The 225,689-nt window shown below is 70.6% G+C and carries 215 protein-coding genes, 1 tRNA gene and 1 riboswitch (2 of these 217 running past the window's edge); of the genes, 114 read left to right on the top strand and 102 right to left on the bottom strand.

Annotation, left to right across the window (positions count from 1 at the left end; translation table 11 throughout):
• A protein-coding gene (locus FB382_RS08890; protein ID WP_182538492.1) for a DUF2238 domain-containing protein crosses the window boundary here: on the bottom strand, positions 1-42 show its 5' portion. Its footprint begins 549 nt before the window's first position; the window shows 42 of its 591 coding nt (coding positions 1-42); its start codon is at positions 40-42; the stop codon falls past the left edge of the window.
• A gap of 94 nt (positions 43-136) precedes the next feature.
• Here FB382_RS08890 and FB382_RS08885 point away from each other — a divergent pair, with 94 nt between their 5' ends.
• Both FB382_RS08885 and FB382_RS08880 read left to right on the top strand, forming a co-directional pair.
• A complete protein-coding gene (locus FB382_RS08885) occupies positions 137-1,240 on the top strand; it encodes an LLM class flavin-dependent oxidoreductase (protein ID WP_182538490.1) in 1,104 nt (367 codons plus the stop codon).
• Positions 1,237-1,854 carry an FMN reductase gene (locus FB382_RS08880; RefSeq protein WP_182538488.1) on the top strand — a complete coding sequence of 206 codons (618 nt, stop codon included), beginning with the start codon at positions 1,237-1,239 and terminating at the stop codon, positions 1,852-1,854. Before FB382_RS08885 ends, FB382_RS08880 begins: the two co-directional genes overlap by 4 nt.
• Positions 1,855-1,870: 16 nt before the next feature.
• Here the strand turns inward: FB382_RS08880 and FB382_RS08875 are convergent, their stop codons facing one another.
• Positions 1,871-2,398, bottom strand: coding sequence for a YbhB/YbcL family Raf kinase inhibitor-like protein (locus FB382_RS08875; RefSeq protein WP_182538487.1), 528 nt, complete (start codon positions 2,396-2,398; stop codon positions 1,871-1,873).
• A gap of 119 nt (positions 2,399-2,517) precedes the next feature.
• On the opposite strand from FB382_RS08875, the gene cobA reads away from it, so the two are divergent.
• Positions 2,518-3,741 carry a uroporphyrinogen-III C-methyltransferase gene (gene cobA / locus FB382_RS08870; RefSeq protein ID WP_343055535.1) on the top strand — a complete coding sequence of 408 codons (1,224 nt, stop codon included), beginning with the start codon at positions 2,518-2,520 and terminating at the stop codon, positions 3,739-3,741.
• Entirely contained in the window at positions 3,741-4,544 is an 804-nt protein-coding gene (locus tag FB382_RS08865) for a TrmH family RNA methyltransferase (protein WP_182538483.1), read from the top strand. The genes cobA and FB382_RS08865 overlap by 1 nt, the downstream gene beginning before the upstream one ends.
• Here FB382_RS08865 and FB382_RS08860 read toward each other — a convergent pair.
• Positions 4,528-5,046 carry a GNAT family N-acetyltransferase gene (locus tag FB382_RS08860; RefSeq protein ID WP_220481299.1) on the bottom strand — a complete coding sequence of 173 codons (519 nt, stop codon included), beginning with the start codon at positions 5,044-5,046 and terminating at the stop codon, positions 4,528-4,530. The genes FB382_RS08865 and FB382_RS08860 overlap by 17 nt on opposite strands.
• A 44-nt stretch (positions 5,047-5,090) precedes the next feature.
• Here FB382_RS08860 and FB382_RS08855 point away from each other — a divergent pair, with 44 nt between their 5' ends.
• A complete protein-coding gene (locus FB382_RS08855) occupies positions 5,091-5,573 on the top strand; it encodes a SixA phosphatase family protein (protein ID WP_182538481.1) in 483 nt (160 codons plus the stop codon).
• A gap of 20 nt (positions 5,574-5,593) precedes the next feature.
• Here FB382_RS08855 and FB382_RS08850 read toward each other — a convergent pair whose 3' ends face one another.
• On the bottom strand, positions 5,594-6,340 hold the full coding sequence (locus FB382_RS08850; protein ID WP_182538480.1) for a hypothetical protein: 747 nt from the start codon (positions 6,338-6,340) through the stop codon (positions 5,594-5,596).
• 16 nt (positions 6,341-6,356) lie between these two features.
• Positions 6,357-6,968, bottom strand: a complete 612-nt coding sequence (gene def, locus FB382_RS08845) for a peptide deformylase (protein ID WP_182538478.1) — start codon at positions 6,966-6,968, stop codon at positions 6,357-6,359.
• A gap of 136 nt (positions 6,969-7,104) precedes the next feature.
• Between def and FB382_RS08840 the strand changes: the two genes are divergently transcribed.
• Positions 7,105-8,469 carry an acyl-CoA dehydrogenase family protein gene (locus FB382_RS08840; protein ID WP_182538476.1) on the top strand — a complete coding sequence of 455 codons (1,365 nt, stop codon included), beginning with the start codon at positions 7,105-7,107 and terminating at the stop codon, positions 8,467-8,469.
• Positions 8,469-9,680 carry an acyl-CoA dehydrogenase family protein gene (locus FB382_RS08835; protein WP_182538474.1) on the top strand — a complete coding sequence of 404 codons (1,212 nt, stop codon included), beginning with the start codon at positions 8,469-8,471 and terminating at the stop codon, positions 9,678-9,680. Before FB382_RS08840 ends, FB382_RS08835 begins: the two co-directional genes overlap by 1 nt.
• Position 9,681: 1 nt before the next feature.
• Here the strand turns inward: FB382_RS08835 and FB382_RS08830 are convergent, their stop codons facing one another.
• Both FB382_RS08830 and FB382_RS08825 read right to left on the bottom strand, forming a co-directional pair.
• Positions 9,682-11,118, bottom strand: coding sequence for an LLM class flavin-dependent oxidoreductase (locus tag FB382_RS08830; RefSeq protein WP_182538472.1), 1,437 nt, complete (start codon positions 11,116-11,118; stop codon positions 9,682-9,684).
• Positions 11,115-11,516, bottom strand: coding sequence for a hypothetical protein (locus FB382_RS08825; protein ID WP_182538471.1), 402 nt, complete (start codon positions 11,514-11,516; stop codon positions 11,115-11,117). Before FB382_RS08825 ends, FB382_RS08830 begins: the two co-directional genes overlap by 4 nt.
• A 143-nt stretch (positions 11,517-11,659) precedes the next feature.
• On the opposite strand from FB382_RS08825, the gene FB382_RS08820 reads away from it, so the two are divergent.
• A complete protein-coding gene (locus FB382_RS08820; protein ID WP_343055534.1) occupies positions 11,660-12,976 on the top strand; it encodes a DUF2252 domain-containing protein in 1,317 nt (438 codons plus the stop codon).
• Here the strand turns inward: FB382_RS08820 and galK are convergent.
• Positions 12,963-14,165: a galactokinase gene (gene galK / locus FB382_RS08815; RefSeq protein WP_182538469.1), complete on the bottom strand. Its 1,203-nt coding sequence runs from the start codon at positions 14,163-14,165 to the stop codon at positions 12,963-12,965. The two genes, FB382_RS08820 and galK, sit on opposite strands and share 14 nt — an antisense overlap.
• A gap of 102 nt (positions 14,166-14,267) precedes the next feature.
• Between galK and FB382_RS08810 the strand changes: the two genes are divergently transcribed.
• Positions 14,268-15,647: a GuaB1 family IMP dehydrogenase-related protein gene (locus FB382_RS08810; RefSeq protein ID WP_246377805.1), complete on the top strand. Its 1,380-nt coding sequence runs from the start codon at positions 14,268-14,270 to the stop codon at positions 15,645-15,647.
• A gap of 52 nt (positions 15,648-15,699) precedes the next feature.
• Here FB382_RS08810 and FB382_RS08805 read toward each other — a convergent pair whose 3' ends face one another.
• Both FB382_RS08805 and FB382_RS08800 read right to left on the bottom strand, forming a co-directional pair.
• Positions 15,700-17,430 carry a BCCT family transporter gene (locus tag FB382_RS08805; RefSeq protein WP_182538466.1) on the bottom strand — a complete coding sequence of 577 codons (1,731 nt, stop codon included), beginning with the start codon at positions 17,428-17,430 and terminating at the stop codon, positions 15,700-15,702.
• A gap of 211 nt (positions 17,431-17,641) precedes the next feature.
• Positions 17,642-18,235, bottom strand: coding sequence for a LysR substrate-binding domain-containing protein (locus FB382_RS08800; protein ID WP_182538464.1), 594 nt, complete (start codon positions 18,233-18,235; stop codon positions 17,642-17,644).
• Positions 18,236-18,431: 196 nt separating this feature from the next.
• Between FB382_RS08800 and FB382_RS08795 the strand changes: the two genes are divergently transcribed.
• Positions 18,432-21,149 carry a PAS domain S-box protein gene (locus FB382_RS08795; protein WP_182538462.1) on the top strand — a complete coding sequence of 906 codons (2,718 nt, stop codon included), beginning with the start codon at positions 18,432-18,434 and terminating at the stop codon, positions 21,147-21,149.
• A 51-nt stretch (positions 21,150-21,200) separates the two neighbouring features.
• Here the strand turns inward: FB382_RS08795 and katG are convergent, their stop codons facing one another.
• From katG to FB382_RS08770, 5 genes are all read right to left on the bottom strand, one after another.
• Entirely contained in the window at positions 21,201-23,390 is a 2,190-nt protein-coding gene (katG, locus tag FB382_RS08790; RefSeq protein ID WP_182538460.1) for a catalase/peroxidase HPI, read from the bottom strand.
• Between the two features lie 92 nt (positions 23,391-23,482).
• Positions 23,483-23,902 carry a Fur family transcriptional regulator gene (locus tag FB382_RS08785; RefSeq protein WP_182538458.1) on the bottom strand — a complete coding sequence of 140 codons (420 nt, stop codon included), beginning with the start codon at positions 23,900-23,902 and terminating at the stop codon, positions 23,483-23,485.
• 31 nt (positions 23,903-23,933) lie between these two features.
• Positions 23,934-24,809 (bottom strand): universal stress protein, encoded by an 876-nt coding sequence (locus FB382_RS08780; RefSeq protein ID WP_182538456.1) that lies wholly within the window; start codon positions 24,807-24,809, stop codon positions 23,934-23,936.
• A gap of 60 nt (positions 24,810-24,869) precedes the next feature.
• A complete protein-coding gene (locus FB382_RS08775; protein ID WP_182538454.1) occupies positions 24,870-25,454 on the bottom strand; it encodes a CBS domain-containing protein in 585 nt (194 codons plus the stop codon).
• A 91-nt stretch (positions 25,455-25,545) separates the two neighbouring features.
• Positions 25,546-26,451 (bottom strand): universal stress protein, encoded by a 906-nt coding sequence (locus FB382_RS08770; protein WP_182538452.1) that lies wholly within the window; start codon positions 26,449-26,451, stop codon positions 25,546-25,548.
• A gap of 166 nt (positions 26,452-26,617) precedes the next feature.
• Here FB382_RS08770 and FB382_RS08765 point away from each other — a divergent pair, with 166 nt between their 5' ends.
• Genes FB382_RS08765 through FB382_RS08755 form a run of 3 tightly spaced genes read left to right on the top strand, consistent with a single transcriptional unit; the run spans position 26,618 to position 29,220 of the window.
• Complete coding sequence (locus tag FB382_RS08765; RefSeq protein WP_182538450.1) at positions 26,618-27,682, top strand: NAD(P)-dependent alcohol dehydrogenase; 1,065 nt, start codon at positions 26,618-26,620, stop codon at positions 27,680-27,682.
• 27 nt (positions 27,683-27,709) lie between these two features.
• Entirely contained in the window at positions 27,710-28,678 is a 969-nt protein-coding gene (locus FB382_RS08760; protein ID WP_182538448.1) for a universal stress protein, read from the top strand.
• A 5-nt stretch (positions 28,679-28,683) separates the two neighbouring features.
• Complete coding sequence (locus FB382_RS08755) at positions 28,684-29,220, top strand: flavodoxin family protein (RefSeq protein WP_182538446.1); 537 nt, start codon at positions 28,684-28,686, stop codon at positions 29,218-29,220.
• Here FB382_RS08755 and FB382_RS08750 read toward each other — a convergent pair.
• A complete protein-coding gene (locus FB382_RS08750) occupies positions 29,210-31,921 on the bottom strand; it encodes a cation-translocating P-type ATPase (protein WP_182538444.1) in 2,712 nt (903 codons plus the stop codon). The genes FB382_RS08755 and FB382_RS08750 overlap by 11 nt on opposite strands.
• 137 nt (positions 31,922-32,058) lie before the next feature.
• On the opposite strand from FB382_RS08750, the gene FB382_RS08745 reads away from it, so the two are divergent.
• The 10 genes from FB382_RS08745 to FB382_RS08700 all read left to right on the top strand — a co-directional run bounded on the left by FB382_RS08745 (position 32,059) and on the right by FB382_RS08700 (position 43,835).
• Positions 32,059-32,277, top strand: a complete 219-nt coding sequence (locus FB382_RS08745; RefSeq protein WP_182538442.1) for a DUF1918 domain-containing protein — start codon at positions 32,059-32,061, stop codon at positions 32,275-32,277.
• Positions 32,274-33,659, top strand: coding sequence for an MBL fold metallo-hydrolase RNA specificity domain-containing protein (locus FB382_RS08740; protein WP_182538440.1), 1,386 nt, complete (start codon positions 32,274-32,276; stop codon positions 33,657-33,659). Before FB382_RS08745 ends, FB382_RS08740 begins: the two co-directional genes overlap by 4 nt.
• 42 nt (positions 33,660-33,701) lie before the next feature.
• Positions 33,702-34,163, top strand: coding sequence for a universal stress protein (locus tag FB382_RS08735; protein ID WP_182538439.1), 462 nt, complete (start codon positions 33,702-33,704; stop codon positions 34,161-34,163).
• 9 nt (positions 34,164-34,172) lie between these two features.
• Positions 34,173-35,075: a universal stress protein gene (locus FB382_RS08730; protein ID WP_182538437.1), complete on the top strand. Its 903-nt coding sequence runs from the start codon at positions 34,173-34,175 to the stop codon at positions 35,073-35,075.
• Positions 35,076-35,123: 48 nt separating this feature from the next.
• The gene (locus FB382_RS08725; protein WP_182538435.1) at positions 35,124-36,557 is read left to right on the top strand and encodes a cytochrome ubiquinol oxidase subunit I; all 1,434 of its coding nucleotides are present in this window, start codon (positions 35,124-35,126) and stop codon (positions 36,555-36,557) included.
• A 17-nt stretch (positions 36,558-36,574) separates the two neighbouring features.
• On the top strand, positions 36,575-37,594 hold the full coding sequence (gene cydB, locus FB382_RS08720; RefSeq protein WP_182538433.1) for a cytochrome d ubiquinol oxidase subunit II: 1,020 nt from the start codon (positions 36,575-36,577) through the stop codon (positions 37,592-37,594).
• Complete coding sequence (gene cydD / locus FB382_RS08715) at positions 37,591-40,908, top strand: thiol reductant ABC exporter subunit CydD (RefSeq protein WP_182538431.1); 3,318 nt, start codon at positions 37,591-37,593, stop codon at positions 40,906-40,908. Before cydB ends, cydD begins: the two co-directional genes overlap by 4 nt.
• Positions 40,909-41,003: 95 nt before the next feature.
• Complete coding sequence (locus FB382_RS08710) at positions 41,004-42,212, top strand: NAD(P)/FAD-dependent oxidoreductase (protein ID WP_182538429.1); 1,209 nt, start codon at positions 41,004-41,006, stop codon at positions 42,210-42,212.
• Complete coding sequence (locus FB382_RS08705) at positions 42,209-43,093, top strand: universal stress protein (RefSeq protein WP_182538427.1); 885 nt, start codon at positions 42,209-42,211, stop codon at positions 43,091-43,093. Before FB382_RS08710 ends, FB382_RS08705 begins: the two co-directional genes overlap by 4 nt.
• A gap of 94 nt (positions 43,094-43,187) precedes the next feature.
• The gene (locus tag FB382_RS08700) at positions 43,188-43,835 is read left to right on the top strand and encodes a response regulator (RefSeq protein ID WP_125036102.1); all 648 of its coding nucleotides are present in this window, start codon (positions 43,188-43,190) and stop codon (positions 43,833-43,835) included.
• A gap of 4 nt (positions 43,836-43,839) precedes the next feature.
• Here the strand turns inward: FB382_RS08700 and FB382_RS08695 are convergent, their stop codons facing one another.
• On the bottom strand, positions 43,840-45,528 hold the full coding sequence (locus tag FB382_RS08695) for a SulP family inorganic anion transporter (protein ID WP_182538425.1): 1,689 nt from the start codon (positions 45,526-45,528) through the stop codon (positions 43,840-43,842).
• 142 nt (positions 45,529-45,670) lie between these two features.
• On the opposite strand from FB382_RS08695, the gene FB382_RS08690 reads away from it, so the two are divergent.
• From FB382_RS08690 to FB382_RS08665, 6 genes are all read left to right on the top strand, one after another.
• Positions 45,671-45,913 carry an SHOCT domain-containing protein gene (locus FB382_RS08690; RefSeq protein ID WP_182538423.1) on the top strand — a complete coding sequence of 81 codons (243 nt, stop codon included), beginning with the start codon at positions 45,671-45,673 and terminating at the stop codon, positions 45,911-45,913.
• Positions 45,910-48,627 carry a bifunctional acetate--CoA ligase family protein/GNAT family N-acetyltransferase gene (locus FB382_RS08685; RefSeq protein WP_182538421.1) on the top strand — a complete coding sequence of 906 codons (2,718 nt, stop codon included), beginning with the start codon at positions 45,910-45,912 and terminating at the stop codon, positions 48,625-48,627. Before FB382_RS08690 ends, FB382_RS08685 begins: the two co-directional genes overlap by 4 nt.
• Positions 48,628-48,771: 144 nt before the next feature.
• Entirely contained in the window at positions 48,772-49,359 is a 588-nt protein-coding gene (locus tag FB382_RS08680; protein WP_246377130.1) for a hypothetical protein, read from the top strand.
• Positions 49,360-49,507: 148 nt separating this feature from the next.
• On the top strand, positions 49,508-50,791 hold the full coding sequence (locus FB382_RS08675; protein WP_182538420.1) for a hypothetical protein: 1,284 nt from the start codon (positions 49,508-49,510) through the stop codon (positions 50,789-50,791).
• A complete protein-coding gene (locus tag FB382_RS08670; RefSeq protein ID WP_182538418.1) occupies positions 50,788-51,525 on the top strand; it encodes an SRPBCC family protein in 738 nt (245 codons plus the stop codon). The genes FB382_RS08675 and FB382_RS08670 overlap by 4 nt, the downstream gene beginning before the upstream one ends.
• Positions 51,522-51,935 carry a pyridoxamine 5'-phosphate oxidase family protein gene (locus FB382_RS08665; RefSeq protein ID WP_182538416.1) on the top strand — a complete coding sequence of 138 codons (414 nt, stop codon included), beginning with the start codon at positions 51,522-51,524 and terminating at the stop codon, positions 51,933-51,935. The genes FB382_RS08670 and FB382_RS08665 overlap by 4 nt, the downstream gene beginning before the upstream one ends.
• 66 nt (positions 51,936-52,001) lie before the next feature.
• Here FB382_RS08665 and FB382_RS08660 read toward each other — a convergent pair.
• A tRNA-Leu gene (locus tag FB382_RS08660) sits at positions 52,002-52,090 on the bottom strand.
• A 78-nt stretch (positions 52,091-52,168) separates the two neighbouring features.
• On the opposite strand from FB382_RS08660, the gene FB382_RS08655 reads away from it, so the two are divergent.
• Positions 52,169-53,524: a M20/M25/M40 family metallo-hydrolase gene (locus tag FB382_RS08655; protein WP_182538414.1), complete on the top strand. Its 1,356-nt coding sequence runs from the start codon at positions 52,169-52,171 to the stop codon at positions 53,522-53,524.
• Between the two features lie 4 nt (positions 53,525-53,528).
• On the opposite strand, the gene FB382_RS08650 is transcribed toward FB382_RS08655, so the two are convergent.
• Positions 53,529-54,119, bottom strand: a complete 591-nt coding sequence (locus FB382_RS08650) for a GNAT family protein (protein ID WP_182538412.1) — start codon at positions 54,117-54,119, stop codon at positions 53,529-53,531.
• 49 nt (positions 54,120-54,168) lie between these two features.
• Positions 54,169-54,732 carry a dihydrofolate reductase family protein gene (locus FB382_RS08645; RefSeq protein ID WP_182538410.1) on the bottom strand — a complete coding sequence of 188 codons (564 nt, stop codon included), beginning with the start codon at positions 54,730-54,732 and terminating at the stop codon, positions 54,169-54,171.
• Between the two features lie 78 nt (positions 54,733-54,810).
• On the opposite strand from FB382_RS08645, the gene FB382_RS08640 reads away from it, so the two are divergent.
• The 3 genes from FB382_RS08640 to FB382_RS08630 are packed head-to-tail and all read left to right on the top strand — an operon-like array spanning position 54,811 to position 57,468.
• Positions 54,811-55,941, top strand: a complete 1,131-nt coding sequence (locus tag FB382_RS08640) for a Cj0069 family protein (protein WP_182538408.1) — start codon at positions 54,811-54,813, stop codon at positions 55,939-55,941.
• Positions 55,942-55,969: 28 nt separating this feature from the next.
• Positions 55,970-56,977 (top strand): hypothetical protein, encoded by a 1,008-nt coding sequence (locus tag FB382_RS08635; protein ID WP_182538406.1) that lies wholly within the window; start codon positions 55,970-55,972, stop codon positions 56,975-56,977.
• Positions 56,974-57,468, top strand: a complete 495-nt coding sequence (locus tag FB382_RS08630; RefSeq protein ID WP_182538404.1) for a SigE family RNA polymerase sigma factor — start codon at positions 56,974-56,976, stop codon at positions 57,466-57,468. Before FB382_RS08635 ends, FB382_RS08630 begins: the two co-directional genes overlap by 4 nt.
• A 6-nt stretch (positions 57,469-57,474) precedes the next feature.
• On the opposite strand, the gene FB382_RS08625 is transcribed toward FB382_RS08630, so the two are convergent.
• Both FB382_RS08625 and FB382_RS08620 read right to left on the bottom strand, forming a co-directional pair.
• Positions 57,475-57,696 (bottom strand): DUF5703 family protein, encoded by a 222-nt coding sequence (locus FB382_RS08625; RefSeq protein ID WP_220481298.1) that lies wholly within the window; start codon positions 57,694-57,696, stop codon positions 57,475-57,477.
• 18 nt (positions 57,697-57,714) lie between these two features.
• A complete protein-coding gene (locus FB382_RS08620; protein ID WP_182538402.1) occupies positions 57,715-58,662 on the bottom strand; it encodes an aldo/keto reductase in 948 nt (315 codons plus the stop codon).
• 120 nt (positions 58,663-58,782) lie between these two features.
• Here FB382_RS08620 and FB382_RS08615 point away from each other — a divergent pair, with 120 nt between their 5' ends.
• A complete protein-coding gene (locus FB382_RS08615; RefSeq protein WP_182538400.1) occupies positions 58,783-59,610 on the top strand; it encodes an undecaprenyl-diphosphate phosphatase in 828 nt (275 codons plus the stop codon).
• A 24-nt stretch (positions 59,611-59,634) separates the two neighbouring features.
• Here the strand turns inward: FB382_RS08615 and corA are convergent, their stop codons facing one another.
• The gene (gene corA / locus FB382_RS08610) at positions 59,635-60,615 is read right to left on the bottom strand and encodes a magnesium/cobalt transporter CorA (RefSeq protein ID WP_343055533.1); all 981 of its coding nucleotides are present in this window, start codon (positions 60,613-60,615) and stop codon (positions 59,635-59,637) included.
• Between the two features lie 32 nt (positions 60,616-60,647).
• On the opposite strand from corA, the gene FB382_RS08605 reads away from it, so the two are divergent.
• The 4 genes from FB382_RS08605 to mshC are packed head-to-tail and all read left to right on the top strand — an operon-like array spanning position 60,648 to position 64,020.
• The gene (locus FB382_RS08605; RefSeq protein ID WP_182538398.1) at positions 60,648-61,385 is read left to right on the top strand and encodes a histidine phosphatase family protein; all 738 of its coding nucleotides are present in this window, start codon (positions 60,648-60,650) and stop codon (positions 61,383-61,385) included.
• A gap of 10 nt (positions 61,386-61,395) precedes the next feature.
• A complete protein-coding gene (locus FB382_RS08600) occupies positions 61,396-61,974 on the top strand; it encodes a DUF3090 domain-containing protein (RefSeq protein WP_125036086.1) in 579 nt (192 codons plus the stop codon).
• 6 nt (positions 61,975-61,980) lie between these two features.
• Entirely contained in the window at positions 61,981-62,760 is a 780-nt protein-coding gene (locus FB382_RS08595; RefSeq protein WP_343055532.1) for an SCO1664 family protein, read from the top strand.
• A 24-nt stretch (positions 62,761-62,784) separates the two neighbouring features.
• On the top strand, positions 62,785-64,020 hold the full coding sequence (mshC, locus tag FB382_RS08590) for a cysteine--1-D-myo-inosityl 2-amino-2-deoxy-alpha-D-glucopyranoside ligase (RefSeq protein WP_182538396.1): 1,236 nt from the start codon (positions 62,785-62,787) through the stop codon (positions 64,018-64,020).
• Between the two features lie 3 nt (positions 64,021-64,023).
• Here the strand turns inward: mshC and FB382_RS08585 are convergent, their stop codons facing one another.
• Complete coding sequence (locus FB382_RS08585) at positions 64,024-64,872, bottom strand: PAC2 family protein (protein ID WP_125036084.1); 849 nt, start codon at positions 64,870-64,872, stop codon at positions 64,024-64,026.
• Between the two features lie 298 nt (positions 64,873-65,170).
• Between FB382_RS08585 and metH the strand changes: the two genes are divergently transcribed.
• Positions 65,171-68,908 carry a methionine synthase gene (gene metH, locus FB382_RS08580; protein WP_281379849.1) on the top strand — a complete coding sequence of 1,246 codons (3,738 nt, stop codon included), beginning with the start codon at positions 65,171-65,173 and terminating at the stop codon, positions 68,906-68,908.
• Positions 68,909-68,931: 23 nt separating this feature from the next.
• On the opposite strand, the gene FB382_RS08575 is transcribed toward metH, so the two are convergent.
• Positions 68,932-70,122, bottom strand: a complete 1,191-nt coding sequence (locus FB382_RS08575) for a site-2 protease family protein (protein WP_182538392.1) — start codon at positions 70,120-70,122, stop codon at positions 68,932-68,934.
• 361 nt (positions 70,123-70,483) lie between these two features.
• On the opposite strand from FB382_RS08575, the gene FB382_RS08570 reads away from it, so the two are divergent.
• The 5 genes from FB382_RS08570 to FB382_RS08550 all read left to right on the top strand — a co-directional run bounded on the left by FB382_RS08570 (position 70,484) and on the right by FB382_RS08550 (position 74,847).
• A complete protein-coding gene (locus FB382_RS08570) occupies positions 70,484-71,521 on the top strand; it encodes a class I fructose-bisphosphate aldolase (protein WP_182538391.1) in 1,038 nt (345 codons plus the stop codon).
• A 168-nt stretch (positions 71,522-71,689) separates the two neighbouring features.
• On the top strand, positions 71,690-72,343 hold the full coding sequence (locus tag FB382_RS08565) for an HAD family hydrolase (protein WP_281379848.1): 654 nt from the start codon (positions 71,690-71,692) through the stop codon (positions 72,341-72,343).
• 127 nt (positions 72,344-72,470) lie between these two features.
• Positions 72,471-72,866 (top strand): hypothetical protein, encoded by a 396-nt coding sequence (locus FB382_RS08560; protein ID WP_125036081.1) that lies wholly within the window; start codon positions 72,471-72,473, stop codon positions 72,864-72,866.
• Between the two features lie 89 nt (positions 72,867-72,955).
• A complete protein-coding gene (locus tag FB382_RS08555) occupies positions 72,956-74,206 on the top strand; it encodes a sensor histidine kinase (RefSeq protein ID WP_182538387.1) in 1,251 nt (416 codons plus the stop codon).
• On the top strand, positions 74,203-74,847 hold the full coding sequence (locus FB382_RS08550) for a response regulator (protein ID WP_182538386.1): 645 nt from the start codon (positions 74,203-74,205) through the stop codon (positions 74,845-74,847). The genes FB382_RS08555 and FB382_RS08550 overlap by 4 nt, the downstream gene beginning before the upstream one ends.
• Positions 74,848-74,854: 7 nt before the next feature.
• Here the strand turns inward: FB382_RS08550 and FB382_RS08545 are convergent, their stop codons facing one another.
• Entirely contained in the window at positions 74,855-75,796 is a 942-nt protein-coding gene (locus FB382_RS08545; protein WP_182538384.1) for a RecB family exonuclease, read from the bottom strand.
• 84 nt (positions 75,797-75,880) lie between these two features.
• Here FB382_RS08545 and FB382_RS08540 point away from each other — a divergent pair, with 84 nt between their 5' ends.
• From FB382_RS08540 to arc, 3 genes are all read left to right on the top strand, one after another.
• Entirely contained in the window at positions 75,881-77,035 is a 1,155-nt protein-coding gene (locus FB382_RS08540) for a site-2 protease family protein (RefSeq protein WP_343055531.1), read from the top strand.
• Between the two features lie 31 nt (positions 77,036-77,066).
• Complete coding sequence (locus FB382_RS08535) at positions 77,067-78,017, top strand: tRNA (adenine-N1)-methyltransferase (protein ID WP_182538382.1); 951 nt, start codon at positions 77,067-77,069, stop codon at positions 78,015-78,017.
• Between the two features lie 104 nt (positions 78,018-78,121).
• On the top strand, positions 78,122-79,876 hold the full coding sequence (gene arc, locus FB382_RS08530; RefSeq protein WP_182538380.1) for a proteasome ATPase: 1,755 nt from the start codon (positions 78,122-78,124) through the stop codon (positions 79,874-79,876).
• A 10-nt stretch (positions 79,877-79,886) separates the two neighbouring features.
• Here arc and FB382_RS08525 read toward each other — a convergent pair whose 3' ends face one another.
• Entirely contained in the window at positions 79,887-80,510 is a 624-nt protein-coding gene (locus FB382_RS08525) for a class I SAM-dependent methyltransferase (protein WP_182538378.1), read from the bottom strand.
• Positions 80,511-80,570: 60 nt separating this feature from the next.
• On the opposite strand from FB382_RS08525, the gene dop reads away from it, so the two are divergent.
• From dop to FB382_RS08455, 14 genes are all read left to right on the top strand, one after another.
• Positions 80,571-82,079 carry a depupylase/deamidase Dop gene (dop, locus tag FB382_RS08520; protein ID WP_182538377.1) on the top strand — a complete coding sequence of 503 codons (1,509 nt, stop codon included), beginning with the start codon at positions 80,571-80,573 and terminating at the stop codon, positions 82,077-82,079.
• 70 nt (positions 82,080-82,149) lie between these two features.
• Positions 82,150-82,347: a ubiquitin-like protein Pup gene (locus FB382_RS08515; RefSeq protein WP_125036073.1), complete on the top strand. Its 198-nt coding sequence runs from the start codon at positions 82,150-82,152 to the stop codon at positions 82,345-82,347.
• On the top strand, positions 82,344-83,189 hold the full coding sequence (gene prcB / locus FB382_RS08510; RefSeq protein ID WP_125036072.1) for a proteasome subunit beta: 846 nt from the start codon (positions 82,344-82,346) through the stop codon (positions 83,187-83,189). Before FB382_RS08515 ends, prcB begins: the two co-directional genes overlap by 4 nt.
• A gap of 1 nt (position 83,190) precedes the next feature.
• Positions 83,191-84,054 carry a proteasome subunit alpha gene (gene prcA / locus FB382_RS08505; protein WP_182538375.1) on the top strand — a complete coding sequence of 288 codons (864 nt, stop codon included), beginning with the start codon at positions 83,191-83,193 and terminating at the stop codon, positions 84,052-84,054.
• A 146-nt stretch (positions 84,055-84,200) separates the two neighbouring features.
• On the top strand, positions 84,201-85,169 hold the full coding sequence (locus FB382_RS08500; protein WP_182538374.1) for a hypothetical protein: 969 nt from the start codon (positions 84,201-84,203) through the stop codon (positions 85,167-85,169).
• Positions 85,170-85,263: 94 nt separating this feature from the next.
• Positions 85,264-86,625, top strand: a complete 1,362-nt coding sequence (gene pafA, locus FB382_RS08495; protein WP_182538372.1) for a Pup--protein ligase — start codon at positions 85,264-85,266, stop codon at positions 86,623-86,625.
• A gap of 73 nt (positions 86,626-86,698) precedes the next feature.
• Positions 86,699-87,661, top strand: coding sequence for an FKBP-type peptidyl-prolyl cis-trans isomerase (locus FB382_RS08490; RefSeq protein WP_182538370.1), 963 nt, complete (start codon positions 86,699-86,701; stop codon positions 87,659-87,661).
• A gap of 38 nt (positions 87,662-87,699) precedes the next feature.
• Positions 87,700-88,671 (top strand): helix-turn-helix transcriptional regulator, encoded by a 972-nt coding sequence (locus FB382_RS08485; protein ID WP_125036067.1) that lies wholly within the window; start codon positions 87,700-87,702, stop codon positions 88,669-88,671.
• Positions 88,668-89,678: a helix-turn-helix transcriptional regulator gene (locus FB382_RS08480; protein WP_182538368.1), complete on the top strand. Its 1,011-nt coding sequence runs from the start codon at positions 88,668-88,670 to the stop codon at positions 89,676-89,678. The genes FB382_RS08485 and FB382_RS08480 overlap by 4 nt, the downstream gene beginning before the upstream one ends.
• A 31-nt stretch (positions 89,679-89,709) precedes the next feature.
• Positions 89,710-89,985: a Sec-independent protein translocase subunit TatA gene (locus tag FB382_RS22520; protein WP_182538365.1), complete on the top strand. Its 276-nt coding sequence runs from the start codon at positions 89,710-89,712 to the stop codon at positions 89,983-89,985.
• 7 nt (positions 89,986-89,992) lie between these two features.
• A complete protein-coding gene (gene tatC / locus FB382_RS08470; RefSeq protein WP_343055530.1) occupies positions 89,993-90,859 on the top strand; it encodes a twin-arginine translocase subunit TatC in 867 nt (288 codons plus the stop codon).
• Positions 90,860-90,878: 19 nt separating this feature from the next.
• Entirely contained in the window at positions 90,879-91,304 is a 426-nt protein-coding gene (locus FB382_RS08465) for a hypothetical protein (protein WP_125036064.1), read from the top strand.
• Between the two features lie 31 nt (positions 91,305-91,335).
• Complete coding sequence (locus tag FB382_RS08460; RefSeq protein WP_182538363.1) at positions 91,336-92,217, top strand: diacylglycerol kinase; 882 nt, start codon at positions 91,336-91,338, stop codon at positions 92,215-92,217.
• 22 nt (positions 92,218-92,239) lie between these two features.
• Positions 92,240-95,056: a DEAD/DEAH box helicase gene (locus tag FB382_RS08455; protein WP_182538362.1), complete on the top strand. Its 2,817-nt coding sequence runs from the start codon at positions 92,240-92,242 to the stop codon at positions 95,054-95,056.
• Positions 95,057-95,433: 377 nt separating this feature from the next.
• On the opposite strand, the gene FB382_RS08450 is transcribed toward FB382_RS08455, so the two are convergent.
• Positions 95,434-96,099: an SDR family oxidoreductase gene (locus tag FB382_RS08450; RefSeq protein ID WP_182538360.1), complete on the bottom strand. Its 666-nt coding sequence runs from the start codon at positions 96,097-96,099 to the stop codon at positions 95,434-95,436.
• Positions 96,100-96,236: 137 nt separating this feature from the next.
• Here FB382_RS08450 and FB382_RS08445 point away from each other — a divergent pair, with 137 nt between their 5' ends.
• Positions 96,237-97,382 (top strand): FAD-dependent oxidoreductase, encoded by a 1,146-nt coding sequence (locus FB382_RS08445; protein WP_182538358.1) that lies wholly within the window; start codon positions 96,237-96,239, stop codon positions 97,380-97,382.
• On the opposite strand, the gene FB382_RS08440 is transcribed toward FB382_RS08445, so the two are convergent.
• A complete protein-coding gene (locus tag FB382_RS08440) occupies positions 97,369-98,277 on the bottom strand; it encodes a 5'-3' exonuclease (RefSeq protein WP_182541418.1) in 909 nt (302 codons plus the stop codon). The two genes, FB382_RS08445 and FB382_RS08440, sit on opposite strands and share 14 nt — an antisense overlap.
• Before the next feature lie 67 nt (positions 98,278-98,344).
• Between FB382_RS08440 and FB382_RS08435 the strand changes: the two genes are divergently transcribed.
• Positions 98,345-98,794 carry an Lrp/AsnC family transcriptional regulator gene (locus FB382_RS08435; protein WP_182538356.1) on the top strand — a complete coding sequence of 150 codons (450 nt, stop codon included), beginning with the start codon at positions 98,345-98,347 and terminating at the stop codon, positions 98,792-98,794.
• Positions 98,795-99,053: 259 nt separating this feature from the next.
• Here the strand turns inward: FB382_RS08435 and FB382_RS08430 are convergent, their stop codons facing one another.
• A complete protein-coding gene (locus FB382_RS08430) occupies positions 99,054-100,508 on the bottom strand; it encodes a KamA family radical SAM protein (RefSeq protein WP_182538354.1) in 1,455 nt (484 codons plus the stop codon).
• 135 nt (positions 100,509-100,643) lie between these two features.
• Here FB382_RS08430 and kdd point away from each other — a divergent pair, with 135 nt between their 5' ends.
• The 7 genes from kdd (at position 100,644) to FB382_RS08395 (ending at position 107,626) form a co-directional block, all read left to right on the top strand.
• On the top strand, positions 100,644-101,687 hold the full coding sequence (kdd, locus tag FB382_RS08425) for an L-erythro-3,5-diaminohexanoate dehydrogenase (protein WP_182538352.1): 1,044 nt from the start codon (positions 100,644-100,646) through the stop codon (positions 101,685-101,687).
• Positions 101,684-103,258, top strand: coding sequence for a lysine 5,6-aminomutase subunit alpha (gene kamD, locus FB382_RS08420; protein ID WP_182538351.1), 1,575 nt, complete (start codon positions 101,684-101,686; stop codon positions 103,256-103,258). The genes kdd and kamD overlap by 4 nt, the downstream gene beginning before the upstream one ends.
• Positions 103,255-104,007: a lysine 5,6-aminomutase subunit beta gene (gene kamE, locus FB382_RS08415; protein WP_125036055.1), complete on the top strand. Its 753-nt coding sequence runs from the start codon at positions 103,255-103,257 to the stop codon at positions 104,005-104,007. The genes kamD and kamE overlap by 4 nt, the downstream gene beginning before the upstream one ends.
• A complete protein-coding gene (gene kal, locus FB382_RS08410) occupies positions 104,007-104,405 on the top strand; it encodes a 3-aminobutyryl-CoA ammonia lyase (protein ID WP_182538348.1) in 399 nt (132 codons plus the stop codon). Before kamE ends, kal begins: the two co-directional genes overlap by 1 nt.
• 451 nt (positions 104,406-104,856) lie before the next feature.
• Complete coding sequence (gene lnt / locus FB382_RS08405; protein WP_182538347.1) at positions 104,857-106,365, top strand: apolipoprotein N-acyltransferase; 1,509 nt, start codon at positions 104,857-104,859, stop codon at positions 106,363-106,365.
• 10 nt (positions 106,366-106,375) lie between these two features.
• Positions 106,376-107,128, top strand: a complete 753-nt coding sequence (locus FB382_RS08400) for a polyprenol monophosphomannose synthase (protein ID WP_343055528.1) — start codon at positions 106,376-106,378, stop codon at positions 107,126-107,128.
• 18 nt (positions 107,129-107,146) lie between these two features.
• A complete protein-coding gene (locus tag FB382_RS08395; protein ID WP_182538345.1) occupies positions 107,147-107,626 on the top strand; it encodes an FxsA family protein in 480 nt (159 codons plus the stop codon).
• A gap of 25 nt (positions 107,627-107,651) precedes the next feature.
• Here FB382_RS08395 and FB382_RS08390 read toward each other — a convergent pair whose 3' ends face one another.
• The 3 genes from FB382_RS08390 to FB382_RS08380 form a co-directional block, all read right to left on the bottom strand.
• Positions 107,652-108,038 (bottom strand): RNA polymerase-binding protein RbpA, encoded by a 387-nt coding sequence (locus tag FB382_RS08390; RefSeq protein ID WP_125036051.1) that lies wholly within the window; start codon positions 108,036-108,038, stop codon positions 107,652-107,654.
• A 155-nt stretch (positions 108,039-108,193) separates the two neighbouring features.
• The gene (locus tag FB382_RS08385; protein WP_182538343.1) at positions 108,194-109,582 is read right to left on the bottom strand and encodes an MFS transporter; all 1,389 of its coding nucleotides are present in this window, start codon (positions 109,580-109,582) and stop codon (positions 108,194-108,196) included.
• On the bottom strand, positions 109,579-110,391 hold the full coding sequence (locus FB382_RS08380; protein ID WP_182538342.1) for a glycerophosphodiester phosphodiesterase family protein: 813 nt from the start codon (positions 110,389-110,391) through the stop codon (positions 109,579-109,581). Before FB382_RS08380 ends, FB382_RS08385 begins: the two co-directional genes overlap by 4 nt.
• 69 nt (positions 110,392-110,460) lie before the next feature.
• On the opposite strand from FB382_RS08380, the gene FB382_RS08375 reads away from it, so the two are divergent.
• Positions 110,461-110,724, top strand: coding sequence for a zf-TFIIB domain-containing protein (locus FB382_RS08375; RefSeq protein ID WP_182538340.1), 264 nt, complete (start codon positions 110,461-110,463; stop codon positions 110,722-110,724).
• Between the two features lie 129 nt (positions 110,725-110,853).
• On the opposite strand, the gene FB382_RS08370 is transcribed toward FB382_RS08375, so the two are convergent.
• Positions 110,854-111,150 (bottom strand): GIY-YIG nuclease family protein, encoded by a 297-nt coding sequence (locus FB382_RS08370; RefSeq protein WP_182538339.1) that lies wholly within the window; start codon positions 111,148-111,150, stop codon positions 110,854-110,856.
• Between the two features lie 92 nt (positions 111,151-111,242).
• Positions 111,243-112,769 carry a helix-turn-helix domain-containing protein gene (locus tag FB382_RS08365; RefSeq protein ID WP_182538337.1) on the bottom strand — a complete coding sequence of 509 codons (1,527 nt, stop codon included), beginning with the start codon at positions 112,767-112,769 and terminating at the stop codon, positions 111,243-111,245.
• Between the two features lie 93 nt (positions 112,770-112,862).
• Here FB382_RS08365 and FB382_RS08360 point away from each other — a divergent pair, with 93 nt between their 5' ends.
• Together FB382_RS08360 and FB382_RS08355 are read left to right on the top strand one after the other, a co-directional pair.
• Positions 112,863-113,879 carry a zinc-dependent alcohol dehydrogenase family protein gene (locus FB382_RS08360; protein WP_182538335.1) on the top strand — a complete coding sequence of 339 codons (1,017 nt, stop codon included), beginning with the start codon at positions 112,863-112,865 and terminating at the stop codon, positions 113,877-113,879.
• 57 nt (positions 113,880-113,936) lie between these two features.
• On the top strand, positions 113,937-115,637 hold the full coding sequence (locus FB382_RS08355; protein ID WP_182538333.1) for an alkaline phosphatase D family protein: 1,701 nt from the start codon (positions 113,937-113,939) through the stop codon (positions 115,635-115,637).
• On the opposite strand, the gene FB382_RS21835 is transcribed toward FB382_RS08355, so the two are convergent.
• Positions 115,638-115,793, bottom strand: coding sequence for a hypothetical protein (locus FB382_RS21835; RefSeq protein WP_185736148.1), 156 nt, complete (start codon positions 115,791-115,793; stop codon positions 115,638-115,640). It abuts the gene before it with no gap.
• 241 nt (positions 115,794-116,034) lie between these two features.
• Here FB382_RS21835 and FB382_RS08350 point away from each other — a divergent pair, with 241 nt between their 5' ends.
• The 3 genes from FB382_RS08350 to FB382_RS08340 are packed head-to-tail and all read left to right on the top strand — an operon-like array spanning position 116,035 to position 119,320.
• A complete protein-coding gene (locus tag FB382_RS08350) occupies positions 116,035-116,508 on the top strand; it encodes a helix-turn-helix domain-containing protein (protein WP_182538331.1) in 474 nt (157 codons plus the stop codon).
• 5 nt (positions 116,509-116,513) lie between these two features.
• Positions 116,514-116,924, top strand: coding sequence for a VOC family protein (locus tag FB382_RS08345; RefSeq protein ID WP_125036044.1), 411 nt, complete (start codon positions 116,514-116,516; stop codon positions 116,922-116,924).
• A gap of 35 nt (positions 116,925-116,959) precedes the next feature.
• The gene (locus FB382_RS08340; RefSeq protein WP_182538329.1) at positions 116,960-119,320 is read left to right on the top strand and encodes an ATP-binding cassette domain-containing protein; all 2,361 of its coding nucleotides are present in this window, start codon (positions 116,960-116,962) and stop codon (positions 119,318-119,320) included.
• Between the two features lie 9 nt (positions 119,321-119,329).
• Here FB382_RS08340 and FB382_RS08335 read toward each other — a convergent pair whose 3' ends face one another.
• Together FB382_RS08335 and FB382_RS08330 are read right to left on the bottom strand one after the other, a co-directional pair.
• On the bottom strand, positions 119,330-120,370 hold the full coding sequence (locus tag FB382_RS08335; protein ID WP_182538327.1) for a site-specific integrase: 1,041 nt from the start codon (positions 120,368-120,370) through the stop codon (positions 119,330-119,332).
• Between the two features lie 500 nt (positions 120,371-120,870).
• A complete protein-coding gene (locus tag FB382_RS08330; protein WP_182538325.1) occupies positions 120,871-121,161 on the bottom strand; it encodes a hypothetical protein in 291 nt (96 codons plus the stop codon).
• Between the two features lie 143 nt (positions 121,162-121,304).
• On the opposite strand from FB382_RS08330, the gene FB382_RS08325 reads away from it, so the two are divergent.
• Complete coding sequence (locus tag FB382_RS08325) at positions 121,305-121,838, top strand: GNAT family N-acetyltransferase (RefSeq protein WP_246377773.1); 534 nt, start codon at positions 121,305-121,307, stop codon at positions 121,836-121,838.
• A 22-nt stretch (positions 121,839-121,860) separates the two neighbouring features.
• Here FB382_RS08325 and FB382_RS08320 read toward each other — a convergent pair whose 3' ends face one another.
• The 3 genes from FB382_RS08320 to FB382_RS08310 form a co-directional block, all read right to left on the bottom strand.
• A complete protein-coding gene (locus FB382_RS08320) occupies positions 121,861-124,011 on the bottom strand; it encodes an MMPL family transporter (protein WP_182538321.1) in 2,151 nt (716 codons plus the stop codon).
• 160 nt (positions 124,012-124,171) lie between these two features.
• Positions 124,172-124,861 (bottom strand): class I SAM-dependent DNA methyltransferase, encoded by a 690-nt coding sequence (locus FB382_RS08315; RefSeq protein ID WP_182538319.1) that lies wholly within the window; start codon positions 124,859-124,861, stop codon positions 124,172-124,174.
• The gene (locus tag FB382_RS08310) at positions 124,861-125,667 is read right to left on the bottom strand and encodes a metallophosphoesterase family protein (RefSeq protein ID WP_182538318.1); all 807 of its coding nucleotides are present in this window, start codon (positions 125,665-125,667) and stop codon (positions 124,861-124,863) included. The genes FB382_RS08315 and FB382_RS08310 overlap by 1 nt, the downstream gene beginning before the upstream one ends.
• Positions 125,668-125,777: 110 nt before the next feature.
• On the opposite strand from FB382_RS08310, the gene FB382_RS08305 reads away from it, so the two are divergent.
• Positions 125,778-126,230: a hypothetical protein gene (locus FB382_RS08305; RefSeq protein WP_182538316.1), complete on the top strand. Its 453-nt coding sequence runs from the start codon at positions 125,778-125,780 to the stop codon at positions 126,228-126,230.
• A gap of 15 nt (positions 126,231-126,245) precedes the next feature.
• Here FB382_RS08305 and FB382_RS08300 read toward each other — a convergent pair whose 3' ends face one another.
• From FB382_RS08300 to FB382_RS08290, 3 genes are read right to left on the bottom strand one after another with little or no spacing between them, the layout of a single operon-like run.
• Positions 126,246-126,770 carry an SRPBCC domain-containing protein gene (locus tag FB382_RS08300; protein ID WP_182538314.1) on the bottom strand — a complete coding sequence of 175 codons (525 nt, stop codon included), beginning with the start codon at positions 126,768-126,770 and terminating at the stop codon, positions 126,246-126,248.
• Complete coding sequence (locus FB382_RS08295; protein ID WP_182538312.1) at positions 126,767-127,111, bottom strand: ArsR/SmtB family transcription factor; 345 nt, start codon at positions 127,109-127,111, stop codon at positions 126,767-126,769. The genes FB382_RS08300 and FB382_RS08295 overlap by 4 nt, the downstream gene beginning before the upstream one ends.
• 54 nt (positions 127,112-127,165) lie before the next feature.
• Entirely contained in the window at positions 127,166-128,035 is an 870-nt protein-coding gene (locus tag FB382_RS08290) for an LLM class F420-dependent oxidoreductase (protein ID WP_182538311.1), read from the bottom strand.
• A 51-nt stretch (positions 128,036-128,086) separates the two neighbouring features.
• On the opposite strand from FB382_RS08290, the gene FB382_RS08285 reads away from it, so the two are divergent.
• Both FB382_RS08285 and FB382_RS08280 read left to right on the top strand, forming a co-directional pair.
• Entirely contained in the window at positions 128,087-129,148 is a 1,062-nt protein-coding gene (locus FB382_RS08285) for an alanine racemase (protein WP_182538309.1), read from the top strand.
• A 23-nt stretch (positions 129,149-129,171) separates the two neighbouring features.
• On the top strand, positions 129,172-129,840 hold the full coding sequence (locus tag FB382_RS08280) for a peptidylprolyl isomerase (RefSeq protein WP_182538306.1): 669 nt from the start codon (positions 129,172-129,174) through the stop codon (positions 129,838-129,840).
• A 15-nt stretch (positions 129,841-129,855) separates the two neighbouring features.
• Here the strand turns inward: FB382_RS08280 and FB382_RS08275 are convergent, their stop codons facing one another.
• The 3 genes from FB382_RS08275 to FB382_RS08265 are packed head-to-tail and all read right to left on the bottom strand — an operon-like array spanning position 129,856 to position 131,655.
• Entirely contained in the window at positions 129,856-130,752 is an 897-nt protein-coding gene (locus FB382_RS08275) for an oxidoreductase (RefSeq protein WP_182538304.1), read from the bottom strand.
• Position 130,753: 1 nt separating this feature from the next.
• On the bottom strand, positions 130,754-131,191 hold the full coding sequence (locus FB382_RS08270) for an SRPBCC family protein (RefSeq protein ID WP_182538302.1): 438 nt from the start codon (positions 131,189-131,191) through the stop codon (positions 130,754-130,756).
• A complete protein-coding gene (locus tag FB382_RS08265) occupies positions 131,188-131,655 on the bottom strand; it encodes an OsmC family protein (RefSeq protein ID WP_182538299.1) in 468 nt (155 codons plus the stop codon). Before FB382_RS08265 ends, FB382_RS08270 begins: the two co-directional genes overlap by 4 nt.
• Before the next feature lie 142 nt (positions 131,656-131,797).
• On the opposite strand from FB382_RS08265, the gene FB382_RS08260 reads away from it, so the two are divergent.
• Entirely contained in the window at positions 131,798-132,082 is a 285-nt protein-coding gene (locus FB382_RS08260) for a Fe-S cluster assembly protein HesB (RefSeq protein ID WP_182538297.1), read from the top strand.
• A 31-nt stretch (positions 132,083-132,113) separates the two neighbouring features.
• Here FB382_RS08260 and FB382_RS08255 read toward each other — a convergent pair whose 3' ends face one another.
• A complete protein-coding gene (locus FB382_RS08255; protein WP_182538295.1) occupies positions 132,114-132,257 on the bottom strand; it encodes a hypothetical protein in 144 nt (47 codons plus the stop codon).
• 195 nt (positions 132,258-132,452) lie between these two features.
• Here FB382_RS08255 and FB382_RS08250 point away from each other — a divergent pair, with 195 nt between their 5' ends.
• Together FB382_RS08250 and FB382_RS08245 are read left to right on the top strand one after the other, a co-directional pair.
• The gene (locus tag FB382_RS08250; protein ID WP_182538293.1) at positions 132,453-133,454 is read left to right on the top strand and encodes an NADP-dependent oxidoreductase; all 1,002 of its coding nucleotides are present in this window, start codon (positions 132,453-132,455) and stop codon (positions 133,452-133,454) included.
• Positions 133,455-133,569: 115 nt separating this feature from the next.
• Positions 133,570-135,240 (top strand): CHAP domain-containing protein, encoded by a 1,671-nt coding sequence (locus FB382_RS08245; protein ID WP_182538291.1) that lies wholly within the window; start codon positions 133,570-133,572, stop codon positions 135,238-135,240.
• Positions 135,241-135,524: 284 nt separating this feature from the next.
• Here the strand turns inward: FB382_RS08245 and FB382_RS08240 are convergent, their stop codons facing one another.
• Together FB382_RS08240 and FB382_RS08235 are read right to left on the bottom strand one after the other, a co-directional pair.
• Complete coding sequence (locus tag FB382_RS08240; protein WP_343055527.1) at positions 135,525-137,213, bottom strand: aminotransferase class V-fold PLP-dependent enzyme; 1,689 nt, start codon at positions 137,211-137,213, stop codon at positions 135,525-135,527.
• 74 nt (positions 137,214-137,287) lie between these two features.
• Positions 137,288-139,045: a SpoIVB peptidase S55 domain-containing protein gene (locus FB382_RS08235; protein WP_182538289.1), complete on the bottom strand. Its 1,758-nt coding sequence runs from the start codon at positions 139,043-139,045 to the stop codon at positions 137,288-137,290.
• A gap of 205 nt (positions 139,046-139,250) precedes the next feature.
• On the opposite strand from FB382_RS08235, the gene pepN reads away from it, so the two are divergent.
• The 5 genes from pepN to FB382_RS08210 are packed head-to-tail and all read left to right on the top strand — an operon-like array spanning position 139,251 to position 147,545.
• Positions 139,251-141,719 carry an aminopeptidase N gene (pepN, locus tag FB382_RS08230; RefSeq protein ID WP_343055526.1) on the top strand — a complete coding sequence of 823 codons (2,469 nt, stop codon included), beginning with the start codon at positions 139,251-139,253 and terminating at the stop codon, positions 141,717-141,719.
• Entirely contained in the window at positions 141,716-142,543 is an 828-nt protein-coding gene (locus FB382_RS08225; RefSeq protein WP_182538286.1) for a formate dehydrogenase accessory sulfurtransferase FdhD, read from the top strand. Before pepN ends, FB382_RS08225 begins: the two co-directional genes overlap by 4 nt.
• A gap of 55 nt (positions 142,544-142,598) precedes the next feature.
• Positions 142,599-143,789, top strand: coding sequence for an exonuclease SbcCD subunit D (locus FB382_RS08220; protein WP_182538285.1), 1,191 nt, complete (start codon positions 142,599-142,601; stop codon positions 143,787-143,789).
• Positions 143,789-146,758, top strand: a complete 2,970-nt coding sequence (locus tag FB382_RS08215; protein WP_182538284.1) for an AAA family ATPase — start codon at positions 143,789-143,791, stop codon at positions 146,756-146,758. The genes FB382_RS08220 and FB382_RS08215 overlap by 1 nt, the downstream gene beginning before the upstream one ends.
• A 25-nt stretch (positions 146,759-146,783) precedes the next feature.
• A complete protein-coding gene (locus tag FB382_RS08210; protein WP_182538283.1) occupies positions 146,784-147,545 on the top strand; it encodes a methyltransferase domain-containing protein in 762 nt (253 codons plus the stop codon).
• Between the two features lie 16 nt (positions 147,546-147,561).
• Here the strand turns inward: FB382_RS08210 and FB382_RS08205 are convergent, their stop codons facing one another.
• On the bottom strand, positions 147,562-148,251 hold the full coding sequence (locus FB382_RS08205; RefSeq protein WP_182538282.1) for a sulfotransferase family protein: 690 nt from the start codon (positions 148,249-148,251) through the stop codon (positions 147,562-147,564).
• A gap of 67 nt (positions 148,252-148,318) precedes the next feature.
• Here FB382_RS08205 and FB382_RS08200 point away from each other — a divergent pair, with 67 nt between their 5' ends.
• A complete protein-coding gene (locus FB382_RS08200) occupies positions 148,319-149,836 on the top strand; it encodes a TldD/PmbA family protein (protein ID WP_182538281.1) in 1,518 nt (505 codons plus the stop codon).
• Positions 149,836-151,251, top strand: coding sequence for a metallopeptidase TldD-related protein (locus tag FB382_RS08195; protein ID WP_182538280.1), 1,416 nt, complete (start codon positions 149,836-149,838; stop codon positions 151,249-151,251). Before FB382_RS08200 ends, FB382_RS08195 begins: the two co-directional genes overlap by 1 nt.
• A 19-nt stretch (positions 151,252-151,270) precedes the next feature.
• Here the strand turns inward: FB382_RS08195 and FB382_RS08190 are convergent, their stop codons facing one another.
• Positions 151,271-152,131 carry a CHAD domain-containing protein gene (locus tag FB382_RS08190; RefSeq protein ID WP_182538278.1) on the bottom strand — a complete coding sequence of 287 codons (861 nt, stop codon included), beginning with the start codon at positions 152,129-152,131 and terminating at the stop codon, positions 151,271-151,273.
• A gap of 104 nt (positions 152,132-152,235) precedes the next feature.
• Between FB382_RS08190 and FB382_RS08185 the strand changes: the two genes are divergently transcribed.
• Positions 152,236-152,748: a hypothetical protein gene (locus FB382_RS08185; protein ID WP_182538276.1), complete on the top strand. Its 513-nt coding sequence runs from the start codon at positions 152,236-152,238 to the stop codon at positions 152,746-152,748.
• Between the two features lie 25 nt (positions 152,749-152,773).
• Here the strand turns inward: FB382_RS08185 and FB382_RS08180 are convergent, their stop codons facing one another.
• The 13 genes from FB382_RS08180 to FB382_RS08120 all read right to left on the bottom strand — a co-directional run bounded on the left by FB382_RS08180 (position 152,774) and on the right by FB382_RS08120 (position 165,535).
• Entirely contained in the window at positions 152,774-154,057 is a 1,284-nt protein-coding gene (locus FB382_RS08180) for a serine hydrolase (protein WP_182538274.1), read from the bottom strand.
• The gene (gcvP, locus tag FB382_RS08175) at positions 154,054-156,936 is read right to left on the bottom strand and encodes an aminomethyl-transferring glycine dehydrogenase (RefSeq protein WP_425490064.1); all 2,883 of its coding nucleotides are present in this window, start codon (positions 156,934-156,936) and stop codon (positions 154,054-154,056) included. Before gcvP ends, FB382_RS08180 begins: the two co-directional genes overlap by 4 nt.
• An 86-nt stretch (positions 156,937-157,022) precedes the next feature.
• Positions 157,023-157,132, bottom strand: a riboswitch (glycine riboswitch).
• A gap of 88 nt (positions 157,133-157,220) precedes the next feature.
• Positions 157,221-157,817, bottom strand: a complete 597-nt coding sequence (locus FB382_RS08170) for a MerR family transcriptional regulator (protein ID WP_125036012.1) — start codon at positions 157,815-157,817, stop codon at positions 157,221-157,223.
• A 200-nt stretch (positions 157,818-158,017) separates the two neighbouring features.
• On the bottom strand, positions 158,018-158,485 hold the full coding sequence (locus FB382_RS08165; protein ID WP_125036011.1) for a bifunctional nuclease family protein: 468 nt from the start codon (positions 158,483-158,485) through the stop codon (positions 158,018-158,020).
• Between the two features lie 66 nt (positions 158,486-158,551).
• Positions 158,552-159,289, bottom strand: coding sequence for a transcriptional regulator FtsR (gene ftsR, locus FB382_RS08160; RefSeq protein WP_182538272.1), 738 nt, complete (start codon positions 159,287-159,289; stop codon positions 158,552-158,554).
• 14 nt (positions 159,290-159,303) lie between these two features.
• Positions 159,304-159,837 carry a zinc-ribbon and FHA domain-containing protein gene (locus tag FB382_RS08155; RefSeq protein WP_182538270.1) on the bottom strand — a complete coding sequence of 178 codons (534 nt, stop codon included), beginning with the start codon at positions 159,835-159,837 and terminating at the stop codon, positions 159,304-159,306.
• Between the two features lie 156 nt (positions 159,838-159,993).
• A complete protein-coding gene (gene gcvH, locus FB382_RS08150) occupies positions 159,994-160,380 on the bottom strand; it encodes a glycine cleavage system protein GcvH (protein WP_182538268.1) in 387 nt (128 codons plus the stop codon).
• A gap of 43 nt (positions 160,381-160,423) precedes the next feature.
• Positions 160,424-161,179 (bottom strand): DUF881 domain-containing protein, encoded by a 756-nt coding sequence (locus FB382_RS08145; RefSeq protein WP_182538266.1) that lies wholly within the window; start codon positions 161,177-161,179, stop codon positions 160,424-160,426.
• A gap of 5 nt (positions 161,180-161,184) precedes the next feature.
• Positions 161,185-161,517, bottom strand: coding sequence for a small basic family protein (locus FB382_RS08140; protein WP_125036007.1), 333 nt, complete (start codon positions 161,515-161,517; stop codon positions 161,185-161,187).
• Entirely contained in the window at positions 161,514-162,407 is an 894-nt protein-coding gene (locus tag FB382_RS08135) for a DUF881 domain-containing protein (RefSeq protein WP_182538264.1), read from the bottom strand. Before FB382_RS08135 ends, FB382_RS08140 begins: the two co-directional genes overlap by 4 nt.
• Positions 162,400-162,972, bottom strand: coding sequence for a cardiolipin synthase ClsA (gene clsA / locus FB382_RS08130; RefSeq protein WP_425490062.1), 573 nt, complete (start codon positions 162,970-162,972; stop codon positions 162,400-162,402). The genes FB382_RS08135 and clsA overlap by 8 nt, the downstream gene beginning before the upstream one ends.
• Before the next feature lie 149 nt (positions 162,973-163,121).
• Positions 163,122-164,171, bottom strand: coding sequence for a hemolysin family protein (locus FB382_RS08125; protein WP_182538262.1), 1,050 nt, complete (start codon positions 164,169-164,171; stop codon positions 163,122-163,124).
• Positions 164,168-165,535 carry a hemolysin family protein gene (locus tag FB382_RS08120; protein ID WP_182538260.1) on the bottom strand — a complete coding sequence of 456 codons (1,368 nt, stop codon included), beginning with the start codon at positions 165,533-165,535 and terminating at the stop codon, positions 164,168-164,170. The genes FB382_RS08125 and FB382_RS08120 overlap by 4 nt, the downstream gene beginning before the upstream one ends.
• A 200-nt stretch (positions 165,536-165,735) precedes the next feature.
• On the opposite strand from FB382_RS08120, the gene FB382_RS08115 reads away from it, so the two are divergent.
• A complete protein-coding gene (locus FB382_RS08115) occupies positions 165,736-167,292 on the top strand; it encodes a DUF1800 domain-containing protein (protein WP_182538258.1) in 1,557 nt (518 codons plus the stop codon).
• A 5-nt stretch (positions 167,293-167,297) separates the two neighbouring features.
• Entirely contained in the window at positions 167,298-168,527 is a 1,230-nt protein-coding gene (locus FB382_RS08110; RefSeq protein ID WP_182538256.1) for a DUF1501 domain-containing protein, read from the top strand.
• A 3-nt stretch (positions 168,528-168,530) separates the two neighbouring features.
• Here the strand turns inward: FB382_RS08110 and FB382_RS08105 are convergent, their stop codons facing one another.
• Positions 168,531-168,719: a hypothetical protein gene (locus FB382_RS08105; protein WP_182538254.1), complete on the bottom strand. Its 189-nt coding sequence runs from the start codon at positions 168,717-168,719 to the stop codon at positions 168,531-168,533.
• A gap of 158 nt (positions 168,720-168,877) precedes the next feature.
• Between FB382_RS08105 and FB382_RS08100 the strand changes: the two genes are divergently transcribed.
• Together FB382_RS08100 and FB382_RS08095 are read left to right on the top strand one after the other, a co-directional pair.
• Positions 168,878-169,393 (top strand): nucleoside/nucleotide kinase family protein, encoded by a 516-nt coding sequence (locus tag FB382_RS08100; protein WP_220481296.1) that lies wholly within the window; start codon positions 168,878-168,880, stop codon positions 169,391-169,393.
• A gap of 78 nt (positions 169,394-169,471) precedes the next feature.
• The gene (locus FB382_RS08095) at positions 169,472-170,305 is read left to right on the top strand and encodes a patatin-like phospholipase family protein (protein WP_182538252.1); all 834 of its coding nucleotides are present in this window, start codon (positions 169,472-169,474) and stop codon (positions 170,303-170,305) included.
• Here the strand turns inward: FB382_RS08095 and FB382_RS08090 are convergent.
• Both FB382_RS08090 and FB382_RS08085 read right to left on the bottom strand, forming a co-directional pair.
• Positions 170,294-172,309 (bottom strand): PAS domain-containing sensor histidine kinase, encoded by a 2,016-nt coding sequence (locus FB382_RS08090; RefSeq protein ID WP_182538250.1) that lies wholly within the window; start codon positions 172,307-172,309, stop codon positions 170,294-170,296. The two genes, FB382_RS08095 and FB382_RS08090, sit on opposite strands and share 12 nt — an antisense overlap.
• Before the next feature lie 81 nt (positions 172,310-172,390).
• Positions 172,391-172,861 carry an allene oxide cyclase barrel-like domain-containing protein gene (locus tag FB382_RS08085; RefSeq protein WP_182538248.1) on the bottom strand — a complete coding sequence of 157 codons (471 nt, stop codon included), beginning with the start codon at positions 172,859-172,861 and terminating at the stop codon, positions 172,391-172,393.
• A 182-nt stretch (positions 172,862-173,043) separates the two neighbouring features.
• Here FB382_RS08085 and FB382_RS08080 point away from each other — a divergent pair, with 182 nt between their 5' ends.
• From FB382_RS08080 to FB382_RS08055, 6 genes are all read left to right on the top strand, one after another.
• Positions 173,044-173,973 carry an ABC transporter ATP-binding protein gene (locus FB382_RS08080; protein ID WP_182538246.1) on the top strand — a complete coding sequence of 310 codons (930 nt, stop codon included), beginning with the start codon at positions 173,044-173,046 and terminating at the stop codon, positions 173,971-173,973.
• Positions 173,970-175,592 carry an ABC transporter permease gene (locus tag FB382_RS08075; protein WP_182538244.1) on the top strand — a complete coding sequence of 541 codons (1,623 nt, stop codon included), beginning with the start codon at positions 173,970-173,972 and terminating at the stop codon, positions 175,590-175,592. The genes FB382_RS08080 and FB382_RS08075 overlap by 4 nt, the downstream gene beginning before the upstream one ends.
• Positions 175,593-175,608: 16 nt before the next feature.
• Positions 175,609-176,274 carry a DUF4389 domain-containing protein gene (locus tag FB382_RS22130; RefSeq protein ID WP_182538242.1) on the top strand — a complete coding sequence of 222 codons (666 nt, stop codon included), beginning with the start codon at positions 175,609-175,611 and terminating at the stop codon, positions 176,272-176,274.
• 91 nt (positions 176,275-176,365) lie between these two features.
• Positions 176,366-177,337, top strand: a complete 972-nt coding sequence (locus FB382_RS08065) for an Acg family FMN-binding oxidoreductase (RefSeq protein WP_182538240.1) — start codon at positions 176,366-176,368, stop codon at positions 177,335-177,337.
• A complete protein-coding gene (locus FB382_RS08060) occupies positions 177,330-177,515 on the top strand; it encodes a hypothetical protein (protein WP_182538238.1) in 186 nt (61 codons plus the stop codon). The genes FB382_RS08065 and FB382_RS08060 overlap by 8 nt, the downstream gene beginning before the upstream one ends.
• 58 nt (positions 177,516-177,573) lie before the next feature.
• Positions 177,574-178,518: a DUF2157 domain-containing protein gene (locus FB382_RS08055; RefSeq protein ID WP_182538236.1), complete on the top strand. Its 945-nt coding sequence runs from the start codon at positions 177,574-177,576 to the stop codon at positions 178,516-178,518.
• Positions 178,519-178,528: 10 nt separating this feature from the next.
• Here the strand turns inward: FB382_RS08055 and FB382_RS08050 are convergent, their stop codons facing one another.
• Together FB382_RS08050 and FB382_RS08045 are read right to left on the bottom strand one after the other, a co-directional pair.
• Positions 178,529-178,753 (bottom strand): three-helix bundle dimerization domain-containing protein, encoded by a 225-nt coding sequence (locus FB382_RS08050; protein WP_182538234.1) that lies wholly within the window; start codon positions 178,751-178,753, stop codon positions 178,529-178,531.
• A gap of 65 nt (positions 178,754-178,818) precedes the next feature.
• Positions 178,819-179,832, bottom strand: a complete 1,014-nt coding sequence (locus FB382_RS08045) for a zinc-dependent alcohol dehydrogenase family protein (protein WP_182538232.1) — start codon at positions 179,830-179,832, stop codon at positions 178,819-178,821.
• Between the two features lie 37 nt (positions 179,833-179,869).
• On the opposite strand from FB382_RS08045, the gene FB382_RS08040 reads away from it, so the two are divergent.
• Both FB382_RS08040 and FB382_RS08035 read left to right on the top strand, forming a co-directional pair.
• On the top strand, positions 179,870-180,640 hold the full coding sequence (locus tag FB382_RS08040) for a magnesium transporter (RefSeq protein WP_182538230.1): 771 nt from the start codon (positions 179,870-179,872) through the stop codon (positions 180,638-180,640).
• The gene (locus tag FB382_RS08035; RefSeq protein ID WP_182538229.1) at positions 180,640-181,890 is read left to right on the top strand and encodes an NRAMP family divalent metal transporter; all 1,251 of its coding nucleotides are present in this window, start codon (positions 180,640-180,642) and stop codon (positions 181,888-181,890) included. Before FB382_RS08040 ends, FB382_RS08035 begins: the two co-directional genes overlap by 1 nt.
• Here the strand turns inward: FB382_RS08035 and FB382_RS08030 are convergent.
• From FB382_RS08030 to FB382_RS08000, 6 genes are all read right to left on the bottom strand, one after another.
• Positions 181,816-182,325: an SRPBCC family protein gene (locus tag FB382_RS08030; protein ID WP_182538227.1), complete on the bottom strand. Its 510-nt coding sequence runs from the start codon at positions 182,323-182,325 to the stop codon at positions 181,816-181,818. The genes FB382_RS08035 and FB382_RS08030 overlap by 75 nt on opposite strands.
• Positions 182,322-183,062 (bottom strand): hypothetical protein, encoded by a 741-nt coding sequence (locus tag FB382_RS22125; protein WP_246377126.1) that lies wholly within the window; start codon positions 183,060-183,062, stop codon positions 182,322-182,324. The genes FB382_RS08030 and FB382_RS22125 overlap by 4 nt, the downstream gene beginning before the upstream one ends.
• Positions 183,063-183,451: 389 nt before the next feature.
• Positions 183,452-183,784: a cupin domain-containing protein gene (locus FB382_RS08015; RefSeq protein ID WP_182538221.1), complete on the bottom strand. Its 333-nt coding sequence runs from the start codon at positions 183,782-183,784 to the stop codon at positions 183,452-183,454.
• A gap of 47 nt (positions 183,785-183,831) precedes the next feature.
• Positions 183,832-184,263 (bottom strand): CBS domain-containing protein, encoded by a 432-nt coding sequence (locus tag FB382_RS08010; RefSeq protein WP_182538219.1) that lies wholly within the window; start codon positions 184,261-184,263, stop codon positions 183,832-183,834.
• Positions 184,264-184,363: 100 nt separating this feature from the next.
• Entirely contained in the window at positions 184,364-185,467 is a 1,104-nt protein-coding gene (locus tag FB382_RS08005) for a sodium:calcium antiporter (RefSeq protein WP_182538217.1), read from the bottom strand.
• Between the two features lie 64 nt (positions 185,468-185,531).
• Positions 185,532-186,017: a MarR family winged helix-turn-helix transcriptional regulator gene (locus FB382_RS08000; RefSeq protein WP_182538215.1), complete on the bottom strand. Its 486-nt coding sequence runs from the start codon at positions 186,015-186,017 to the stop codon at positions 185,532-185,534.
• 113 nt (positions 186,018-186,130) lie between these two features.
• On the opposite strand from FB382_RS08000, the gene FB382_RS07995 reads away from it, so the two are divergent.
• The 6 genes from FB382_RS07995 to FB382_RS07970 are packed head-to-tail and all read left to right on the top strand — an operon-like array spanning position 186,131 to position 193,106.
• Complete coding sequence (locus FB382_RS07995; protein WP_182538213.1) at positions 186,131-188,626, top strand: molybdopterin oxidoreductase family protein; 2,496 nt, start codon at positions 186,131-186,133, stop codon at positions 188,624-188,626.
• Complete coding sequence (locus tag FB382_RS07990) at positions 188,626-189,087, top strand: hypothetical protein (protein WP_182538211.1); 462 nt, start codon at positions 188,626-188,628, stop codon at positions 189,085-189,087. Before FB382_RS07995 ends, FB382_RS07990 begins: the two co-directional genes overlap by 1 nt.
• Positions 189,084-190,862: a glycoside hydrolase family 15 protein gene (locus FB382_RS07985; protein WP_182538209.1), complete on the top strand. Its 1,779-nt coding sequence runs from the start codon at positions 189,084-189,086 to the stop codon at positions 190,860-190,862. The genes FB382_RS07990 and FB382_RS07985 overlap by 4 nt, the downstream gene beginning before the upstream one ends.
• 41 nt (positions 190,863-190,903) lie before the next feature.
• A complete protein-coding gene (locus tag FB382_RS07980) occupies positions 190,904-191,941 on the top strand; it encodes an SDR family oxidoreductase (RefSeq protein ID WP_182538207.1) in 1,038 nt (345 codons plus the stop codon).
• Positions 191,938-192,291, top strand: a complete 354-nt coding sequence (locus FB382_RS07975; protein ID WP_182538205.1) for a hypothetical protein — start codon at positions 191,938-191,940, stop codon at positions 192,289-192,291. Before FB382_RS07980 ends, FB382_RS07975 begins: the two co-directional genes overlap by 4 nt.
• A gap of 50 nt (positions 192,292-192,341) precedes the next feature.
• Positions 192,342-193,106: a hypothetical protein gene (locus tag FB382_RS07970; RefSeq protein WP_182538203.1), complete on the top strand. Its 765-nt coding sequence runs from the start codon at positions 192,342-192,344 to the stop codon at positions 193,104-193,106.
• A 426-nt stretch (positions 193,107-193,532) separates the two neighbouring features.
• On the opposite strand, the gene FB382_RS07965 is transcribed toward FB382_RS07970, so the two are convergent.
• From FB382_RS07965 to FB382_RS07945, 5 genes are all read right to left on the bottom strand, one after another.
• On the bottom strand, positions 193,533-193,937 hold the full coding sequence (locus FB382_RS07965; RefSeq protein ID WP_182538201.1) for a ubiquitination-like system serine protease family protein: 405 nt from the start codon (positions 193,935-193,937) through the stop codon (positions 193,533-193,535).
• Complete coding sequence (locus FB382_RS07960; protein WP_246377124.1) at positions 193,934-195,265, bottom strand: ThiF family adenylyltransferase; 1,332 nt, start codon at positions 195,263-195,265, stop codon at positions 193,934-193,936. Before FB382_RS07960 ends, FB382_RS07965 begins: the two co-directional genes overlap by 4 nt.
• Positions 195,240-195,521 (bottom strand): multiubiquitin domain-containing protein, encoded by a 282-nt coding sequence (locus tag FB382_RS07955; protein WP_182538197.1) that lies wholly within the window; start codon positions 195,519-195,521, stop codon positions 195,240-195,242. The genes FB382_RS07960 and FB382_RS07955 overlap by 26 nt, the downstream gene beginning before the upstream one ends.
• A gap of 113 nt (positions 195,522-195,634) precedes the next feature.
• A complete protein-coding gene (locus tag FB382_RS07950) occupies positions 195,635-195,856 on the bottom strand; it encodes a DUF2188 domain-containing protein (RefSeq protein WP_182538195.1) in 222 nt (73 codons plus the stop codon).
• 159 nt (positions 195,857-196,015) lie between these two features.
• A complete protein-coding gene (locus tag FB382_RS07945; RefSeq protein ID WP_182538193.1) occupies positions 196,016-196,255 on the bottom strand; it encodes a DUF2188 domain-containing protein in 240 nt (79 codons plus the stop codon).
• Positions 196,256-196,629: 374 nt separating this feature from the next.
• Between FB382_RS07945 and FB382_RS07940 the strand changes: the two genes are divergently transcribed.
• Genes FB382_RS07940 through FB382_RS07930 form a run of 3 tightly spaced genes read left to right on the top strand, consistent with a single transcriptional unit; the run spans position 196,630 to position 200,916 of the window.
• Positions 196,630-197,634, top strand: a complete 1,005-nt coding sequence (locus tag FB382_RS07940) for a hypothetical protein (RefSeq protein ID WP_182538191.1) — start codon at positions 196,630-196,632, stop codon at positions 197,632-197,634.
• Positions 197,631-199,118 carry a hypothetical protein gene (locus tag FB382_RS07935; RefSeq protein ID WP_182538190.1) on the top strand — a complete coding sequence of 496 codons (1,488 nt, stop codon included), beginning with the start codon at positions 197,631-197,633 and terminating at the stop codon, positions 199,116-199,118. The genes FB382_RS07940 and FB382_RS07935 overlap by 4 nt, the downstream gene beginning before the upstream one ends.
• The gene (locus FB382_RS07930; protein ID WP_182538188.1) at positions 199,111-200,916 is read left to right on the top strand and encodes an AAA family ATPase; all 1,806 of its coding nucleotides are present in this window, start codon (positions 199,111-199,113) and stop codon (positions 200,914-200,916) included. The genes FB382_RS07935 and FB382_RS07930 overlap by 8 nt, the downstream gene beginning before the upstream one ends.
• A gap of 496 nt (positions 200,917-201,412) precedes the next feature.
• Here the strand turns inward: FB382_RS07930 and FB382_RS07925 are convergent, their stop codons facing one another.
• From FB382_RS07925 to FB382_RS07830, 20 genes are all read right to left on the bottom strand, one after another.
• Entirely contained in the window at positions 201,413-201,964 is a 552-nt protein-coding gene (locus FB382_RS07925) for a VapC50 family PIN domain-containing toxin (RefSeq protein WP_182538186.1), read from the bottom strand.
• A 1-nt stretch (position 201,965) separates the two neighbouring features.
• A complete protein-coding gene (locus FB382_RS07920) occupies positions 201,966-202,421 on the bottom strand; it encodes a helix-turn-helix domain-containing protein (RefSeq protein WP_182538184.1) in 456 nt (151 codons plus the stop codon).
• Between the two features lie 232 nt (positions 202,422-202,653).
• The gene (gene paaK, locus FB382_RS07915; protein WP_182538182.1) at positions 202,654-203,961 is read right to left on the bottom strand and encodes a phenylacetate--CoA ligase PaaK; all 1,308 of its coding nucleotides are present in this window, start codon (positions 203,959-203,961) and stop codon (positions 202,654-202,656) included.
• Between the two features lie 368 nt (positions 203,962-204,329).
• On the bottom strand, positions 204,330-205,373 hold the full coding sequence (locus FB382_RS07910) for a sugar ABC transporter substrate-binding protein (RefSeq protein ID WP_182538168.1): 1,044 nt from the start codon (positions 205,371-205,373) through the stop codon (positions 204,330-204,332).
• Positions 205,374-206,525: 1,152 nt separating this feature from the next.
• Complete coding sequence (locus tag FB382_RS07905; RefSeq protein WP_182538180.1) at positions 206,526-207,413, bottom strand: isocitrate lyase/PEP mutase family protein; 888 nt, start codon at positions 207,411-207,413, stop codon at positions 206,526-206,528.
• Positions 207,410-208,027 carry an isochorismatase family protein gene (locus FB382_RS07900; protein ID WP_182538178.1) on the bottom strand — a complete coding sequence of 206 codons (618 nt, stop codon included), beginning with the start codon at positions 208,025-208,027 and terminating at the stop codon, positions 207,410-207,412. The genes FB382_RS07905 and FB382_RS07900 overlap by 4 nt, the downstream gene beginning before the upstream one ends.
• A gap of 89 nt (positions 208,028-208,116) precedes the next feature.
• Positions 208,117-208,626: a MarR family transcriptional regulator gene (locus tag FB382_RS22840; protein ID WP_182538176.1), complete on the bottom strand. Its 510-nt coding sequence runs from the start codon at positions 208,624-208,626 to the stop codon at positions 208,117-208,119.
• 80 nt (positions 208,627-208,706) lie between these two features.
• On the bottom strand, positions 208,707-209,459 hold the full coding sequence (locus FB382_RS07890) for a glucose 1-dehydrogenase (RefSeq protein WP_182541413.1): 753 nt from the start codon (positions 209,457-209,459) through the stop codon (positions 208,707-208,709).
• 7 nt (positions 209,460-209,466) lie between these two features.
• On the bottom strand, positions 209,467-210,480 hold the full coding sequence (locus tag FB382_RS07885; protein WP_182538174.1) for an ABC transporter permease subunit: 1,014 nt from the start codon (positions 210,478-210,480) through the stop codon (positions 209,467-209,469).
• Complete coding sequence (locus FB382_RS07880) at positions 210,477-211,406, bottom strand: ABC transporter permease (protein ID WP_182538172.1); 930 nt, start codon at positions 211,404-211,406, stop codon at positions 210,477-210,479. The genes FB382_RS07885 and FB382_RS07880 overlap by 4 nt, the downstream gene beginning before the upstream one ends.
• 47 nt (positions 211,407-211,453) lie before the next feature.
• Positions 211,454-212,989, bottom strand: coding sequence for an ATP-binding cassette domain-containing protein (locus FB382_RS07875; RefSeq protein WP_182538170.1), 1,536 nt, complete (start codon positions 212,987-212,989; stop codon positions 211,454-211,456).
• A complete protein-coding gene (locus tag FB382_RS07870) occupies positions 212,986-214,029 on the bottom strand; it encodes a sugar ABC transporter substrate-binding protein (RefSeq protein ID WP_182538168.1) in 1,044 nt (347 codons plus the stop codon). Before FB382_RS07870 ends, FB382_RS07875 begins: the two co-directional genes overlap by 4 nt.
• A gap of 303 nt (positions 214,030-214,332) precedes the next feature.
• Positions 214,333-215,433, bottom strand: a complete 1,101-nt coding sequence (gene leuB / locus FB382_RS07865; RefSeq protein ID WP_182538166.1) for a 3-isopropylmalate dehydrogenase — start codon at positions 215,431-215,433, stop codon at positions 214,333-214,335.
• A gap of 116 nt (positions 215,434-215,549) precedes the next feature.
• A complete protein-coding gene (locus FB382_RS07860) occupies positions 215,550-216,515 on the bottom strand; it encodes a LysR family transcriptional regulator (protein ID WP_182538164.1) in 966 nt (321 codons plus the stop codon).
• A 64-nt stretch (positions 216,516-216,579) separates the two neighbouring features.
• Positions 216,580-218,619, bottom strand: coding sequence for an oxidoreductase (locus FB382_RS07855; protein WP_182538163.1), 2,040 nt, complete (start codon positions 218,617-218,619; stop codon positions 216,580-216,582).
• 43 nt (positions 218,620-218,662) lie between these two features.
• Positions 218,663-219,388, bottom strand: a complete 726-nt coding sequence (locus tag FB382_RS07850) for a maleate cis-trans isomerase family protein (RefSeq protein ID WP_220481294.1) — start codon at positions 219,386-219,388, stop codon at positions 218,663-218,665.
• A gap of 14 nt (positions 219,389-219,402) precedes the next feature.
• Entirely contained in the window at positions 219,403-220,092 is a 690-nt protein-coding gene (locus FB382_RS07845) for an isochorismatase family protein (RefSeq protein WP_182538158.1), read from the bottom strand.
• The gene (leuD, locus tag FB382_RS07840) at positions 220,092-220,709 is read right to left on the bottom strand and encodes a 3-isopropylmalate dehydratase small subunit (protein ID WP_182538156.1); all 618 of its coding nucleotides are present in this window, start codon (positions 220,707-220,709) and stop codon (positions 220,092-220,094) included. Before leuD ends, FB382_RS07845 begins: the two co-directional genes overlap by 1 nt.
• Entirely contained in the window at positions 220,709-222,085 is a 1,377-nt protein-coding gene (gene leuC / locus FB382_RS07835) for a 3-isopropylmalate dehydratase large subunit (protein WP_220481293.1), read from the bottom strand. Before leuC ends, leuD begins: the two co-directional genes overlap by 1 nt.
• Before the next feature lie 148 nt (positions 222,086-222,233).
• Positions 222,234-223,004, bottom strand: coding sequence for an SDR family NAD(P)-dependent oxidoreductase (locus FB382_RS07830; RefSeq protein ID WP_182538152.1), 771 nt, complete (start codon positions 223,002-223,004; stop codon positions 222,234-222,236).
• A gap of 183 nt (positions 223,005-223,187) precedes the next feature.
• Between FB382_RS07830 and FB382_RS07825 the strand changes: the two genes are divergently transcribed.
• On the top strand, positions 223,188-224,600 hold the full coding sequence (locus tag FB382_RS07825; protein ID WP_182538150.1) for a dihydroorotase: 1,413 nt from the start codon (positions 223,188-223,190) through the stop codon (positions 224,598-224,600).
• Positions 224,597-225,583, top strand: a complete 987-nt coding sequence (locus tag FB382_RS07820) for an asparaginase (protein WP_182538148.1) — start codon at positions 224,597-224,599, stop codon at positions 225,581-225,583. Before FB382_RS07825 ends, FB382_RS07820 begins: the two co-directional genes overlap by 4 nt.
• A 38-nt stretch (positions 225,584-225,621) precedes the next feature.
• On the opposite strand, the gene FB382_RS07815 is transcribed toward FB382_RS07820, so the two are convergent.
• Positions 225,622-225,689 carry the end of a CaiB/BaiF CoA transferase family protein gene (locus tag FB382_RS07815; RefSeq protein ID WP_182538146.1) on the bottom strand. The gene runs 1,099 nt beyond the window's last position, so the window shows 68 of its 1,167 coding nt (coding positions 1,100-1,167); the start codon falls outside the window, past its right edge — the gene reads right to left on this strand; its stop codon occupies positions 225,622-225,624.

Below are 225,689 nucleotides of genomic sequence, written 5' to 3'. Positions count from 1 at the left end.
GACGGCTAGGGGGACCCAGGCGGGGCAGCGGCGCGACGTCACGGGGGCCATGATGGCGGGAATAGGTCCGACCGGGTTCGGGTTCCCCCATAGTTCGATATTCAACCACCTTCGCAGGGAGTGATCAGCAGTGGGCATGCAGTTCGGCATCTTCAGCGTCGGGGACGTCACCCCCGACCCCACGACCGGCCGCACGCCGACCGAGCACGAGCGGATCAAGGCCCAGGTCGAGATCGCCAAGAAGGCCGAGGAGGTGGGCCTCGACGTCGTCGCCGTGGGCCAGCACCACAACCCGCCCTTCGTGGCGTCCTCGCCGACCACGACCATGGCCTGGATCGCCGCGCAGACCGAGCGGATCCTGCTGTCGACGTCGACGACGCTGATCACGACCACCGACCCGGTGCGCATCGCCGAGGACTACGGCACCCTCCAGCACCTCACCGACGGCCGCATGGACCTGATGCTCGGCCGGGGCAACACCGGCCCGGTCTACCCGTGGTTCGGCAAGGACATCCGCGAGGGCATCAACCTCGCGATCGAGAACTACGGGCTGCTGCACCGACTCTGGCGCGAGGAGGTCGTCGACTGGCAGGGGCGCTTCCGCACGCCGCTGCAGGGCTTCACGGCCACCCCGCGGCCGCTCGACGACCTGCCGCCGTTCGTGTGGCACGGCTCGATCCGGAGCCCCGAGATCGCCGAGCAGGCGGCCTACTACGGCGACGGGTTCTTCTCCAACCACATCTTCTGGCCGGCCTCGCACACCGCCCAGATGGTCCGGCTCTACCGCCAGCGCTTCGAGCACTACGGGCACGGCACGGCCGACCAGGCCATCGTCGGGCTCGGCGGCCAGGTCTTCCTGCGCAGGAACAGCCAGGACGCCGTCAACGAGTTCCGTCCCTACTTCGACAACGCCCCGGTCTACGGCCACGGGCCGTCGCTGGAGGACTTCACCTCGCAGACCCCGCTGACCGTCGGTTCGCCGCAGGAGGTCATCGAGAAGACCCTCGGCTTCCGCGAGTACGCCGGCGACTACCAGCGCCAGCTGTTCCTCGTCGACCACGCGGGCCTGCCGCTCAAGACCGTCCTCGAGCAGCTCGACCTGCTCGGCGAGGAGGTCATCCCGGTGCTGCGCCGCGAGTTCGACGCGCTCCGCCCCGCCCACGTGCCCGACGCGCCCACCCACGCCAACCGCCTCGCGGCCCGCGCTTCGGTGGTCGAGCCTGTCGAGACCCGAGCATGACCCGCCTCGTCGTCGTCAGCGCCGGCCTCGGCGTCCCGTCCTCGACCCGGCTGCTGGCCGACCGCCTGGCCGCGGCCTCGACCGCGGCCCTCGAGGAGGCGGTCGAGGGTGAGGTGGACGTCCGGGTCGTCGAGCTGCGGCCGCTGGCCCACGCCCTGGCCGATGCGACGCTCACCGGCTTCGCGAGCGGGGACCTCGCCGACGTCGTCGACGCCGTACGCCGCGCCGACGCGCTGATCGCCGTGACGCCGGTGTTCTCCGCGTCGTACAGCGGCTTGTTCAAGATGTTCTTCGACGTGCTCGAGCCCGGCGTCCTCGAGGGCACGCCGGTGCTCGTCGCCGCGACCGCCGGCTCGGCCCGGCACTCCCTGGTGCTGGATCACGCGCTGCGGCCGCTGTTCTCCTACCTGCACGCCGTCGTGGTGCCGACCGGCGTCTTCGCGGCCAGCGAGGACTTCGGCAGCACCGCCGACGGCCAGCTCGCCGCCCGGGTGGACCGGGCGGCGGCCGACCTGGCCGACCTGGTCAGCCGCTCGCCGAGCAAGTCGGTGCGCGACCTGTCCGGGGAGTTCGGCGACACCGTGCCGTTCGAGGAGCTGCTGCGCCGGGTCTGAGCCTCGGTGCTGGCCCTCAGTGCTGGTAGGTGCCGTGCAGGATGGCGCGGCCGGCGGTCTTGAACGCCAGGTTGAACGACACGACCGCGGGGGAGGCGTCCGCGTCCACGCCGAGGGTCGGCTCCTTCACGGCGTGCACGACGAAGAAGTAGCGGTGCACCTGGTCGCCCTGCGGCGGGGCCGCACCCATGAACGCGGCGGCGCCGCCGTCGTTGCGGCACATGAACGCCGAGCCCGGCAGCGAGGCGCCCTCCGCGCCGGCACCCCCGTCGAGCGAGGTGACGTCACCGGGCAGGTCGACGAGCACCCAGTGCCAGAAGCCGCTGGGCGTGGGGGCGTCGGGGTCGAAGCAGGTGACGGTGTAGCTCTGCGTGCCCTCCGGCCCCGGCTCCCAGGAGAGCTGGGGCGAGGTGTTGCCGTGCGCCGCGACCTGGGCGTCGCGCAGCGGCTGCCCGTCGGTGACGTCCTCGCTGGTGACCGTGAACGGCGGCACCGGCGGCAGCAGGTCGTAGGGGTTGGGGGAGACCGGGCGGTCGAGGCTCATGTCGCTCCTGGTGAGGTCCGGGCCGTGTGCGTAGCCGAGGTGGGATGACGGGGCCCAACGTAGTCCGGCAGGTGGGCCCGGCCAACGCTCCCGGCGCCGAGGACCGGGATGATGGTCCGGTGGACGACTTCAAGCCCTACCCCTCGGGACTGATCCTCGCCGGCCGCGCCGTCGTGGTGGTGGGCGGCGGTCACGTGGCGCAGCGCCGCGTGCCCGCGCTGCTCGGGGTGGGTGCGGTCGTCACCGTGGTCTCCCCGGTCGTCACCCCCGCCATCGAGGGCCTGGTGGGCGCGGGCGAGGTAACCTGGGTAGAGCGCGGCTTCGAGGAGCACGACCTCGACGGCGCGTGGTACGTCATCGCCGCCACCGACGACCACGACGCCAACGAGGAGGTCAGCCGCGCGGCCGAGGAGCGGCGCATCTTCTGCGTGCGCGCCGACGACGCGACGCAGGCCACGGCCTGGACGCCCGCCGTCGGCCGCCACGCCGGCGTCACCGTGGCCGTGCTCGGCAACCGCGAGCCGCGGCGCTCCGCCGCCGTCCGCGACGAGATCCTCGAGGGGCTGCGCGAGGGCACCATCGTCGCCCGCCACCAGCGCGACCGGACGCCCGGCGTGATCCTGGTCGGGGGCGGACCCGGCGATCCCGACCTGATGTCGGTGGCCGGGCGCAAGGCGCTCATGGAGGCCGACGTCGTGGTGGCCGACCGCCTGGCACCGCGCGAGCTGCTCAGCGAGCTCCCGCACGACGTCGAGCTGATCGACGTGGCCAAGCTGCCCCGTGGCCGCTCGGCCCAGCAGGAGGAGATCAACCGGGTCCTCGTGGAGCGGGCGCTCGAGGGCAAGGTCGTGGTCCGCTTCAAGGGCGGCGACAACTTCGTCTTCGGTCGCGGCTACGAGGAGGTCCTCGCCTGCCGCGAGGCCGGCGTCCCGGTCACCGTCATCCCCGGGCTGACCAGCCCGGTCGCCGTCCCTGCCGTGGCCGGCATCCCCGTCACCCATCGCGGCGTCGCGCACGAGTTCACCGTCATCTCCGGGCACCTGCCACCCGGCCACGAGGAGTCCCTGGTCAACTGGGACGCGGTCGCCGGGCTCACCGGCACCGTGGTGCTGATGATGGCCGTCCAGAACGCGCCCGCCATCGCCGAGGCCCTCGTCACGGGCGGCCGCCCCGCCTCGACGCCGGTGGGCGTCATCTGCGACGGCACCATGCCCGGCGAGCGCACGGTCCTGGCCACGCTCGGCACGCTCGCGACCGAGCTCGAGGCCCAGCGGGTCCGGCCGCCCGCGATCATCGTCATCGGCGACGTCGTCGCGGTGGCCCACCCGGACCATTTCCGCTGATGGCCACGCTCCACGAGATCTCCGACCCGGCCGACCCCCGCCTCGCGGACTACCGCGACCTGCGCGACGTCGAGCTGCGCAAGCACCTCGAGGCCGAGCACGGGCTCTTCCTCGCCGAGGGTGAGAAGGTCGTACGCCGGGCGGTCGAGGCCGGCTTCACCCCGCGCTCGTTCCTGATGGCGCCGCGCTGGCTCGACGGCCTGGCCGACGTGCTCGGCACGACCGACGCGCCCTGCTACGTGCTCAGCGAGGCGCTCGCCGAGGAGGTCACCGGCTTCCACGTGCACCGCGGGGCCCTGGCCTCCCTCGAGCGGCGCCCGCTCCCCTCGCTCGAGGAGGTGCTCGAGGGCGCCCGGTCCGTCCTGGTGATGGAGGACCTCGTCGACCACACCAACGTGGGTGCCATCTTCAGGTCCGGCGCCGCCCTGGGCTTCGACGCCGTGCTGCTGGCGCCGCGGTGCGCCGACCCGCTCTACCGCCGGTCGATCAAGGTCGGCATGGGCGCCGTCTTCAGCACCCCGTGGACGCGGCTGCCCGACTGGTACGACGCCCTGCCGACGCTCTCCGCGCTCGGCTTCACCACCGTCGCGCTGACGCTGGCGGACGACGCCACCCCGGTGGAGGAGGCGGTCGCCGGCGTCGACAAGGTCGCGCTGGTGCTCGGCTCGGAGGGCCACGGGCTGTCTGCGCGGTGGGAGGCCTCGGCCGACCGCCGCGCCATCATCCCGATGCGCGAGGGGATCGACTCCCTCAACGTGGCCGCGGCCACCGCCGTGGCCTGCTACGTCACGGCCCGACGCTGATCTCGTAGATCGTCTCGAGCCCGTCCTCGTCGTCCCACTGCTCGCCGACCTCGACGAAGGGGTACTGACCGATCAGCGCGAGCGACGCCTCGTTGGTGGGCGAGACGGTCGCCCGGAGGACCTGCACCTCGGGCTCGCGGCGGGCCCGCGCCAGCATCGCCTCCAGGGCGGCCCGCGCGTAGCCCCGCCGGCGGTGGTCGGGGTCGACGGCGTAGCCGATCTCGACCATCCCGTCGGCGTCCGGGGCCGCGTGGAAGCCGGCCTTGCCGACCGCGACCCCGGCGTCGTCGGCCCAGAGCACGCCGGTGATCCAGTCGAGGTCCTGGGGCGCGTCGACGACCTGGGTGGCCCGGTAGCGCCAGGTGCGCACGCAGTCGGGGCCGGCCAGCCAGGCAGTCAGCGCGATGGGCGACGTACGGCGTGCGCGGTCGAGGTCGCCGTCCGCGAGGGCGCCGATGGTGGCGGCGTCGAGCTGGACGATGCGGACCGGGGGAGTGCTCACCGCGCCAGTATCGCGGAGGTGGTGCGAGGCCCCAGAATGGGTGGATGACCGACCACACGCTGGTCCTGCTCCGGCACGCCAAGTCGGACTGGTCGGGCGACGAGGACGACCGGCACCGGCCGCTGGCCGCACGCGGGCGGCGGCAGGCGCCCGAGGCGGGGCGCTGGCTGGCGAGCGGGGTCGAGCGCATCGACCTGGCGGTGGTCTCCCCGGCGGTTCGCGCGCGGAGCACGTGGGAGCTCGCGGCGGCCGAGCTGGCGGTCCCGCCGCCGGTGCGCCTCGAGGAGGACGTGTACGCCGCGTCCGCGGACGGGCTGCTCGACGTCCTCGCCGGCCTGCCCGAGGACCTCGCGACCGTCGTGCTCGTCGGTCACAACCCCGGCCTGGAGGACCTCGTCGAGCAGCTCACGGGGGAGTGGGTCAGCCTGCCGACCTCGGCGGTGGCGGTCGTGGACCTGCCCGGGGCGTGGGCCGACGTGGCGCGCGTGACCGGCGTGCTGCGCGCGACGGGCCGCCCCCCGTCCTGACCCCGTCCTGACCCCGCGGCTCAGCCGGCGAGCGCCGCCAGGTCGCCGGCCAGCGCGATCGCCCCGCTGACCGGGAACAGCATGAAGAGCGCCCGGACCGACGTGGCGCCGACCCGCGACTCGAGCAGCCGGGGCTGCACGGTCAGGCGCAGGCAGACGACTGCGACGAGCACCACCGCCACGAAGGCCGCGATGCCCAGCGCCGGCGGAAACGGCACGAAGCACAGCAGCGGCAGGACCCAGCGCCAGTGACCCCTGGGCCGGTGCCGGTCCACCCAGGCGAGGGTCACCGGCCCCGCCAGCGCGACGAGCGCCGGGATCGCCAGGAACACCGCCACCGCCAGGGCCTGCGGGGTGAGGACGTGGAAGTCGATGCCGTCGTCGTGGATCAGCATCGGCCCGACGAACAGGGCCCCCGTCACCGTGACGGTCACGAGGTGGAACCAGCGCGCGCCGATGAGCCACGGCTCGACGAGCAGCCAGACCATGCAGGACAGGTAGCCGGTCGCCACGCCGATCAGGAACAGGTTGTAGGTGCCGCCGAGGGTGAACCGGCCGATCGTGAAGTCGTCGTCGCTCTGCATGCCGACCACCGACCCGGGCGAGGTGACCCGCAGCAGGAACATGCCCAGGCGCAGGGCCGGCCCGGCGACCAGCACGCCCGTGAGGGTCGCCGCCAGGACCGTGACGAGCAGGACGTCGGCGAGCTCCGCGCCAACGGTGCGGGGGGCGTCCTCGCGGTGCGCGACGAGCGTCGGGGTGCTCACCCACCCATGAAAGGGCTCAGGCCTCGACGTCGTCCATGACCCCGACGGGCCAGTCGGCGGGGTAGTCCTCGGCGGCCTTGTCGTGGGCCTTCTGCAGCCGCTTGCGGTTCTTGGTCGACACGCGGTCCCCGAAGACGGTGCCGAGCGTGTGGTCGGTCTCGTGCTGCAGGCAGCGGGCCAGCAGGCCGTCGCCCGAGAACGTCACCGGCTCGCCGTCGAGGCCGGTGCCGGTGACGGTGGCGAAGTCGGGGCGCGCGCACTCAACGAAGGCGCCCGGGAAGGACAGGCAGCCCTCGTCGCCGTCGTCGAGGTGCCGGTCCTTGCCCTCGGGCAGGGTCAGCACCGGGTTGCAGACGACGCCGACCGTGCGCTCGCCCGACTCGTCCGGGCAGTCGAAGACGAAGACCGCCTGGTCGACGCCGATCTGGCAGGCGGCGAGGCCGACCCCGTCCGCGGCGTACATCGTGGCGACCATGTCGGCGACCAGCGCGCGCAGCTCGGCGTCGTACGCCGTGACGAGCTGCTGCGGCCGGTGCATGACCGGGGTGCCCCAGCGGGTCATCGGGCGGACGGTGCCGCCCTCGGGGAGGGGTCCGTGGGGGGCGTGCGGCTGGTCGGCGTCGGACATGGCGGCGATCCTAGGTCTCGACAGGCTCGACCGGCGAACGGAGGGCCCCGACCGCCGAAGGCCTGGCCGGACCGTGTGACCCGGGCCACGGCGAGCCTCTGTAGCGCATTGTGTAACTCGGAGTTACATTGAAGGCATGTCCCTGACCAAGAGCCTCAAGCCCGGAGGCAGGCACGGCCTGTCCTCGCAGGAGTCGCGCGACCCGATCGGCCTGGCCGTGGCGGCCCTCAGCCTCGTCGCGCAGAGCGACCTGATCGACCGGATCGGGCTGCGCAAGCGCACGGAGCAGGCCGTCTTCACCGTGACCCGCAACGGCTTCAAGACCATGACCGCCGCCAGCCGCACGTTCGCCCGCGGCGGCAAGAAGGGCGCCCCGGGGGTCCGCGTCCCCGCGGCGACCCCGAAGGGCGTCTTCGACCTGACCCCGACCGAGGACGAGCAGATGCTCGTCGACGTCGTCACGGAGTTCGCCGACGAGGTCGTGCGTCCCGCCGCCGCCGAGGCCGACGAGACCTGCGCCGCCCCCGAGGCGCTGCTCAAGGCCAGCCTCGAGATCGGCCTGCCGATCCTGGGCGTGCCGGAGTCGCTCGGCGGCATCTCCGAGGAGCGCTCCGCGATGGCCGGCACGCTGGTGGCCGAGGCGCTCGCCCGCGGCGACATGGGCCTGGCCGTCGCCACCCTGGCCCCCGGCTCGGTCGCGACCGCGATCTCGTTGTGGGGCACCGAGGCCCAGCAGGCGACCTACCTGCCTGCCTTCACGGGGGACGACGTCCCGGCCGCGGCGCTCGCGCTCACCGAGCCGGCCGTGCTCTTCGACGTGCTCCAGCCGTCCACGACGGCGGTCCGCCGGGGCGACTCCTTCGTCCTCAACGGCACCAAGAGCCTGGTCGTCCGGGGCGCCGAGGCCGAGCTGTTCGTCGTCGGCGCCGAGCTCGAGGGCCGGCCGGTCCTCTTCCTCGTGGAGTCCTCCACCGACGGCCTCGCCGTCGAGGGCGACCCCGCCATGGGCGTGCGTGCGGCCGGCCTGACCCGGCTGACGCTCACCGACGTCACCGTGCCGGCCGATGCCGTGCTCGGCGCGACCGACGGCTCGACCTACCTCGAGTGTGTGCGCCTCTCCCGCCTCGCCTGGTGCGCCCTCGCGGTCGGCACCGGCCAGGCGGTGCTCGACTACGTGACCCCCTACGTCAAGGAGCGCGAGGCGTTCGGCGAGCCGGTGGCGCACCGCCAGTCGGTGGCCTTCATGGTCGCCAACATCGCCATCGAGCTGCAGTCGATGCGGCTGCTGACCTACAAGGCGGCCTCGCGAGCCGCGGCCGGCAAGGACTTCTCCCGCGAGGTCGCGCTGGCCCGCAACCTGTGCGCCAGCAAGGGCATGCAGATCGGCCTCGACGGCGTCCAGCTGCTCGGTGGCCACGGCTTCGTCAAGGAGCACCCGGTCGAGCGGTGGTACCGCGACCTCCGGGCCGTCGGCGTCATGGAAGGAAGCGTGCTGGTCTGATGATCAACCTCGACGATCCCAAGAAGTTCCGGCCGCTGGTCGGGCAGGCCCACCAGGTCGCGATGAACATGCTGCGGCCGATCTCGCGCAAGTACGACCGCGCCGAGCACGAGTACCCCAAGGAGCTCGACATGCTCGCCGCCATGATCGACGGGCTCTCCGAGTCCGGGGCGGGCGAGGGTGCGGGCGCCGCCGGCGTACGCCGTGAGGAGGCCGACGGTGACACGACCGTCAAGAACGGCACCAACCTCGCCTCGGTCATGTCGATCGCGGAGATGTGCTGGGGCGACGTCGGCCTGCTGCTCTCGATGCCGCGCCAGGGGCTGGGCAACTCCGCCATCGCCTCGGTCGCCGACGACGAGCAGCTGAAGCGGTTCGACGGCGTCTGGGCAGGCATGGCCATCACCGAGCCCGGCACCGGCTCGGACTCGGCCAACATCAAGACCACGGCCACCCTCGACGGCGACCACTACGTCCTCAACGGCGAGAAGATCTTCGTCACCTCCGGTGACCGCTGCGACGCGGTCGTCGTGTGGGCGACCCTGGACCGCGAGCTCGGCCGGGCCGCGATCAAGTCTTTCGTCGTGCCCAAGGGCACCGAGGGGATGCGGGTGGAGCGGCTCGAGCACAAGCTGGGCATCCGCGCCTCCGACACCGCGACGATCATCTTCGACAACTGCCGCGTGCCCGCCGAGAACCTCCTCGGCTCGCCCGAGGTCGACGTCAAGCAGGGCTTCGCCGGCGCCATGGCGACCTTCGACAACACCCGCCCGCTGGTGGCCGCGATGGCCGTCGGCTGCGCCCGGGCCTCGCTCGACCTGACCCGCGAGCTGCTCGCGGACGCCGGGGTCGTCGTCGACCACGACCGTCCGGCGCAGCTGCAGTCCGCGGCGGCCGCGAAGTTCCTCCAGATGGAGGCCGACTGGGAGGCCGCGCACCTGCTGGTCCTCCAGGCCGCGTGGATGGCCGACAACCGCCAGCCCAACTCGCTGGAGGCCTCGATGGCCAAGGCGAAGGCCGGCCGGGTCGGCTCGGACATCACGCTGTCGTGCGTGGAGCTGGCCGGCTCGATCGGCTACAGCGAGGCCGAGCTGCTGGAGAAGTGGGCGCGCGACTCCAAGATCCTCGACATCTTCGAGGGCACCCAGCAGATCCAGCAGCTGATCGTGGCCCGCCGGATCCTGGGCCTGTCGAGCGCCGAGCTGAAGTAGGTCACCTCGCCAGCGGCGCGAGCCGCTCGACGTCCTCCGGGCCGTCGAGATCGGCGAGCGCCACGAACACCGTGTCGACACCCCGGTCGGCCAGCGCCCCGTAGCGGTCGCGCTGCTCGGCCGGGGTGCCGGCGTTGGTGCGGGCGGCGTACGTCGCGGCGGCGGTGCGACCGCGGAGCCGCTCCACCCGCGCCCAGGCGTCGTCGCGGTCGCGGCCGATGACGGGCAGGTCCAGGATCGTGACCTTCACGTCCGTGCCGGTCACGGCCTCCAGCGCCTTGCCGACGAGCTCGGTGCGGACGTTGACCGCGTCGCCGAGCCGGGCCCCGATCCGCAGCATCCGGTCACCGCTCCCGCCCACGATCACGGGGATGTCGTGCGCGGGCCGCGGGTAGTTGGTCGTCTCGGGCAGGCTGACCCGCTCGCCGGCGTACGCCTTGGTGCCGGAGCCCCACAGGGCCCGCATCGTCTCGACGGCTGCCTCGACCGCGTCGACCCGCTCGCGGGGCGGCGGGAACGGGATCCCGAAGCCGGCGTGCTCGCGGTCCCACCAGCCGGCGCCCAGCCCCACGAAGGCCCGGCCGCCGCTGAGCACGTCGAGCGTGGCGGCGTGCTTGGCGATGATCCCCGCGGGCCGGAAGCTCACCGGCGTCACGAGGGTGCCGAGGTCGAGGTTGGTGCCGAGCCCGGCGAGCATCCCGAGGGTCACCCACGGCTCGGGGATCGGGTCCCACGCGCGGCCGACCTGGGGGATCTGCACCAGGTGGTCCATCAGGGCGATGCCGGCCAGTCCGGCGTCGTCGGCGGCCCGGGCGATCCCGGTCAGCCAGGCGGTCGGCTCCTCGCCCCACGGGAATCGGGACACCTGCAGCACGATCCGGAGGCCCTGGGAGCTCCGCCTCTCCTCCGATTGCCGCGGCGTGTGCCCCACGTCGCGCCCCGCCGCGTCCTCGGGCACACGGGGCTCGTCGCGGGAGACGATGTGGACGACGTCCCAGCCCTCGGTCTCCAGCGAGCGGCGTACGACGGGCACCCGCTTCAGCTGTCCGGCCAGGGCGGGAGCCGGCACCGGCCGCTCACGGGTGGCGTTGCGGCGCCGGCACTCGGGCGCCGGGGTGTCGTGCACCACAGCCACCGCGGGCAGCCCGGCCGAGCGGGCGGCGGCCAGCCAGCGCGAGCGCCGGGCGTCGTCGAGTCCGAGGGTGTCGACGACGGTCGTGAGGCCGCGACCCAGCCGCGCGTCGACGATCCGCTCGAGCAGCGCGAAGGCGTCGTCGGAGGCATCGAGGTCGTGCGGGCCACTGCCGGCGATCCCGCGCAGGGTGTCGGAGGAGACGACCTCCTCGGCCCGGTAGCGCGCCGCCGCCCACGTCGACTTGCCGGAGCCGGCGGCGCCGACCAGGACGACCAGCGCGGGGTCGGGGAGCCGGGTCGTCACTCGCCGGCGGAGGGCTTCCGGGGCGGGAGCTTGGCGCCGGGGGCCGCCTTCTTGACCGGGGCACGTCTCGGCGTGGCGGCCTGCTGGAGGGCCTTCTGCTCGGGGGTCTGCTTCGCCACGCGGGGGGCGACGCGGGCCGGGTTGGGAACTGCCTCGGCAGGCGGCGCGGCGGGGGCCTCGGCCTCGGCGGGGGCCTCGGGGGTCGGCGCGCGGGGCGCGGGGACGGTCGCGTGCCCGCGGCGCTCCTGGATCTTGGTGCTCACCTGACCGACGACGACCCGGCCCAGGGCGACGGTCCCGCGGGCCTGGGCCACGACGGTCTCGGCGGTGCTGCGGGGGTCCTTCCACGCGCCAACCGCGAGGTTCTTGATCCTGCCGAGCGGGTTCTGGTGAGCCACGCGACTTCCCTTCGATGACGGTGTCATGGGTGTGGGTCGACGGGTCTGGGTCGATCCCTCGATTCAAGCACGAACGGGCGGGTGCCGGATCGGCACCCGCGACCGGATGAGTACGCCGACCCCTGCGTGGGCAGACTGGCGGGGTGCCCACCACCAAGAAGGACCGCACCGACCTGATCGTCTCCGTCCTCGACGACGCGTTCGCCCCCCTGATGGCCGCCGACCCGGTGGCGTTCCGGGGGAAGTACCGCAAGATGGCCGCCGATCCGCACGCGTTCTACCGCGGGTCGGCCTGCCTGTTCTACGCCGACCGGGCCGACGCCGAGGACCCCTACGTCGACGACGAGAGCGGCCGGATCTGGGTGCACGGGGACCTGCACGTCGAGAACTTCGGGACCTACCTCAACTCCGACGGCCGCCTGGTCTTCGACGTCAACGACTTCGACGAGGCCTACCTGGGCCGCTTCACGTGGGACCTCCAGCGCTTCGCCGCCTCCCTGGCCCTGGTCGGCTGGCAGAAGGCGCTCCCGGAGGACGACGTCCGCTCCCTGATCGGGCGCTACGTCCGGGCCTACCTCTCCCAGGTGGACGACTACCGGCGCAGCGAGGACGACGACGACTTCGCCCTGCACCTCGACAACACCTCGGGCCCCGTCCAGGCGGCCCTCGTGGCCGCGCGGCTGCGCCGGCGCGCAGACCTGCTGGACTCCAGCACGGTGCTGGTCGACGGGTCCCGGATGCTGCGCGAGGACTCGTCCGTGCGCCGGCTCGGCAAGCGCGAGCGCGCCAAGGTCGTCGCCGCGTTCGAGGGCTACCTCGAGACCATCCCCGAGGACAAGCGCTTCGACCGCCGCCTCTTCTACGACCTGCGTGACGTGGCGGGGAAGTCCGGGTTCGGGATCGGCAGCGCCGGGCTCCCGGCGTACAACCTGCTCGTCGAGGGCTACAGCCAGGCGCTGGACAACGACGTGCTGCTGTCGATGAAGCAGGCCAACGTCCCGGCGGTCAGCCGCTTCGTCGACACCGGCGAGGTGGAGAAGTACTTCGACCACGAGGGGCACCGCACCGTGGTCAGCCAGCGGGCGCTGCAGGTGCACACCGACCCGCTGCTGGGCTACACCGAGCTCGACGGGGTCGGGTACGTCGTCGCGGAGGTCTCGCCCTACGAGGTGGACCTCGACTGGTCCGACCTGACCGAGCCCGACGAGATCGCCGACGTGGTGGGTCTCCTCGGGCGCGCCACCGCCAAGATCCACTGCGCCTCCGACGAGGACAGCGACCAGGACCTCGTCGACTTCCAGGTCGAGGAGGCGATCGCGCGCAGCGTCGAGCGTCGGCGCAAGGAGTTCACGGCCTGGATCACCGACTTCGGCATGGAGTACGCGGTGCAGGTCCGTGAGGACCACGACCGGTTCGTCTCGGCCTTCCGCGAGGGCCGGATCGGGGTCAGCTCGACCTAGCGAGACCGTTCTCGGTGACCACGTCGGCGGCCGCCGACGGCTCGCCGAGCAGGTGGTTGGGCGGCCGGAAGCCGGCCGCGATGAAGGCCGCGTCGATCGCCCCGGCCACGCCGTCGATCCGGTCCAGCGGCACGAGCGCGATCGCGGAGCCGCCGAAGCCGCCGCCGGTCATCCGCGCGCCGATGGCGCCCGCGCCCAGCGCGGTCTCGACCGCCAGGTCGAGCTCGGCGCAGGAGATCTCGAAGTCGTCGCGCATCGACACGTGCGAGGCCAGGAACAGCGACCCGACGCTGAGCCAGTCGCCGGCCCGGATCGCCTCGACCGTCTCGGCCACGCGGTCGATCTCGGTGACGATGTGCCGGGCCCGGCGGCGTACGCGGTCGTTGGTGAGCTGTGACTCGACCTCGGCGATGCCGGCGTGCCGCAACGACGCGACGCCCAGCGCTGACGCTGCGGCCTCGCAGTCGGCACGCCGGGCGGCGTAGCCACCGTCGGTGAGGGCGTGCGAGACGCGGGTGTCGGTGACCAGGACCGCCAGCCCGTGCTCGGGCAGCCGGAGCGCCACCGGGCCGGCGGTCTGCAGGTCGAAGTCGATCAGCAGGGCGGCGTTGGGCTCGGCGAGCATCGAGACCGTCTGGTCCATGCCGCCCGTGGGGGCACCGGCCACCTCGGTCTCGGCCCGGATGCACGCCTCGATCAGGGTCCGGCGGCCCGCCTGGGTGAGGTCCTTGCCGAGCAGGGTGGCGAGCGCGACCGCGAAGGAGCACTCGAGCGCGGCCGAGCTGGAGAGGCCCGCGCCCAGCGGGACGGTGCCGTCGACGTAGACGTCGACACCCGGGGTCTGCCAGCCGGCCTCGCGCAACGCCCACAGGACGCCTGCGACGTACGCCGCCCAGCCGTCGGTCTGTCCGGGACCGATGGTGTCGAGGGTGGCCACCCAGGGCTGCGGCTTCTGCCGGCTGCCGATCCGGACGCGGTCGTCCTCACGCAGGGCGACCGCCGCGTAGGTGGCATGGGGCAGGGCCAGCGGCAGCACGAGCCCGGCGTTGTAGTCGGTGTGCTCACCGATCAGGTTGACGCGGCCGGGTGCGCGGCCCACGACGGTGGCGGGGGCGCCGTACGACGCCGCGAAGCCCTCGCGGACGGCGGCGGCGAGCTGGCCGGGGGCGCCCGGCTCGACGAATGTCACGGCGACCACCCTAGGGGTATCGGGGCTGCCGTAGATTCCTGCGACGTGCACTTCCTCCACGACGCCATCCCGCCGCACGACCTGACCTACGACGACGTCTTCATGGTCCCGCGGCACTCCGCGATCGCCAGCCGCTACGACGTCGACCTCGCGACGTCCGACGGCACCGGCGCCACCCTGCCGCTGGTGGTCGCCAACATGACCGCGATCGCGGGCAAGCGGATGGCCGAGACGGTGGCCCGACGCGGTGGCATCACGGTGATCCCGCAGGACATCCCGATCCCCGTGGTCGCCGACGTGGTCCGCTTCGTGAAGTCCCGGCACACCGTCTTCGACACCCCCATCGAGCTGACCCCGCACCAGACGGTGGCCGAGGCGTTGTCGCTGATCCCCAAGCGGTCCCACCGGGCCGCGGTGGTCGTGCGCGACGGCCGTCCGGTGGGGGTGGTGTCCGAGGCGGACTGCGTCGAGGTGGACCGCTTCGCGCAGGTCGAGCAGGTGATGAACCCCGCGCCCGTGACGATCCGGGCCGACGCCGACCCCCGGCAGGTCTTCGAGGCGATGGACGCCGCCCGGGCGCAGGTCGCGGTGGCGGTCGACGACACGGGCCGCCTCGTGGGCGTCCTGACCCGCACGGGTGCCCTCCGGGCCACGCTCTACAGCCCGGCCGTCGACGCCCGCGGCGGGCTGCGGATCGCCGCGGCCGTCGGGGTGAACGGCGACGTGGCGCAGAAGGCCGCGGACTTGCTCGAGGCCGGGGTGGACTGCCTGGTTGTCGACACGGCCCACGGCCACCAGGACCGCATGCTCGAGGCGCTGGCGGCGGTGCGGGCGCTCGACCCGCAGGTGCCGGTGGCGGCTGGCAACGTGGTCTCCGCCGAGGGCACGCGGGCGCTCATCGACGCCGGTGCCGACATCGTCAAGGTGGGCGTCGGCCCGGGCGCCATGTGCACCACCCGGATGATGACCGGCGTGGGCCGGCCCCAGTTCTCCGCGGTGCTCGAGTGCGCCGCCACGGCCCGCGAGCTCGGCCGGCACGTCTGGGCCGACGGGGGAGTGCGGCACCCGCGCGACGTGGCCCTGGCCCTCGCGGCCGGCGCGTCCAGCGTGATGATCGGGTCCTGGTTCGCCGGCACCCACGAGTCCCCGGGCGACCTGCTCCAGGACAGCAACGGCCGGTCCTACAAGGTCTCCTTCGGCATGGCCTCGGCACGCGCGGTGGCCAACCGGACCTCGACCGAGTCGGCCTACGACCGGGCCCGCAAGGGGCTCTACGAGGAGGGCATCTCCTCCTCGCGGATGTACCTCGACCCGGCGCGCCCCGGCGTCGAGGACCTCATCGACGAGATCTGCTCGGGCGTCCGGTCGGCCTGCACGTACGCCGGAGCCGCGACGCTCGAGGAGTTCCACGAGCGGACGGTGGTCGGCGTCCAGTCCGCCGCGGGCTTCCACGAAGGAAGGCCGCTCGCCACCAGCTGGTGACGAGCGGCCCTCGGGTCGTTCTTCTGTGCTCGGTGGTCGAGCTCGTCGAGACCTACTCGGGCTTGGCCTCCGGGTCGCGCTCGACCGAGAGGACGAAGTCGTCCCCGTGCTCGGTCACGCCCGCCACCACGGCCGCCTCGACGGCCTCGGCGGCGTACTTCTGGCGCACCATGAGCGGGTCGTTGCGCAGGTCCTTGACCAGTGCGACGGCCAGGCCGACCATCACCAGCACGAACGGCAGGGCCGCCACGATGGTGATCGTCTGGAGGCCGGACAGCGCGTCGGTGCCGCCCACCAGGAGCATCACGGCGGCGACCGCGCCGGTCGCGACGCCCCAGAAGATGACGGTCGGCTTCGACGGCTCGATGGTGCCGCGCTCGGAGAGCGTGCCCATCACGATCGAGGCCGCGTCGGCGCCGGAGACGAAGAAGATCGCGACCAGGATCATCACGATGACGCTCGCCGCGGTCGCCAGCGGGTAGGCCTGCAGCGTGGAGAACAGCTGCGTCTCGACGCCACCCGCGCCGGCGATGTCGGTGCCGGTCTGCTGCAGCTTGATGGCCGCGCCACCGAAGATGCAGAACCAGACGAGGCTCACCAAGCTCGGGACGAGCAGCACGCCGCTGACGAACTGGCGGATCGTGCGGCCCCGCGAGATGCGGGCGATGAACATGCCGACGAACGGCGTCCACGACAGCCACCAGGCCCAGTAGAAGACGGTCCAGCTCTGCAGCCAGGCGTTGGTCTTGGCGCCCTCGGCGCCGGTGCGCGACGACATCATCGCGAGGTCGCCGAGGTAGGAGCCGAGCGAGGTCGGGACGAGGTTCAGGATGAAGATCGTCGGGCCGACGACGAAGACGAACACGGCCAGCGCGATGGCCAGCACCATGTTGATGTTGGACAGCCACTGGATGCCCTTGGCGACACCGGACACGGCCGAGAGCACGAAGGCCACGGTCAGGATCGCGATGATGCCGACGAGGACGCCGTTGCCGGTGGCGCTCCAGCCGCTGACGATGTGCAGGCCCGAGCGGATCTGCAGGGCGCCGAGGCCGAGCGAGGCGGCCGAGCCGAAGAGCGTCGCGAAGATCGCGAGCATGTCGATGACCTTGCCCCACGGGCCGTTGGCGTGCTTGCCGAGGAGCGGCTCGAACGCGGCCGAGATCAGCTGGAGGCGGCCCTTGCGGTAGACGCCGTAGGCGATCGCGAGGCCGACGACGGCGTAGATCGCCCACGGGTGCAGGGTCCAGTGGAAGAGCGTGGTGGCCATCGCGTGCTGGACGGCCTCGGGATTGCCCGCCTCGCCGGTGCCCGGGGGCGGCGTGGCGAAGTGGGTGATCGGCTCGCTGACGCCGTAGAACATCAGGCCGATGCCCATGCCGGCGCTGAACATCATGGAGACCCAGGAGATGGTCTTGAACTCCGGCTCCTCGTCGTCGCGGCCGAGCTTGATGTTGCCGAAGCGGCTCAGCGCGAGCCACAGCACGAACACCACGAAGGCGCTCGACGTGGTCACGAAGAGCCAGCCGGTGTTGGCCATCGTCCAGGCCAGGGAGTCGCCGGAGACCGAGGCGAGCGAGTCGGTGCTCAGGAAGCCCCAGACGAGGAACGCCACGGCGATCGCGGCCGAGACGCCGAAGACGACCTTGTCGAGCCCGGCACGGGTGTGGCCGGCCTCCTCGACGGGGACGTCGAGGGCGGGGTGCAGGTCGTCGACCTCACCCGGGCGCGATGCCGCGGGGGAGGTCGTGGAAGTGGGCGGTGTGGACTGGTCTGTCGTCACGTCAGTCGGAGCCCGTCGGGGCCCCGCCTCCTTCGTTACGGTCGATTCGGGGGTCTTCGACCGTCTCAACAGGGGTACCTGAAGGCAAACTGAGAGTACGGTCGACCCCGATCGTTCCCGTGTCGTTGCAGGTCACACGCAGGTTCGGCGTGATGGTGATCTCCCGCACTGTGATCCGGACCGCAGTCCGGTCGGCGGATCTCGGGCGCGGTCAGCCGCGCGAGCTGCGCTCCGTGCGGCCGCGCACGATGCCGATGAAGGTCTGGCAGCGCGGGTCCTCGTTGTCGACGAGCCAGGCGAGGCCGACCTTGGTGGCCGGCAGGTCATGGACGGGGCGGTAGGTGGTGTCCTTGCGCTGGTGCAACCGGGCCACCGACATGGGCACGATCAGCACGCCCGTGCCGGAGGCGACCACCTCGACCGCGTCGGCCACGGACATGGGCGGCCAGTCGAGCTGGGGCGCGCTCGGCGTCCAGCCCGAGACGTGCGGCAGGACCAGCTGCTCGTCGGCCAGGTCCTCCACCGACACCTCCTCGACGACCGTCGCGAGGTGCTCCTTGCCGACGACCACGACCGGCAGCTCGTCGTACAGGGGGATGCAGTGCAACCCGGCGCGGTCGACCGGCAGGCGGACCAAGCACATGTCGAGCTCGCCGCTGCGCAGCCCGTCCTCCTGCGTCCCCTCCTCCACGGGGACCAGCTCCAGCGGGTCGCGGGGGTGCCGCTGGCGCCAGACCCCGGCCCACTTGTCGGGTGTCGCGCCGGTGACGAAGCCGACGCGGAACGGGGCAGTCTGCTCGGGCACGCGCTCAGGCTAGACGGCTGTGCCGGGACTCGCGGCCCCGGTGCACGTGTGACACGGCCCGAGTGCCCTAGGCTCCCGCCGTCAGATCTCCGGCTGGACTTGATGGGACCAGTTCGTCAGGTCGTCCGACCCACGACGTGACCGTGGGGTACAAAGGGGTCCAACCCACCGCTGACGGGCTCGGAGGGAGTCTGAGGTGACGCATCAACACAGCTCGGACGACCTCGTCGAGGCGTTGGCGGACGCCGTGGTCGTCGTGGCCACCGACGGCACCGTCGTGCGGGTCAACGCGGCCGCGGAGCGCATGTTCGGACACGAGCGGAGCGACCTGGTCGGCCGCGACCACGCGGTCCTGATCCCGTCCGGTCTGACCGAGAGCCTGGCCGGGATGATCGCGGACGGCGACGTCGCCCCGGGACCCCTCGGCACCGACCTCACCCTGCTCGGCCGTCACCGCGACGGCACGTCGTTCCCGGTCGAGGTGCACCTCGCGCCCCTGCCCGAGCGCGGGGCGCCGATCGTCGCGACGGTCCGCGACGTCACCCACCGCCAGCTCCACGACGACGACCTGCGCAACGCCCTGTCGCTGGTGAACGCCACGCTCGAGTCCACCGCCGACGGCATCCTCGTCGTGGCCGCGGACGGCACCATCGCGGGGGCCAACTCCCAGTTCGTCGCCATGTGGGGGATCCCCGAGGAGCTGATGGCTTCCCGCGACGACGACCGGCTGCTGGGCTTCGTGCTGGACCAGCTGGTCGACCCCGAGGTCTTCGTGAGCAAGGTCCACGAGCTCTACGAGCACCCGGCCGAGGAGAGCAACGACGTCCTGGAGTTCCGCGACGGCCGGACCTTCGAGCGCTACTCACGTCCGCAGCGGGTGGACGACGAGATCGTCGGCCGGGTGTGGAGCTTCCGCGACGTCACCGTGCGGCGCGTGGCCCAGGAGCAGCGTCGCGAGGCGCTGGCGATGCTGTCCAGCGCCGACGCCCGCTTCCGCTCGTTGGTGGAGTCCTCCGACGACTCGATCGTCAGCTCCACGCCCCAGGGCGTGATCACGAGCTGGAACGCCGCCGCCGAGCGGCTCTTCGGCTACCGCAGCGACGAGGCCGTGGGCCAGCACATCGAGATGCTGGTGCGGCCCGAGCTGCGCGGCCAGGCCGAGGAGATCCAGCGGCGGGCGATGATGGCGGGGGAGACCCGGCGCAGCCTCGAGACCGAGTTCGTCCGCCGTGACCGTTCCCTGGTCCCGGTCTCGCTCACGGTCTCGCCGATCTACGACGGCGAGGCGATCACCGGGGTCTCCGCGATCATCCGTGACGTCACGGTCGCCCGGGCGCGCCAGGCCGAGCTGGAGACCGCCCAGGCGGCCGCCGAGGCGGCCTCACGCGCCAAGTCGGACTTCCTGGCCACGATGAGCCACGAGATCCGCACCCCCATGAACGGCGTCATCGGTCTCACCGGCCTGCTGCTCAACACCTCGCTCGACGAGGTCCAGCGACGCTACGCCGCCGGCGTGCGGGGCGCAGGAGAGGCGCTGCTGGCGATCATCGACGACATCCTGGACTTCTCGAAGCTCGAGGCGGGCAAGGTCGACCTCGAGGAGGTCGCCTTCGGCCCGCAGCGCCTGGTCGAGGAGATCGGCGTGCTCCTCGCCAGCGCGGCCGCGGACCAGGGTCTCGAGCTCCGCACCGTCTGCGCCCCCGACGTGCCGACCGCCGTGCTCGGCGACGCCGGCCGCATCCGACAGGTGCTGATCAACCTCGCCGGCAACGCGGTGAAGTTCACCCCGGCCGGGCACGTCGAGGTGCGCGTCGTCCGGGTGTCGGGCGACGGCGAGGACCGGCTGCGGTTCGAGGTCGAGGACACCGGCATCGGGATCGACGCCCACACCCGGGCGCGCCTGTTCGAGCCCTTCTCCCAGGCGGACGCCTCGACCACGCGCCGCTTCGGCGGCACGGGCCTGGGCCTGGCGATCTCGCGCCGGCTGGTGCACAAGATGGGCGGGGACCTGCTCGTCGACAGCGAGCCCGGTGCGGGCAGCACGTTCCGCTTCGAGCTCGAGCTCCCGGCCACGACCGTCACGGCGTCCGAGTCTCCCCAGGCCGGGCGACGGCCGTCCCTGGAGGAGCTCGACACGCTGGGTCCGAACCCCGTCCCGCTGCGGTCCTCGCCGGCCTCGGCGGGCTCCCGACGCGTGCTGGTCGCCGAGGACAACGCGGTCAACCAGATGGTGGCCCTCGGTCTGCTGACCGAGCTCGGCTACGACGCCGTGATCGTCTCGCACGGCCGGCACGCCCTCGACGCGCTGGAGGGTGAGCACTTCGACGCGGTGCTGATGGACTGCCACATGCCCGAGATGGACGGGTTCGCCGCGACCCGCGAGCTGCGCCGTCGCGAGGACGGCACCCGGCGTACTCCCGTGATCGCGATGACGGCCGGCGTGCTCGACGAGGACCGGGACCGCTGCTTCGCGGCCGGGATGGACGACTTCGTCGCCAAGCCGGTCGACGTCAACCACCTGCGCGTGACGCTGCGGCGCTGGATCGGGGCACCCGTGCCCGCGGCCAACGTGCTCGACCCCGACCGGGTCGCCTCGCTGCGGCGGCTCGGGCCCGACGACGGCCTCGGGCTGCTGCGCGCCGTCGTGCCGGCGTTCATCGCGTCCTCCGGCGAGGACCTGGCGCTGCTGCGCGGCGCCGTCGCCGACGGCGACACCGCCGCGGTGCTCGGGCACGCCCACCGGCTCAAGGGCTCGGCGGGCAACGTGGGCGCCCAGCACGTCGAGGCCGCGTGCCTGGCGATCGAGCAGCACGTCCGGGAGACGGACACCGTGCCGGACCTGGCCCGGGTCGAGCGGGTGGCGGACCGGCTGGCGGCCGCCGTGCACGAGCTCGAGGAGATCGTCGGGGGCTGACGCCCGGGCCGGCCCGTGAGGGCCGACCCGGACGGCAGGTGGGTCCGTCGGTCAGGCCACGTCGTACCGGTCGAGGTCCATGACCCGCGACCAGGCGGCGACGAAGTCGTGCACGAACTTCTCCCGCGCGTCGTCGCTGGCGTAGACCTCCGCGAGGGCCCGGAGCTCGGAGTTCGAGCCGAACACGAGGTCGGCGCGCGTGCCGGTCCACGTCGTCTCACCGGCGGCGTTGCGGGCCTCGAAGACCTCCTGCGAGTCGTCCACCGCCGACCACGTCGTGCCCAGCTCGAGCAGGTTCACGAAGAAGTCGTTGGTCAGCGAGCCGGGGTTGGCGGTGAGGACACCGTGGCGCGACTGGCCGGTGTTGGCGCCCAGGACCCGGAGCCCGCCGACCAGCACGGTCATCTCGGGAGCGCTGAGGGTCAGCAGGTTGGCCCGGTCGAGCAGCAGGTACTCCGCCGGCAGCCGCTGGCCCTTGCCCTGGTAGTTGCGGAAGCCGTCGGCCGTCGGCTCGAGCGCCGCGAAGGACTCGACGTCGGTGTCCTCCTGGGAGGCGTCCGCGCGGCCCGGGGTGAACGGGACCACCACGTCATGACCGGCGTTGCGGGCGGCCTGCTCGACGCCGGCGCAGCCCGCCAGCACGATCAGGTCGGCCATCGAGACCTGCGCCCCGCCGCCGGCGTTGAACGCCGCCTGCACGCCCTCGAGGGCGCGCAGCACCGTGGCCAGCTGCTCGGGGTCGTTGACCTCCCAGGTGTTCTGGGGCTCGAGGCGGACCCGCGCGCCGTTGGCGCCACCGCGCTTGTCGCTGCCGCGGAAGGTCGAGGCCGACGCCCAGGCGGTGGAGACCAGCTGGGCGACCGTGAGCCCGGAGTCGAGGACCTGGGCCTTGAGGGCCGCGATGTCCTCGGCGCCGATGGTCCTGCCCGTGACCTCCGGGATCGGGTCCTGCCACAGCAACCTCTCCTGCGGCACCTCGGGGCCGAGGTAGCGCTGGATCGGGCCCATGTCGCGGTGGGTCAGCTTGAACCAGGCGCGGGCGAAGGCGTCCGCGAACTCCTCGGGGTGCTCGTGGAAGCGCCGCGAGATCGGCTCGTAGATCGGGTCGAAGCGCAGCGACAGGTCGGTGGTCAGCATCGTCGGGGGACGCATGGCCGAGCCCGCGTCGGGGCCCGGGACGGTGCCCGCGCCGGCGCCGTCCTTCGGCTGCCACTGGTGCGCTCCCGCGGGGCTCTTCGTGAGCTCCCACTCGAAGCCGAAGAGGTGGTCGAAGAAGCCGTTGCTCCACTGGGTCGGGGTGGAGGTCCAGGTGACCTCGAGCCCGCTGGTGATCGCGTCGGCGCCCTTGCCGGTGCCGAAGGAGTTCTTCCAGCCCAGGCCCATCTCCTCCAGCGGCGCGCCCTCGGGCTCGTCGCCGACGTACTGGTCGGGGTCGGCGGCACCGTGGGTCTTGCCGAACGTGTGGCCACCCGCGATGAGGGCCACGGTCTCCTCGTCGTTCATGGCCATCCGCCGGAACGTCTCGCGGATGTCGCGCGCGGCCGCCAGCGGGTCGGGGTTGCCGTTGGGGCCCTCGGGGTTGACGTAGATGAGGCCCATCTGGACCGCGGCGAGGGGGTTCTCCAGGTCGCGGTCGCCGGTGTAGCGCTCGTCGCCGAGCCACTCGGTCTCGGGACCCCAGTAGACGTCCTCGTCGGGCTCCCAGACGTCCTCACGGCCACCCGCGAAGCCGAAGGGCTTGAAGCCCATGGACTCCAGCGCCACGTTGCCGGTCAGGATCATCAGGTCGGCCCAGGAGATGCTCTGCCCGTACTTCTTCTTCACCGGCCACAGCAGGCGGCGGGCCTTGTCGAGGTTGCCGTTGTCCGGCCAGCTGTTGAGCGGCGCGAAGCGCTGCATGCCGGCCCCGGCGCCGCCGCGACCGTCGCGGATCCGGTAGGTGCCGGCGCTGTGCCAGGCCATCCGGATCATGAACGGGCCGTAGTGGCCGAAGTCGGCCGGCCACCAGTCCTGCGACGTGGTGAGGACCTCGGAGATGTCCTGCTTCAGCGCGGCGAGGTCGAGGCTGTTGAACGCCGCGGCGTAGTCGAAGTCGCCGCCGAGCGGGTTGGCCACGGCGGGGTTCTTGGCGAGGATCTTGAGGTTGAGGCGGTCGGGCCACCAGCCCCGGTTGCCACCGCCCTGCGTCGGGTGGGGCGCGCGGTCGTGAGCGACCGGGCAGCCGCCCTCGCTCTCGTTCATCTCTCCAACTACGGCATCGGGCTGATCGGACACGGGAGGGCCTTTCCGGTTGACGTGAGGTTCGTGCGGGGTTGCTGCGTTCTGGTGCTGGATCAGGTGGAGCAGTCGGGGCACAGACCCCGGTAGACGACCTCGGCCTCGTCGATGGAGAAGCCGTGGTCGTCGGACGCGGTGAGGCAGGGGGTGTCACCGACGGCACAGTCGACATCGGCGATGGCGCCGCAGGCGCGGCACACGACATGGTGGTGGTTGTCCCCGACCCGCGACTCGTAGCGGGCGACCGAGCCCGGCGGCTGGATCCGCCGGACCAGCCCGGCGTCGGTCAGCGCGCGCAGGACGTCGTACACCGCCTGGTGGGAGACGTCGGCCAGGTGCTGGCGCACCACGCCGATGATCGAGTCCGTGGGGGCGTGCGCGTGGTCGTGCACGGCGGTCAGCACCGCGACCCGGGGCCGGGTCACCCGCAGGCCCGCCTCGCGCAGCAAGCGCTCGACGTCCTGGGGGGTGGGCATGGCCGCAGTCTGCCGCGTCTTCTGGAATGGTTCAAGAAGCGGGGTCGGGGGATCCGGACGGGACGACGGCCACCGGGCAGGGGGCGTGGGTGACGACATCGCGCTCGGGGTCGCCGCGGACGACCCGGGAGATCCACGAGTGGACGTGCGAGCCCATCACCACCAGGGCCTGGCCACGACCGGCCCTGACCACGGCCTCCTCGACCGGGCCCCGGTCGATGTCGATGGTGGTCACGACGTCGGGGTAGCGGTCGGTGAAGCCTGCGCTCGCCTCGCTGATGCGGCGCCTCTGGTCGTCGGCGGACTCGCTCGCCGAGCCGAGCACGCAGCCCAGGATCGTCAGGGGGAGGCCCCGCAGGGCCGCCTGCCGGTAGGCGAAGTCCAGGGTGTCGCGCCGTCCCTCGCGGTCGTCGACGGCGACCACGACACCGCCCGTCGCGTCCGGTCGCTCCGGGTGTAGGTCCGGGACGACGACCAGGGGGCAGCGGGTCTTCCCGACCAGGGCCCGGCTCACCGAGCCCAGCACGAACGTGCCGAGCTGGCCGGGTCCGCGGGAGCCCACGACGACCAGCGCGGCGCCGGCAGAGGCATCGACGAGGGCGGCGACGGGAGCGGCGGGGACGGCCTGCTCGTGCACGTCGGCCGCGAACGCGCCGTCGAGGAGGACCCGGTGGGCGCGGCGGGTGACCTGGTGCCCGCCGCTGCGGAGCGAGGTGTCGGTGGCACCGCGGCCGGCCGGCACGACGCCGGTGGCGTGCAGGACGGTGAGGCCGCGGTGCTCCAGCGCGGCCTGGTCGGCGGCCCAGGCCAGGGCGCGGTCACTGGTGGCGGTGTCGTCGACCCCGACCACGATCGTTCCCGACGTGCGCAGCGAGGCGCTCGGTGCGGTGTCCGGTGAGATGTTCATGGCAGCCCTGCTCCTTCCTGACGTTGCTGACCCGGCTGATCCGGCTGGTCCGGCCGAGGGTCACCTGAACTGGACGGCCACGACCCCCGGGACCGTCGAGGCGAGGGCGCGCACGATGGCCCGCTCCCGCTCGTCGTCCGGCCCGTCGGCGATCACGACCCCGTCGACCACCTCGAGCAGCCAGCCGTAGTCGAGCCCGTCGAGGAGGTCGTCGAGCTCGGCCTCGATCCGGTCGTCGCTGCGGGCCAGCGTCCTGATGACGTCGCGCCTGCTCACGACGCCCACCAGCACCCCGTCGTCCACGACGGGGAGGCTCTTCACCGACGTGCTCGTCATCAGGTCGGTGGCCTCGGCGAGGTCGGCCCAGGAGGAGACCGTCACGGGGTGGCGGCTCATGACCTGCGAGGTGCGCGTGAAGGTCGGCTCCCGGGTGAGGGAGCGCGGTGTCTCGTGCGCACGGGCGTCGTGCGGCACGGCCACCATGATCACGTCCGCCTCGCTGATCACCCCGACGATGTGACCGTGGCCGTCCACCACCGGCAGCGAGGTCACGCTGCGCTCGTCGAGCAACCGGGCCACCTGCTTGAGCGGCGTGTCCGCGGTCACGGTGACGGCGGGCGTTGTCATCACGTCGCGTACCAACATGGTCGGGCCTCCTGTCGAGGGTTCGGTTCCTGCTCCCAGCACACCCGGTCGCGGACCCGGACGGCAGGGTCCGGAGGCCCGCGGGCCAGGGTCACTCGGCCCGGCGCCAGCCCCGGTGCTTGTCGGAGGGGGCGACCAGGAGCACGGGGCACTCGGCTGCGCGGAGCACGGTCCGGGCCACCGGCCCCAGGTGCGATCCCATGGGCACCAGCGGGTCGTGGCGTCCGATGACGACCAGGACCGATGTCCGGGAGGCCTCGACCAGCGAGTCCGCCGGGCGGCCGTGCTGGGTCTCGATGGTGACCGGGACGTCGCCGAAGTCGGCGTGGAGCTCGTCGACGACCGACTGGAGCTCCTGGGCCACCTCGGTCGCCCAGCCGGCGCTGCCGACGCGGTCCATCTCGATGTCGTCGAAGTAGCCCGGGGACCACCAGGTGTGCACCACGCGCAGCGTCGCCCGACGGGAGCGGGCCTCGGCCAGGGCCTGGCGCAGGATGTCGTGGCCACGCGCCGGTACGTCGACCCCCACGGTGACGACGGGGTCCGGGCCGTCGACGGGCGCCCAGCCCTCCGGGACGACGGCCACGGGCGTGTGGGCGTGCGCGGCCACGCCGCTGGACGTCGACCGTGTCACGATCCGGTCCAGGCGGGACAGGTCGCGGCGCTGCAGCACGACCAGCCGGCTCTCGGCGCTCACGTCGACGATGCTCTGGACGACCGGGCCGCGGATCAGCGTGCCGGTCACCTCGACCTGGTTCCCCAGGACGTTGGTCGCGTGCTCGACGGCCAGGCGGAGCGTCTCGTCGGCGAGCTTCTCCGCCGTACCGAAGTCCAGGAGAGCGTTCTCCGGGCCGGTGAGGCTCACGTGGTAGGCGTGCAGGATCTCCAGCGCGGACCCTCGCGTGGTCGCCTCCCGGGCCGCGAAGTGCAGGGCGGCGTCGAAGTTCTCCGGGTCGTCGACGGCGACGAGGACGGGCAGGGCAGATCGGTCGGTCATGGCTTCCTCCTGGGTCGTTGCCCCACGGTCTCCCGCGTCCGAGGCGGTCCTCTAGGGACCAACGTCCCGTCTCGGTGGCCCTCCGCCTCTGCAATGGTCCCGGCCCGGCTCGCGAGGCTGGGGACGACCGGCCGACCCGGGTCGGGAGCGACGGAAGGACGGGCAGATGCGCGCGCTGCGGTTGAAGGCATGGAAGAGCGATCCCGTGCTGGAGGAGGTGCCCGTCCCGAGCCCAGGCCCGGGCGAGGTCCTGGTCCAGGTGGGGGCCGCGGGCGCCTGCCACTCCGACCTGCACCTGATGCGGGAGTTCGACGAGGGACTCCTGCCGTGGGCGCCCCCCTTCACGCTCGGCCACGAGAACGCCGGCTGGGTGCACACGCTCGGCGAGGGCGTCACGGGCCTGGAGCCGGGCCAGCCCGTCGCCGTGGTCGGCGCCTGGGGCTGCGGGACCTGCAGCCGGTGCCTGGACGGGCTCGAGACCTACTGCGAGCGGCCGGACCTGGCGCCCGTCCCCGGAGGCGGGGGCGGCCTCGGCCTGGACGGCGGGATGGCGGAGTACCTGCTGGTCCCGGGCGCCCGGCACCTGGTCCCGCTCCCGGAGGGGCTCGACCCGGTGCAGGCAGCGCCCCTGACCGACGCCGGCCTCACGCCCTACCACGCGGTACGGCGGTCGGCCGCGAAGCTCGTGCCCGGCTCCACCGCGGTCGTCATCGGCGCCGGTGGCCTCGGTCACCTGGGCGTCCAGGTGCTCCGAGCCACGACGGCTGCCCGGGTGGTGGTCGTGGACCCGCGTGACGCGGCGCGCGACCTGGCCGTCGCCTCCGGCGCGGACCACGCGTTCGCACCCGGCCCGGACACGGTCCAGGCGATCCGCGAGCTCACCGGGGGAGTGGGCGCCGACGTCGTCCTCGACTTCGTCGGGTCCGACGACACGCTGGCACTGGCCGCGGCGAGCATGCGGCAGGTCGGCGACCTGACCATCGTCGGCATCGCCGGCGGCACCTTGCCGGTGTCGTTCTTCGGCCTGCCCTACGAGGTGAGCGTCCAGACGACGTACTGGGGCAACCGGCGCGAGCTCGTGGAGGTCCTCGACCTCGGCGCGCGCGGCCTGCTCCGGGCCGAGACCACGCTCTTCACCCTCGACGACGCCGCCGAGGCCTACCGCCAGCTCGAGCACGGCACGATCCGGGGCCGCGCCGTGGTCGTCCCCAACGACAGCTATCGGGCCTGATCGGCCGACGCGAGCGAGGAGCACACCATGTCCGAGAAACTGGGCGACGAGAAGCCGGGCACCGAGAAACCGGGCAACGGCATCGTCGTCGGCACCAACGGCAGCGCTGGGAGCGCCAGGGCGGTCCAGTACGCCGCCCTCGAGGCAGCACGGCTCGGGGTGGGTCTGGACATCGTCCACGTCCTCCCGGACTTCACGGCGCTCGCACCCACCACCGACATCTTCCCGACGGACCTGGACAGCGATATCGAGGCGATCGGACGAGCCGTGCTCCAGCAGGCCGCCGGCGCGGCCGCGGGACACGCCGGGGCCGTGCGGTGCCGGCAGCTCCTGCGCGTCGGACGGACCGTACCGACCCTGGTGGAGGTCGCACGCGAGGCCCGGATGATCGTGCTGGGACACGAGACGGTGACGCCGCTCCGGCGGATCTACACGGGCGCGGTCACGATGGGCGTCATGGCGCGCGCCGACCGTCCGGTCGTCTCGGTCCCGGCGGACTGGAGCCCGCCGACCGGCCCGGGTCGTGTCGTCGTCGGGCTGAAGTCGTCCCGCCACTCCGCCGAGCTCCTCGCTGCCGCCTTCCGGGAGGCATCGGCGCGCGGGGCTGGTCTCGTGGTCGTGCACGCCTGGTCCCTGCCGAACATGTACGACGACCGCATCGTCACCCGGACGCGCGAGGCGGCCTGGTCGGCGGCCGCGGCGGGTGACGTCGAGGAGCTCCTCGCGGGCGAGCGGGCCCAGTTCCCGCACGTGGACGTCGAGGTCAGGTCGGTCCACGACCAGGCCGTGCACGCCCTCCTCGAGGAGGTCGAGAGCCCGGACCTGCTCGTGCTGGTCCGCCGGGCGCACGGCTTCCCGCCCGCGGCCAACCTCGGGAGCACGGCTCGGGCGCTCCTGCAGCGGTCTCCCTGCCCGGTGATGGTGCTGCCGGCCCAGGACGTGATCGCCGAGGTCCAGGACCTGGAGCTCGAGGCCGCCGGGGCACGGGAGGAGTGAGCACGATGCGCACCGTGATCGTCTACGAGTCGATGTTCGGCAACACCGAGCACGTGGCCCGGGCCGTCGCAGCGGGCTTCGAGTCTGCTGGGTCCGTGACCGCGGTGCTCGACGTCGCCGCGGCCGGCCCAGGGGTCCTCGCCGACTGCGACGTCCTCGTGGTCGGAGGTCCGACGCACGGGTTCTCGATGAGCCGCCGCTCGACCCGGGACAGCGCCGTGCAGCAGGGTGCCGCCCCCGCGCACGCACCGACCGGGCTCCGGGAGTGGCTCGACGGCCTCGACGCGGCCGGGAAGCCGCACGTGGCGGCTGCCGTGTTCGACACCCGCATCGACAAGGTGCGGCACCTGCCCGGATCGGCCGCCCGCCGGGCCGTGAAGCGGCTGCGGCGTCGTGGGCTCGTGATGCTGGACCATCCCACGAGCTTCTACGTCACCGACCTCAAGGGGCCGCTGGCCGACGGCGAGACCGAGCGCGCGCACGCGTGGGGGAGGCGGCTCGCGGAGATGGCGGGCGCGACGCCCTCGGGCGTCACGTCCTGACCGAGCGGCGTCGCCACCGGTAGAGCTCGTCGACGCCCCAGACGACCACGGGGAACGTGGCGAGCGCCAGCACCTGCGGGACACCCAGCGGGCGCGTGTCGAGCAGGTCCTGGAGGGCGGGCGTGTAGAGCACCAGGGCGGTGAGCGCGAGCTCGAGGACGATGCCCAGGAGGAGCAGCGGGTTGGTCAGGAACCCGATGCGGAACAGCGAGACCCGGTCGGTGCGCGCGGCCATCGCGGTGCCGACCTGGCAGGCGACGATCCCGGCGAACGTCATCGAGGTCGCCTCGAGATAGCGCTCGTGGAACCGGGTCCCGGGGGCCACGGAGTCACCCGGTCGCCAGCCGCCCGACCACAGGACCCAGAGGAAGCCGGCGGTCACGAGGACCGCGGATGCGATCCCCAGCAGGGCCCACGCGCGCAGCAGCATCTGCCCGGTGATGATCCCCTCGGTCCGCCGACGCGGGGGACGCGCCATGATGCCGGGCTCCTCGGCCTCGCGCCCCAGTGCGAGCGCAGGCAGCGTCTCGGTCCCGAGGTCGATCAGGAGGATCTGGGTCACGGTCAGCCCGAGCGGGATGGCGCCACCGGAGAGCGCGAACAGCAGGAAGGGCACGATCTCCGGGATCGCGTGCGCGAAGATGTAGAGGATGAACTTGCGGACGTTGTCGTAGACGCGGCGTCCTGCCTGCACCGCGCCGATGATCGTGGCGAAGTCGTCGTCGGTGAGCACCATGGTCGCGGCCTCGCGGGCGACATCGGTCCCCGAACGCCCCATCGCCACGCCGATGTCCGCCCGGCGGAGGGCCGGGGCGTCGTTCACCCCGTCGCCCGTCATGGCCACCACGTGCCCGAGGGCCTGGAGCCGCGAGGCGATCCGGAGCTTGTCCTCGGGCGTGTTCCTGGCGAAGACGATCTCGCGCCCCGAGCCCAGCATCGCGTCGACCTCGTCGTCGGCCATCGCCTCGAGCTTGGACCCGTTGACCACGTGCGGGCGGCCGTGCCCGGCTCCGATGCCGGCCTCGAGCGCGATCGCCCCGGCCGTGCGTCCGTTGTCACCGGTGATGACGTGCACGGTGATGCCCGCACGGTGGGCCCGGACGATGGCGTCCGGGACGGCGTCCCGCAGCGGGTCGGTCAGGGCGGCGAACCCGACGAGCGTGAGCGACCGCTCGAGTGATTCCCGGTCGCCCTCCGGGTCGTCCGGTGCCAGCTGCCTGACCGCGCAGGCGAGCAGCCGGAGCCCCTGGTCGGCGAGCCGGTCGAGCCGGAGCTCGACGTCGGCGCGGTCGGAGGGCGTCCACGTCTGCGACCGACCTTCCTCGTCGAGGACCGTGTCGCACAGCTCGAGGACCGACTCGGGCGCCCCCTTCGTGCACAGGCGGCGGCCGGCGCCTCTCACGACCACCACCGACATCCGTCGCAGGCGTGGGTCGAAGTGGAAGGTGCGCGTCACCGTGCCGTCGTGGTCGGGGACGCCGAGGCGCTCGGCCCCCTTCAGCAGGGCCAGCTCGGTGGGGTCGCCGTGCCCGGACCCGGGGTCGGCGCTCGTGCACCGCCGCAGCACCGTCGCCATCGCCTCCGCGGTCGCGTCATGGGGAGCGGAGCGGCCGGACGGCCCCCACAGGCTGTGCACCTGCATCCGGTTCTGGGTGAGCGTGCCGGTCTTGTCGGTGCAGATCACGTCCGTGGAGCCGAGCGTCTCGACGGCGCTGAGGCGCTTGACGAGCCCGCCCCGCCGGGCCAGCTCGGCGACCCCGACGGCCAGCGCGAGGGTGATGGTCGGGAGGAGGCCCTCGGGGACGTTGGCGACCAGCAGCCCGATCGCGAAGACGGCGGCGTCGCCGAGTCCCAGGCCGGCCAGCACGCCGAGGGGCAGGAAAGCCAGGCCCACGCCGACGGCCACCGCGGCGATCAGCCAGGCCACCCGGCGTACCTGTTGCTCGAGCGGGCTCGACTCGTGGCCGGTCCTGCTGCTCAGCCCGGCGATGCGGCCGAGCTCGGTCACCATGCCGGTGTGCACGACCACCGCCCGGGCCTCGCCGGACGTGCAGGTGGTGCCGGAGAGCAGGACGTCGCCGGCGTCGACCAGCCTCCGCTGGGGATCGGCCCCGGCCTGGCGCACGGCCGGAGCGGACTCGCCCGTGACCGCGGACAGGTCGCACTCGACGGCACCCGTGACGATCTTGGCGTCGGCGCAGATGGCGACACCCTCCTCCACGACGAGGAGGTCCCCGGGCACGACCTGGCGGGCCTCCACCGAGAGCTCCCGGCCGCCGCGGACCACCGTGGCGTGCGGGGGGAGGTACTGCGCGAGTGCCGCGACCGCGTGCTCGGCGTGCCGCTCCTGGCCGAGCGCGAAGGCCGCGTTGATGCCGATGACGCAGGTGATCGCGACGGCCAGGGTGGCCCCCTGGGTGGTGGCCGCGAGGACGGCCGCGGCCCAGAGCAGCAGGGCGAGCGGGTGGGTGAGCTGGCGCACCAGGGCGCCGAGCAGGCCCGAGGTCCTCGCCACCGACAGCTCGTTGGGACCGCTCTCCACGAGTCGGCGCGCCGCCTCGTCCTGGGTGAGGCCGTCGGGGCCGGACCCCAGTCGGTCGACGACGGTCGTCGCGTCCCGGAGGAGGAGGTCCGCCGAGACGTCGTCGGCCGTCGCGGGGGCGGGACCGATCAGCGGTGCTCGTGGCTGCTGGTCCGGCATCGCGCCTCCTCCGTGGCCAGTCTGGGGCCCGCGGCCGGTCGCGCCAATGGCCCGCAACCGATGACCAAGGACCCTGTCGGGCGCGGCAGACGCTCGCGAGGGTGGTCTCACCAGCAGTCCCGAGAGCGGAGGCAGTCATGCATGCACGCAAGGGCGAACGGCTGGTCGTGCCGAGCCGCACCCTCGGCGGACCGGTCCGTGACGCCGAGATCATCGGTGTGCCGCACGACGACGGCTCTCCGCCCTACCGGGTCCGCTGGTCCGACACCGGGCACGAGGGGCTCTTCTTCCCCGGCCCGGACGCCTGGGTCGACCACGAGGAGCACCCCCCGACCGCCCCCGGCGGGTCACGATGAGCGCCAGCCCGTTCCTCACCTTCCTGGGCGCCGCGGGCACCGTGACCGGGAGCCGGTTCGCCGTCGACCTCGGCGACGAGCGGGTGATGGTCGACGCCGGCCTCTACCAGGGACTCCCTGACTTCCGGCGACGGAACTGGGAGGAGCTGCCGATCCCCGCGTCGAGCATCGAGGGGCTGGCCCTGACGCACGCCCACCTCGACCACTGCGGGTTCCTCCCGCGGCTGGTGCGCGACGGGTTCTCGGGCCCCATCGTGTGCACCCGCGAGACGGCCCAGCTGGCGGAGATCGTGCTCCGCGACAGCGCCCACCTCCAGGCCGAGGACGCCGGTTACGCCAACCGCTCGGGCTACAGCAAGCACCACCCGGCACTGCCGCTCTACGACGACAGCGACGTCGAGAAGACCCTGCCCCTCTTCGAGCCGGTCGAGTACGGCGTGCCGACCGACCTCGCCCGCGACGTGCGGGGGACGCTCAGTCCCGCCGGGCACATCCTCGGCTCGTCGACCGTGCTCCTGGAGGCGGGACCGTCCCGCGTGCTGTTCACCGGCGACCTGGGCCGGGACCGGCACCCGTTGCTGCTGCCACCGGCCGCCCCGGTGCCCGCGGACGTGATGGTGATCGAGTCGACGTACGGCGATCGCCGGCACCCCGACCCGGACCCCGAGCACCTCGCGGCGGCCATCCGGCGCACGATCGGCCGGGGCGGTTCGGTGCTGATCCCGGCCTTTGCGGTCGATCGCACCGAGCTCGTGCTCGTCGCGCTCCACCGCCTCACGCAGGAGGGCCGCGTGCCGCGGCTGCCCGTGTTCGTCGACAGTCCGATGGCCCTGGCCACGCTCGACGTCTACCGCCGCGCGGTCTCCGCACCCTCCCCGCAGCTGCGGCCGGAGGCACGGGTCCTGCTCGAGGCGCTCGACGGGCTGGACCTGCGGGCCGTGCGGGACCCCGAGCACTCGATGCGGCTCAACCGGCCCTCGTTCCCCTGCATCGTCATCTCCGCGTCGGGCATGGCGGCCGGTGGCCGGGTCGTGCACCACCTCGCCCACCAGCTGCCCGACAGCCGCAACAGCGTGGTCCTGACCGGCTACCAGGCCGAGGGGACCCGGGGACGCCAGCTGCTGGACGGGGTCCGGCAGGTCAAGATCCACGGGCGCTACGTCCCGGTGCGGGCCGAGGTCGTCCAGGTCGACGACTTCTCCGTGCACGCCGATGCCGAGGACATGACCGCGTGGCTGGGCCGGGCCACGGAGCCGCCGAGCACGGTGTACGTCGTCCACGGCGAGCCGAGTGCGGCCGAGGCGATGGCGCAGCGGGTGCGGGACGAGCTGGGCTGGTGCGCCGTCGTACCGCGCCTGGGTGAGCGGGTCCGGCTCGACTGACGGGCCGAAGCAACATGTGTGGGAATCCAGAAGGAGAAGATCATGACGGAGCGGGACGACGCGGCGCGCGGACGCGTGGTGGTCGGCGTCGACGGCTCGGACTCGAGCATCCAGGCCCTGACGTGGGCCCTGGAGGTCGCGACGGTCGGAGGCCGGACGATCCACGTCGTGACCGCGTGGCCCGACCCCGGAGAGGTCTTCATCCACGAGGTGCCGGGCCACTTCTGCGAGCCGCGCGCCCGGGCCGTGCTCGCCCAGCACGAGGCTGTCGACGCGGCGCTCGCCCGCGTCGTGCACCGGCCCGCGGCGATCAACCTGGAGGTGGCGAACGCCCGTCCCGTCGAGGCCATGCTGGCCCTCGCCCGGAGGGGGGACCTCCTCGTGGTCGGCGCGCCCCGGCCCACGACCCTCCCGCGTCACCGCGACGGGGTGGGGGAGACCTGCTCGCTCCTCGCGCCGTGCCCGGTGGTCGTCGTCGAACCCACCGCAACGCCGGTCGGCTGAGGAGCGACCATGGCCAGCGAGACTCGGCGGCCCGTGCTCGCCGCGGTCGGCACGCAGGTCCACCTGGACGCCCTGCTGGACGCCGCCTCCGTCGAGGCCGCAGCGCGGGGGAGCGACATCGGGCTGGTGCACGTCGCGTCGGGTCCCGGCCTGCTCGTGCCGACGTCTCCCGACCGGCTGTCCCTCGCCGACCCGCCGGCACGCCAGGCCGCGCTCTCCCGGTTGTACCGCGCCGAGCAACGGCTGCGCGAGCGGACCCAGGGTCAGGTGGCGGTCACCACCGAGCTGCTCGAGGGCGCGGTCGTGGACGCCGTGGTGGCCCGCAGCGCGGGGGCTTCGGTCGTGGTCCTGCAGCGCGGGCCCGAGCACCGTGGCCGACTCACCGTGCTGGCCCATCTCGGGGGGATCGCCGCGAGGTCCCACGCGCCGGTGCTGTGCGTTCCCTCGGCCTGGCGCCGCAAGGAGTGGGACCAGCGACCCGTCTGCGTGGGCGTAGAGCCCGACCCCGCCCTCTCCGTGGTGCGCACCGCCCTCGAGATGGCCCAGCGCACCACCGGCACGCTGCGGCTGGTCTGCGTCGTGGAGGACCCGGCGTACGTCGAGACGACCCTGCGCGACCGGGTCGCCCCGGTGCTGGAGGAGTTCCCCGACGTCGCGGCCCAGGTGGTGGCCTGGCGTGGTCGGCCGGTCGACGCACTGCTCTCGGAGTCACGCGAGTGCTCCGCCCTCGTCCTGGGTCGACACCACCACCTCCTGCCCGTCGGCAGCCACCTGGGACCGGTGGTGTGCGCCCTGCTCCGGGAGGCCGCGTGCCCGGTGCTGGTCGTCGACCCGACGGTCCCCGCGGCACGGGACCAAGGTCCCGCCAAGGCGGCCCGTCCGACCGTGCCGGGCGGTCTCGGGGGCTCCTAGCGTTCTCACGAACGCCCGTCCTCTTCTGCGACCGCCCAGGAGCGCCCGTTGGACCCCCTCGACATCGCCCGTTGGCAGTTCGGCATCGTCACCGTCTACCACTTCCTCTTCGTGCCGATCACCATCGGACTCTCGGCGATCGTGGCCGGCTACGAGACCGCCTGGGTGCGGACCGGCCACGAGCACTGGCTGCGGCTCACCAAGTTCTTCGGCAAGCTCTTCCTGATCAACTTCGCCATCGGCGTGGTGACGGGCATCGTCCAGGAGTTCCAGTTCGGGATGAACTGGAGCGACTACTCGCGCTTCGTCGGCGACATCTTCGGGGCGCCGCTCGCGATCGAGGGGCTGCTCGCCTTCTTCCTGGAGTCCACGTTCCTCGGGCTCTGGATCTTCGGCTGGGACCGGCTGCCCGCCCGCGTGCACGCCGCCTGCATCTGGATCGTGCACGTCGGCACGCTCCTCTCGGCCTACTTCATCCTCGCGGCGAACTCCTGGATGCAGCACCCGGTCGGCTATCGGTTCAACCCGGACACCGGTCGCGCCGAGCTGCACGACTTCGCCGCCGTGCTGCTGAACAAGGTCCAGCTGGCGACCTTCCCGCACGTGGTGCTGTCCGCCTACCTGACCGGTGCAGGATTCGTGGTCGGCGTGGCGTTCTGGTCGATGCGCCGCACCCGCGACGAGGAGGACGACCGCAGGATGTACCTGCGCGCGGTGCGCACCGGCGCGGCCGTCGCGCTGGTGGCGGCACTCGGCGTCGTCGTCAGCGGCGACGTCCAGGGCAAGATCATGACCGACGTCCAGCCGATGAAGATGGCGGCCGCCGAGGGCCTGTACGACACCACCGACCACGCGCCGTTCTCCCTGCTGACCATCGGGAAGCTGGACGGGTCCACGGCCACCAACATCATCGAGATGCCCGGCCTGCTGTCGTTCCTGGGCACCGGGCACTTCGACGGCGAGGTCCAGGGCATCAACCAGCTGCGGGCGGAGTACCGCCGGACCTACGGCACCGACCCGGGCGCGGCGTACTACTCGCCGGGCGACTACACGCCGATCGTCCCGGTGACCTACTGGTCGTTCCGGCTGATGATCGGCCTGGGCCTCCTCGCGGCGGCCGGGGCCGCGCTGATCCTCCTGGCCACCCGGCGGGGTCGCGCGCCGACGGGCCGGTTCTGGCTGTGGCTGGCGATCGCCATGCCGCTGCTGCCGGTCGCGGCCAACTCCTTCGGCTGGATCTTCACCGAGATGGGCCGCCAGCCCTGGGCGGTCTTCGGCCTGATGACAACTGCCCAGGCCGTCTCTCCGGGGGTCGGCGCCGGCACCGTCCTGACCTCCCTGCTGGCCTTCACGGTGGTCTACGCCGTGCTGGCCGTGATCGAGGTCCGGCTCGTCCTGACCTACATCCGCGCCGGCGCGGAGCCGCTCCCCGAGCCCGTGGGACCCGACGACACCGACCGCCCGCTGGCGTTCGCCTACTGAGCCGAGGAGACACCGACATGGAGCTGACGACCGTCTGGTTCTGCCTGATCGCCGTCCTGTGGATCGGCTACTTCACCCTGGAGGGGTTCGACTTCGGGGTCGGCATGCTGCTGCCGATCCTGGCCCACGACGAGGTCGAGCGACGGGTGCTCATCAACACCATCGGACCGGTCTGGGACGGCAACGAGGTGTGGCTGCTCGTGGCCGGCGGCGCGACGTTCGCGGCGTTCCCGGAGTGGTACGCCACCCTGTTCAGCGGCTTCTACCTGCCGCTGCTGCTGATCCTGCTGGCGCTGATCGTGCGGGGCGTCGCCTTCGAGTACCGCGCCAAGGGCCACGGCGTCGCCTGGCGCGGCCGCTGGGACATCGCGATCATCGTCGGCTCGTGGGTGCCGGCCGTGCTGTGGGGCGTGGCCTTCGCCGACATCGTCCACGGGGTCCCGATCGCCGCGGACGGGGAGTACGTCGGTGGGTTCTTCAACCTGCTCCACCCCTACGCCCTGCTCGGTGGACTCACGACCGCCCTGCTCTTCCTCACCCACGGCGCGGTGTTCGTCTCGCTCAAGACCGACGGGCCCATCCGCCACGAGGCGCGCGCCCTCGCGGCCCGGCTCGGGATCCTCGCCGCCGGGGTGACCGTGGCCTTCCTGCTCTGGACCCAGCTCGACAGCGGCGACCTCGCCTCGGGGCTGCTCTTCGTCGGAGCGGCCGTCGCCCTCGTCGCGGGACTCGTGGCGGTCGGCGCCGCCCGCGAGGGTTGGGCCTTCTGCGGCACGTTCGTAGCCATCGCGCTGGGCGTGGCGGGCCTCTTCGTCGCGCTGTTCCCCGACGTCATGCCCACGACGCTGGCCGACGGCGCGAGCCTGACGACCACCAACGCCGCGGCCACGGCGTACACGCTGAAGATCATGACGGTCGTCGCCGCGGTCTTCACCCCGCTCGTGCTGCTCTACCAGAGCTGGAGCTACTGGGTGTTCCGTCGCCGGATCACCGTCGAGCACATCCCGGCGGACCACGCCCCCGCCACCGCCCGGTGAGGCCCACCGATCCCCGGCTGCGCCACCACCTGCGGCCTGCGGGGCGCCCCCTCGCCGGGGTGGTCGCCGGCGGAGTCGTCGGCAGCGTGCTGGTCATCGTCCAGGCCTGGGCGGTCGCCGGTCTCGTGCTCGCGGTGGTCCGGCACGGGGACGTGCCCCGCGCCGGGCTCCTGGTGGTCGGCGTCCTCGCGGCCCGGGCCGCGGCGGGCGTGCTCGTGGACCTGTGCGCGGCCCGGGCCGCCGCGGCGGTCGGCTCGGACCTGCGTCGTCGCCTCGTCCGGGGCTTCGTCGCCGACCACGCGCGTCGTACGCCGCGGGCGGCAGGCGACTGGGCGGCCCTGGTCACGCGTGGCGTGGCGGCCTCCGAGCCCTACCTGACCCGCTACCTGCCGGCCCTCGTGCTGGCGGTCGTCCTGCCACCGGTCACCGTGGTCGCCATCGCCGCGCTGGACCCGGTCAGCGCCCTGATCGTGGTCGCCACCCTCCCGCTCGTCCCGGTCTTCGGCGCCCTGGTCGGGCTGGCCACCCGGGAGCGCGCCGAGCGGCAGTGGCGGGCGATGTCCTCCCTCTCGGGCCACTTCCTCGACGTGGTGCGCGGGCTGCCCACGCTGGTGGCGCACAACCGCGCCGAGGTGCAGTCGGCCACGATCCGGAGGGTCACCGACCGCTACCGGCGCGCGTCGATGGCCACCCTGCGGATCGCCTTCGCCTCCTCGGCCGTGCTCGAGCTCGTCGCGACCCTGTCCGTGGCGCTGGTGGCCGTCGTGGTCGGCCTGCGCCTGGCGCAGGGAGGGATCGGCCTGCACACCGCCCTGGTCGTGCTGCTGCTGGCCCCCGAGGCCTACTGGCCGCTGCGCCGCGTGGGCGCCGAGTTCCACGCCGCGGCCGAGGGGGCCGCGACCTTCGAGCAGGTCAGCGACCTCCTCGACGGCTCCGGTCAGGCCCCGCCCTCGGACGATGGGGTGCCGACCGACGACCCGATCGTGGTCCGCGGCCTCCGCGTGACCCATCCCGGCCGCACCGCCCCGGCGCTGCACGACCTCGACCTGACCGTGCCCGCCCGCGGGGTGACGGTCATGACCGGCCCCTCCGGCTGCGGCAAGTCGACCCTCCTGGGTGTCCTGGCCGGCCTCGTCGAGCCGCAGTCCGGCAGCGTGACCGTCGGCGGCCGACCCGTCGGGGGAGACGAGTGGCGTCGTCGCGTCGCCTGGCTCCCGCAGCGACCCGTCTTCGTCTCCGGCAGCATCGCCGACAACCTGCGGCTCGCTGCGCCCGACGCCCCCGACTCCGAGCTGTGGCAGGTCCTGGGCCGGGTCGCCCTCGAGGAGCGCGTCCGGGCCATGCCGGCCGGCCTGGCGAGCCCGGTGTCGGAGGACGCCGCCAACCTCTCGGCCGGCGAACGCGCCCGGCTCGCGCTCGCCCGCGTCGTCCTCGCCGGTCGTGACTGGGTCCTGCTCGACGAGCCCACGGCCCACCTCGACGACCTGACCGAGCAGGTCATCGCCGACACCATCGTGGAGCTCGGGCGCACCGCGGCGGTGGTCGTCGTGGCCCACCGGCCGGCCCTCGCTGCCCTGGCCGAGCACGTCGTGGAGATCCACGCTCCGGCAGCACGACCGTCATCGCCGCCGCACGCCCGTCGGTCCGCGGCACCTGCCCCCGGGCTCGAGGCGCCGACGCCCGACCTCACCCCGATGCCCTCGACACGTCGGTCGCTGGCCGTGAGCCGGCTGCTCGGCGCCCTCGCGTCGGGCTCCGGCGTGGCGCTGACCGCCACCGCCGGCTGGCTGATCGTCCAGGCCTCGACGAGGCCGCCCGTGCTCACCCTCCTCGTGGCCATCGTCGCCGTCCGCACGTTCGGGCTGGCACGCCCGGTCCTGCGCTACGCCGAGCGCCTGCGCTCGCACGACGTGGCACTGCGGCTGCTCGCCGACCGGCGCGTCGAGGTGTACGACGCCCTCGTCCCGCTGACGCCCGGCCGTCTCGGCCGTCGGCGTGGCGACCTCCTCGCGTCGGTGGTCGACGACGTCGACGCGGTGGTCGACCGGGAGGTGCGGGTCCGCTCGCCCCTGGCCGGCGCCGTCCTCGTCGGGTCCGGTGCCGCCCTCCTCGCGGGCTCGGCGCTGCCGGCGCTCGGCGTCGCGGTGGCGGTGGCGGGGCCGGTGGCCGGACTCGCGGCGTTCGGCCTGGCCCGTCGCGGCAGCGCCCGTGCGGAGGGACGCCTGGTCGCGGCGCGTGCGGAGCTCTCGCGGCGAGCCGTGGAGGTCACCCAGGTCGCCGAGGACCTGGAGATGTGGCAGGCCGGCCCTTCGGCGGCGGAGCAGGTGGGCGCCGTCGCGGACGGACTGGCCGGTGCGGCCGTCCGTGCCGCGCGCTGGCCGGCGCTGGCACGGGCCGCGCTGCTGCTCGTCACCGGCGCCGCCATGGCGCTGGCGGGGGAGCTGCTGGCTCCCGCGGTGGTCGCGGGTGACGTGAGCGGACCCGTCTCCGCGCTGCTGGTCCTGCTGCCCCTCGCCCTGCTCGAGGTCACGACCCCGCTGGCCGAGGCCGGCTCCGTCGCGGCCCGGACCCGGGCGGCGGCCACGCGGCTGGCGTCGCTCGCCGAGACGCCGCCGGCGGTGCGCGAGCCACGCGGCCCGGTCACCGCCCGCGCGCCGTACGCCGTCTCGGCGGAGCAGGTCGCTGCCTCGTGGGACGGGGCGCCCGTGCTCGAGGAGCTGTCGCTGGCGATCGGGCCCGCGGAGCGGGTCGGGCTGGTCGGCCCGTCCGGGTCGGGCAAGAGCACGGTGGCGGCCCTGCTGCTGCGCTTCATCGACCCGGACGGCGGACGGATCAGCCTGGGCGGCGCCGAGCTGGACCGCCTGCCCCTGCGCGAGGTCCGGCATGCCGTCGGCCTGGTCGACGACGACCCGCACGTCTTCGCCACCACGCTGGTGGAGAACGTCCGGTTCGCGCGCCCTGGAGCCACCGACGAGGAGGTCGAGACGGCGCTGCGGCAGGCGTGCCTCGGCCCGTGGGTCGACAGCCTCCCGGACGGGCTCGGGACCTGGCTCGGCGACGGGAACGCCGACGTCTCCGGGGGTGAACGCACCCGGCTGGCGATCGCCCGCTCCCTGCTCGCCGACCAGCCCGTGCTCGTCCTCGACGAGCCCACCGCCCACCTCGACACCGCCACCGCGACGAGCATCGCGGACGAGGTGCTCGGGGCCGCGGACGGCCGGTCGGTCCTCTGGATCACCCACGGCAGCGTCGGCCTCGACCACCTCGACCACGTCCTGCGGCTCGACGGCTCCCACGAGCCGGCCGTGGGGTGACGTTGGTCCTCCGGACGGTGCCCGAAGCGCCCTGATGCGGGGCGGTCCGGTCCGACGAGAGTCGAAGCACCCGGACGACCACAGGAGGTTTGACCATGTCCACGAAGGTCCTCGTGCTCGGCAGCAACTTCGGCGGCCTCACGGCGGCGCTGGCGCTCAAGGACGAGCTCGGCCCCGACGTCGACGTCACCGTCGTCTCGCCGTCCGACCGGTTCGTCTTCACCCCGTCCCTCATCTGGGTGCCCTTCGGGAAGCGCACCTTCGAGGACATCAGCTTCCGTGTCGACCGGACGCTCGACGCCCACGGTGTCCACTTCGTCCACGAGGCCGCCACGCACATCGACCCGACCGCGCAGACCGTCGTCACCGAGTCCGGAGCCAGCCACGACTACGACTACCTCGTCCTGGCCACCGGCTTCCGCAACGACCTCGACACGGTCCCCGGGATCGGCCTGGGTGGGCACGCCTCGACCATCACCACCGTCCCGGACGCCTTCGCGGCCGCGCGCGACTGGACCCGCTTCCTGGAGGACCCCGGTGACGTCGTGATCGGCGCGACCCAGGGGGCCGGCTGCTTCGGCGCGGCGTACGAGTTCCTCTTCAACACCGCCTACCGCCTGAAGCGGGCCGGGCTGGACAAGAAGGTCAAGCTCACCTACGTCACCGCCGAGCCGTTCCTGGGGCACTTCGGCATCGGCGGGCTGCCGCACGGCGAGCAGCTGCTGGGGATGTTCACCCGGATGAACGGGATCGAGACGATCACGAACGCGGCCATGGAGTCGGTCGACGAGCGGTCCCTGCGGCTGTCCGACGGACGCACCCTGGACTTCGCCTGGGCCATGGTGGTCCCGGCGTTCCGGGGGCAGGACGTCGTCAGCGCCGTGGACGGCCTGACCGACGACCGGGGCTTCGTGGCCGTCCACGACACCTACCAGTCCCTCAAGTACCCCCACGTGTACGCCGTGGGCGTGGCCGCCGCCGTCGACGTCCCCTGGACCACCGCGGTGCCGGTCGGCGTCCCGAAGACGGGGTTCCCGACCGAGCAGCAGGCGCACGCGGCGGCGCGCAACATCGCCGCCCAGGTCCGCGGGGAGGAGCCGGTGGTGCACAAGGCTTTCGGGGACATCCCGGCGCTCTGCGTGATGGACGCCGGCAACAACGGCGTCATCATCCTGGCCGACAAGATGATGCCCCCGCGGAAGCACGGAGTGCTGATCCCCGGCCCGCAGGCCCACGCGTTCAAGCTGGCCTTCGAGAAGTACTTCCTCTGGAAGAGCAAGCACGGCTACGTGGGGCTCCCGTGACGGGCGTCGACGTCCGCCCCGGCAGCATCGTCGTCGGGGTCGATGGATCGACCTCCTCGACCCGGGCCGTGGCCTGGGCGGCGGAGCAGGCGGCGCTGGAGCGCCGTCCCCTCACCCTCCTGCACACCATCGGGGCGGCCGCCACCACCTGGGCCGGGGAGCCGGGCGTGGACCGGGGAGCGGTGCTCGACGCGCTGGTCACCGACGGCCACGCGCTGCTCGCGACCGCCCGGGCTGCGGTCCTGGACCATGCTCCCGGCGTCGACGTCCACGAGTGCCTCGTGCTCGGCGATCCCCGTGGAGCCCTGCTGGAGGCCTCGTCCGACGCGGCCCTGCTGGTGGTCGGGTCGCGCGGGCGCGGACCCCTGGCCAGCCTGCTCCTCGGCTCTGTCGGTGTCGCGCTGACCCGCCACCCGGCCTGCCCGGTGGTGGTGGTCCGCCCCGGGAACCCCGGGCTGGAGCGGCACGGCGTGCTCGTCGGGATCGACGGGACACAGCACTCGGCCGGGACCCTCGAGTTCGCCTACCGGCAGGCCTCCACGCGCGGCCTCCCGCTCACGGTCATGCACTGCCCGGCGGTCGACCTCGCTGCGGCCGCGGCCACGGACGTCGAGAGGGACGCCCGGCTGCACGAGGCCCGCCGGCTCCTGGCGCGGACGGTGAAGGACATGGCCGACAAGTTCCCGGACGTACCGGTGCACACCGAGCTGTGTCGCGGCCGGCCCGACGAGTGCCTGGTCCGCGAGGGATCACGCATGCACCTGGTGGTCATCGGCGCCCACCACGGCGGCGCGGTGTCCGGCGTGCTCTTCGGCACCATCACCGCGGCGGTGGTCGAGCACGCCTCGAGCCCCGTGGCCGTGGTGCCGGCGCCCGTCTGACGGGACCTTGGTCCCGCCGGCACGGGCCGGGAGTCCGGGCGAGAGGGACCTCGTGCTCCTCCCGACGACGCCCCGACCTTGGTCGAATGGGCCCATGACCGACTCCCCGAAGATCACGGTGTTCCTGCTCGACGACCACGAGGTGGTCCGGGCGGGCCTGCGCAGCATGCTCGAGGCCACGGGGGAGATCACCGTGATCGGGGAGTCGGGCTCGGCCGAGGAGGCGGCCAGCCGCATCCCGGCGCTGCGACCCGACGTCGCGGTCCTGGACGCCCGCCTCCCCGACGGCTCCGGCATCGAGGTGTGCCGGACCATCCGGTCGGTCGACCCCGACCTGCGGGCGCTGATCCTCACGTCGTACGACGACGACGACGCCCTCTTCTCCGCGATCATGGCGGGGGCCGCCGGCTACGTCCTCAAGGAGGTACGCCGCGGCGACCTCGTCAACGCCATCCGGCTGGTCGCCGCCGGCCAGTCGCTCATCGACCCGGCCCTGACCGTGCGGGTCCTCGACCGGGTGCGCTCCGGCCCCCAGGTCGCCTCGGAGCTCCAGGGGCTGACCGAGCAGGAGATCAAGGTCCTCGGGTTCATCGCCGAGGGGCTCACCAACCGGCAGATCGGCGAGCGGCTCTTCCTGGCGGAGAAGACGGTGAAGAACTACGTCTCCACGATCCTGGCCAAGCTCGGTCTGGAACGACGCACCCAGGCGGCCGTGCTCGCCACGAAGCTGCTCGGCAGCTGAGCGGTCACCCTGCGTCGGGACGGCGGTCGTCCCGCCACGCCTCGAAGGCTGCCACGGCGGTCGGCAGGGTCGGGAAGACATGGTCCTCGCCGATCCGGTCCAGGAGCCCGGTCGGCAGGAGGTCGCCGCGGAGGTCCTGCTTGACCCTGGCCAGCGCCATCACGATGCCGCGCCGCTCCAGCTCGGCGCGCAGGTTCTCCAGCACGTCGACGGCGGTGATGTCGACCTCGACGATCGCCTCGGTGTTCAGCACGAACCACTCCACCGGCGTCTCGTTGGCGTCGACTGCCGCCAGCGCGCGGCGGTGGAAGTCCTCGGCGTTGGCGAAGAACAGCGGCGAGTCGTAGCGGTAGACGAGCAGGCCGGGCACGCGCCTCGCGTCGGGGTAGTCGGCGACGTCGTGCATCCCGGCCACGCCTGGGGCGTAGCCCTCGACCGCGTCGTGCGGGCGGGCCACCCGGTGCAGCAGGTCGAGCACGGACAGCGCGATCGCCACGAGGATCCCGTCCAGCACGCCCACGACGAGGACGGCCAGGGTCGTGGCGAGGGCGAGGACGAGCTCGCTGCGGCGGAACCGGGCGAAGCGGACCAGCTCCCGGACGTCCACGAGCCGCACCGCGGCGTACACCACGACGGCGCCGAGCGCCGGCAGCGGGAACGCGGCCAGCACGGGACCGGCCGTCACGAGGGCCAGCACGGTGCAGACGACCGTGACGACGCTGGTGAGCTGGCTCCGGCCGCCGACGGCGTCGGCGATCGCGGTGCGGCTGCCGCTGCTGCTCACCGGGAAGCCGTGCAGCAGGGCGGAGCCGAGGTTGGCGGCGCCGAGCGCGAGCATCTCCCGCTGCGGGTCGATCGCCTGCTGGTGGCGGGCCGCGAACCCCCGGGCGGTCAGGATGTTGTCGGTGAAGCCCACGAAGGCCACCCCCAGCGCGGGCAGCAGGAGACCGGTCACGTCCCCGGCCGAGATCGCAGGCAGGCCGGGGTGCGGCACCCCGACGGCGATCGTCCCGACCAGCCGCACCCCGTGCGCCTCCAGGTCGAGCAGGGCCGCGGCTGCCGTCGCCGCCAGGATCCCGGCCAGGGCGACCGGGGCCCGCGGCCAGACGGCCGAGCTCACGAGCATCGCCACGAGGGTCAGGCCGCCCAGGAGCAGTGCCGGGACACGGGTGTCGCCCAGGTGGTGGACCGTGAAGGAGACCTCCTGCAGGAAGCCGTCGCCGACGACGGCGAAGCCCAGCAGCTTGCCCAGCTGGGAGCTCACCATGATCGCGGCCATCCCGGCGAGGTAGCCGACCAGGACGGGCCGTGAGAGCAGGTCCGACAGGGCGGCGAGGTGTCCGAGTCGCCCCAGCAGGCAGAAGAGGGCCACCGCGAGCGCCAGCGCCGCGGCGAACGCGCCGGGGTCGGCGAGCGCGCCGGGGACCGACCCGAGGGCGGCCGCCGTCATCAGCGCCGTCGTGGACTCCGGCCCCACCGAGAGCTGGCGCGAGGACCCCAGCAGGGCATACCCGAGCAGGGCGCCCACCGACGCCCAGAGCCCCGCCACTGCCGGCAGCCCGGCCAGCTGGGCGTAGGCCATCACCTGGGGGATGAGGTACGCCGTGACCGTCACGCCCGCCAGCAGGTCGCCGCGCAGCCAGCCCCGCTCGTAGTGCCGGGCCCAGTCGGGCACCGGGATGCGCGCCTCCATGCGGACACGCTAGGGGTCCGGAGGCCGTCGTGCGTGCAGGTCGACGGTCATCCCGCTCGGGACCTTGTGCCCTGATCAGCCGTCCCGCGCCCTTCTAGCGTCGAGGGCGACGCAGCGTCGAGGATCAGGAGGCAGGGCGATGATGGACGGATTCGGTATGGGTGGTGGAGGCGACGGCCTCACCGCCGTGCTGCTGGTGCTGGTGTGGATCGTGACGGCGGCGGCCATGTTCGCGGCCGGCTACCTGACCGCGCGGCACGGGGCCGGCAGTCTGACCGGACGACCCCAGGACGACTCGGTGGCCCTGCTGCGCCGACGACTGGCCGCCGGCGAGATCGACGACGAGCAGTACCTCCGCCTGCTCTCCACGATGGAGAGCCGATGACCAGCGCGCCGGCACAACCCGTGGCGGCGGTCGACGTACTACTCGCGGACGGCACGATCGCGACCATTCGCCGCGTCGTTCCGTCGGACCACGAGGGGCTGCTCGCCCTGCACGACCACCTGGCCGAGGAGAACCTCCGGATGCGGTTCTTCGGACTCAACCGTGCGGCCGGCCACGACTACGCCGAGCACCTGGCCGCGGCGGTCGGCTCGACCGAGGTGCTCGCGCTCGTCGCCCTGGTGGGCGGCGACCTCGTCGCCGTGGCGAGCGCCGAGGTGATGGCCGAGGGCACCGCCGAGATCTCCTTCCTCGTGGCGGACTCCGCACACGGGCTCGGCCTCGGCACCCTCCTGCTCGAGCACCTGGCCGCCGAGGCGCGCGGCCGGGGGATCCTGGAGTTCACCGCCGACGTCCTCGTGGACAACCACGCCATGCTCCGCGTCCTGGCCGACTGCGGCTTCGACCTCCAGCGCCGGACCGACACGGGCGTCGTGACCTTCCACATGGGAACGGCCGCGACCGAGCGCGCGGTCGCCGCGGCCGACGCCCGCGAGGCCGGCGCCGAGGCGCGGTCGCTCGCCCCGCTCCTCTACCCCCGCAGCATCGCCGTGGTCGGCGTACGTCGCTCCGGCGGCGGCGTCGGGCGTGCGGTCCTGGAGGAGGTTGCCGACGGCGGCTTCACCGGCGAGGTGTACGTCGTCCACCCCGGCGGCTCGGGGGCGCTCCCCGAGGTCTCGGGAGCCCGGGTCGTCCCCGACCTGGCCGCGATCGGGAGCCCCGTCGACCTGGTCGTCGTGGCGGTCCCGGCCGGCCGGGTGCTGGACGTGGTCCGCGACGCGGCGCACGCGGGGGCCCGGTCCGCGGTGATCCTGACCTCCGGCTTCGGCGAGGCGGGCAGCGACGGGGCACAGGCCCAGCGCGAGCTCGTCGCCATCGCCCGCCGGCACAGCATGCGGCTCGTCGGCCCCAACTGCCTGGGCGTGATGACCACCGACGCCGACGTACGCCTCAACGCCACGTTCACGCGCGGCCTGCCCCAGCCCGGCGGCCTCGCGGTGGCGTCCCAGTCGGGCGGCGTCGGCATCGGGCTGCTCGACCTGGCCCGGGAGTCCGGCGCCGGTCTCGCCTCGTTCGTCTCCCTCGGCAACAAGGCCGACGTCTCCGGCAACGACCTGCTCGCGGCCTGGATGGACGACCCCCGCGTCAGTGCCGCTGCGCTCTACCTCGAGTCGTTCGGCAACGCCCGCAAGTTCGCCCGGATCGCCCGACGCTTCGCCCAGCGCAAGCCCCTCCTGGCCGTGGTGGGCGGGCGCTCCACCGGTGGGCGCCGGGCCGGTGCCTCCCACACCGCCGCCGCGGCAGCTCCCACGGTGGGTGTCGACGCGCTGTTCGCACAGTCCGGCGTGATCGGCTGCAGCAGCCTCGAGGAGCTCGCGGACGCGGCCCGGCTGCTGACCAGCCAGCCGCTGCCGTCCGGCCCCCGGCTGGCCATCGTCGGGAACGCCGGCGGACTGGGAGTCCTGGCTGCCGACTCGGCGACCGCCGGGGCGCTCGTCGTGCCCGAGCTCAGCCCGGTTCTCCAGGAGTCGCTCACCGCCCGGATGCCGGGCGCCGCAGGCCTGAGCAACCCGATCGACCTGGGCGCCGCGGCCAGCGCCGACGGCCTGCTCGCGACGACCGAGACCGTGCTGGCCTCCGACGAGGTGGACGCGGTGCTCGTCATCGTCGCCGCCACGAAGGTGACCGACGCGGACGGGTTCCTGCGCGCCCTCGCGGACGCGCGGTCCGGGCTGGTCGACAAGCCGCTCCTACTGGTGGCCCTGGGCGGCGCGGCGGTCCCCGAGGACTCGTCCCGTGCGTTCGCCGCCTTCCGGTCGGTCGAGGACGCCACCCGCGCCCTCGCCCACGCCGCGTCGTACGCCGCATGGCTGGACACGCCGGCCGTGCCCGCAGTCGTGCGGACCCCGGGTGCGGGGGACCGCGCCCGTCCGGTGGTCGACGCCGCGCTGGCAGAGGCCGGCACCGACGGGTGGCTGCGGCCCGCGCAGTGCCGCGAGCTGTTGTCGGCCTACGGGATCGACGTGCTCGGTGGCCGGGTCGAGCGGAGGCTGTCGCGGATCCTCACCGCCGCGCACGAGATCGGCTATCCGGTGGTGCTCAAGGCCGCCGACCCGGCGGTGGTGCACAAGACCGAGCGGGGCCTCGTCCGGCCCGGCCTCAAGGCTCCCGACGAGGTGCTCGAGGCCGCCGCCGACCTCGAGCTGAAGCTCGGCGTGCCCGAGCCCGAGCTGCTCGTCCAGGCCCAGGTGCCGGCCGGCGTCGAGGTCGCGGTCGGCGTGGTCCGCGACGACGGCTTCGGGCCGCTGGTGATGGTGGCCGCCGGGGGAGTGGCCACCGACGTGTGGGACGACCGCGTCTTCCTGCTGCCGCCGCTGACCGCGGTCGACGCGGCCCGTGCGGTCCGGCGGCTCCGGATCTGGCCGTTGCTGGCCGGCCACCGCGGCGCGAAGCCCGTGGACGTGGCGGCCCTGGAGGCGCTGCTGCAGGCCGTGGGCCAGCTGGCGGTCGAGGTGCCCGAGCTCGCGGAGATGGACCTCAACCCCGTCATCATGTCCGAGGCGGGGGCGGCCTGCGTCGACGTGAAGGTGCGCCTGTCGCCGCCGGCGCGCCCCGCCGACGACGGGGTGCCGCGCAAGCTGCGCCCCGCGCCCTGACGCGCCCTCGTCGAGGGGCCGTTCGCCGCCGGGAAGGGGTCCAAGGACCCGCCCGGCGGCGACGTCCTCCTCTCCCGGGCCGTGCCGCCCGGCCGTTGGATGGAGGCAGAAGAAGATCCGACGACAACATCGAGGAGGGTCACCATGACCACCATCCACGACCGCATCCACAGCGGCCTGGTGACGCACCACGTGGCCGAGCAGCCGCGCGGCCTCACCACCTACGCAACCCGCGCCCTGGCGGTCCTCCGGATGGCCTTCGGACTGACCTTCCTCTGGGCGTTCTTCGACAAGCTGCTCGCGCTCGGCTACCACACCGGCTACGACCAGGCCGGTCACCTCGACCGGTTCGGTGACGCGGCGTGGATCAACGGCGGCAGCCCCACCGAGGGGTTCCTGAAGTTCGGGGCCAAGGGCCCGTTCGAGAGCTTCTACCACTCCATCGCCGGGTCGGCCTGGGCCGACTGGCTGTTCATGCTCGGCCTGCTGGGCATCGGCACCGCACTGACCTTCGGGATCGGCATGCGGATCGCCGCGGCAGCCGGAGCCCTGCTCTACCTGATGATGTGGTCGGTCTACCTGCTCCCGGACAACAACCCGGTCATCGACGACCACATCCTCGGCGCCGTGTCGATGGTCGTCCTCGGGCTGACCTACGCGGGCGACACCTGGGGTGCCGGGAAGTTGTGGGCACGCACCGCGATCGTCCGTCGCTGGAAGGTCCTGCGCTAGCCCTCGCGGGCAGTGCCTCGACGGCGCGGCCCGGGTCCCTGTGGACCCGGGCCGCCGCCGTGCGCCGTCGTGGTCCGATGACCTTGGTCCCGCCTCCGACGGAGCATCGACCCTTGGTCCCGGCGGCCCCGCCCGCGAGCGTGGAGGCATGACCCGGCAGTCGTCTCCCGGCCTCGTGCGCGAGCACGACGCACCCCCGTCCGGCCAGGCCGTGGGCAGCCCGCCCCCTCCTCGCCTCGTCGTCAGCCCGCTGACCGTGGCCCTGGGGGTCGTGACGCTCGTGGCGTCCGCCGGCACCGTCCTGCTCCCGGACGTCCTGTCCGGGCCCGACGTCATGATCGGGTCGGCACGGGGGACCGCCCTGGTCATCCTCGTCGTGGGACTGCCCCTCCTCGCCGCCTCCGCCGTGGCCGCCGCCCGCGGGTCGCGCCGGGGCGAGATCGTCGTGACCGGCGTGACGGCGTACCTGCTCTACAACGCCGTGATGTTCGTGCTCGCCACCCCCTTCAACCGCTTCTTCCTGCTCTACGAGGCGATGCTGGGCCTGGCCATCCTCTCGCTGGTGACGGGGTCGCTCCGGGTCTGGCGGCGTGCCCCGGAGCGCGTCGTGACGCCGGCCCGATGGGTCGCGTTCTACATCTGGGTCGTCGCGGCGCTGAACGCGGCCGCCTGGCTGGCCAAGGTGCTGCCGGCGCTGGCGGGGTCGCACCCGACGGAACTCCTGGACGGCACCGGGCTGACGACCAACCCGGTCTTCGTGCAGGACCTGGCCTTCTGGTTGCCGGTGATGTTCTGGCTGGGCACCGGCGTGTGGCGGGCCGACCCCCGGCGCTGGGCGCTGGCCGCTGCCGGCTCGGTGTTCTGGGTCGTCGAGGCCCTCGGGGTCGCGATCGACCAGGCCTGGGGACACGCCGCGGATCCCGCCTCCTCCGTCGCCTCGGACGCCCTGGTGCCGGTGTTCCTCGTCCTGGCCCTGGTCGGGATCGCGCCGGCCGCGGTGCTGCTGCACCGCGCCGGCCCGGTCGCGACGTCCTCGGGGACCTGGCGCCCGCAGCCGCACCGCAGCGTGCTGGGCTGGGTGGCGGCCCTCAACGCCGTCGCCGCCGTCGGCGGCGCCTGGGGCCTCGCGTCCGGGAGCCTGGACCTCGGCGCCACGATCGAGGCGCGCCTGCCCGCCGGGAGCCCGGTCCTCGCCGCGGTCGCGCTGGCGCTCGCCGTGGCGCTGCCCAACACGGTGCTGGCGGTCCTCGCACTCCTCGGCGACCGACGTACGCCGCTGGCGGCCGTCGTCACGGGCGTCGTGCTCGTGGGGTGGATCGTGGTCGAGCTGGCGTTCATCCACGAGCTCAGCTTCTTCCACCCGCTCTACACCGCCATCGGAGGCCTGCTGATCTGGCTGGGCCGCTCCGCAGACGTGCGGAGTGTCCCGTGATCGCCCGGCAGCGGGCCGGCGCCGCGGGCCTCGCGGCCGGCTACCTCGCGCTCCAGTGGCTGGGCCGCACCTACGGGACCTCCCGCGAGGAGCGCCGGGCGGCCATGCCCGGCGACGACCTCGTGGGCCGCCCGCAGATACAGGTCACCCACGCCATCACGATCCCGGCCCCGCCGGCCCGCGTCTGGCCGTGGCTGGCCCAGGTGGGCTGGCACCGCGGCGGCTGGTACACCGCCCGCTGGGTGGACGTGCTGCTGTTCCCCGACAACCTGCCGAGCGCGGACCGCGTGCTCGACGACTTCCAGCAGCTCGAGGTGGGAGACCTGGTCCCCGACGGCCGCCCGGACACCGAGTGCTTCTTCGTGGTGCGCGAGTGCGAGCCCGGGCAGCGGCTCGTCCTGCAGTCCACCACGCACCTGCCGCTGTCCTGGCGGGTCCGGGACAGGGCCCGCATCAACTGGACGTGGAGCTTTGTCCTGACCCCCGAGCCCGGCGGCGGGGCGACCCGACTGGTCTTCCGTTGGCGAGCCCGGACCCGTCCGTGGTGGTTGACCCTGGGGGCACACCTGCTGATCGTGCCCGCCGACTTCGTCATGTCCCGCGACATGCTCATCGGCCTCCGCGAGCGCGCGGGGGAGCGGGTCGATGGTCCCGCAGCCACGGGCCGCCCGGCTCTGGAGGGAGAGGCGTCGCCGGCGCGACCCTCGGGGTATCGACGAAAGGGACAGCGATGAGCACCAACGAACGATGGTTCCCCGGCCACCTCAAGGAGCTCTCGGAGGCCGAGTGCCTCGAGCAGCTGGGCGAGCACCACGTGGGCCGGGTCGCCTACTGCGACCAGGACGGCCCCGTCGTCATCCCGGTCAACTACGTCGTGGAGGGGCGCAGCGTCCTGCTGCGGCTCTCGCCCCACGCCACGCTCGCGTCGCACCTGCGCTCGGCCGACGCCTCCTTCCAGATCGACGAGTTCGACGACTACACACAGTCCGGGTGGAGCGTCCTGCTGCGCGGCCACGCGACGTACGTCGACGTCGCCGACCACCCGGCCGCCGCGGACCTGATCCCGTGGGCCGAGGGCCAGCGGAGCCTGCTGGTGCGGATCGCCGCCCGCGAGATCACCGGGCGCCGCCTGCTGCCGGCGTAGCGGTCTCGGCGGGGTGCGAAATGCGAAGAAGGACCGGGTCAGACCCGGTCCTTCTCGTTGTCCTGCTGGTGTCCGAGGGGGGACTTGAACCCCCACGCCCTAATACGGGCACTAGCACCTCAAGCTAGCGCGTCTGCCAATTCCGCCACCCGGACGAGTGCGAAGGAACCGTATCAAAGGGAAGCCCCAGAACTCACATCGGCCCCACCACTGGGAGATGACATGCTGGCCCCATGTCCGACCCCACGTCCGACCCCAGCCTGCAGGCCGCTTCCGACCCGCGTCACGACCCCGCCGCCGAGGTCGTCGAGCTGTGCCGTGACCTGATCCGGATCGACACCTCCAACTACGGCGAGGAGGAGGGTCCGGGGGAGCGGAAGGCCGCCGAGCTGGTGGCCTCGCTGCTCGACGAGGTCGGCATCGAGAGCCGCCTCCACGAGTCCGAGCCCGGCCGTACGTCGCTCATCGCGACCTGGGGCGGCACCGGCGCGGCCCGGCCCGACCAGGGCGCCCTGCTGCTGCACGGCCACCTCGACGTGGTGCCCGCGGCCGCCGAGGACTGGCAGGTCGACCCGTTCTCCGGCGAGATCCGCGACGGCTACGTCTGGGGCCGGGGCGCGGTGGACATGAAGGACTTCGACGCGATGCTGCTCTCGGTCGTGCGGGCGCGCGCCCGGGCCGGCCGGGTCCCGGACCGTCCGGTGGTCCTCTGCTTCACCGCCGACGAGGAGGCGGGCGGCCACAAGGGCGCCGAGCACCTGCTGGGCGTGGCACGTGAGGAGCTCGAGCAGTGCACCGAGGCGGTCGGCGAGGTGGGCGGCTTCAGCACCACCGTGCGCGGTCGCCGGATGTACCTCATCGAGGCCGCCGAGAAGGGCATGGCCTGGATGAAGCTGACCGCACGGGGCCGGGCCGGTCACGGCTCCATGATCAACCGGGACAACGCCGTCACCGAGCTCGCCGCCGCCGTCGCGCGCATCGGCGCCCACGACTGGCCGGTCCGCCTCACGCCCACGATGAAGACCCTGCTGGCCGCCGTCGCCGAGCTCGCCGGCACCGAGGCCACGCCGGAGAACGCCGAGGCCCTGGTCGAGGAGTTCGGGGGAGCGGCCCGGATGCTCGGCGCGGTGCTGCGCAACACCACCAACCCGACCATGCTCGGCGCCGGCTACAAGGTGAACGTCATCCCGACCGAGGCGTCCGCCCACGTCGACGGCCGCTTCCTGCCGGGGTTCGAGGACGAGTTCTTCGCGACCCTGGCCGAGCTGTGCGGCGACCGCATCGACATCGACTACGTCTCCAAGCAGCAGCCGTGGGAGACGCCGTACGACGGCGACCTGGTCGACGCGATGAGCCGCTCGATCCTCGCCGAGGACCCCGACGCGATCGTGGCGCCGTACCTCATGAGCGGCGGCACCGACGCCAAGCACTTCAACAAGCTCGGGATGCGTTCCTACGGCTTCGCGCCGCTGCGGCTGCCGTCCGACCTGGACTTCACCGCGCTGTTCCACGGGGTCGACGAGCGGGTGCCGGTCGACGCGCTGGAGTTCGGGGCCCGGGTCTTCGACCGGTTCCTCGACGACATCTGAGGTCTCACGGGACGCTCGTGCTGGCGGCCACCTCGCGCACCATCACGCAGTTGCCCTGGCCCTTGGGCCGGTCGTAGGTGAACCCCTCGCGCTCGTACATCGCGCGGGTGGCGTTGTAGAGGAACGACGAGTTCTTCTTCCGGACCCCGGCGGTGTCGTGCGGGTAGCCCTCGACGCGGCCGCCGCCGGCCTGCGCGATCAGCTCGACGGCTCCGCGCAGGGCGACCGCCGCCAGGCCCTGACCGCGGTGGCCGCGCTCGACCAGGATGCAGGTGACGCGGTAGTCGGGCAGTCGCTCGGCGGTGGCGTCGTACTCCTTGCGGTGGTGGATGTTGGGCAGCTCGTCGGGGGAGCCGTACTCCGCCCAGGCGACGGCCTGGTCGCCGTCGTAGACCAGCGCCGCGTGCGCGATCCCGTCGGCCACGAGGCGTTGCTTGAGCGCCCGGTTGCCCTCAGCGGTCTGGCCCTTCTCCGCACACGCCGGGTGGAACCACGTGCACCAGCAGCTCGCGAACATCCCCTTGTTCCGCTCGACGAGCGCGGCGAAGTCGTCGAACGTCTCGGGCGTGAGTGCCTTGATCGTGTAGTCGGACACGCCGGCAACGTACCCCGGGAGGCGGACGTCCTGCGTCCGGTTTGCGGGGTCAGCGTCGTGATTCGTAGTGGGACAGGACCACGCCGTCCGGGAACGTCCTGGTCTCCACGAGCCGCAGGTTCACCCAGGAGTCCAGCGCGCTGAAGAACGGCGTGCCGCCTCCGACCAGCACCGGGTGCGTGACCACCTGGTAGTCGTCGATCAGGCCGGCGCGCATCGCCGCGCCGGCGAGGGTGGCACCGCCGATCTCCATCGGAGCACCGTCGTCGGCCTTCAGCCGGGCGATCTCGGCGACGGCGTCACCAGCGAAGAGGCGTGCGTTTCCGCTGACCTCGTCGAGCGTCGAGGAGAACACCACCTTCGGCGTCGCCTGCCAGATGCGGGCGAACTCCACCTCGATGGGGTCGGCGTCCGGCTGCTGGTCGGCGGTCGGCCAGTGCGCGCTCATCACTTCCCACAGCTTGCGGCCGTAGAGCGAGACACCGATCTCGCGGGCTCGGTCGTTGTACCACTGGTGCAGCTCGGCTCCGGGCACCCCCCAGCCGATGTCATCGCCGCGCGCGGCGATGTAGCCGTCCAGGGTCACGTTCATCGCGTAGGTCAGTGTCCGCACGGTGCCAGCCTCCCATCCGTGGCCGCCTCCCGTCCGTCGACCGCGCCGCGCGGAGGCGGCGCACCCTAGTCTCGGGGCGTGGTCGACGCCGACGAGGTCGCACGGGTCGCGGTGCTGTTCCGGGCCCCCGGGCCGGAACGTGCCCTGCACCCGCGGCTGACGCCCATGGCTGAAGCGCTCCGCGAGCACGGCCTCCACGTGGTTCCGGTGCCCTACGCCGAGGGTCGGGAGGCCGGGACGGCAGCGGCACTCGACGGTGTCGACGGCGTGCTGGTGTGGGCGGACCCGCTCAGCGACGACGGTGACCGGCACGGCCTGGACGAGCTGCTGCGCGGGGTCGCCGCGGCTGGGGTGTGGGTGAGCGCTCACCCGGACACGGTCGACCGGCTGGGCACCAAGGAGGTGCTGGTGGCGACCCGGCAGATGTCGTGGGGCAGCGACGCCCACCTGTACCGGAGCGTCGAGCAGCTCCACGCCGAGTTTCCGCATCGGCTCGCCGCCGACGGGGTCCGGGTCCTGAAGGCGACCCGCGGCAACGGCGGGCGGACGGTGTGGAAGGTGAGGCTGCCCGATGGCCCGACGGCGACGACACCCGGTCCGGCACAACTCGTGGCGGTCCAGCATGCGCGGATCCGGGACGGGTCGAGCGTGACCATGCCGTTGACCCGGCTCGTCGACACCTGTGCTGGCGCGTTCGACGCCTGGGGCGGAGCGGGCGCACTGGTCGACCAGGAGTTCGTCAGTGGCGTCACGAGCGGCATCGTCCGCTGCTACCTCGTGGGTGGGCAGGTGGTCGGGTTCGCCCGCCAGTACCCCAGCGGGGCCGTCCCGGACGGTCCGCTCCGGGTCGTCCCGGGCACAGGCCCGTCGGCGCACGAGGTGATGGGGCTTCCGTCACCCAAGACGATGTACCCGCCCGAGGAGCCCGCCTTCGCGACGCTGCGTCACCGTCTGGAGACGGAGTGGGTGCCCAGCACGCTCCGGGAGGTAGGGCTCCGGGCCGGCGACCTGCCGGCGCTGTGGGACATCGACCTGCTGATCGCCGACTCCGTCCACGGCGAGGACGAACCACGGTTCGTGCTGTGCGAGATCAACGCCAGCAGCGTCATCCCGTTCCCGCCGGGGGCGCCGGCGCAGGTCGCGACGCACGTGGCGGAACAACTGACGGGACCCGCGCCCCCTCCGGAGGCCTCGCCCATCGCGTACTGATGGGTGAGGCTTGGAAAGGGAGGCAGCGATGGACACGTTGCAGGACCGGCTCGCGGGGCTGGCCGAGGGCGCCCCGACGGGCGGAGAGCCCCCCGCGGAGCTCTGGTCGCGCGGCAGGCGGGCCCGCCGCCGGCGGGTGGCGGCCGTGGCTGCCTGCCTGCTGGTGGTCGGCGCCCTCGGTGCCGGGATCGGGCTCCGGCTGGCCGGGGGAGCGGGCGACCACTCCCGCGTGGAGCCGGCAGGGACCCTGGGGTTCACGCTTCCCCTGAACTATCCCGGGCGCGCGGACCTGCCGAGGCTGGGCGCGGCTCCCGGCCCGCTCGCGGCGCTCTGGCTGACGCCTCCCTCGGGCGGCAGGGTGCCGCAGGTCGTGGCCCTCGTCGCGGAGACCGGGACGTTCGGCACGCTGTCGCTGGACCTGCCCCGGTACGACTCCGAGGTGACGGGCCAGGACGTGGCGTTGTCGGCCGACGGCCGACGGGTGGCCTACCTGTCCCCGACGCGAGACCTGGTCGTCCACGACCTGGTGACCGGCGACGACGTCAGGCCCGCCATCCAGACCCGGCCGGGCTTCACCTGGGTCGATGCCACCCACCTCTTCGGCCACGACGGCGCGCGGGGTGGGGACGCGGACGCCTGGGTGTGGCAGCCGGGCACGGAGCCGAGGCTGGTCGACTACTACGCGTTCACCGCAGGCTTCGCCCTCGTGCCCCCCGAGCCGGTCCTCGAGCACCCGGACTGCTCGACGCCACCGACCGTCACGGACAGCACCGGCCGGCTCGGGACCGAGAATCCCCAGGGGGGATCCGAGTTCCAGGTGCCCTGGCTGTGCGACGTCCTGGGCGTCATCGGTACCCACACGCTGCTGGGTCACGACCCCAACGACCAGGTGGTCGCCCTGGACGTCCACGACGGTCCCGCCTTCAGCGATCCCAACCTGCGTCAGGTGGTCGCCCTGCAAGGCGCACCGCTGCGAGCCACCTTCGCCACCGACCTGATCGGAGAGGCGCTCACCCCGCAGGGCGGTGTGTCATGACCGGGTACGTCGACTTCGAGGCGTTCGTGGTCGCCCGCAGGGGCGCGCTGCTGCGCACCGCCTACCTGCTCACCGGTGACCACGACGACGCCGAGGACCTCGTGCAGACGACCCTCATCAAGGTCGTCCCGAGGTGGAGCCGCCTCGGCGACCGCCCCGAGCCCTACGTCCGCAAGGTCCTCGCCCGCGAGTCGGTCAACCGGTGGCGACGTCGCCGCTGGCGCGAGACGAGCACGCAGGAGGTCCCGGACGTGCCGCAGCACGAGGGCCCCGACACCGCGGATCGCCTGGCGTTGCTCGAGGATCTCCGCAGGTTGTCGCCGCGACAGCGCGCCGTCCTGGTCCTGCGCTACTTCGACGACCTCTCCGAGGCCGACACCGCCGCAGCCCTCGGCATCTCGGTGGGCACGGTCAAGTCCCACACGCGCGACGCGCTGGCCCACCTCCGCAGCCAGCAGTCGGACGAGAAGCCCTCCACGGCCACGACCTGACGCTGGTCAGGCCGTCCGCACAGCCCGGATGATCTTGCGGCGCAGCACGACGCGGCGGGTGCCGTCGGGCGTGATGTGCACCCGGTCGAGCTCCCAGCCGCCGTGCTCGGCACGCTCGACGAGGAGCTTGGTGACCACCCCGCGCGGGAACTCCCGCGAGAACGTCACCCGGTCGAACTCCCACTCCACCCCGCGGGCCCGCTCCCGGGCCTTGTCGCGGGCGCTCATGTGGCGGGAGGCCACGGCTCAGTCCCCGGAGACGTCGTCGAGGGCCTCGACGATCTCGGCGGGCAGGGTCAGCTCCTCGACCCCGAGGGCACCGCGAAGCTGGTTGGCGGTGCGGGCGCCGACGATCGGGGCGGTCACGCCGGGCCGGTCGCGCACCCAGGCGAGGGCGACCTCGAGCGAGCTCCAGCCCAGCCCCTCGGCCGCGCGGGCCACGGCCTCGACGATCTGCGCGGACCGGTCCCCGAAGTAGGCGCTGACGAAGTTGGCGAAGTGCGAGGAGGCGGCGCGGGAGTCGGCGGGCGTGCCCGAGCGGTACTTGCCGGTCAGCACGCCGCGGCCCAGCGGCGACCAGGGCAGCACGCCCAGGCCGAGCGCCTCGGCGGCCGGGATGACCTCGTGCTCGACGGCCCGGTTGAGCAGGGAGTACTCCACCTGGGTGGAGGCCAGCACCGCCCGGCCGGGGACGGCGCGCTGCCAGGTGGCGGCCTGCGCGGTCTGCCAGCCGGTGTAGTTCGACACCCCGACGTACGACGCCCTGCCGGACGAGACCGCGATGTCGAAGGCCGACAGCGTCTCCTCCAGGGGCGTCTCGTCGGACCAGATGTGGACCTGCCACAGGTCGACGTGCTCGACGTCGAGCCGCTTCAGGGACGCGTCCAGCGAGGCGAGGAGGTGGCCGCGCGAGGTGTTGTACTGCCGCGACCCGCGGGCCGAGCTGATGCCGGCCTTGGTGGCCAGCACGATCTCGTCGCGGGCGACCACGTCGCCGATCAGCGTGCCGATCAGCTCCTCGGACGCGCCGTTGCCGTAGCCGGCCGCCGTGTCGAGGAGGGTGCCGCCGGCCTCGGCGAACGCGATGAGCTGGTCACGGGCCTCGTGTTCGTCGGTGTCCCGACCCCACGTCATCGTCCCGAGACCCAGCCGGGACACCTTGAGGCCGGTGGCGCCGACAGACCGCTGCTGCATGGGCGCAACCGTATCCGGCAGACGCACGGGACCACGCGCGCCACGTCGAAGTCCGGACACGCGGCGTTCACGCGGGGGGTCAGGTGAACGGCAGGTGGGACTCGTACCCTTGCGACCACCATGGACTACTTCGACGCCATCATCCTCGGGATCGTGGAGGGGCTCACCGAGTTCCTGCCGGTCTCCAGCACCGGCCACCTCACGATCGTGGAGAAGATGCTGGGCCTCGACCTCGAGGACCCCGCCGTCACCGGCTTCACCGCCGTCATCCAGATGGGCGCCATCGCCGCGGTGATCCTCTTCTTCTTCAAGGACATCTGGAAGATCGTCCGGGCCTGGACCCTCGGCCTGGTCAAGCCGGAGTACCGCGGCCAGCTGGACCACCGGATGGGCTGGTACGTCATCGTCGGCACCATCCCGGTCGGCATCGCCGGGCTGCTGCTCAAGGACGTCATCAAGAACGACCTGCGCTCGCTGTGGGTCGTCGCGACCGGCCTGCTCGTGTGGAGCGCCGTGATGGTCGTCGCCGAGCGCCTCGGCCGGCAGACCCGCACCGAGCGCGAGCTCGGCCTCGTCGACTCCATCGTCGTCGGCATCACCCAGATCGCCGCGCTCGTGCCGGGCGTCTCCCGCTCCGGCGCCACCATCTCCGCCGGCCTGCTCCGCGGCCTGGACCGCGTCACCGCCACCCGGCTCAGCTTCTTCCTGTCCATCCCGGCCCTGCTCGCTGCGGGACTCTTCGAGCTCAAGGACGCCCTGGGTGGCGACATCGGGGTGGGGGAGACGGTCGTGGGCACCGTCGTCTCCTTCGTCGTCGCGTACGCCGCGATCGCATGGTTGCTGCGCTTCGTCGCGCACCACTCGATCGTGTGGTTCGTGCCCTACCGCGTCGTCCTCGCGCTGGTGCTCATCGGCCTGCTGGCCACCAACACGATGAGCGCGACCTGACCCCGGGCCGACCCGGGGTCGGGCTCAGAGCCAGCCGGACTTCTTGAAGAACACCCACAGGGCCACCGAGGTCAGCACCATCAGGGCGATCGAGAACGGGTAGCCCCAGTACCACCCGAGCTCGGGCATGTGCGCGAAGTTCATGCCGTAGACGCCCGCGATCAGGGTCGGCGCGGCCACCAGGCCGACACCGGCGGATATCTTGCGCATGTCCTCGTTCTGCTGGACCGAGATCCGGGCGAGGTGCGCCTCGAACGCCGTGGACAGCAGGCCGTCGAGGGTGTCCACGACCTCCGCGGCCCGGGCCAGGTGGTCGGCGACGTCGCGGAAGAACGGCGCCGCCTCCTCCTGGATGCCGGGGACCAGGCCCGAGGAGAACCGCCGCATGGGCTCGCGCAGCGGCATCACCGCGCGGCGTACCTCGGCGATCTCGCGCTTGAGGGTGTAGATGCGGACCGAGTCGTTGGTGCGGGCGGGGGAGAAGACCGACTCCTCGACCTCGTCGACGTCGATCTCCAGCTCGGCGACGACGTCGGTGTAGCCGTCGACGACCCGGTCGCACACGGCGTACACGACGGCGGAGGGTCCGTGGTTGAGCACCGCCTCCCGCCCCTCGAGGTGCTCGCGCGCGGAGTGCAGCTCGGAGCCCTGGCCGTGCCGCACGGTGACGATGAAGTCCTCGCCGACGAACATGTTGATCTCGCCGGTCTCGACGGCGTCCTCCGCGTCGACGTACCAGAGCGTCTTGAGCACCAGGAAGAGGCTGTCGTCGTAGCGCTCGAGCTTGGGGCGCTGGTGGGCATTGACCGCGTCCTCGACCGCGAGGTGGTGCAGGCCGAAGGCAATGGCGACGTCCTCGAGCTCGGCCTCGCTGGGCTCGTGCAGCCCGATCCAGACGAAGTCCCCGGGCTCGGTCACCCGCGAGCGCATCTCGTGGAGGTCGGAGGGTCCGCAGTCCACGGGGACCCGGACTCCCTTGCGGTACAGGGCGCTGTCGACGATCACGTCGTCACGGTAGTCCCACTACAGTCCCGGACATGGCAACCGTGATCCTCGTGCGACACGGCCGGACGACCGCCAACGCCACGGGCGTGCTGGCGGGCCGGCTCCCGGGCGTGAAGCTGGACGAGACCGGGCAGGGGCAGGCCACGCGCGCGGCCGAGCGGCTCCGTACGGTCCCGCTGGCCGCGATCGTCAGCAGCCCCCTCGAGCGGTGCCGGCAGACGGCCAAGGCGATCATGGGCGCTCAGCACGGCCCGCTGACGATCTCCAGCGACCGGGCCATCACCGAGTGCGACTACGGCGACTGGCAGGGCCGGCCGCTCAAGGACCTGGCCAAGGAGAAGCTGTGGGCCACGGTCCAGGCGCAGCCGTCGGCCGCGACCTTCCCCGGAGGTGAGTCGCTCGGCGCCATGCAGGCCCGCGCGGTGGCCGCCGTACGTCGCCACGACGCGGCGGTCGAGTCGCAGCACGGAGCCGGCGGCGTGTGGGTCGCGGTGAGCCACGGCGACATCATCAAGTCGATCCTGGCCGACGCGCTGGGCATGCACCTCGACCTCTTCCAGCGGATCAACGTCGACCCGGCGTCGATCTCGATCGTGCGCTACACCAGCAGCCGCCCCTACGTCCTGGCGACCAACACCCACGCCGGCGACCTCGGCTGGCTCGCGCCGCGCCCGAAGGCCGGTTCGAAGGGCAGTGCGAAGGGCAGGGCACGCAAGAACGCCGACGCGGCCGTGGGTGGGGGAGCGGGTCCCGCTTCCGCGACGTCCTAGGGTTGGCGCCATGGCACCCCTCGTCCACGGATTCGACCCGCCGGAACGGTTCGTCGCGGGCACGGTCGGCGAGCCCGGCTCCCGCACCTTCTTCCTGCAGGCGCGCTCCGGCGCGCGCCTGGTCAGCGTCGCCCTGGAGAAGCAGCAGGTCGCGGCCCTCGCCGAACGCATCGACGAGCTGCTCGACGAGGTGATGGCCAGCGAGCTCAACGAGGCCATGATCCCGGCCGTCGCGCCGATCGGCCTCGAGGACGCCGACCCGCTGGAGCAGCCGATCGAGGAGGAGTTCCGCGCCGGGACCATGACCCTCTCGTGGGACCCCGACGACGAGCGCGTGGTCATCGAGGTCTTCCCCTACATGGAGGCGGCCGTGATCTCCCCGGAGCAGGTCGACGAGGACTTCGAGGAGCCCGAGCCCGACGAGATCTTCCTGGTCCGGCTGCCGGCCGGTGCCGCCCGGGCCTTCGTCAAGCGCGCCGCGCAGGTGCTCGAGGCGGGTCGTCCGAGCTGCCCGTTCTGCGGCAACCCCATCGACCCCGACGGCCACCTCTGCGTGCGCGCCAACGGGTTCCGTCGCCGGGACCCGTGATCGCCGGTGACCCGCGTCGGCCCGCCTGACACGGCGCTGCTCGAGGACGAGATCGTCCTGCACGGGCGGGTGCTGCCCGCCTCGAACGCCACGTTCGTCGGCGAGATCGGGGACGTGAAGGTCGTCTACAAGCCGGTCGCGGGGGAGCGGCCCCTGTGGGACTTCCCCGACGGCACGCTGGCCGGACGTGAGCTGGCGGCGTACCTCGTCTCGGAGGCGATCGGCTGGGACGTCGTCCCCCAGACCTGGCTGCGCGAGGGACCGCACGGCCTCGGCATGGTGCAGCGCTGGCAGGAGCCCGACGAGGAGCAGGTCGCGGTGACCCTGGTCGCCGAGGGCGAGGTCCCCGACGGCTGGAGGCACGTCTTCGACGGGATCGACGGGCATGACCGGCCCGTCTCGCTGATCCACGAGGACTCCGCCCCGCTGCGCCGGATGGCCGTCTTCGACATCGTCGTCAACAACGCCGACCGCAAGGGCGGGCACGTCCTGGAGATGGGCGACGGGCACCGCTACGGCGTCGACCACGGCGTCACCTTCCACACCGACCCCAAGCTCCGCACGGTCCTGTGGGGCTGGCTCGACGAGCCGCTCTCGGCCGAGGAGCTCGCGGGCGTCCGCGCCGTGCGGGAGGCGCTGGACGGCGCGCTCGGCGACGAGCTCGGCTTCCACCTGTCCCCGCTCGAGATCGAGGCGACCCGGCGGCGCTGCGAGCGGCTGGTCGCCCGGGGCCGGATGCCCGCGCCGCGCGGCGAGTGGCCCGCGGTCCCGTGGCCGCCGTTCTGAGGCGCACCCTCTAGGCTTCACGGCATGCGTACGTGGCAGTCGCCGACCGTTCCGACCCTGACCGTCCAGGGCCCGCCCGTGACCCTGCACGACACCGCGTCCGGTGGCCGGGTCACGACCAGCCCCGACGGCGCCGCCCGCCTCTACGTCTGCGGCATCACGCCGTACGACGCCACGCACATGGGCCACGCCGCCACCTACGTCGCCTTCGACCTGCTCAACCGGGCCTGGCGCAACGCCGGCCACGAGGTCACCTACGTCCAGAACGTCACCGACGTCGACGACCCGCTGCTCGAGCGGGCCACCAAGGTCAAGGTCGACTGGGTCGAGCTGGCCGAGCGCGAGACCGAGCTGTTCCGCCAGGACATGGTCGCCCTGCGCGTGCTTCCGCCGGACCACTACATCGGCGCGGTCGAGTCGATCCCGTTGGTGATCGCGCTCATCGAGAAGCTCCAGGAGACCGGGGCGATCTACCGCGTCGAGGACGACCTCTACTTCTCGGTGACCGCCGACCCGAAGTTCGGGGACGTCTCCGGCTTCGACCGTGACGAGATGCTGCGGATCTTCCCCGAGCGCGGCGGCGACCCCGACCGCGCCGGCAAGAAGGACCCGCTCGACTGCGTCGTGTGGCGCGGCGAGCGCCCGGGTGAGCCGTCCTGGGAGAGCCCGTTCGGCAAGGGCCGCCCCGGCTGGCACATCGAGTGCACCGCGATGGCGCTGGAGTTCCTGGGGCAGGCCTTCGACGTCCAGGGCGGCGGCAGCGACCTGGTCTTCCCGCACCACGAGATGTGCGCGGGCGAGGCGCAGGTCGTGACCGACGCGCCGTTCGCCAAGGCCTACGCCCACGCCGGCATGGTCGCCTACGACGGCGAGAAGATGTCCAAGTCGCGCGGCAACCTGGTCTTCGTGTCCGCGCTGCGCAACAGCGACGTCGACCCGATGGCGATCCGGCTCACGCTGCTGCGCCACCACTACCGCAGCGACTGGGAGTGGCTGGACGCCGAGCTCTGGGACTCCCTCGACGACGTCAACCGCTGGCGCAAGGCGCTGTCGCTCGGTGCCGGTGCACCGGCCGCGCCGGTCGTGGAGGAGATCCTCGCGGCGCTGGCCGACGACCTCGACGCCCCGCGTGCCGTGGCGGCCGTCGACGCCTGGGCCGACGCCACCCTCGGCATCGACCAGCTCGCCGACACCAGCGACCGCGACGCCGCGGTCACGATGATCTCGGTGCTGGACGCCGCGCTCGGCCTCTCGCTCTGAGCCCTACTCGTCGTCGTCGCGGCGCTTGAGGTAGCGCTCGAACTCCCGCGCGATCGCCTCGCCGGACGCCTCCGGCAGGTCGGTCGTGTCGCGGGTCTCCTCGAGCGCCCGAACGTAGTCGGCCACGTCCTCGTCCTCCTCGGCGAGCTCGTCGACGCCACGTTCCCAGGCACGGGAGTCCTCGGGCAGGTCGCCCAGCGGGATGCTCACCTCGAGCAGGTCCTCGAGCTGGCCGATCAGCGCCAGCGTCGCCTTGGGGCACGGCGGCTGCGCGACGTAGTGCGGCACGGCCGCCCAGTAGGAGACCGCCGGGATGTCGAGGCGCACGCACGCGTCCTGGAAGACCCCGACGATGCCCGTGGGTCCTTCGTACGTCGACTGCTCCAGCTTGAGCCGGTCCACCAGCTCGGGCTCGGTGGCCGTCCCGGTCACCGGGATCGGGCGGGTGTGCGGGGTGTCCGCCAGCAGCGCACCGAGGGTGATGACCAGCTCGGCACCGAGGTCGTCGCAGGCGGCGAGGAGCTCGGCGCAGAACTGCCGCCAGCGCATGTTGGGCTCGATGCCGCGGACCAGGATCACGTCGCGGTCCAGGTCGGGCGGGGAGGCGATCGCGATCTGGGTGCTCGGCCAGGTCAGGCGACGGTGCCCGTTGTCGTCGGTGCCGACAACCGGCCGGTTGACCTGGAAGTCGTAGAACTCCTCCGGGTCGATGGCCCCCACGATGCGCGCGTTCCACACCTTGATGAGGTGGTCGACCACGGAGGAGGCGGCATCCGCGGCGTCGTTCCACCCCTCGAAGGCCGCGATCACCACGGGGTCCACCAGGTCGGGGGCGTCGTCGATCTCGATCACCCGTCCAGCCTAGTTGCCGGGCCGTCGGCGTGGCTGCGTGCGGCGCGCCGGGGGCCGCCGGGACATGCCGTTTGGTCACCAACGGCATGTTTCCGGCCCCGAAACGTGCCGTTGGGGACCAAACGGCATGCCGGACATCCACAGCGACGAGGATTTCGCGCGGCCAACGGCCGGTGGGACGATGACGATCCGTAGCCAGCATGTGAAAAGCCGGTCCACGTTGTGGACAGCCTTTCTAGGCTGGGGGAGGCCGGCCTCGCCACACGGGGGAGATCCGGCCCTCACGAGAGGACTCGCGTTGCCCGAGACGACCGCCCCGCACCTGCGCCCGGACCTCACCGAGGACCTGCGCGCGGCCATGCGCGAGCGGATCCTGCTCCTCGACGGCGCCATGGGCACCCTGATCCAGGGCTACCAGCCGGGGGAGACGGACTACCGGGGCGAGCGCTTCGCCGACTGGGAGCGCGACGTCAAGGGCAACAGCGACCTGCTCAACCTGACCCAGCCGACGATGATTGCGGAGATCCACCGCGAGTACCTCCGGGCCGGCGTCGACATCGTCGAGACCAACACGTTCACCGCGACCTCGATCGCCCAGGCCGACTACGGCATGGAGGACCTCGCCTACGAGATCAACCTCGAGGGCGCCCGGATCGCGCGGCTGGCCTGCGACGAGTTCTCGACCCCGGACAAGCCGCGCCTGGTGGCCGGCTCGCTCGGCCCGACCAACCGCACCGCCTCGATCTCCCCGGACGTCAACGACCCCGGCGCCCGCAACGTCTCCTACGACGAGCTCGTCGCGGCGTACCTCGAGCAGGCGCGCGGCCTGGTCGACGGCGGCTCCGACCTCCTGCTCGTCGAGACGATCTTCGACACCCTCAACGCCAAGGCCGCGATCTTCGCGCTCGAGACGCTCTTCGAGGAGCACGGCCGGCGCTGGCCGGTCGTGATGAGCGGCACCATCACCGACGCCTCCGGCCGCACCCTGTCGGGGCAGGTCACCGAGGCGTTCTGGAACTCCGTGCGCCACGTGCGCCCCCTCGCCATCGGCCTCAACTGCGCCCTGGGTGCCGCCGACCTGCGCCCCTACGTCGCGGAGCTCTCGCGGCTGGCCGACACCGCGGTGTCGGTGCACCCCAACGCGGGTCTGCCCAACGCGTTCGGCGAGTACGACGAGACGCCCGAGCAGATGGCGTCCCTGCTGGGGGAGTTCGCCACCAGTGGGCTGCTCAACATCGTCGGCGGTTGCTGCGGCACCACCCCCGACCACGTCCGTGCCATCGGCGAGGCCGTCGCCGCCGCCACGCCGCGCGACCCGGCCGGCCCGCGCCCCGCGATGCACCTCGCCGGCCTGGAGCCGCTGAACATCACCGGCGAGAGCCTGTTCGTCAACGTCGGCGAGCGCACCAACATCACCGGCTCCGCCCGCTTCCGCAACCTGATCAAGGCCGGCGACTACGACACCGCCCTCACGGTGGCCGCGCAGCAGGTCGAGAGCGGCGCGCAGGTCATCGACGTCAACATGGACGAGGGGATGATCGACGGCGTCGCCGCGATGGACCGCTTCCTCAAGCTGGTCGCCTCCGAGCCCGACATCAGCCGGGTACCGGTGATGGTCGACTCCTCCAAGTGGGAGGTCATCGAGGCCGGCCTCAAGTGCGTGCAGGGCAAGCCGATCGTCAACTCGATCTCCCTCAAGGAGGGCGAGAAGGCGTTCGTCGAGCACGCCACGCTGTGCCGCAAGTACGGCGCCGCCGCGGTCGTGATGGCCTTCGACGAGGACGGCCAGGCCGACAACCTCGAGCGCCGCAAGGCGATCTGCCAGCGGGCCTACTCGATCCTCACCGAGCAGGTGGGCTTCCCGGCCGAGGACATCATCTTCGACCCCAACGTCTTCGCGGTCGCGACCGGCATCGAGGAGCACGCGTCGTACGGCCTGGACTTCATCGAGGCCACCCGCTGGATCAAGGAGAACCTCCCCGGCGCCCTGGTCTCCGGCGGCATCTCCAACGTGTCGTTCTCGTTCCGCGGCAACAACCCGGTCCGGGAGGCGATCCACGCCGTCTTCCTCTTCCACGCCATCCGCGCGGGGCTGGACATGGGCATCGTCAACGCCGGCGCCCTCGCCGTCTACGACGAGGTCGAGCCGGAGCTGCGCGAGCGGATCGAGGACGTCGTCCTCAACCGACGCCCCGACGCCGCCGAGCGTCTGCTCGAGATCGCCGAGGCCCACAACCGGGTCGGCGAGGTCGAGGAGGCCGGCGTCGAGGAGTGGCGCGGGCTACCGGTCGGCGAGCGGATCACCCACGCTCTCGTCAAGGGCATCGACGGCTTCGTCGAGGACGACACCGAGGAGCTCCGCGCCGAGATCGCGGCCCGCGGCGGCCGACCGATCGAGGTCATCGAGGGCCCGCTGATGGACGGCATGAACGTCGTCGGCGACCTGTTCGGCGCCGGCAAGATGTTCCTGCCCCAGGTCGTGAAGTCCGCGCGCGTGATGAAGAAGGCCGTCGGCTACCTCATCCCGTTCATCGAGCAGGAGAAGGTCGACAACCCCGAGTACGCCACCGCCAAGGACACCAACGGCACGATCGTGATGGCGACCGTCAAGGGCGACGTCCACGACATCGGCAAGAACATCGTCGGCGTGGTCCTGCAGTGCAACAACTTCGAGGTCATCGACCTCGGGGTGATGGTGCCGGCGCAGAAGATCCTCGACACCGCCCGCGAGATCGGCGCCGACGCGATCGGCCTGTCCGGGCTGATCACGCCCTCGCTCGACGAGATGGTCAACGTCGCCTCGGAGATGCAGCGCCAGGGCTTCGACATCCCGCTGCTCATCGGCGGCGCCACGACCTCCCGGGCGCACACCGCGGTCAAGGTCGACGGCAAGTACGACGCCCCGGTGGTCTGGGTCAAGGACGCCTCGCGCTCCGTGCCGACGCTGGCCTCGCTGCTGCACGCGACCCGTCGCGAGCAGCTGATGGCCGACGTCCAGGAGGACTACGACGCGCTGCGGGCCCGGCACGCCGCCAAGCACGACCGGCCGATGGTGAGCCTCGAGCAGGCGCGCGCCAACCGCACCCCGGTGGAGTGGGACGGCTACGCCCCGCCCGCCCCGCGGGCACCCGGCACCCACGTGCTGACTGACTACGACCTCGCGGAGCTGCGCGACTACATCGACTGGCAGCCGTTCTTCAACGCGTGGGAGATGAAGGGCAAGTTCCCCGACATCCTCAACAGCCCCGCCACCGGCGAGGCCGCACGTGCGCTCTACGACGACGCCCAGGCGATGCTGGACCGGATCGTCGCCGAGAAGTGGCTGACCGCCAACGCGGTCTTCGGCTTCTTCCCCGCCAACGCGGTCGGCGACGACATCGAGGTCTACACCGACGAGTCCCGGTCGCAGGTGCTCACCACGCTGCACAACCTGCGCCAGCAGGGCGAGCACCGCGCCGGCGTGCCCAACCGGTCGCTCGGCGACTACGTGGCGCCGCGGGAGACCGGGCTGGCCGACCACGTCGGAGCCTTCGCGGTCACCGCCGGACTCGGCGCCCAGGACCGGATCGCGGCGATGAAGGCCGACCACGACGACTACTCCGCGATCATGCTCGAGGCCCTGGCCGACCGGCTCGCCGAGGCGTTCGCCGAGCGGCTCCACCAGCGGGTGCGCACGGAGTTCTGGGGCCACGAGCCCGACGAGCAGCTCGCCAACGAGGACCTGATCGCCGAGAAGTACCACGGCATCCGGCCCGCCCCCGGCTATCCCGCCTGCCCCGAGCACACCGAGAAGCGCACCCTCTGGGAGCTGCTCGACGTCGAGGCCACGACCGGCATCACGCTGACCGAGAGCATGGCCATGTGGCCCGGCGCGGCCGTCTCCGGCTGGTACTTCTCCCACCCGCAGGCGCAGTACTTCGTCGTCGGTCGGGTCGGGCGCGACCAGGTCGTCGACTACGCCGAGCGCAAGGGCTGGGAGCTCGCCGAGGCCGAGAAGTGGCTCTCGCCCAACCTGGGCTACGACCCGGACGACTGACCTGCCTCTCGCGGGCCCGCCGGCTAGGCTCCCGTCGCCGTGGAGCGACCGCGGGCGATGGCGGCCAGGCGGGCCAGGTCGCCGTCCGTCACGACGCCGACCGGGTGGCCCTGGTCGAGCACGATCGCGATGCCTCCCCGCAGGTGCAGGGGAAGCAGCAGCGCACTCAGGTCCTGGGCCGGCGTCGTGGTCAGCAGGGCCTGGCGAGGGCTGACGTCGCGCAGCCGGGTCGTGGCGATTCTGTCCCGCGCGATCGTCGTCAGCATCGGAAGGGTGACGGCTCCGCTCAGTCCGCCGTCGATGTCGATCAGGGGGAAGATGCCCTGGCGGGCGGCGTCGGGGCTGATCCTGGCGAAGAACTCCGCGACGGTCGACCAGTCCGGGAAGACCTGGGGGGTGGCGGTCATGGCGTCCCGCACGGTCAGCCCGGCCAGGCTCTCGGCACGCACGGCGTAGCCCTCGGTGGCCGCGCCGTTGAGGATGAACCAGCCGATCAGCGCGGTCCAGAGCCCGAGGACCGCTCCGGCGAAGACCTCGACGACGCCGAGACCGACCAGGATCATCCCCAGGATGCGTCCCGCCCGGGCCGCCTTGGCGGCAGCAGCTTCCCGGTCGTGACCGCGCCACCACAGCGTGGCCCGGAGGATGCGACCGCCGTCCAGGGGAGCGCCGGGCAGGAGGTTGAAGACTCCGAGGAGCACATTGATGCCGGCGAGCCAGTTCAGGGCCGCCGAGACCAGGGTCCAGCCGCTCGTCAGCCACGCGGACGCGGCGCAGACGGCGCCGATCGCGAGGCTGGTCGCCGGTCCTGCAGCCGCGATCACGGCGTCCGCTCGCGGGTCGGGCGCCTCGCCCTCGAGCTCGGTCAGGCCTCCCAGCATCCACAGGGTGATGCGCCGGACCCGGATGCCGTAGTGACGTGCGGTCACGGCGTGCGCGACCTCGTGCGCGAGCAGGGTGGCGAAGAAGAGCGGGGCCATCACCACGCTGGCGGCCCAGTAGCTCGAGACAGACGAGTCCGGCAGGGTCGCGGGCATCTCCACGGTGGCGATGAGCACCGCGAAGAGCGCCATGGCGACGAGCACGGACAGGTGCGCCCGGACGGGGACCCCGAACCACCGGCCCAACGGCGCGCCGGCACCGAACGGGGTGTCACCGCGCGCGCCGCCCGTTGCGGGGTGTACGGCGCGCCCGTCCGCCTTGCCGATGCTCATCGGGACCCGCTTCCTTCCGGCACGTCACGAGGTCGCTGCCTTCCACTCCACCGCTCCGGATGTCTCCGGAGCAGGGTCCAACGGCCCCCGGTCGGGTGCCTCGTGGCCCGGGCCGCCAGGCGGCCAACGGCCCTGGATGCGCCCATTCAGCCCGAGGTCGCGATGAGGGCGATCGGAGAGGGCGGTTCCGGGTCGTGGACATCGACCTGGTCGTGCAGGCCCTCCGGCGTGCCGAAGGGGACCTTGGGCCATGGTCTGCGGAGCACCAGTGAGCTTCTCTGGAGGCAATCCCGCTGCTGAAGGAGATCGCGATGATCCACCGTGCGTGTCTCGGCGCCACCGCGGAACTGGTGGAGGCGTGATGTCCGGACCGCTCGAAGCGATGGCCCGGACGGCGCGGGAGCTGGTGGCCCCGGGCAAGGGCATCCTCGCTGCCGACGAGAGCGCGCCCACCATGGCGAAGCGGCTGGCGACCATCGGCGTGGAGTCGACGGAGCCGGTGCGACGTGCCTACCGCGAGATCCTGTTCGCCACTCCGGGGCTGGACGCCCACATCAGCGGCGTCATCCTGTTCGACGAGACGATTCGACAGTGCGCCGCGGACGGCACTGCCTTCCCCGACCTTCTCCGGCAGCGCTCCATCATCCCGGGGATCAAGGTCGATGGGGGCACGAGGCCGCTCGCCGGGTTCCCGGGCGAGGTCGTCACCGAAGGGCTCGACGGACTGCGCTCGAGGCTGGAGGAGTACGCCGCCCTGGGAGCGAGGTTCGCCAAGTGGCGTGCGGTCCTCCGGATCGGGGCCGGGCTGCCTTCGGCCACCTGCGTCGAGGCCAACGCACATGCGCTGGCGCGATACGCCGCCCTCGCCCAGGAGGCCGGACTGGTGCCCGTCGTCGAGCCCGAGGTGCTCATGGACGGCGCTCACAGCATCGACCGGTGCGCCCACGTGACCACCGAGGTCCTGCGAGCGGTCTACGCGCAGCTTGCCCGTCACCGGGTCGTGCTCGAGGCGACCCTCCTCAAGCCCAACATGGTGCTTCCGGGCCTCGACCACTCAGACGCCGCCAGCGACGAGGAGATCGCGGCTCGCACCATCGAGGTCGCGCGGGAGACCGTGCCGGCGGCAGTCCCGGGGCTGGTCTTCCTCTCCGGCGGACAGCCCGACGACGCCGCCACGAGCCGTCTGGACGCGCTGAACCGGCACGGCGCCCAGCCTTGGCAGCTGAGCTTCTCCTTCGGCCGGGCTCTGCAGGCACCCGTCCTGCATGCCTGGGCGGGTGACCCCAGGAACACCCGGGCGGCCCAGGCAGCCCTGCTGCATCGCGCCCGCCTGAACGGCGCTGCGCGGCGCGGGAGCTACCGCCCCGCCATGGAGGCCATCAGCGACCAGCCGGTCTGATCGTCGCCGCCCCGCGGCGACGGTTCTCCGATGCGGTGACGGGTGCGGCACAGCCCGGTCCTAGGGTGAGTGCTCGCACGGCCTGTCGCCTGGACCGCTTCGGAGGGCATCCTGACTACCGCGTCTTCTCGTGAACCTGCAGCTGAGGGCCCCGATCGCGCGCGGCCGTTGCCGGCGGCCGTCCTGTGGGACATGGACGGCACCCTCGTCGACACCGAGCCCTACTGGATCGAGACCGAGTTCGCGCTCGCCGAGCGGTACGGCGGCACGTGGTCGCGCGAGCACGCCCTCAACCTGGTCGGCAACGACCTGCTCGAGTCGGGCCGCTACATCCGGCGGCACATGGGCATCGACCGAGAGCCCGAGGACATCGTCGAGGAGCTCCTCGACGGGGTCGTCGAGCGGGTCCGCCAGCAGGTGCCGTGGCGGCCTGGCGCCGTCGAGCTCCTGCACGAGCTGCACGACCGCAGCGTCCCCTGCGCCCTGGTCACGATGTCCTACCAGCGTTTCGTCGACCCGATCCTGGCGGCGCTGCCCGCCTCGGCCTTCGACGTCGTCGTCACCGGTGACGCCGTCAACCGCGGCAAGCCGCACCCCGAGCCCTACCTGACCGCCGCCGAGCGGCTCGGCGTGGACCCGGCCGACTGCCTCGCCATCGAGGACTCCGACACCGGCACCCGCTCCGCGGTCGCGGCCGGCTGCGGGGTGCTGGTCGTCCCCCACCACGTCACCGTGCTGGCGGGGGAGCGGCGGGTCTTCGCCGACACGCTGGCCGACCTCGACGTCGCGGCCGTGTGGGCGACGTACCGTGCGTCCTGCTGAGGGCCGATCGGCCCTGCATGACTAGCCACAGGTGCTAGTACCACCGGACAATGGCGGTCCAGACCTCTTCAGGAGAGGATCGTGCCACTCGGGGGAACCCGCCTCCGCAACCAGGAGCTGGTTTCGCATGCATATCCGACGCAGTCCCGCCATCGTGCTCAGCCTCGTGCTGAGCGCAGCGGCCCTCTCCATCGCGCCTGGCGCGGTGGCGAGTGATGGCGGGACTGCGAAGGACGTGGACTCCTGCAGCGGCCCGAGCACCTACAAGCTCAAGGTCACGCCCGACGACGACGGCCACCTCCAGGTGGTCGGGGTCGTGTGGAGCGACGACAACGACGTCTGGTCGTGGCGGCTCAAGCACAACGGCGACGTCTCCTACACCGGCGACGTGAAGGCCAAGGACGCCGACCTCTCCTTCCGCGTGGTGCGCACGATGGTGGACCTCGCTGGTCCCGACACCGTCGTGTTCCGCGCCGAGAACGACGACACCGGCGAGGTCTGCCGCGGCGAGGTCGACCTCTGACGGAGGCCGACCCGGCCTATCCTGTGCACTCCCGCGTCAGGAAGGCCGTCCGTGTCCCGCCTCGCTCGTCCCCTGCCCGGGCTGGGCCGATGAGATACCTGCGCAGCCCGGTCACCGTGTTCCTCGTGGTCGGCGTGCTCACCTTCGTCGCGATCGTGCTCGGCACGCAGAACCTCGCCGCACGGGCAGCGACCGACGAGGCGATCGCCGAGGCCACCCGGACCACGCCCCTGCTTGGCCAGTTCGTGCAGCGCCTGAGGATCCCCCGGTCGCTGATCAACCTGAAGCCGGGAGCCATCGACCGCTTCGACAAGGTGGCCCGCCAGCGCGTGCGCGGCGTGGAGGGGTTCGACACGCTCAGTGTCCGACGTGGCGACGGCAGCGTCATCTACTCGACCAACGCCCGGCTGATCGGCCTGGGCGAGCCCCTCGACGACGACCGCCGGGCCACGCTCGCCTCGGCCCGCACCAGCTTCCAGCTCCGCGAGAGCGAACACCTGGTCGAGACCTACACCCGCATCCGGGCCGCCGACGGCACCCCGCTGCTGCTCGAGGTGAGCTATCCGCTCACCGACGTCGAGTCCCGCAGCCAGGAGATCTTCTCCTCGTTCCGCCTCGTGACCATCGGGCCGCTCGCGCTGCTCGTCATCATCGTGACGCTGATGCTGAGCCTGCTGACCCGCCAGCTCACCCGCGCCGGCCACGAGCGCGAGCGGCTGCTGCAGGTCGCCATCGACGCCTCCGACGCCGAGCGCCGCCGGATCGCCCGCGACCTGCACGACGGCGTGGTCCAGGACCTGGCGGGGACCGCCTTCTCGATCTCCGCCCTCGAGCGCGAGCCCGGCACCCCCCACGAGGCCCGCTCGACCCTCGCGACGGCGGGCAGCTCGCTGCGCGACGGCCTCAAGGCGCTGCGGTCCCTGCTGGCGGAGATCCACCCGCCGGACCTGCACCCCGAGGGGCTCGCGGCGGCCCTGGCGGACCTGACGGCCCCCGCGGCGACGGCCGACATCGCGGCCTCGGTCTCGGTGGAGGGCGCGGAGTTCGCCTCCGTGCCGCAGACCGCCGCGCTGTGGCGGGTCGCGCAGGAGGCGGTGCGCAACGCGATCCGCCACTCGCAGGCCTCGACGCTGGCCGTCACCGTGCGCGGCGACGCGCGCCGCGTCGCCCTCGAGGTCGTCGACGACGGCGTCGGCTTCGACGTCGACGCACCCCGCGAGGAGGGGCACTTCGGCCTCCGGGGGCTGCGCAGCCTGGTCCGGGACAGCGGAGGCCGGATGGAGGTGCGATCCTCTCCCGGTGAGGGGACCACGGTGCACATGGAGGTCGACGTCCGATGACGCGCGCTGAGGCCACACCGATCCGCGTCGTCCTGGTCGACGACCACGCGGTGATCAGGGCCGGGCTGGAGCAGCTTCTCAGCGGCACGGCCGACATCGAGGTGGTCGGTCACGCCGAGAACGGCGCCCAGGCGCTCGAGGCCGTACGCCGGCTGCGGCCCGACGTGGTGCTCATGGACCTGCAGATGCCCGAGGTCGACGGGGTGAGCGCGACCCGGACGATCGTGGCCGAGAAGCTCGGCGTCGACGTGCTGGTGCTGACGTCCTACTCCGACTCCGAGCGGATCCTCGCCGCGCTCGACGCCGGCGCCGTGGGCTACCTCCTCAAGGACGCCGACCCCGACGACGTGCTCGACGGCATCCGCGCGGTGAGCCGGGGCGAGTCGCCCATCCACCCGCGGGCCGCCCGCACCCTGCTGGGCATCCGGGCCGGCTCCCGCGACGTGCAGCTGACCACCCGCGAGACGGAGGTGCTCCGGCTGGTCCGCGAGGGGCTGGCCAACAAGCAGATCGGCCGCCGGCTCGACATCAGCGAGCGCACGGTCAAGGCGCACCTCACCTCTGCCTTCGCCCGGATCGGCGTCGCCGACCGGACCCAGGCCGCGCTCTGGGTCGAGCGCAACGGCCTGGGGGACGACTGACAGGCCGCTAGGCCGTCGGCCCTCCGGCCAGCTGCTCAGTGAGCGGGTCGTCCAGCGGCTCGGCGAGCGTGAGCGGCTGGCGCTCGGGCAGCGGCGGGGGAGTGCCACCCCACGCTGGGCAGACGGCCCGGTGGCTGCACCAGTCGCACAACCGGCCCCGGTTGGGGCGCCAGTCTCCGGACTCCTCGGCCCGCTGGATGGCGTGCCAGATCGCCTCGACCTTGCGCTCGGTCGCGAGCAGGTCGGCCTCGTCGGGGACGTGGCGGAGGATCTCGCCGTTGCCGAGGTAGACCAGCTGGAGCATCGCCGGGACCACCCCGCGGGTGCGCCACAGCACCAGGGCGTAGAACTTCATCTGGAACAGCGCCTTGGCCTCGAACATCTCACCCGGCGAGCGCCCGGTCTTGTAGTCGACCACCCGGATCGCGCCGTCGGGGGCGACGTCGATGCGGTCCACGAAGCCGCGCAGCAGGAGCTTGGACTCCAGCAGGGTCTCGACGTAGAGCTCGCGCTCGGCGGGCTCGAGGCGGCGCGGGTCCTCCATGGTGAAGTAGCGGTCGAGCACCTCCCGGCACGACGTCAGCCAGGCGCCCAGCTCGGGCACGCCCGTGTCGCCACCCGCGGGCGGGACGAACATCTCGGCGATCTCCGGCTCCTCCTCCAGCAGCCGATCCCACGCCGGCCCCAGCATGTCGCGGGCCTGCTCGGGGGTGCGCTGCTCGGCGGGGAGGTCGAAGAGGTCCTCGAGCACCTTGTGGACGACCGTGCCGCGCACGGCGTCGGGGGAGAAGGGCTCCGGCAGGTGGTCGATCGTGCGGAAGCGGTAGAGGAGCGGGCAGGTCATGAAGTCGCCGGCACGGCTGGGGGACAGCGCTCCCAGGACGTCGACGCCGTCGACGGGCGTCGACACCCGCTCGGCGGGGGACGCTGGACGCTGCACCTCACTCATGCGGGCCACCCTAGGTGAGGCCACGGACACTCGCCCCGGACACGCGCCCCGGTCGTGCGGGGACCGGTCGGATAGCCTCGAGGTGTGCCTGATGACCGCTCCGGTGATGCCCCCGCGCCACCCCGCCGACCCCCGGGGACCTTCAAGGTCGGCACGATCGCGGGCAGCGACGTCCTGGTGACCTCGTCGTGGTTCCTCGTCGCCGGCCTGATCGCCATCATCATGGCTCCGCGGGTCGAGCAGGTCTCGCCCGGGCTCGGCCCCCTGAAGTACGTCGCCGGGCTGGCCTTCGCGGTCGTGCTCTACCTCTCGGTGCTGCTCCACGAGGCATCGCACGCGCTCATGGCGCGGCGCTACGGCTTCCCGGTCACCTCGATCACCCTGCACTTCCTCGGCGGCATGACGGCGATCGAGGGCGAGGCCCGCAAGCCGCGCCAGGAGTTCTGGATCGCCGTCGTCGGCCCGCTGACCTCCCTGGCGGTCGGCGGCCTGGCCCTGGGGCTCTGGTTCCTGACCCCCGACGGCCTGCTCCTGATGGCCGTCGAGGGGCTGGCCGGGGCCAACCTGCTCGTCGGCGTCCTCAACCTGGTCCCGGGCCTGCCGCTCGACGGCGGCCGCGTGCTGAAGTCGATCGTGTGGGGCGTGACGGGCAACGTCCACCGCGGCACGATCGTCGCCGGGTGGGGCGGCCGGATCACCGCCGTCGCCGTGCTGGCCTGGCCGCTGGCCCAGGAGGCGGTCTTCGGGACCCGTCCGGAGGTCCTCGACTTCGTCCTCGCCTTCGTCGTGGCGATGTTCCTGTGGTCCGGGTCCACCGCGGCCATGGCCTCGGCCCGGCTGCGGCGCCGCCTGCCCAGCCTGGTCGCCCGGGACCTGGCCCGCCGTACCCTCGCCGTCCCCGACGACCTGCCGCTGGCCGAGGCGGTGCGCCGTGCCCAGGAGGCCCATGCCGGATCCATCGTCACCGTCACCGGCAGTGGCCATCCCGTGGGCGTGGTGAGCGAGGCCGCGCTGCTGGCGACTCCCGAGGACCGGCGCCCCTGGGTGGCCGTCTCCGCGGTGGCCCGCACCCTCGGCGAGGGCCTCAGCCTCCCCGCCACGATCACCGGCGAGGACCTCGTCCTCGCGATCAGCCGGGCCCCGGCCGAGGAGTACCTCCTCCTCGAGGAGGACGGCAGCATCTACGGCGTGCTCTCGACCGCCGACGTGGACCGCGCCTTCCGCGCCTCCGGTCGCTGACCCACCGGAGCGATGTCCTAGGGTTCGGCGCATGTCCGAGACCCCTGACGAGCCCGTGAACGACATCCCGCAGGAGGCCTGGTCGGGCGTGCACCGCGGCCCGCTGCGGGCCGGCGAGTGGGTGCGGCTCCTGGACAGCAAGGGCCGCCGGCACAACATCGCCCTCGAGCCCGGCAAGCGCTTCTTCTCCAACCGCGGCCACTTCGAGCACGACGAGCTGATCGGCCGCGAGGAGGGCTTCACCGTCACGTCCTCGGCCGGCGGCGAGTACCTCGTCTTCCGCCCGCTGCTCTCGGAGTTCGTGGTCTCGATGCCGCGCGGCGCGGCCGTCGTCTACCCCAAGGACTCCGCCCAGATCATCGCGATGGCCGACATCTTCCCCGGCGCCCACGTCGTCGAGGCCGGCGTCGGCTCGGGCGCCCTGACCTGCTCGCTGCTGCGGGCCGTCGGGCCGCACGGCAAGGTCACGTCGTACGAACGCCGCGAGGAGTTCGCGGACGTCGCACGCCAGAACGTCACCCAGTTCTTCGGCGGCGAGCACCCCGCCTGGGAGCTGCGCCTGGGCGACCTGGCCGAGGAGCTGCCGGCCTCCGGGGACCAGGCCGACCGCATCATCCTCGACATGCTCGCGCCCTGGGACTGCCTCGACGCGGCCGCCGACGCGCTCCGCCCCGGCGGCATCGTCTGTGCGTACGTCGCCACCACGACGCAGCTGTCCCGCTTCTGCGAGACGGTGCGCGTGCACGGGGGCTTCACCGAGCCGCAGCCGTGGGAGTCGATGGTCCGCGACTGGCACGTCGAGGGTCTCGCGGTTCGCCCGGGCCACAAGATGATCGGGCACACCGCGTTCCTCGTGACCGCGCGCCGGATGGCGCCGGGGGAGCGGCCGCCGCTGAAGAAGCGCCGTCCGGCGCCGGGCGCCTACGGACCGGACTACACCGGTCCGCGGCCCCCCGGGGTCCCGGAGGACGCCGCGGAGTGACCCGGAGTGACCACTCCTGGCCCAAATCGTGACCAACACCGCGGGTTATCCCCTTCCTCTGGGGGCCTACGCGGGTAGGGTCAACTGCACAGGAGGTGACGCTGATGTCCACATCAGAAGGCGTTTCCAGCGCGGGTGGTCGCAGCCCGGACGAGCTCGAGAACCAGCTGCGCTTCCTCGAGGCTGAGGTCACCGATCTCCGCCGCCGGTTGAGCGACGCACCGTCCCACTCGCGCAGCCTCGAGCTGCGCCTGGCCGACACCCAGCGCTCGCTCGCGGGCGTCACGTCGCAGAACGAGCGGCTCGCCCAGACGCTCCGCGAGGCCCGCGACCAGATCATGAAGCTCAAGGAGGAGGTCGACCGGCTCGCCCAGCCGCCGGCCGGCTTCGGCACGTTCCTGGCCCGCAACGAGGACGACTCCATCGACGTCTTCACCGGCGGCCGCAAGCTGCGCGTCAACGTCAGCCCCTCGGTGGACCTCGACGACCTCCAGCGTGGCCAGGAGGTCATGCTCAACGAGGCGCTCAACGTGGTCGCCGCGCTCGAGTTCGAGCAGGTCGGCGAGGTCGTGATGTTCAAGGAGCTCCTCGAGGACGGCGACCGCGCCCTGGTCATCGCCAACGCCGACGAGGAGCGGGTCGTGCGCCTCGCGGAGCCGCTGCGCGGCCAGACCCTCCGCGCCGGCGACTCGCTGCTGCTCGACTCGCGCGCGGGCTACGTCTACGAGAAGGTCCCGAAGTCCGAGGTCGAGGAGCTGGTCCTCGAAGAGGTCCCGGACATCGACTACTCCGCGATCGGCGGCCTGATCAACCAGATCGAGCAGATCCGCGACGCCGTCGAGCTGCCCTACCTCCACCCCGAGCTCTTCAAGGAGCACGAGCTCAAGCCGCCCAAGGGCGTGCTGCTCTACGGCCCTCCCGGCTGCGGCAAGACGCTGATCGCCAAGGCGGTCGCCAACAGCCTCGCCAAGAAGGTCGCGGCCAAGACCGGCCAGGAGGGGAAGTCCTACTTCCTCAACATCAAGGGCCCCGAGCTGCTCAACAAGTACGTCGGCGAGACCGAGCGGCACATCCGCCTGGTCTTCCAGCGGGCCCGTGAGAAGGCCAGCGAGGGCACGCCGGTCATCGTGTTCTTCGACGAGATGGACTCGCTGTTCCGCACCCGCGGCTCGGGCGTCTCCTCCGACGTCGAGAACACCATCGTTCCCCAGCTGCTGAGCGAGATCGACGGCGTCGAGCTGCTCGAGAACGTCCTGGTCATCGGCGCCTCCAACCGCGAGGACATGATCGACCCGGCGATCCTGCGGCCCGGCCGCCTCGACGTGAAGATCAAGATCGAGCGGCCCGATGCCGAGTCGGCGCGCGACATCTTCTCCAAATACCTGACAGCCACGCTGCCCCTGCACGCCGACGACCTCGCGGAGTTCGGCAACGACCGGGCCGCCTGTGTGGCCGGCATGATCCGGGCCGCGGTCGAGCGGATGTACACCGAGTCCGAGGAGAACCGCTTCCTCGAGGTCACCTACGCCAACGGCGACAAGGAAGTCCTCTACTTCAAGGACTTCAACTCCGGCGCGATGATCCAGAACATCGTCGACCGGTCCAAGAAGATGGCGATCAAGGACCTCCTCGACCACGACCAGAAGGGGCTCCGCGTCCAGCACCTGCTCCAGGCGTGCGTGGACGAGTTCAAGGAGAACGAGGACCTCCCCAACACCACCAACCCCGACGACTGGGCCCGCATCTCCGGCAAGAAGGGCGAGCGGATCGTCTTCATCCGCACGCTCATCACCGGCAAGCAGGGCACCGAGCCGGGCCGGTCGATCGACACCGTGTCCAACACGGGTCAGTACCTCTGATCGGCGGCGGTCAGGTCCGGGTCGCCCGGCCCACGTAGACGTAGCCGAAGGGCCTGCTCGGCGCGGGCCCCGGCAGGTACGTCGTGCGCAGGTCGGTCACCTCGAAGCCCGCCTCGGCCACGAGCGCGGGGATGTCACGGGTCAGGTGGCAGCCGTCGGCGACCCGGCGCTGGACCGGCTCGAGCCGGTGCTGCCAGCGGCGTACGCGCTCGTCGGGGGACAGGCCGTGCTCGGCGAAGTGCAGGGTCCCGCCGGGTCGCAGCACGCGCCGCACCTCGCGCAGCGCCTGGACCGGGTCGGGGATCGTGCACAGCGAGAACGTCGAGAGGGCGGAGTCGAAGCTCGCGTCCGCCGCGTCCAGCGCCTGGCCGTCGAGGCCCGACCGCTCGATCGGCACCCGGCTGCGCTCGCGCCGGCGCTCCGAGAGCCGCCACCCGGTGTCGGAGGGCTCGACGGCGGCGACCCCGGTCACCTCGGCGGGGTAGTGGTCGACGTTGTGGCCTGACCCGAAGCCGATCTCCAGCACCCGGCCGGTCAGCCCGACGCACGCCTCGTCCCGGAAGGGACCGGTCTCCTTCATGCCGCACGACTTCTCCACGATGCGGGGAACGACGTGCTCCGCCCAGATGCCCATGCCTCAGGATGCCCCCGCGAGGCGACGCCCGTCACTGGTGCCGACGCGTAGGCTCGCGGCATGAGTGTGCGTCGCGTCATGGGCACCGAGGTCGAGTACGGCATCTCGGTGGTCGGGCAGCCGTTGGCCAACCCGATGGTCGCCTCCTCGCAGGTCGTCAACGCCTACGCGTCGGCGACGGTGAAGGCCCGCCGCGCGCGCTGGGACTTCGAGGAGGAGTCGCCGCTGCGTGACGCGCGCGGCTTCGACATGTCCCGCCAGGTCGCCGACCCCTCGCAGCTGACCGACGAGGACATGGGGCTGGCCAACGTCATCCTCACCAACGGCGCCCGGCTCTACGTCGACCACGCGCACCCGGAGTACTCCACGCCCGAGGTCACCACGCCCCTCGACATCGTGCGCTGGGACAAGGCGGGAGAGCAGGTGATGCTCGACGCGCAGCGCCGCGCCGGCCAGCTCCCCGGTGGCGCCCCGATCACGCTCTACAAGAACAACACCGACAACAAGGGGGCGTCGTACGGCGCCCACGAGAACTACCTGATGCGCCGCTCGACCCCGTTCGCCGACATCGTGCGGCACCTGACGCCGTTCTTCGTCAGCCGCCAGGTCGTGTGCGGCGCGGGACGGGTCGGCATCGGTCAGGACGGCCGCGAGCACGGCTACCAGGTCAGCCAACGCGCCGACTTCTTCGAGGTCGAGGTCGGCCTCGAGACGACGCTCAAGCGGCCGATCATCAACACCCGCGACGAGCCGCACGCCGACCCGGAGAAGTACCGCCGCCTGCACGTCATCATCGGCGACGCCAACCTGTCGGAGATCTCCACCTACCTCAAGGTCGGCACCACCGCGCTGGTGCTGGCGATGATCGAGGACCGGTTCCTCACCGGCGACCTGACCGTCGACGGCCCGGTCTCGGCGCTGCGCGCGGTGTCGCACGACCCGACCCTGCAGCAGACCATCAGCCTGCGCGACGGCCGCAAGCTCACGGCCGTGCAGCTCCAGCTGGAGTACCTCGACCTCGCCCGCAAGTACGTCGAGGACCGGCTCGGCAACGACGCCGACCCCCAGACGGTCGACGTGCTGGCCCGGTGGGAGTCCGTGCTCGGCCGGCTCGAGCGCGACCCGATGCTGTGCGCGACCGAGCTCGACTGGGTCGCCAAGCTCAAGCTGCTCGAGCAGTACCGCTCCCGCGACGGGCTCGCCTGGGACGACGCCAAGCTGCAGCTGATCGACTACCAGTACTCCGACATCCGGCCCGAGAAGGGCCTCTACCACCGGCTGGTGGGGATGGGCCGGATCGAGCGGCTGCTCGACGACCACGCGGTCGAGGTCGCCATGCACGACCCTCCGGAGGACACCCGGGCCTACTTCCGCGGACGCTGCCTGGAGAAGTACGCCGAGCACGTCGCCGCCGCGTCCTGGGACTCGGTGATCTTCGACCTGCCCGGCCGCGAGTCCCTCCAGCGGGTGCCCACGATCGACCCGATGCGGGGCAGCAAGGCCCACGTCGGCGAGCTCCTGGACCGCTGCGACACCGCCGAACAGCTGTTCGCCGCACTCACCCGCTGAAATTCCGCGTCGGTCCCGCACCGGGGCACCACCGACTCGCTAGGGTCGTAGTGAGCCGAAGGAGAACGACATGGCACAGGAGCAGAAGCAACCCCGCAAGTCCTCGGAGACCGAGGACGCCACCCAGGCAGCTCCCGAGAGCGACGTGGCCGAGCGCAAGGAGTCGCTGGACGACGACGTCGACGCGATCCTCGACGAGATCGACGACGTCCTCGAGACCAACGCCGAGGACTTCGTGAAGTCGTTCATCCAGAAGGGTGGCCAGTGAGCCAGTCACCGCGCCTGCCCGCGGCGTACCTCGTCCCGGGCTCCTCGTCCTTCAGTGACTTCCTCTCCCAGCAGGCACCCGACCTGCTCCCCGCACGGCGTACCCTCCCGCAGGGCCACGCCGGGGACCTCGCCCCGCACGGCACCACGATCGTGGCGGCGACGTTCCCCGGGGGCGTCGTCATGGCCGGTGACCGCCGGGCGACGATGGGCAACATCATCGCCCAGCGCGACATCGAGAAGGTCTTCCCGGCCGACGAGTTCTCCGCGGTCGGCATCGCCGGCACCGCGGGCCTCGCGGTCGAGATGGTGCGGCTGTTCCAGACCGAGCTCGAGCACTACGAGAAGATCGAGGGCAGCACGCTCTCGATGGACGGCAAGGCCAACCGGCTCGCGGCGCTGATCCGCGCCAACCTCGGCATGGCCATGCAGGGCCTGGCCGTCGTCCCGCTCTTCGCCGGCTACGACCTCAACCACTCCCAGGGGCGCATCTTCAGCTACGACGTGACGGGCGGTCGCTACGAGGAGACGGCCTTCCACTCGGTCGGCTCGGGCTCGCTGTTCGCCCGCGGCTCGCTGAAGAAGCTCTACCGCGACGACCTGACGGCCGACCTGACCGTCCAGGCCGTCATCGAGGCGCTGTACGACGCCGCCGACGACGACTCCGCGACCGGAGGCCCCGACATCACCCGCCGGATCTTCCCCGTCGTCCAGGTGATGACCGCCGACGGCGGACGCCGGATGCCCGACTCCGAGGTCGCCGAGATCGCCGACCGGGTGATCGCGGGCCGGATGACGCGCCCCGACGGCCCCGCCGCATCGCTCGAGCAGGGAGGCCGCTGACATGAGCATGCCGTTCTACGTCTCGCCCGAGCAGCTGATGAAGGACCGCGCGGACTTCGCCCGCAAGGGCATCGCCCGGGGCCGGTCGGTCGTCGCCGTCCAGTACGCCGACGGCGTCCTCTTCGTCTCCGAGAACCCCTCCCAGGCGCTGCACAAGGTCTCGGAGATCTATGACCGGATCGCGTTCGCCGCGGTGGGTCGCTACAACGAGTTCGAGAACCTCCGCATCGCCGGCGTACGCCTGGCCGACATGCGCGGCTACGCCTACGACCGCCGCGACGTGACCGGACGCGGGCTGGCCAACGCCTACGCCCAGACGCTCGGCACGATCTTCTCCTCGGGCGGCGAGAAGCCCTACGAGGTGGAGATCTTCGTGGCCGAGATCGGCGACACCGCCGCCGCCGACCAGATCTACCGGCTCACCTACGACGGCCAGGTGGCCGACGAGCACGGCTACGCCGTCATGGGTGGCGCCGCCGACACCGTGGCCTCCCACCTCGAGAAGAGCTACGCCGAGGGCTCCGACCTGGCCTCCGCGCTGGCCCTCGCCGTCGGCGCCCTGGGCCATTCCGACGCCGGCGACCGGGTCATCCCGACCGAGGACCTCGAGGTCGCCGTCCTGGACAGGACCCGCATCCAGCCCCGCAAGTTCTCCCGCCTCTCACCGGCCCGCCTCGACGTGCTCCTCGGCGAGCGGGGCCCCGCCGAGCACGCCCCCGCCGAGCCTGCCGACACCGACCCCGGCCCGGCCTCGTCCGCCCCCACACCCGACGACCCCACCGACCCCACCGACACCTCCAGCGGTGGCGTCGCCCCCCTCGAGGACCCGACCTCCGGCGAGCCCCCCACCGCCCCACCCCTCTGACCGCCGGGTCTCGGGTCCTGCCGTTTGGTCCCCAACGGCACATTTCGGGCCCTAACTGATGCCGTTGGTGACCAAACGGCACGTCGGTCTTCCACAGATTGCTTCGCGGCGGTTTCCTCGATCAGGTTGCGCAGCAGGCTTCCGGCATGACCACAAGACGGCCGCCCGCGATCCTGCGCGGCAACATCCGGCAGACGGGCTTTCAGCGCATCAGTCACGGCGCCTTCCGTGAGGTGGTGGAGGGCCTCGACCCGTTCGATGAGTTCCTGCTCGACCTGAAGGTGTGGCAGCTGGTCCTGCCGGCGGGCGCAGCTTTCACCCACCTGACCGCGGCCGCGCTGCTCGGCTGGCACACACCCACCCTCCCCGAACACCTTCCGGTGTTCGCCGTGGTCGGGCAGGACGATCCGCGACCTCGCCGGCCGGGTCTTCTCTGCTCGCGGGTCCTGCGGCCCTCACCGCCGCGCCTGGTGCACGGGCTTCCGGTCGAGCCGGTGGACCAGATCCTGCTGCGGCTCGCGCGAGACCTCGGCCACCTCGATCTCGTGGTGCTCATCGACTCCGCACGCCGACTGGGACACATCACGCCCGAGGCGATGAAGCGCGTCCTGAACAGCAGGCGACCCGGCGTACGCAACCTCCGCGCTGCGTGGGAGGCCTCGACCGCCAAGTCCCAGTCCGCAGGCGAGACCGTCCTTCGCCTGTTCGACGAGTGCATGGACATACGAGTCGAGCCGCAAGCACTTCTCCACGACGAGGCCGGCAACGTGGTGGGTCAGGCTGACTTGCTGGTCGTCGGGACCACGCAGCTGCACGAGTACGACGGTGCGGTCCATCGGCGCAAGGACCAACACCGTGTCGACCTGCGCCGAGAACGCGGGCTCGGACGCGCTGGGTACCAGCGGCGCGGATTCACACTCGACGACCTGCTCAACCATCCCGCGGTGACCATGCACGAGGTCGATCGGGACCTGGACCGCGGCCATGTCATGGCGCGACTGCGTGCCTGGCGGACCTTGGTCGACAACTCGCTCTACTCCGAACCGGGACGTCGCCGGCTGGTTCAGCGCTGGAACAGGCAGATGGGTGTCACCGATTGGTCACGAACAGCATGACCGGGGCCCGGTTTCCTGCCGTTGGGGACCAAACGGCAATGACCGAGTCCCCGAAGTAGCCGGACACCAGCCATCCGGCCACTACTCTGGGTGAGTGGACCGGCGCATCTTCGGCATCGAGAACGAGTACGGCGTGACCTGCACGTTCAAGGGCCAGCGCCGCCTGAGTCCTGACGAGGTGGCTCGCTACCTCTTCCGGAAGGTCGTCAGCTGGGGGCGCAGCAGCAACGTCTTCCTCCGCAACGGCGCGCGGCTCTACCTCGACGTGGGCAGCCACCCCGAGTACGCCACGCCCGAGTGCGACGACGTGGTCGAGCTGGTGACGCACGACAAGGCGGGGGAGCGGGTCCTCGAGGGACTGCTGCTCGACGCCGAGCAGCGGCTGCACGACGAGGGCATCCAGGGCGAGATCTACCTCTTCAAGAACAACACCGACTCGGCCGGCAACTCCTACGGCTGCCACGAGAACTACCTCGTCGGCCGGGCGGGGGAGTTCTCCCGGCTCGCGGACGTGCTGATCCCGTTCCTCGTGACCCGCCAGATCATCGTCGGCGCCGGCAAGGTGACCCAGACCCCGCGGGGCGCGAGCTACTCCGTCAGCCAGCGCGCGGAGCACATCTGGGAGGGCGTCTCCAGCGCCACCACCCGCAGCCGGCCGATCATCAACACCCGCGACGAGCCGCACGCCGACGCCGAGAAGTACCGCCGCCTCCACGTCATCGTCGGCGACTCCAACATGAGCGAGACCACCACGATGCTCAAGGTCGCCAGCTGCGACCTGGTCCTCCGGATGATCGAGGAGGGCGTGGTGATGCGCGACCTCACGATGGAGAACCCCATCCGTGCGATCCGCGAGATCTCCCACGACGTCACCGGCCGCCGCAAGGTGCGCCTGGCCAACGGCCGCGAGGCCAGCGCGCTCGACATCCAGGCCGAGTACCTCTCCAAGGCCCGCGACTTCGTGGACCGCCGCGAGATCAGCACGCCGGTCATCGAGCAGGCGCTCGACCTGTGGGAGCGCGGCCTGAAGGCCGTCGAGTCCGACGACCTCGGCCTGGTCGACCGCGAGATCGACTGGGTCATCAAGTGGAAGCTGATCGACCGCTACCGCGCCAAGCACGGCCTGCCGATGGGGCACCCGCGGGTCGCCCAGCTCGACCTCGCCTACCACGACATCCACCGCGGCCGCGGCCTCTACTACCTCCTGGAGAAGCGCGGCGCCGTCGCCCGGGTCACCACCGACCTGAAGATCTTCGAGGCCAAGTCCGTGCCGCCGCAGACGACCCGGGCCCGCCTCCGGGGGGAGTTCATCCGCAAGGCCCAGGAGCGCCGGCGCGACTTCACCGTCGACTGGGTGCACCTCAAGCTCAACGACCAGGCGCAGCGCACGGTCCTGTGCAAGGACCCCTTCCGCGCCCACGACGAGCGGGTTCAGCGCCTGATCGACGGCATGTAGCCGGTCATCAGAACCCTTTCAGGTACGCCGGATAGGGTGTGCGCGTTCTGCTACCCGTCCGAAGGTGAACCCTGTGTCCCGACGTTTCCGTCGCCTCCCGCTCGCCCTGCTCCCGCTCGTGCTCGTCGCCGCCCTCAGCGGCTGCGGCAGCGATGACGGGTCCTCGTCCGACTCCGGCTCCCAGGCCCTCGACGCCGTCTCCATCTCCGGCGACTTCGGCAGCGAGCCGACGGTCGACTGGAAGGGGAAGATGACCGCCGACACGATCGAGAACACCACGATCACCGAAGGTGACGGCGCGACCGTCGAGGACGGCGACACGGTCACCACCAACATCTGGATCGGCAACGGCTTCACCCAGAAGAAGGCGTTCAGCACCTACGACGCCAAGCAGCCGCAGGACCTCACGATCGACGACCAGAAGGTCAGCCCCGTCTTCGTCGACGCCATCAAGGGCGCCACGATCGGCTCCCGGATCGCCGTCACGGCCCCGGCCGACAAGGCGTTCGGCGCCAGCGGCAACACCCAGCTCGGCATCGGCAACAAGGACTCCGTCCTGATCATCATCGACCTGATGAGCGAGCCCACTCCGCCGCTCGACGCCCCGAAGGGCGCCTCGAAGCCGTCGCCCGCCTGGGCGCCGAAGCTGGTCCAGAAGGACGGCGCGGTCACCTCGCTCGACTTCTCCAAGGCCCCCGAGCCGGACGGCAAGCTCCACTCGGCCGCCCTCATCCAGGGCACCGGCGCGGTCGTGAAGAAGGGCCAGACCATCACGGTCAACTACCTCGGTCAGGTCTACGGCGGCAAGAAGCCCTTCGACGAGTCCTACAGCAAGGGCGACCCGGTCTCGTTCGGCATCGGCTCCGGCCAGGTCATCCCGGGCTGGGACAAGACGCTGGTCGGCGCCAAGATCGGCAGCCGGATGATCCTCGCGATCCCGCCGGCCGACGGCTACGGCAAGGCCGGCCAGCCCTCCGCCGGGATCAAGGGCACCGACACGCTGTACTTCGTCGTCGACATCCTCGGCGCGAGCTGACGGCGTAGTACACAGGGGCACGTGGACGGGGGAGTGGCATGACGGTGCGGAAGTCCGAGCGACTGCTCAACCTGCTGATCATGCTGCTCGTCCAGCGCACCTACGTGTCCAAGGAGAGGATCCGCGGGATCCTCTACCCGGACTCCACCACCGACGCGTTCGAGAAGATGTTCGAGCGCGACAAGGAGGAGCTCCGCAGCCTCGGGGTGCCGATCGAGGTCGGCAACATGGACGCCTTCTTCGACGACGAGCCCGGCTACCGGATCCGTCCCGACGAGTTCGCCCTGCCGGAGATCAACCTCGAGGCCGACGAGGCAGCGGTCATCGGCCTGGCCACGCGGGTGTGGGAGCACGCCCGCCTGGCCGAGGCCACGACCGAGGCCGTCCGCAAGCTCACGGCGCTCGGCGTGCCCCTCGACGTGTCCGCGCTCGACATCGCCCAGCCCCGCCTGACCGCCGACGAGCCGGCGTTCGACGTGTTCTGGGAGGCCACCCAGGAGCGCACCCCCGTCGAGTTCGAGTACCGCCGCTCGGGGCAGCCCACCGCCACCACGCGCCACCTGCAGCCGTGGGGGGTCGTGCGCTACTCCGGTCGCTGGTACGCCGTCGGCCTGGACACCGACCGCGGCGAGGAGCGGGTCTTCCGCCTCTCCCGCGTCGAGGGCGCCGCGCGCAAGACCGGCGAGCCCGCGTCGTACGACGTCCCCGCCGGCACCGACCTGCGCGAGACCGCCCGCCGGCTCGCGCCCGCCCCGACCACCGAGCGGGCCGTCGTCCTGGTCCGCGCCGGCGCCGGCCTCGCGCTGCGCCGCGTCGCCGAGAGCGTCGAGACGGGCGTCGACGGTCCCGACACCGGCACGGCCTGGGACCGGCTCGTCGTGGTCCGCAACGGTCAGGGACTCGCCGACGAGATCCTGGGCCACGGCGCCGACGTCCTCGTCGAGGAGCCGGCCACCCTGCGCGACGAGGTCGTGGCGCGGCTGACCGCGGCGGTCGGGGGTGCGGCATGACCACCGCCCGTCCCGCACCCAGCGGCGCCAAGGACCAGGTCGCCCGGCTCCTCACCCTCGTGCCGTTCCTGCACGCCCGCGGCCAGGTCCGCCTCGACGACGCGGCCGCAGCGCTCGGCGTGCCCGCCGACCAGCTGGTCAAGGACCTCAAGGTCCTCCTCATGTGCGGCCTCCCCGGGGGCTACCCCGACGACCTGATCGACGTCGATCTCGACGCCCTCGAAGGCCCCGAGGCCGACGGCGTCATCCGCGTCTCCAATGCCGACTACCTCGCCCGACCCCTGCGGCTGACTCCCACCGAGGCCACGGCGATCATCGTGGCGCTGCGGGCGCTCCGCAACGGCGCCACCGACGAGACCCGGGTCGTGGTGGACCGCGCGCTGGCCAAGCTCGAGGCGGCCGCCGCCGAGGGCACCGCCGCGCCGCGGATCGACCCCGGCGACGAGCCGGTCGAGGCGGACCTGTCGCGGCTGGAGGCCCGGCTCCGCGACGCCGCCCGGCGCCAGCGCCAGGTCCGGCTGACCTACTTCGTGCCGTCCCGCGACGAGGAGTCCGAGCGCACCGTCGACCCACGCGGCGTCGTGACCGCCAACGGCTTCGCCTACCTCGACGCGTGGTGCCACAGCGCCGAGGCGCCGCGGCTGTTCCGGCTCGACCGGATCCACGAGGCGGAGGTCCTCGAGACGGCGATCGAGACCCCTCCGGAGGCCCCGCGCGACCTCGGCGACGGCCTCTTCGCCCAGTCGTCCGAGACCACCCGGGTCCGGCTGCTCCTCGAGCCGGCCGCCCGCTGGGTCGTCGAGTACTACCCCGTCGAGTCGGTGCGCCAGCGCGCCCGTGGCCGGCTCGAGGTCGCGCTCCAGGTCGCCGACGAGCGCTGGCTCCAGCGCGTGCTGCTCCGGCTGGCCCCGCACGCCCGGGTGATCAGCCCCCCGGAGCTCACCACCACGTTCACCGACGCCGCGCAGGCTGCCCTCAGCCTCTACAACCACCCCGGCGTACGATGAAGACGTCCGTCTCCACCACGTGAGGACCCACATGAACTCGCTCGCCATCGCCGGCCTCGGGACCCCCGAGCTCCTGATCATCCTGGCCGTCGTGATCCTGCTCTTCGGTGCCTCCAAGCTCCCCGAGCTCGCGCGCGGCAGCGGCCGCGCGCTGCGGATCTTCAAGGCCGAGACCAAGGGCCTGACGGACGACGACGAGATGAAGACCCCCGAGCAGCGCGAGCTCGACGCCCGCCAGGCCGAGCTCGACGCCGAGCGCGACCGCCTCGCGCGCGAGCAGCAGCACCGCGACGACACGACTGCCTGACCCCTCCGTGGCGTTCTCTGTCGGCGGTGTCGTGCGCCTGCTGCGCGGCGCACCGCAGCACCCCGTCGGCCCGGACGGCCGGATGGCGCTCTCGGACCACCTCCGCGAGCTCCGCGCCCGGCTGATCCGGTCGGCGCTGTTCCTGTTCGTGGTCTTCTTCGTGGCGCTGTTCTTCTACGGCCAGCCCCACGGCGGCCTCCTCGAGCTCGTCCTGGGCCCCTACAACCAGGCCCGCGAGGCGCTGGACCAGAAGACCCAGACCACGGCGTACGTCGCGGGCGCCACCGGGCCGCTGATGCTGCAGCTCAAGCTGTGCGGTGTCGCCGCGATCGTGGTCTCCAGCCCCTACTGGCTCTACCAGATCTGGGGCTTCATCGTCCCCGGCCTGCACCCCAAGGAGCGGAAGTGGTCGCGGGTGTTCGCCGCGGTCGCCGGCCCGCTGTTCTTCGTGGGTGTCGCGACGGGCTACTACGTGCTCCCCAAGGGTCTCGAGGTGCTGATCGGGTTCACCCCGGCCCAGCTGCAGAACCTCGTCGAGTTCGGCGAGTACTTCTCCTTCCTGACCCGGATGCTGCTGGTCTTCGGCATCTCCTTCGAGATCCCGCTGTTCGTGATCATGCTCAACCTCGCCGGCGTCGTGTCCGGCAAGGCGATCGGGCGCTACCGGCCGTGGATCATCCTGGGCACGTTCGTCTTCGCGGCCGTGGCCACGCCCTCCACCGACCCGTTCTCGATGCTGATGCTGGCCGTCCCGATGCTGGTGCTCTTCCTCATCGCCGAGGTCGTGGCCCGCACCGTCGACCGCGCCAAGGTCCGCAAGCGGGCCGCCACCGGCACCGACCAGTGGGCCGACGACGAGATCTCACCCCTGTGATCGCCCCGGTGAGCACCCCGTGAGCGGGCCCCAGACCTTCGACCTCGTCGACGTCGATCCCTTCGACCTGCCCGCCTGGCTCGGCGAGAGCGACGTCGTCTGGGAGCCCGACCTCGGCGTCCGGACCGGCCACCACGTGCTCGGCCGGCTGACCAGCGCCGGCGAGGACGAGCTGCCCTGCGACCTGCTGGCGGTCGACGAGGCCTACCCCGTCCCGGTCGCCGACGACCGCGCGCGGCTGCACGCCCACCAGGCCTGGCGGCACGGCCAGATCCTTCTGGTCACCGTGGAGGGCCGGCTCACGATGGCCGTGCCCGGCACGTCCTTCAGCGCCGACGTCGTCCTCGACGCCCTGAGCCGGCTGGCCAAGGCCGTCGGCGCCTCAACGGACCGCTACGCCGCGCTGCTCCGCATCGGCTCGGAGAAGCACCGTCGTTCGCGCTGATCGCACCCCCTCCGGCCGCTAGTCTCGGCGCGTGACCGGCAGCTCCCGCGAGATCGCGCTCCTCACCAACCCCACGTCGGGCAAGGGCAAGGGGGCACGGGCCCGCGCCGCGGTCCTGCCCCGGCTCCGCGCGGCCGGCATCGCCGTCCGCGACCTCCAGGGCGGCAACGCCGACGAGGCCCTCGACCTGGCCCGCCAGGCCGTCGCGGACGGCGTCGACTCGCTCGTCGTCTGCGGAGGGGACGGGATGGTCCACCTGGGCGCCCAGGCCGTCGCCACGACGTCGACCAGCCTCGGGATCATCCCGGCCGGCACCGGCAACGACGTCGCGCGCTACTTCGACATCCCGCGCAAGGACGCGCTGGCGGCGGCGGACCGGGTGATCGCGGCCCGCACCCGCACGATCGACCTGGCCCGCAGCGGCTCGTCGTACTTCGTGACCGTGCTGGCGGCCGGCTTCGACGCCATCGTCAACGAGCGCGCCAACCGGATGACCTGGCCCAAGGGGCAGATGCGCTACAACCTCGCCACGCTGGCGGAGCTGCGCACCTTCGAGCCGCTGCCCTACACCCTCGAGCTCGACGGCGTGGTGCATCGCCTCGACGCGATGCTCGTCGCCGTCGGCAACGGTCCGTCCTTCGGGGGCGGGCTGCGGATCACCGAGGGCGCGGTCCTCGACGACGGGATGCTCGACGTGGTGATCATCAAGACGATGACCAAGCCCGACCTGATCCGCACCTACCCCAAGCTCTTCAAGGGCACCCACGTCACCCACCCGCAGTACGAGCACCACCGGGTCCGTACGGTCACGGTCGCCGCGCCCGGCATCGTGTCCTACGCCGACGGCGAGCGGTTCGGCCCGCTGCCGCTGACCATCGAGTGCGCCCCCGGAGCGTTGACCGTCCTCTGCTGACCTCGCCCGTAGGGTGGGGGCCATGAGCACGGCCGACGACCTCTCGCCGGCGGAGCGGTACGCCGACTACCGCAACGGCCGCAAGCACCCGGTCTTCCGGGCCTTCGAGAGCCTCTACTCCTTCCCCCTCGACGACTTCCAGGCGCGCGCCTGCCACGAGATCGAGGACGGGCGCGGCGTGCTGGTCGCCGCGCCCACCGGCTCGGGCAAGACGATCGTCGGCGAATTCGCGGTCCACCTGGCGCTCGAGACCGGGCGCAAGTGCTTCTACACGACGCCGATCAAGGCGCTGTCCAACCAGAAGTACAACGACCTCGCGGCCCGCTACGGGCCTGACCAGGTCGGCCTGCTCACCGGTGACAACTCCGTCAACGGCGAGGCGCCCATCGTCGTGATGACGACCGAGGTGCTGCGCAACATGCTGTACGCCGGCTCCCGGACCCTGCTCGGCCTGGGCTTCGTGGTCATGGACGAGGTGCACTACCTCGCGGACCGTGCCCGGGGTGCGGTGTGGGAGGAGGTGATCATCCACCTGCCCGAGTCGGTGGCGCTGGTCTCGCTCTCGGCCACCGTGTCCAACGCCGAGGAGTTCGGCGAGTGGCTGGCGACCGTCCGTGGCGACACGACCACCATCGTGGAGGAGAAGCGGCCCGTGCCGCTCTACCAGCACGTCATGGTCGGCAAGCGGCTCCTCGACCTCTTCGCCGACTCCGACGTCGACGCCAAGGCGGGCTTCGTCAAGGAGGGCGCCCCGGTCAACAACGAGCTGCTCCGGATCGCCCGCGACGACTGGGCGTCGAGCCGGATGAAGGACCGCCGGTCCCCGCGCGGCCGCTCCCAGGCCGGCGGACGGGGCGGCAGCGGTGCAGGCAAGGGCGGCGGGCCCAAGCAGGTCGGCAACGGCCGGCGGGTCTGGATCCCCAGCCGCTACGACGTCATCGACCGGCTCGACCGCGAGGGCCTCCTGCCCGCCATCGTGTTCATTTTCAGCCGGGTCGGCTGCGACGCGGCCGTGACCCAGTGCCTCAACGCCGGCATCCGGCTCACGTCGCCGGAGGAGCGCGACGCGATCTACGAGTTCGTCGAGGAGAGCTGCCGCCACCTGCCGGAGGAGGACCTCCAGGTCCTCGGCTACCACGACTTCCTCGACGGCCTGACCCGCGGCGTCGCGGCGCACCACGCGGGCATGCTGCCGGCGTTCAAGCAGTGCGTCGAGGAGCTCTACCTCCGCGGCCTGTGCAAGGTCGTCTTCGCCACCGAGACCCTGGCGCTCGGCATCAACATGCCCGCCCGCACCGTCGTCATCGAGAAGCTGACGAAGTGGAACGGCGAGACCCACGCCGACATCACGCCGGGGGAGTACACCCAGCTCACCGGCCGGGCCGGCCGCCGGGGCCTCGACGTCGAGGGCCACGGCGTCGTGCTCTGGCAACCCGGGATCAACCCGCGGGAGGTCGCGGGTCTCGCCTCGACCCGGACCTACCCGCTCCGTTCGTCCTTCCGGCCGTCGTACAACATGGCGGTCAACCTCGTGCACCAGTTCGGCCGCGAGCGCTCGCGCGAGCTGCTGGAGCAGTCGTTCGCCCAGTTCCAGGCCGACAAGGCGGTCGTCGGGCTGGCCCGGCAGCTCCGCAAGAGCGAGGACGCGCTCGACGGCTACCGGGAGGCCGCCACCTGCCACCTCGGCGACTTCATGGAGTACGCCGCCCTCCGCCGCCGGATCAGCGACGCAGAGAAGGGCGCCGCGAAGTCGCGCCGCAACGACCGGCGCGAGGAGGCGCTCGCCTCGCTGGCACAGCTGAAGCCGGGTGACGTGATCGAGGTGCCGACCGGCAAGTTCGCCGGCTTCGCGGTCGTCATCGACCCGGGGTTCTCCGCGGAGGGCCCGCGCCCCTACGTCGTGACCGCCGACCGGCAGGCCCGGCGGCTGGCGATGATCGACTTCCCGACGCCGGTGGCCGCGGTGACCCGGCTGAAGATCCCGAAGAACTTCAACGGCCGCAACCCGCAGATGCGCCGCGACCTCGCCTCGGCGCTGCGGTCCCGCACGCACAACCTCACCTCGCCCCCGACCCGGCCCGGCAAGGCGCCGGTCGACAGCGGCACCGAGCGCGACGTGACCCGGCTGCGCAACGAGATGAAGGCGCACCCGTGTCACCAGTGCCCCGACCGCGAGGACCACGCCCGCTGGTCGGAGCGGTGGTTCAAGCTGGACCGGGACGCCAAGACCCTCAAGCGCCGTGTCGAGCAGCGCACCAACACCGTGGCGCGGCAGTTCGACCGGGTGTGCGAGGTGCTGACGGCGCTGGAGTACCTCGACGGTGACGAGGTGACCCCCCGCGGGCGGCACCTGATGCGGCTCTACTCCGACATGGACCTGGTGGCCGCCGAGTCGCTGCGCCACGGCCTGTGGGACGGCCTCACGCCCTCCGAGCTGGCGGCCGCGTTGTCGGTCCTCGTCTTCGAGGCCCGGCGCCCCGACGACGCCAGCTCGCCGCGGATCCCCGGCGGCCCGGTCAAGCCGGTCGTGGGGGAGATGGTGAAGCTGTGGGGCGAGCTCGACGCGCTGGAGCGCGAGCACCACCTCGACTTCCTGCGCGCGCCGGACCTGGGGTTCGCGTGGGCGGCGTACCGCTGGGCCGAGGGCGACGACCTCGACGACGTCCTCGGGGCCATCGAGCTCGCGGCCGGCGACTTCGTGCGCTGGATGAAGCAGCTGCTCGACCTGGCCGGCCAGGTGGCCGACGCGGCCGGCGACGCCGAGCTGCGCGAGACCGCGCGCGAGGTCGTGAGGCGGCTGCGGCGCGGTGTCGTGGCCTACTCGGGACTGGCCGACTGATCCAGCCGCTGGTCTGGTCCGCTTCGTTACGTCCCTGTTGCGGGAACCCGTGAGTCCGGGGTGAACCGCGATTTACCCCAGGTTGGTGCTGGTGCGCGGGGCCGCGGCGCCCCTAGATTCATCGTGTGGTCCCAACGCCGGCCCACTCATGAGTCCTCGGACCGGGGGGTCGTGCGTGTCCCGGAAGTCGCGAGGGGAACAGCAGGGGTTCGTTCCCTTCTGTGGCTCGTCGCTCCGGGTGGGACTACGGCGCACGACCGCCGATCACGGTCTGCGCAAACATCCAGGCCACCGGCCGATCCCCTGTCGGACCCGGTGACCTGCGAGGCCGGTGGACGGCCGATCGGGCGGACGTCCACCGGTCGCCGCTCTGCCCGTCAGTCGCCCCGGACCGCGCGGGCCAGAGCGTCGTCGAGACCGGTGTCGCCGCCGACGAGGTTCCACTGGTGCCCCACGCTGAGGTCCTCGTCGACCAGGCGGGCCACCACCGCGGCGACATCGGCGCGCGTGACGTCGCCGCGCTCGACGTGCTCGCCGAGCTCGACCAGCCCGGTGGCCGGGTCGTCGGTCAGGCGACCGGGTCGCAGGATCGTCCACGCAAGATCGCTGGCCCGCAGGGCCGCGTCCGCGTCGCGCTTGGCCTCGACGTAGGCCCGCCAGACATCGCCGGTGTCCTCGGGCAGCGGCGCGTCGACGCCGATCGCGGAGATCTGGATGAAGCGACGGATCCCGGCGAGGCGGGCCCCCTCGATGGACTTCAGCGAGCCCTCGAGGTCCACGGTCCGCTTGCGCTCGATGTTGCCGTCGGGGCCGCCGCCGGCGGCGAACACGACGACCTGACAACCCTCGAAGGCCGCGGCGAACGCGGCGGCGTCCTGCTGCTCGACGTCGAGCATCCGCACCTCCGCCCCGAGGCCCTCGAGCTCGCCCCGATGGGCCTCGTTCCGGACCAGGGCGACCGGCTGGTGACCGGCGGCGACGAGGGGCTCGTGGAGGAGTCGGGCCACCTGTCCGTGGCCCCCGACGACTGCGACATGGCTCATGTCCCCCGACTGTACGGCGCGGCCCCAGCCGGGACCGGACGGTCATTTCCGACCCGGCGGGCCCCGTGATCGGCGTACGGTCTCGGGTGCGGGCGCCGCGCTGCCCGCATCGGTGGCGGGTGACGAGGGAGAAGCCGATGGACGACCACACCGGGTTGCTCGTGATCGGCGCCGGTCCCTACGCCTACGCCGCGGCCGCGCACGCCCGGGCGCACGGCATCCCGACACGCATCCAGGGCGAGCCGATGTCGTTCTGGCGCCGACGGATGCCCGCCGAGATGTTCCTGCGCTCCGGCCCGGACTGGCACCTCGACGCGGCCGGGGAGCACACATTCGCGGCCTACTTCGAGGACCGTGGCCTCAGCTCTGCCGAGCACGACCCGATCCCGATCGGCGTGTTCCTGGACCACACCGACTGGTTCGCGGAGCAGAAGAAGCTCGACGTGGACTGGCGTCTGGTGACCGCGCTGGAGCCCCTCGACCACGGCGGTTTCGTCGCGACCCTCTCCGACGGCTCGCGGCTCGGCGCCGAGAAGGTGCTGGCCGCGCCGGGGGTGGGGTTCTTCGCGGATCTCCCCGAGTGGGTCACCGAGGTGCCGTCCGACCGCTTCTCCCACACCAGCGACCTGGTGACCTTCGGCGACCTGGCCGGCGCCCGGGTCGTGGTGGTGGGCGGGCGACAGAGCGCCTACGAGTGGGCGGCGCTGCTGTGCGACCACGGGGTGGCCCGGGTCGACCTGGTGCACCGGCACGAGGTCCCGGCCTTCGAACGAGTCAGCTGGGGCTTCGTGGACGACTACGTCGAGGAGACGCTGCGCACCCGCGGCTGGTGGCGCGGTCTGTCCGACGCGGAGCGGGCCGCCATCGCGACGAGGTTCTGGCAGGTCGGCCGGCTGACCCTCGAGCCGTGGCTCGTGCCGCGGCTGCTGCCCGACGTCGTACGCCGGCACCCGGGGACGGCCGTGACCCACGTCGGCAACCGTCCCGACGGCACGCTCGTGCTCGAGCTCTCCAACGGCAGCCCCCTGGAGGCCGATCACGTGGTGTTCGCCAGCGGCTACCGCGCCGACCTCGCGGCCGTGCCCTACCTCGCCGGCGTGCTCGACCAGGTGTCGGTGACCGACGGCTTCCCGGACCTCAACGAGGGCATGGAGACGACGCTGCCGGGGCTGTTCGTGACCGGCTTCACCGCGACCCGGGACTTCGGCCCGTTCTACGGCTTCACCAAGGGCTGCCCGTCGGCGGCCCGGATCGCGGTGGGGGAGATGCTCAGCGTGCGGTGAGGACCTCGACGAGCCGCTGCATCGGGCTCTCCAGCCCGTAGCGCTCGGCCAGGGCCAGCACCCGCTCGGGGTCGCGGGGAGTCCGGGGGAGCGCGGTGGCCGGCGTACCGAGGTCGATGTCGCGCGCGACGGCGACCACCGTGGGCGCGACCTCGAGGTAGTCCAGGGCGGCCTTGATCTTGCCGCGGGGGCCGGGGCCCATGTCGGCGTCGGGGTCGTGCGCCGCCGAGACGATGCCGTCGATGTCGCCGAAACGCTCGAGCAGCGTCGCCGCGGTCTTCTCGCCCACGCCCTTGACCCCCGGCAGGCCGTCGGACATGTCGCCGCGCATGGTGGCGAAGTCGGCGTACTGGTGGGCGTCGATGGCGTACTTGGCCCGCACCCACTCGTTGGTGACTCGCTCGTGGTTGCCCACGCCGCGGGCGATGTAGAGGACCCGGACGTCGGCCTCGTCGTCGACGAGCTGGAACAGGTCGCGGTCGCCGGTGACGATGTCGACGGGCTGGCCGGCGCCGGTCGCGAGGGTGCCGATGACGTCATCGGCCTCGTAGCCGTCCGCGCCGACGACGGTGATCCCGAGCGCGTCGAGCACCTCGAGGATGATCGGCACCTGGACCTGCAGCGGGTCGGGGACCTCCTCGACGTCCGGCGCCGCCCCGGGCACCTCCTCGACCACGCGGTGCGCCTTGTACGACGGGATCAGGTCGACCCGCCACTGCGGCCGCCAGTCGTTGTCCCAGCAGCAGACGAGGTCGGTCGGGCCGTAGTCACCGACGAGCCGCGAGATGAAGTCGAGCAGCCCGCGCACGGCGTTGACGGGAGTGCCGTCAGGGCCGCTGATCTCGGGCACGCCGAAGAACGCGCGGAAGTACAGGGACGCGGTGTCGAGCAACATCAATCGGCCCGTGTCGGTGCTGGTCACGGGCGGCATCCTGCCACGTCGCGACCGCTACGCTTCCGGGATGAGCACGTCCGACGTCGAAGCGACCGACCGCAAGATCCTCGAGCTGCTGGCCACCGACGGTCGGATGTCCTTCACCGACCTCGGCAAGGCCACCGGCCTGTCCACCTCCGCCGTCCACCAGCGGGTCAAGCGGCTCGAGTCGCGCGGGTTGATCAAGGGCTACGTCGCGATCGTCGACCACGACCAGATCGGGCTGCCGCTCACGGCCTTCGTCTCGATCCGCCCCATCGACCCCTCCCAGCCCGACGACTCCCCGGACCGGCTCGCCGACATCCGCGAGATCGAGTCGTGCTGGTCGGTCGCCGGCGACGAGTCCTACATCCTGAAGGTCCGCGTGGCCACCCCCGCCGCCCTCGAGGACCTGCTCGCCCGGATCCGGTCCGCCGCCAACGTCTCCACCCGGACCACGATCGTGCTGTCGACGCCGTACGAGAACCGGCCCGCCTAGTCCGACCGTGCAGCGCCCAGCCCGGGAGTGCCGAGCGTTGCCGTTTGGTCCCCAACGGCACGTTTCACGCGGTCGAACATGCCGTTGGTGACCAAACGGCATCGCTCGTCGTGTCGGACGGGTCGGCGGAGCGGCCTGGGGCGCGCCCGGGACCTCCGACCCGCCGGCAGCTCACCGTTTGGTCACCAACGGCAGGTCCGGACCCCGATTTCATGCCGTTGGGGACCAAACGGCATGCCCGGCCGGCCCCCAACGGCCCTCAGTACGCCTGCAGCGCCGCCATCCGCCGCGAGGCCTCGGCGACCTCAGCAGCCTTCAGCTCGGACGCGTCGAGGTCGGCGTGGTCGGCCCACCACTGCTGGCCGGCCTCGGGGAGGGTGTGGATCGGGTCGTAGTACTCGTAGGTGCGCGAGAGGGCGTCGGACGCGGTGGCCTCGATGGAGGTCCGGTAGTTCTTCGTCCAGTACGAGATGCCCCGCTCGGTGTCGTACGACGAGACCTGGTGCACCCAGCGCTTGCCGACGAACGGCACGTCGCAGACGATCCGCGGGGTGGCGAAGCCGGGGAGGTAGCCCATGATGTGGTGCTGCAGCCGCTGTGCGTCGGCCACCGAGACCCGCCAGTGCTCCGAGAACGGGATCATGTCGCACATGTAGAAGTAGTAGGGCATGATCTGCGCGCCGTCGAGCAGCCGGAAACACAGGTCGAGCAGCGCGTGCGGGTCGGCGTTGACGCCGTTGAGCAGCACGCCCTGGTTGCGCACGTCGCGCACCCCCGCCTCCAGCATCGCGGCCGACGCCTGCGCGACGATCGGGGTGATGGAGTTGGCGTGGTTGGCGTGGGTGTGGATCGCCAGGGACACCCCGCGCGATCGGGCGAGGCCGGCGACGCGAGCCATGCCGGCGCGGACGTCGTCCTGCAGCCAGTGCTGGGGGAGGCCGATCAGGGCCTTGGTGGCGAGCCGGATGTCGCGGATGTTGTCGACCTCGAGCAGCGACATCAGGAAGGCCTCGAGGCGGGGCCACGGCATGTTGGCCACGTCGCCGCCGGAGACCACCACGTCGCGCACCTGCGGCGTACGGCGCAGGTAGTCGAGCATCGACTCGAGCCGGTCGTTGGGCTTGCCCACGAACTTGAGCTTGTCGATGGTCGGCGTCGAGTTGCCGACCAGGTCCATCCGCGTGCAGTGCCCGCAGTACTGCGGGCAGGTCGGCAGCAGCTCGGCCAGCACCTTGGTGGGGTAGCGGTGGGTGAGCCCCTCGGCCACCCACATGTCGTGCTCGTGCAGGGAGTCGCGGGTGGCGTGCGGGTGCGAGGACCAGTCGGTACGTCGATCGCTGAACACCGGGATCATGTAGTGGCGGACCGGGTCGGCGTAGAACGCGTCGGTCAGCGAGCCCGGGCCGGCGGGGCTCGACTGGGGGACCATCGTGTTCATCATCTGCGGCGGCACCAGCATCGACATGGTCGCCCGCTCGGCCTGGTCGCGCTCGAGGTCGGCGTAGAACCGCTCGTCGACGAGGTCACCGAGCAGGTCGCGCAGCTGCTTGACGTTCTTGATGCAGTGGGCGCGCTGCCACTGGACCGAGGCCCAGTCGGCCGCCGTGACGTCCTTCCAGCCCGGGAACCGGGTCCAGTCCGGCTCGACGAGCTCCACCCGCTGGTAGGGGTAGGGCTGTCCGGTCTCCAGACCAATCGCGGTCTCGATGCTCATGGCGTCTCCTGTGCGGCGCGTCAGTTGTGAGAGCTGCGGCTCCTCTGTCAGAGTACGAGGAGATTGTTCGGCCTGTCGAATGACACACCGCAACATTTCCTGTCCGCCACCAGTTTCGACGGAGGACCAGCGGCCATGGCGCCCCGTTCCAGTGATCCGACCGGCCTGCACCGCGTCCTCGACGACGCGACCGTGCTGCCCCAGGCGGCCCAGCGGCTCGACACCACCCGGACGCTGTGGCCCGACGAGGTCCGGGTCCGCGTCGAGACCCTCAACCTCGACGCCGCGTCCTACCGCCAGCTCGAGCGCAAGCACGGGGGAGGGGGGGAGGCCATCCGGGCCGAGGTCCTCGACATCGTCGCGAGCCGCGGCAAGATGCAGAACCCCGAGACCGGCTCCGGCGGCATGCTCGTCGGGGTCGTCGAGGAGGTCGGCCCCGAGTCGCCCCTCGGCCTGGCCGTCGGCGACCGGATCGCCACCCTGGTCTCGCTGACCCTGACGCCGCTCGTCATCGAGGACGGACTGGCCCGCTGGGACGGCCGCGGCGAGCAGGTGCCGTGCGACGGCTACGCCGTCCTCTTCGGCCGCTCCATCGCGGCCGTCATCCCCGACGACCTGCCCGCGGCGCTCAGCCTGTCGGTGATGGACGTGTGCGGCGCCCCCGCGCTGACCGCCCGGGTCGTCGCGGGCTACGAAGCCCCCATCGTCGCCGTCATCGGCGGCGGAGGGAAGTCGGGCTCGCTCAGCCTCGCCGCGGCGTGGCAGGCCGGGGCGGCCCGGACCATCGGCGTGGTCCCGCACGAGCGCGAGGCAGCACTGCTCCGCGAGGCGGGCCTCGCCGACGAGGTCGTCGTCGCAGACGCCCGTGACCCCATCGCCCTGCGCGATGCGGTGACGGCCGCGGGGGGGCCGGCCGACATCACGGTCGTCTGCGTCGACGTGCCCGGCTGCGAGGGCGGCGCGATCCTCGCGACCGCCGACCGCGGCACCGTCATCTTCTTCTCGATGGCGACCTCGTTCTCGGCCGCCGCACTCGGCGCCGAGGGCGTCGCCGCCGACGTCACCATGCTGGTGGGCAACGGCTACGTGCCGGGCCACGCGGCGTACGCCATGGAGCTGCTGCGCACCCACGACGGCGTACGCCGGCTCTTCGAAGGACGTCTGGAGGCCCTCGCATGACCCGCATGACCCGGGGCAAGCTCGACCTCGACCCAGCTACCGTCAAGCAGGCCCGGGCACTGGCCCGCAAGGCCGGCCGCCCGATCGTCACGATGGCCAAGAAGCACACCACCGTCGCCGTCGAGCGGGCCACGCTGCGCCTGGCCGGCCTCGAGGGTGCCGACGCGGAGGGCACGCCCTGGGTCAACCGGCTCATGGACGTCGTCCGCGCCGACACCGGCCTCGAGCACGGCGTCGCGCTCCCGGTCTGGGACGCCCTGGTCCGCGGCGAGGCCGACGACCTGTCCACACTGGCCCAGAAGGCCTCGGCCGGCTCGGTCACGTTCCGGCTGCCCGAGGGCAAGGACGCCGAGCGCGCCCGCAAGGCTTCGCGCACCCAGGTCGGCCGCGGCATCAAGCGCATCGACGCCCGCCGCGTCGAGCGCGACCGACTGATCAAGCGCTTCGGTGACGCGCCGCGCAAGCCGTGGATCTACCTCATCGTCGCCACGGGCGACATCCACGAGGACATCCCACAGGCCCAGCAGGCGGCCCGCGAGGGCGCGGACATCATCGCGGTGATCCGGTCGACCGGGCAGAGCCTGCTCGACTACGTGCCCGAGGGGGCGACCCGCGAGGGCTTCGCCGGCACCTACGCGACGCAGGAGAACTTCCGTCTGATGCGCGCCGCCCTCGACGAGTCCAGCAAGGAGCTCGGCCGCTACGTCCGGCTCACCAACTACGCCTCGGGCCTGTGCATGCCGGAGATCGCGGCGCTGGCCGGTCTCGAGCGGCTCGACATGATGCTCAACGACTCGATGTACGGCATCCTCTTCCGCGACATCAACCCGATCCGGACCTTCGTCGACCAGCGCTTCAGCCGCCAGGTCCACGCCCGCGCCGGCATCATCATCAACACCGGCGAGGACAACTACCTCACCACCGCCGACGCGGTCGACGCCGCCCACACCGTCACGACCAGCCAGCTCCTCAACGAGTACTTCGCCAAGGAGGCCGGCCTCGAGGACTGGCAGCTCGGCCTGGGTCACGCCTTCGAGATCGACCCCGAGGTGCCCGACTCGTTCCGTCTCGAGCTGGCGCACGCGATGCTCGCCCGGGACCTGTTCCCGAACGCCCCGCTCAAGTGGATGCCGCCCACGCGGCACATGACCGGCGACGTGTTCCGCGGCTACCTCCTCGACGGGTTCTTCAACCTCGTCGGTGCGCTGACCGGCCAGGGCATCCTGCTCGTCGGGATGATGACCGAGGCCGTCGTGACGCCGTGGCTCTCCGACCGCGACCTGGCCCTGCAGAACGTCCGCTACGTCATGAACGCCGCCGGCAACCTCCACCAGGACTTCCGCCCCGAGCCCGACGGCTTCATCGCCAACCGGGCCCGCCAGGTGCTGGGGGAGTCGATCGACCTGATGGGCCAGATCCTCGACCACGAGCACGGCCTGCTCGACGCGATCGCCGACGGCACCTTCGGCCTGATGAAGCGCCCGCAGGACGCCGGCCGCGGCCTGGACGGCGTGGCGAAGAAGTCCAGCGCCTACTACAACCCGGCGTCCGAGCTCCTGGAGGAGAAGTGAGCACGATCGTCCGCCCGTACGGCGACACCACCGGCGACGGGATGGTGCAGCTCAGCTTCACCCTGCCGATCCCGCACTCGAAGGTGGCCGAAGGGGCCGCGGCCCAGCTGGCCAACAAGATGGGCATGGACCCGGCGCTGGTCGTGCACGCCAAGCCGATGGGCCCGGACTTCACGTTCTTCGTCGTCTACGGCCGGGTGCACCACCTCGTCGACGTCAGCAAGGTCGAGGTCGTCGAGCGCGACTACCCGCTGCTGACGCCGAAGGAGGTCAACGCCGCGGTCAAGCGCAGCCTGCGCCGGCGCCTCGTCGTCGTGGGTGCGTGCATCGGCACCGACGCCCACACCGTCGGGATCGACGCCATCCTCAACATCAAGGGGTTCGCGGGGGAGAAGGGGCTGGAGTACTACCGGGAGGTCAAGGTCGTGAACCTCGGCGCCCAGGTCTCCGTCCCGCAGCTCGTCGAGCGGGCTCGCGCCGAGAAGGCCGACGCCGTGCTCGTCTCCCAGGTGGTCACCCAGCGCGACGCCCACCTGCTCAACACCCGCGAGATGTCCGCGGCGTTCCGTGAGTCCTACCCCTCCGACCGGCGTCCGCTGCTCATCGTGGGCGGCCCCCGCTTCGACGAGTCCGCGGCCGCCGAGCTCGGCGTCGACCGGGTCTTCGGCCGCGGCACCACCCCGGGCGAGGTCGCGTCGTACCTCGTCGCCCAGCTCGCTCCCACCCCGTCCACGAGGAAGGCATCCTGATGGCCCCCCACGAAGGCGCCGTGGTCGGCACCCGCGTCGTGCACCGCCGCTACGTGCCCTACTCCCACGCCCACTACGCCGGCAGCCTGGTCGACGGGGCCTACAGCCTGGGCCTCTTCGGCGACGTCGCCACCGAGATGTGCATCCGCACCGACGGTGACGAGGGACTGTTCGCCTCCTACTCCGACGTGCAGTTCCGGGCGCCCGTCCGCGCGGGCGACGTCCTGGAGATCACCTGCGAGCTCACCCGTGTCGGCACCCGGTCGCGGGTCATGGACTTCGCCGTGTACGTCGTGGCGCGCGGTGCCGCGACCGAGGCCGCACCCGGCGCGGCCGAGGTCCTGGCCGAGCCGTTGCTCGCCACCAGCGCGACCGGCACCGTCGTCGTCCCCGGTTGACCCGAGGTCCGCCATGCGGGACGAAGCGGTCCGGACATCTGGACCGCTCCCGCGTTTCACGCGGGACACGCCGGGGCCGCGAGAACTTTTGCGTCCCGGATTCGTGACCCAGGTCACGCTCCTGACCTGCGACTTCGGCCGAAGCCGCAGGTCAGCAGGGTGTTGACAGGCGGGCCGGTGCCGCCGCAGGGTATGCCGGTCCGTCCATGCAGATCGTGGTCGGCGAGCCGCCGTCCGAGTGGCCGGGTCAGAGGGTGGGGTGCCAACCACTCGTCCAGTCCTGGTTCGCGGAGGCCGGCTCGCCCCATGAGGGCGGATGCGGAAGGACCCCGTGTCCCCTAGACAACACCTCGGCCTCGGCAGCCGGTCGTTCCCTGGGTGGTCCGAAGGGTCCGGGGGCCTTCCGCGACCTGCATGAACCAGCGTCGGAACCTCGGCTACCTTTGCGCACGTGCTCCGACGGTCCCTCCTCGCGCTGATCGCAGGCGGGCTCACCTCCCTGGCGTTCGAGCCCGTCGCCGCCGCGTGGCTGGTCCCGATCGGCGTGGCCGGGTTCGTCCTCTCCACCCGCGGCCTCCGTGCGACGCGGGCCTGGGTCCCCGGCCTGGTCTTCGGGATCGCGTTCTACTTCCCGCTGATCTGGTGGATGCGGGCCGTCGGGTCCGACGCCTGGGCCGCCCTGGCCGGCATCGAGGCGCTCTTCTACGGCGTGCTGGGCAGCGCGACCGCCGTGCTGGCCCGACAGCGCCTGTGGCCGCTGACCGTCGCCGCGGCCTGGGTGACGATGGAGTCGGTGCGCAGCACCTGGCCCTTCAGCGGCATGCCGTGGGGCCGGCTCGCGTTCGCGACCGTCGACACCCCCGTCCAGGACGCCCTGGCGTACGTCGGCAGCACCGGGCTGGGCTTCCTGCTCGCCCTGATCGGGTGCCTGCTCGCGGGGGTCGTCGTCGTGACCGGGCGGACGAGGCTGGTCGCCGCGGGCGCACTCGCCGCGGTCCTCGGCCTCACGGTGCTGCCGGCCCTGGTGCCGTGGGGCTTCCACGCCGACCGCGAGATCACGGTCGCGGCGGTGCAGGGCGACGTGCCGGGCAACGGCGACGACATCCTGCTCGACTACCGCCAGGTCACGCGCAACCACGTCGAGGCGACCATCCAGCTGGGGAGCGAGGTCGACGCGGGGGAGCGGCCGCGCCCGGACTTCGTGATCTGGCCCGAGAACTCCACGGCCGTCGACCCGTTCCTCGACGCGGAGACCAACGCGGGGATCCGGGCCGCCTCCCAGGCGATCGACGTACCTCTCCTCGTGGGGGCGATCGTCGAGGCCGGCCCCGAGCACGTCCTCAACCAGGGCATCGTCTGGGAGCCAGGCGTGGGCGCGGGGGACCGCTACACCAAGTGGCACCCGGTGCCCTACGGCGAGTACATCCCCTTCCGGTCGTTCTTCAGCGGCAACTTCGGGCGGCTCGCGCTCATCTCCCGCGACATGCTGGCCGGCACCCGCACCGAGCCGCTGACCATCGCCGGGGTCGAGGTCGCCGACGCCATCTGCTTCGACGTCGCCTACGACGACGGCCTCTACGCCCAGGTCTCCCGCGGCGCCGAGATGCTGACGGTGCAGACCTCCAACGCGACCTTCATCCACACCGACCAGATCGACCAGCAGTTCGCGATCAGCCGGCTGCGCGCGATCGAGACCGGCCGCTACGTCGTGGTCGCGGCCACCAACGGCGTGTCCGGCGTGATCGCCCCCGACGGCCGGGTCCTGGACCGGGCCGGGACCCGCACCCGCGACGTGCTGGAGGAGCGGATCGGCCTCGACACCGCCGTCACGCCGGCCGTGCGGCTCGGCGCGTGGCCCGCACGAGTGTTCACCGGTGTGTCGTTGATCAGCCTCTTGGCAGGTCTCCTCCCGTATCGTCGACGTCGACACTCTCCGCGTGTCGACGAACCCGACGAATGAGAAGTTGCCCGTGAACACCGACGACCTCGGTCGCGTCGTGGTGGTGATCCCCACCTACAACGAGGCGGCCAACCTGGCCTGGATCGTGGAGCGTGTGCGCCGCGCCCAGCCGACCGTCGACGTCCTCGTCGTCGACGACGGTTCCCCCGACGGGACCGGCCAGATCGCCGACGAGCTCGCCGCGTCCGACCCGCAGGTCCGGGTGCTGCACCGCACGGCCAAGGGCGGGCTCGGTGCGGCCTACCTCCACGGCTTCGCCGTCGCGCTCGCCGAGGGCTACGACGTGATCGGGGAGATGGACGCCGACGGCTCCCACCAGCCCGAGCAGCTCGGCCTGCTCCTGGACGCGCTGCACACCGCCGACCTGGTGATCGGCTCGCGCTGGGTGCCGGGTGGCTCGGTGGTGAACTGGCCACGGCGTCGCGAGGCGCTCTCGCGCGGCGGCAACCTCTATGTCCGGATGCTCCTCGGGATCCAGGTGAAGGACGCCACCGCCGGCTACCGCCTGTTCCGTCGTACGACGCTGGAGAAGATCGACCTGGCCACGGTGCAGTCCACCGGCTACGTCTTCCAGACCGACATGGCCGTCCGCACGCTCCGGGCCGGGCTCACCGTCCGCGAGGTGCCGATCGAGTTCGTGGAGCGGGTCCGCGGCGACTCCAAGATGAGCGGCGCCGTCGCCACGGAGTCGCTCAAGCGGATCACCGCCTGGGGTGTGCGCGAGCGCACCGAGCGGCTCCGCCGCGCCGTCCGGCGTGGATGATCCGGGCATGATGGGGGCATGAGTCCCCGCCGACGCCGGATCACCCTGTGGGTGCTGTTCATCGTCTTCGTCGTCGTGCCGCTGGTCGAGATCTACGTCCTCATCCAGGTCGGCCAGGTCATCGGCGCGTGGTGGACCGTCGTCCTCCTGGTCCTGGACAGCCTGCTCGGCAGCTGGCTGATCAAGCGGGAGGGCGGGCGGGCCTGGCAGGCGCTGCGGTCCGCGTTGCAGACCGGCCGGATGCCGGCCGCGGAGCTCGCCGACGGGGCGCTGATCCTCATCGGCGGCACCCTGATGCTGAGCCCCGGCTTCGTGACGGACGCGCTGGGCATCGTGCTGATCCTGCCCTTCACGCGGCCCGTCGCCCGTCGGTTGCTCACCACCGTGGTGACCCGGCGCCTGCTCGCGGCCGGGCCGCTCGCGGGGCCCGGAAATGCACGTCGCCCCGGACCGGGATCCGGGGGATCCGTGGTCCGGGGCGAGGTCGTGGACGAGTGACCCCAGCGGGGTCAGGCGCCGTGCGTCAGGCCGAGGCCTTGCGCTTCTTGGCGTTGGCACGGTGCAGGTGCGCCGGGCCGATCTCGCCGCCGCGCAGCAGCTCGAGGCGCTCCTTGAGGATGTCCTCGAGCTCCTTCTCCGAGCGACGCTCCAGGAGCATGTCCCAGTGCGTGCGGGCCGGCTTCTCGTTCTTGGCCTCGGGCTGGATGCCGGCGACGCTCAGCGCCTCGGCTCCACAGCGCGGGCACTCCCAGACCGCGGGGATGTCGGCCTCGACCGACATCGTGATCTCGAACTCGTGGTTCTGCGGACAGCGGTAGCCAACCTGCTGACGGGCTGCGAACTCGATGCCGCGCTCGTCCTCGAAACTCTGGCCCCCGAGTCGCGCTCCACGCAGTGTGCGCTCTGCCATGAGCCACCTCCCAATCTTGTTTCCCCCGTTGACATGACCGAGACGGATCAGGACCCGAGTCGTGACGCCAATAAGACGTCTACCCAGTCCAGTCAAGCCTCAATCTTCTCAACGGTAGTGGGGCGCCCAAGATTCCGACAATCGCCGGCTGTGGCTCAGACCACCTGGGGAGCCGTGTTGCCGGCCTCCTCGATGCCCCGGCGGGGGTCGACGCGGGCGAGCAGCGCCATCCCCACGGCGAAGAAGACGACGAGGGCGACGATGGCCGGCCGGTAGGAGTGGGTCAGCTGGTGCACGACGCCGAAGACGAGGGTGCCCAGCCAGCTCGTGCCCCGCTCACAGGCCTGGTAGAGCGAGAAGTACTCCGCCTCCCGGCCGCGGGGGATCAGCTGGCTGAAGAACGACCGTGAGAGCGCCTGCGTGCCGCCGAGGACCAGGCCGATCCCGACCGCGAGGGCCAGGAACAGCACGACGTTCTTCTCGGGCATGAAGTAGGCGACCACGACGACGACCATCCACATGGCCAGGCCGCCCAGGATGACCTGGCGGCTGCCCCGGGTCGCGGCCAGCCGGCCGAACAGCAGCGCGCCGAAGAACGCCACGAACTGCACGAGCAGGATCGTGGCAATCAGCACCGAGGTGTCGAAGCCGAGCTGCTTGTCGCCGTACGTCGACGCGGAGACGATCACGGTCTGGATGCCGTCGTTGTAGAAGAGGTAGGCCAGCAGGAAGGTCAGCGTCATGGGGTAGTTCCGCATGTCCTTCAACGTCGCCCAGAGCTGGCCGAAGCTCTGCCGGACCAGGCCGCCGGGCTCGCGCTCGACGGCCAGCGGCTCGCGGTTGTGGATGCCGCGGTAGGGGATGATCGTGAAGATCGCCCACCACGCCGCCGCCGAGAGCATGCTGAGCCGGACGGCCATCCCGGTCCCGAGTCCGAGCGAGTCGTGCAGGGTGACCACCGCGAGGTTCACGGCGAGCAGCAGGCCGCCGCCGAGGTATCCCAGCGCCCAGCCCCGGGACGAGACTCGGTCACGCTCGTCGGGCAGGGCGATCTCGCAGAGGATCGCGTCGTAGACGACGAGCGACGACCCGAGACAGATGTTGGCGACGAACAGCAACAGGACGCCGAGCTGCCAGTCCGTCCCGGTCACGAAGAACATCAGGGCCGCCGCGAGGCTGCCGGCCCAGGCGAAGCCGGCCATGATCGACTTCTTCTTGGCGGACCGGTCGGCCGCCGCGCCGACCACCGGCAGGATCAGTGCCGAGACGATCGTGGCGATGGTGACGACGTAGAAGACCAGGGAGCCGGGGGAGATCCCGAGGCCGAGGACGTGCAGGTTGTCGGTGCACATGAGGCCCTTGTCCTCGTCGGTGACGAAGCCGCAGGCGGCCCGCTCGGCGACCGAGATCAGGTACGGCGCGAAGAGGACCGTGCCGATGGTGGTGACGTAGGCGCTGTTGGCCCAGTCGTACCAGTACCAGGCCTTCTGCTCCCGAGCCCTCGCCAGGGGAGTCAGGTCGGCGAAGCCGGGTGTTGCCGTCATGGGACGTCCCTCCATTGACCGCGTTCGACGAGGACCGCCCTGAGTATGTCGGTGCGGTCGGTCATCAGGCCGTCGACACCACGGTCGAGCAGCTCGTGCATCTCGGCGGGCTCGTCGATGGTCCACACGTGCACGTGCTTGCCCGCCGCGTGCGCCCGGCGTACGAGCCCCGGCGTGGCGACGACCCACCGGCCGCGCCGGTGCGGGATCTGCAGGGCCATGACCCGACCGCGCGTGAGCCGGTCGGCGAGCCGGCCGGTCGGCAGGAAGCGGAAGGCGACGATCTCGGCGGGGTGGCCCGAGGTGGGCACCCGACCGGCCGTGAGTCGCCGGAAGGTGTTGAGCCGCCGTCGCGAGAAGCTCCCGACCAGCAGCCGGTCCCACGCCTGCCGCTCCTCGACGAACCGCGCCAGCGCCGTGACGGAGCCCTCGGACTTGAGGTCGATGTTGAAGCGCGCCTCCGGGAACGCGTCGAACAGCTCGGCCAGCCGCGGCACCCGCTCGGTGCCGCTGACGAGCGCCTCGCTGACCTCGGCGTACGTCATCTCCGCCACCGCGCCACGGCTGTCGGTGACGCGGTCGAGCACCCGGTCGTGGAAGGCCAGCAGCACGTCGTCGCGGGTGACGTGGACGTCGGTCTCGAGGTAGTCGTAGCCGAGCTCGACCGCGTGCCGGAACGCCGCCATGGTGTTCTCGAGGCCCTCGATCTCCGGGTGGTAGGCGCCGCCCCGGTGGGCGAAGGCGAGGACGGCCCCGGGCTGGCGGAGCACCTCGTCGAGGTAGGCGTATCCGGTGCGCGGCGAGGTCACGCCTGAAGTATCCCCACCGATCGGCGTGCACGGGCCGCCAACACGTCGGGGGAGCGGTACGGTCGGGGAATGGACTCCTTCACCTGTCCTCGCTGCGACACCGAGATGGTCGCTCGCCCCCTCGGCTCTGACGGGGAGGTCATGCAGTGCCCCGAGGGGCACGGCGTCTTCCTCTCCCGCGCCGACCTCGGCTCGCTCATCGAGGCCGAGACCGACTGGCACCGCAACGCCAGCCAGCAGACCACGCCCATCCCGCGGATCAGCGCCGACATGGTCGCCCCGCCGGCGGCGAAGGCACACGCCCGCGCCTGGGTGGAGACCCTCTTCCGCTGACCCCGGTCGGATCGGTGGTCGAGCTTGCCGAGACCTCACTCGTCGGCCGGCGCGATCTTCGGTGGTCGAGCTTGCCGAGACCTCACTCGTCGGCCGGCGCGATCTTCGGTGGTCGAGCTTGCCGAGACCTCACTCGTCGGCCGGCCGCCCCGAGCGCCCGCGAGCCAGGGCGCTCAGGTCGTCCAGTCGGCCCTCGATCAAGGCGATCCGCTTCGCGCGTCCCCAGTTCTGGATCTGCTTCTCGCGGGCGAAGGCCAGTCCGATGTTGCTGAACTCCTCAGACCAGACCAGTCGTACGGGGAGGCGGCTGCGGGTGTACGCAGCGCCGTGCCCCCGTGCATGTTGCTCAAGACGAAGCGTCAAGTTGGTGGTGCTGCCGACGTAAAAGGACCCGTCCGCGCACTCGAGGATGTAGGTGACTCCCATCCCCTGATCGTGCGACGCACCGAGGGATCGCTCAAGCCATGCTGTGGGGCCCTGTGGATGTGGGTCTCGGCAAGCTCGACCAACGAAGGACGTCAGATGTCGCGGAAGGGCTCGATGTTGGCGCCGAGGAGGTTGAGCCGCTCGGCGAGGTCCTCGTAGCCGCGGTGGATGACGTACGTCGACCGCAGCACCGACGTGCCCTTGGAGGCCAGCATGGCGAGCAGGATGACCACGGCCGGGCGCAGCGCCGGCGGGCAGACGATCTCGGTGCCGGTGAAGTGCGTGGGGCCCTCGATCATCACGCGGTGCGGGTCGAGGAGCTTGACCTGTCCGCCGAGCTTGTTGAGCTCGGTGAGGTAGATCGCGCGGTTCTCGTAGACCCAGTCGTGCAGCAGGGTCTGGCCCTCGGCGACCGCGGCGATGACCGCGAAGAACGGCAGGTTGTCGATGTTGAGGCCGGGGAACGGCATCGGGTGGATCTTGTCGAGCGGCGCGTGCAGCTCGGACGGCTGGGTGGTCACGTCGACCAGACGGGTCTTGCCGTTGAGGGCGGCGTACTCCTCGGAGCGGGAGTACTCGAAGCCCATCTCCTCCAGCAGCGCGAGCTCGATCTCGAGGAACTCGATCGGGACGCGGCGGATCGTGATGGCCGACTTCGTGACGATCGCGGCGGCGAGCAGCGACATCGCCTCGATCGGGTCCTCGCTGGGGGCGTAGTCGACGTCGACGTCGATCACCTTCACACCGGTCACGGTCAGCGTGGTGCTGCCGATGCCGTCGACCGCGACGCCGAGCTTCTGGAGGAAGAAGCACAGGTCCTGGACCATGTAGTTGGACGACGCGTTGCGGATGACGGTCGTGCCGGGGTGCAGCGCGGCCGCCATCAGGGCGTTCTCGGTGACGGTGTCGCCGCGCTCGGTGAGCACGATCGGGCGGGTCGGCTCGATCGCGCGGTTGACCATCGCGTGGTAGAAGCCGTCGGTCGCCTTGACCTCGAGGCCGAAGGGACGCAGCGCGGCCATGTGCGGCTCGATCGTGCGGGTGCCGAGGTTGCAGCCGCCGGCGTAGGGCAGCTCGAACTCGTCGGAGCGGTGCAGCAGCGGGCCAAGGAACATGAGCACCGAGCGGGTACGGCGCGCCGCGGCCTCGTCGATCCGGGCGAGGTCGAGGTCCTTGGGCGGGATGATCTCGAGGTCGTTGTCGGCATTGAGCCAGCGGGTCTGGACGCCCATGGAGTTGAGCACCTCGAGGAGGCGGTTGACCTCCTCGATGCGGGCGACCTTGCGCAGCGTGGTGCGACCCCGGTTGAGCAGCGAGGCGCAGAGGAGCGCGACACCGGCGTTCTTGGAGGTCTTGACGTCGATACTGCCCGACAGGGTCGTGGGGCCGGTGACGCGCAGGTGCGTGGGGCCGGCGCCCAGCGCGACGATCTCGGAGTCGAGCGCGGCACCGATCCGGGCCAGCATCTCGAGGGAGAGGTTCTGGTGGCCCTTCTCGATCCGGTTGATCGCGCTCTGGCTGGTGGCGAGGAGCTCGGCCAACTGGTGCTGGGTGAGGCCCCGGTGCTTGCGGGCGTCCCGGATCAGGTTGCCGATGCGTCCCTTGTATCCCTCAGTCATGTCAGCCAAGGTAACTCATATATGAGATAAGACAAGAAAGCGCGCCGAGGCTCACATCTGTTCGCGTTGGGCCCGGATGCAAGGATTGGCCCCATGCGTGCCACCACCATCCATGCCCCCCGCGACATCCGGCTCTCGGAGGTCGACGACCCCACCATCACCGCGCCCACCGACGCGATCGTCAAGGTGACGGCCGGCTGCATCTGCGGCTCGGACCTGTGGCCCTACCGCGGCGAGAACGACATCGACGCCGGGTCGACCATCGGCCACGAGTGCGTCGGCGTGATCGAGGAGGTCGGCTCGGCCGTCACCTCCTTCAAGCCCGGCGACTTCGTCATCGTCCCGTTCGACCACTGCGACAACACCTGCCCGCACTGCCGCGTCGGCATGCAGGCGGCCTGCGACAACCTGGGCTTCACCGCGAGCGGCCAGGCGGAGTACTCCCTGGTGACCCAGGCCGAGGGCAGCCTCGTCAAGACCGACGGGATGCCCGACGCCTCGCTGATCCCCTCGCTGCTCACCCTCTCCGACGTGATGGCCACCGGCTGGCACGCGGCCGTCGCGGCCGGCGTGCGCAAGGGCGGCACGGCCGTCGTCGTCGGTGACGGCGCGGTCGGCCTCTGCGGCGTGCTCGCGGCCTCGCAGATGGGCGCCGAGAAGGTCATCGCGATGTCCCGCCACGAGCCCCGCCAGGCGATCGCCCGCCAGTTCGGCGCCACCCACGTCATCGCCGAGCGCGACGAGGCGGGCACCGAGGCCGTCATGGAGATCACGGGCGGCGTCGGCGCCGACGCGGTGCTCGAGTGCGTCGGCACCGACCAGGCGATCAAGACCGCCTTCGCCGTGGCCCGCCCCGGCTCGACCGTCGGCTTCGTCGGCGTCCCGCACGGCGTCGAGCTGCCGGTGCGCCGGATGTTCCAGAAGAACGTCGGCCTCGCGGGCGGCATGGCCCCGGTCCGCCAGTACCTCCCCGAGCTGCTCGACCTGGTCACCAGCGGGGCGATCAACCCCGGCCTCGTCTTCGACGCCACCATGTCGCTGGACGACGTGGCCGAGGGCTACAAGGCGATGGACGAGCGCCGGGCCATCAAGGTGCTGCTCCAGCCCTGAGCCTGCTCCCGAACCACCCCTGACGAGGTCGTGTGCCGGACCACTACAGTCCGGCACATGACCTCGTTGGTGCTCGGCCCCTTGCTCCGCCACGTCGACGACACGTCGGCGACGATCTGGGTCGAGACGGCGGACGCGGCCACGGTGACGGTCACCGCCGGCGAGCACCGCGCCAGCGCCCCGACGTTCGGCGCCCACGGCCACCACTACGCGCTCGTCGAGCTCACGGGGCTGGCGCCCGGGAGCCGGACGGCGTACGTCGTGGACGTCGACGGCGAGCGCGTGTGGCCGGCAGCGAGCCCGGAGAGCGGGGATTTCCCGCCGTCGGTGATCGCGACGCTCGAGCCCGGCAAGCCCCTGCGGATGGCGTTCGGGTCGTGCCGCGTGAGCCTGCCGCACGACGAGGCCGGCACCGCCAAGCACGGCATCGACGCGCTCCGCTCCTACGCTCTCTTCATGGCCGGCATCACCAGCGACGCCTCGCCCGAGGACACCCAGCGCTGGCCCGACCTCGTGCTCTTCCTCGGCGACCAGGTCTACGCCGACGAGACCAGCGAGGCGATGCAGGAGTTCATCGAGGCCCGCCGCGGGACCGACCAGCCGCCGGGTGAGGAGATCAAGGACTACGAGGAGTACGCCCACCTCTACGCGCTCGCGTGGAGCGAGCCGGCCAACCGCTGGCTGCTCTCGACGCTGCCGAGCGCGATGATCTTCGACGACCACGACATCCGTGACGACTGGAACACGTCGTACTCCTGGAAGCAGGAGATGGAGCAGACCTCCTGGTGGCACGAGCGGATCGTCGGCGGGCTCGCGGCCTACTGGGTCTACCAGCACCTGGGCAACCTCAGCGCCGCCGAGCGGGCCGAGGACGCGCTGTGGCAGCGCATCTCGACGTACGACGGCCCCGGCGAGCTGGACATCACCGCCGAACTCGACGAGCTGGCCGACCGCGCCGACCAGGAGCCCACGAGCTACCGGTGGAGCTTCACCCGCGACTTCGACACCCAGGCCAGGCTCGTGGTGATCGACTCGCGCGCCGCTCGGGAGCTCGCCCCCGACCACCGCTCGATCCTGGACGCCGACGAGCTGGCGTGGTTCGACGAGAAGATGCAGGGCGGCTTCGACCACCTGCTCGTCGGCACCTCACTGCCGCTGCTGCTGGCGCCGGGCCTGCACCACGCCGAGGCCTGGAACGAGGCCGTGGCCCAGGGCGCCTGGGGCCGCGTCGCGGCACGGGTGGGGGAGAAGCTGCGCCAGGCCGCGGACATGGAGCACTGGGCGGCGTTCCAGGAGGGATTCCGCTCCGTGGTCGACCTGACCCTGGCGGTGGCCGCGGGGGAGCGGGGGAGCGCCCCGAAGACGATCACCTACCTGTCCGGGGACGTGCACCACAGCTACGTGGCCGAGGCCTGGCCCGACGAGCGGGTCGAGAGCCGCGAGATCTCGACCAGGATCCTGCAGGCGGTGTGCTCACCGATCCGCAACCCGCTCCCGCCGTTCATGCAGCGCCTCACGGCCCGGGCCGCGCGGCGCTCGGCGGGCCGCTTCGCCCGCCGGTTGTCCAAGGCGGCGAAGGTGCCGCTCACGGGACTGGACTGGGACATGCTCGCGGGGCCGTGGTACGACAACAACCTCGCCATCCTCGAGCTGCAGCCCGAGGGCATGAAAATGTGGTGGACTGCCGGCGAGGTGCGCGACGGCAACCTGGACCGGCCCGTCCTGCGTCGCGTGGCGACGGTCGACGGCCTGGCCTGATCAGGCTGGCGTCAGCTGCGCACCCGGCATCGACACGGGCTGGCAGTCGCACGTGTCCGAGCAGGCCAGGTAGGTGTGCACGGCGTGCCCGCAGTGCGCGCACGGCATGTCGTGCGACAGGTGGTGTCCATGGTTGTCGTCAACGGTGTCCCACATGATGTCCAGTCCCTCCGGTGTCCCCTGGCGCGTCCCCCACGCGCTTGTTCCACCTTGCCCCCCGACCGGCCGAAAAGTCCGGAGGTTGCGGGCAACCTGAGCGCGTCGTGCAGAAGTCGGGAGGATCGTGTCCCGGCCCCTGGCCCGAACGGGCCATGCGCCATGGTCAGTGCCGGCCACGGGTGCGCCGCCGAACCGCCATGAGCCACTTCTCCTGTGCCTCCGGTGGCACGATGAGGGCGTGACCAGCAGCCCCGCGGAGCAGCAGCGTCTGCGCGACCTCGCACGGCTCCGGCGCGTCCGGGACCGGATCGACCGTGACTACGCCCAGCCGCTCGACGTCGAGGCGCTCGCGCGCGACGCGCACATGTCGGCCGGTCACCTGAGCCGTGAGTTCAAGCGGGCGTACGGCGAGTCGCCCTACAGCTACCTCATGACGCGGCGGATCGAGCGCGCGATGGCACTGCTGCGCACCGGGGACCTCTCGGTGACCGAGGTCTGCTTCGCCGTCGGCTGCTCCTCGCTGGGCACCTTCAGCACCCGCTTCACCGAGCTCGTCGGCGTGCCGCCGAGCACCTACAAGGCGCAGACCGACGGCGCCACCGCGGCGATGCCGTCGTGCCACGCGCGCCAGGTCACCAGGCCGATCAGATCGACCATGACCGCATCGATCAGGAATGAAGAAGCGCACGGGGTGGGGCCGGACCTAGCGTGAGCCGCATGGACATCACCATTCACTACGCCTTCCTCCCGCACACCGATCCCGAGGCCTCGCTCGCCTTCTACCGCGACACGCTCGGCTTCGAGGTCCGCAACGACGTGGGGTACGCCGGCATGCGCTGGATCACCGTCGGTCCCGCCAACCAGCCGGAGACCTCGATCGTGCTGCACCCGCCGGCCACCGACCCCGGCATCACCGACGACGAGCGACGTACGGTCCTGGAGCTGATCGCCAAGGGCAGCTACACCGCGCTGACCCTGGCCACCGACGACCTCGACCTGGTCTTCGGCAAGCTCGAGGCCAGCGGGGCCGAGGTGCTCCAGGAACCCACCGACCAGCCCTACGGCGTCCGCGACTGCGCCTTCCGTGACCCGTCGGGCAACCTGCTCCGCATCAACCAGCGCGCCTGAGACGACCGTCCACCACGACCGAGGAGCCGCCAGGCATGTCCCCGCAGAGCACACCCGCCGACAGCCACGACCTGATCCGCGTGCAGGGCGCCCGCGAGAACAACCTGAAGGACATCAGCCTGGAGATCCCCAAGCGCCGGCTGACGGCGTTCACGGGGGTCTCGGGCTCGGGCAAGAGCTCGCTGGTCTTCGCGACCATCGCCGCGGAGTCCCAACGCCTGATCAACGAGACCTACAGCGCCTTCCTGCAGGGCTTCATGCCGTCGCTGGCGCGGCCCGAGGTCGACTACCTCGACGGTCTGACGACAGCGATCATCGTCGACCAGGAGCGGATGGGCGCCAACCCGCGGTCGACCGTGGGCACGGTCACGGACGCCAACGCGATGCTGCGCATCCTCTTCAGCCGGATCGGCACCCCGCACATCGGGCCGCCGACGGCGTTCGCCTTCAACGTCCCGACCCGCGTGGCGAGCGGGATGATGAAGACCGACAAGGGCCAGGGGTCGACATCCGTGGTCCGCAACGCGGTCTACCAGGGCGGCATGTGCGCCAAGTGCGAGGGCATGGGGGCGCTCAACGACTTCGACCTCACCGCGATCTACGACGAGTCGAAGTCGTTGTCCGAGGGGGCGCTGCTGGTGCCCGGCTACAGCATGGACGGGTGGTACGGCCGGATCTTCAGTGGCGCCGGCCTCGACATGGACAAGCCGATCGCGAAGTACTCCGCCCGCGACCTCAAGAAGCTGCTGTACGGCGAGCCGGAGAAGATCAAGGTCGACGGCGTCAACCTCACCTACGAGGGCGTGCTGACCAAGGTCCAGAAGTCGATGCTCTCCAAGGACGTCGAGTCGATGCAGCCGCACGTGCGCCGGTTCGTCGAGCGGGCGGTCACGTTCACCACCTGCCCGGACTGTGACGGGACCCGGCTCAGCGCGGAGGCACGGTCCTCCAAGATCCGCGGCCGCAACATCGCCGAGCTCTGCGCGATGCAGATCACCGACCTGGGGGAGTGGCTGCGCGAGCTCGACGAGCCGTCGGTCGCGCCGCTGCTGGCGGGCCTGCGCCACCTCATCGACGCCTTCACCGAGATCGGGCTGGGCTACCTGTCCCTGGACCGGCCCTCGGGCACGCTGTCCGGGGGAGAGGCGCAGCGGACCAAGATGATCCGCCACCTCGGGTCGTCGCTGACCGACGTGACCTACGTCTTCGACGAGCCGACCATCGGTCTGCACCCGCACGACATCGAGCGCATGAACCAGCTCCTGCTCCAGCTGCGCGACAAGGGCAACACCGTCCTGGTCGTCGAGCACAAGCCCGAGACCATCGCGATCGCCGACCACGTCGTCGACCTGGGCCCGGGGGCCGGCACGGCCGGCGGCAGCATCTGCTTCGAGGGCACCGTCGAGGGCCTGGCCGAAAGCGACACGACCACGGGTAGGCATCTCCACGACCGGGCCTCGCTCAAGGGGTCGCTGCGCGCGCCGACCGGCACGCTCGAGGTCCGCGGCGCGAGCACCCACAACCTGCGCGACGTCGACGTGGACCTCCCGCTCGGTGTCCTCTGCGTCGTCACGGGGGTTGCCGGCTCCGGCAAGAGCTCGCTGATCCACGGATCGGTGGCCCAGCGCGAGGGCGTGGTGGTCGTGGACCAGGGAGCGATCAAGGGGTCGCGCCGCAGCAACCCGGCGACGTACACCGGACTGCTCGAGCCGATTCGCAAGGCCTTCGCGAAGGCCAACGGCGTGAAGCCCGCGCTGTTCAGCTCCAACTCCGAGGGCGCCTGCCCGGCGTGCAACGGCGCCGGCGTGATCTTCACCGAGCTGGGGGTGATGGCGACCGTCGAGTCGCTGTGCGAGGAGTGCGAGGGGCGCCGGTTCCAGGCGTCGGTGTTGGAGTACACCCTGGGCGGCCGCAACATCGCCGAGGTGCTCGCGATGCCGGTCGTCGAGGCACTCGACTTCTTCGGTGACGGCGACGCCGCGACGCCCGCCGCGCACAAGGTGCTCGAGCGGCTCGCGGACGTCGGGCTCGGCTACCTCACCCTCGGCCAGCCGCTGACGACGCTGTCCGGCGGTGAGCGGCAGCGGCTCAAGCTGGCCGTGCAGATGGCCGACAAGGGTGACGTCTACGTGCTGGACGAGCCCACGACCGGCCTGCACCTCGCCGACGTCGAGAACCTCCTCGGCCTGCTCGACCGACTGGTGGAGTCCGGGAAGTCGGTGGTCGTGATCGAGCACCACCAGGCCGTGATGGCGCACGCCGACTGGATCATCGACCTCGGCCCCGGGGCGGGGCACGACGGGGGACTGGTGGTGTTCGAGGGCACGCCGGCCGCGTTGGTGGCGGACCGCTCCACGCTGACGGGACAGCACCTGGCGGCGTACGTCGGAGGCTGAGAAGCGTTCTCAGTCGGGGGCGTCGCGCTCCGGGGGCGGCACCGGAGCGGACAGCAGCCCGTAGACGGGGGAGCGGGCCGCGGCGGCGCGCACCCCGGCGGCGGTCGAGGCGAGGTAGCCCTGCGAGGTCGCGAGCGAGCGATGGCCGAGGAAGTCCATCAGCTCGACCGCGGTGCCGCCGCGTTCGACCAGTCGGGTGGCAGCCGTGTGGCGCAGCGCGTGCACCAGCGCGCCCCGGGCACGCGCCGCGTTGACGCCGGCATCGCGGTAGACGAGCTCGACGAGGTACTGGAGCGCGCCGGTGCGCATCCGCTGGCCGGTCCGGTCGACGAACAACGGGTCGTGGGGTCGCCACCAGGCCCACGGGTCGCCGTCGCTGGTGACGCCGCGCTGGCGCGCGGTGCCGGGAAATCTGGCCCGCCGGCTGTCGAGGTAGGAGTCGAGGAAGTCCAGGAGGACCGGCTCCACCGGGATCGAGCGCTCCGCGTCGCCCTTGCCGAGCACCTTGATGCGCTCGTTGCCTGCCGTGCGGGTGACGTCGCCGATGTCGACGGCGAGCAGCTCGGCCGAGCGGACGCCGGTGACCATCGCGGTGAGCACGACGGCCGCGTCGAGCTCGGGCCAGGGCTGGCGACGGCGTACGGCGGCGTCGGTGAGGGTCCGCACGATCCGGGCGGCGTCGTCCTCGGCGAAGGGCTTGGGCAGCCGCTGGGGCGACCTGGGCTTGCCGACGCCGGGCATGGGGGAGCCGTCGAGGTGCTCCTCGGAGACGAGGTACTCGAAGAAGCCGCTCCACGTCGAGTGGGCACGACGGATGCTCGCCGCCGCCCGACCCTCCGACCAGGTGCCGAAGGCGTGGCGCAGCACGGACAGCGTCAGGTCGCCGACGCGCAGGTCGTCGACGGTGCGGCCGAGGTGTGCCGCGGTGACGGTGATGATCGCGGTCAGGTCACGCGTGTAGGCCGCGCGCGTGTGGGGCGAGTCCTTGCGCGGCGCCCGCGCCAGGAACCAGCCGTCGATGGCGTCGTGCACCAGCAGGTTGCCCTTCATGGACGGCGACGCTAGCGACGACCACCCCCAACGCCGGTCCCGAATGACAAGGGTGTCGTTTGCTGCATAATGCCCGGTATCCAGCAGTTATCCGGGGGTCGGGTCGGCGCAGCTGGCCGGGCGTGGACCGCCGGACCGCCTGGCGCGAGGTCGTGCCGCGTCGACGGGGCATTCTCGGCAAGCACGCGCCAACCAGGTGCCCGTGACGCGGAAATGTCGCCGGCGTCGCGACACGACGTCGCTGAGGATCGCTCTGACAGAACTCGGTGTCCCGGAGCTCTATGGCAACGGACACCGGGACGCGTGCACCATGCCGTTTGGTCATCAACGGCACGTCAGGACTGCAATTTCATGCCGTTGGGGACCAAACGGCATGCATGCGGACCGGTCCTCGGCAGGATCTCAGCCCCTTCCGACGACCGTTTCCATATCGCCGATAACTGACATTATGTCAACTTCTGTGTTGCGGACCTCCATCGGATGGAGCAGGAGCCGTTTCCTCAGTCCCCCGCCGTGCGGTCAGCAAGCCAGCGATGAAACTCGGGCAGGAGGTCGTCTCGGTAGAAGGGGTCCACCTCGGTCCCGGCCAGTTCCAGGTACAGATCTGGTCGCCAGGCTCGGAGGACGTTGCAGCTCGTCTGGCCGAGGCGCCACTCCGGAAAGACCAGGTGAGCGCCCCTGACCGCGCTGTCGAAGTCGCTGGCGGAGACGACCACGCGGCGGAGGTCGCGCCTGTCTTCTTCTTCTGCCGTGAGCGCGTCCACCAGTAGCCGCACGATCTCTGGCTCCACTGATCACTCCCTCGCACCGCATCACAATCGGCCCCGCCGTACACGCCCCCGACATTGACACCCAGTGCCACTCCCCTCCGGGAACGACACGGGTGTCGTTCGCCCTCCGGCTCCCACGGGCTGGCTACCGTGCCCCCGTGCTGATGCGACACCGAATCGACCCCGCGGAACTGCGTGACCTCGAGCCCTGGCACGCCGAGGAGCTCGCCGCGTTCTTCCGGCGTTCGGGCACCGACCTCTACGACTGGCTGCCGTGGGAGCACTTCGAGTCCAGCGAGGCCACCAAGGGTTTCCTGGAGAGCTTCTCCCGCGGTCGGGCCGACGACACCCGTCGCCTCTTCGGGATCTGGCTCGATGACGTGCTCGTGGGCGGCACGCTGTTCCCCAGCATCAACCTCCGCGCCGGGACCGCCGAGATCGGCGTCTTCCTCGCCCGGGAGGCACGCGGCCAGGGCATCGTCACCAGGGCCGTGGAGAGCATGGTCGACTGGGCGTTCGGTGAGCGTCGGCTCCGCCGCGTCGAGTGGCGCTGCTCCCCCGGCAACGTCCCGAGCCGAGCGATCCCCCAGCGGCTCGGCTTCACCCACGAGGGCACGCTGCGCCAGGTGTTCCCAGTGCGCGAGGACTTCCACGACCTCGAGGTCTGGGCCCTGCTGCGCGACGAGTGGCGCTCCTGACCCGACGTCGATGAACCCCCGGCTACTGCCTGATGGCGGATCCCGTGGGCACGACCTGTGCGTCGCGCTCCGCCTCCCCCTCGGCGCCGCCCTCGACGTGCAGCTCGGGCAGCCACTCGAGCCAGCCGGGCAGGTACCAGTTCCACCGACCCAGCAGCACCATGCTGGCGGGCACCAGGACGGTCCGGATCAGCGTGGCGTCGATGAACAGCGCCACGGCGACGCCGAACCCCATCTGCTGGAAGCCGACGAGGTCACCCTGGGCGAAGCCGACGAACACCACCACGATGATCAGCGCCGCACCGGTGATGATGCGCCCCGTCGCACCGACGCCGTGCGCGACCGCGTCGACGGTGTCCCCCGTGGCCAGGTAGCGCTCCTTGATCCGGGTGAGCAGGAAGACGTGGTAGTCCATGGACAGCGCGAACAGCACCGAGAACAGGAACACCGGCACCCACGGCTCCACCCGGTCGATCTGCCGCAGCCCGAGCAGATCGGCGCCGTGGCCGTCCTGGAAGACCAGCACCATCAGGCCGTAGGCGGCGCCGACGGACAGCAGGTTCAGCACGACGGCCTTCAGTGGCAGCACCACCGATCGGAAGACGAGCAGGAGCAGGAGGAAGCTCAGCGTCAGGACGAAGGTGATCACGATCGGCAGCCAGTGGTCGATCAGCGCGGCGTAGTCGATGTCGAAGGCCGTGGTGCCGGTGACGTACACCGGGGCGTCGACGCCGTCGAAGGCGGTGGGGATGTAGTCCCGTCGCAGCCGGGTGATCGCGGCGCTCGCCCGCGAGCTCGCCGGATCACCCTCCACGACGACCTCGACGAGGGTGAGGTCCTCCCCCGGCGCCGTGGTCACGGTGGAGGGGCCGAAGTCGGGGTCGGCAGCGACCCGCTCCTCCAGTCGTGCGACGGCAGCAGCGACCTGCGGCGAGGACGGCGCGTCCACCACCACCTGGGCCGGGCTCGGACGCACGCCCTGGGGAAAGTACGTCGTGAGGGCGGCGAAGCCGCGTTGGGTCACCGTGTCGCTCGGCAGCGTCGTCAGGCCCGCCGACCCGGTGCGGAGACCGAGCACCGGCAGCGCCAGCAGGACCAGCAGTCCACTGGCCACGACGACCGTGACCACCGGGCGCTTGGTGGCCCGCCCGACGGCGCGCCGCCAGAAGGGGCTCTCCCCGCCGTGCTGACGCGGGACGAACGGGATCCTTCCCCGCTCGATGCGGTCTCCGAGCAGCGCCAGCGTCGCCGGCAGCAGGGTCAGCGCGGCGGCCACGGTGACGAGGCCGACCACGATCGCCCCGAAGGCCAGGCTGCGCAGGACCGTGTCCGGGACGAGCAGCATGCCGAGCAGGGCCACCACGAACGACAGCCCCGAGAACAGCACGGCCTTGCTGGCCGTGGCACCACAGACGGCGATCGCGGCGAGTCGGTCCAGGCCGGCGTGCCGTTCCTCCCGGAAGCGGGAGGTGACGAACAGGGAGTAGTCGATCCCCAGGGCCAGGCCCATGGCGATCACCATGTTGACGATGAAGAACGACAGGTCGGTGGCCTGTCCGACCACGGCCGAGACGCCCACGGCGACGACGATCGAGGCCACGGCCATCAGCAGCGGCACCGACGCGGCGACCACGGCCCCGAAGACCAGGAGCAGCACGACCAGGGCCGCCGGCAGGCCGAACTGCATCTCGCCCTTCTCGAGGTCGTGCTGCGAGACCAGGGTGAAGTCGTAGCCGAGGGTCCACTGCCCCGTGATCGTCGCCGCGACACCGTCCTGCGCGTCGACGCCCTCGACGGCATCCACCACGTCGGCGATCCCGGCGGTTGGGTCGGCGCCGCCGTCGTCGTTCATCACCACCGGGACCAGCACCGCCGTGCCGTCCTGGGACACCAGTCCCCCGGCCCCGGTCGCGAAGGGGTCGCCGACGTCCTTGACGCCGTCCGCGGCCGCGAGGTCCGTGCGGAGCCGGGCAACGGTGGCACGCAGGTCGGCGGCCGTGCCGGACTCGGACCGCACGACGACGTACTCGGTGACCTCGTTGCGCGCCGGGAACCGGTCATCGATCAGGTTGAACCCCTTGAGCGAGTCCGGCTCGGACTTGATCGACCCCTCGGTCGTCAGGGCCGAGCCGAGCAGCATCGCGCTCGACAGCAACGCCAGGGCGAGGACCACGCTCCAGACAGCCAGGGTGCGCCACGGGTGCCGGGCACACCGGACTGCGAGTCGTTGCACCGCCGACGTCTGCATGAGCACCACCCGATTCGACCGCTGTCTCCGGGCTCCTTCTTCCTGCGTACGCCGACCACCTCGACGTGTCGATAGCGCGGACGGACTAGGGCGATCCGGCACCGGCCTCCACCAGGCCGGTCACCTGCTTTCGCGCCAGCACGATCCCCTGCGGCGACTTCTCGTCCGGCTCGCGCTCGCGCCAGGTCGTGCTCACGACGTCGAAGCCCGCGTCGCGGAGCAGCACCTGGATGGCGTCGAGGTTGATCCGGTGGAAGGTCAGCCGCATCGGGATCCCGGCCGCGTCGGTCCGATGGGACGGCTCGTCGCCGACCTGGAAGGCCAGCAGCAGGTGCCCGCCCGGGCGCAGCACCCGGTGCAGCTCGGCCAGCGCCCGGGGCTGGTCGGCCGGCGGCACGTGGATCAGGGAGTACCACGCCAGCGCTCCGTCGTACGACGCGTCCTCGGCCGGTAGGTCGAGCAGCGAGCCCTCGGTGTAGGCGTGGCCCGGGTGGTCGCGTCGCGCGACCGCGAGCATGCCGGGTGAGAGGTCGACGCCGCTCACGTCGAGGCCCAGGCCGCCGAGGTGGCCGCAGATCCGGCCGACACCGCAACCCGCGTCGAGCACCGGCCCTCCCCCGGCGGCCAGCACGAGCTCGGCGAAGACGGCCAGCATCGCCCGCGCCACCGGGAAGGAGTCGAGCTCGTGCCGGACGAAGTCGGCGTACGCCTCGGCCATCGCGTCGTAGGAGGACCGGGTGTCGGCGACGTAGTCGTGGCCGTCGGGTGCGGTCATCAGCGCGGCGAGCGGTGGTAGTCCGGCGCCTCGCCGGCCCGCAGGTTGCCCCGGTAGACGCCGTCGCGGATCTCGACCGTGTAGCCCTCCAGCTCCGGCAGTCCCATCTCGGTGGCGACCCTCAGCTCGTGCTCCCAGTCGTAGGGCACCCGGGCGAACTGGATGCCGAACGGCGCCTCCTCGGTCCCGTCCACCACGCCCTCGAGGATGACGTAGACCGGGGTGGGGTCCCCCATGCAGTTGCCGACCGAGCCGGTGTTGAAGACGGTGCGGCGCTCCCGGTCGGTCTCGTAGTAGGGGTCGTGGGTGTCGGCGTAGCCGACCACGTCGGGCAGCGGACCGTCCCCGGTCGCCGGCGTGTTGGTGAAGAGCCCGAGGAACTCCGCCTCGTCGTGGTCGAACCGCACCCGCCGGTGCACGGTCTCCTCCGAGGCGTGGAACAGCCTGATCCGGCGTCCGCTCATCGTGAAGTCGTGGGAGAACGGCAGGGATCGCAGCCACTCGCCCTGCCCCGGGCCGAGCTGCTCGAGCCACCAGCGCAGCGCGTCGGTGTCGAACTCGCGCGTGGGGTCCGGCAGGAAGTCGTCCCAGTTGCCGAGGATGTTGACCTCGCACCGCTCCCGGCACAGGTCGACCACCTCGCGGCCGCGCGGCCCCTTGCCGACGTAGTCGCCGAGGTTGAAGATCCGGGTGATCCCCCGGGCGTCGATGTCGGCCAGGACGGCCTCGAGGGCCGTCAGGTTGCCGTGGACGTCCGAGATGAGGGCGATCCGGTCGAGGGGCGGGTCGAGGGGCGAGGCAGGCACCGGACGACCCTAGGACAGCACTTCCCCCATTTGGTGGAGTGAACCGCCCGCCTCCGGCCGCACGATGGTGGCAAGGCGTCTCGGGCGAGCGGATCTCGAGCGGAGCAGCCATGAACGCGGTCCTCAACCACGACGATCACGACCTGCCCGACCCCGGCCACCGACGACCCGCCGGCGTCGACGACGCGACGGTCCTGGCCCTGGGGAAGTTGTCGGAGGCCTTCGAGGTGGTCGAGGAGGCCCGAGGCCTTCTCTACGCCTTCCACCGGCGCATCGGCACCGCGGACCTCGCCCTCGGGAGGGCCGTCGAGCTGCTCCAGTGCGCCGGCCACACCGACCTGGCCGACCGTCTCGACCGCGAGCTGCTCGGCCGCAACGTCCTCGAGGGGCGCTGGACCTTCCAGGTCCTCGAGGAGTACGACGCGGGCTACTACGCCACGTTCAAGTCGCTCGAGCAGGAGGCCCGGGAGGCGCTGGTCGGCGGTCGCCGGCACCTCTACGAGGCGGAGTGGAAGGAGGACGAGCGCACGCACGGCCATCCCGACCACACGGCCCTCCCCTGACCGCCTGACCGCCCGTCAGCCGCGGTCCAGCGCGGCGTACGTCGGCGTGAGGTCCCGCCAGCGCCCGTGCCACGCCCCGGCCGGCCGGTCGGCCGACCAGCCGCCGTCGTGGGCGGGGCCGTCCAGGGCGAGCGCACGACCGAGGTCCTCCAGGTGGACCTGCCAGCCCGCGCCGTGGAAGTGCAGCGCACCCAGGGGCAACCCGCGCTCCTCGACGACCAGCCGGGTCCGGTCGCCCTCGGGCGTCAGCCAGGCCTCGATCTGCGACTCCTCGTCGGTGCCGGGGGCGGACGTGAGCAGCAGGTGGTGCGGGGCCTCGCAAGCCTCGACCCGCAGCGACCCGGCCCAGGTGCTGGTCATGACGACCTCGACGGTCCCGCCCGGGTGGAGCTCGCCGGTGACCTCCGCGATCCAGCGCGCGAGCCGCTCGGGTGTCGTGCAGGCCTCCCACAGGTCGGCGATGCCCGTGTCGTAGACGTCCTCCACCCGCACCGCGCCCCGCTCCTCGTCGAGCGCCCGCATCGTCCCGGTGATCCTCATGGTTCCCCCGCCTTCGTGTCGTCGGCGCGCGCGGCCTTCCTGCCGCGTGCGATCTCGGTGTGCAGGGCGTCGAGCCGCTGCTCCCAGCGGACGCGGTAGTCCCCCAGCCAGGCGTCGAGCTCGGCCAGCGGCTCGGTGCGGAGCCGGTAGATCCGGCGCTGCCCCTGCTGCTCCGCCTCGACCAGCCCGGCCTCCCGCAGCACCCGCAGGTGACGGGACACGCCGGGCCGGGCGATCGGCAGCGCGTCGGCCAGCTCGCCGGCCGTCGCCGGGTGGTCGCGCAGGATCCCGAGCAGCGTACGACGGCTGCCGTCGGCCAGGGCCTGCATCACCGCGTCCATGGTGACGAGCGTACCCGATTGGTTACGTACCCACAAGGTTACGCGACAAGTGCCCTACAGGTCCCGGAGCGCCGGCAGCACGTCCTCGACGACGGTCGTCGTCCACCCGACGGGATCATCGCCCCGGGGCATGGCCGTGACCAGGGTGATGCCGAGGTCGGCGTAGGCAGTCATCTCCCGCAGGAACTCATCGCGCTCGTTGGCGGGGTCGGCCATGGCGAGCACGGTCTTCTCGATCTCGTCGTAGTCGCGACCGGCGTCGTCGCAGTGCCGGCGCAGGACGTCGAGCTTGTGGGCGACCGCGTCCCGACCCGTGCCGAAGAGGTTGCACGCGTCGGCGTACTGGGCCACGAGCCGCAGGGTCTTGCGCTCACCGCTGCCGCCGATCAGGATGCGCGGCCGCGGCTCCTGGACGGGCGCCGGCACGCACACGGTCTCGGCCAGCCGGTAGTGCTTGCCCTCGAACGGCCCGTCGTCGTCGCTCCACATCTGGCCCACGATCCGCAGCGTCTCCTCGAGGCGCTCGAACCGTTCGGACGTCGAGGGGAACGGGACGCCGAGACCGGCGTGCTCCCGGTCGTACCACGCCGCTCCGATGCCGAGCATCGCGCGACCGCCGGAGAGCACGTCGAGAGTCGTGACCGTCTTGGCCAGCAGGCCGGGGTGTCGATAGGTGACGCCGGTGACGAGAAGGCTGAGCCGCACCCGCTCGGTCACGGCGGCGAGGTAGCCCAGGGTGGTGTAGCCCTCGAGCATCGGCTCCGGAGGGCCGCCGAGGTTCTCCATCTGGAACCAGTGGTCCATGACGGTGAACAGTGACGCCCCGCCCTGGTCAGCGACGCGGGCGGTCTCCGCGAGGCGTGGGGCGAGGTCCGCAGGACCGCCGCCGTGACTGAAGTTGGCGTAGTGGATCCCCAGCTGCATGCCCGCGACAGTAGCCGTCGTCCCGCGACCGGTGCCCCTACGCTGGTGGACATGGCCCAGCCGGCAACGCCGTTCCTGCGCATCGACCTGGTCCGCCTGCGCGCCAACGTGCGCGCGATGGCGGACCTCTCCACGTCGTCCCGCGTCGCCCTGCGCCCGCACGTCAAGACCCACAAGACGATCGAGATCGGCCGGCTCCAGATGAGCTCGGGCGCGGTCGGCATCACCGTGGCGACGATCGGCGAGGCCGAGACCTTCGCGGGGCACGGGTTCGACGACATCTTCATCGCCTACCCCCTGTGGCTGCACCGTCCTGCTGCACGGCGGCTGGAGGACCTCGCGTCCTCGGCCCGCGTGGCCATCGGCGTGGACTCGGTCGAGGGCGTCGCCCAGGCCAGCCGGCTGCTCGGCACCTCGGACATCGAGGTGATGGTGGAGGTCGACAGCGGTCAGCACCGGAGCGGGGTGCGGCCCGAGGACGCCGGCGCCGTGGCAGACACGGCCCGCCGCGCCGGGCTCACCGTGCGGGGCGCCTTCACGTTCCCGGGCCACAGCTACGCACCGGGTGCCGGCCGTGCCTCCGCAGCTGCCCAGGAGTCGGCGGCCCTCGCGGCGGCCGCCACGTCCCTGCGGGCAGTCGGGATCGAGCCGCGGGTGCTGAGCGGCGGCTCGACGCCGAGCATCGCCGACACCGACCTCGACGTCGTCACCGAGATCCGGCCGGGCGTCTACTGCCTCGGTGACGCCCAGCAGTGGGAGCTCGGCGTCATGAAGCCCGCCCAGATCGCGCTGACCTGTCGCGCCACGGTCGTCAGCCACGCCGGCGGCCGGGTCGTCCTCGATGCGGGCAGCAAGGTGCTGGGCGCCGACCGTGCGCCCTACAGCACCGGCCACGGGCGACTGCTCGAGCATCCGGACGCCCGGATCGTGATGCTCGCCGAGCACCACGCCGTCGTGGAGATGGGCGACGAGGCGCCGCCCGCGCTCGGCAGCAAGGTCGACGTGGTGCCCAACCACGTGTGCGCCGCGGTCAACCTCGTCGACACGCTGTACGCCGACGAGGCGGGCGCCCTGCGCGCCTGGCCGGTCGCGGCCCGGGGCCGCAACAGCTGACCCTCCCCCTTACGATCGGCCGCATGCTGAAGCGCTCCCTCATCTCCGCGGCCGCCCTCGTGGCCGTCACCACCCTCGCCGGTTGCGGCGACGACGCCTCGACCACGGCCACGGACCGTCCCTCGCGTGAGGCCACCGGCCCGGCCTGCACCTACACCGACGACGGCCGCCCGCCGGCCGACAAGGTCGACCTGCCGCCCGACCACGCCGCCGTGAGCGGCCAGGAGAAGGTCACGATCTCGACGAGTGCCGGTGACATCACCGCCACGCTCGACGCCGACAAGACCCCGTGCACGGTCAACTCGTTCGTGTCGCTGGCCGACCAGGGCTACTTCGACGGCACCGAGTGCCACCGCCTCACCACGCAGGGCATCTTCGTGCTCCAGTGCGGTGACCCGACCGGCACCGGCGCCGGCGGCCCGGGTTACGCGTTCGACGACGAGCTCGACGGCAGCGAGACCTACGGCGCGGGCACGCTCGCGATGGCCAACGCCGGCCCGAACACCAACGGCTCGCAGTTCTTCCTCGTCTACGCCGACAGCCAGCTCCCGCCGGCCTACACCGTCTTCGGGCACATCGACGACGCCGGCCTGAAGGTCGTCAAGGGCATCGCCGACAAGGGCACCGCCGACGGCGGCCCGGACGGCGCGCCGAAGGACAAGGTCGAGATCTCCTCGGTCAAGGCCGACTGACCGGCCCCACCAGCCTCACAGGGGGAAAGCAACCCCCGTCAGCGACTCCGACTCCGCCCACAGAGCCCGGGCGAGGTCGGGGTCGCTGGCATTCCGGGACCGTCCGACCGGCACCGGCCATCCGTTGAGCTCGCGGAACCGGTGCGGGCCGAGGTAGGTGTTGCCCGGCACGTCCATCGTGCCGGCGTACAACGTCGGCAGCGCCCCCTGCCACGGCGGCATGCCCAGCAGCGCGTTGCCGATACCGGCCAGCCGCGTGAAGGCGGCACTGCCGGTGCCGGCCTGGATCGCGGTCGAGGTGTAGCCCGGGTGCGCACCGGTCGCCCGCAGCCGGGAGCCGGCAGCGGTCAGCCGTCGCTGGAGCTCGCCGAGGAACAGCAGGTTGGCCTGCTTGGAGGAGGCGTACGCCGCGTAGGGGCGGTAGCCGCGACGCGTCCAGTCCAGGTCGGTGAGGTCGAGCTCGCCGGAGCGGTGCGACTGGGAGGCGACGACGACGACCCGGTCGGTGATCCGCGGCAGCAGCAGGTTGGCCAGGGCGAAGTGGCCGAGGTGGTTGGTGGCGAGCTGCAGCTCGAACCCGTCGACGCTGCGGGCGAACGGCAGGCCCAGCACGCCGGCGTTGTTGACCAGCACGTCCACGTCGCCGACACCGGCGGCGAACTCCCGCACCGAGGACAGGTCGGACACGTCGAGGCGACGCACCTCCACCGAGCCGACCAGGGAGGCCCTCAGGGGCGCCGCGACCTGCTCGCCCTTCTCGAGGCTCCGGACCGCGAGCACCACGTGCGCGCCGGCCGCCACGAGCCGGCGGGCGGTCTCGAGGCCGATGCCGCTCGTCGCCCCCGTGACCACGAAGCGGCGCCCGTCCTGGGGTGGCACGGCCGTCCACGGCCGGGTGCGGGCGCGGGCCACCTCAGCCCTCGAGGATCTTCTTGAGGGCGGCGAGGTCCTTGGTCGTGGCGCGGCGCATCGCGGTGGCCATCACGGGCGCCGCGATGCGCGAGAAGCCGCGCGGGGAGCCGTCGTTGCGCAGCGTCATGCGGGTGCTGCCCTCCCCCACGGGCTCCCACGTGTAGGTGGTGCGCATCGGGAACGGGCCCTGGGCGGTCTGCATCACCAGGCGCGCGCCCGGCACCAGCTCGGTGACCTCGTAGGTGTAGGCGATCCGCTTGCCGAGGAAGGCGGCCACGAAGTCCATCTGCGACCCGACCCGGACCGGCGGCTCGGTGCGCCAGTCGACGCTCTGGATGTTGACGTACCAGCTCGGCGCGTTGGTGGGGTCGCCAGCGTACGCCGCCACCTCCGCCGCGGGGCGGCCGATGACGGTCTCGACGGTGACGTCGACGCTCACGCCAGGTCGCCCTCGGCGTACTCGACGGGCTCACCCAGCGCGACGGTGCGCCCGACGGTGCAGAGCCGGTCGCGGGTCTGCTGGAGGGCGCGCGGCATCATCTCGCGGGCCCGGTCGCCGGCCTCGCCCTCGGGGAAGGTGACGTCGAAGGTGACGCGCAGGTCGACGAGGTGGTTGCCCTGCTCGTCGCGGACCTTGTGGCCCTCGGACCGGACCGCAAAGGACGTGGCGTCGACGCGCTTGCCGGTGATCAGGTCGACGTCGATCGCCCCGCAGCCGGCGATCGCGGCGAGGAGCAGCTCGACGGGGCTGAAGTCGGGGTCGGACCCGGAGCCGATGGGGAGCACCCCGCCGCGACGGTTGGTCGCCTTGTAGCGACCCTCACCGATGCGGACCAGGTCGATCCGGCGGTGGGTGTCGGGCAGGCTCTCGGGCTGGCTGTCGGTCAGCGGGTCGGTGCTCATGCGGCCCAGCATTCCAGACCCGCCCGCCCCCGCTCCGGGGAGTCCGACACGCCCGACACGCCCGGGACCGGGCCCGACTTGTGTCCGGCGGGCCCTGCGCGCGACGGTGGAGAGGACCAGCCAGCCCATCGGAAAGGCGAGCATGCTCACCCTCACCGAGAACGCCAGCACGATCGTCAAGGACATCACCACGCAGCCCGGCCTCGCGGACACCGCGGGCCTGCGGATCAGCTCCGAGGAGGCGGCCGAGCCGACCTTCGCGGTCAGCGCCACCGAGAGCCCCGAGCCCGGGGACCAGACCGTCCAGCAGGACGGGGCCACGGTCTACCTCGACCCGAACGCCGCCCTCCTGCTCGACGACAAGGTCCTCGACGCGGCCGTCGACCCCGCCGGCAAGGTGGAGTTCGCGCTCGGCCTCCAGGCCTGAGCCCCGCCCGAGCGCGCCTGGGCCTTCAGGCTCAGCGCTTGGTCGTGCGTCGCGTCCGTCGGGCGCGGCGCGCGTCCTTGCGGGCCAGCGCCACGTTCCGCATCATCGCCTGGTCCACGTCGTGGTGGGCCCGTCCCTCGACGATCCCGTAGGCCAGGTGCAGCTGCGTCGTCATGGTGCTTTCATCTCCTCGTCCCGGCACCGTTGCCGGGTCAGTTCACGTAATGAGTAGTGCCGCGAACGCGGCTCTTACATTCTAGGGATCGCGACCTCGCCCGTTGGCATCGTCGACGACGTGATGTCGCCCACCTCCACAGGGCCACTGGACACCCCTCCCGGGCCCGCCCCGCGCGGCTGGCAGGATCGGTCCATGACGACCTCCTCGCGCGAGATCCACCTGGCCTCCCGACCCTCCGGCACGCCGGTGCCGGACGACTTCCGGATGGTCGAGGTCGACCTGCCGGACCCCGGACCGGGTGAGGTCCTGGTCCGCAACACCGTGATGTCGGTGGACCCCTACATGCGCGGCCGGATGAACGACGTGAAGTCCTACGTCCCGCCCTTCGCGCTGGACCGACCCCTCGACGGCGGCGCCGTCGGCGAGGTCGTGGCCAGCGGTGACGACTCCGTCCCGGTCGGGGCGACCGTCCTGCACCAGGCCGGCTGGCGCGAGCACGCCCTGCTGCCCGCGGCTGCCGTGCGGGTCGTCGACGTCTCCCGGGTCCCCGCCTCGGCCTACCTCGGCGTGCTCGGCATGACCGGGCTCACGGCGTACGTCGGCCTCACCCGGATCGCCCAGCTGAAGCAGGGCGACACCGTCTTCGTCTCGGGCGCCGCCGGGGCCGTCGGCTCGGTCGCCGGCCAGCTCGCGCGCCTGCTCGGCGCCGGCAAGGTGATCGGCTCGGCAGGCTCGGCGGAGAAGGTCGCCTGGCTGACCGGCGAGCTCGGCTTCGACGCGGCCTTCGACTACCACGACGGACCGGTCGCCCGGCAGCTCAAGGAGCACGCCCCGGTCGACGTCTACTTCGACAACGTCGGCGGCGACCACCTCGAGGGCGCGATCTTCCACATGAACGACTTCGGGCGGATCGCCGCCTGCGGCGCGATCGCCACGTACGACGCCGAGGCCCCGACGCCCGGCCCGCGCAACCTGATGATGGTGGTCAGCAAGCGGCTCACCCTGCGGGGCTTCATCGTCTCGGACCACGCGGACGCAGCGAAGGAGTTCTTCACTCAGGCGGGCGGCTGGCTGGCCGATGGGAGCCTCGTCCACCGCGAGACGTTCGTCGACGGCCTGGACCGTGCGGTCGAGGCGTTCCTCGGGCTCGGCACGGGCCAGAACACCGGGAAGATGCTCGTCCGGCTGGGCTGACCTCCCCCGCCCGACCGGCGGCACCAGCCTGACATTTTCGCGACACGCCGAATTACACGATTGACATTCCGTCAATCTGTTCACTCACGTCACTTTCGTCCCTATGCTCCCATCCGTGTCCTCCGTACACCGCGCACCGCACCGCGCCCTCGCCGGCCCGATCCTGGGGCTGGTCCTCGGGCTGCTGCTGGCGACCCTCGGGCCGCTCGCGCCGGCGCGCGCCGACGTCTCCCGTCAGTCCGCCCGGCAGGCGTCCGGGGTCTCGATCCTGTGCACCGGCTACGTCGGCTGCCGCGACCGGGGCTACTCCAACAGCGGCTACCAGGCGGCCAACGACCAGATGTACTGGTTGATGTACAGCGGGCACAACTGCACCAACTACGCGGCCTACCGGATGGTCCAGAGCGGCCTGCCGAACAGCCGCCCCTGGAGCGGCGGGGGCAACGCGGAGTACTGGGGCATCTACATGAAGTCCATCACCGACGACGTGCCCGCCGTGGGCGCCGTCGCCTGGTGGCGCGAGAACGCCAGCCCCGCCGGCTCCGCGGGCCACGTCGCCTACGTCGAGCAGGTCATCTCCAGCAACGAGATCATCGTGTCGCAGGACAGCTGGGGCGGCGACTTCTCCTGGGCACGCATCACCCGAGGCGGCGGCAGCTGGCCCAGCGGCTTCGTGCACTTCAACGACGTGAAGCTCGAGAACGTCGCCAAGCCCGACGTCACCGGCGTGACCAAGGTCGGCGGCGCGCTCAGCGCCAGCCCGGGCTCGTGGACGCCGCAGGGCAGCAACACCACCTACACCTACCAGTGGAAGGCCGGCGCCGACCCGATCGAGGGCGCCACCGGACCCAGCCTCACCCTCGCCCAGGAGCAGCAGGGCAAGCGGATCTCGGTCAAGGTGACCGCGGCACGCCCCGGCTACCCGACCTCGTCGGTCGTCTCCGACAAGACGTCGTACGTCGAGCCCGGCGTCATCAGCAGCCTCACGGCGCCGACGGTCTCCGGCGAGGCCACGGTCGACCACGAGCTCGTGGCCAGCGGCGGCACCTGGAAGCCGGCCCCGGCCGAGCTGACCTATCAGTGGTACGCCGACGGGCAGCTGCTCGAGGGCGTCACCCAGTCCACCTACACCCCCGGTCCGGCCCAGGTCGGGCTGCCGATCTCGGTCACGGTCACGGCGACCAAGCCCGGCTACGACCCGGTGAGCGCCACCTCGCTGGCGACCGCCGCGGTCCAGAAGGCCACCTTCACCGTGCGCGACCCGGCCACCCTCGGCGGCACGCCGCGGCTCGGGGACGTGCTCACCCTCGACCCCGGCACCTGGTCGCCGGGCGTCGCCGACACGACCGTGGTGTGGCTCCGCGACGGGGTCCCGATCGAGGGCGCCCTCGGCACGTCGTACACCCTCACCACCGACGACCTCGGTCACCACGTGTCGGCGTCCCTGACCCTGACCCGGGCGGGCTACGAGGACCTGGTGCAGACCGTCCGGCCCAGCGGCCTGGTCAAGACCGTCCCGACGATGGTCCTGCGCTCGAGCCGTCCCGGGACCGGCCGCCTGGCGGTGCACGTCGCGCTGGGCGCCGCCGGCGTCCCGGTCGTCGCCGGCGTCGTGCGGATCGTCGCCCGCGGCCACCTGCTCGCCGAGCTGACCCTGGACCGCTACGGCCGTGCCGCCCGCGTGCTGCGCGGGCTCCCGGCCGGCCTGACCAACGTCCGGTTCAGCTACCTCGGCAGCGACACGGTCGTGGGCACCACCCTCCGCAAGACCGTCACGATCAAGTAGCCCGACCCCTGTGGCCCCTGGGGCTACCGGGGCGGTTGGGGTCTCACGCTCGTGCCGTTTGGTCCCCAACGGCAACGAAACCGGCCCAAGACGTGCCGTTGGTGACCAAACGGCGAGCCGACAGCCTGCTGCCCGCCGCGTCAGGGGCACCCGCCCCGACTGGGGGTGACGCCGACATGCCGTTTGGTCACCAACGGCATCCAGGAGGCCCGGTAACACACCGTTTGGTCACCAACGGCGCGCCCTCGGCGCCCGGACCGGGACCGGGACCGGGACCGGGACCGTCAGTCGAGCGCGCTCTCCGGCAGGTCGAACCACCGCAGGTGCTCGAAGTCGGCGCTGACGTTGGCGGGGTGGCCGCTCAGGTCCGGCCCCTCGGCCGCGGCCAGGATCGCGGCGCCCTCGCGGAGGTGCTCGACGAGCAGCTCCTCTCCCCCGGTGGCGCGGTTGGCGGGCATCGACGCGACGCCGCCGGCGTAGGAGATGTCGTGCAGGCTCAGCGGCGGGGTGACCACGCCGTCGCGGTGCCGCCAGCGGCCCGTCACGACGTCGAAGCGGTAGTCGCCCAGCAGCCGCCAGCCGTCTCGGGCGACGAGCCGGACCGCCTCGACGAGGTAGTCCACGACCGCGTCGCTGACGAAGTAGTTGAAGTTGACGCGCACCCAGCCCGGCTTGATGCCCTCGCACCCGCCGGTGATCTCGCGCTCGAACTCGTGGGAGCGCTCCAGGTCGATGCCGAGCAGCCGGTGGCCGTAGGGACCGGCGCACGAGCAGCCGCCGCGCGACTGGATGCCGAACAGGTCGTTGAGCAGCGCCACGACGTAGTTGTGGTGCAGGAAGCGGCCCGACGGCGACTTGATGATGAAGGAGACGATGGAGAGCCGCTTGGCGTCGAGGTTGCCGAGCAGCTCGATGCCGGGGTCGTCCCGCCAGGCGGTGATGGCCCGCTTCAGGTGGCGGTCCTCCTGTTCGCGGATCGTGGTCGTGCCGACGGCCTGCTTGAGCTGGAAGACCAGCCCCGCGCGGACCGACTCGATGATCGCGGGCGTCCCGCCCTCCTCGCGGTGGGTCGGGTCGTCGAGGTAGCGGTGGTCGTCGTCGTTGACGTAGACGACCGTGCCGCCGCCGGGGACGTCGGGCACCCGGTTGGCGAACAGCTCACGGCGCGCCGCCAGCACCCCCGGCGTGGACGGGCCGCCGATGAACTTGTGGGGCGAGATGAAGATCGCGTCCTTGTAGGACAGCGGGCGATCCGGGTCGACCGCACGCATCGAGATGTCGATGTACGGCGCCGCCGCGGCGAAGTCCCAGAAGCTCAGCGCGCCGTGCTCGTGCAGCAACGTCGAGATGCCGGCCGTGTCGGAGACGATCCCGGTGACGTTGGAGGCGGCCGAGAACGAGCCGATCTTCAACGGCCGGTCGGCGTACTTCTCGAGCTGCTCGCGCAGGTCCTGCTGGTCCACTCCCCCGTCGACGTCCTGGTGGATGGTGACCACGTCCGCGATCGACTCACGCCAGGGGATCTCGTTGGAGTGGTGCTCGTAGGGGCCGATGAACACGACCGGTCGCTCCGACGGCGGGATGTGCTCGGTGAGGTGGTGGGTGTCCTCGAGGACCGACGGCACGCGCAGGCCCAGCACGCCGATGAGCTTGGCGATCGCGCCCGTGCAGCCCGAGCCGGCGAACAGCACCACCGTGTCCTCGTCGCCGCCCACGGCCTCGTGGATGATCGCGCGGGCGTCCTCGCGCAGCCGGGTGGTCTGCAGGCCGGTGCCGCTCGACTCGGTGTGGGTGTTGGCGTAGCTGGTCAGCACCTCGTCGCGGATGAAGTCCTCGATGAAGCTCAGCGCGCGGCCCGACGCGGTGTAGTCGGCGTAGGTGACGCGACGGGCGCCGTACGGCGTCTCCATCACGTGGTCCTCGCCGATGACCGAGTCCCGGATCAGCCGCAGCAGGGCTTCCTTCTCCTCCACGGATCCAGAGTAGATGGAAGACGGGCCGGGAGATGCTCCCGGCCCGCCTTCCACTCATCCGTCGTGCTGTGGCGTCACATGATCTTGACGCGCACCGCCTTGCGACCGGCGACGACCTTGTCCTGGGCGTCGGTCGTGTTGACCTTGGAGATCTCCTTGTCGGCCTTGCGGCTGAACAGGTCGAGGCTCACCTGCACCTGGTCGTTGCGGACGTAGGTGTCGATGTACTTCTGCGCCTGGCCCAGGGTGTTGGGGTACTGGTTGCGCGACCAGGTGTAGAGGCCACCGAGGACCTCGAGACGACCCCGGCTGCCGGCCGCCGAGTCCGGCACGCTGACCGAGAGCGGGACCGTCTTGTCGCCGGTGGCGCTGTCGAGGACGGCACGGAGGTTCAGCTGCGAGCCGGCCTTGGCGACGGCGGGGTGCTTGCGGTCGAGGGTGACCCACTCGCCGGCGACCTTCTGCTGGATCTTGCTGACCCGGTAGACCGAGTTGTCCTTGTTCAGCTCCGACGTGGCGCTGACGTCGTCGATGTTGACGCCCGGGATGTTGCTGAGCGACCAGACGAAGTCGGCGAGGTCGAAGGACGACTCGAAGGAGATGTCGTAGTCGGAGGCGTAGCGGTCGCTGACCGAGAAGGAGAACGGCGTGCCGTCGTCCTGGTGGCCGTTGATCGTCCACGACAGCAGCCCGGAGCCCTTGGTGTAGGAGTCCAGCACGCGGTCGTTGTTGGAGATCAGCTGGTAGAAGGTCGTCGACGCGTTGGCCTCGCTGACCGAGACGTGGCTGGTGCCGGTGCGCGAGCGGGTGCCGAACGTGACCGACGAGGTGATGTCGGTGGTGTCGGGCAGCGCGCCGAAGTTGCCGGTGATGCCGGTCAGGTGGTCGTCGGTGATCGTGCCGACCGGGGCGCCGAGGTTGGCGACCTTGAACGGCGCACCGAGCGACTCGGGCTGGATGTAGATCGCGTCTGCCGGGTGCAGGCTCAGCGTGGTCTCGCCCAGGAACGTCATCGGGTGACCGAAGCCCACGACCTTGCCGCCGCAGACCGACGTCGCGGTGCCCACGCCGCCCTGGGTGATGTCGCCGTAGGACAGCGAGGCGGCCAGGTTGCCGCCGGCGACCACGGTCTCCTCGGTCGCGCCGGCACCCGGAGCCGCGGCCTTGCCGGTGGCGTAGGTGTTCTTCGGGATCCAGCTGTGCGCGCCGGCCTTGCGCTCGGCCTTGGCCAGGCGGGTGGAGCCGACACCGGAGACGCCGAGCGGCATCTTGAGCTGGCTGAAGCCCTCGGCCGCCTGCGCCTGGGTCACGTCGGAGTGACGGGCGATGGTGCGGGCCTGGGCGTCGGTGACCTTGATGCTGGCGGGACGGGAGGCGTTGAGGTACTCGTCCATGTCCTCGAACGGCGTGACGCCGGCGACCCAGGACGGACCCCACGAGAGGCCGTAGGCGACGGCGCCGATGAGGCGACCGTCCGCGGCGTAGACGGGCGAGCCCGACATGCCCTGCCAGATGCCGCCGATCTTGTCGGGGCTCGGGGCATCCATCTCGACCATGACCATGTCGAGGTCGGGAGCGATGCCGTCGTCGAGGACACCCAGGACGGTGCCGGTGAACGTGTCGGGCGCGGTGCCGGAGGTGACCGACAGGGCAGAGACCGCGTCACCCTTGACGAGGTCGGCGACCGGGAAGGCCGCCTTGCAGTCCTCGGCCGGCGGGGCCGACTGTGCGGCCGGCGAGCCGACGATGGTGGCGGTGGTCAGGGCCAGGCCTGCCACCGAGGTGAGCGCAGCGAGGCCACGGCCCCGGCGACTGTTGAACGAGTGCGACATGTGGACGCCCCTTCTCCCGAAAAGTGGGGCGTGACACCACGCCCTCTGCAAGGTGGACGTCTCCGGCCGCCATTTGGTTGCCTTCGAGTTTCGCCCGTCGCGAGCGTAGGTTCTAGTGGCGTCCCCGAAGGTGGGTATGGCAACACCCGTTGCCGATCCGATACCTCGGTGCCAAGGAGCCCGGTCGGCGTCTAGGGTGACCGCCGTGACGAATCCCACCTCGACTCCCACGCAGAGCCTCCAGCACGCGGAGGCGCTCGCGCGCTTCGACCTCCTCACCGTGGACGGCTACGACGTGCGCCTCGACCTGGCCAGCTCCGACGAGACGTTCCGGTCGGTCACGACCGTGCGCTTCCAGTCGCAGGGCGGCCCCACCTTCATCGACCTCAAGCCCGTGTCGGTCCGCGAGATCCGCTTCAACGGCGCCCCCGTCGACGTCGACACGCTCGTGCGCGGCCGTCTGCCGCTCGACACGGTCGCCGGCGCCAACGAGCTGGTCGTCGACGCCGTCATGCGCTTCCGCAACGACGGGGAGGGCCTGCACCGCAGCGTCGACCCGGCCGACGGCAAGCACTACGTCTACGGCATGTGCTTCATGGACGCCGCACCCAGCATCTTCCCGTGCTTCGACCAGCCCGACCTGAAGGCGCCCTACACCTTCCACGTCACCGCACCCACCGACTGGGTGGTCGTCGGCAATGCCCCGGGCACGCAGGTCGAGCCCGGCACCTGGGAGTTCGAGACGACCCAGCCGCTGTCGACGTACTTCGTGACGCTGGTCGCCGGGCCCTACCACCTGCTCACCGACGACCACGACGGCATCGCGCTGGGCCTGTCGGCCCGCGCCAGCATCGCGCGCGACCTCGACGCCGACGCCGACGAGCTGTTCACGATGACCAAGCAGTGCTTCGACGAGTTCCACCGGCTGTTCGGGATCCGCTACCCGTTCGGCAACTACCACCAGGCGTTCGTCCCGGAGTTCAACGCCGGCGCCATGGAGAACCCCGGCTGCGTGACGTTCCGCGACCCGCTGATCTTCTCCTCCCGCGTGACCCGCGGGGTCCGCATCCAGCGCGCGACCACGGTGGCCCACGAGATGGCCCACCAGTGGTTCGGCAACATCGTCACCCCCAAGTGGTGGGACGACCTCTGGCTCAACGAGTCGTTCGCCGAGTACATGGGCAACCGCGTCACCGCCGACGTCACCGAGTACGACGACGCGTGGACCCACAACGCCTACGCCCGGCGCCAGTGGGGCCTCGTCGCCGACCAGCGGCCCAGCACCCACCCGGTCGCCGGCAACGGGGCCGAGGACGCCCTCTCGGCCCTCCAGAACTTCGACGGCATCTCCTACGCCAAGGGCTCGAGCATCCTCAAGCAGCTCAACGCGACGCTGGGCGACGAGGTGTTCTTCGCCGGCGTGATCGACCACTTCACCAAGCACCGCTTCGGCAACGCGACGATGCACGACCTGTTCACGAGCTGGGAGCAGGCCGGGGCGGGCGACCTCTCCTCCTTCACCTCCCACTGGCTGCGCACCGCCGGGCCGGACCAGATCGTGCTCGACCGGGCCGCCGGCGTCGTACGTCGCACGCCGCCGGCCGACCACCCCGCCGACCGGCCGCACACCCTGCGGGTCGCGCGCGCGGTCGACGGCAAGTGGGAGACGTCGACGCTGTCCATCACGGGCCCGGAGACGCCCGTGGAGGCCGGTGACTCGGCCTTCCTGCTCGACCCCTACGAGGACACCTGGGCCCTGGTCCAGCCCGACGACGTGACGGTCGCGGCGCTCAAGGGCCTGCTCCCGTCGACCGACGACACCCTTCTGCGCGCGGGTGTCTGGAACAACGTGCGCAGCGCCTTCCACAACGCCGCGATCGCGCCGGCCGACGTGATCGACCTGCTCGAGGCCGGCCTGCCGGTCGAGGACAGCGACGACGCGGTGTTCTACACGATGCCGTGGGCCGTCGCGAAGGTCGCCCCGCTGGCGCCCGAGCCGGCCTCGGCACTGCGCCGCATCCACGACGCCGCGATGAGCAAGGTCACCTCCGCGGCCGCAGGCTCGACGCTGCAGCTGTCGGCCTTCCAGGCGGCCGTGTCCACCTCGACCGACCCCGGCCAGCTCCGCTCCTGGCTCGAGGGCCGGGTGCTGCCGGACGGCATCGGCCTCGACCTCGACCTGCGCTGGCGCATCCTGGTGCAGCTCGCCGTGCTCGGCGAGACCGACCGCGAGGAGCTCCAGGCGGCGCTGGACGCCGAGCCGACGGCCCGTTCGCGGGTCGAGCACACCAAGGCCATGGCCTCGCTGCCCGACGCCGAGGCGAAGGCGTGGGCGTGGGCCCGGTTCACCGGCGAGGTCGACGTACCCAACTACGAGCTGGAGGCCGCCGGCGTCGGCATGTGGCGCTCGGGCCAGGAGCACCTCACCGAGCCGTACGTCGAGCGCTACTTCGCCGACCTGCCCGGCACCGTCGAGAAGCGCAGCGGCTGGGTGCTGGCCGACACCGCCGCCGTGTTCTTCCCCTCCACCTCCCTGACGGCGGAGACGGTGGCGGCCGCGAAGGCCTTCATCGACAGCGACGGGCTGGACCTCTCGGTCCGTCGCCGGGTCGTCGACGCGACCGACGAGCTCCAGCGCCGGCTGGCGATCCGTCAGGCGTTCCCGGCGTCATGACCCCCGACCGCGCGCGGCGTCCGGGTCCCACGGTCCGGACCCGCGTGCACGAGCTGACCCCCACCGGCGAGCACGCCCGCGAGGACCGGCTCGTCACGGAGGAGCCGCTCGAGATCCGGCTCGCCTGGCCGGGTGCACCGGCCAGGCGGGTCTGGGTCACCATGCGCACGCCCGGACACGACTTCGAGCTCGCGACCGGGTGGCTGGTGCACGAGGGCCTCACCCGGTCCGTGCAGGGCGTCGCCTACTGCACCGACGCCGACCTGGCACCGGAGCAGGAGTTCAACGTCGTCACGGTCACCCTTGCCGCCCCGCCGCTGCACGACCCGGGCCACCGGCACGCCGCCGAGTCGAGCGGGTCCTCGGCCTGCGGGGTGTGCGGCAAGGACAGCGTCACCGCGGCCCTGGCCGCGCCTCGTGCGGAACCATGGTCCGGGGAGCTGCCCACCCCCGACGTGGTCCGCTCGCTGCCCGGGCTGCTGCGGGCTGGCCAGGCGGTGTTCTCCCGGACCGGGGGTGTGCACGCCGCGGGACTGTTCACCGCCGCGGGCGAGGCCCTGGTCGTCCGGGAGGACGTGGGGCGGCACAACGCCGTCGACAAGGTGACCGGCGCCCGGGTGCTCGCCGGCGACTCCCCCGCCGAGGCGGTGCTGGTCGTCTCCGGGCGGGCCGGGTTCGAGCTCGTGCAGAAGGCGATCGCCGCCGGCGTCGGGTCGCTGGTGGCCGTCGGGGCACCGACGTCGCTGTCGGTCGCGCTGGCCCGGGAGTCCGGCCTGGCGCTGTTCGGCTTCACCTCCGGGGAGCGTTGCGTCCGCTACACCTGAGGTCGCTCCGGCGTGGGTGCGCAGGAGTGTCGGTGGTGGTTCCTAGGTTGGTCGCATGCGCATCCTCCACACCTCCGACTGGCACCTCGGCCGGTCGTTCCACCGTGAGGGGATGCTCGAGCACCAGGCGTCGTACGTCGACCACCTGCTCGCCGTCGTGGCGTCGGAGCAGGTCGACCTCGTGGTCGTCGCCGGTGACGTCTACGACCGGGCGCTGCCCCACGTCGACGCGGTCCGCCTCGCCGACGAGGCCCTCGCCCGGCTGGCCGCCTCGCGGGCCCGGGTCGTCATCACCAGCGGCAACCACGACTCCGCCCAGCGACTCGGGTTCAGCTCGCGGCTGATCGACGCGGCGGGGGTCTTCATCCGCACCGACGCCTCCGCCATCGGCACCCCGGTGCTGCTCGAGGACCGGCACGGGCCGGTCGCGGTCCACGGGCTCCCCTACCTCGACCCCGACGCGGTGCGTGAGCCGTGGGGGCTGTCAGCGCGCTCGCACGAGGCCGCGCTGACCGAGGCGATGCGACGGGTCCGGGCCGACCTCGCCACGCGATCCTCCGCGACCCGGTCGGTCGTGCTGGCGCACGCCTTCGTCGCCGGCGGGCCCGACCCGGTCCGGCCCAGCGACTCCGAGCGCGACATCTCCGTCGGTGGCGTCTCGATGGTGCCGACGTCGGTCTTCGACGGCATCTCCTACACCGCCCTCGGCCACCTCCACGGGCGCCACACGCTCACCGACACGGTGCGCTACAGCGGCTCCCCGCTGGCCTACTCCTTCTCCGAGGCGACCCAGGTCAAGGGCTCGTGGCTGGTGGAGCTCGGCGCCGACGGTGTCGAGTCGGCCGACTTCGTCCCCGCGCCCGTCCCGCGTCCGCTGGCCCGCCTGCGGGGCACGCTCGCGGAGCTGCTCGACGACCCGGCTCACGACACCCACGAGGGGTCGTGGGTGCAGGCCACCCTCACCGACGACGTCCGTCCGCTTCAGGCGATGGAGCAGCTGCGTCGGCGCTTCCGACACACCCTCGTCCTCTCCTTCGAGCCCGCGTCCGGGGACCGCTCGGAGCTGCCCCTGGCCCGCACCCAGGGCCGCTCCGACCACCGGATCGCCCTCGACTTCGTCGGCGACATGCGCGGCACCGGAGCCACCCAGGAGGAGTCCGCGCTGCTCCAGCAGGCCGTCGACGCCTGCTGCGAGGACCCCGACTTCGACGTCCTCGTCCCCGCTTCCCCGGACCGGGAGGCCTGATGCGCCTCCACCTGCTCGAGGTCACCGCCTTCGGGCCGTTCGCCGACACCGTCACCGTGGACTTCGACCACCTCTCCGACGCCGGGCTCTTCCTGCTCTCCGGCGCGACCGGTGCCGGCAAGACGAGCGTCCTCGACGCGGTCTGCTTCGCGCTCTACGGCGACGTCCCCGGCGACCGCAACGCCGCGCGCCGGCTGCGGTCCGACCAGGCGGCGCCCGGCGTACGCCCGCGCGTCACGCTCGAGACCACCCTGTCCGGCCGCCGGTTCCGGCTGGTCCGCTCCCCCGCCTGGGAGCGACCCAAGAAGCGCGGCAGCGGCTTCACGACCGAGCAGGCCTCGGTCACCCTGTCCGAGCGGGTCGACGGCGAGTGGCAGCCGCTGTCCTCGCGGCTGGACGAGACCGGCCACCTCGTGACCCGCCTCGTCGGCATGAACGTCACCCAGTTCACCCAGGTCGCCATGCTGCCCCAGGGCCGGTTCCAGGCCTTCCTCCGGGCCCGCTCCGACGAGCGCCACAAGCTGCTCCAGCAGCTGTTCCGCACCGGCCGGTTCGAGCAGGTCGAGGGCTGGCTGCGCGACCGCCGCATCGCCCTGCGCCGCACCTCCGACATGTCCCGGCAGGGCATCGCCGACCTGGTCAGCCGCCTGAGCGAGACCGCCGACGTGCCGGTCCCCGAGGACTGGGAGGTCGCCGACCTGCAGCCCTGGGCCACGGCGCTGGTGGCCGACGCCCTCGAGCGCCGCGACCGGGCCGCCGCTGCTGTCCTCGTTGCGGCGGGTCACGAGCAGGAGACCCGCACCCACCTCGAGCAGGCCCGCGCCGTCGTCGACCGGCGTCGCCGCCTCGAGGCCGCCGCCGCCGAGCGCGACCGGATCGACGCGATGGCCGACCAGCACGCGACCGCCGTGGCCTCGCTCGACGCGGCCCGGCGTGCCGCCGGCGTCGTCCCCCTCCACCGCCTGGCCACCACCGCGACATCCGCGCACCTCCGCGCGGAGGCGTTGGCGCACGCGACGACCGAGCGGGCCGGCGACGTGCTCGGGTTGCTCGTCGTCGACGCCGACACCCTGGCGGCCGCGGCGGGTGACGCGCTCGACAAGGCCGCCGCCGTGCGGGCCGCGCTGCCCCGCGAGGCGCGGATGCGCGAGGTCGACGAGCGGGCGGTCGGTGCCGAGCGCGAGCAGGCCGAGGTGGCGACGCGGCTGACCGCCCTGTCACGCGAGCGCGCTGCACTGCCCGAGCGCCTGGTCGCCGCGCGGGCGTCCGCCCAGGAAGCCACGGCTGCCGCGGCCGGCGCCCCGGCCGTCGAGGCGCGGGTCGCCGACCTGCACGGCCGTCTGCGGGCCCACCGGGACCTGCTGTCCGTGGAGACACAGCTGGACGCGGCGCGCCAGGCGCTCGCCGATGCCTCGGCTGCCGCCGTGGAGCTGCGCGAGCGCTGGCTGGACCTCCGCGAGGCCCGACTCGACGGGATGGCCGCCGAGATCGCCGGCGCGCTCGCGGTGGGCGCCTGCTGCCCGGTGTGCGGCTCCGCGGACCATCCCCACAAGGCCACCTCCCACCCCGACGCGCCCGACGCCGCCGCCGAGAAGGCCGCCCTCAAGGCGCTCGACGACGCCAAGGCCACCGAGCACCTGCACGACGAGCGGGTCCGCGACCTCGGCACCCGCCTGGCGGTGCTCCGCCAGCAGGCCGGGCCCGACCCGGCCGCGGTGTTGCAGGCCCGGGCGGACGACGAGGCTTCCGGGCTCGAGCGGCTCCGGGCCTGCGCCGGCGAGGCGACGGCCCGCCTCGATGCGGTCGCCACGCTCGAGGCCGACGACGTACGGCTCGGGGCGGAGATCCGTGAGGCCGAGCTGCGGGCCGAGTCCCTCGCGACCAGCCTCACAGCGCTGCGTGCGGAGTCCGGCTCGCTGCGTGCCGAGGTCGATCACCTGCTGGCCGGCACGGGTGCCTCCTCCCTGACCCGACTCCTCGACGACCTCGCCGACCGGGCCGACACGGCTCACCGCGCCGCCGACGCCATCGTGGGCCTCGCCATCGCGGCCGACGCCCGGCATGATGCCGACCGGGCCCTCGCCGAGGCGGCCCGGGAGTCCGGGTTCGAATCCACCGAGGCCGCGGTCGCGGCCCGTCTCGACGTCCAGGAGATCGCGGCTCTCGACCGCCGCGTCACCGAGCACGAGCGCAAGCTCGCGGCCGTGACCGCGCTGCTCGCCGAGCCGGGAGCCGCGGAGCTCCTCGCCAGCGAGACCGTCGACCTCGTCGCGCTGCAGCACACCCACGCCGAGGCGCTGGCCGCGCTCGGAGACGGGCGCACCCTCGAATCCCGCTGGGCCGGCCGCCACCAGCGGCTCACCGCCCTGGCCCGCGAGCTCGAGGCCGCGCTCGTCGCCTGGGCGCCGCTGCGCCACGAGCTCGACGTGACGACGCGCCTGTCCGCGTTCGTGGAGGGCAAGTCCCCCGACAACCGCCTCCAGATGCGGCTCTCGGCCTACGTGCTCGCCTTCCGGCTCTCCCAGGTCGTGGCGGCCGCCAACGAGCGCCTGGCGCGGATGAGCGACCAGCGCTACTCGCTCGAGCACACCGGGCGACGGGGTGCCGGCGAGACGCGGGGCGGCCTGAGCCTGCTCGTCCGCGACGACTGGTCCGGGGAGTCCCGGGACCCCGCGACCCTCTCGGGCGGCGAGACGTTCGTGGTCTCCCTCGCCCTCGCCCTGGGGCTCGCCGACGTGATCACGCAGGAGGCCGGCGGCGCCGACCTGGACACCCTCTTCGTGGACGAGGGCTTCGGCTCCCTCGACGCGGACACCCTCGACGACGTCATGGACACCCTCGACTCGCTGCGCGACGGCGGCCGGGTCGTCGGCGTGGTCAGCCACGTCGCCGAGATGCGCGACCGGATCCCGACCCAGCTCCGGGTCACCAAGTCCCGACGCGGGTCGACGCTGGCCCTGTCCCGATGACACCCGCCGCCGCTAGTTTCGACCCGTGACCTTCGACGTCGCCGCCGAGTCCTACGAGCGGTTCATGGGCGCCTGGTCGACCGGACTGGCGCCCCAACTGATCGCGTACGCCGGCGTGCGGCCCGGCCAGACCGTGCTCGACGTCGGGTGCGGTCCCGGCATCCTCACCCGTCCGCTGGTCGACCTGCTCGGCGCGGACCACGTCGTCGCCGTCGACCCGTCACCGTCGTTCGTGGCCGCCACGGCGGATCGCTTCCCGGGCGTGCGGGTCGCCGAGGCCGGGGCGGAGTCGTTGCCACTCGACGACGGGGAGGTCGACCACGCCCTGGCCCAGCTGGTCGTGCACTTCATGACCGATCCGGTGGCGGGCCTGGCCGAGATGGCGCGGGTGACCCGTCCCGGTGGGGTCGTGGCTGCCAGCGTCTGGGACCACGGGGGCGGTCGGGGACCGCTCTCGACGTTCTTCGACGCCGTCCAGTCGCTCGACCCGGACAACCCCGGCGAGCGCGACTACGCCGGCGTCAACGCCGGACACCTCGGCGAGCTGTTCCGCGCCGCCGGCCTGGGCAATGTCGAGGAGACCCGCCACGACGTCGAGCGACACTACGACGACGTCGACGCCTGGTGGGCGCCGTACACCCTGGGCGTGGGGCCGGCCGGTGCCTACGTGGCGGGTCTGGACGACGACGGCAAGCAGGCGCTCCTCGAGGCCTGCCGGGCCCGGCTGCCGCGCGGACCCTTCACCGCCACCGCGAGTGCATGGGTGGCCCGCGGGACGGTCACGTGAGGGGTGTCCGACTGCCTCAGCCGGTCAGGCCCCAGGACGAGACGTCGAGGCCCCAGTCGTCGGCGAGGCGCCGGGCCTGCGGCCGGTACATCACCTGCAGCGACTCCTTGAGTCCCGGCGTCCAGTCCCACTCCGCCTTCGACGACGACCCGGACTCCCGCTCGACCTCCTGCAGCGGCACCGGGTCGACGCCGATCAGGCCCCACACGGTGTCGACCGCGGCCTGCGGGTCCTTCCGGATGTTCTCGTAGACCATCACGTGCATCCGGTCGCGCCCGACCTGGGAGGCCCAGGCGTCGAGCTGGTCGGCGTAGAAGCCGCTCCAGGTCTGCACCGTGATCGGGACCGGGTAGGGCCACGACTTGCCGCGCGTGGCCGCGAGCCGCATCGAGGAGCGGAAGCGCTCGACCGGGTCGCGGAGCAGCACCAGGATCGGGGCGTCCGGGACGTGCCGCGCGGCGCCCGCGGGGCACGAGGCGTGCCGGAGGTACTGCGGGGTCCAGTCACCACGGTGGATGCCGTCGGACGGGAACAGGTCGAGGTACTCCGCCGGGGTGATCCGGTCGTCGGCCAGCTTGTGCAGGAGCTGCTGCTCCTTCTTGCCGTTGGTGCCGAGCCCGACCTGCGGGTGTTGCGTGAGCAGGTCGGTGAACCACGTCGTGCCCGATCGCTGCGCGCCGATGCCCAACCAGGCAGGAGAATTCATGGACGGCACCCTACCGAGTCCGTTTCGCTGGGAAATCGGGTGGCGCCCATCGGATAGGTTCCCGTCCATGAGTGGTTCCGGCCTCGATCCGACCTTCACCTCACTCCCCTACCGCCAGCTCGGCGACGCCGCGCTCGCGCGTGCCCGGGAGCTCGGGGTCACCCACGCCGACTTCCGCTTCGAGCGGGTCCGCTACCAGCACCTCGGCGTCCGCGACGGCGTCCTACAGGGCGCCAGCGACCGGGAGGACCTCGGCTTCGCCGTGCGGGTCATCCATCGCGGTGCGTGGGGCTTCGCGTCCGGCGTCGTGCTCACCACGGACGAGGCGGTGCGGCTCGCCGACGCCGCCGTGGCCGTCGCCCTGGTCGCCGCGGAGATGACCAGCTCGCCGGTCGAGATCGCTCCCGAGCCGGTGTACGACGACGTCACCTGGATCAGCCCCTACGAGGTCAACCCGCTCGAGGTGCCCACGGCCGACAAGGCCGAGGTGCTCATCGACTGGACCAACCGGCTCCGCACCGGAGCGGCCGTTGACCACGCGTCGGCATCGCTCGAGCAGGTGCAGGAGAACAAGTACTACGCCGACCTCGCCGGCACCCGCACCACCCAGCAGCGGGTCCGCCTGCACCCCGCCTTCGAGGCCATGGGCGCCGGGGCCGACACCTTCGACTCGATGGCGAGCATCGCGCCGCCGGCGGGGCGTGGCTGGGAGTACCTCACCGACAGGTCGCTCTACGACTGGGACGACGAGATCGAGCAGGTCCCCGAGCTCCTCGCGGAGAAGCTCAAGGCGCCCAGCGTCCAGGCCGGCACCTACGACCTGGTCATCCACCCGTCCAACCTGTGGCTGACCATCCACGAGTCCATCGGTCACGCCACCGAGCTCGACCGCGCGCTCGGCTACGAGGCCAACTACGCCGGCACCTCGTTCGCGACGTACGACAAGCTCAACACGCTGCAATACGGCTCCGGCGTCATGAACGTCACCGGCGACCGCACCGTCGAGCACGGCCTCGCGTCGATCGGGTACGACGACGAGGGAGTCGAGACCCAGAGCTGGGACATCGTCCGCGACGGCGTCCTCGTGGGCTACCAGCTCGACCGGGCGATGGGCCACATGAAGCCCGAGCTCAACGGTGGCCGCAGCAACGGCTGCGCCTACGCCGACTCCCCCGGCCACATCCCGATCCAGCGGATGGCCAACGTCTCGCTCCAACCGGCCCAGGACGGGCCGAGCACCGAGGAGCTGATCAGCCGGGTCGAGCGCGGCATCTACGTCGTCGGCGACAAGAGCTGGTCGATCGACATGCAGCGCTTCAACTTCCAGTTCACCGGGCAGCGGTTCTACACGATCACCGACGGCGAGCTGGTCGGACAGGTCCGCGACGTCGCCTACCAGGCCACGACGACGGACTTCTGGAACTCCATGGAGGCCGTCGGCGGCCCGGAGACCTGGGTGCTGGGCGGCGCGTTCAACTGCGGCAAGGCCCAGCCCGGCCAGGTCGCCAGCGTCAGCCACGGCTGCCCGACGTCGCTGTTCCGCAACGTCCGCATCCTCAACACCAACGACGAGGCAGGCCACTGATGAGCACCCAGTCACCCAGCGCGTCGCTCGTGATGACCCCCCAGTCCCTCGTCGACCACGGCGTCGCCACGTCGACGGCCGACGACTGCATCGTCATCGTCCGCAACTCCACCAGCGCCAACCTGCGCTGGGCCAACAACACCCTGACCACCAACGGCGTGATGCACGCCGTCAGCGTCACGGTCATCTCGTTCATCAGGAGCTCCGAGGGGGTCTCGACCGGGTCGGTGTCCGGCAGCGCCAGCTCGCAGGCACAGGTGACCGCCCTGGTCGAGGCGGCGGACGCCGCCGCCCGTGCCGGATCGCCGGCCGAGGACGCCAACGACCTCGTGACCGGCGACGCGGCCGCCGACTGGGACGAGGCGCCCGGTGCCACCGACATCCACGTGTACGACGCCTTCGCGCCGGCCCTGGGCGAGGCGTTCGGCCACGCCTCGGGTGCGGGTCGGGTGCTCTACGGCTTCGTCAACCACGAGGTCGTGACGACCTACCTCGGCTCGACGACCGGACTGCGCCTGCGTCACGTCCAGCCGACCGGCCACTACGCCTGCACCGGCAAGACGGCCGACCTCACCCAGAGCGCCTGGGTCGGCGGGGCCACCCGCGACTTCTCCGACGTCGACGCCCTCGCGATAGAGCAGACCGTCGCCCAGCGGCTCGGGTGGGGGTCGCGCCGCGTCGACCTGCCCGCCGGTCGCTACGACACCATCCTGCCGCCGACCGCTGTCGCCGACCTGATGATCGACGCCTACTGGTACGCCGGCGCCCGGGTCGCCCACGAGGGCCAGTCGGTCTACTCCAAGCGCGGCGTCGGCACCCGCATCGGCGACCGCATCGCCAAGCCGGGGGTCAACCTCTTCTCCGACCCGTCCTACCCCGGTCTCGCCTGTGCCCCGTTCGTCACTGCGAGCGCCTCCGGCAACGAGAGCTCCGTCTTCGACAACGGGCTGCCGCTCGGCCGGACCGACTGGATCCGCGACGGCGAGCTGACCTCGTTGCTGCAGACCCGGCACTCGGCCGCGATGACCCAGCAGCCGGTCACGCCGATGGTCGACAACCTGGTCCTCGACGTGGACGGCGGCCGGGGCTCGGTCGACGACCTGGTCGCCGGCACCGAGCGCGGTCTGCTGCTCACCTGCCTCTGGTACATCCGGGCGGTCGACGAGCAGACGCTGCTGCTGACCGGACTGACCCGCGACGGGGTCTACCTCGTGGAGAACGGCGAGATCACTGGCGCGGTCAACAACTACCGGTTCAACGAGAGCCCGGTCGACCTGCTCAACCGGTTCTCCCACGCGAGCGCCACGGTGCCGAGCTTCAGCCGCGAGTGGGGCGACGACTACTTCTCGCGCACCGCCACCCCCGCGCTGCGGATCCCGGACTTCAACATGTCGAGCGTCTCCCAGGCGATGTAGGCATCACCATCGAGGCGCATCACCCGTGGTGCCGGCGGGCCCGTCGCCACCGGCGCACGAACTCCTGATCGGCCTCGACGGCGCGTGCCTGCTCGCGGGCGTGCAACCGGCCGAACGTGAAATCGCTGTCCCCGTCGACCCGCGCGTCCGCGGCGAGCGTCTCGAGCGCGAGGCGCGTCACCACGGTGTCCTGGTGGTCCCCGAGCGCCTGCGTCAGGCCCTTGGCGGTCCGGGCCAGCTCGCGCGCCTCGTCCCCCCAGAGCTCGTCGCCGGCCTCGGCGGCGTAGCGCAGCCGCTTGGCCGCCTTCCGCACGTCGTGCAGGGCCCGGTCCCGGTCCTCGGCCCCGGCAACCAGGTCGGCGCGGCGCACCAGCCGGCGCCAGTGACGCCGCAGCTCCGGCTCGAGATCGTCGGCGGTGACCCCCTTCGCACCCGGCGCCCACGGCGGGTCGGTGCGCCAGGACTCGAGCGCGGCAACTACCGCGGCGTACCGCTCCGAGGCCAGCGTCGCCCGCACGTCCTCCTCGGCGCTCGCCAGGGCCGCGGCATAGCTGAGGTCGAGCCGGTCACGCACCGGGCCGACGACGTGCACCGCCAGCTCGTGGTCGGCGAGGTGGGCCAGCCGGTCGTGGACGACGTGCGCGTCCCGCGCAGCCGACAGCGCGCGCACCAGCCACGCCAGCTCGTCGCGCACCGGCTCGGTGCGCGCCCGGTCCAGGACGGTGCGGAACGTCGCGAGATCGGCCCGCAGGTGTCGGCAGGCCACCCGGGCGTCGTGCACGCCCTCGGCGTCGCCCGCGCGCATCGCCCCGTCGGCGTCAGCGAGAGCGTCGGTGTGCGCCATGAGGCGGGCCCGGACGACCTTCAGGACGGCGCTCACCCCTCCATCATCCTGTGCCGTGCAACCGGACCCGGGCGTCGTGCGTATACCCCGCACAACCCCGCAGGACACGACTGCAGGACCGACCAAGGAGAACCCCCACCATGCGCACCACCCAGCTCGCCCTCGGCGCCCTCGCGGTCGCCACGCTCGGCACGTCCTTCGCTCCGGCCGCGCACGCCCAGACGACCACCACGACCCACGAGCGGGGCAACGTCATCGAGTGCACCGGCACGATCAAGGGCAAGCCCGTCTACGCCAGCCTCTACGAGAACAACGTCTACGCCAACGTCATCCAGGTGGTCATCGGCGACGGCGACGACCAGGTCGGCAACAGCCGGGAGGTCGCCGACGGGTTCATCGAGGACAAGCAGGTGCACGGCGCCCTCCGGGTCGGCGGCAAGCGCGCCGTCATCGAGGGCCACGCCGCCCGCTACGGCAAGCGGATCGCCGTCCACGACGAGTTCGACGACGCCGGCCAGCACGTCGTGGTCGACGGCTTCCACCGCAAGCTGTCCAAGGACCTGACCCTGACGTGGCGGCACCGCACCGTGCCGCTGGCCTGCGGCACGGCGTTCTTCTACGACCTCACCACCACGAAGACCGACATCGAGTGACGGGCCGGCCGCGCCCGTTCGGCGCTCAGGCGGGATGCCCGCCGGGGATCTCGACGTCGGGGTCGTAGGGGGTCCGCGTGTAGACGAACGTCGCGCAGTCCAGGTGCGAGACGGAGCCGTCGCCACGACGTACGACGTGGAGCGTCTCGCCCCGGTGGTAGCCGGCAACGCCGACCACGCGGTCGCCCCGGACCTCGAAGACGTCCTGCCGGTTCTGCAGCGCGAGGCTGTGCACCTCCAGCCGCTCGTCGTGCCAACGCAGCTCGAAGGCCGTGTTGCCCCAGAACCACACGCCGGGCACGCCGGCGAGGGCGTCCGGCACGCGCACGGTCGGTGTCCACGGCGCCGCCGGCTCGACCGGCTCGTCGCCCAGCAACCGCGCCGGCACGGCGTCGGTCACCAGGCCGGTCGTGGCGTTGGTCAGCAGGACCGAGCCGTCGCCGGTCGCGGGGTCGACGAAGAGGCTGGCGAGGAAGCCCGGCATCGAGCCGGTGTGACCGACGAGCCGGCGCCCGTGTGCCTCGACGACCCGGAAGCCGAGTCCGTAGTCGCGCTGCCCCGGGCGGTAGGCCTCCCTGAGGACGTCGAGGTCGAGCACCCGGGGGTCGCCCTGGGCCAGGAAGCGTCCCCAGGCGGCCAGGTCCTGCACCGTGCTCCACGCCTGTCCGGCCGGCGCCATCGCCCCGGTGTCCTGATGCGGCTCCCGGGTCAGGGTCCCCGCGAAGTGCCCCACGCTGAAGCCCTGGGCGGACGGGCCCACCGGGAGGTACGTGGTGCGCCCCATGCCGAGCGGCTCGAGGATGCGACTCCGGGTGACGTCCCACCACGACTGCCCGCGCAGCCGGGCCACCGCCTCACCGAGGAGGGCGAAGCCGAGGTTGCTGTAGTGGAAGTACTCCCCCGGGTCGGCCACCGCGCCGGTGCCGTCGTTGGCGGCGAGCAGGTCGTCCAGGCCCACACCCGGGGACCGCTCCCACCACGGACCGACCGGTTCGCTCTGCATCCCGGACACGTGTCCCAGCAGGCCGGCGACGGTCGCGTCGGCGTAGCCCGTCCCGGGCACGACGGCACCGATCGGGTCGTCGAGGGCGAGCAACCCGTCGGCCACGCACTGCAGCACCGCGACGGCGACGAAGGTCTTGGTGATCGACCCGATGCGGTACTGCACGTCCGCCGGGTCCGGCCCCGGCACGTCACCGGCCCCGGCGACCTCGACCAGCACTCCCCGGCGCAGCACGCCGGCGACGACCGACGGCAGCCGGCCGATCGCCTGGTAGCCGTCGACGCACGCCTGCAGCCGGCCGGTCACTCGGCGAAGGCCTCCGGCGGCGGGCAGGCGCACACGAGGTTGCGGTCGCCGTAGGCCTGGTCGATCCGCGCGACCGGCGGCCAGTACTTGTCCGGGTCGATGCCGGTCGGGAAGACCGCGAGCTCGCGGGAGTAGGGGCGGTCCCAGTCGCCGACCAGCGCGCGCGAGGTGTGCGGGGCACCGCGCAGCGGCGAGTCCTCGGGGCTCCACTCCCCCGCCCCAACGCGGTCGATCTCCGCCTTGATGGCGATCATCGCGTCGCAGAAGCGGTCGATCTCGGCGAGGTCCTCGGACTCCGTGGGCTCGACCATCAGGGTGCCCGCGACGGGGAACGACATGGTCGGCGCATGGAAGCCGTAGTCGATGAGGCGCTTGGCCACGTCGTCGACGCTCACGCCGGTGTCCTTGGTCAGGCCCCGGACGTCGAGGATGCACTCGTGGGCGACCAGGCCGCCGTGGCCCTTGTAGAGCACCGGGTAGTGCTCCCCGAGCCGCGCGGCGATGTAGTTGGCCGACAGGACGGCGGTCGCCGTCGCGCGGGTCAGGCCGGCCGCCCCCATGAGCCGGATGTAGGCCCACGAGATCGGCAGGATGCCGGCGGACCCGTAGGGCGCGGCGCTGATCGGGCCGATGCCCGAACGCTTGGCCTCCTCGGGGTGCATGGCGTGCGAGGGCAGGAACGGCGCGAGGTGCGCGCGCACCGCCACCGGGCCGACGCCGGGGCCGCCGCCACCGTGCGGGATGCAGAAGGTCTTGTGGAGGTTCAGGTGGGAGACGTCGCCGCCGAACTCGCCCGGCTTGGCGTAGCCGAGCAGCGCGTTGAGGTTGGCGCCGTCGACGTAGACCTGGCCACCGTGGGCGTGCACGATCTCGCAGAGCTGCGTGATGGTGTCCTCGTAGGCGCCGTGCGTCGAGGGGTAGGTGACCATGATCGCGGCCAGGTCCTCGGCATGCTTGTCGCACTGGGCACGGAGGTCGTCGAGGTCGACCGCGCCGTCGTCGGCGGCCTTGACCACGACCACCTTCATGCCGGCCATCACCGCGGAGGCGGCGTTGGTGCCGTGCGCCGACGACGGGATCAGGCACACGTTGCGCCCGGCGTCACCGTTGGCGAGGTGGTAGCCGCGGATCGCGAGCAGCCCGGCGAGCTCACCCTGCGAGCCGGCGTTGGGCTGGATCGAGACGCGGTCGTAGCCCGTCACCTCGGCCAGCCAGCCCTCGAGCTCGTCGACGAGCTGTCGGTAGCCGGCCGCGTCCTCGGCCGGGGCGAAGGGGTGCAGGTCGGCGAAGCCAGGCAGCGACACCGGCTCCATCTCCGTGGTCGCGTTGAGCTTCATCGTGCACGAGCCCAGCGGGATCATGCCGCGGTCGAGCGCGTAGTCGCGGGCCGAGAGGCGGCGCAGGTAGCGCAGCATCGCGGTCTCGCTGTGGTGGGTCGAGAACACCTCGTGGGTGAGGAACTCGGTCGTACGACGCAGCGGCTCGGGCAGGGCGTCCGGCGTGGCCGCGTCGAGGGCCGCGATGTCGCCGCCGACGCCGAAGGCCTTGAGGACACTGGTGACCGTGGACCGGGTGGTGGTCTCCGAGGTGGAGATACCGACCCGGTCGGCATCGACGAGGCGCAGCTGCAGTCCGTAGGTGCGGGCGGCGGCGACGACCTCGGCCGCGCGGCCGGGGACCGACACGGTCAGGGTGTCGAAGAAGTCCTGGTGCTCGACCTCCACCCCACCGGCAACGAGGGCCGCGGCGAGCACGGCGGCGTAGCGGTGGGCGCGGGTCGCGATCGCCCGCAGGCCGTCGGGGCCGTGGTAGACGGCGTACATGGAGGCCACGACCGCCAGCAGGACCTGCGCGGTGCAGATGTTGGACGTCGCCTTGTCCCGGCGGATGTGCTGCTCGCGGGTCTGCAGTGCGAGCCGGTAGGCCGGTCGGCCCTCGGCGTCGACGGAGACACCCACCAGGCGCCCCGGCAGGTGCCGCTCGAGCCCCGCGGCGACCGCCATGAAGCCGGCGTGCGGGCCGCCGTAGAACAGCGGCACGCCGAAGCGCTGCGAGGAGCCCACCACGACGTCGGCACCGAGCTGGCCCGGCGACTCCAGCAGGGTGAGCGCGAGCAGGTCGGCCGCGACGACCGCGAGCCCGTTGCGCTCGTGGACCGCCTCGATGACGGGGCGGGGGTCCAGCACCCGGCCGGACGCGCCGGGGTACTGCACCAGGACGCCGCACAGCTCACCGTCGGGCAGCCCGTCGGTCAGGTCGGCGACGACCACGTCGATGCCCATCGCCTCGGCGCGGGTGCGCACGACGTCGATGGTCTGGGGCAGGGCGTCGGCGTCGACGACGAAGGGACCGGACGCCTTGCGGTTGCCGCGGCGTACGAGCGTCATGGCCTCGGCGGCCGCGGTGCCCTCGTCGAGCAGGGACGCGTTGGCCGTCGGGAGCCCGGTGAGGTCGCCGATGACGGTCTGGAAGTTGATGAGGGCCTCGAGGCGGCCTTGCGAGATCTCCGGCTGGTACGGCGTGTAGGCGGTGTACCAGCTCGGGTCCTCGAGCACGTTGCGACGGACGACGGGCGGCGTGATCGTGCCGTGGTAGCCCAGGCCGATCATCGTCTCCCCCGGTCGGTTGGCCGCGGCGATGGCGCGCAGCTCGCGAGCGGCCGCCTCCTCGGTCAGCGGGGCCGGCAGGTCCAGCTCCGCGGCGGCGCGGATGCCGCCGGGCACGGCCGCCTCCATGAGCGCCTCGAGCGAGGCGAAGCCCAGGTGCTTGAGCATCGCGGTCTCGTCGTCGGGGCGCAGCCCGATGTGGCGCTCGACGAACGGCAGGGCGCCGTCGAGCTCGGACAGCGACTGTCCCTGGTGGCGGGGGGCGTCGGACACGGGTGGCTCCTCGGATCAGCGGTCGATCGGGTCGCCTCCCCCTCTGTCGTCCGGCTCCCCGGTGCGGGGGCGATCTCCAGAGTTGCCTCGTCCGCACGGTCCGGGCGCCTGAGAGGTTCCGGGGAGGAATTGCCCCTTCGGCGCTCCGCTCCGGCTGCCACTGGCCACCGGGCGAAGACTCTCCCGTGCGGGATTGTCAGCGGCGCCAATCTATCAGGCAACGCGACAACGGCCCGCCGCCACGAGGGCGACGGACCGTTGTGAGAGTGCTGGGAACCCGGTGATCAGCCGGTCTGGCGGGCGGCACGACGCGCCGCGAGCTCGTCGCTGGCCGAGGGGGCGTCGTCCTCGGCGGTGCGCTCGCTGGGCAGCTCGGCGAGGGTGCCCTCGATCTCCTGCCACACGCCGCCGATGGCGATGCCGAAGACGCCCTGACCGCCCTGGAGGAGGTCGATGATCTCGTCGTTGCTCGTGCACTCGTAGACCGAGACGCCGTCGCTCATCAGCGTGACGCGGGTGAGGTCCTCGGTGCCACGCTGGCGGAGGTGCTGCACGGCGGTGCGGATCTGCTGCAGTGAGATGCCGGCGTCGAGCAGGCGCTTGACGACCTTGAGCAGCAGGATGTCCTGGAAGCTGTAGAGGCGCTGCGAGCCGGAGCCCTTGGCGCCGCGCACGGTGGGCTCGATGAGGCCGGTGCGGGCCCAGTAGTCCAGCTGGCGATAGGTGATGCCCGCGGCACTGCACGCGGTGGGACCCCGGTAACCGGTGTCACTCGGGAGCGGCGACACGTCGTCGCTGAAGAGGAGACCCTGCTCCTCCGCAGCCTCGACCGCCTTGGCGGTCTCGACGCTGGTGCCCAGCTCCTGCTCGTTCTCGTTCACACGGTCCTCCGCGGGTCTACTCCGTTGTCCGTAACTCCCGAGGGGGAAGTGTCGCGCGGCGCCCGCGGTGGGCGCACCACAACAGTGGAGTTACAACAGAGACATCTAGAAGGTAAGCCTCGACCTGAGGGTGGTCAACGACGTCGGCGGCGTGTCGGAACCCTCAACCTCAACTTGAGGGTGAAGGTTCGGGCCGATCGCTAGAGAGACTCGAAGTCCTCGGGGGTGACTTGGTCGAGGAACTCGCGGAACTTCTCGACCTCGTCCTCCTGCTCGGCGGGCACGGCGAGCCCGGCCTCGTCGAGGACCTCCTCGGCGCACACGATGCGCGAGCCGGTCCGCAGGGCCAGGGCGATGGAGTCGGAGGGCCGGGCGCTGACCTCGGCGCCGGAGCCGAAGACCAGGGTCGCGAAGAAGACCCCGTCCTTGACGTCGGTGATCCGCACCTCGGTGAGCTCGTTGCCGGTCGCCTCGAGGACGTCCTTCATGAGGTCGTGCGTGAGGGGCCGCGGTGGCACCACGCCCTGCTGGGCGAAGGCGATCGCGGTGGCCTCGACCGCCCCGATCCAGATCGGGAGGTACCTCTCCCCCGACACCTCGCGCAGCAGCACGATCGGCTGGTTCGAGGGCATCTCGACCCGGACTCCCATGACATCGACTTCGCGCACACGATCACCCTACTCCGCTGGGTGATGGGCGTTCGGGCGGCGCCGCGCGACGCCAGGGCGGAGGCGTCAGGAGGAGCGCAGGCCCGTCTTGACGAGGGTGGCGTGCAACCGCACCGAGAGGGCAGCGATCTCGCTGACGGCTTCCTCGGCGCGTGCCTTGGCGGCAGTGTCGCGGCTGCGCTTGTGCGGTGCTACGACCTGCTCGACGAGCCCTACCTCGCGGTCGGCCGCGGTCTTGAAGGCCCGGAGGTGGCGCGGCTCGAACCCGAAGTCGGCGAGCTCGCGGGCGGTCCGGGCGATCACCAGGGCGTCGGTGTCGTAGTGGCCGGTGCCGGGTCGCGGGGTGATCAGGGCGTACTGCTCGAGCTGGTCGAGCAGGTCCTCGGAGATCTCCGCGATCTTGACCAGCTCACGCCGCGAGAGGCGCAGGTTGTCCCGGCGCGCGAACGACTCGGCGCTCGGCAGGCCGTCGGCCGCGAGCGCGACCTGCGGCACCGTCGGCACGACCGCCTCGATCGGCGGCGGCTCCAGGCCCCGGTCGATGGCGTCGAGGTGCTCCCCTATGACCTTCAGCGGCAGGTAGTGGTCGCGCTGCATCCGCAGGACGTAGCGCAGGCGCTCCACGTCGTCGGAGGAGAACTTCCGGTAGCCGGCGGCGGTGCGCTCGGGCTTGATGAGTCCCTTGTCCTCGAGGAAGCGGATCTTGGGGATGGTGATCCCCGGGAAGTCGGGGCGCAGCCGGTCGAGCACCTCGCCGATGTTCATCCGCGTCCGGGACCCCGAGGTGGCTGCGGGCTGGTGCATGCTCGAGGACAACGTCAGCCCGCGTGCCCGGAGAAGAAGACGAGGCGGTACTTGCCGATCTGCACCTCGTCGCCGTCCTTGAGCAGGACCTTGTCGATCCGGTCGCGGTTGACGTAGGTGCCGTTGAGGCTGCCCACGTCGCTGACGGTGAAGGTGTCGCCGCTGCGGTTGAACTCCGCGTGCCGGCGCGAGACCGTCACGTCGTCGAGGAAGATCTCGCTGTCGGGGTGGCGTCCGGCGTTGACCTGGTCTGCGTCGAGCAGGAACCGGCTGCCCGAGCCCGGGCCCCGCTGCACGACGAGGAGCGCGTGCCCGACGGGCAGCGCGTCCACGGCGGCCGCGTCCACGGCGTTGAGCTGGCGGTCGGACGTCTCGGTCTTGTCCGCGCCCACCGAGATCGAGATCGTCGCGGTGGACTCCCCGGCGTTGTCGGCCGACGGCGGCTCAGGGGTCGCGGGTGTGTCCGCGGACACCAGTCGCGTCCCGCACTGGGCGCAGAAACGGGCGTCGTCGGGGTTCTGCTTCCCACACGCTGTGCAGAACGGCATCGGTCATCCTCCGGGTCGGGTCGTCGTCACCCTCGACCGGCCTGAACCCTCAGGGCCGGGTAGAGGTTGACGGTTGGTCCGAACCTATCAGTCCGGTGGGCCTGTGCGGGGCGGGCGCGCGAAGCACGCCGATGCTCCCCGCGACGTGGTCGGGGATCAGGCCGAGAGCGAGGCCTCGTAGGCCGCGGCGTCCATGAGCTCGTCGGTCGCGGACGCATCGGTGGGGACGACCTCGAAGAGCCAGCCGCCGCCGTACGGGTCGTTGTTGACCAGCTCGGGCGTGGCATCGAGGGACTCGTTGCGGGCGACGACCTCGCCGCTCACGGGCGCGTAGACGTCGCTGACCGACTTCGTGGACTCCAGCTCGCCGCAGGTGCTGCCGGCCTCGACGGTCTCGCCGACCTCGGGCAGGGACACGTAGACGATGTCGCCGAGGGCGTCCTGGGCGTAGTGGGTGATGCCGATCCGGACCGAGCCCGCGTGCTCACCGGGCGTCCGCAGCCACTCGTGCTCGGTGGTGTACTTCAGGTCGTCGGGGTACAAGGGGTCTCCTGTCGCAGAACGGGTGGCGCCTGACGTGCGCAGGCTACTGGCTCGGGTCGGGCTGGGCGTACTGAGGCTGCACCGGCTGCCGGACCGCCTCGATGTCGAGCGAGTTGAGCTCGTCGACGGTGACCTCGTCACCGGACTCCTCGAAGCGCTGGGTCGGGCCGTCGGGGAAGGACAGCGCCCCGGCGAGGGTGTGCGGGTCGCCGATGACGTCGATGACGTACGGCGCCTCCAGGAGCGTGTCGTCGACGTAGAACCCACCCTCGGCGTCCTGGATCGAGCTCTGCGCGATGACCCGGACCTGGCCGTTGATCTGCATGGCCTCGGCGCCGGCGGCACGGAGCTCCTCGATGGTGTCGAGGATGTCGTCGGTGCTGACCGGCGCCGTGAGCTCCTTGATGGTGATCCGGATGCCGGGGCCGGTGACGGGCACCAGTCCGGCCAGGATGTTCAGGGTGTCCGAGCGCGCCTGGGCCTGGTCGAGCGCCGCCTGCCGGGCGTCGGTGCTGGACTGCAGGTCCTCGCGGGTCGCCTCGAGGCGCGAGATCTCGGCCTGGGCGCGCTGGGTGGTGCCGGCCAGGCCGTTGAGCACGTCGATGAGGTCCTGCTCGCGGTAGCCGGCGTACGTGCTGTCGACCTCGTTGGCCCGGACCTGCGTGACGGCTGCGAAGCCCACGACGGCCAGGAGCACGCCGACGATCGCCTGGGCGCGGGACGGCTTGCGCAGCGCCTCGGTGAGGCGCTGGCGTCCGGTGTCCTGGGGGCCGGCCGGGGGCTTGCTCTGGTCAGTCATCGCGCTCATGCATGGAAGAGGTGGCGCCGGATGGCCGCCACGTTGGAGAAGATCCGGATGCCGAGGACCACGATGACGCCGGTCGAGAGCTGGCCGCCGACGCCGAGCTTGTCCCCGAGGTAGACGATCGCGGCCGCGATCACGACGTTGCTGAAGAAGGAGACGACGAAGACCTTGTCGTCGAAGATGCCGTCGAGGTAGGCGCGCAGCCCGCCGAAGACCGCGTCGAGGGCGGCCACGACGGCGATGGGCAGGTAGGGCTCCAGTCCCAGCGGGACGTCGGGCTGGAAGATCAGGCCCAGGACGATGCCCACGAGCAGCCCGAGTGCGGCGATCACGGCGTGTTCTCCTCGTCGACGTGGTTGTTCTGGTCGGCCGCGGTCCCGGCCTTGGCGGCCCGGAGGCGCAGCAGCCGCTCCGGCGCGGCCGGCAGGGACAGCGTGTCCTCATTGTGCAGCTCGTAGACGAAACCGAGCTGTTGCGCCACGTCGAAGAACGCGAGCCCGTGGGTCGTGTCGAGCAGGTTGGCCTGCAGGGTGCGGGTGTCACCGATGGCGAGGACGGTGTAGGGCGGCGAGATCGGCCGGCTGTTGACGTGGATGGCGATGCTCGCGTTGCGGATGGCGCTCAGGGCGGTCAGGCGCTGGCCGTTGATCGAGATCGCCTCGGCGCCTGCCTGCCACAGGCCGTCGACGAGCAGCGCGAGGTCCTCGTCGCGCACGGCCTCGGTCCCGTCGGCCCCGGGCGGGTCGTCGATCGTGATCCGGACGCCCTCTCCCCTGACGGGGACGAACCCGGTGCGGACCTCGAGCCGGCGCATCCGGGTGATCGCGGACTGCTCCGCGCTGGTGGTCCGCGCCAGCGTGTCCTGCAACCGCGTGTTGCGCTCGCGCTGGGCCACGATGCCGTCCTGCAGCCGCGAGACCGAGTCGCGCCTGGCGGTGATCTGCGAGATCAGCGTCGCCCGGGACGCGTCGTTGACGCTGGCGTTGCGCGAGGTCTGCACCGCCGCCGTCGTCACGAGCACCCCGAACACGGCGACGACCACCGCCGCGGTGCGGTGCGGGCGGATCCGGGCCGGCCCCGGCGACGTGGCAGCACGGCGTTCGGCGACGTGGAGGTAGTCCTCGTCCAGCGACTGCTGGGTGATGAGGGTCAGCAGGGGCAGGGTGACCCGGGCCGGCAGCTGCGGCGCGGGCCGGACGGCCGGGTCCGGCACGTCAGCCATGGCGGACCGTCGTACGGCGTTCTGTGGTGGCCAGCAGCCTGCGGACCTGCCAGGCGTAGAGGATCCCGGCCCACCAGTAGAGCCCGATCCCCCACAGGGCGAACGCCCAGCCGAAGACCTGGGCGAGAGTGGCGACGATGCCCTCACCGTCGCCGAGCAGGAGCAGCGGGAAGGCGTAGAGCAGGTTGAAGGTCGCGGCCTTGCCGAGGAAGTGCACCGGCAGGGAACTGTAGCCCCGCGTGCGCAGCAGGGGCACCAGCCCCCACATCAGCGCGTCCCGCAGCGGCAGTGACACCGCGGTCCACCACGGGATGACGTCGCGCAGGGCGAGTCCCACCACGACGGCGAGGATGTAGAGCCGGTCGGCGACGGGATCGAGGATCTGCCCGACCACCGAGGTCTGGTCGAGCTTGCGCGCCAGCCAGCCGTCGAGGAAGTCGGTGATCCCGGAGACCACGAGGAGGCCCAGCGCCCAGCCGTCGGCCTCCGGCCCGAGGACGAGCCAGAGGAACACGGGGACCCCCGCCAGCCGGATCAGGCTGAGCAGGTTGGGGAGGGTCCACACGCGGTTGTTCCGCGTCGAGTCGTCCGCCACGGGTGCCTGTTCGCCGTTCTCTGGAGTGTGATGGGGAGTGTCTGGAGCGTCGTGCGTGCACACCTTAGCCGTCGGTGCGGGCCCACGAGTGCGCACCCGCGCGGTGGGGTCCGCAGACCTCAGACCGGCTCCTCGAGATGGGCCGCGTCGCGGATCTCGCCGACCAGCTCCTCGATGACGTCCTCGAGCGTGGCCAGGCCGATGGTGGTCCCCTCGGCGTCGACCACGCGCGCCATGTGCGCACCACGACGCTGCAGGGTCTCGAGGGCCTCGTGCAGCGTGTCGTCGGACGTGACCGGCGCGAACGGCCGGATCCACTTGTCGTCGAGGGGCCGCTCGCGGCGCTCCTCGTCGGGCTCGAGGACGTCCTTGATGTGCAGGTAGCCGAGCAGCTCGCCGCCGTCGCCGGCCACCGGGAAGCGACTGAAGCCGGTGGCCGCGCAAATGGCCTCGACGTCGGCGCCGGACGCGCCGCGGGCGACGGTGGTCAGCGTGTCGGGCGGCATCAGCACCGACGTCACGTTCTTCTCGGTGAAGCCGAGGGCGCCGGCGAGGCGGTCGTACTCGTCGGCCTCGAGAAGGCCCTCACCCCGGGACTCCTCCACCATCGCCGCGACCTCCTCGCGCGTGTAGGTCGAGCTCACCTCGTCCATGAGGCGTACGCCGACCAGCCGCAGGAACGCCGCCGCGATCGCGTTGATGACGATGATGACCGGCCGCAGGACGGTGACGATCGCCCAGATCGGCGTGCCGAGCACGAGCGCGGCGCGGTCGGGGCCGGCCAGCGCGATGTTCTTGGGGATCATCTCCCCCATCACCACGTGGAGGTAGACCACGATCGCCAGGGCCCCCGTGAACGCGACCGGGTGCAGGAACCCCTCGGGGACGTGCGCGGCATGCAGCACCGGCTCGAGCAGGTGGGAGACGGCCGGCTCGCCGACCGCACCCAGGACCAGCGAGCAGACCGTGATGCCGAGCTGGTTGACGCCGATCACCAGCGAGATGTTCTCCATGGCGCGCAGCGTCGTCCGCGCGAAGCGGTTGCCGGCCTCGGCGCGCGGCTCGATCTGGGTGCGCCGGGCGGAGACCAGGGCGAACTCGGCCGCCACGAAGAACGCGTTGCCCAGGAGGAGCAGGATCGCGACGACGATCGCGCCACCGCTGCTCATGACTCCCCCGCCCCGGCGTCGGCCCGGTGGCCGCCGTCGTGCAGGCGCAGGCCCACCCGGTCGATGCGGAGGCCGTCCATGAGCTCGACGGTGAGCACGGCGAGCTGCTCCCGCGGCTCGTCAGGGTCGGAGTGGTCGGGCACCGGGACCTCGGCGATGTCGCCCACCTCGGGGATCCGGCCGATCACCTGCAGCACCAGGCCGGCGATCGTGTCGTAGTCCTCGTGGTCGGGCAGCTCGATCCCGGTCAGGTCCTCCACCTCGTCGGGGCGCAGCAGGCCGGACAGCGACCAGGACGAGTCGCGGCGCTGGCGCGCCCGGGCGCCGAGGCGGTCGTGCTCGTCGGCGATGTCCCCGACGATCTCCTCGATCACGTCCTCGAGCGTCACGATGCCGGCGTGGCCGCCGTACTCGTCGAGCACGATCGCCATCTGGAAGCCGTCCTTGCGCAACAGGGCCATGAGCGGGTCGAGGCGCAGCGAGTCGGGCACCACGATCGGCTTGGCCATCAGGTGCTTGACCCGGGTGGTCGCCCGCTCGTTGACCGGCAGGGCCACGGCGTTCTTGACGTGGACGGTGCCGACGACGGTCTCGTCCGCGTCGTAGACCGGGAAGCGGGAGTGGCCGGTCTCGCGGGCCAGCTCGATGACGAGGCTGGCGCGGTCGCCGACCTCGACGCTCGTGGTGCGCACGCGCGGCGTCATGATCTCGCCGGCCGTGCGGGATCCGAACTCCACGGAGCGCTCCATGAGCTCGGCCGTCTCCTGGTCGAGCGTGCCCTGGTCGGCCGAGCGCTGGATCAGGCTGGCCAGCTCGGTCGAGCTGCGGGCCGAGCGCAGCTCCTCCTGCGGCTCCATGCCGAGGCGGCGCACGAACGCGTTGGCCGACCCGTTGAGCACCCGGATGGGGATCTTGTTGACGGCCGTGAACGCGCGCTGGAAGCGCTGCGTCGCCCGGGCGACCTCCATCGGCTTGGCCAGCGCGAGGTTCTTGGGCACGAGCTCGCCGAAGATCATCGTGAGGATGGTGCCGAGGGCGAGCCCGATGCCGACCGCCACCGGACGTACGGCGCCCCCGGGCGTGCCCACCGCGCCGAGCGGACCGTCGATCAGGTCGGCGATGGCGGGCCCGGCCAGGAAGCCGATCGCCAGGTTGGTGACGGTGATGCCGACCTGCGCGCCGGAGAGCTGGGTGGACAGGGTGCGCAGCGCCTGCTGCACGCCCACTGCCCCGTGGTCACCCTCGGCGGCCGCCGCGTCGACCCGCGTGCGGTCGACGGTGACGAAGGCGAACTCGGCGGCGACGAAGATCCCGCACGCCACGATCAGCAGCAGGGCGGCGCCGAGCAGGAGCCAGGAGATCATCGGTGCCCTCCCGGCCAGAGCGGGGAGAGCCGGCGACTTTGGGAGCCGTCCATCGGAGTGGCTGATGTTCCTCACGGTGCGTGGTCACTGACTGGACAGCACTCTACAAGCCACGGCCACGGAGTTGCCCGTTCGGCCGTCGCGGAGGGCTGGACCGGGGCATACTCGGTGCTCGTCGCGTCGTTCTCTGGAGTCGCTGCATGTCCCCCACCCGTCGGTCCCTGCTCGCCGGCGCCGGCACGGCGGTCGCCACCCCGGTGGTGCTGCCCGCTGCTGCCGCGCGTGCCGCGTCGTACACCCCCGCCCACTACGTGGGCGCACCCCTGCTGTCCGCGCAGGGACGCCACCTCGTCGGCCGGTTCTCCTACGGCGTCACACCCGCGCTGGCCCGCCAGGTCCGCGACGCCGGCGGGCCGAGGGCGTGGTTCGAGCGGCAGCTCGACCCAGCGGCCGTCCCCGACCCCGGCACCGGCGCCTACCTCTCCTGGTGGCCGAGCCTGGCCCGCGGCCCGAAGGAGCTCGCCGACCGCAACGAGACGGGCGTCGAGGGCGGCTGGGAGGTGATGCTCGACTACGCCCGGTGGGTGCTGATGCGGCGGATGGGGTCGCGCCGGCAGCTGCTCGAGACGATGACCGAGCTCTGGGAGAACCACTTCAACGTCCCCGCCGACGGGGACGCGTCGTTCACCTACCGCAAGGACTACGGCGACACGATCCGCGCGCAGGCCCTGGGCCGATTCGAGGACCTGCTCCGCGCCGCGGTGCTGCACCCGGCGATGCTGATCTACCTCGACAACGCGATCTCGACCGCCAAGCACCCCAACGAGAACCTCGGCCGCGAGCTCCTCGAGCTCCACACCGTCGGGCGCGGCGCCTACACCGAGGACGACGTCAAGAGCTCCGCCCGGATCCTCACCGGGTACGCCGTCGACGTGTGGCGCACCTGGGAGGCGTCGTACAGGTCCTCGACGCACTGGCGGGGACCGGTCCAGGTCATGGAGTTCAGCGACCCCAACGCCGACGCCGACGGGCGGGCGGTCGCCGAGCGCTACCTCTCCTACCTCGCGCACCACCCGGCCACCGCCCAGCGGGTCGCGCGCCGACTGGCGGTGAAGTTCGTCGGCGACGACCCGCCGCAGGCGCTGGTCGACCAGCTGGCCGACGTCTACCTCGCGCACGACACCGAGATCCGTCCCGTCCTGCGGGCCCTCGTCGCGTCGCCGGCCTTCGCCTCAGCGGTCGGGGCCAAGGTGCGCGACCCCGGCGAGGACCTCGTCGCGACCTACCGGGCGCTGCGGGTCACGGTGGCGCGGCCTCCAGCCGGGTCCGGGGGCGAGAAGTACACCGCCAACGCGATGCTCTGGCAGGCCGCCAGCCTGGGGTGCATGCCGTTCTCGTGGCCGCGCCCCGATGGGCAGCCCATCGACAACGACTCGTGGGCGACCCCGTCGCGACTGCTGGCCTCCATGGGCATCCACCTCGGGATGTCCGGGGGCTGGTGGCCCAAGGCCGGCATCGCCTACCACCAGCCGGCCTGGTGGGTCCCGGAGTTCCCGATCCGCTTCAACCTGCTGGTCGACCACCTCGCCCAGCAGCTCCTGCACCGACGGTCGGACGCGGCCCTGCTCGAGGCGTGTTGCCTTGCGGTCGACATCTCGCCGACCGAGCGGATCAGCCGGGACCACCCGCTCGTGCAGTGGAACATGCCGCGCCTGCTCACCACCTTCCTCGACTCCCCCGCCTTCCTGACCCGGTGACCCCCATGACCACCTCCCCCTGCTGCAGCGAGTACGCCGCGCTGTCCCGCCGTGGGCTCCTCACCGGAGCCGTCGCCCTCGCCGGAGCCACCACGGTGCTCGGTTCGGCCGTGGTGACCACCTCGGCGGCGACCACGCCCGCCTCGTCCGTGCTCGTGGTCGTGTCGCTGCGAGGCGCCGCCGACGGCCTTTCCCTGGTCGTGCCGCACGCCGACCCCGTCTACTACACCGCGCGGCCCCGCATCGCGATCCCCTCGGACCGGCTGCTCGTCAAGGACGGCATGTTCGGGCTGCACCCCGAGCTCGCCCCGCTGCTTCCCCTCTGGAACGCCGGCCGGCTCGCGACCGTGCACGCCACCGGACTGCCCGCACCCAACCGCTCGCACTTCTCCGCGATGGAGGAGGTCGAGGACGCCAACCCCGGGTCCTCGGTCCGCGAGGGATGGCTGAACCGGCTCATCGGCACCGACGCGTCCCGCAGCCCGCTCCAGGGCCTCAACATGGGCGAGGGCACCATCCCGACATCGCTCTTCGGGGCCCAGCCCGTCATGTCGGCCGGCGACATCGACGGCGTCTGGATCCCCGGCGACGACCAGTGGGACGCCACCGGCGGCCGCCGCGCCTCACTGCACCGGATGTGGGACGGCAACGCCAGCCCCCTGGGCCGGGCGATGCAATCGACGTTCGATGCCGTCGACGACTTCAACCCGGTCCGCTCGACCCCGGACCACGCCGACACCTATCCCCGGTCCGACCTCGGGCGAGCCCTGGCCGAGGTGGCGCGCGTGATCCGCGGCGACGTCGGTGTCGAGGTGATCACCGTCGACCAGGGCAACTGGGACATGCATGCCGACCTCGGCACCGTGGAGTGGGGGCGGATGAACAGGAACGCCGCTGACTTCGCGGGCTCGCTGGCCGCGTTCTTCGACGACCTCGGAGCGCTGGCCGGCAAGGTCACGGTCGTCTGCCTCAGCGAGTTCGGTCGCCGCGTCGCGGAGAACGCCAACTACGGTCTCGACCACGGCTACGGCAACGTCATGTTCCTCGCGGGTGCGGGCGTCGTCGGCGGCTACCACGCCCAGTGGCCGGGCCTCTCGGGCGACCTCGACTCCGACCTCACGGTGACGACCGACTACCGCAGCGTCCTGGCCGAGGTCGTGGAGGCCCGTTTCGCGGCGTCGACGAGCACGGTGTTCCCGGGCTTCGTCCGCAGCCGGGTCGGCGTGATGTCCTGAGGATCAGCGCTGCCGGTGCCCGGGGGCGTGACCCTTGCTGGTGTGCGAGACGAGGCTGACCTGGTCGGCGCCGCCGTCGCGACCGCCGATCTGCTGCAACGCCCGGTCGACGTGCGCGATCTGCACGAGCGTGAAGAAGGCCGTCGCCAGCAGAAGCAGGGCGGTGCCCAGCCCGTGGGTGATAGCGCGCATCGTGTCCCCCCAGACGGTGATGCAGTGGATCTGTCGACACCCATGATCCTCGATGCCCGCCCGGAAGCCGACATTGGGGCGAGCTTGTACAGACGTGTCGCCCGCACGGCATCCCCCAGGTTGGGGAGAGTCGCTCGTCGGCGTCCTAGCCTGTGCGGGTGTCGACGCATCTCGAGTCCCCCCACGCCCTCGCGTCCCTGACGCGGTCACTCCACACCGTCGGGCGGCCACCCGTCGTGGGCATCTCCGGCTTCGGCGGCGCCGGCAAGTCCACGCTCGCCGCCGAGCTCCAAACCCTGCTCGAAGGGTCCGTCGTGGTCTCCTCCGACGACTACCTGCTCGAGCGACCACCCACGTCGCGCTCGGACGACTGGTCGGTGGTCGACCGCGAGCGGCTGGCCCGCGAGGTGCTCGACGGCGAGCAGGAGGCGGTGGTCCTGGTCGAGGGCATTGGGCTGTTCGTCCCCGGTCTGCTCGAGCGCTTCGACCTCACCATCTGGGTCGACGTGGACCTCGACCGGGCGACCGAGCAGGGAATCTGGCGCGACACCCACGTCTGGAACAACCCGCAGGAGGACTTGTGGCACGGCGTGTGGAAGCCCAACGACGCCGACTTCTTCGCGCGGTACCGGCCGGACCTGGCGGCGGACCTGCTCTACCGACGACCCGCCTGAGCCCAGCGTGGTCCAGCCCACACACAGCCCCGGGGGCGACGAGGATTGAGGAGTGCCCGGCCGGGGCATCACCCCTCCATGGCACGCAACATCTTCGTTCTCTCAGGCGGCGGTTCTCGCGGCGCCGGTCAGGTCGGGATGCTCAAGGCTCTGCAGGCCGCCGGGATCACGCCCGACCTGCTCATCGGCGGCTCCGTCGGCGCGATCAACGCCTGCTTCATCGGCTCCCACCCGGGCCCGGAGGGCATCGAGGCCCTCGCCGACAAGTGGCGTGAGATGGACGAGGAGTCCATCTGCGGCCCCCGTCGCGGCATCGTCATGAACGTCGCCCGGCGTCGCCCCTACCTCTTCTCGGCCGCCACGTTCCGCCGCCTGGTGCAGACCTGGGTGCCGACGTACCACCTCGAGAACCTCCCCACCCCGGTGCGGGTGGCGACCACCGACATCACCACAGGCCGCCCGGTGCACCACAGCCACGGCCTGGTCACCGACCTGCTGGCGGCCTCGGCCGCCCTGCCCGGCCTGTTCCCGCCGGTCGTCCTGCGCGGAGAGGACGGCCCGACGACCCACGTGGACGCGGGCATCTCGGAGAACGTCCCGCTCTCCGGCGCACTCGACGAGGTCCAGCCCGGCGACCGCGTGTTCGTCCTCGACGTGACGCGCACCCCCCAGACCCACCGCCACCTCCGCAGCCCGCTCGACGTGCTGATCGCCTCGCTCGTGGCCTCGGTCCGCTACCGCGACGAGCCGGAGTTCCCGCAGGACGTCGAGATCATCCGCCTCAAGCTCGACGAGGCCTTCGACTGCGGCACGGTCTTCGACTTCAGCCACACCGAGGAGCTGTTCCGCCTCGGCGAGGAGTGCGTCCGCGCGGTCCTGGCCGACGAACCGCCCGTCGCGTCAGCCGCCTGATCCCATCGGGAGCCACAGGCTCACCCGCGTCCCCTCCCCCGGCCGGCTGTCGATCTCCAGGCGTCCACCGGCGATGGTGGCCCGGTCGTACATGCTGGACAGGCCGAGGTGACCCGGCCGGTCGACGAGCTGTGAGGTGTCCACGCCCCGGCCGTCGTCCTCGACCGTGACGGTGGCGCCGGTGTCGTCGCGCTCCAGCGTGATGGTGACGTGCCGGGCCTGGGCGTGCCGACGGGCGTTGATGAGTGCCTCCTTGGCGATCCGGTACGCCGTCACACGGGCCGCCGGCGCGAGGCCGAGGTCCCGCGGGCCGCTGATCTCCCACTCGATGTCGCTGTCCTCGAACACGTAGCTCGCGGCGTCCTCGAGCGCAGTGCCGACGCCGAGCTCGAGGGCCGGGAGCTCGAGGTCGAAGAGGAGGTGGCGCAACCGACCGGTCGCGACCTGCACGGTCTCCAGCGTCTTGTCGACGCTCTCGAGGAGCTCGGGCGCCGCCTCCACCAGCTTGCGCCGGATCAGTCCCAGGCGAAGGTCGACCGCGGCCAGGGCCTGCACGGAGTCGTCGTGGACGTCGGCGGCGATGCTCGCCCGCTCGTCCTCCTGCGCCTGCACCAGCCGGCCCAGCAGGTCCTGACGCTGGTCGGCCAGCTCCTGCACGGCGCGCTCCGACTCGAGCCGCTCGGTGATGTCGCGCTGGACGGTGGCCAGCGCGAACGGCCCGCCCCCGTCGGGGCGGTACATCAGGAAGCTGGAGATCGCGACCGGCACCGGTGGGCCGCCGTTGCGGTTGCGCAGGGTCGACTGCCCCTCCCAGTGGCCCCGCTCCAGGACGGCCGGCACCTCGACGCGGGCCGACAGCTGCTGACCCTCCTCGGTGAGGTAGTCCTCGATCGTCGTGGTGGCGACGTCGACGTCGGGCGGCAGCCCGACCATCCGCCGGCCCGCGGGATTGACGTACAGCACGGCCCCGGTGGGCGCGGCGATCGCGATGAAGTCGCCGGAGGCCTCGACCAGCGCCTGGAACCGCACGAGCTCCTCGTTGGTGTTCCGGAGCACCCGGCCGGCCACCGCCCGGTCCTCGAGCAGCGTCAGAGCCCCGCGCGCAATCGCGACGACCAGCGCCGCTGCCGTCAGCAGGGTGCTTCCGAGCGGGAGGTGCCCCAGGGACGCCGCCAGGAACATGGCGACGCACACCAGCGCGAAGAGCACCGGGATGCCGATCCCCGGAGGCGCCAGCTCGACCGGCTCCGGCTCCCGGTCGAGCCCGCTCCAGCCCGCCAGCGCGATCGCGGCGGTGGCCGCCAGCGAGGTGGCCGCCAACCAGCTCCCGGGGTGGTAGGTCCCCGCGGCCAGCTGGTAGAGGAATGCCGTGTCGCCGACGGCGAACCCGACCACGCCCACGGCGAGCACGAGGTCGCTGGTCGGCGGGTGCCACTGCGAGGCCATCAGCAGCCCCGTCACGACGATGAGCAGCGCGACGTCCACGGCCGGGTAGGCCAGGTTGGTCGCGACGACGTCACCCGGCGTGCCGGCCCGGGTCAGGTGCTCGAGGGTGTCGTAGAGCAGGGCGATGGACACGGCTGCGACGGTGAGGGCGCCCAGGACGGCGTCCAGGACCAGCGTCGTCGAGACCCGCGGCGCCAGCGACCGCGCCCGCACCGCCAGCGCGGCGAGCAGCACGACCGACATCGCCAGCCACGCGAGGTCCGCGACCGAGGGGTAGGGCGCTGGGGTCAGGGTGCGCACGTAGCCGAGGTAGAGCACGAAACCCAGGGCGCGCAGCACCAGAGCGGTGGCGACCAGCACCCACAATGGGCGCGCGACGACCGAGCGCACCGGCCGGAGCAGGGCGACCACTGCGCAGGCGACGTACGCCGATCCCTGGAGCCACCCGTCCAGCGCCGTGTCGAAGCCGTCGCCGCGCACGCCGGGGACGGTCGTGACCGCGAAGGCCGCGACCAGGACGAGCAGCACCAGCTGGCAGCCGCGGACCGCCACGCGCATCGAGGACCCTCCCGTGTGCCCACGCCCGGGGGCCCGGGCGTGGGGACACCGTACGACGACGGGAGGGTCGCGTCCGGCCGATCAGTTGGTGATCGTGAAGGTCAGCCGCTCCACCTTGTTGGACACCTCGTAGACCGTCAGCGTGCCCCGGGCGCCCTCGTAGGCGCCCGTGCCACCGGTGATCGCGAAGGAGAACGACTTCGGGTTGCCGGCGATCAGGCCCTGGATGGTCAGCTCGCCCTGACCGTTGATCTTCGCCGAGCCCAGGCACTGCGACTCGTCGTGGTGGGCGGAGGTGATCGTGCAGACCACGCCGGTGTGGCCGACGCGGTGTCCGCCGCGGGCCAGGTTGGAGCGGAAGACGAACATGTCGCCGAGCCCGGGGCCGTCGTTGCCGACGTCGACGAAGCTCTCCTCGGTGTTGGTCGAGTAGACCCGCACCGTGCTGCCGGCCGCCTGCTGCGCACCCGATCCCTGGGCCGGACCCGTGGACCCGACCGCCATCACCGCCATCGCGAGGACCCCCGCGGAAACTCCCACTGCCTTCAACATCTCAAGCCTCCCAGGCCGCCGGCCGCCCCGGTGGCGACGCACATGCGGTCCCTCCCGGCTCTACCCGCCCCGCGCGGGCGGCGTCATCGCCCAACGTGGGGAAAGCCCGGGCGGGACCTAGGTCCCGCGGCCGGGGTGGTTGGACCCTGATCAGGGGCTGCTCCCAGGCGGAGGGTGGTGGCATGACCGAGCGTGCGATCCAGACCCGCGGGCTGGTCAAGGACTTCGGCACGACCCGGGCCCTGGACCACCTGGACCTCGCGATCCCGACCGGCGAGGTCCACGGCTTCCTGGGCCCGAACGGCGCGGGCAAGACCACGGCCATCCGCATCCTGCTGGGCCTCCTGCGTCGTACTTCCGGTGACGTCACGCTCCTCGGCGGCGACCCCTGGCGCGACACCGCGACGCTGCACCGGCGGTTGGCGTACGTGCCCGGCGAGATGAACCTGTGGCCCAACCTCACCGGCGGCGAGGTGATCGACCTCCTCGGCTCGCTGAGGGGTGGGCTCGTGCCCGCGCGACGTGCGGACCTGCTGGAGCGGTTCGACCTCGACCCGACCAAGAAGTGTCGCGCCTACTCCAAGGGCAATCGCCAGAAGGTGGCCCTGGTGGCAGCGTTCTCGTCCGACGTCGAGCTCTACCTGCTGGATGAGCCCACGTCCGGCCTCGACCCGCTGATGGAGACGCAGTTCCAGGAGGTCGTGCGCGCCCGGCGCGCCGAAGGCAGGACCGTCCTGCTCTCCAGCCACATCCTCTCGGAGGTCGAGGCCCTGAGCGACCGGGTCACGATCATCCGCGAGGGCCGGGTCGCCGAGTCCGGGACGTTCGCCGAGCTGCGACACCTGACCCGGACCACCGTCGCGGTGGAGACCACGCGTCCGCTCGTGGGGCTGGGCGGGCTCGACGGCGTCCACGACCTGTGGCGCGATGGCACCAAGGCGCGGTTCAGCGTCGACACGGCAGACCTGAACCGGGTGCTCGAGCGCCTCGTCGGCTACGAGGTGCGGTCCCTGACGTGTGCACCTCCCACGCTGGAGGAGCTCTTCCTGCGGCACTACGACACGCACGCCGACCCCGTCGCCGCGCCGACCGAGGCGGTGCCCGCGCGATGAACGCCCTGTCGGGGACGATCCGGCTGACCCGGCTCGCGGCTCGCCGGGACCGGGTCACGCTGTCGATCTGGGTCCTCGGGCTGACGGCCTTCCTGACCGCGACCACGGCCATGTTCGTGCGTTCCCTGGTGACCCACGCGGACGTCGTGCGGGAAGCCCAGCTGCCCACCAGCAACGTGGGACTGCGCCTGCTCGGCCTCACCTCCGGCCCGAGCGTGGGTGGCGCGGTGATGGTGCGCGACTACGTCTGGCTCATGGTCATGGCGGCACTGATGAACGTCTTCGCGGTGGTGCGGCACACCCGCCAGAGCGAGGAGCTCGGCCGGGCGGAGGTGGTCGGGTCCACGGTCGTGGGCCGCTACGCCGACCTCGCCGCGGCCGTCATCGTCGTTGCGGTCGCCGACACCGTGATGGCGGGCCTGCTCGGGCTGGCGATGGTGGTCAACGGCCAGCCGGTCGCGGGTGCGTTCACGGCCGGAGCCGGGGTGGCGGCTGTCGGTCTGACCTTCGCGGCCGTGGCCGCGGTGACGGTGCAGCTCGCCTCGACGTCCCGGGCGGCCACCGGGTTCGCCAGTGCCGTTCTCGCCGGGGCGTTCCTGCTCAGCGGGATCGGCAACATGCTCGGCACGGCCGACCTCGAAGGGACACGGGTCAACAGCGCCTGGCCGGCCTGGCTCTCCCCCCTCGGGTGGGCCCAGCAGATGCGGCCGTTCGGGGGCGACCACGTGTGGCCGCTGGCCATCTTCGTCGCCCTGGTCGGCTCCCTGCTCGGCATCGCCGGCTCGCTCGTCGTACGTCGTGATGTCGGGGCGGGTTTGTGGCCCCAACGCCGAGGCCACGCGCACGCGGCGGCCGGGCTGCTCAGCCCCGCCGGGCTCGACTTCCGCCTGCAGCGTGGCGCGCTGCTCGGCTGGGCGGTCGGCATGCTCGCGTTCGGGCTGATCTTCGGCGCCATGTCGGCGCAGATCCAGGACGTCACCGGCCAGGCCCGGGACTTCTACGAACGCTTCGGCGGGGCCGACCAGATCCTCGAGGCGTACGACGCGTCGATGGCGGCGATGGGGGCGATGATCGTGGCGATCTACGTCGTCCAGATGGTGCTGCGGATGCGGGCCGACGAGGCCGCGGGCACCCTGGAGTCACTGCTGGCCTCGGGCGTCAGCCGGCCACGGTGGGTGCTGGGCCACCTGCTCAACTCGGTCGGCGGCGGGATCGTCCTGATGCTGCTCTACTCCGCCGGCATGGGGATCGGAGCAGGGCAGGCACTCGGCGACACCCCCACCCAGCTGGGCAAGACCGTCGCCGCGGGACTCGTGCAGCTCCCGGCGATCCTCGTCGTGGGGGCCTGCGCGCTCGCGGCGATCGGGCTGCTGCCGCGGTTGGCCTCGCCCCTGGCCTGGGCGATCGTCATCGCGGCCCTGCTGCTCGGACCGATGTTCGGCCCGGCCCTGGGTCTGCCGGAGCGGGTCATGGACGTCTCGCCGTTCACCCACGTGCCGTCCGTGCCCGCCACGGGTGCGTCGGCTCTGCCACTGCTCGTCCTCACTGGCACGTGCCTCACGCTCGGCGTGATCGGGACCGCTGCCGTCCGCCGGCGCAGCCTGCTGCTGCCTGCCTGACCGACAGGAGTTCCCCATGTCCGACCCGACGACACCCCCGACACCCCCGGCTCCGACGGCGTACCCCGCCAGGCTCGACGTCGACTACTCCGACGCGCACGACCGGGTGAAGACGCTGTTCCGGATCGTGCTCATCATCCCCATCGCCGTCGTCTACGGGGTGCTCACGGCCGGGGAGACCCGGACGGTCTACGACCAGAGCGGGGAGGCCGTGAGCACCACGAGCGGCGGGATCGTCAGCGGTCTCTTCCTGGCCACGGTGCTCATGATCCTGTTCCGTCGCCGCTACCCACGCTGGTGGTTCGACTTCGCCCGCGAGCTCACGCGTTTCGGCGCCCGGGTCTGCGCCTACGCCGTGCTGGTCACCGACGACTACCCGTCGACCGTCGAGGAGCAGCAGGTCCACCTGGAGATCGACTACCCGGACGTCGAGCGGGACCTCAACCGCTGGCTGCCCCTGGTGAAGTGGCTGCTCGCGATCCCGCACTTCGTGGTGCTGGCGTTCCTGACCGTGGGCGCGTTCCTCGCGGTGGTGGTCGCGTGGTTCGCGATCCTCGTCACCGGCCGCTATCCGCGCGGGCTGTTCGACTTCGTGGTCGGGGTCGGTCGTTGGTGGCTGCGTGTCGAGGCCTACGCCATCCTCCTCGTCACCGACCGCTATCCGCCGTTCTCGCTCCGATGATCCAGGGGCAGCCACAGTGGGGCCCGAAGGTCCCGTCTGCCGCGGCGGAAGGGCCCTGTCTCCCCCGCCGCGCGGCGTGCTCCGATGAGCCATGACCTTCCCCGATGCCGCCACCGTGCGAGAGCTGGTCCGGCTGGCGTGCCGAGCGCCGTCGGTGCACAACACCCAGCCGTGGCAGTGGGAGGCGACCGACCAGGACCTCCGCCTCCACGTCGCCCCGGACCGGCAGCTGGCCCGCACGGACCCCGACGGACGGGACCTGGCCGTCAGCTGCGGTGCCGCCCTCCACCAGCTCGTCGTCGCTGCGGCCGGGCACGGCTGGGCCGCTGCGGTCGCGCGGCTCCCCGAGCCGGCACGACCCCAGCACCTGGCCACGGTCACCTTCGCGACGCGCCCCCCGGACCTACGGGACCTGCAGCTGCTCCAGGCCCTCGAGGACCGTCGCACCGACCGTCGTCAGGTCTCCTCCTGGGCGGTCCCCCCGGCCCGGCTCGACGAGCTGGCCGGGATCGCGGCGCGCTTCGGCGTCGTGGTCACCGCGGCGCCCGGCGGGACGACTGGCCTGGTCCCCCGCCTGCTGCGCCAGGCGATGGAGGTGCAGGACGCCGACGGCGCCCGCCGGGACGAGCTCCTGTCCTGGGTCCACCCGTTCTTCGACCGGGAGGGGATCCCCGTCAGCAACCTGCTCACCGCGGCTGCGGCCGCCGCGGGCGAGGCGACCCGCTTCCCGCCCGGCTCCCTGTCCGATCCGTACGTCGAGCGCGCGGACCCGGCCCCCGCCTGGCTGGTCCTCTCGACCGCGTCCGATGACCGGCTGTCGTGGCTGCGCGTCGGCGAGGCCCTGGACGCGATCTGGCTGGCCTGCACGGTCGTCGGCCTGTCGGTCGTCCCGTTCAGCCAGCCGATCGAGGTCGCGCGCACCCGGGCCGACCTGGCCCACCACGTCCTCGAGGACGACTCCTGCCCGCAGCTCCTGCTCAGGGTCGGGTGGCCGACACCCACGAACGAGCCGGTGCCCCTGACGCCGCGACGTCCGCTGGAGGAGGTCCTCGACCATGGCTGACCGGGGCTCCGGGACCGCAGCCGGAGGCGGCGCGATCTACGGGATCGGCATCCTGGGTGCCTGGGTCTGGTTCTGGCAGCAGGCCGATGGCTTCTGGTGGCACGTCTGGGCCGTCATCGAGGGGATCCTCTGGCCGGCGTACCTCGTCTACCAGGCCTTCAGCGCACTGGCGGCGTGACGTTCGGCCCTACGAGCCGCGCCGGCCGGGTCGGAGACTGGAGGCGGAAGGAGCCGTCATGTCCCGCGCGCTGGTCCCCGACCCCCTGCTGCAGGCGTGGGTCGCCGAGGGCATCATCACCGCCGACCAGGCCGACAGCATCCGCGCACGTCAGGGAGTGGACTCCCGCGCTGTGGGGACAGCCTCTCCGGGGCCGGCCCTCGAGGCGCTCGGCTACCTCGGCGGCGTCATCGTGGCCATCGCCGCGCTGCTGCTCGCCTCCCGCTTCTGGGGCGACCTCACGCCCGGGACCCGGCTCGCCCTCGTGGGCGTCGCCGCCGCGGTCCTGCTGCTGGGCGGATCCGTCGTCCCCAACGGCGACGTCGGCTCCCGTCTCCGGTCCGTCCTGTGGCTGGCGGCGACCGTGGCGTTCGCGGGGTCCCTGTCCATCCTCGGGAGCGATCTGCTCGACCTCGCCGGGGATCACGTGGGCGTGCTCACCACGTCCGGAGCCACGGTGCTCGCCGCCGTCCTGTGGGTCGCTCACCGGGCGGCCGTCCAGCAGCTGGTGCTCATGGTCGGCGCCATGGCGACGGCGGGTGTCACCATCGCGGATCTCTTCTCAGGCCCGGCACGGCCCGGTCTCGGCGTGTGGGCCGTCGCCGCCGCGTGGGCAGCGCTGGCCCAGCGTGGCCTGATCGGACGGCGCCGCCTCTCGCTGGGTGTCGCCGCCGTCGGCTTGATCGTCGGCTCCATGCTCACGATGTCCACCGACGCTGGCATCGTGCTCGCGCTCGCCACCGTGGGCGCCGTCCTCCTGGCCGCCGTGCTCATCCGTGACCTGGTGCTGCTGGCCATCGGCGCCGTGGGCACCCTCCGCATCCTGCCCCGCGCCATCGACGCGTGGTTCCCGGACACCGCCGCAGTTCCGGTGGCCCTGCTTGCCGTCGGCATCGTCCTCGTGGCCGTGACGCTCTGGGCCGCCCGGCGTGGTCGGTCCCCCAGCGGTCGTGGCGGGCGCTGAGGCCGCACCCTCAGCCGACGTCGGTGCGGGCCTCGCCGGACGCGGGGTCGGACAGCAGGTCGCGGGCCTCGCGCTCGACGAGCAACGGGACGAAGTCGCGGACCCGGCTGCCGTCGTACCTTTGGAGCAGCCCGGCGACCAGGAGCCGGATCTCCGACGCCGGGACGTGCGGGAACTGCGTCGTCAACCGGTGCTCGACATGACCGATCAGGCGTCGTTCCTCGGTCGTGTCCATGACCCCACGCAACCGCTCCACGCCCGGTCGCGCCCAGTGTCGATGGTCATCGGCGCGAGGGCCGGTCAGCCCCCGCCGCCTTCGTGGATCCGGACCACGGCCGCGCCGGAGACGGAACCGCGCCACACGTCCTCGAGCGCCGTGTCGACGTCGTCGAAGGCGTACGTCGTGGTCCGCGGGTCGATGCGCAGGGCCGCCGCGATGCGGAAGAGCTCCTCGCCGTCCGCACGGGTGTTGGCCGTCACGCTGGTCAGGGTGCGCTCCCGGAACAGGTGCCGCTGGTAGTCCAGCGGCGGGATGTCACTGAGGTGGATCCCCGCCACGGCGAGGGTGCCGCCCTGGTCGAGACCGGCGAGCGCCACCGGCACCAGGTTGCCCGCGGGCGCGAAGAGGATGGCGGCGTCCAGCGGCACGGGCGGGAGGTCGTCCTCGGCACCGACCGAGGTGGCACCGAGGTCGATGGCCAGGGCGCGGGCGTCGGCGTTGCGCGTGAGGACGTGCACCTCGTGCCCCTGGGCGAGCGCGACCTGCGCCGTGAGGTGGGCGCTGGCTCCGAAGCCGTAGATGCCCAGGCGGCCGCCCGGAGGCAGGTTCGATCGCTTGAGCGCCCGATAGCCGATGATGCCCGAGCAGAGCAGTGGAGCCACCGCCACCGGGTCGGCGCCGCTGGGCAGGGTGTAGGCGAACGCCTCGTGCACCACGGCGTACTCGGCGAAGCCGCCGTCCGCGTCCCACCCGGTGTACTGCGAGCGCCGGCAGAGGTTCTCCCGACCGCCCCGGCACGGACCGCAGGAGCCGCAGGTCCAGCGCAGCCAGGCGATGCCGACGCGGGCGCCGTGCACGAACCGGTCCGCACCGGGGCCGGACGTCACCACCTCCCCCACGACCTCATGGCCCGGGACGACCTCCGGCCGCCGTGGCGCCAGGTCGAGGTCGGACAGGTGGAGGTCGGTCCGGCAGACACCGCACGCGAGGACCCGGACGAGCACCTCGCCGGGCCCCGGCTCCGGCATCGCACGGTCCACGCGGACGACGCGGTCACGTCCCCCCGGACGCCCGCTCACCGCCCAGGCTCGCATCCGCACCACCCCTCCGCCGTCGCCCTACACTCAGCCCATGTTGGTGCTGTCGCGTGAGACCGGCAAGCGCGTCCGGTCCGCCGACGGCAGCCAGGTCGGGCGACTGCGGGACCTCACCATGCGGATCGGCACCGACCACCCCACGGTCGACCGGCTCGTCGTGTCCACCGCCGACCGGCAACCACTGCTGCTCCCCTGGGCTGCCGTCGCCGCCTTCGAGCCGGACGCCGTCACCGTCGACCTGCCCCCGAAGGTCACGCCCTTCGGCGGCGACTCCGACCTCGAGACCGACGAGCTGCTCCTGCACCGCGACGTGCTCGACACCCAGATCTTCGACGTCCGGAACCACCGCATGACACGGGTCTCCGACGTCCTGCTCAACCGCACGCCGGATGGCCGGCTCGAGCTGGTCGCCGTCGACGTGAGCCTGCGTGCCGTGGTCAGGCGACTGGGGCTGGGGCGGCTGGCCGAGCACCTGCCGGAGGACGCCGTCGACTGGGGCGACCTGCACCTGACCTCGACCCGTGGCCACGACATCCAGCTCGCGACGAGCACGGCCGCGGTCCACCGGCTCGATGCCCACGGACTGGCCCAGCTGATCACCCGGCTCAACCTCGAGGACGCCCACGACGTCATCCGGACGGTGGGGCGGACCCGGGCGGCCGAGGCGGTCTCGATGACCCACCCGGACGTCCGGGGACGACTCGAGCCGGCACTCCATCCGCTGTCCACGCCCTCCCCGCGACGCCGTTTCCTCCGTCACCGGGGCTGGCGGCACAACCGGCCGCTCCGGGTCGGCAGGGACTGATGTCCACCGCCGGTCCGCCCACCGTGACGGCGCGTCGCGTGCGGGTGGCGACCCTGGTCGCGGTGCTCGGCCCCGGGTTGCTCGCGGGGCTGTCCGACGACGACCCGGCCGGCATCACGACGTACTCCGTCCTCGGCGCGAGCTACGGCTACCAGCTGCTGTGGGTGTTGCTGCTCTCGACCGTCGCCCTCGTGGTCTTCCACAGCCTCGGTGCGCGCATGGGCGTCGTGACCGGCCAAGGGCTGATCGGCCTGATCCGGCAGCGGTACGGCGTGCGCGCCAGCGCCCTCGCCCTCGTCGTCCTCGTCCTGGCCAACGTCGGCACCACCTGCGCGGAGTTCGCCGGCATCGCCGCCGGCTTCGGGCTCTTCCACGTCCCGCCCGCGGTCTCCGTGCCGATCTCGGCGGTCGTGGTCTCGACGCTGGTCCTGCGGGGCCGCTTCCACCGCGTCGAGCACTTGCTGATGGGCCTGGCCACGGTGTTCGTCGCGTACGTCGCCGCGGGGTTCCTCGCGCATCCCGACTGGGGGCAGGCCGCGACCGGACTCGTCCTGCCCACGATGCCGCTGCGCCACGGAGCGGTCCTGATCGTGACCGCGACCGTGGGCACGACCCTGGCCCCGTGGGGACTGAGCTTCATCCAGTCCTATGCCGTCGACAAGAAGCTGACGACCGACGACCTGGGCTACGAGCGCGTCGACGTGATCACGGGCGCCGTCCTGACGGGGGTGATCGGGTTCTTCGTCGTCGTCGCGTCCGCCGCGACGTTGCACGCCCAGGGCGTCACCATCGAGTCGGCGTCCGACGCCGCCGGCGCGCTCGAGCCCCTCGCCGGGCCCCTCGCGAGCACGCTCTTCGCCCTGGGCCTGGTCGGCGCAGCCCTGCTCGCCGCCGCGATCCTGCCGCTGTCGACGGCGTACTCGATCTGCGAGTTCGCAGGCGCCGAGGCCGCACTCGATGACGACTTCGAGCACGCCTCGCTCTTCTACGTCTCCTACCTCGCGACCGCCGCCGTCGGCGCGGGTGTCGTGCTCGCGCCGGGCCTCCCGCTGATCCGCATCCTGGTGCTCTCGCAGGTGCTCAACGCCGTGCTGCTGCTGCCGCTGCTCGGCTTCATGTTCGGCATCGCGCGCGACCGGGACCTCATGGGGCAGTACGCCGCCACCCGCTCCATGTCAGCCGTCTACGCCGTGACGCTCGGGCTCGTCGCGCTGTGCATCGGCGCGCTTCTCGCCCTGGGCCTCCCCTGAGACGTCCTGCTCGAGGTGGTGCTTGAGGCCGGTCCAGATGGTCTTCTCCTGGTGTCTCCCGATTAGTGCGATCGCTGGGCCGGCAAAGCGGCCGGGTCCGCCGAGGGTCACCGTCCAGTCCCAGAAGAACCGCGTGCCCTCCAAGGTGGGCTCGAGCCGCACCTCGCCCTCGACCACGGCGCCGGCCATGACGCTGCGCGTGGCCACCCGGCGCGGCCGGTCGAAGCCGGTGACCTCGATCATCACGTGGAGCGGCTTGCCGCGGCTGAGCATGGTCGCGGCGAAGCGGGTGCCGACTCCGATGGGGTCGTTGGTGAGCATGGTCGACGCTGTCATCCTGGGGTTGTAGGCCGGTTCATTGCGTTGGTCCGCGACGAAGTCGAAGACGTCCTCGACCGGGCGGGCGATGTCCAGGGTTCCGCGGATCCTGCTCATGGCGCTCCTCGCCGGCCCAGGCGTCGCAGGTTCCAGCCGACCAGGCCGAACCAGGCTGGGAGCAGCAGGCCGTGGACCAGGTACGCCGGTCCGATCATCGGGCGGAGGGCCTCGCTCACGATCCCCAGAGCCCCGGTGAGCACTCCCATCACGGGGAGCACCTGCCCGAAGATGCCCTTCCTCATGGCCAGGGACAGGACAAGGATTCCGGTTGCAGTCAGGATCCCTGCCCACGACACTGCGTTGGTGGCAGCGATCAGCGCGTCCGCAGCGCTGACGATGCCGGCCCGCTCGGCGTCCGTCCGGGCTTCAGCGTAGGAGTTGCTGAGCACCACGAGTCCGCCGTGCAGGGACTGGGGGCTGCTGCCCAGAGCCAGCGCGATGACCTCGGAGGCAACCCCGAGCAGTCCCCCGACGGCTGCCATGCTCCTGCTTGCGTCCTTCAGTGCGACGGAGACCGCACCGAACACGACGAGCGCGGGCACGCTCAGCCCGACGAAGCAGACCAGCTCGATCAGGTAGACGGTCTTGTGGGCGGCGATGTACGGCAGCAACGCCCGACCGTCGACCGGGGCAACAGGCACGGCGAAGACGAGCGTCACCGGGATGACGACGAGGAGCACGAACACCACGGCCGACAGGCCGCCCAGCCGGTACAGGCCGGCCCAGGACGGATCCGCCAGGCCCACGGCCCGATCCGCCGTGCGCGATCCGGTCGCTCTCGAGGGGGTCGCCATGACTCCAGCCTCGGGATGCAGGCATCGGGACGACAGGGCACAAGGCCCCACGGCGCGGGCACGAAGGTCACCCGGAGGCGAGACAGCATCGCCCCCGACCCGCTCACGCGGGTCAGGGGCGATCTCTTCGGTCGGGCTGACAGGATTTGAACCTGCGACCCCTTGAAGGTAAGCAGGCAGGCGGTCTTGTCTTGCTGCTCTTCGCGGAAAGTAGTGCTGACCTGCGAAGACGCTTCCTGGCCGGCTCGCGCGGCTTAGCTCGCAGGGGCTCGGATCTGCGCCGTTCTGACGGGGTTTCCGACTAGTAAGCGTCCACCTCCGAGTCGGACAGGACCCGCGGTCGGCGACCGTCGCTTCTTCAACGTGCACCGGTCGTTTGGGATCCTTCCTCAGCTTCGCAGGGCGACGGTCAGCAGCACGGCCGAGTCCTCGACCGCTTCAAGGGCGTGCCGGGAGTCGGGAATGATCATCAGATCGCCGGGTGATCCGTTCCAGCTGTCGTCGCCCGCGATGAGGGTGACGCGGCCGTGCAAGACCTGGACAGTCGCCTCGCCCGGATTCTCGTGTTCGTCCAACCTCGAGCCGGCACGAAGGGCGATCAGGGTCTGGCGCAGGACATGCTCGTGCCCGCCGTAGACCGTGTGGGCGCTGCGGCCGCTGGATTGGCTCGAGGCCGTCTCCAGGTGATGCCGGACCAGTGCCGTCAATGACTCCTTCTGCATGGGGTTCTCCTCGTAGGCGTGTTGACGCAGGCGACCGTTCGTCTTCACTATGGCGCGGTCCCGCGCGCGTTGACGTCCTCGTCGCTGCAGAAGCCAGTGTGCCTGCGGTTCAGACACAGGAGACCTAGAAGACTGCCATCGGCGTCGACAACCACTAACCGCCGCAGGTCCCGACTGAGCATGAGTAGTCGTGCCTGTTCCGCGGGCAGGTCGCTGCTCACAGTGCGGCCCTCGACCACCGCATACGTTAGTGACAAGGCCATGTCATCCGCGTGATCTGGGATGTCACCACGGGTCAGAGTGCCGCGCAGCCGTCCTTGGTCGGTCAGCAGGAGCATGTGGACGTGGTGGTCGCGCAATGCGGCTCGCGCGTCCCGCACACGCGCGTGGATGGGCATCATCTTGGGCAGTCGCAGCACCACGTCGGCGACGCACAGGTTCGCCAACTCGTCGGGAATCCGGGAAGGCGGGGTGGTCATGTGATCCCCGCACGGGGTTGTGAAGCACGAAGTCGGCGATGCGATCGCGGGGCGCCTCCGGTCAGATGGATCTGATCGATCGGGGCGCCTACGTTGGAGGTCATCGTGTGATGGCGATGAGTCCGCCCAGTCCGACGAGGTACAGCACGCACACGCTCAGCGAGTCGACGCCCATGCCCAGGACGCGCCGTTGCGGCCGGAAGATGAGTCCCACCGCGTAGACGAGGGTGAGCAACGCGGCGAGTGCGGTGAGGTAGATGTCGCTGGCGTGGGCGCGCGGCAGAATCGCATTGCCGGAGATGACGGTTGCGACGAGGAAGAGCACTGGCAGAAAGGCGTTGCCCCCGAAGATGTCACTGATCGCGAGGTTGTCGTCGCCCTGACGGACCGCCTGGAGGCCGGTGGAGATCTCTGGCAGGGAGGTCGCCAGGGCCAGCACCGTGGCGCCGAAAAGGACGCCGGTGAGCCCGATCTGTGAGGAGGCCGCCTCGCCTGACTTCTCGAGTGTCACCCCGGCGACCAGCGTGGCCACAGCTGCTGCTGCGAACAGGGTCGCGGTACGGCGCGTGGACCGGTGCTGGGTGTCTGGTGCCTTCTCCGATCCCGAAGCTTCCGCCGCCTGTGAGTGGCTTCGGTGACGCGTGCGATGCCCTTGCGGGTGCGGGGTCGCATCCGGTGCTTCTCCCCCCTGGTGCCACGGCAGGCCACGGCCCGCGCGCTGGACAAGGAGCAGCCCGACCACCCACAAGATGGCGATCAGGATCACGTCCGGCGTCAACCGAGCGACCACCAGGTTGGATGGCAGCTGGCTGCCCGCGACGACGACCGTGAGCACGGCCACGACGACGAGGGCCTCGAGCACGAGGGTGAGCGAGGCCGCCCGGTAGGTGAGCGGCTTTGCGTCCGGCGCGCGCTTCCCGAGCATGTCCAGTACCGCGATCACCACCGTCTGGATGGCGATCCCGCCCAGGATGTTGCCGACGGCGATGTCAACGTTCCCCGCCAACGCCGCGCTGACTGTGATCGCGACTTCGGGCAGGTTCGTGGCCACTGCGAGCACGATGAGCCCTCCGAACGCACTGCCGAGATGCAGTCGTGTGTCGAGGGTGTCGGTGGTCTCCGAAAGGAGGATGCCGGCGCCCCAGATGACGCCGGCTGACGCTACGAAGATCGTGAGCAAGAGCCACATCGGCAGCGAATCCATCGTTGCAATCTCCTCAAAGTCTCATACGGCGTGAGCAGGACATCAGTCCTTGGCCCGGCTGCGCTCAAACTTCATGCACGGACCACTCCTGCTCGGTGGCCTCGCGGGCGACCTGACTGAAGTCGGTGAGTGCCTGCAGGGCTGCCTCGACCGTTCGCCGAGGCATGGTGGACAAGATGCGCCCGACCTCACGCTGTCGATGGGCGTTCACCTCCGTCAGGAGCTTGGCTCCCGAAGACGTGAGGTGGACGTGAACGGCTCGACCGTCCGTACTCGACCGTTGCCGGGCGATCAGGCCGAGTCGCTGGAGCCGGTCACAGAGCCGACTCGCATTCGACTGGTCGATGCCCAACTGGTCGGCCAACTGGCTGATCCCCTGTGGCCCGTCGGCTGCCAGCACCACCAACACGCGGTGCTGCGGAAGCGTGATGTCGGCGGATGCGGCGTTGATCGAACGGATAGCGATGCCGACCAGAGCGCGACTGGCGGTGATGAAGGCCTCGGCCGCTTCGGCCATCGCAGGATCCCGGGCTGGTGCTGCCTTGACCATGGTCGGCTCCTTCGCTCTACAGCTACTTGCTTAACAGCATACATGCGTGTACGCATATAGATGAGCTCAGTCGGCATTCCCGCTGAGGAGTCACGAGGAAAGGTCACGACCCCATGGTTGATCGGATCAATGACATCTGGGGCGAAGGCACCCCGCATCCACGCGGAACCGTTTGGCCGGCCCGCGTGGACCTCCATCTGGAGGAGGGCGTCGCCGAGGCTGATGTGGAGCGCTGGGTGCAGTCCGCGTGCCTGTTGTGCAGCAACGGGTGCGGGTGTGACATCGCGGTCAAGGACGGGCGGATGGTCGGGGTTCGCGGACGGGCTGGAGACACGGTCAATCACGGGCGTCTGGGGCCTAAGGGGCTCTACGGCAGTACGCCGTGGGCCTCCTCGTCGGACCGGCTGACCCGTCCGTTGGTGCGACGCGACGGTCAGCTGGTGGAGACCGACTGGGAGACCGCGATGGGTCGGATCGTCGAGGTGTCGAAGGGGCTGCTGGCGGAGAAGGGGCCGCTCTCGCACGGTTTCTACACCAGCGGTCAGCTGTTTCTGGAGGAGTACTACACGCTGGCGGTGATCGGGAAGGCAGGGCTCGGCACCCCGCACATGGACGGCAATACCCGCCTGTGCACCGCCACGAGCGCGGCGGCGTTCAAGGAGTCCTTCGGCGCCGACGGGCAGCCGGGCTCCTACACCGACATCGAGCATTGCGACGCGATCTTCCTGTTCGGGCACAACATGCCCGAGACCCAGACCGTGCTGTGGGCGCGGATCCTTGACCGCACGCGCGGGGAGGACCCGCCGCGCATCGTGTGCGTCGATCCTCGCCACACACTCGTCGCGGCGGAGGCGGAACGCACGGGCGGGATCCACCTCTCACCACGGGTCGGCACGAACCTCGCGCTGATGAACGGGCTGACCCGCGAGCTGTTCACCCACGGCTGGGTGGACACGGAGTGGGTCGAGGAGCACGCGATCGGCGTCGACGACCTGCGCGACACGGTGGCGCCGTATACCCCAGAAGAGGTGGAGCGGATCTGCGGCGTGCCCGCGGCGGACCTGCGGCAGGCCGCCCGGATCTTCGGTGAGAGCGAGGCCGTCCTCTCGACCGTGCTGCAGGGCTTCTACCAGTCCCACCAGGCCACCGCTGCGTCGGTTGCGGTGAACAACCTGCACCTGCTGCGCGGCCAGATCGGCCGTCCCGGCTGCGGCGTGCTGCAGATGAACGGGCAGCCCACGGCCCAGAACAACCGCGAATGCGGTGCCGACGGTGACCTGCCGGGTTTTCGCAACTGGGACAACCCGACTCACGTCCAGCAGTTGGCCGACCTGTGGAAGGTCGATGCAATGACCATTCCGCACTGGGCGCCGCCCACACATGCGATGCAGATCATGTCCTATGCCGAAACCGGCTCGATCGGTTTCCTGTGGATCTCCGCCACCAACCCGGCCGTCTCGATGCCTGAGTCCGCCCGGATCCGCAAGATCCTGGCCGGCGAGCAGTGCTTCGTCGTGGTGCAGGACCTGTTCCTGACCGAGACCGCCGAGCTCGCCGACGTCGTACTCCCCGCAGCAGGGTGGGGGGAGAAGACGGGGTGTTTCACCAATGTCAACCGCACCGTCCACCTCTCCGAGCAAGCCGTCGAGCCGCCGGACGAGGCGCGCAGTGACCTCGACATCTTTCTCGCCTACGCCGACGCGATGAAGTTCACCAACATCGAGGGCGACCCCCTGATCGGCTGGCGCACCTCCGAGGAGGCCTTCGATGCGTGGCGAGAAGCCACCCGAGGTCGACCTATCGACTACACGGGTCTGAGCTACGACAAGCTCCGCGGGCCCAGCGGCATCCCGTGGCCGGTGAACGACGAGCACCCGGACGGCACCGACCGCCTGTACGCCGACGGAAGGTTCCCTTCCGACACCGACGAGTGCGAGACCTACGGCCACGACCTGCTCACCGGCGGCGCCGTCACCGAGACCGAGCACCGGGCGATGGCCCCGGCGGGTCGGGCATTCCTCAAGGGCGCCGCCTACACGCCACCGCACGAGGAACCGTCCGAGGACTATCCGCTGCGCTACACCACCGGACGTACCGTCTACCAGTTCCACACCCGTACCAAGACCGGCCGAGCCCGCTCCCTGGACCAAGCCGCGCCTGACGCGTGGGTCGAGCTCTCCCCCGCCGACGCCGCAGGCCTCGGCATCTCTGAGGGCGACTGGGTCCGCGTCGAGTCCCCACGAGGTGCCATCGAGGTCCGCGCCCGCGTCGGGACCGTCATGGCGGGCGCGGTCTTCGCGCCCTTTCACTACGGACACTGGGACCCCCACGACCTCGCTCCGGACGCCGAGCACCGGCTCGCCAACGAGCTGACCATGACGGTGTGGGACCCGGTCTCCAAACAGCCCTACTTCAAGACCGCCGCCTGCCGCGTTACCAAGACCCGCGACGGCGACGGCACCTCCCCCGCCCCTACAACGGCCGCCTCAGCACCCGCCGCCCCCCAGACCGCTGAAGCGCCGGCGCCACCACCCGGAGGAGCCACCTCCTCCGAGGTGCTCGCCGATACCCCGCACTACGCCCTCGACCCCAGCAGCCGGAGGACCTGATGCCGCACCTGTCCACCTACGTCGGACTGGCCGACCGCAGCGAACAGATACTGGCGGAGTCTTTCCGTGCTGTCGGGCTGGGGCACGCCCGGGCCGTCGACGTCTTCCACACGTGCAACCTCCTGGCCGAGATGTGCGACCGGCACCGTAGACAGCTGGCGCCCATCGCCGAACGCTATGGCGAGGACGACATCGAGGAACCCGAACGGCTGCATGCAGATGGACTCGCTCAGGCCCGCGACGGCGAGATCGGGCTGTTGCGCGACCTCCAGGACCTCCACGTGCTGGCCACCCTCGTGCAGAGCACCTGGACCGTGATCGCCCAAGGCGCCCAAGGTCTCCGTGATGCCGAGCTTCTCGATGTCGCTACCACTGCGAACGAGGAGACGTCCCGGCAGCTGACCTGGCTGAACACCCGGATGAAGGTAGCGGCACCTCAGGCGCTGATCGTCGCGCCATGACTCACCCCAACCATCCTCCGGTGCCCTTGCGCCAGTACGCCCTGCTCGCCGACGGCGAACGCGGCGCCCTGATCGGGCCACGCGGCAACATCGCCTTCCTCTGCGCCCCGCAGTGGCACGACGATGCGATCTTCTCCAGCCTCCTCGGCGGCCACGGCGAGTACTCTGTCAGCCCTCAGGACGCCCGCTACGTGTGGGGCGGGCACTACGAACAGGACACGTTGATCTGGCGCAGCCGTTGGACCTCAGGGACAGCAGTGACCGAGTGCCGCGAAGCCCTCGCCTTCCCCGGATATCCCGACCGAGTCGTGGTGCTGCGCCGCATCGAGGCCACACTCGGCGACGCCCATGTCATCGTCGAACTGGACTGCCGTGCCGAGTTCGGAGCCCGGCCCATGATCGTAGGACGCAGCGCAGAAGGCGTCTGGACCGGACACAGCGGCGACGTCCACTTCCGCTGGTCCGGCGCCCCCACCCACGCCCGGCTCGTGGACGGCAAGATCCGCGCAGCCATCGACGTCCCCGCAGGTGCCCACCACGACCTCGTGCTCGAGATCAGCCGCCGCCGGCTTGACGAGGAGCTCCCCGATCCGGTCCAAGAATGGCAGCGAACCGAACGGGCCTGGTCCGCCGCGTGCCCGGACCTCTCGAGCTCCGCGGCCCCTGGTGAGTCGCGGCACTCCCACGCCGTCCTGCGAGGGCTCACGACTTCTTCAGGCGCGATGGTGGCCGCCGCCACGACCGCCCTCCCTGAGCGTGCCAACCAGGGACGCAACTACGACTACCGCTATGCCTGGATTCGCGACCAGTGCTACGCAGGCTTGGCGGCCGCAGCCGTTGACAGTCACAGCCTGCTCGACGCAGCCGTCAGGTTCGTCTCGGCACGGGTTCTCGAGGACGGCCCCACACTGCGCCCGGCCTACACGGTCAACGGCGACCCGGTTCCCGACGAGCGGCCCCTCAAGCTGCCCGGCTACCCGGGAGCCCCCGTGCGAGTGGGCAACCACGTCAATCAGCAGTTCCAGCTCGACGCGCTGGGCGAATGCCTGCTCCTCCTCGCCGCGGCCGAAGGGCGCGGCAGGCTCGACACCGAGGGCCAGCACGCCGTCGAAAGCCTCGTGGACGCCATCGAGAAGCGACAACACGACCCCGACGCCGGCATCTGGGAGCTCCGCGACCGCCACTGGGCACACTCGCGATTGATGTGCGCAGCCGGCCTCCGGGCCGTCAGCGCCCGGCGAGGGGGAAGCGTGGGTGCCACCTGGGAGCGACTCGCCGATCGCCTTGTGGACTCCGTGGATGAAGATTGCCTGCACTCCGATGGTCGCTGGCAGCGCTCGCCACACGACCCAGCTGTGGACGCCTCCTTGTTGCTGCCCGGCATCCGCGGCGCCGTACCCAAGGACGACCCGCGCAACATCGCCACGATCCGTGCCGTCATCGAGAAGCTCACCGACGATGGCTACGTTTACCGCTTTCGCCACGACCCACAGGTCCCCCTTCACGAAGCCGAGGGCGCCTTCGTCCTCAGCGGCTTCCACCTGTCGCTGGCATGCCTGGACCAAGGCGACATCCTCAGCGCCACACGCTGGTTCGAGCGCAACCGGGGGTCGCTAGGACCACCGGGTCTGTTCGCCGAGGAGTACGACGTGGTCCAGCGCCAGCTTCGCGGCAACCTTCCCCAGGCGTTCGTCCACGCGCTGCTCCTCGAGACCGCCCAGCGACTCGGCGAAGCAGGCGTCAACTCCCGCGGCTTTACAGCCCGAGCCCGCTGACAGGACTCCACCAACCACCACCGACCCCAGGAGAGCCACACATGATCACCTCCCACAGTCCACGCGTCGTCGTCATCACCGGAGCCTCCGGTGGGATTGGCCGGGCCAGCGCACGCGTCTTCGCGGCTCGCGGTGACCGAGTCGCCCTTCTGGCACGCGGAACCACAGGCCTGGAAGCCGCGGCGAGTGAGGTCCACGCACTGGGCGGAACCGCGCTGCCGATCAGCGTCGACACCGCCGACCACGACGCCCTCGAGGTCGCGGCGGACCGTGTCGAGAACGAGCTGGGGCCCATCGACGTATGGGTCAACGACGCCTTCACCTCGGTCTTCGCCCGGTTCATCGACATCGAGCCAGACGAGTTCCGACGTGTCACCGAGGTCTCCTACCTCGGCTTCGTCAACGGCACCCGCACCGCATTGCGCCGGATGCTCCCACGCGACCAGGGCGTCATCGTCCAGGTCGGTTCGGCGCTGGCCCACCGGGGTATCCCGCTGCAGTCGGCCTACTGCGGCGCCAAGCACGCCATGTGGGGCTTCCACGAGTCGCTGCTCACCGAGCTGCGTCATGACCGAAGCAGCGTCCGCGTCACCTCGGTCGCCATGCCAGGCGTGAACACCCCGCAGTTCACCTGGGTGCTCTCCAGGCTTCCCAAACAGGCGCAACCTGTGCCGCCCTTCTACGCACCAGAGGTCGCCGCGCGGGGAGTGCTCTACGCCGCCGAGCATCCCGAACGCCGCGCGTACTGGGTCGGGATCGCGACCGCGGGCACCATCATCGCCAACCGGGTCGCCGGCGGACTGCTCGACCGCTATCTCGCCCGCACCGGCGTCTCCTCCCAGCAGACCGCCCAGGACAAGCCAGCCGACAAGCCCAACAACCTATGGCACCCCGTCGACGGCCCCGACGGACAAGACTTCGGGCCCACCGGCCCCTTTCCCGATCGAGCCTTGAACCACTCGCCCCAACAATGGGCTTCACAGCACCGCCGCGCTCTCGCCGCCACCGGCGCGCTCGCCCTCGGGACGACCCTCGTCGCAGGCAGGACCTCGCGCAGCCCAGCTCGGAGGGCCTCATGAGGCGCACCCGTCCCGTCGACGTCGCCCGATTCGGGCTCGGCCTCGCGGCCCTGAGCCGACCCGGCCTGCTTCTACACCTCACCAAGGGGCCCACCAGCGCGGTGAGCTACAGCGCAGCGACCCGCCGCACGGTGCGCCTACTCGGGGCGCGCTACGTCGTCCAATCCGGTGGCGGCATGATCCTCGAACGCCCGTGGCTGCCAGAGGCGGACGCACTTGTCGACCTGGTGCACGCGGCCTCGATGCTCGGCCTCGCCGCCCTGTCGCGCAACCACCGGCGATTGGCCCTGCTGAGTGCGGGAGCCGCTGTCGCCTTCGCCGGCGCTGATCTCCAGGAGCAGACGGAGTGAATGCGACCACTGTGCACCGTCGGTTCCGCCCGACCAGCAAGGAACCTGCTATGACCACCTCCAAGTGGTCTCGTCCAGACCACAGCACGCGGCGACCCCTCGTCCGTCCCCGATGGGTCTGGGGCGGACTCGCGGTGGCCCTGGCCGGCCTGGGTGTCCTCGGGCTCGGCATCGCGCTGCTCTCCCTGTGGTGCTCGATCACCGGCGCGGCCCTTCTGGTGCTCGGTGCAGCCAGCAGCGTTGCTGGCGGCATCATGTACGACGCCTCTCCAGAGCTCTCCGCGGGTACGGAGATGCGGCAAATCGTGCGAGGCGACGTGCACGAGGCTGTCTCGACTCGCGAGTCGGTACGTGAGCCCAACGCACGGCTCCACGCGGCACAGACCACCGCCAGAACCGACGCCCTCCTCAGAGCGCGACCAACCACCTCTCGCCCACTCGCACCGATCGCGGGCTGGTCCCTGCTCGGGATCACTACCTTCGTAGTCGTCAGCCAACCCTGGTTCCTGGCTCACTCCGCCAACGGCCACGACTCAGCTTTGCGTGACACCGGGCTGGTCATCCTGAGTGGGCTCGCTGGGATCAGGATCGCCACCGGCGTCGGACGCCATCTCATGGCCGTGGCACTGGCGACACTGGCCGGCCTCGGACTCCTACTCGGTGGTCTGTTCGCTCAACACGACCGAACGGACCTAGTCATCGTGGAGACGACTTGTGGCGTGATCACAATCGTCCTGGCTCTCGCAGGTGGCGCGCGTCCGACCCCCGCGAGCTACAACGACGTGAACCCGGGACCACCGGACCGTGATGGATGAACCGACCACCGCTCCGGCACCGAAACCGGCCGACGTGGAGCCGTCGGCCGCGACCACTGGGGTCAGCGGCCCCGACATCGGAACAAGACGCGGTGCGGGCCGTACCCGAGAAGCCGTGCAAGTCAGGAGTCCTGACCTGATTTGAACCGAAACCCTCTGGGCGGAATCAGCGCCCTTCGGAGTGCTACTGGGTAGGTCTGAAAATCACGGGATTCCCCTTGTTTCGTGGGGGAAACTCCACTCTGACGATCCTCACCATACCCGACGACTGCCGAGATGCACCGGGGGTTTCTGGACAATAAATGGACCCGATCTGAATCCGTCGGAACCGTCATCGAGAGGTGCGGAACCAGTCTGTGTCTCCATCCGCAGGCGCGTCCTCCCGCCCACATAGACGCAGGGTGTCAGGGTGGCCTTCAGGTCAGCTCAGTCCAGACCGCTGGGCTTGAACCTGCTCCACGCGCGCCGCCACCAGGGCTCGCGGATCGTCGACACTTCGGGCGTCCGATCGTGCACAGCGTGGTCCCGTGCCAGCGCAGCTTTGGTTGCGGCCTTTGAGATTTTCGGCAGCCAGTCGATGCGGTCGTGACGGATGTAGTAGTGAGACCGGCACGGTTGCTGTCCGCTACCGACCGAGGGACAGAGGGTGACGGTGCCGTCAAACGTGAGCACCCAGTCGTTCGGTCCGATGGGAGTGACGACCTTGGCTCCGCATCCGCAGGCGCAGAGGTGGACGGCGGTTTGGTAGTCCATCGACACGTAGAGGGTCTCTGCCTCCGGGACGGCGGGGATGGACTTGGTGAAGACGGTGTTCAGGGTTGTCGCCTTCATGCCACGTCACCGTCGACGTCGGTGTCGGCGACGCGTTCCTCGTGGATGGCCTCAACCTGGATCACATGGTCGATGAGACCTTCGAGATCGTCATCGTGTTCGGCAACCTCATGCTGGTCGCCGTCCTCGCAACGTACGAGGTCACTGACGCCGTAACGGTGGTGCAGGTCGCCGGAGTTGACGACGAACACGGTGTGGTGCTCATTCTCGATGTCGGCGTAGAAGGTAAGGATCTTCTTGTAGCGGATGATGGCGAGGTTGGCGGTCAGCGCGTTGATCTCGTCGACCTGGAGGTTGGTGTCGTATTCAGCGTCCTCGCCGGCGAAGTATGAGATCAGCTCGTCCCGGGTGATGTGGGCGCTGCGTCCCGGTGTCGAGGTCGTGATCCGGACCTGGCCCGCGATTCCGTTAGCGTCCTTGCTGAGGCCGACACCAGAGTCGATGAACGGGATGCCGTGCTGGGTGAGCGCGTCGACGATCGTCTTCTTGTCGGGCCCTGTGTCCATGGCGAGGAACACGAAGCCGGCATCGAGGAGCTCGCTGACGTTGTCAGCGGTGACGTTGACAGGGTGAGGGACGATGCCGCGCCGCATGACCGAGTACATGCGGGTGTAGTACTCAACCTTCGTCAGCCCTGCCTGGAGGTCCTCGAGACTGGCCGCCCCCGGGGCACGGAACGCGTTGTGGGTGCGGTAGAAGTCGGAGTCGTAAAGGTGGACGGTGAGCGCCGGGGTCTTCGCAAGCGCGTCTAGCAGGTGCGCACCGGTTCCGCCAAGTCCGACGATGACGACCTTCTCCAGTGCAAGGAGGTCGTTCAACTCGGTGATGCCGGCCCGACTGGAGAACGTGTCGACGTACAGGAAGACACCGTCGTCCTCGTCGGACTCGATCGGCTTGTAGGTGTACGGGTTCACCGAGGGGTCGACCGCCTGCGCTGGACTGATGACCATGGCCGTGTAGTAGGTGACCTTCTCGTAGAAGTCGACGTACCCGCCTTCCGGCTTCTGCGAGAAGCCACAGGCTGCGGTGATGTCCGCGCTCGCAGACCACTTCTCGACGCTGTCGTTGACCAAGTCCTTGATCGGCTGGCCGTTCCGCTCCCGCGGCACGCCCCCGACGAAGCACATGACGTGCGTCGTCGGCCGCGCCGCGGTGGTGCCGCTCAGGTCCAGTGGGCAGAGGAAGGAACCCCACTGGACCTGAGCAGCGTCATCCACGTACGGGATGTCGTCCACGACGAGGAACCCGTTGACGATGCGGACGGCGAAGCCGTCCTGCACCAGACGGGCAAGGTCGGGGCTGTTACGAACGAGTCGTGAGCCGGACATCGAACGTGGTGCCCTTCTTCTTGATGGTGACGGACTCGCCGGCGACGAGCGTGCCGTTGAGAGTGCCGCCGTGCGACGGGTCGGCGTTGCGGTAGGTGACGGTGAACTTCGCCTCCGGGTCGTGGTTCGGGTAGGCGAGCTGCCCGAGCTCCTCGTACGTCAGCACGTCGTGGTCCAGCGGTGTCTCGGTGCCGTTGATCACGGCCTCGAACTGCTTGTCCTTCTTCTTGCCCTGTTCCTGAGTCGCTGCTGTCATCGCTGTACTTCTCTCGTCGTGGTCCTTTGGACCTGGTGTTCGGATGGTTTGTCCGCGGGGTGCCCGTGTCCGCGGCGCACTTGGTCCGCAGACGCGGGCACCCCCCTCTGACGTCAACCCCTGGGCGGGTAGGGGTCGTTGCCGTACGTTCGCTCGTCCTCGATCGTGCCGTCCTTCCGGCAGATCTTGAGCGAGCTGGGTTGGTTCGCTTTCGCGACCTTGACGCCCGCGGTGATCGCGTCGTCTTTGAGCACGTGGGTGCTGAGGGTCTGCTGCGAGTGACGTACTGCCCATGACTGGGAGACGAACTGAACCCAGTAGATCTTCCGTGCCATCTTTCCTCCTTGATGTCGGACGCCGTCGTGCGTGCCCCGGGCGGGGAGCAGGCGTTCACGTATGTCAGACGTCGGACCGTTGGATCCTGTCCAGCGCCCGCGCCGGCGTTCTGATCCGCCCGGACGCGGTGCCCTGCGGCACGAGATTCGGCGCCACGATCAACCCTTGCTGCTGCGCGGGTCGTTCCCCGGAGGAATCGTGTCCTGGCGACGGATCGTGCCGTCGCCGGCACGGACGGCGAGCTCTCCACCTCCGTCGTTGCGGAGGATCGTGCGGGCGCGGTCGATCCCGTCCGCCTGGGTTCGGGTCACCGCGGACGGGCGACTCGCTCCCGGCTTCACGACCTCGTACTTCCCGTCGGGGCGCTTCTGCACTGTGCGCTTGTTCGGACCGGTCATCGTTCTTCTCCCTGGGGCGCTTGGCTTGTCTCGGGTACGTCCTGGTGGGACGTCGAACCGTCCGGATCTGTCCAGGGACCGCGCAGACCGGGTCGAAGCGGTTCAAAGAGCCGTTCGATGGTCGACCCCTGCGGCGCACTCATGCTCGCCAGATTCCTCACTTGATACGGCGAGTGCCGCCGAGAGAGCGGGGCCATCTCTCGCTACGGTGAGGCCAGTCATAGCGCTGGAACGCGAAGCAACAGGGCTGGCCGGGTGGAACGGGCTAGCGGTGCCGCTACGGGGAGGACGATGGAGTTGGGCACGGGCAGGCGTATCGGCTTGGTTTCCGATTCGCCACGCGGCCGCTGCCTGCTGACCGTCGGAGTGGCCGGGTGAGCGCGTTCGAAGACTTTTCAAGGACCGGCCAGTGGAATGACGAACTCGCCCGGCTGCTCTATGGGGCGGTCCGTAGCGTCGCAACTTCACGGAACTTCCCGGCGCCGGCCGGGTATCGATCGTGGGCAGACGACGACGCCGTCTACGAGACCGCCCATGAGTTTCTCTACGGCCCTGGTGGGAAGAAGCGCATCACGGCGCTCCTCGTCTCGGCCACCTGCCAAGCCTCCTTCGAGCGTCTGCTCGATACCTACGTCCAGAACTTCCTGCGGGATCAAGCGAGAAGGACTGACATCGGGAAGCTCGTCCGTCGCATCAACGAGGTAGCCGAGGCAGATGCATCGTTCGAGGTCGCGGCCGCCAACCCACGTCGTTGGCGCCTTGCCGGCGGTCTAATTGATCCGTCAACTGCGCCGGCAAGCGCGTTGTCTGCCGCCCTCAAGGAGGTAAGGGTCGTTGTGCCCGCATGGTCGAGCGAGACGCGCGACGCTCCTGCCGCTGACCGGGCATCGTTCGTCGACATGATCCACGCAGTTCTGTCCGCTGCTGACGGCTCCGTGTCCGCGGCCGACATCGCACATGCCGTCGCGGAACGGCTCGACGTCCGCCGGGTTCTGCCAGAAGAAGCCCTCGACCCAATGTTGGAGATCGGATTGGAGCCGCCCGATCCGAACGCGGCACCAGATACAGAGGTCGAAGATCGTGACATCGCGGTCCAGGTCTTTGACCGCCTCGACGACAACGAACGGATCCTCCATGCCAACCAGGGCTCGACCGTGCGCGAGTTGGGTGACCTTCTCGGAATGAGCAAGTCACGCGCGGCCACCATGCAGATGGCGCTACATGCAAAGTTCGCCAGATTGCTCGCAGCCTACGACGACGCCCGCGGGGCACTACATCATCTCGATCAGTTGTGTTCCGATTGGTTTCGTGACTGGACGAACGAACTTGGTCCGACGTCTCAAGAACTCACCAGTACTGACTCAAGGACGGAAGGGTGACGATGAACGACAGTCCCCATCTTTCCTCTCGCGAACTTGCGGCCGCGCGTAACCACACGGGCGATCTCGCCTCCAACGACCACGACGACTTCAGCCCTGCTGCGGCGCGCCACCTGTCACGATGCGCTGTCTGCAAGCTCCGGATGAACCGCCTGAAGCGAAGCGAGGACCTTCCGCCGCCCTCTCTCGCACTGGCTGCACGACTCTCGTCCGACACTCCCCTGGTCTCAACACGACTTCTGCAAGCGATGCAGTCGACGCACACGGCGGACCTACGGCCCGCTGTAGGAGAACTCTGGCGCGCCGGACAAGATGAAGCCCTACTCGTGTGGGTTCGAGACATCGTCGGGACCCACTCAGTCGAAGTGGTCCCTGTCGCGCTCGATATTTCTCTTGCCGACGAGACGTCGATCCCAATAGAACCCGACGCAACCGTTCTAGGCATCGGCGCGCTGGCACTGGTGTCCCTACGAACCCACATTCACGTCGACGCGTTCATCAACCGTCTTGACGTCATAGACCTACGAGCTGAGGTTGAAGAGGTCATCCTCGCTACCCGCGAGCACCGGCTACCAACAGGAGTCACGCTCGCTGACCGCGACCAGTGGAACTCCGCGACAGCGAAAGTCGACCGCGACGAGCTCCACAACCAATTGCTCCTGTTGAATCCGGCGGTCTGGGACGGCCAGCCGGACGTCATCGAGGCATCTGACGGGCGGCAGGGTCTCCAGTCCACTACTGAGTCAGGTGTGGAACGCGCCGCCACCGTGGATCCCGAACCCGACGGGTTCTGGCAGCGCCGCTTCGAGATGGTTGGGGACGAGCTCGAAGCACGTATCTTTGGTGTGCGATGCCATCGGACTCAACGGATGTCACAGCACGTCAACGAGTTGACGCTGGAGTCCTTCTTTAAGGCTTTCTACCTCGACACCACGGTCTTGGCGGTCGTCGCGAACAGACACCGCGATCCCGGTCGAGTGTTCGACCTTTCGCCGATCCTCGAAGCACTTGAGCCGCTCACTCGCATAGAAGGGGACGCAGATGCAGTTGTCGTCTCCGTCCCGAGCGATGCGCCTAGCAACGAATGGGAGTCGGTACTTCTCACTCGAGCGCACATGCGCACCGGGATCAACCTGCCCGCCGGGGAGACGTCCACTCCGATGTTCACCATCAGTGGCTTCGGGCTCGTCGACACACTCGCCAAGTACCTCGACGGAGCGATTGTGGCGTGGGAGGTGCTGGACGGCTCCGAGCCACGGCTTCACGGAATCAACGTCCACGACGCCGCCCATCGACACGCACTCGACTCCGCGTCACGTGTACGCACAGAGGGCAGCCGCGCCCGGACCCCCGAGAAGCTAAGCGGTTGGCAGCTCGACCCAACAACCGAATCCGCCGTCGCTCGCTTTGTCGCCGCCGCCGCATCGGACACAAACCTCGACGCAGCTATCGCCGAACTCGATCTGGAGGAGCCCGATGATTAAGACTCTCCGGCTCCGCGATTGGCGCAACTACGCCGACGTCGAGATCGAGTTCAAAGAGGGTGTGACCTTCGTTGTCGCCACCAACGGTGTCGGAAAGACATCCATGATTGAGGCCGCCCGTTGGGCGCTCTTCGGCACCCTCGGCCCCACTCCTGAATCAGCAATCCGGGTCGGGGCAGACTCTGCCCAAGCCACGGTCGAACTAATTCTTCCGAGCGGGCGAGTCCTCACGATCGCCCGGCCCATCACCCGCCCACGGACACGCAAGGACACTCAGCCAGGCCCCCAGATCGCCATCGACGGCACCGCCGTGGCATCAGCGGAACTACCAGCGCTCCTCACATCGGAGTACAAGACCGACCCTGCGTTCCTCGCGCGGCTCACCATGCCGGCCCCGAACCGCGACGACGACAAACCGCACACCCTCGGTCTGGAGAACCACCTCGGTCGGCTCTTTGGCATCGACGGTCTCCGCTCCGCCCTTTCGCGTCTCGACCACCTGAAGAGAGAAAACGAACGCGCGATCCGAGGCATCAAGCAGACCAACTCGGCTAGCGCGAAACGGCTCGCCGACCTCTCGCAACTGGTCCGAAACACCCAAGCCAGCGTGGAGGGACTAACGGTCCGGCTGGAAGCTGCACAGGTCCGGCAGGAGAGGGTGCGCGAGTACTTCCGTTTTCAAGACGCGCACGCAAGTTGGGTCGCCGCCAGCCAAGCCCGCCACGCAGAACTTGAAGAATTGGCCCGCAGAACCTCAGAGAAGTTGAGAACAAGGACCACAGCGGCAGCTGTCGAAGAGACGATTCGAATCGCCCTTGCGTCACTCGAACAATCAGTCGGCACCGTACGCGTGGACATCGCCGTCGCCGCGAGCCAAGCCGACGCCGTCAGGGCTAATCGCCTACGACTCGACGAGTCCCACGCCGACTGCCCCGTCTGCCGACGTCCCCTCGATGACCAGACCATCGACAACGCCCACATCGAAGCCGACAACGAACTCGCCACACTCGAACAACGCGCTGCCGAGTTGGCGGATCTCGAGGCACATCTCACGGATCAGCGCACCCAGCTCCTTGAGCTTCAAGACGACCTCGCGAGCATGCGGGCCCTCCCGGCCGAACCGACCCACCAAGACTCCACCGCATTCGCGGACGACGAACGTGACTCTGCCAGGCTTGCCGTCACCGAGGTGATGGACGCGCTCGTCGAGGCCAGGGCTGACGCCACTCAGGCGCAGCGCGATCTGGAAGCCGCCCGATACGCCGACCAGGCAATGCGTGAACTCGAGCGCCTCTTCCGCCGCGAAGCCAAACTGCGCGTCGCAATCGAGACGACCCAGGCGACCCTCGACGAGGTACTTGAGACCACAGTCAGTCCGATCGCGACCGAAGTGAACCAGCGCTGGTCAGGACTCTTCCCAGACCGAGGCTCACTCACTACACGCGCGGACGGCACCATCACGCGACAAGTCAACGGCCACGACGTCCCCTTCGACTCCTTCAGCACAGGCGAAGGGATGGGTGCGACCATCCTGCTCCGTCTGGTTGTCGCCCATCTCACCTCTGTCGCGGACTTCATCTGGTTCGACGAACCCCTCGAACATCTAGACCCTGACGTCCGCCGCCACGTCGCGAACATGCTCTCCAGAATCACAGCAGGCGACGGCTCCGTAAGACAGGTAGTCGTTACGACATACGAGGACCCACTCGCCCGACAGCTCCGCGCTAGGGACAGTCACCATGTCCACCTTGTCGACGTCAGGCAGTCACACGCGTCCGGGTCATCGGCTCCGGGCTAGTTGATTAAGTCATGCCGCCGACGGGCCTTGACCGCGGGTAGTCGAACGCGAAGGTTGCCGGGTCCGAAGGAGTTGCCAACAGTTGCAATGGCTGCTCGGCCGCCACGGTGAAGCCTGGACAAGGCCGATTTCCCGCACAGCGAACTCTGGCGTACCAGGTACGGGTGAGAAGTAAGAGTGGACCAGGACCGGAATGTCAGCCGCGTCATACCGTCGCCTACGACTGTCGCCGCATGCGTCCTTTGCCGCCGGTGGTGCGCGATCGCACCGATGTCCGCCCTTTTGGTGGCCCCAGCCATGCTGGTCGAGCCATCGACGGTGCGGCCGAGGACAGCGCCACAGCCACTCCTCCCTTCTGGGCGAATGTCCGTCCGCAGCTCCTGAGCCAGAGTCAGCCAACGTGCGCGCGAGGTCCGGATCTCCATCCCCAGATGCAGGGTCAGGGCAGAGGAGTGCCTGACCCGCTCAGGAGCCCCAGGGCGGACCGCCCCGAGCTTCAGGGGCGTAGGGCGGCAGCCGACTCAACCAGGCCGTCGCGCTCGAGCATGGCGAGGACGTTGGAGAACGTCGCCGGCGGGTTCTCACGAGAGTCGGCAATCCGTTGGACAGCGCTGTAGACCGCCTCGCGGCTGAGGTCGATCTGGTCGAGGATGAAGTCGTCGGGTGACTTCGCCTCCATGTCCCACGTCTCGAGCGTTGAGGGCGGGAAGTCCTTGAGGTTGTTGGTCACGATCACTTGGGCGCGGGCCTTGATCGCGGCTGCGAGCACGTGGCGGTCGTCGGGATCTGGCAGGTCGATCGCGTCGATGAGGGGTTCGTAGCCGGTGACGAGGCAGTCGCGGACGGCCCGGTTCATGAGGTCGCGGGTGCGGGCCAGCTTCGCCGGGTCGAGGTCGGGTCGGTTCGCGGTGAGGTTGTCGAAGACCTCGTCGAGGATCTGGTCGGTCCACTTGGCCTGGACGAGTCCGGCTTGCGCGACGCGGATCAGGAGGTCGCGGAGCGTGCTCCGGTAGAGCACGTTGGCGTCGTAGAGGACGACGAAAGGCACCTCAGAGCAGGCCCAGCTCGTGGTTCAGTCGGGTCAACTCGTCAGCGGCCTCGCGGCGCTCATGGTCGTCACGTGCCAGGTAGGCCATCAGTGACTGGGCCTTGATCCGGCGGTGTTTGCCGACCTTGCGGTACTCGATCTGGCCGGCGTCGAGCAGGCCGATGAGGAACGGCCGGCTGACGTTGAGGAGGTCGGCTGCCTGTTGGGTGGTGAGCTCGGCGTGGGCGGGCACGACCGAGACGCCCTGTCCGGCGGCCATGTGCGCGAGCACGCGGGCGAGGAGCTCGACGGCGCCGCGCGGGACGACGAGCGTCTCCTCGGGGTCGTCAGAGACGACGAGGCGGATCACGCTGTCGTGATGGGTGGCGAGGTAGTCCTTGATGTGCGGCAGCGCCTCGACGGCGGTGCTGATGTCGGACTCATCGGGCTGGACGGGGGCGAGCGCCAACGCGGTCATGGTGTCTCCTCTCTTGAGGCCCCCAGTATTCGCAATATTCGAAGCAAACGCAATAGCTCAATTCGGGGCGTAGATCTACCCCTACTCTCTCCCCCAATAGCCCTACGGAACGCGTTCGCTCCAGTGGGTCAACCCCTATGTCTTGCGTTTCGCACAGCAACGTGTTCCGCTCGCCTGTCGGTAGACAATCGAAACTGTGGTGAGCCCAGTGCTTAGCGCAGACGGGACTCAGCTATTTCTTGGGTCGATTGTCTACGACTCGCTTCATCTTTCCAACGGATCGTTCAATGGCCCCGGGCTCAACGACCTCGACGGCGATAGTCACGCCGATCTTGTTCTTAACGAGCTTGCACAAGTGAGAGCCTGCGGCCCTGGTCGAGTCGAGGCTCGCACTCGCTTCCCTTTCGACACGAACCGTCAATGCGTCGAGGTTGCCGCTGCGCTCGAGGACACACTCGAAGTGGGGCGTCAGCTCAGGAACCGTCATGACCAGGCCCTCGATCTGGGTCGGGAAGAGATTGACTCCTCGCAGGATGATCATGTCGTCGGTACGACCAGTGATCTTCTCGATGCGACGCATTGGCCGCGCTGTACCGGGGAGCAGACGGGTCAGGTCCCGCGTCCGGTATCGCAGCACCGGCATCGCTTCCTTGGTAATGGACGTGAACACGAGCTCGCCGCGCTCGCCATCGGGCAGAACGTGGCCCGTCACCGGATCGATGATCTCCGGGTAGAAGTGGTCCTCCCAGACATGCAAGCCGTCCTTGGTCTCGACACACTCCTGAGCCACGCCCGGACCCACGACCTCCGAGAGGCCGTAGATGTCGACGGCGTGGATGTCGAGGCGTTCCTCCATGGCAGCTCGCATCTCATTCGTCCACGGCTCAGCTCCGAAGATCCCGACCTGGAGTGAGGTCGTACGTGGATCAATACCCTGACGCTCCATCTCGTCGACGATGTTGAGCATGTAAGACGGCGTCACCATGATGACGTCTGGTTCGAAGTCCGTGATGAGCTGCACCTGACGTTCGGTCATGCCCCCAGACACTGGAACCACAGTGCATCCCAGCCGTTCGGCACCGCCGTGAGCCCCGAGACCTCCGGTGAACAGGCCGTAACCGTAGGCGTTGTGCAAGACATGCCCCGAGCGACCGCCGGCGGCCCGAATGCTTCTGGCCATCACGGATGCCCACATGTCGAGGTCGGCCTTCGTGTACCCGACGACGGTGGCCTTCCCCGTCGTCCCGGACGAGGCGTGTACACGGGCCACCTGAGTCCGGGGAACCGCAAACATGTTGAACGGATAGTTGTCGCGAAGGTCTGCCTTGGTCGTGAAGGGCAACTTTGCAATGTCGTCCAGTTCGCGGATGTCGTCCGGGTGCACTCCCGCACCGTCGAGCGCCGATCGGTAGTGACGCACGTTGTCGTAGGCGTGTCGTACCGACCACTGAAGACGCTCGAGTTGAACGGCCCGCAACTCATCCAGGGAGGCTCGCTCGATCGGGTCGAGTTCGTCCGGATTCGGGGTGAGTCGAATCATCTGTTCCGTCTCTGCCTTTCCTGAGGAGATGGCGCTGTTGCCCTTGAGGAGCTACACGAGTCGCTCATTGCCTCGAGGCGCAGTGCGAGCTGTTGGGCGTAGTGGCTACGGGACACTGTCAGGACGAGGTCGAGTACACGGGTCAGGAGTCCTGGAAGAGGGTCCCAGCGCCGCCATGGTGCTGGCCCCGCGGAAGTCAATCGTGGTTAACGGTCGATACCTGCGCGTACCGGTAGCCGGTGTGCGTCGAGACCACGATGCGGTTGCGACTGACGAAGTCCCGATCTGCATCGGCTGGAACAGGTGCCCAAGCGTGGAGATCAACCACTCGTACGAGACGCTCCGCCACGGCGACGCCGGGGTGGGACTTACGGGCAGATGCCTTCGTCGATGGCGTCCTGGACGTTGTCCTTGGTGATGCGCTCTTCGGGGGCGTACTGGGTGGTCTCGACCTTTTCGCCGTTGAAGAACTTCAACGCCTCATCGACCGTGAAGTTCGCCTCCGTGATGGGCGACTGGGTCCCCGTACCGAACATCTCACCGGCCTTGATCGCCTCCAGCCCAGCCTGGTAGCAGTTGCTGCCGCTCACGACCAGACCATCAGCCCCACCGACACTCAGCCCGGCCTGCTTGGCAGCCTGGATGATGCCTAGCGCTTGGTTGTCGGCCATCCCGTACGCGGCCTGGATCCCGCCCTGGGATGCGTACTTGGCGAACAACTGCTGCGCGATCTTCTGCGACGTCGCCTGGTCCCAGTTGCCGTCCTCCACGGCGACCAGGTTCAGCCCGGGGACGGTCGCGAGCTCCTTCCTGAACGCCTCGATCCGAAGATTCGCCATCTCCGTGCCCGCCGTCCCGGTGATCGCGATGACATTGCCCTGGGTCTTGCCTTGAGCGGCCAGTCCATCGATCACGTTCTGGGCTGCGAACTTGCCCAACTCGGGGTTGTTCGACTCCACCGACAGCGCCATCAGCTCACCGGCCGGCGTCGCTGGCGATGTCATGTTCACCACCGGGATACCGGCCTGCTTGGCACGAGTCAGACTCGGGGTCAGCGCCCGATAGTCCAGGCCGAGCAGCATGATCGCGTACGGCTTGGCCGCGATCGCCCGGTCCAAGTTCTGCACCTCGATCTGCGGATCGAACGGATCCTGCAGGTAGGTCACCTTCGCACCCTCCGCCTGCAGACGCTTCACGATCACCGAGTTGTAGACCTTCGTCCAGGGGTTCACATCCCCCGCACCAACCAGGTAGATCTCCTTGCCCGACACCCCACCACCAACAGCAGACGAACCACCACCCTTGGCAGCCGAGTCACCAGAACCACACCCGGCCAACGACACGGCCAAACAACCAGAAACCACCAGCGACACCACAGCCCGCTTCACAACGAGACGCTTCGAAAACAACATGTGCTCATTCCTCAGATCTTCATGAGTAGTAATCGCCTGGTAGATCGAGCAGGGCCTGTTCGGCGAATTTCGTGGCCAAGCCTTCCCGTGATGCGAATCACGCTAAGGCCGGTTTGTTGGCCGTGGCCAACACGCAGTTGCCTCGTGTTCACAAGCTCAATCTGTGAATCACAGGTCGGCCAACGCTCGAAGACGAGGGCTCGCTTGAGGCGACACATCCCTGTGCGAAAATGAAGAAGGCGACGGAAGAGCCGTCCACACCGCCAGAGTCGGCCTGCGCGCTCAGTTACATCGACCCGATGGGGCCTCGGCTCCTCGAGGCACTCCAACTCAACAACTGCCACTCAGTTGATGGCCAACAAATATCGAGCGCCAAAGGAATGCTGAGTTCAGTCAGCTGGTCGCTACAGCGCAACCGAGTCCGAGGCTCGTGATGTGTCCCGGGTATGAACGAACAGCGTCAAATCGAAATCGTTGACCGCCTCTGCCCGTCGAAACGCCCACTCACCACCCCGTTGCCCTGATACGCAATGCGCAGGTCGGGCATCGCCGCGCGGGCGAAGCAGCAACGAACGGAATGTCCCACAATTTGGTCCAGGTGCTTGCGTTCAAGCCGCACGCGGAGATCGCCGTGCCCATCCTCTTCGCATGAACTATAAGATCTGTGACTCGGGGGACGGATGAAGTGAGGTCCTCTGCTGTCGCGGGTCCGGCCAAGAACCAGACTGGGGCTGCCAAGGGCTCCCTTGGGGAGTCGATCCCGCTCGCTGACGTTCGCTTGCCCATCACAGTTGCGGACTTCCTTGAGATTCAACGACGAGCGAACGTCGATCCGGGCGCAAGCGGAGACGCTGCGACGCACCGCCCGCAAGCCGGGTAATCTCCCGCAGCGCGCTCGCGGCCCAGTGCTCCGGTTGCCGCAAACACACGGTCAGCGGGTTCTGTGCCTGCGGAGGAATTTCTTCCAACGCTGACGGTACCGACGTCGTTGCGGTTGGGCCAGACGGATCCTCTGCGACCGCGGGATTCCACCACGCGTTGTGCGGCTCCACAACTACTTGAAATGCCATAACATATTTCCGTTCCTGAGGGAAGCAACTGAGCCATCTGGGCGGCCCCGCGGGCCGGCGAAGAGACCTGATGAAGGTGAACTTAAGATTCGCGCCTCAGATCGCCTCGAGCGCTTGCGTCGATAGCCAGCCAACTGTCGAGGCCGACCTGCTCGAAAATGTCTCGGGGCTGCATCTGGAATCGAGTCAGCGGCTCGAATCCCCTCGCTGAGTCCACATCCTCGAAGGTTCGACGAATTCCGTCGATGGTCGGATACAGCGAAACACACGGATCGATGACCAAGGAGAACCCAAGTTCGTCTAGCTCGTCGAAGCTGAGTTGTGGCGTGAGACTTCCTGTCGCGGCGTTGAACATCTTCCGACCGGGCAGCTTGCCGATTCGCTCGACGTCACCTAGCGTCATGGGCGCATCCACGAACGTGATGTGCGCACCGAGGTCGTGGGCGAGTTTGGCTCGCGCACAAGCTTCGTCGACACCGTCCGTCGCCAGCGAGTCCGTCCGAGCGATTAGAACCATCCCGAACTCGGCGCACAACGAGACTGCCGTCTTGACCCGTAGAGCGAAGTCGTCGCGTGAAACGACACGCTTGTCCTGCAGGTGGCCGCAACGCTTGGGGAAGCTCTGGTCCTCGATCATGAGGCCACCTGCTCCGGCGCGGCCGATCGCACGCACCGCGCGGGTCAGATTCAGTTCGTTGCCAAAGCCGGTGTCAGCGTCGACCAAGACCGGGACTTTGGCATTGGAGACGATGCTGCCAGCCATCTGAACCAGTTCAGACGACGTGGTCAGGCCAAGGTCAGGAAGCCCGGCAACACTGGCGGCGACGCCGGCCCCAGAAACGAAGAGCGCCTGGGCGCCGGCGCGTTCGAGAACCGCCGCGGACAAGCAATCGTGACAGCCCGGGACAAACGTAAAGCCATAGTCGAGCAGTTCAAGGATTCGATCACCCGGCCTAGGCTCTCCACTCATTTAGCGTCCTCGTCGGCACCGGCGAGGTACGCGAACGCCGTCTCCGAGCTGATGACATCCGCGTACTTCGCATGAAGGTCCCGAAGGGCATTCGCATGGGCAACGGTGTCGCGATCACCCACGGCATCCGCAACAACGAACGGCCTGATCCCTGCCTGGAACAGATCGACTGCCGTAGCACGAACACAACCGCTAGTGGACGTGCCTACGACCAGGACGCTATCCACCCCGTCTCCGATCAAGGAGTCCAGGAGGCCGGTCCCGAAACACGCAGAAGCGACCTGCTTGACCAGCACCAGCTCGTCTGTTTGCGGCTTCAAACGTTCATCAACTGCAGCTTCAGGTCCGCCTTTGAGATAGGTCGCGATAGCGGGAGCCTTCAGACCCCACAAGCCGACATCGGAGCCATCAGGCGCATGGGCGACCACTGAGAAGTAGACCGGAAGGCCGGCCCGTCTAACGCGCTCGAGGAGCGCGTATGCGACGCCGACCTCAGAGTCGAGGTCCATGCCGTAGGTGGCGGAAGGATCTGTGAACCCGCGCTGAAAGTCCACGACCACGATTCCGAACTTCGAACCGGGTCCCATGGGGTTGCCGAACGGAGTAGCTGTCATGCGCCGAACGTATGCGCGCGCTCATTGAAACTGAAACAGCAAAAGGCCCTGGATTCACCACGGCTGTTGGTGAAAGTAGCTCGTTGGCGCTACTCCTTGCTGTAAGGCGGCCGAGTGCGGAGTATCTGACGCGAGATCATCACCAGCTGCTGCTTCATCTTTTCCGAAAGTCCAGCGAGCCACTGCGCCTCACGCTGCAGGTGGAGCCGGTAGAGCTCGGATACCGCCTTCTCCCCCGCCGCTGTTAGCTCGATGTTCACGATCCGGCGATCTGTGCTGTTTCGCGTCCGCACGATCAGACCCTCGTCATCCAGGGTGTTCAGCACACTCGAAATCGTTGCTGCCGTGACGTTTGCGAAGCTGGCGAGGTCCTTCTGGCTCTGCGGACCCATCACCCAGACGACAAGCATGATCCGAAATCCAGCCCGTGAGGACCCGTTGTTCCGGTGAACGTGCTGTTCAAGGTCGCGCCCGATCACATTCGCGACCCGCATCACGTTGAACAGTGCGGCGTTGCCCTCCAGGTCTGCCTCGGGAAGCACTTCGAGAGCGCGCTCCTGAAGCAGGCGCTCGTACTCGTCATTCAGCGTGTTCGCCACATTCGTACCTTCCCTCGAGCGGCCGGCGTGCCGCACTTCGATACGAACGTACCTCAAACCGTTAGAGATCTGAGGAATGTCTACTGTGCGAGGTAGCCCCCATCCACCGCGACTCCCACGCCCGTCACCAAGGATGCGCGATCCGAACAGAGCCACGCTGCAGCTTCGGCCACTTCGTCGGCGCGACCGAGCCGGCCGATAGGCATAGCGCTCTTGAACGCGTCCATGGCTCCAGGGATGTCATGGGTCAGATTGCGCGGCTGGTTGGTGTCGATGATGCCCGGCAGCACCGCATTCACCCGAACCCCGGCTGTTGCGTTCTCGAGTGCCGCGACCTTTGTTAGCCCCAGGATCGCGTGTTTGGTCGCGGCGTAGATCCCGATTCCTGGAGCCCCTACCGCACCCGCGCCGGACGATGCGTTGACGATCGCCCCCGATCCCGACTGAAGCATCGCCGGAATCTGCTCTCGTAGGCAGTTCCATGTTCCTCGGACGTTGACTGCAACCACCCTCTCAAACCACTCATCCGGGTAGTCGACAAGAGATGTCATGGGTCCGGTAATGCCTGCGTTGTTGAAGGCAACGTCCAATGAACCCCAGCTCGTGAGCGCGAGCTCGACCCCAACTCGGACCTGGGAAAGATCACTGACGTCCATTGCGCTCGCCAGTGCCTGTCCCCCGTCGGCCCGAACAGCCGCGGCAGCAGCCTCGGCGCCTGCTCCATCGATGTCACAAGCAAGTACCAGTGCTCCCTCACGCGCGAAGACCGTGACAGCCGCGCGTCCGATCCCGTCCGCAGCGCCCGTAATCATCGCAACTTTTCCGGACAGCATTCCCACTTCAGGCCACGGCACTTTCAACGTAACGACGCCGATGCCGGGCCGCGAGTCGCGCGACGATAGCTGCAAGTCGCGGCGCGGCCGCGGTCGCAACGAGGACAAGGAGCCCGCCCGTGACGACAGATGTCACCCAGCTGGGACTTGCGAGGATGCCGAACATTGCCTGCAGCAGACTAAGCGCCACCGCTCCCAAGGCGATGCCAGTGACGGTCCCCCGACCTCCAGCCAGGCCGACCCCGCCAATGAGCGCGGACGTCGCTCCGAACACAAGCGGAGCGAATCCGGGGTTCGCCAACGCGGCGGCCAGAGAGAACGCATTGAGCGCGCCGGCCAGCCCGGACAGGAGGCCGGAGAGCACGAACACACCCACGATGACGCGGGTCACCCCCACACCGGAAACCCGACTGGCCCGCGCGTCACCGCCCACTGCCTTCAGGTTCCGACCGACGGTGGTCCACGCCATCGCCAGCCCTACGAACAGAAAACAAAGCAGGACAATCACGCTGTGCCAAGACATGACCACAGCGAACTTGCTGTCGAGCGAGATGCCGACATCGAAGTTGTCGTAGCTCACCGTGGCGTCATTTCCGATTGCGCGGCTCAATCCAAGAAGCACAAGGAATCCGCCTAGCGTGACGGACATGGAGTTGATGCTCAACTTAGCCACGATCAGGCCCTGGATTAGGCCTGCTAGGGCGCCGACGCCGAGCGCCGCGATCACGCCTAGACTCGGCGAATCACCCCCGACCTTTACGGCTACCAGGCCTCCCAGCACGAACATGCCCAGCGTTGAAAGGTCGAACTGTGCGGCGATCATCGTGATGCCGAGAGCTAGCGCGATCAATCCATAGGTGCCGAAGATCTGCATCGCTGAGTACAGGTTGTAGGTCGACACGTCATACCCGTTGGCAGCGGGAAGCATGAAGAAGACAATCACCATGGTCACGAAGCTGTAGGCGACCGGCGAACTTGTCGCTGCACCGATACGTGCGAGGCGTGCTGTCAGGTGATTCATGACCGATGTCCCCTCAGCTGGAAGAAGACCAGAACGACGATGACCACCGCGCCGGTGACAAGCAATTGGACGCCACCGCTCGCACCGCGAAGGAGAAGCATGTCCGAGATGACCGCGATAAGCAGCGCACCCAGAACGGTCTGCTGGACGGTTCCTCGCCCACCGCTCGCTGCGACTCCGCCAACGAGCACCGCTGCAATCGCGTCATAGGTGTACCTGTCTCCGCCACTCAAGAGCGTGGCGTTCCCATCGGTAGCGCCCAGAAGGACGCCACCCAGAGCTGCGCAGCCACCCGCGATGACAAACGCTGCCGTGATGGCCTTGACCACTGGAAGTCCTGCTGCGCGTGCCGCTGACTGGTTCTCGCCGACCAGAAGGATCGTCTGACCCAAGGTGCTCTTGGCGAGCCAGAACGCTGAGATCAGGACCAGAAGGACGAGCACGTACACAGCAACCGGGAGACCGGCAATCGTGCTGGCCAGCCAGGCGTAGTTGCTGTCACCCGGTGGGTAGACGGCTGCCGAGTTGGTCAGTTTCGACGCTACTCCGAGTTGCAGTGCCCCGAAACCGATAGTCACAATGATCGGGTTGGCGCCCAGCCCTCCGACGAGGATGCCCTGGCCCAGTCCGATCACGGCACCCAGCAGAAGCGTGAGCAAGATGGCGGGTACAACACCGAACTGAAGCCAGGTGAGGAATCCCATTGAGGACACCGTCAGGGTCGTCCCCAGCGTCAAGCAGAACAAGCTTCCACTCAACGTCACGAAGGTCATCCCCACCGCGACGATTCCTAGGATCCCGACTCCGGCGAAGATCGCCTTGAAGTTCGCTGGGCTGAGAAAGCCTTCCGTGGTGGCAGCGCCGTAGACCAGCACCGCGCCGGCGATGCCCGCGATGAGCAATTCCGGTGTTCGGGTCGCTGCCATCGGAGAACGGCGCCGGCTGAGGACCCCGAGAGTTGGGGCGTTGGACGTCATGCCGACACCGCCTCAGTCTCGACGTGGGTCATCTCGTAGAGCAGGGCCTGGGCTGTGATGTGCGCCCTTGGCCGCACGGAGACGACCCGACCCGCACGTAGCGTCACCACTTCGTCAGCGAGGTCGAGAATCTCGTCAAGTTCAGTTGACGCATAAAGGACTGCTGTCCCTGACCCCGCAGCGTTACGGATCAGGTCATGGATGTCCGACCGACCACCCACATCGACGCCACGAGTCGGCTCGTCGAGCAGCAGTAGTGACGCGCCCTTGTCACGATGCAGGCATCGTCCCAGAAAGGCCTTCTGTTGGTTGCCTCCGCTGAGTTCGCCGACAGCAGAACGTTCGCGCTCACGGAGGCCGCTGGCCTCGGCGAGTAGGGCACCGATTTCTTTCGCCAACCGGCTCACAACGAAACCATGTCGAGCGATCGCGCGCAGGCGGGTTGCGAGCAGGTTGACTCGTACCGTTCGGGTGAGGAACAGCCCCTCCGCCTTCCGGTCGTTCGAGATGTAATTGACCCCAGCGTTCAGTGAACGCACGGGAGAACCGAGTCGCAGATCCTTCTCGCCCACTCGGACTGTTCCAACGGCGTCTGGCGCAAGGCCAGCGATCGCCCGGAGAATCTCGCTGGCGCCGGAGCCGACCTGTCCGGCCAATGCGACAACCTGGCCTGGCCGAATAGTCAGGTCGACATCGTGGACGCGAGTGCCCACGCTCAGTCCGCGTACGACGAGAGAGGGCTTGGAGTCGAGTGGCGTGCGATCCGCGTTGGCGGATCTATCGACCGCCTGAACTCCAACCATGAGATCGATGAGCTCAGCTCGATCCATCTGATCGGCTGGACGGGTGGCAATCCGGCGGCCGTCGCGGAAGACGCTGATCGTGTCGCAGATCTCCAGAACCTCGCCCAGCCTGTGCGACACATAGATGACGCTGATGCCCTCGGTGGCGACAGATTTCACCGCGGCGAATACCTGATCGCTTTCAGATTCGGTGAGGGTTGCCGTTGGCTCGTCGAGGATCAGGATCTTGCCGCCTCGGCCGAGGGCACGGGCGATCTCGACGAGTTGACGCTTGCCGAGCGCCAAGGAGGCGACGGGCGTCGACAGGCTGAGGTCACCAAGTCCGACCCGACCCAAAAGCCCGTGGATGATCCCGTCGGCTGAGTTTGGGCGCGCGAAGAACGGCGCGCCCGCAAGCCCGAGCATGATGTTGTCGCGCACCGACAGTGCCTCGATCAGGCTGATCTCCTGGTCGACCAGTGCTACCCCTGCGCGTTGCGCTTGTTCGGGACCACGGAAGTCCGCCTCTTCGCCGTCGATGTACACGCTTCCGTCGTCGTGCCTGACTACGCCCGACAGGATCTTGACCAATGTGCTCTTGCCAGCTCCGTTGTGTCCGCACAGCGCGTGGACCTCACCGGGCTTGATCGTCAAGTCGATTCCATCGAGTGCGCGCACCGCTGCATAACTCTTTCCGACGCCGACGATCCGAAGGCGAGGTATGCGAGGCGTCTCGTCGACGGCGGTCACGGGCAGATGCCTTCGTCGATGGCGTCCTGGACGTTGTCCTTGGTGATGCGCTCTTCGGGGGCGTACTGGGTGGTCTCGACCTTTTCGCCGTTGAAGAACTTCAACGCCTCATCGACCGTGAAGTTCGCCTCCGTGATGGGCGACTGGGTCCCCGTACCGAACATCTCACCGGCCTTGATCGCCTCCAGCCCAGCCTGGTAGCAGTTGCTGCCGCTCACGACCAGACCATCAGCCCCACCGACACTCAGCCCGGCCTGCTTGGCAGCCTGGATGATGCCTAGCGCTTGGTTGTCGGCCATCCCGTACGCGGCCTGGATCCCGCCCTGGGATGCGTACTTGGCGAACAACTGCTGCGCGATCTTCTGCGACGTCGCCTGGTCCCAGTTGCCGTCCTCCACGGCGACCAGGTTCAGCCCGGGGACGGTCGCGAGCTCCTTCCTGAACGCCTCGATCCGAAGATTCGCCATCTCCGTGCCCGCCGTCCCGGTGATCGCGATGACATTGCCCTGGGTCTTGCCTTGAGCGGCCAGTCCATCGATCACGTTCTGGGCTGCGAACTTGCCCAACTCGGGGTTGTTCGACTCCACCGACAGCGCCATCAGCTCACCGGCCGGCGTCGCTGGCGATGTCATGTTCACCACCGGGATACCGGCCTGCTTGGCACGAGTCAGACTCGGGGTCAGCGCCCGATAGTCCAGGCCGAGCAGCATGATCGCGTACGGCTTGGCCGCGATCGCCCGGTCCAAGTTCTGCACCTCGATCTGCGGATCGAACGGATCCTGCAGGTAGGTCACCTTCGCACCCTCCGCCTGCAGACGCTTCACGATCACCGAGTTGTAGACCTTCGTCCAGGGGTTCACATCCCCCGCACCAACCAGGTAGATCTCCTTGCCCGACACCCCACCACCAACAGCAGACGAACCACCACCCTTGGCAGCCGAGTCACCAGAACCACACCCGGCCAACGACACGGCCAAACAACCAGAAACCACCAGCGACACCACAGCCCGCTTCACAACGAGACGCTTCGAAAACAACATGTTCTCTCCTCGGATTCATCAAGGGCAGATCGATCATTGATCGCCACTCGAACGACATAAGACCGTGCGATTTGGTTGAACTAGCCGCTAGTGCTTGGTGCTCCTCGGGAGCCGACTGCCTTTGTGCTTCCACGCTAAGTCGATGTGGGAACCGAAGAGAAACAAGAGTGCTCGCGAGATCCACACCCCGAGTTTGTGAATGCCATCCGGAGGTTTCGCCTGCCTCGAGCAGACGAGACCATGGGCTTCATTGACCCGACATGCGACGGGTAAAGCGTCATAGCGGATTGCGCGCAGACGCTCTCAGGACAGCGCGATCGACGCTATGATTCCCTCGAGCTCAGCTACGACCGCGTCGCCGAATCCCACAGTTCCGACCGCCGGTCCTCCGCGCGCCACGTCCGCGGTGCGGATTCCGCCGGCAAGCACAGCAGAGACTGCGCGCTCGATGCATTCGGCTTCGTCCTCGAGCTCGGCGCTGTGGCGCAGGAGCATGGCTGCAGACAGGATCGCGGCCGCGGGGTTGGCAAGATCTCGCCCGGCGATGTCCGGCGCGGCTCCGTGTACCGGTTCATACAGACCGAACTTGTCCGATCGCAGGCTCGCCGACGGCAAGAGCCCCAGCGATCCGATGATCCCGGCGATCTCGTCGCTCAGAATGTCCCCGAACAGATTTTCGGTGACGATGACATCGAAATCGTTGGGACGGAGCACGAGCTGCATCGCACAGTTGTCGACGTACAGGTGTTCCAATTCGACGTCCGGGAAGTCACGCGCGACCTCGATCACGACGTCCCGCCACAGCTTGGAGGCCTCGAGCACGTTGGCCTTGTCGACCGAGGTCAGCCGACGACTGCGAGCGGAGGCGAGCTCGAACGCAACGACCGCGATGCGTCTTACCTCGTCAGCCGTGTAGTGCATCGTGTCCCAGGCAGATTCCACCCCATCCTTGACGACGCGATCCCGTTCGGGCGAGAAATAGAGACCCGCAGTGGCCTCGCGCACAAGGAGGATGTCCACATCCGCGCCGCGGATCGGCGATTCGCCAGGCAAGAGCGTGAGCCCCGGGCGAAGGTTCGCGTACAGGTCGAGCTTTCGACGCAGGCGAAGAAGTCCACCGAGCCCCGGATTCATATCGGCAGGAAGCGAGTCCCACTGTTCGCCACCGACCGAGCCAACCAGGAGGGCATCACTGGACTCGCACAGCTCCCAGGTCTCAGCCGGCAGCGGCGTGCCCTTGGCCTCGATCGCGCATCCGCCCAGAAGACCTTCCGTGAACGTGAATGAGTGTCCGAAGCCCTTAGCGATCGTTTCCAGAACTCGGACCGCTTCCCTCGTCACCTCGGGACCGACGCCGTCTCCGGCGAGAACACCGATCCTGAAATCGCGTGAAGCATGAGGCATGGCGCATTCCTTCGTTGAGTAGGGCTCCCCTGCGGGGTTGCGCTCTCCACGCTATGTGCGCTCGAGTCGACTGTGAAACTAAGGAATTGCCCTGATTCACACGCCGAATTGGTTGATCACTTTGGTGGTGATGGCGCGGCTGAGTCCGCGTTATTGGTCAGCCAGCCGAAGTGACGGGAGACTTGGCGCGCGGCCTCGAGAAAGCGCTTCTGCGCGGGTGAGATCACACCCTCGCGGCGGAGTATCTCGACCGTTATCGGGAGCTCAGGGCGCAACGGCTTCCACACGAAACCTTCGGGAGCCGTCTCGTATTGAGATTGGAACGCGACCTGGAACGCAGTTCCTTGCGCCATCAGCTCGTATGAACCCTTGTCTCCCATGAACCCGTCGTGCGAGAACCGTTCATAGACCTTCACTCGCCCTTCGTCCCGGTGAACGGGAAAGGTACGGAGGATCTTGTCCGCATATCCCGGGGAGTGCCACCTCGGCCAAATCACGAGGGTCGAGTCGACCAGGTCTTCGAGGTCGACGACGTCCTTTCCCGCCGCTGGGTGGTTCGTGCCAATGACGACTCCCGCAGCCTCCTCTCGGATCACAATGGACTTCAGGTTCGGTGTTGGCTCCGGATTGCGGACGACTGCGAGGTCGAACTGTCCGCGCAGAAGCCCGTGCACCGCCTGATCGGTAAGCGTCACGGCTGCGGTGAGCGTGACTTGAGGAGCCACTTCGTGCAGGCGGTCTAGGATCAGCGGGAGACTCTCGATCCCGAGACTGTAGGTATAGGCAATCTCCAAGTGTCCCTCAGCCCCGAGAGCGACCTGTCGGGCGACCTCCTTGGCTTCCTCCAGAATCACGAGCACCGGAGCAACTCGCTCGAGGAATACCTCGCCCGCCGGCGTCAACTCGACCTTACGCGTCGTGCGCACGAACAGCTGTGTCCCGACCTCATCCTCGAGCTGCCGGATCTGATGGCTGAGCGCCTGTTGGGCAAGGTGGAGGCGCTCGGCTGCGCGCGTGAAGTTCAGCTCTTCGGAGACAGCCACCAACGCCTTGACGTGTCTTAGCTCCATCGAGACCTCCAAGATCGGCTAAGACTACTCTCGCCGGGACTAGTCTCGCCGGACCCAGGTAGTGCGCGCACTACGCCTACAGGTCCCGCGCAGCCTTCTCAGATTCGTAGATGATCGCCTGAAGTTTTCTGGGTGCCAGACCGTCGCCAATTCGGTGGGCGGCGATGCCGGCGTCGGCGAGCTCGTCGAACAGCGCCGTGTTCCCCGTTCGGTAAATCGACAGCACGACGGCCGTGACACCTTCGAGGATGTGCTCTTGCCGCGACCACATGTCCGAGGTCACGAGGTTTCCGTCCGCGAACCCGTGCACTACGCGTTGCGCAATCATCTCCACTCCACCACCAGCCAGAGCTGGGAGGCGCCAGGTGAACTCCCCGCGCTTGAAGACGTCGTTACCCACCATGAGTTGGGGCGTGATGACCGAAACCTTGATCCCGGCAGCAGCCAACTGCTCGGCGAATGCGAGCGGCAGCGTGGTGCTCGACTCGTCGACGATCACCACGCGCGCGCCGAGCCAGTCAAATCCTTCACGCTGGGATCTCTTGATGGCCTCGTCGATCGCACTAACGGCCGGCGTGTCGGCCCCGGGCAAGGAATCAACACCCGGGGTCCAGAGGCTGACCCCGGAGTCCGCGTAGCGCGCACCTTCGGCAACAAAGACCTCGTCAGCGTCGAATTCGCGGACGAAGGCAGCGTCGACGTTGGTGTCGAGGCGGACTTCGACGTCCGCGTTGTCCACCGCACGAACCAGGTCATCGATCGCGACATTGAAGCCATCCTGGTCAGGCATGGAAGCGAGAAGGTTGAGGTGCCCTCCAAGCACAGCCCCGCGCTCAACCAATGTGACGGAGTGTCCACGCGAAGCGGCTACGGCGGCAAGCTTCATGCCGGAGGGTCCTCCGCCGACGACCAGGACGCGTTTCGAATCAACACGCTCAACCATCGGAAGGTCGCGCCACTTTCCTTCACGTCCGGTGACGGGATTCATCATGCACATGACCTCGAGGCCGTCCCAAAGCCGCGCGACACACTCGTTGGCGCCTGTGCACCGGATGATCTCGTGCTCGCGGCCCTCTCGGGTCTTGTTGACCAGGTCGGGGTCGGCAAGCTGACCGCGACCGATGGCGACGACATCCGCAGATCCGGACTTCACTACCTCTTCGGCGAGGTGAAGGTCTCTGATGCGGCCGACCGCAAAGACAGCCGCTCGTTCACCAACGATCTCCTTGGCTCGCCGAGCGAACGGCACTAGGTGCCCGTCCTTCTCCTCCATCGGCGAAACGGTCCGGTCCAGCGTGTAGTAGTTGCCTGCGCTGATACTGAAGTAGTCGAACAGGCCGGTGCCGACAAGAAGCGAAACGTGCTCGTCGGCCTCGTCCGGGGTAATGCCCGCGGGCCCGACGAACTCGTCATACGACAACCGAACGCCCATCGCGAGATCCGTGCCGACACGCGAACGGATCTCCTCACCGATCTGGACGATTAATCGCGCTCGATTCTTGGCCGAGCCGCCGTACTCGTCGGTCCGGTTGTTGTAGACACGACTGAGGAACTGGCCCAGAAGGTAGCCATGAGCTCCATGGAGCTCTACACCATCAAGACCACCCGCGCGAACGTTGGCCGCCGACTTGACGTACCCCGCAATGATCTCGCCGATCTCGGTCTTCCCCATGACCACGGGCGTCTCGGTATGAGCGATCGAGGGGAGTTCCGAAACACCCCAGAGCGGCTTCCACTCGTCGAACATCATCGTGCCCTTGTCGTGAACACCGGTGCCGTAGAGCTGGACAACGCCGCGCGCGTCACGGGCGTGCACAATCTCGGCCATGCGCTCGAAACCAGGGATCGCCCGTTCCTCCCAAGCGGTGCAACCGTTGTGGAAGGACCCTTTCGCAGTGGGATAGGCAGCGTGCTGCTCTGTGATGATCATCGCCGCCCCACCGTCGACGAGGTGCTCGTAGTGGTTGAAATGGCGCTCACTTAGCACCGAATCCGGTGCCCAGTTGAGGATGCGGGCCGGCACGATCACACGGTGCTTCAGCTGCATCGGCCCGATCTGGAGAGGCTGCCAGATCGCTGAGAGGTCCGTGTCGGAACGGTTGAGAGTCGTGGTCATGTCAATCTCCTCGAAGTCCTGATTGGTGGGTGAGGACGGTCGGTCAGTGGTCGCTGAGGAGCGATCCGAAACCCTGGATCTGGTCTTGGATGCCCAGTTGGCGCAGTGTGTGCCACATGGTGGCGGTGTTGATCGCGACCACCGGCTTGCCCAGGAAGATCTCGGCGGCCGCTGCAAGACGGACCATCGACATGTTCGTTCCGGCCTGAACGATGACGTCAGGGTTGCTCGCGTCGAGCTCTCGCAGTGCCTCGACCAGAGTCGCTTCCGACACGTCGGCAATTGCCGTGGCTGACTGAATCCCCAGACCGTGCTCGGCGGTGACCTTGAAGCCGTAGTCGGAGAAGTACCGGTTCAGGTGCTCGTTCACCATCGGTGGGTAGGGGCTCACGTAGGCGACCGATGTCGCCCCGTATGCCTCCAGGGCCGCGCGGATTGCGGAGGCGCCTGTGCTGATTTTGAGACCTGCCGAGTCGCTGATCGCCTTCTCGAACGCCTCGTTCCCGTCGCGCCCGCCCCAGAATGTCTCACCCGACATGCCCATGGTGATGAAGTTGGGCCGACAGGTCAGCACGTCACGCACTGCGACGTCGTTGGCACGGCCCAGAGCATCGATGAAGTCCTGGACGCCTTGATCCGTCGACAGGTCGGGTTCCTCGACGTAGCAACGGCTGTAGTGGAAAGTGACGCCCTCAGGACGCAGGATTGAATAGTCGTGCTCCACGACCGTGTTCGTCGACGGGATCAGCACGCCGACGCGCGCCCTCATGCTCACAGCGTTGGTCATTGGTTCTCCGTCTTTCTCGGTGTCGGTTGGTTGGTCGTCGGGTCCGAATCCGACGGATGCACGGTTCGGAGGAAGTCGCATGCCTCAACGGTCGTAACGACGTCCGCATACTTGGCGTTCAAGTCGAACAGCGCAGCGTCGTGAGAGCTGCTGAATCGGTCACCCACACATTCGGAGGGGACAAGGACCGGAACCTCCGCCTGGAAGAGGTCGACCACCGTCGCGCGTACGCAGCCACTCGTGCTCGTGCCGGTCACGATGGCGGTGTCAACGTGTAGTTCCTTCAGAAGTTCGAGCAGCGTTGTTCCGAAGCACGCCGACGCTCCTTGCTTCACGACGACGGGCTCAATTGGCAGCCGGTCGAGTCGTGGGTCGATCTCCACCCATCTCGTCCCCGAGACAAGCTGCTTGGCACCCGGGACCTTGGAGATCCACAAACCGATGTTGGAGTAGTCGGGCTCGAAGGCGATCGTCGTGAAGATGATCGGAACTCCCTCGGCCCTGGCGACGTCGAGAACCCGCCGCGTGTTCGCGACGACGTCGCGTAGGTCGCCTCCCACGGCCGAGGAGGGGTCGGTGAAGCCGAGTGAGAGGTCCACGACGATCACCGCTGGACGAGATCCCAGCGTCAACTGGTTGCCGAAACCGGCACGCTGGTACGCCGCTTCCTCGCTCTCGGGGGCCATCACTTCACCTCAGTGATCTGTTGTGGATCCTTGGACTCGACCGTTGACGGCATCCATACGGGCCGGAGATTCTCGTGAGTGATGATTGCCGCCTCCATTGATGTGGTGAGCCCGATCTCGTCAAGACCTTCGATCAGCATGCGCCTGACAATCGGCGTGAGTTCGAAGTGGGCCGCAACTCTTCCTGCGGTCAGTTGCCCTCGAACGAGGTCTATCCTGATCTCGGCTGATGGGTCGGTCTCAGAGAGCTCGCGCAGGGCCCGACATGCCGCGTCGGGCACGGCAATTGGCGCAACTCCGTTGTTGACACAGTTGCTGGCGAAGATGTCGCCGAACTCGCCTGCAACCACGGCGTCGAACCCCCATTGCTTGATCCCCCACACCGCGTGTTCGCGCGACGATCCGGTGCCGAAGGACTTACCTGCCACCAGAACCTTCGCGCCAGCGCGAAGGGGATCGTCCAGCGCGATCTGACCGCTGCTGCGCCAATGGTGGAATACCGATTCGCCGAAACCCGTCGCACTCGTCCCCTTGAGGAACTCCTGCGGCATGATCGTGTCGGTATCCACAGAGTCTCGGGACAGCGGAACCATCCGGCCCACGATGGTCTGCCTCATCACAGCGTTGCCGGATCAGTGAGGCGCCCGGTGACAGCGGTAGCTGCCGCGACCGCGGGCGAGACAAGGTGGGTCCGCGCACCGGGCCCCTGCCTGCCCTCGAAGTTTCGATTACTGGTGGCGGCGCACCGCATTCCCGGGCCCAGAGTGTCGTCGTTGAGACCGAGGCACATCGAGCATCCCGGTTCGCGCCATTCCATGCCAGCCGACGTGAACACCCGGTCGAGGCCCTCGGCCTCGGCGTCCAACTTGACCGAGCGGGACCCCGGAACTACGAGCACGCGTACGTTCGGCGCCACCATTCGGCCGTGCACAACGTCGGCCGCTGCACGAAGGTCTTCAAGGCGACCGTTCGCGCAGGAACCGATGAAGACGACGTCAATCTGAATGGACGCCATCGGCTCTCCACCCATGAGGCCCATGTACTCCAGCGCGAGACGTGCCGCTGTCGGGTCGGCAGTCTCTTCCGGCCTGGGCACGAATGCGTCGAGTGCGGCGGACATGGCCGGCGTGGTCCCCCAGGTCGCGGTCGGCTCACACAAGTCCGCGTCGAAGACAACTTCGGCATCGAACACTGCGTCAGGGTCGCTCGACAACCTCGACCAATCCTCAACAGCGGCGTCCCATCGTGCTCCTGCGGGTGCGTGCCGGCGACCGCGGACGTGCTCGATGGTCACCTCATCGGGGGCGACAAGCGCGGACCGTGCGCCCATTTCGGCTGCCAGGTTGCACAGTGTGAGGCGATCCTCCACAGATAGCCGAGCGAGAGCCGGTCCTTGAAACTCGATGACATGTCCGCGCGCGTCGCCGGCATTGAAAAGTCGCACGAGTCCGAGAGCAAGATCCTTGGCGGTCACGCCTGGGCGAAGCGAACCGGTCAACGTCACGCGCATGGTCTTCAAAGTCGGCAGGACGAGGGTCTGCGTCGCGAGCACATGCTCTACGTCGCTCGTTCCGATTCCGAACCCAAGCGCGCCCAGGGCACCGTGACTCGGGGTGTGGCTATCGCCGCAGGCGATGACCATGCCCGGCTGCGTGAGGCCCAGTTCGGGCGCGATTACATGAACGATCCCCTGCTTGTTGGATCCGGGGCCGTACACCGGGATCCCGAACTGCGAGCAGTTGGACATGAGTGTGTCGAGCTGGGGCGAACCGAAGGAACGCGGGCCCACTTCGGGAGCTGGCGACGCCGTACTGACACCGTGGTCAGCAGTGGCAAGGGTCAGATCTGGACGCCTCACAGTGCGTCCCTCTCGCCGCAGACCGTCGAACGCTTGGGGGCTCAGGTCGTGCACGAGATGGAGATCTACGAACAGGCGGTCAGGGATGTCCGTTGCACCTCGAAGCCGGTGCCGATCGAGGATCTTCTCGTACATCGTTCCAGGCACTCGTTCACTCCGATTCTGGCCGTCTGCTCTTGCCCGCTTCGGCGGGCCCTCGATCTAAGAGACGGTAGGACCGTGCGTACATCGAAGAGAAACAGAAGGAGCCGCACTACTAACAAGACCGGGTTGTGAATCAGCATCACGCAGGCATCGCATGTCCGCCGCATGGGGTGAGGACCGCCCCCGTGTAGAAGGCGCCCCCGGATCGCGAAGCAAGAAGCAGAACCGACGGCGCGATTTCATCAACCTCACCGATCCGGCCCAGGGGCACCGTTGCTTTGATCGCCTCACGAACTTCTTCGGGAAGTTCGCGGAACAAGGGAGTGTCCGTTGGCCCCGGGGCAACGGCGTTGATGGTCACGCCGCTGTCACCTAGTTCCCTGGCGACTGACTTGAGGAAGCCATGCAACCCAGCCTTGGTCGCGCAGTAATGCGACAGACCCGGCGATCCCAGGAACGCAAGCTGCGAACTGATGAGCACGATCCGCCCGAAGCCTTGGGCGACCATCGACGGGATCACGGCGCGAGTGGTGAGAAACGGACCGGTGAGATTCACTGCCAAGGTCTGTTGCCACTGCTCGAGCGATAGCTCCACGACTGGGCTCGGGCTTCCGATCCCGGCAACGTGGACGAGCACATCCACACTCCCAAGCTCGGATCGAACCGTCTTGACGAGCGCTTCGACGCCGGCCTCAGAGGCGACGTCCACTTGATGGTGCCGCACAGGAGCCCCCCACGAGCTGAGTTCTGTCGCGAGGGAGGCGGCCGCCTCGGCAGCGATGTCAGCCACGACGACAGAGGCACCCTGGGAATGCATCTGGCGAACCACCGCCTCGCCGATGCCCCGGGCGCCGCCGATCACAAGGACGTTCAAACCCTCGACGCCAAGGGCTACTTTCAGTTCAGGCATCTTGCCGCTCCTCCTCCAACAGACTGGCTGCCGCCTTCGTGGCGGCAATGCGAAACACGATTCAATGAGAACTTAACGTTAGTGGATTGACGATTAGATCTCTATCTATTAGATTGCGTCGAATCTCACGGGTGACCACACAGATGACGGCCACCCATCCTCGATGTCAAAGGAAGCCGAGCCATGACGCACGACCTCGTCCTCAGAAACGCCACCGTCGTCACGCCGGATGTGACATTGGAGGAACACGCGGTAGCGATCGAAGGTGGGCGCATCGTCGGCATCGCACCCAGCGGTGAAGTACCCCCCGGGACCCGTGACATCGACCTCGGCGGCAAGACCATACTTCCGGGACTCATGGACCCGCATGTCCACTTCGGCTTCGGCGACGACATCGGCGACGACACGATGGCGGAGGACTTCAAGAACAACAGCGTCGACTGTCTGATCGGAGGAGTGACGACGATCGCGACCACCACGATGATCGGTCGCGATCCACTGGTGCAGTTCTTCGACCGCGCTGTTCGCGTGGCCGACGGCAAGTCGCACGTCAACTACAAGTTCACAACGGTCGTGAACTCGGCTGAGCAGATCGCCGAAATTCCGCAGATCATCGACAAGGGTGGCGTGTCCTTCAAATTCTTCACCGGCTACATCGGCGAGCAGGCTGAAGGCTTTGGCATCGACCCGAGCGGGATCACGCCCGACCTGTTCTTCCGTGCCACCGAGGCCATCGCCGCGACCGGAAAGCCGGCGTTCGCTGCGATCCACGCCGAGGACCCCTACGTGCGCGGTGTCCTGGTCGACCGACTTCGACAGGACTCGGCGAACGCCAACAGCCTCGTCGCCTGGGCCGAGAGCAGCCCTGACTTCGCCGAGAGCCTGCAGATCTTCAGCTTCGGCCTAGTCGCGAACAGCAACCGCGTTCCGATCTACCCGGTACACATCAGCACCGCAATGTCGGTCGACACCGTGCGGGACATGAAGGCCAAGGGCATCCAGGTCGAAGGTGAAACGCTCGCCCTGTTCTTGAACTCGACGGCCGCAGAGATGGACGCGTGCGGCATGGGCGGAAAGGCCAAGATCCAGCCTCCCCTCCGTCACCACGAGGACAAGGAGCGGCTCTGGACCGGCATCCAGGAGGGCGACATCACCGTGGTGGGAACGGACAGCCTCACGTACTCCTCGCGCTACAAGGAAGGCATCGATTTCTGGGACTGCCGTGTCGGTGTCAACATCCAGTTCGCGGACACTTTGCCGCTCATGTGGAACGAAGGCATCAACGCTGGTCGGATCTCCTTGCAGCAGCTTGCCGCCGTGACATCGGCCAACGCGGCGAAGCGCTACGGCCTGTACCCGCAGAAGGGTGCGATCGCTGTCGGATCGGACGCCGACCTGGTCGTCATCGACCCCGACCGCGAGATGAGGCTCGGGGTCGATCGGTACCGAGGTCTTTCGGACTACTCGCTGTGGGAAGGCCGCACGGTGAAGGGTGCCCCAGTGATGACCTTCCTCGGCGGAGAACTGGTGATGGAGGACGGCGAGATCGTCGCTACGGCGCAAGGGCGACACCTCGCTGACGACGCCCTGCGATGAGTCGGGCGCGCATCGCGATCCTGTCGACCGGTGGAACGATCACCTCGACGCGGGACGCCGGCGGTGCCGCCGCACCCCGGTTGTCGGCTTCTCAGCTTGTTGAGACGATCCCCGGCTTGCAGTCGATCGCAGAGTTCGACTGCACGACTGTGCGCACGGTGGCATCCAAGGAGATGACCTTGGATGACGCCGTCCTCCTTGCTCGGGCAATCGACGAGCGGGCGGGGTCCGGCTTCGATGGCGTCGTCGTGCTTCAAGGCACTGACACGCTCGAGGAGATGGCGTTCGCGGTCGACCTGCTGATCACGGCGGACATCCCGGTTGCCTTCACTGCAGCGATGCGCCACCCCGATATGCCCAGCGCCGACGGGGCCGCGAATCTCTCAGCTGCCGTTCTCGTTGCTGCGAGCTCAGGAGCAGTCGGTATGGGCGTCACCGTCGTGCTCGACGACACGATCCAGGCTGCCCGCTACGTGCGAAAGGCCCATACGTCGAGTCTGTCGGCCTTTCAGTCCCCGTCACTTGGGGTCCTCGGCTGGATCCTTGAGGGCGAGGTCCACATCAAGCTGCGCCCGACCAGTCGGCCAGTGCCATTCCCTGTCACAAGCACAGCCACTTTCCCGCCGGTCGCGGTGGTGTCGGCCTCGCTGGATGATGATCTCGGCTACGTCGACCACCTCGAAGCTCTCGGGTACCAGGGGCTCGTCGTACAGGGCCTCGGAGGCGGCCACCTTCCGGCGGCAGTGGCCGACCGGATCTGCGCTCTCGCGCAACACGTGCCTGTAGTCATTTCGTCGCGCACTGGAGCCGGACAAGTACTCCGAAAGACCTACGGCACGGTTGGTGGCGACATCGATCTGGCTGCTCGTGGGCTGATTTCGGCAGGGCACCTGGACGGGCCAAAAGCGAGGATTTTGCTGCGCATGCTGTTGGCGTACGACGGCAACGCACACAGGTTCAACGAGGTCCTTGCCGGTCTGTGAACGTCTCTCTAAGCCCTCGGCCGTCAATGGCCGAGGGCTTAGTCGTTCCCGCCCAGCTGGGGGGCTGCGAAATAGGTGGCGTCTGGCGACTCGAGGAACTTGACCG

This window comes from Nocardioides ginsengisegetis, from assembly GCF_014138045.1.
Taxonomy (GTDB): domain Bacteria; phylum Actinomycetota; class Actinomycetes; order Propionibacteriales; family Nocardioidaceae; genus Nocardioides; species Nocardioides ginsengisegetis.
This window is presented reverse-complemented; position numbering and strand designations above follow the sequence as displayed.

What these genes read in the sequence shown, in the direction of transcription:
- FB382_RS08885 (WP_182538490.1), top strand. Translation starts at nt 137, where the DNA reads ATGCAGTTCGGCATCTTCAGCGTCGGGGACGTCACCCCCGACCCCACG.
- FB382_RS08880 (WP_182538488.1), top strand. Translation starts at nt 1,237, where the DNA reads ATGACCCGCCTCGTCGTCGTCAGCGCCGGCCTCGGCGTCCCGTCCTCG.
- FB382_RS08875 (WP_182538487.1), bottom strand. Translation starts at nt 2,398, where the DNA reads ATGAGCCTCGACCGCCCGGTCTCCCCCAACCCCTACGACCTGCTGCCG.
- FB382_RS08865 (WP_182538483.1), top strand. Translation starts at nt 3,741, where the DNA reads ATGGCCACGCTCCACGAGATCTCCGACCCGGCCGACCCCCGCCTCGCG.
- FB382_RS08855 (WP_182538481.1), top strand. Translation starts at nt 5,091, where the DNA reads ATGACCGACCACACGCTGGTCCTGCTCCGGCACGCCAAGTCGGACTGG.
- def (WP_182538478.1), bottom strand. Translation starts at nt 6,968, where the DNA reads ATGTCCGACGCCGACCAGCCGCACGCCCCCCACGGACCCCTCCCCGAG.
- FB382_RS08840 (WP_182538476.1), top strand. Translation starts at nt 7,105, where the DNA reads ATGTCCCTGACCAAGAGCCTCAAGCCCGGAGGCAGGCACGGCCTGTCC.
- FB382_RS08835 (WP_182538474.1), top strand. Translation starts at nt 8,469, where the DNA reads ATGATCAACCTCGACGATCCCAAGAAGTTCCGGCCGCTGGTCGGGCAG.
- FB382_RS08810 (WP_246377805.1), top strand. Translation starts at nt 14,268, where the DNA reads ATGGTCCCGCGGCACTCCGCGATCGCCAGCCGCTACGACGTCGACCTC.
- katG (WP_182538460.1), bottom strand. Translation starts at nt 23,390, where the DNA reads ATGAACGAGAGCGAGGGCGGCTGCCCGGTCGCTCACGACCGCGCGCCC.
- FB382_RS08785 (WP_182538458.1), bottom strand. Translation starts at nt 23,902, where the DNA reads ATGCCCACCCCCCAGGACGTCGAGCGCTTGCTGCGCGAGGCGGGCCTG.
- FB382_RS08780 (WP_182538456.1), bottom strand. Translation starts at nt 24,809, where the DNA reads ATGAACATCTCACCGGACACCGCACCGAGCGCCTCGCTGCGCACGTCG.
- FB382_RS08775 (WP_182538454.1), bottom strand. Translation starts at nt 25,454, where the DNA reads ATGTTGGTACGCGACGTGATGACAACGCCCGCCGTCACCGTGACCGCG.
- FB382_RS08770 (WP_182538452.1), bottom strand. Translation starts at nt 26,451, where the DNA reads ATGACCGACCGATCTGCCCTGCCCGTCCTCGTCGCCGTCGACGACCCG.
- FB382_RS08765 (WP_182538450.1), top strand. Translation starts at nt 26,618, where the DNA reads ATGCGCGCGCTGCGGTTGAAGGCATGGAAGAGCGATCCCGTGCTGGAG.
- FB382_RS08760 (WP_182538448.1), top strand. Translation starts at nt 27,710, where the DNA reads ATGTCCGAGAAACTGGGCGACGAGAAGCCGGGCACCGAGAAACCGGGC.
- FB382_RS08755 (WP_182538446.1), top strand. Translation starts at nt 28,684, where the DNA reads ATGCGCACCGTGATCGTCTACGAGTCGATGTTCGGCAACACCGAGCAC.
- FB382_RS08750 (WP_182538444.1), bottom strand. Translation starts at nt 31,921, where the DNA reads ATGCCGGACCAGCAGCCACGAGCACCGCTGATCGGTCCCGCCCCCGCG.
- FB382_RS08745 (WP_182538442.1), top strand. Translation starts at nt 32,059, where the DNA reads ATGCATGCACGCAAGGGCGAACGGCTGGTCGTGCCGAGCCGCACCCTC.
- FB382_RS08740 (WP_182538440.1), top strand. Translation starts at nt 32,274, where the DNA reads ATGAGCGCCAGCCCGTTCCTCACCTTCCTGGGCGCCGCGGGCACCGTG.
- FB382_RS08735 (WP_182538439.1), top strand. Translation starts at nt 33,702, where the DNA reads ATGACGGAGCGGGACGACGCGGCGCGCGGACGCGTGGTGGTCGGCGTC.
- FB382_RS08730 (WP_182538437.1), top strand. Translation starts at nt 34,173, where the DNA reads ATGGCCAGCGAGACTCGGCGGCCCGTGCTCGCCGCGGTCGGCACGCAG.
- cydB (WP_182538433.1), top strand. Translation starts at nt 36,575, where the DNA reads ATGGAGCTGACGACCGTCTGGTTCTGCCTGATCGCCGTCCTGTGGATC.
- FB382_RS08710 (WP_182538429.1), top strand. Translation starts at nt 41,004, where the DNA reads ATGTCCACGAAGGTCCTCGTGCTCGGCAGCAACTTCGGCGGCCTCACG.
- FB382_RS08700 (WP_125036102.1), top strand. Translation starts at nt 43,188, where the DNA reads ATGACCGACTCCCCGAAGATCACGGTGTTCCTGCTCGACGACCACGAG.
- FB382_RS08695 (WP_182538425.1), bottom strand. Translation starts at nt 45,528, where the DNA reads ATGGAGGCGCGCATCCCGGTGCCCGACTGGGCCCGGCACTACGAGCGG.
- FB382_RS08690 (WP_182538423.1), top strand. Translation starts at nt 45,671, where the DNA reads ATGGACGGATTCGGTATGGGTGGTGGAGGCGACGGCCTCACCGCCGTG.
- FB382_RS08685 (WP_182538421.1), top strand. Translation starts at nt 45,910, where the DNA reads ATGACCAGCGCGCCGGCACAACCCGTGGCGGCGGTCGACGTACTACTC.
- FB382_RS08680 (WP_246377130.1), top strand. Translation starts at nt 48,772, where the DNA reads ATGACCACCATCCACGACCGCATCCACAGCGGCCTGGTGACGCACCAC.
- FB382_RS08675 (WP_182538420.1), top strand. Translation starts at nt 49,508, where the DNA reads ATGACCCGGCAGTCGTCTCCCGGCCTCGTGCGCGAGCACGACGCACCC.
- FB382_RS08665 (WP_182538416.1), top strand. Translation starts at nt 51,522, where the DNA reads ATGAGCACCAACGAACGATGGTTCCCCGGCCACCTCAAGGAGCTCTCG.
- FB382_RS08655 (WP_182538414.1), top strand. Translation starts at nt 52,169, where the DNA reads ATGTCCGACCCCACGTCCGACCCCAGCCTGCAGGCCGCTTCCGACCCG.
- FB382_RS08635 (WP_182538406.1), top strand. Translation starts at nt 55,970, where the DNA reads ATGGACACGTTGCAGGACCGGCTCGCGGGGCTGGCCGAGGGCGCCCCG.
- FB382_RS08630 (WP_182538404.1), top strand. Translation starts at nt 56,974, where the DNA reads ATGACCGGGTACGTCGACTTCGAGGCGTTCGTGGTCGCCCGCAGGGGC.
- FB382_RS08625 (WP_220481298.1), bottom strand. Translation starts at nt 57,696, where the DNA reads ATGAGCGCCCGCGACAAGGCCCGGGAGCGGGCCCGCGGGGTGGAGTGG.
- FB382_RS08620 (WP_182538402.1), bottom strand. Translation starts at nt 58,662, where the DNA reads ATGCAGCAGCGGTCTGTCGGCGCCACCGGCCTCAAGGTGTCCCGGCTG.
- FB382_RS08615 (WP_182538400.1), top strand. Translation starts at nt 58,783, where the DNA reads ATGGACTACTTCGACGCCATCATCCTCGGGATCGTGGAGGGGCTCACC.
- FB382_RS08605 (WP_182538398.1), top strand. Translation starts at nt 60,648, where the DNA reads ATGGCAACCGTGATCCTCGTGCGACACGGCCGGACGACCGCCAACGCC.
- FB382_RS08600 (WP_125036086.1), top strand. Translation starts at nt 61,396, where the DNA reads ATGGCACCCCTCGTCCACGGATTCGACCCGCCGGAACGGTTCGTCGCG.
- mshC (WP_182538396.1), top strand. Translation starts at nt 62,785, where the DNA reads ATGCGTACGTGGCAGTCGCCGACCGTTCCGACCCTGACCGTCCAGGGC.
- FB382_RS08575 (WP_182538392.1), bottom strand. Translation starts at nt 70,122, where the DNA reads ATGAGCATCGGCAAGGCGGACGGGCGCGCCGTACACCCCGCAACGGGC.
- FB382_RS08570 (WP_182538391.1), top strand. Translation starts at nt 70,484, where the DNA reads ATGTCCGGACCGCTCGAAGCGATGGCCCGGACGGCGCGGGAGCTGGTG.
- FB382_RS08560 (WP_125036081.1), top strand. Translation starts at nt 72,471, where the DNA reads ATGCATATCCGACGCAGTCCCGCCATCGTGCTCAGCCTCGTGCTGAGC.
- FB382_RS08555 (WP_182538387.1), top strand. Translation starts at nt 72,956, where the DNA reads ATGAGATACCTGCGCAGCCCGGTCACCGTGTTCCTCGTGGTCGGCGTG.
- FB382_RS08550 (WP_182538386.1), top strand. Translation starts at nt 74,203, where the DNA reads ATGACGCGCGCTGAGGCCACACCGATCCGCGTCGTCCTGGTCGACGAC.
- FB382_RS08545 (WP_182538384.1), bottom strand. Translation starts at nt 75,796, where the DNA reads ATGAGTGAGGTGCAGCGTCCAGCGTCCCCCGCCGAGCGGGTGTCGACG.
- FB382_RS08535 (WP_182538382.1), top strand. Translation starts at nt 77,067, where the DNA reads ATGTCCGAGACCCCTGACGAGCCCGTGAACGACATCCCGCAGGAGGCC.
- arc (WP_182538380.1), top strand. Translation starts at nt 78,122, where the DNA reads ATGTCCACATCAGAAGGCGTTTCCAGCGCGGGTGGTCGCAGCCCGGAC.
- FB382_RS08525 (WP_182538378.1), bottom strand. Translation starts at nt 80,510, where the DNA reads ATGGGCATCTGGGCGGAGCACGTCGTTCCCCGCATCGTGGAGAAGTCG.
- dop (WP_182538377.1), top strand. Translation starts at nt 80,571, where the DNA reads ATGAGTGTGCGTCGCGTCATGGGCACCGAGGTCGAGTACGGCATCTCG.
- FB382_RS08515 (WP_125036073.1), top strand. Translation starts at nt 82,150, where the DNA reads ATGGCACAGGAGCAGAAGCAACCCCGCAAGTCCTCGGAGACCGAGGAC.
- prcA (WP_182538375.1), top strand. Translation starts at nt 83,191, where the DNA reads ATGAGCATGCCGTTCTACGTCTCGCCCGAGCAGCTGATGAAGGACCGC.
- FB382_RS08500 (WP_182538374.1), top strand. Translation starts at nt 84,201, where the DNA reads ATGACCACAAGACGGCCGCCCGCGATCCTGCGCGGCAACATCCGGCAG.
- FB382_RS08485 (WP_125036067.1), top strand. Translation starts at nt 87,700, where the DNA reads ATGACGGTGCGGAAGTCCGAGCGACTGCTCAACCTGCTGATCATGCTG.
- FB382_RS08480 (WP_182538368.1), top strand. Translation starts at nt 88,668, where the DNA reads ATGACCACCGCCCGTCCCGCACCCAGCGGCGCCAAGGACCAGGTCGCC.
- FB382_RS22520 (WP_182538365.1), top strand. Translation starts at nt 89,710, where the DNA reads ATGAACTCGCTCGCCATCGCCGGCCTCGGGACCCCCGAGCTCCTGATC.
- FB382_RS08455 (WP_182538362.1), top strand. Translation starts at nt 92,240, where the DNA reads ATGAGCACGGCCGACGACCTCTCGCCGGCGGAGCGGTACGCCGACTAC.
- FB382_RS08450 (WP_182538360.1), bottom strand. Translation starts at nt 96,099, where the DNA reads ATGAGCCATGTCGCAGTCGTCGGGGGCCACGGACAGGTGGCCCGACTC.
- FB382_RS08445 (WP_182538358.1), top strand. Translation starts at nt 96,237, where the DNA reads ATGGACGACCACACCGGGTTGCTCGTGATCGGCGCCGGTCCCTACGCC.
- FB382_RS08440 (WP_182541418.1), bottom strand. Translation starts at nt 98,277, where the DNA reads ATGTTGCTCGACACCGCGTCCCTGTACTTCCGCGCGTTCTTCGGCGTG.
- FB382_RS08435 (WP_182538356.1), top strand. Translation starts at nt 98,345, where the DNA reads ATGAGCACGTCCGACGTCGAAGCGACCGACCGCAAGATCCTCGAGCTG.
- FB382_RS08430 (WP_182538354.1), bottom strand. Translation starts at nt 100,508, where the DNA reads ATGAGCATCGAGACCGCGATTGGTCTGGAGACCGGACAGCCCTACCCC.
- kdd (WP_182538352.1), top strand. Translation starts at nt 100,644, where the DNA reads ATGGCGCCCCGTTCCAGTGATCCGACCGGCCTGCACCGCGTCCTCGAC.
- kamD (WP_182538351.1), top strand. Translation starts at nt 101,684, where the DNA reads ATGACCCGCATGACCCGGGGCAAGCTCGACCTCGACCCAGCTACCGTC.
- kal (WP_182538348.1), top strand. Translation starts at nt 104,007, where the DNA reads ATGGCCCCCCACGAAGGCGCCGTGGTCGGCACCCGCGTCGTGCACCGC.
- FB382_RS08395 (WP_182538345.1), top strand. Translation starts at nt 107,147, where the DNA reads ATGAGTCCCCGCCGACGCCGGATCACCCTGTGGGTGCTGTTCATCGTC.
- FB382_RS08390 (WP_125036051.1), bottom strand. Translation starts at nt 108,038, where the DNA reads ATGGCAGAGCGCACACTGCGTGGAGCGCGACTCGGGGGCCAGAGTTTC.
- FB382_RS08385 (WP_182538343.1), bottom strand. Translation starts at nt 109,582, where the DNA reads ATGACGGCAACACCCGGCTTCGCCGACCTGACTCCCCTGGCGAGGGCT.
- FB382_RS08375 (WP_182538340.1), top strand. Translation starts at nt 110,461, where the DNA reads ATGGACTCCTTCACCTGTCCTCGCTGCGACACCGAGATGGTCGCTCGC.
- FB382_RS08370 (WP_182538339.1), bottom strand. Translation starts at nt 111,150, where the DNA reads ATGGGAGTCACCTACATCCTCGAGTGCGCGGACGGGTCCTTTTACGTC.
- FB382_RS08365 (WP_182538337.1), bottom strand. Translation starts at nt 112,769, where the DNA reads ATGACTGAGGGATACAAGGGACGCATCGGCAACCTGATCCGGGACGCC.
- FB382_RS08360 (WP_182538335.1), top strand. Translation starts at nt 112,863, where the DNA reads ATGCGTGCCACCACCATCCATGCCCCCCGCGACATCCGGCTCTCGGAG.
- FB382_RS08355 (WP_182538333.1), top strand. Translation starts at nt 113,937, where the DNA reads ATGACCTCGTTGGTGCTCGGCCCCTTGCTCCGCCACGTCGACGACACG.
- FB382_RS21835 (WP_185736148.1), bottom strand. Translation starts at nt 115,793, where the DNA reads ATGTGGGACACCGTTGACGACAACCATGGACACCACCTGTCGCACGAC.
- FB382_RS08345 (WP_125036044.1), top strand. Translation starts at nt 116,514, where the DNA reads ATGGACATCACCATTCACTACGCCTTCCTCCCGCACACCGATCCCGAG.
- FB382_RS08340 (WP_182538329.1), top strand. Translation starts at nt 116,960, where the DNA reads ATGTCCCCGCAGAGCACACCCGCCGACAGCCACGACCTGATCCGCGTG.
- FB382_RS08335 (WP_182538327.1), bottom strand. Translation starts at nt 120,370, where the DNA reads ATGAAGGGCAACCTGCTGGTGCACGACGCCATCGACGGCTGGTTCCTG.
- FB382_RS08325 (WP_246377773.1), top strand. Translation starts at nt 121,305, where the DNA reads ATGCGACACCGAATCGACCCCGCGGAACTGCGTGACCTCGAGCCCTGG.
- FB382_RS08315 (WP_182538319.1), bottom strand. Translation starts at nt 124,861, where the DNA reads ATGACCGCACCCGACGGCCACGACTACGTCGCCGACACCCGGTCCTCC.
- FB382_RS08305 (WP_182538316.1), top strand. Translation starts at nt 125,778, where the DNA reads ATGAACGCGGTCCTCAACCACGACGATCACGACCTGCCCGACCCCGGC.
- FB382_RS08300 (WP_182538314.1), bottom strand. Translation starts at nt 126,770, where the DNA reads ATGAGGATCACCGGGACGATGCGGGCGCTCGACGAGGAGCGGGGCGCG.
- FB382_RS08295 (WP_182538312.1), bottom strand. Translation starts at nt 127,111, where the DNA reads ATGGACGCGGTGATGCAGGCCCTGGCCGACGGCAGCCGTCGTACGCTG.
- FB382_RS08290 (WP_182538311.1), bottom strand. Translation starts at nt 128,035, where the DNA reads ATGCAGCTGGGGATCCACTACGCCAACTTCAGTCACGGCGGCGGTCCT.
- FB382_RS08285 (WP_182538309.1), top strand. Translation starts at nt 128,087, where the DNA reads ATGGCCCAGCCGGCAACGCCGTTCCTGCGCATCGACCTGGTCCGCCTG.
- FB382_RS08280 (WP_182538306.1), top strand. Translation starts at nt 129,172, where the DNA reads ATGCTGAAGCGCTCCCTCATCTCCGCGGCCGCCCTCGTGGCCGTCACC.
- FB382_RS08265 (WP_182538299.1), bottom strand. Translation starts at nt 131,655, where the DNA reads ATGAGCACCGACCCGCTGACCGACAGCCAGCCCGAGAGCCTGCCCGAC.
- FB382_RS08260 (WP_182538297.1), top strand. Translation starts at nt 131,798, where the DNA reads ATGCTCACCCTCACCGAGAACGCCAGCACGATCGTCAAGGACATCACC.
- FB382_RS08255 (WP_182538295.1), bottom strand. Translation starts at nt 132,257, where the DNA reads ATGACGACGCAGCTGCACCTGGCCTACGGGATCGTCGAGGGACGGGCC.
- FB382_RS08250 (WP_182538293.1), top strand. Translation starts at nt 132,453, where the DNA reads ATGACGACCTCCTCGCGCGAGATCCACCTGGCCTCCCGACCCTCCGGC.
- FB382_RS08235 (WP_182538289.1), bottom strand. Translation starts at nt 139,045, where the DNA reads ATGTCGCACTCGTTCAACAGTCGCCGGGGCCGTGGCCTCGCTGCGCTC.
- FB382_RS08225 (WP_182538286.1), top strand. Translation starts at nt 141,716, where the DNA reads ATGACCCCCGACCGCGCGCGGCGTCCGGGTCCCACGGTCCGGACCCGC.
- FB382_RS08220 (WP_182538285.1), top strand. Translation starts at nt 142,599, where the DNA reads ATGCGCATCCTCCACACCTCCGACTGGCACCTCGGCCGGTCGTTCCAC.
- FB382_RS08215 (WP_182538284.1), top strand. Translation starts at nt 143,789, where the DNA reads ATGCGCCTCCACCTGCTCGAGGTCACCGCCTTCGGGCCGTTCGCCGAC.
- FB382_RS08205 (WP_182538282.1), bottom strand. Translation starts at nt 148,251, where the DNA reads ATGAATTCTCCTGCCTGGTTGGGCATCGGCGCGCAGCGATCGGGCACG.
- FB382_RS08200 (WP_182538281.1), top strand. Translation starts at nt 148,319, where the DNA reads ATGAGTGGTTCCGGCCTCGATCCGACCTTCACCTCACTCCCCTACCGC.
- FB382_RS08195 (WP_182538280.1), top strand. Translation starts at nt 149,836, where the DNA reads ATGAGCACCCAGTCACCCAGCGCGTCGCTCGTGATGACCCCCCAGTCC.
- FB382_RS08185 (WP_182538276.1), top strand. Translation starts at nt 152,236, where the DNA reads ATGCGCACCACCCAGCTCGCCCTCGGCGCCCTCGCGGTCGCCACGCTC.
- ftsR (WP_182538272.1), bottom strand. Translation starts at nt 159,289, where the DNA reads ATGCACCAGCCCGCAGCCACCTCGGGGTCCCGGACGCGGATGAACATC.
- FB382_RS08155 (WP_182538270.1), bottom strand. Translation starts at nt 159,837, where the DNA reads ATGCCGTTCTGCACAGCGTGTGGGAAGCAGAACCCCGACGACGCCCGT.
- FB382_RS08145 (WP_182538266.1), bottom strand. Translation starts at nt 161,179, where the DNA reads ATGACTGACCAGAGCAAGCCCCCGGCCGGCCCCCAGGACACCGGACGC.
- FB382_RS08135 (WP_182538264.1), bottom strand. Translation starts at nt 162,407, where the DNA reads ATGGCTGACGTGCCGGACCCGGCCGTCCGGCCCGCGCCGCAGCTGCCG.
- FB382_RS08125 (WP_182538262.1), bottom strand. Translation starts at nt 164,171, where the DNA reads ATGAGCAGCGGTGGCGCGATCGTCGTCGCGATCCTGCTCCTCCTGGGC.
- FB382_RS08120 (WP_182538260.1), bottom strand. Translation starts at nt 165,535, where the DNA reads ATGATCTCCTGGCTCCTGCTCGGCGCCGCCCTGCTGCTGATCGTGGCG.
- FB382_RS08115 (WP_182538258.1), top strand. Translation starts at nt 165,736, where the DNA reads ATGTCCCCCACCCGTCGGTCCCTGCTCGCCGGCGCCGGCACGGCGGTC.
- FB382_RS08110 (WP_182538256.1), top strand. Translation starts at nt 167,298, where the DNA reads ATGACCACCTCCCCCTGCTGCAGCGAGTACGCCGCGCTGTCCCGCCGT.
- FB382_RS08105 (WP_182538254.1), bottom strand. Translation starts at nt 168,719, where the DNA reads ATGCGCGCTATCACCCACGGGCTGGGCACCGCCCTGCTTCTGCTGGCG.
- FB382_RS08095 (WP_182538252.1), top strand. Translation starts at nt 169,472, where the DNA reads ATGGCACGCAACATCTTCGTTCTCTCAGGCGGCGGTTCTCGCGGCGCC.
- FB382_RS08090 (WP_182538250.1), bottom strand. Translation starts at nt 172,309, where the DNA reads ATGCGCGTGGCGGTCCGCGGCTGCCAGCTGGTGCTGCTCGTCCTGGTC.
- FB382_RS08085 (WP_182538248.1), bottom strand. Translation starts at nt 172,861, where the DNA reads ATGTTGAAGGCAGTGGGAGTTTCCGCGGGGGTCCTCGCGATGGCGGTG.
- FB382_RS08080 (WP_182538246.1), top strand. Translation starts at nt 173,044, where the DNA reads ATGACCGAGCGTGCGATCCAGACCCGCGGGCTGGTCAAGGACTTCGGC.
- FB382_RS08075 (WP_182538244.1), top strand. Translation starts at nt 173,970, where the DNA reads ATGAACGCCCTGTCGGGGACGATCCGGCTGACCCGGCTCGCGGCTCGC.
- FB382_RS22130 (WP_182538242.1), top strand. Translation starts at nt 175,609, where the DNA reads ATGTCCGACCCGACGACACCCCCGACACCCCCGGCTCCGACGGCGTAC.
- FB382_RS08065 (WP_182538240.1), top strand. Translation starts at nt 176,366, where the DNA reads ATGACCTTCCCCGATGCCGCCACCGTGCGAGAGCTGGTCCGGCTGGCG.
- FB382_RS08060 (WP_182538238.1), top strand. Translation starts at nt 177,330, where the DNA reads ATGGCTGACCGGGGCTCCGGGACCGCAGCCGGAGGCGGCGCGATCTAC.
- FB382_RS08055 (WP_182538236.1), top strand. Translation starts at nt 177,574, where the DNA reads ATGTCCCGCGCGCTGGTCCCCGACCCCCTGCTGCAGGCGTGGGTCGCC.
- FB382_RS08050 (WP_182538234.1), bottom strand. Translation starts at nt 178,753, where the DNA reads ATGGACACGACCGAGGAACGACGCCTGATCGGTCATGTCGAGCACCGG.
- FB382_RS08045 (WP_182538232.1), bottom strand. Translation starts at nt 179,832, where the DNA reads ATGCGAGCCTGGGCGGTGAGCGGGCGTCCGGGGGGACGTGACCGCGTC.
- FB382_RS08040 (WP_182538230.1), top strand. Translation starts at nt 179,870, where the DNA reads ATGTTGGTGCTGTCGCGTGAGACCGGCAAGCGCGTCCGGTCCGCCGAC.
- FB382_RS08035 (WP_182538229.1), top strand. Translation starts at nt 180,640, where the DNA reads ATGTCCACCGCCGGTCCGCCCACCGTGACGGCGCGTCGCGTGCGGGTG.
- FB382_RS08030 (WP_182538227.1), bottom strand. Translation starts at nt 182,325, where the DNA reads ATGAGCAGGATCCGCGGAACCCTGGACATCGCCCGCCCGGTCGAGGAC.
- FB382_RS22125 (WP_246377126.1), bottom strand. Translation starts at nt 183,062, where the DNA reads ATGGCGACCCCCTCGAGAGCGACCGGATCGCGCACGGCGGATCGGGCC.
- FB382_RS08015 (WP_182538221.1), bottom strand. Translation starts at nt 183,784, where the DNA reads ATGCAGAAGGAGTCATTGACGGCACTGGTCCGGCATCACCTGGAGACG.
- FB382_RS08010 (WP_182538219.1), bottom strand. Translation starts at nt 184,263, where the DNA reads ATGACCACCCCGCCTTCCCGGATTCCCGACGAGTTGGCGAACCTGTGC.
- FB382_RS08005 (WP_182538217.1), bottom strand. Translation starts at nt 185,467, where the DNA reads ATGGATTCGCTGCCGATGTGGCTCTTGCTCACGATCTTCGTAGCGTCA.
- FB382_RS08000 (WP_182538215.1), bottom strand. Translation starts at nt 186,017, where the DNA reads ATGGTCAAGGCAGCACCAGCCCGGGATCCTGCGATGGCCGAAGCGGCC.
- FB382_RS07995 (WP_182538213.1), top strand. Translation starts at nt 186,131, where the DNA reads ATGGTTGATCGGATCAATGACATCTGGGGCGAAGGCACCCCGCATCCA.
- FB382_RS07990 (WP_182538211.1), top strand. Translation starts at nt 188,626, where the DNA reads ATGCCGCACCTGTCCACCTACGTCGGACTGGCCGACCGCAGCGAACAG.
- FB382_RS07985 (WP_182538209.1), top strand. Translation starts at nt 189,084, where the DNA reads ATGACTCACCCCAACCATCCTCCGGTGCCCTTGCGCCAGTACGCCCTG.
- FB382_RS07980 (WP_182538207.1), top strand. Translation starts at nt 190,904, where the DNA reads ATGATCACCTCCCACAGTCCACGCGTCGTCGTCATCACCGGAGCCTCC.
- FB382_RS07975 (WP_182538205.1), top strand. Translation starts at nt 191,938, where the DNA reads ATGAGGCGCACCCGTCCCGTCGACGTCGCCCGATTCGGGCTCGGCCTC.
- FB382_RS07970 (WP_182538203.1), top strand. Translation starts at nt 192,342, where the DNA reads ATGACCACCTCCAAGTGGTCTCGTCCAGACCACAGCACGCGGCGACCC.
- FB382_RS07965 (WP_182538201.1), bottom strand. Translation starts at nt 193,937, where the DNA reads ATGAAGGCGACAACCCTGAACACCGTCTTCACCAAGTCCATCCCCGCC.
- FB382_RS07960 (WP_246377124.1), bottom strand. Translation starts at nt 195,265, where the DNA reads ATGTCCGGCTCACGACTCGTTCGTAACAGCCCCGACCTTGCCCGTCTG.
- FB382_RS07955 (WP_182538197.1), bottom strand. Translation starts at nt 195,521, where the DNA reads ATGACAGCAGCGACTCAGGAACAGGGCAAGAAGAAGGACAAGCAGTTC.
- FB382_RS07950 (WP_182538195.1), bottom strand. Translation starts at nt 195,856, where the DNA reads ATGGCACGGAAGATCTACTGGGTTCAGTTCGTCTCCCAGTCATGGGCA.
- FB382_RS07945 (WP_182538193.1), bottom strand. Translation starts at nt 196,255, where the DNA reads ATGACCGGTCCGAACAAGCGCACAGTGCAGAAGCGCCCCGACGGGAAG.
- FB382_RS07930 (WP_182538188.1), top strand. Translation starts at nt 199,111, where the DNA reads ATGATTAAGACTCTCCGGCTCCGCGATTGGCGCAACTACGCCGACGTC.
- FB382_RS07920 (WP_182538184.1), bottom strand. Translation starts at nt 202,421, where the DNA reads ATGACCGCGTTGGCGCTCGCCCCCGTCCAGCCCGATGAGTCCGACATC.
- paaK (WP_182538182.1), bottom strand. Translation starts at nt 203,961, where the DNA reads ATGATTCGACTCACCCCGAATCCGGACGAACTCGACCCGATCGAGCGA.
- FB382_RS07910 (WP_182538168.1), bottom strand. Translation starts at nt 205,373, where the DNA reads ATGTTGTTTTCGAAGCGTCTCGTTGTGAAGCGGGCTGTGGTGTCGCTG.
- FB382_RS07905 (WP_182538180.1), bottom strand. Translation starts at nt 207,413, where the DNA reads ATGAGTGGAGAGCCTAGGCCGGGTGATCGAATCCTTGAACTGCTCGAC.
- FB382_RS07900 (WP_182538178.1), bottom strand. Translation starts at nt 208,027, where the DNA reads ATGACAGCTACTCCGTTCGGCAACCCCATGGGACCCGGTTCGAAGTTC.
- FB382_RS07890 (WP_182541413.1), bottom strand. Translation starts at nt 209,459, where the DNA reads ATGCTGTCCGGAAAAGTTGCGATGATTACGGGCGCTGCGGACGGGATC.
- FB382_RS07885 (WP_182538174.1), bottom strand. Translation starts at nt 210,480, where the DNA reads ATGAATCACCTGACAGCACGCCTCGCACGTATCGGTGCAGCGACAAGT.
- FB382_RS07880 (WP_182538172.1), bottom strand. Translation starts at nt 211,406, where the DNA reads ATGGCAGCGACCCGAACACCGGAATTGCTCATCGCGGGCATCGCCGGC.
- FB382_RS07870 (WP_182538168.1), bottom strand. Translation starts at nt 214,029, where the DNA reads ATGTTGTTTTCGAAGCGTCTCGTTGTGAAGCGGGCTGTGGTGTCGCTG.
- leuB (WP_182538166.1), bottom strand. Translation starts at nt 215,433, where the DNA reads ATGCCTCATGCTTCACGCGATTTCAGGATCGGTGTTCTCGCCGGAGAC.
- FB382_RS07855 (WP_182538163.1), bottom strand. Translation starts at nt 218,619, where the DNA reads ATGACCACGACTCTCAACCGTTCCGACACGGACCTCTCAGCGATCTGG.
- FB382_RS07850 (WP_220481294.1), bottom strand. Translation starts at nt 219,388, where the DNA reads ATGAGGGCGCGCGTCGGCGTGCTGATCCCGTCGACGAACACGGTCGTG.
- FB382_RS07845 (WP_182538158.1), bottom strand. Translation starts at nt 220,092, where the DNA reads ATGGCCCCCGAGAGCGAGGAAGCGGCGTACCAGCGTGCCGGTTTCGGC.
- leuD (WP_182538156.1), bottom strand. Translation starts at nt 220,709, where the DNA reads ATGAGGCAGACCATCGTGGGCCGGATGGTTCCGCTGTCCCGAGACTCT.
- leuC (WP_220481293.1), bottom strand. Translation starts at nt 222,085, where the DNA reads ATGTACGAGAAGATCCTCGATCGGCACCGGCTTCGAGGTGCAACGGAC.
- FB382_RS07830 (WP_182538152.1), bottom strand. Translation starts at nt 223,004, where the DNA reads ATGCCTGAACTGAAAGTAGCCCTTGGCGTCGAGGGTTTGAACGTCCTT.
- FB382_RS07825 (WP_182538150.1), top strand. Translation starts at nt 223,188, where the DNA reads ATGACGCACGACCTCGTCCTCAGAAACGCCACCGTCGTCACGCCGGAT.
- FB382_RS07820 (WP_182538148.1), top strand. Translation starts at nt 224,597, where the DNA reads ATGAGTCGGGCGCGCATCGCGATCCTGTCGACCGGTGGAACGATCACC.